Below are 211,284 nucleotides of genomic sequence, written 5' to 3'. Positions count from 1 at the left end.
CGCTTCCGCTCCATGCGCGCGCCGTCGGCGTGCTGATGAGCACAGCGACCGATTTCTCTCCTGGACCGATACGTCAGACGGGCCGTTCGCTCGATGTCGCTCTGGAAGAGGATGTCTTGAAACTCCAAGCGCGTGCGCTTGAAACCGACGGTAGAGGAGTTTGCGAGGTTGTTGGCGATGTTATCGATCTGCTGTTGCTGGGCCATCATCCCAGTCGCTGCCGTATGTAAAGCTCTGCTCATGAGATCTCTCCTTTCGATTTGAGGTTCTTCGACACGCTCGCGGGGCTTTACAGTTTGCCGAGTTCGTTCGAGATCTTGCGCCCCAACTCGCCCATCACGAGCGTCAACGAGCGCTGCATGGATTCGAATTCGCGTCCCTGCTGGATCATCGCCACCAGTTCGGCGATCGGGTTGACGTTCGACATCTCCAACGCGCCCGAGCGCACGAGCGTGTTGACCGCCTCTTTAGGCCGTTCCGCCCCCGTCGCCATAAACAGCGAGTGGCCTTCCTTGATGAGGGCGCGGCGCGGATCATCGAAGCGGACCAATTTCAATCGTCCGACGATCTGCCCCTTGACGGAGATGGTCCCATCCGTGCCGATCGCAACTTCGCCCGGCGGGACGGTGATCGGGCCGGCGTCGCCCACGACGAGATCGCCTTGATGTGTGACCAGTTGCCCGTTAGCGTTGAGCGTGAGCGCGCCGGCGCGCGTGTACCGCTCGCCGCGCGGCGTCTGGACGACGAGGAAGCCATCCCCTTCCAGAGCGACATCGAGCGAACGGCCCGTCTGACGTATCGGTCCAGGAGAGAAATCGGTCGCTGTGCTCATCAGCACGCCGACGGCGCGCGCATGGAGCGGAAGCGTCACCGCGATGCTCGCAACTTGCGGCTTATCGACCGTTCCGCCATTTGCGGCATCGTTGGGCGCAACGTTTGCGCCGCCGGGCCCGGCGCTTTGCGCGTTCTGGTCCGCCTGCAGTAGCGAAGCTTCGATCGTCGCCGCTTCGACCGAGCGATAGAGCAGACGATCGGCTTTGAAGGCGGTGGTCGAAACGTTTGCGATGTTGTTCGCCGTCACATCCAAGGCGCGTTGCCGCGCCCGCATCCCAAGATATGCGGTGTAGAGTTCGTTTCCCATAAAGCTCCATCCCATCAAGCGACGCGGCTCAAGCCGATGATCAATTCGACTTCGCCGTGCGGCACGTTGAGCATCGAAGCGATCGCGCGCGCGTCGAGTCCGCGCCGCGCGAGCTTCAACACTCGATATCGTCGCTCCGTCAGACTCGGTTTCGCCTGTGAAAGCGCATCGCACGATTCCTCATCATGCGCGCGCCATTCGTTCTTCAGCGCGTTTCGCTCTTGTTCGGCGAGGCGCTCGCTGACCGATTTCACATCGCGATCGAGCGCCGCGAGGTTCTCTTCAATTTCGGAAGCGATGGAAGATAATTCCCGCCGCGCCCTTCTTTCGCGTCGCAGCATGATGAACAGAGCGAAAGAGATCAACGTAGAAAGGGCGCTCAACGCGAGCCCGATGAGCGAGATGATCTGCCAATCCGTTAGTCTCATCCCTTCGTCTCCTTCAGATGACCGATAGCGCGCGATCGGTCGGCGCGCCTATCTCCGTAATGCGTATCCCGTAATAGCCATCGACGACGACGACTTCGCCGCGCGCAAGCGGGCGACCATTGACGAGCAGTTCGACCGGCTCATCGACTGTGCGATTGAGTTCGACCATCGTGCCGACGCCCATGCGCACGACATCGCGCAACGGCATCGTCGTCATGCCGAAGCGCACGACGACTTCGAGTTCGACATCGAGTAATCGTTCGATATTGCGCGCCGATGTCGGACGCGCTCCCGAAAGGCGCGAGGCCGTCTGCGCGGCCTGCGCCGCAAAGCCCCGCTGCGCGGTCAGATCATCGATCGGCTTCAGCGAACCTTGTGGAGCATAGATGAGCAACGCCTGCGTATCGAGCTCGCCTTCTACGACCAAGGCGAAGGTTCCGACCCACAGTTGATCGCCGACCATCGCTTTAAGGCGCGCCTCGTCGATCGTAAGATCGAGATGGGCGACTTCGCCGATCGAGAACTCGCCCTCATCTGAAGCGACTTGCGCGACGGCGGCGAAGATCGCCGCGGCCAACGCGCGCGTGCCGGGTTTCATCCCGCCATCGCTTTCGACCTTCGCCAATCGATTCAACGTCGCATCATCCTCGAGCTTGAAGAGGAGCAGGACGATGCCGCCATGCGCGCCGCGGCATTCGGCCACATAAGCCGCCGACCATGTCGCCGCGACGGCCAACGCGCTACCGATCTGATCCCCTGTGACCTCGCGCAACGAGAGCGATGTCAGAGAGGAAGGGCGTTCGAGGATCTTCGGCGCGACTTCCCCCCAAACGGCCGTAAAGTTTTCGATGAAACGTCGCGAAAAGTTCTCCGTCATAAGCTCCTGTTGGATCGAACGAGTAGCGAATTAGCGAGCCGTCGAAACGGCCTCTTCCGCCTCCGGCGCGATTGCGCCCGTCTGTGCCGCCGACGATTCGTCACAGACGCGCGCGCGCAGATGGATCGCCTTGCGCCCTCTGTGAGCGATCAAATCGGCATAGAACTTCACCGCCCCGCCGACGCTCACCTCGATCGGGCGATCAACGGGGTGGTCCAGTTTGAGGATGTCGCCGGGCGCGATTCGCAGCAGGTCTTCCATCGAGACTTTGGTTCCGCGCGCTTCGGCGGCGATCGGGAAGGCGACTTGCGCGAGCGTGTCGAGCAACGCGCGCGTCTGTTCCGGCGGGATCTCGCGGTTGCGCGCGTAGAGCGAGCGATTGAACTTCTGGACGATCGGTTCCAAAGTCACCGCCGGGATGCAGAGGCTCATGTGTCCGCGCGCTTCGCCGATCTGCATGTGGAAGATTATCGAAAGGACGACTTCGTTCGGCGCGACGATCTGCAACATCTGCGGTCGCGTCTCGCGCCCGACGATCTGCAGATCCAACTCGACGAGCGGCCTCCACGCCTCGCGCAGATCATCGGTGACGAGCTTCAGGAAACCTTCCAAGATCTTCTGCTCGATCTCCGTCACCGCCCGTTGTTCGCTGAGCGGCAACCCCGGTCCGCCCAACATCCTGTCGATGATGGGGAAAGCGATCGAGGGATTGATCTCGATGACGGCCACGCCCTGCAACGGCGACATCGAGAGCGTGAAGATGGCCGTCGGATCGGGAAGGCCGTAGAGATATTCGACGTAGGCCTGCTGCTCGACCGATAAGAGCGTCACTTCCGAAATGGTTCGCAAAAAGACCGGGACGCTCGACGATAGGCTGTTCGAGAAAAGGTCGTGAAGCAAATAGAGCGAGCGGACCTGCTCTTTGGAGAGGCGGTCGGGCCGACGAAAGTTGTACGGCACGACCCGCGGACGTTTGTCGCTGGCGCCGACTTCGGGCGTCGTGCCGAGCAACGCCGACATCTCCTCTTTGGTGACGATCTCGTTCGGATGCATGGGCGAAAACTCTCGCTCCGGATCTTCGATTCGAGTCAAGCGGAAGTTAGGTCGAAACGAAGGCGTCGCGCACAGGTTCGAGCATCGCGCGCAGACGCAGCACCGCTTGCGTGTGTATCTGCGAGACGCGCGACTCGGTCACGCCGAGCACCGCGCCGATCTCCTTCATCGTCAACTCCTCCAAGTAGTAAAGCGCGATGACTTGGCGCTCGCGAACGGGGAGCCTTTCGATCGCTTCGGCCAAACGCTGGCGCGCCTCTTGTCGCTGGTAAAGGGCAAACGGATTGTTCGTCGCATCTACGGGCGCGAGGCGAACGGTCCCATCCTCCTCTCTGCTCTCCGCGTCCGTGATGTTGAGCGCACGAAGCTCGGCGAATAACGCGTGCAGCTCCTCGAGCGAGATATTGAGCGCCGCAGCGACCTCCTCTTCTGTCGCCGGACGCCCGTGCGCCTGCTCGATCTCACGATAGACGGTTTCGAGCTGACGGGCGCGTTGGCGGAGCGGACGCGGCGCCCAATCCATCTCGCGCAAGTGATCGAGCATCGCGCCGCGCACGCGCATCTCGGCGTAGGTCTTAAACTGTACGCCGCGCGCAGGATCGAACTTCTCCGCCGCGTCGATCAATCCCATGACCCCGGCGCCGATCAGATCGTCGGCCTGGACGGAAGGCGGCAGCTTAGCGGCCAACCGTTCGGCGATGAACTTGACCTGCGCGAGATGTTCTTCGATTAAAGCGTTACGATCGGGATTCATTGATCTCTTCGGCGCGATCCAATGGGCGGCGCGGCGCGGTGAGCCAATGCCCCGCATACTGCGCAGATCCGACGCCACCAGTGTCTGTGAAGCCGACATCCTCTCAACTTCGCTCTTCGCTGAACAGATGCCAGAAACCTGGCACGCCGCTCATGAGGCGCGTCGCCCGTCGCTGGTCCAGTCGTTTAGCGATCAGGCGGAAGGCGCGGCTCGACGGCGCCTCCGGCGCATAGTCGATGACGGGCGTTTGCGCGCACACGGCCTCGACCAACTCCGGGTCGTGCGGCACGCCGCCGAGGAACTCGACTTGACACTTGAGGAACTGTTCGGCGGCGGCGCGCAGTTGGCGGAAAACGCGCTCGGCATCGCCGACGCCGATCGTGTCGTTGACGATGATCGAGGCCGATTTCTCCGGCGCATGTTTGTGCAACATTTTGAGCGTCGCATAGGCATCGACGACCGCCGTCGGCTCCGGCGTCGTCACGATCAGCACCTCATGCGACGCGCGCAAGATGCCGATGACGTTGCTTGCGATCCCCGCCGGAGTGTCGACGACCATGTAATCCGATTGCGCCTCCATCGCGCGCAACTCGGCGATGAGCCGGATCACCTGCGCGCGCGAAAGATCGGCCAGTTCATCGAGCCCGCTACCGCCCGGGATCAAACGCACGTTCGGCGCGATCTCGACGACGACCTCTTCGAGCGCGCGTTCGCCAGAGAGCACATGGCCCAGGTGGTTGCGCAGATTCAAACCGCATAGGACATCCGCATTGGCGAGCGCGAGATCCGCATCGAGCAGCGAAACGCGCCGACCGAGCGAAGCCAAGGCGAGCGAAAGATTGACGGCGACGTTCGATTTGCCGACTCCCCCTTTGCCTCCGGTGACCGCCAACGTGTAAGCTTTGAAATCTCGTTCGCTGAACCTTTCCGCGTTCATATAGTTTCTCTTCGATGAAGGCGCGCCATAAGCACGCAAGGCTGAAAGCAAGCGGAGCGTGGCTGCTTGATCCCTCATCTTCCCTCCTTGCCGAAACCGGCGCGTAAGATGCGCAAAGCGAATGATTCCGCGCTCGCCTGTTCGAGATCTTCGGGAACACGCTGCCCCGCACAGAGATAGGTGAGTGGCACGCGCGCGTCGGCGGCGACGACCGCCGCCGCCCCGGGGCGCGAAGTCTCGTCGAGCTTCGTGAGCGCCAGCCGATTCGCCCCGTAGAGCGCGAACTTCTTCGCCGCAGCGAGCGCGTCCACAGGATGCATCGTCGCCTGCAGGACCAGACACTTGATGATCTCATCGTTTGCGCGCAAGTAATCGGCCAGCTCCATCTGATCGGCCAGATCGTGCGGGCTACGGCCCACGGTATCGATGATGCATACGGCTCCGCGCGCGCGTCGCCGGATGAGCGCATCAAGCTCGATCGTCGAATGCGCGACGTGGAACCCTGAGCCGATGATCTCCGCGTAGGTCTTCAACTGCTCGACGGCGGCGATGCGATAGGTGTCGAGCGTGATGAGTTCGACGCGCCGTCGGGCGCGCAAAGCGACGCGCGCAGCCAGTTTGGCGATCGTCGTCGTCTTACCCACCCCCGTCGGGCCGATGAAGGCGACCACCGGCGAATCTTCCTCTCCTTGGGCCAAAGGATCGCTGGCGAACTGGACCACCGAGTTGAGCGTGTAGACGAGCGCCGAGCGCGTCAGATCGGCGATCTCGCCGCCCGCCTCGGTGAGGTTCAACGCCAGCGCCGCACGCATCACGCGGCGCGCGTACTCGGGCGTCAGCCCGATCGCCGTCAATTCGAGGTAGGCCTCATAGAATGGCGGATCCAGAGGCTCTTCATCCGCCGCGAGGCGCATCTCGTGATCGCCGAACGACCGGCCATCGGCGCGCGCGGCGAAGGCGCCGAGCGCGAACTTCACCTCGCGCAGTTCGGCGCGCAAGCGTTCGAGCTCAGCCGTCAGAGCGGAGCGCGTCATCCCGTTCTGTCGCTCCGGTTCGCCCGCCTGCGTCCTCTCGGCGGAGGCGGAAGATGTCGCGTCGCCGTTCGACTTTCGCGCGCGTTCAGCGCCGATCTCTAGCTCCGATTTGGCGCGAAGCAGGTCACCGAGATCGAGCGCTGGTCCGCGATTCGATCGCGCCTCGCGCTTGGGCTGCTCGGATCGCACGGGTTCGCTCGGCAGCTCATCGGTCGCCTTCTTTTCCGAGGCCGCCGACGACGGCATCGCTGGCGAATCGTCCAGCAAACGCAAGCCTTCGCGCTCGACGTAATAGGATCTCTTATTGCGCTCGCGCTCGTCGCGCTTTGAGGCTTTGGGCTCCGCGACGCGCACCTCGACCATCTCGCGTCCGCCGAAACCGAACCAGCTTCGCGCGCGAACGCGGCGGGTATCGAGCACCAGAGCGTCTTCGCCGAGTTCGCTCTTTATCTTTTCGAGGGCTTCGCGCATCGTGGCTGCGCGATAACATCTGATAGTCATGGTCTCCTTCGAGAAAGAGGCGGAAAGATTTTGGATCTAACTCAACCGACTGTGCCCAATGAGACGATTCGCACGTCCGGCGCGATCTCGTTGTGCGAGATCACCGCAAGATCTGGCAAGAAGCGTTCCGTAAGGCGGCGCAGATGCGGACGCACCGCTGCCGAGCAGAGCAGGACCGGTTGTTGCAGCACCGCCGCCTGGACCGCCGCTTCTATCTTCTCGAGGATCAGGCGCCCGAAATCGGGATCGACCGCCTGGGCCGGCGTCCCGCCGTGCAATCCCAAACGCTCGGCGAATTGCCGCTCGAGCGCCGGATCGAGCGTCAGGACGGCGAGTTCGCCGTTCTCGTTCGCCAGACTCGCCGAGATGGTCCGCGCCAACGCCGCCCGCGCCGCTTCCGTCAAGGCGTTGACATCTCGCGTCACGCTTCCGGCGTCGGTGATCGCTTCGAGGATGGTGGCGAGGTCTCTGATCGGCACGCGCTCGCGCAAGAGGTTCTGCAACACGCGCTGCACTTCGCCCAAACTCAAAACCTTCGGCGTCGCCTCTTCGACCGTCTTCGGATGAGTTTCGGCTAAGATGTCGAGCAACGCGCGCGTCTCCTGTCGCCCGAGGAGTTCCGGAGCGTGCCGTTTGATCACCTCCGACAGATGCGTGCAGATGACCGTCGTCGGATCGACCACCGTGTATCCGGCGGCGAGCGCGCGTTCGCGGTCGCCTTCGCGGCGGATCCACACGGCGGGCATCCCGAAGGCCGGATCGGTCGTCGGAATGCCATCGATCTTCTCGCGCACCACGCCCGGATCGATCGCCAAGAAACCTTCGGGATGAACCTCTCCGCGCGCCACGCGCACGCCACGCAGCAGGATGGCATACTCGCGCGGCGCGAGCTGGAGATTGTCGGTGACGTGGACCGGCGGCACGATGATGCCGAGATCATGCGCGATCTGCCGCCGCACCTCGCGCACACGCGCGAGGAACTGATCGCCAGAACTCACCAATGGGATCAATCCGTACCCAACTTCCAAAGCCAGCGTATCGAGCTTGAGCGCGCTTTCGATCTTCTCCGTCTGCTCGCTTGTCGCCTGTTTCTTCTCGAGCGCCTCTGTCTGTTCGACAGTCCGCTTCTGCACAAGATGCTGACGCGAAAGATAGCCAGCGATGGCCGTGCTCGCGGCTAAAAGCAAGAAAGCGAAGTGCGGCATGCCGGGAAGCAAACTCAACAGGGCCAGGACCACCGCGGCGATGAAGAGCGGACGCGGATTGGAGAGCAGTTGGACCGAAACCTCTTCGCCGATGCTCGCTTCGCTTGCCGCGCGCGTGGTGATGATGGCCGCCGCGACCGAGATGAAAAGCGACGGGACTGCCGCGGCCACGCCATCGCCAACGGTCAAGATCGTATAGGTGCGCAGCGCATCGCTTAGCTCCATGCCATGCTGGACCACGCCGATGGTGAATCCGGCAACGATATTGATGAAGACGATTAGAATCGAGGCGACCGCATCGCGCTGCGTAAAACGCACGGCCCCATCCATCGCCCCGTGAAACTCTGCCGCCTGCGCGATCTCTTGGCGCCGCCGCCGCGCTTCGTGTTCGTCGATGATGCCCGCAGAGAGATCCGCATCGACGGCCATCTGCTTGCCGGGCATGGCATCGAGCGTAAAACGCGCCGTCACCTCGGACGAACGGACGGCGCCGTGGTTGACGACGACGAATTGAATCGCCAGCAAGATCAGGAAGATGACCACGCCGACGACCGTATTGCCGCCGATGACGAATTCGCCGAAGGCGCGGATGACGGTGCCCGCGGCATACTCGCCAGCTTCGCCGCGCGTCAGAATCAAGCGCGAAGTGGCGACGTTGAGAGCCAGACGATAGAGCGTGGTCAGCAGCAGGAGGTTCGGGAATGAAGTGAACTTGACCGGCTCGGTCGTGTACATCGCCACCAACAGCACGACGACCGAAAGCATCAGATTGAAACTCAGCAGTATGTCGAGCAGAAGCGGCGGCAGCGGGACGAGCAGGACCAGCAGGATGACCACCGCGCCCAATGGGACGGCCAAGTGCGCGTGGCGGCTGGCTGAAGAGACGATGCTTGTCGCAGCGGTGGCCAAGTCGGTCGAACCTTCCCGAGATTCTAAGGACGCGCTTCTTCGCGCAAGATCCTACCCCGCAAGGGGCTGGCCGCACCGAGTAGGGCAAATCGAGTGCCGCAAGCTTCGCCCTCCGGCAGGTTAAAGTTTCGCGCTTTTTTGCCGATAAAAAGGTCGAGGCGTTGCGCCGGAGTCGTCCGGCTGGCGCTTCCACTGCCAAAAACTTGACCGCGAGCGTCTATTTCTTGCCATCGCGAATAGGACCGAGCAGCTCTTGCTAAAGATGGGCGCAACGACACAGATCGACATCCATTCGCTGATCAGCACCGAGATTCCGCCGTTGCCGAACGCCGCGATGCGCGTGGCCACTCTGGCCCAAGATGCGAACGTCTCGACCCGCGCCATCGCCGACGCCATCGGCTGCGATCCGGCGCTCGCCGCGCGCATCCTGCGCGTCGCCAACTCGCCGCTTTACGCCCCATTGCGGCGCATCACTTCACTGCCGATGGCCGTAGGCGCGCTCGGCCATCGCGTGATCTATCAGATGGTCATCGCGTCGATCGCCAGCGAGGCCTTCAGGCGCAAAGAGCGCTCGCCGCTCGAAAAGGTCCTGTGGGAGCATTCGGTCGTCGTCGCTCTGATGGCCCGCGAGATCAGTTCGGCGCTCGGCATGCGCGGCAGCGAAGAGGCCTTCCTCTGTGGATTGCTGCACGACATCGGGAAGCTGCTGCTCATCCGCCATGATGCGCTGCTCTACCTGCAACTTGTCGAAACGGATGACGGCAGAGATCTGCTCACCCGCGAAGAAGAGATCTACGGCTACACGCACGCGCAGATCGGCGCGCTCGTCGCGCGACATTGGGAACTGCCGGAAGAGATCGCCTACGCGATCTACCATCATCAGCGTCCAGGCCATGTGGACCAATCGATCTTCATGGCCCGCGTCGTCAACGTCGCCGATGGGATTGCCAATGCTTCCGGGATAGGGTTGCGGAAGATCGAGGAGGAGGAGGTCGTCCGTTCTGAATCGGCGCGCGCGCTACGGCTCGATGGGCCTCAGCTGCGCGCCTTGTGGGAAAAGTCTTCGACCTCCCTGCGCGAGATGATCGCCGTCTTTTCTTGATTATCGGCCCAACACCTGATAATCCGCCGCGCCAAATCCTACAACTCCAGATCGGGGAAGAGCCGCTCGAGCGCTTCGATCAGCTTCGCGCTCGAGAGCGGCTTAGTCAGGTATCCGTTCGCGCCGAGTTTCAATCCGCGATCGCGCGTCTCCTCGTCGCCGTGGGCCGAGAGGATCAGGATCGGCAAATCCGCGTAGCGCTGCCGCGCTTCGGAGATGAATTCGAATCCGTTCATCTCCGGCATATCTATGTCGGTTAAGACGACATCCACCGGAGATGAGGCGAGCTTTTCGAGGGCCACACGCCCGTTTGGCGCGGCGACGATATTCGAACAGCCCAACTGCTTGAGCGTCATGGTGATCAACATGCGCATGGTGGCTGAATCATCGACGACGAGGAACGATTTGGTTAAACTCATCACCTCTTCTCCTTGCACCGGAATGGCCCTTGAGCCAAGCGAAGATCACACAGGCTTGATCAAATTGATGAAACTCTCCATCGACTTCAATTTCTTGAGCGCTTCGCTGTAGATGCGCGAACACATGATGGCCGTCGCCATCTGGCTGGCGAGCATTTCGAACAGCATCCGATCCAATTCGCTCACTCCACGTTTGTGCTTCTCGATCTCGTAAACCGCGATGATGCCGATGATCTCCCCGCTCTCCAATCTGAGCGGGATGCATGCGAGCGGACCGGTTCCGTCACCAACCCGGCCTTCGAAGACCGCACCGCCCGACTCCAGAGCTTCGGCGAATGGCCCGGAGATTTCGGGCAGATGCCCGGCTGGGAAACGCTCTTCGACGCCGCGTCCGCCGACCAAGATCAACTGCCCGCGCTTGCTGTCGTAAGCGAAGATGGCGAAGACGGGCGAGGCGATGATGTCCCATAGGATCTCCTCGGCGATCCGGACCACCTCGGCGAAATCGAGCGTCGAATGGAGTCTGGTCGCGGCGACGAACATGTTCGCGAGAGCTGAGTTGTGCTGCGCCGCCTCTTCGTAACGGCGGCGATATTTGCTCGCCTCGCGCTCCATCTCCGCCATCCGCTCGCCGAGCAACCTGAGCTCAGTCTTCAACTGCTCGTTCTCCTTGCCGATCTTGCTTCCGCCCAAACGCTGCTCGGCTTCGAGCTTCTGCCGTTCGAGGAGGAGGTTTTGCATGCGCAAGCGCTCGTTCTCGCGCGTCAACTCGGCGGCCAACTCTTTGGCGCGGCGCAACAACTCGCGTACCTCCTCGCTGCTTTCGTCCGGCAAACCGGCGACACCGCACAACTCTTCGGTCCGCGCGAAGATGCGCTGCAACTCGACCACCGGGCTGAGCGTGTTCTGATTGCTCACCACGTGAACCCCACTCCTCGAAGGCGTGCCTCGGCGGCCACTTCGAGCCGCAAAGCCTTCATCGGCAAAACGCGCGCGGACTTGAGCGGCGTCAAGAACCTGACACCGCAAAGCTCGACGAGATGTCGCCTCGATGGCGGCTGGACCGCGACCGCTCGACTAATGGCGCGCGAAAAGGCGCTCTTCTCGCGCCTCCAACGCGACAGGCACGATGCTTGCTTTAGGCCAGCGACGGAGGTTTGTGCGGATGAGACTTCCCATCGCCGATCAGATCACATCGCTGCTCAAAACCTTCCTCGACGTCCAAAGCCGTCGAGCTGAAATCATCTCAAGCAACATCGCGAATGCGGAAACGCCCGGCTACACGGCCAAAGATCTCGATTTCGCCGCCTTCTTGCGCCAAGCGGCCCGGCAAGCATTGCAGACGCGCAATCAAGAGGCGGCTCCGTTGCCTGTGGCGAGTCCGCGCGTCATCGAACAGCCGCAGGCTCCACTGCGCCTTGACGGCAACAACGTAGACATGGCTCATGAGATGGCCACGCTGGCCGAAACCGGCACGCAGTTTTTGACCGGCATTCAACTCCTGCAAGCGCGGCTGCGCATCTTGCGCACGGCGATTCGCGAAGGGAAATAGCCTTTTGACCGAAACGAGAAACCGCCTTCATCTCGCGGAGGAGGAATCATGTCGTTGATCACGATCTTTCGCGTCTCTTCGCAAGGCATGACGGCTGAGCGGATGCGGCTGGAGGCTGCCGCCGCCAACTTGGCCAACGCTAACACCACGCGAACGGCTGAAGGGGGCCCTTATCGCCGCCGCGATGTGGTCTTCGAGACGGTGCCTGTCGAGACGCCATCAGCTTCGTTCGATTCGTTCAGTTCGGCGATGTCCGCCACAGTTCCCGATCTTACGGCGCCGATCGTCGGCGTACAGGCGAAAACGGTGATCACGGAGAACCAAGCCGGGGTGCGCCGCTTCCAGCCGGACCATCCGGATTCGGACGCCAACGGATATGTCACGCTTCCCGATGTCGATCCGTTGGAGGAGACGATCAACATGCTGTCGGCGGCGCGCGCCTTCGAGGCCAATGCGACGGCCTTTAATACGGCCAAAGAGCTCGTGCGCGCCAGCCTCAAACTCAGCGAAGCCTAACGCTCTTCACTGATCCTGAATTTACGAGGGCCAGACGAAGATGAATTTGAACGGGATAAATCTCGACGCGCCGCTTGCGACTTCGACGGAGAACCCTTTGCGCGTCAGCAGCGCGCCGACCTCATTCGCGGAGATGGTCCGTCAAACGATCGATGCGCTGGACCAATCACAGAAGGGCGCGGAGATGGAGATCGCGCGCGCCGTTGCCGGCGAATCGCCCGATCTGCATCAAACGATCATCGCGCTTCAAGCCGCCGATCTGAACTTCCAATTCGCGCTCCAAGTCCGCAATAAGCTGATCGGAGCTTACGAAGAGATCATGCGGATGCAAGTTTAAGGATTGCGACGAGGCGTTCGGTGAGATTTCGCTCCGCTTACGCGCTCCACGATGCCGACATCCTTCAAACAATTCGCCGAGATCTGGCGCCGATTGAAATCGCGTGAACGCGCCGCCATCATCGTCGCCAGTTTTGCTACGCTGGCGCTCATCGGCGCGCTCATCTTCTACGCGACGCGCCCCGAATACGCGGTCCTCTTCTCCGATCTTCGCCCGGCAGACGCGCAGGCGATCATCGAGAAACTGAAGCAGTCGAACGTCCCTTATCAAGTGTCGAACGGGGGAACGACCATCAGCGTCCCAGCAGAACGCCTCTCGGAGCTCAGATTGCAGATCGCGGCGTCGGGAGTTCTGTCTGGCGGACACGTCGGATTCGATCTTTTCGATCGAAACAATTTCGGCGCGACCGATTTCACGCAACAGGTCAACTACCAGCGCGCGCTCGAAGGCGAGCTGGCGCGCACGCTCGAAGGGATGGAGGAGGTCGAAGCGGCGCGCGTCCACATCACGCGCCCGCGCGAATCGCTCTTTACCGACAAGGCCGAACGGGCCAAGGCCTCCGTCATGCTCCGCGTGCGACAAGGGCACGAGCTTTCACGCGAGCGGACCGAAGCCATCGTCGCGCTCGTCTCGAGCGCAGTCGAGGGGTTGGATCCGCAAGATGTGTCCGTCATGGATACGCGCGGGCGGATCCTTTCGGCCCCATTGCGCGACGGTGTGGGCGGGGCGGCGGCCTTCAACTCCCACTTGGAAGCCCGCCGTCAACTCGAATCCGAGATGGCTTCGCGCATCGTGTCGCTTCTTGAACCCATCACCGGTCCAGGCCACGTGCGCGCAGACGTGGCGGCAGATGTCGACTTCAGCCAAATCGAGCAGACCGAAGAGAAATACGATCCGAAGTCCGCCGTCATCCGTTCGCAACAGACATCACAGGAGATCCGAAACACGACCAATCCGCAAACGAGCAGCGTCGTCGGCACGCGCGCCAACGATCCGAGCGCGCAACCGACGCCGCAACCCGCCGCGGCACAAGCGACGATCGGCGAGCAACGCACGATGACGGCGACCAACTACGAGATCGACCGCCTGGTGCGCAAGACGACCGGCAACGGTGGGCGCATCTCGCGCCTGTCCGTCTCGGTCCTAGTCGATTACAAGAATGCGAACGGAGTCTCCGTCGCGCGCACCGATGACGAACTGAAGAAGATTCAAGATCTGGTCGCCGCCGCCGTCGGGATCGATCCCGCGCGCGGCGATCAGGTCGTCGTTCAAACGATCCCTTTCGATCAGCCGAGCGCGGAGACCCATCAACCGACATGGCTCGAACGTTACCGCGACCTCGTGCACGCAGGGATCAAGTACGGCGCGCTCGTCTTCGTCGCGCTGCTCATCTTGCTATTCGTCATCAGGCCCGCACGGCGTGCGCTACGCGGGGCGACGGCCCCCGAACCGCCGCTCCTTCCGGCTGGAGCTGCGGCGTTAGCTGGAGAGGCGGGTTTGCCGCCCGCTGGCGCACAAGCGGAGTTGCCGGCTTCGCCGCGCACCGTCGCGGAACTTGAGGCCGAGATGGAAGCGGCGAACGAGCGCCGCGAGCTTCGCGAAGAGGTTCCGCCCGAAGTGTTGCGCGCGGCGGAGATCAAACGCCAACTCATCGAGCAAAGCCGGAGTGATCCGGAGTTGGTTGCGATGACCATCCGAAGTTGGTTGCAAGAGACCGTTTCGACGAACCCGATCAAGTATGCAGGAAATGACCGCGACTAGCGCTACTCCGGCGCGCCGCGCCGAGACGCTGCGCGCCGCCACGCAAACCGCAGAGACGATCTCCGGAGCGCGCAAAGCCGCCATCCTTTGCGTCGCGCTGGGCGATGAGGCGGCCAGCGAGATCTTCAAATATCTCGATGAAGACGAAGTGCAGGCGATCTCGAAAGAGCTCGCCTCGATCAACAACATCCCATCGGAACTCGCCAACGAGATCATCGAAGAGTTCCATCAGATACTCACGGCGCGCACCTACGTCATCTCGGGCGGCGTCGAATATGCGAAACGCCTTTTGATCAAAGCCTATGGGCCAGAGGTCGCGCGGCGGCTGATCGATCGGATCACGCGCTCGCTCGAATCGACGGTCGGATTCGAAGCGCTGCAAAAGGTCGATCCGCAACAGCTATCGAAACTCTTCCAAAACGAACACACGCAGACCATCGCCCTCGTGCTCGCGCATCTGGACGCTTCGACCGCCGCCGACACGTTGCAGTATCTGCCGGAGTCGCAGCGCGCCGAGATCCTACTGCGCATGGCCAATCTCCAACCCATCTCGCAAGACGTGATCCGCCGCGTCTCCGTCGTACTGGACCAGAAGTTGCGCAGCATCGGCGATTACAGTCGCCGCGCCGTGGGCGGCATCCGTCCGGTCGCCGAGATCTGCAACCGGCTCGACCGCGACGCTTCGCGCAAGATCCTCGAGGATCTCGAAAAGACCAATGCCGAGCTAGCGCTCGAGATCCGCAACCTGATGGTCACGTTCGACGATCTACTGTTGATAGACGACGTCGGCATCCGCGAGATCCTTCAGCGCGTTGACAAGCGCGTGCTGGCGATGTCGCTCAAAGGCACTTCGCCGGAGATCCAGAACCGCTTCTTCGCGAACATGTCCTCGCGCGCCGTCGAGATGTTGAAAGAGGAGATGGAGTACATGGGCCAAGTGCGCGTCAAGGACGTCTCCGCCGCGCAACGCGAGATCGTCGAGATCATGCGCGAATTGGATGAGAAAGGGATCATCAGTCTGTCGGGAGGTGCCGAGGAAGAGTATGTCAGCTAAGCTGATCAAAGGCGCCGCAGCATGCTTCTCCCCCTTCTCCTTTCCCGAAGCCGACGAGTCTCTGCAGCGAGCGCAGCTGATAGCGCCGTCGGTTCACGCCGATGAGTTCGAGCCGACAACTCGCAAATTAGATCTCGGCGAAGATGAGCAGGCGATCGAAAGGGCGCGCGAACTGGCCGAACAGATCGTCACCGAAGCGGAGGCGCGCGCCAGTCAGATCGAAGCGGAAGCGCGCGAACGCGGGCTGGCCGAAGGACGGGCGCTCGCTTCGCTCGAGATGAATCAAGCGCTCGAGACGTTGCGCACGCAACTCGCGGAGACGATCGAGGAGATCCATCTTCTCAAACAGACGATCGCCGCCCAGGCCGAGCGCGATCTGGTCCGACTGGCGATAGAGATCGCCCGCAAGATCGTCCACCGCGAGGTGACGGTCGACCCCGAAGTCGTCCTAGCCATCACGCGCGTCGCATTGCGCCGCATACATGATCAAACGTCGGTGACGATCCACCTTCATCCGGATGATTATCGCTATGTGAAGGGCCGCGGGGATTCGCTCGCGCACGGCGGCACCGTCGAATTAGTTGAAGATCCGAGCATCGAGCGCGGCGGATGTCTCATCCGCACGCAGATGGGCGACGTCGATGCGCGCATCGAACGCCAGTTCGCCGAGATCGCGCGCGGCTTCTTTGATGATTGAGGAGGCAAACTGGACCAGCGAAAGATGGCCGAGCAACTCAAACAACACGATCCTTCCTCGCCGCTCGCGCGCTATTTTGAGCGTTTGGCGAAGGTGGACCCGCTCGTCTCCGTCGGCACGGTGACGCGCGCCATCGGCATGATCATCGAATCGCGCGGTCCGGCAGCTTCCGTCGGCGAGCTGTGCCGCTTGGAACGGGCCGACGGCGATTCGCTGCCGCTCGAAGTCGTCGGCTTCCGCGATTCCATGGTCCTGACGATGCCGCTCGGCGCGATGCCCAATCTGCGCGCCGGAGATCGCGTCATCGCCACCGGCTCGTGCGGCGAAGTCGGCGTCGGCACGGCGCTCCTCGGGCGAGTCATCGATGCGCTCGGGCGCCCGCTTGACGATCATGGTCCGATCACGCCGTCCGAATTCTACCCGCTACGCCCCGATCCGGTGAATCCGCTCGCCCGCGCCAATATCACCGATCCGCTCAGCACTGGCGTGCGCGCCATCGATGGCCTGCTCACCATCGGCAAAGGGCAACGCATCGGGATCTTCGGCGGCTCCGGCGTCGGCAAATCGACACTGCTCGGGATGATGGCCAAACGGACTGCCGCCGACCTGAACGTCATCGCGCTGATCGGCGAACGCGGGCGCGAAGTCCGCGGCTTCATCGAACGCGAACTCGGCGAAGAGGGCATGCGCCGCTCCGTCGTTTTGGTTTCCACGTCGGATGATTCTCCGCTGGTGCGCATCCGCGCGGCGCTCGCCGCCACGGCCATCGCCGAATACTTCAAGGACCAGGGCGCGGATGTGCTGCTGATCATGGATTCCGTGACGCGCTTCGCGATGGCGCAGCGCGAGATCGGGTTGGCAGCCGGCGAACCGCCTTCATCGCGCGGTTACACGCCCTCGGTCTTCGCGCTCCTGCCGCGGCTGCTCGAACGCGCCGGCAACTTCGCCGACGCCGGTTCGATCACAGCCTTCTACACCGTGCTCGTCGAAGGCGACGACATGAATGAGCCGATCGCCGACGCCGTTCGTTCGATCCTCGATGGGCACATCGTCCTTTCGCGCGCGCTCGCCGCACGCAATCACTACCCGTGCATCGACGTCTTACACAGCACCTCGCGCCTTTTCACCGAGGTCACTTCGATGGAACATCGCGCGGCAGCCGGGCGCGTGCGCGAACTGTTGGCCGCTTACGAGCGCGCCGAGGATCTGATCAATATCGGAGCTTATCAACGCGGCAGCAATCCGCGAGTCGATGAAGCCATCGCGCGTCATGACGCGATCATCAGTTACCTGAAACAAGATCGCAGCGAGATCGTCGATTACGAAACGGCGATCACGCAATTGATCGAATTAGCGAAATGAGGTGATCAGATCGGATGAAACGTTTTCGCTTCTCTCTTCAGTCGGTCCACAACCTACGCTTGACGCTTCGCGAATGCGCCGAGCGCGAGCTGGCCGAGAAAGAGTGCGCCGTCGCCGAAGCGATCGAACGCTTGGCTGATATTCAACGTAAGCAGTCCGAGGCGACGCGCGCTTATACGGAACTCATGCGCACAGGCGAACCGAAAGCGCATGAGATAGCCATCTGCGCCGCTTACATCGCGCGCCTCGAACAGCAGGAACGCGAAGCGCGCGCTCGCCTCGCGCAGCTTGAACGCGAGCGCGATCTCGCCCGACAGAAAGTGATCGAAGCCGCACAAGCGGCTGAAACCACCGAAAAACTCCGCGAGCGCCAGTACGCTCAACACCGGAGCGAAGTCCTCCGGCTCGAACAACAACTTCTCGATGAGATCGCGACGTTATCCGTCGCGCGACAACTGACACGATGATGATCGAAAACAACTTCGCCCTTCCGACCGCCGCCGATGATCGCGCGGCGATGGAGACGCCATTGACCGATCAAGCGTGCGCTCTGTGGGCGGCGCTCTTCGCCGCGCTGCAGACGGACACGCCGCCTTCAAACCCAAACCAGAACCCTGAATCCGCGGACGCTCCGGCGAAAGAGAAGGATGTGGGAGATGAGGCTTCACCACCCGCCTCCGCGCCGCCGGTCCTTTATCTTCTTCAGCAGCCAGCGCCGCCGAAAGATGGCGCGCCACCCGTCGTGCACGATGAAGATCTCAGCGTTCCGACGCTTCGAAGTGGACCGGCGCGATCCTCCCCGCTTTTCGAAACCTCAAGCGGTCCACTAGCGGCCTCCGACGCGATTCGCAATGGACCGCCCGCTTCACAAATCAAGGGAGAAACGCCGGAGAACGCCTCGCTTTCGAGCGGGCGACAGCCGAACCCTACGGTCAGCGAACCGACTCGCCTCGCCGCCGAGGAAGGCGCGGAGAAGGCTCAGGACGGGACGGTAAAGCGAACTGGCGTCGCGGATAAAACCGATGCGCCAGAACGCGCTATTTCGCTCACCGCGGATGCGTTCCCTTCAAACCAACCGGCAGACCGATCGAACGAAGAGGCAGCACGCGCGCTCTCGCTCAATGCGCAAAGCCTCGATCGCTCCGCTCAGCCATCAGAGCTGAGCGCGCGCGTCCATCCGAACATACCTCTCACTCAAGAAAGATCCGCGAACCGATCGGCTCTCACCGACAGCGCGTTTACCTCCGAACCTCATCCCCCACAAGACCGGCGATCTGGCGCTCCGACCGAAGAAGCGAAACAGGCGCGCGCGCCCATCACCATCTCGCAAATCAAAGCGATGCTCGCGGCCACCGCTGAAGCGACATCGCATGCGTTCGAACGAAGCGCAAAGCTCGCGTCATCGAGCGAGGCTCAACAGCAAGGTTTCGCCTCTCACGAATCGCCAGATGAACAACGCGCCTCGTTCGAGAATTCCGGGCCGGCCCTCGCCGACCGCCGGATTGATGCCAGCGACCTCACGGGTCGAGGGAGCGTGAAAGAGATCAATCCCGGTCAGCAGATCGCCGCGCAGATCGTCGCCGCTGCGCGCGAAACCATCCAAACACGGCCACGCTCGCTCGAGATTCAACTGCATCCGGCAGAACTCGGCAGAGTACACGCCGTTCTGCAACGCGATGAAGAGGGGCGCTTGAGCGCAACTCTCACCGTCGAGACCGAATCGGCGCACCACGCGCTCAATTCCGGCGTCGAGGAGCTTCGGCACGCTTTGGAGCAGGCCGGCATCAACACCGATCGGATCGAAGTCGTCATGAGCGCGCCCTCCTACTCCTCGCCCGAACAACAGCAGCCCAAGGAGGAACGCCGATCGACCGACTACTTTTACCGCAAGGACTCGCTTTCGCCTGAAAAGACCGAATCGTCGAACGCTACGACCGATGACAGACTCATCAGTTTACGAGCTTGAAACCCGACGAGGAGATAGCCAATGAGCAACACGATAACCAACGTGCTTCCTTTGAACGGATCGACAACCGCCTCGCAAACGCAGAAACCGCAGAACAGCGGCACGGCTGACCGCGACATGTTTTTGAAACTGCTCATCGCGCAGCTCAAGAACCAAGATCCGCTCGCGCCGCAAGACGGGATGCAATTCGTCTCGCAATTGGCGCAGTTTAACTCGCTCGATCAACTGATCAACATCAACCACAATCTCGAACAACTGCTCGCGCAGAGCAAGTCCGCGCAAGCGGGTTCAACCAACAATACAACCACTAAATAGCTAGGAGGTAGTTATGCCCTTTTCGTTCTCGACTGCGATCTCGGGCCTGCGCGCAAGCTCCGACGCGCTTTCGACGACCGGGAACAACATCGCCAACGCGAACACCGTCGCCTTCAAGAGCAGCTCCATCAGCTTCGCCGACGTGTTTGCCAGCGCTTCAGGGACGCGCATCAACGGCGCGGGCGGCGTCATACAATTCGGCAACGGTGTGCGCACGGCAGCCACGCGCACGAACTTCGCGCAGGGCAACATCAATGAATCGGCTTCGGCGACTAACGCTGCCATTCAAGGCAACGGTTTTTTCATCGTCGAGGATGAAGCCGGCTTTCGCGCCTTCACGCGCGCCGGCGATTTCGTCCTCAATCGCGAAGGTTACCTCGTAACCTCGGGCGGACATCGTGTGCTCGGCTATATGGCCGTCGATGGGAAGATCCAACCCGGCACGCCTCTTGCGCCGATCAAAGTCCCGCTCGGCGAGATCATCCCGCCGGCCATGACGACGCGCGCGACCTTGCGCGCCAATCTCGACAGCAGCGCGCCGGTCGGGACGGTCTTTCACGCCCCCGTGCAAGTCTTCGATTCGCGCGGCGTCGCGCACACGCTCGATCTGACCTTCACCAAACAGGGCAACGGCCAATACGACGTCACGGCGACGCTCGACGGCAACGCGGCGCAATTGAGCGCCGATGGCGGCGCGGCGAGCAATCAGGTGACCTTCAGCTTCGATTCGAACGGTCTCCTGCAATTTCCGACCACTTCGCTCGCCATCCTTCCCGATCAAACGAAGCTCGATGGCGCGACCTTGCCGCAGATCGACCTCGAGCTCTATCGCCAAAACCCGGATGGATCGCAGGGTCCATCGAACTTCACCAACTATGCCGGCCCATCAGCGGTCGGCTCGACCGATCAGAACGGATTCGCCGCCGGATCGCTCAACGGCATCTCCATTTCGACGGACAGCACGGGGACGATCTACGGCATCTTCAGCAACGGCCAGACGCGCGCTCTAGCGCAGTTTGCCCTCGCCTCCTTCAACTCGCAAGATGGGCTGCGCCATCTGGGGAACAACCTGTTCGGCGAAACGCCCGCTTCCGGACAACCTTCGATCGGGCCGGCTTTGACGGGAGGGCGCGGCGAGGTCGTCGGCAGCGCGCTCGAACAGAGCAACGTTGACATCGCGACCGAATTCACCGAACTGATCATCGCGCAGCGAGCTTTTCAAGCCAACTCCCGCGTGATTACGACGATCAACCAAACGCTGCAGGATCTGATGCAGATCATCTAGCCGAAATCCAGCTTCGGGCCCCGAACGAAGGCGTTTCGGAGCCCGAAGCCACCTTTAAAGTTTCGCGCCGTCGCTGCCGAAAAGGGAGTGTGGGTAGGTCTTCCTTATGTTCGTCATCATCGGAATAGTTATCGTCTTATCAAGCGTCATCGGCGGCTATCTTTTGGTCAACGGGCCGCTGGTCGTGCTGTTTCAACCGTCGGAGTTGCTCATCATCGGCGGCGCCGCGCTCGGCTCGATCATCACCTCGACTCCGCCGAAGACTTTGGCGCTGATGGCCAAAAAGATCCCCGCCGCGCTCAAAGGGTCACCGTATAGCAAAGAGGCGTTCGCCGAACTGCTGCGGCTGCAATACGAGATCTACGTCAACGCGAAGAAGAACGGCATGCTCTCGCTCGAAGAGGACGTGAATTCGCCAGCCACCTCTTCGATCTTCTCCAAGTACCCTTCGTTTCTCGCCAATCATCACGCCGTCGAGTTCTTCTGCGATGCTTTGAAGCTTCTGGTCAATGGCGCGGCGCAATCCGAAGAGCTCGAATTGGCGATGGAAGCCGAAATCGAGACGCATCACGAAGAGAATTCGCTCGTCCCCTCCATCTTGATGCGCACCGCCGACTCGATGCCCGGACTTGGCATCGTCGCGGCTGTTCTCGGCATCGTCGTCACGATGCAACATCTGGATGGGCCGCCGGAAGAACTGGGCCACCACATCGCCGCGGCGCTCGTCGGCACTTTCCTCGGGCTCCTTTTGTGCTACGGGATCGTCGCGCCGCTGGCGAACAACATCAACAATCTGGCACACGAAGAGGCGCGCTATTTCGCCTGTATCAAAGCCGGGCTGGTCGCCTTCGCTAATGGCGCGGCGCCGATCACGGCGGTCGAATTCGCGCGCAAGACCATCTATAGCTTCGTTCGTCCGCCGAGCGCGGAGATCGAAACGCAACTGCGCGAAATCAAGCCCAGATAGTTTGGCAAACTTTCTTCGAGCATGGTCAAAGAACCGGAGAAGAAACCGCGTCGGCGGATCAAGAAGGTCAAGGCGCATGATGGTCACCACGGCGGCGCATGGAAGGTCGCTTACGCCGATTTCGTGACCGCGATGATGGCGCTGTTTCTCGTCCTGTGGCTCGTTTCGCAAGCCGACATCAAGTTGAAGCAGGCCATCGCCAACTACTTCCGATCGCCCGGAGTCTTCGATACGCTCACCGGCGGTATCCTCACGGGACCACGAAAGGTGAGCAAAGCTCCGACTTCGCTCGAATCGAAAGACGAAGAGCAAGCGCTTTTTAGCGCGGCGACGCTGCTGCGCAAGGAGTTCGAAACGCGCCCGGAATTCTCAAAGTACAAAGATCAGATCAAGATCGAGATCACCGAAGAGGGGCTGCGCATTCAGATACTCGACAAGGCCGAGCGCGTCTCGTTCAGCTCGGGCAGCGCGCAACTGACGCCTGACGCGCGTGCCATTCTAGCCGAAATAGCGCGCGCCATCTGCGGGTTGCCGAACCCAATCGTCGTCGGCGGTCACACCGATCGCCACCACTTCCCTCCGGGTTCGACCTACACGAACTGGGAGCTGTCGGCTGATCGGGCCAACGCCGCGCGCCGCGAACTCGAAGCCAATTGCGTCCGCCCGGAGCAGATCCGCCGCATCGTCGGTTACGCCGACACTCAGCCGCTCGTTCCCGAAGACCCTTACGCCGCGGCCAACAGGCGCATCAGCATCACGGTCCTTCGCCTCCATGGACAAAAGCAAAGCGAGACATCATCGGGCGAAGGGGAACCGCAGGCGGAACGTTCAGTTAACGTCGCTGGCGAAGCGAAACCTGGCGACCGCTGATCGGACGCGCTCTAGCTCTCTTTGCCGCGAAGTGTCGGATTCCCGACGAAACGAGCGTCGAATCGGCGTCGAAGAAGTTCATCAACAGACGTTTGATCGGCCCACGAAGCCACTTTCCCGCATCAACCATTTTGGCACAGTTCTCGCATTGATCACGCTGGGAGGTCGCTATGAGTGACGCACCGCAAACCCCGCCCGCTCCGCCGAAGAAGAGCAAAAGAGGACTGATCATCACCGTCATCGCCCTTCTCCTCGCGCTCGCCGCTGGCGGCGGAGGCGGATACTTCTATTTCAGCCGCGCCGCGAGCAAGAACACCGCCGAGAAGAGCAAGCGTCAGCGAGCGTCGGATGAAGAGGCCGCAGACGAGAGCGGAGCCGAAAAGAGAGCTGGCAACGCCAAGGTCGTCGAGATGAATCTGCCCGATGATAGCGATGTCAAGCAGGTCATCGAACTTCAGCCGTTCATCGTCAACCTCGCCGATAAAGGCGAGGCGCGCTACCTACGGATGACCGTCAGCATAGGGTTGGGCGAAGGGCTGGAGAAAGACAAACCCGATCCGCTCTTCGTCACGCGAGTGCGTAACGCCATGCTCGCCGTTTTGACGACCAAAACTTCCGACGAGATCTTGACGCCCGAAGGTAAAGCTGAACTGCGCAAAGAGCTTCTGCGCGCCGCGCGCGCCGCGGTTCCCGAACCCGAAGTGCGCGCCATCTATATCACGGATTTCATCGTTCAATTATGATCCGATCACTGGACCAGCGAAGATGACGAACGACCATTCAGCTCGTGACGCGCTGGCGCCAGATTCCATCTCTCGAACCGGAACTTCCAATGACGACCGAGCAACTCCAAGCGGCGAATCGCGCCGATCTAGAAGCATGGCGAGACTTCCTCGACCTGCAAGTGCCGCTCATCATGGAACTCGGGCGCACGCGGATGACCGTGCGCGCGCTGCTCGAGCTTGAGCCGGGAAGCATCATCCAACTGTCGCGTTCAACCGGCGAGGGCGTGGATGTGCTGGCTGGCGACCGTTGCCTTGCGCGCGGCGAAATACTGATGATCGAAGATCGCACAGGCGTGCGCATCAACGAGATCATCGGCCCCGAACCGAGGTGATCGAAAGATGAAAGGTCGCGTCACATTCCGTTTCGTCGCCTTAGCGCTCGCTCTCATCCTGTCGAGCGTCTTACAGGCGCGCGCGCAGACGGGCGAGCAGATGAGCACGCCGCCGCAAGCCTCGCAACCTGCGCCGCCTTCCGAAGGGCGATCGTTCCTGGATGAGCGAATGGCAGGAGCGCCCGACCAACCGGAGACGTTCAACCTCATAGCGCGCACCATGGGTTCGTTGATCATCATCCTCGGCCTCATCATCGGCGGCTCCATCCTTCTTCGCCGATTCGGCCTCGCCAAGGCAAGTCCGACGATGGGCGACGCGCCGGAACTGGTCGTGCTCTCCTCGGTCACGCTCGGACGCGAGCGCAGCCTTTCGGTCGTGCGTTTCGGCTCGCGCACCTTGCTTATCGGATCGACGCCGCATGCCGTGACGCTGCTCACCGAAGAGGTGAGCGAAGAGCCGGCTCCGGTCGGATCGGTCGCCGATCTGCTCAACGAGGATTTCGCCGCCGAATTAGAACGCGCCGACGCGCTCGTCGCGCGCGGACCTGATGGACTTTCTTAAGTGATCGATTTGAATCGCCCGTCATGAGCACGAGAGATCAGAACTTGCCGCTCCGCCTCAGCCGACCGCTCGCGTTGGCGTTTCTGCCGCTCGTCCTTCCCTTCTCCTGCCTCGCCGCCGCGACCGATCCGAACCCGCAGTTGAATCTGACGCAAAACAACGCGCTATCGCTGCCGATTCAGATCGTCCTCATCCTCACGCTCCTCAGCTTCATCCCCGCCATCCTGATTTCGATGACCTGCTTTACGCGGCTCATCGTCGTCTTCCACTTCTTACGCCAAGCGCTCGGCACGACCGAAGCGCCGAACAATCAAGTGCTCCTCGGGCTAGCGCTCTTTCTGACGATGTTCGTCATGGGACCCGTTTTCGCCCGCGTCCACACGGAAGCGCTTGCGCCGCTGATGGCCGGACAGATCTCGCACACGGAAGCGCTCACGCGCGCCCTCGTCCCGTTGCGCGCCTACATGCTCAAACATACGCGCGAACGCGATCTGGCGCTCTTCATCCAGCTTTCGGGCAGCCCGCGCCCGCGCACGCCGGATGACGTACCGACGACGGCGCTCGTCCCGGCCTACATGATCTCGGAGCTGAAGACGGCCTTTCAGATCGGCTTCGTGCTCTTCATCCCGTTTCTCATCATCGATATGGCCGTCTCTTCGGTCCTTCTCTCGATGGGCATGATGCAACTTCCGCCCGTCATCATCTCCATGCCGCTGAAGATTCTGCTCTTCGTCATGGTTGATGGGTGGTATTTGATCGTCGGATCGCTCGTCAGGAGCGTAATGTGACCAAAGGGTTAGAAGGCTTCTCGGATATGTCTGACGCACTCGTTCTAACGCTCATGCAACGCGCGCTGGAGACGCTGATGTGGATCACGGCGCCCATGCTCGCGGCGGCGATCGTCGTCGGCGTCGTCGTGAGCTTGATCCAGACGCTCACCTCGATCCAAGATCAAACCTTCAGTTTCGCGCCGCGCGTCGCCGTGATCTTCATCGTCTTTCTCGTCACTTTCCCTTGGGCGTTGCGTGTACTGATCACCTTCACGCAAGCGCTCTTCAGCGATTTTACGCCATACATCAGGTAGGCGACTTGAAATCGTGCTCGACCAGATCACCATTCCGCTGCGCCCCGTACTGCTTTTCGCGATCGTGCTCGCGCGCGTCGGCGGGCTGGTCACCTTCGCCCCGTTTTGGAGCCATGACGCGATTCAACCGCGCGTGCGGGCGTTTTTAGCCTTCGTTCTGGCGCTTTGCGTCGCGCCGATCGTCATCCCGCACCTGCCTTCGCCGCCGATGGATCCGATCGCTTTCACGCTCATCATCGCGCGCGAACTGCTCATCGGCTGCGCTCTCGGCATCGTCGGGCAAATGGTGATGAATGGCCTTCAAGTGGCGGCGGAAGTGATCACCTTTCAACTCGGGCTTTCGCTGGCGAGCACGATCGATCCGGCGACGCGCGCGCGAACGACGGCGCTTGGCATTCTGGCTCATCTGCTCGGCCTGATGGTACTGCTCGCCGCCGATGGGCATCACTGGTTTCTGATCGCGACCGTGCGTAGCTTCAACATCGCCGCCCCTGCGATGCCGCGCGTCACACCGCAACTTGCCGAGATGCTCATCCGCCTCTCCGCCGATTCACTAGCCATCGGCATCGCTCTTGCGGCGCCGGTCTTCATCGCTCTGCTTCTGGTCGAGTTCGCGCTGGCGATCGCCGGGCGCGTCGCGCCGCAACTTCAGATCCTCATGCTCAGCTTCCCGATCAAGATCGCCGTCGGTCTGTGGGTCATCGGCGCGACGCTCTACTTTCTTCCGGGCGCCGTGCGCACAGCATTTACGGCGATGCGCGCGAACCTGCTGCGCGCGATAAACGCGATCTAGCTTTCGCCTGATCGGTTGAAGAGGAAGAAGCTGTGTCGGGCGAACGGACAGAACGAGCTACGCCGAAAAGGCGCGAAGAGGCGAGGAAACGCGGACAGATCGCGCGGCGTCCGGAGTTCGCGGCGGCGATCGCCTTTCTCGCCGCCCTCGCGGCGCTGCGCGCCACTGGCGACGGGCTGGGCCAGCGGGCCGCCAACCTCTTCATCAACAACACGCGCCTAGTCGAAAGGGCCGCGGCCTCTCCTTTTTCGATCAACGATCTTCACCAGATCGTGATCGATGCGCTGACCGATCTCGCGTTGCTCGCCGCACCCGCCATCGCCGCCGCGCTTGCGGGCGGAATCGCCGGGAACGTCGTTCAGGGCGGATGGATCTTCGCTCCCGAAGTGTTGAAACTGCGCGCCGAAAGTTTCAATCCATCCGCCAATCTCCGCCGGACTTTCAGCAACGCTCCGTTCGAGGCGCTAAAGAGCGTCTTGAAACTCGCCGCCCTCGGTTCGATCAGCTATCTGATCCTCGCTCAAACTATCGCCCACGTGGCTGAGCTGGTCGGTTCGCCAGCCGCGCAAACGCTCGCCAAACTCGGCTCCTCCGCTTTTGACTTTGCCCTACGCGCCGGGCTCGCCATGCTGATCCTCGCCGCGCTCGATTACGGTTATGGATGGCTCAAACACGAACGTTCGCTCCGCATGACAAAGCAGGAACTGAAGGACGAGTTGCGCGAACAGGAAGGCGATCCGCTGATCAAAGGGCAACGCCGACGCGCCGCGCGCGCGCTTTTGCAAAAACGGATCGCCGTCGAAGTGCCGCGCGCCGATGTCGTCGTCGTCAATCCTCAGCATTACGCTGTCGCGTTACGATACGACAGGACGCGAGATGCCGCGCCGGTCGTCGTCGCCAAAGGCGTCGACTATCTGGCCCAGCGAATACGTCAAATCGCGCGCGCGCATTCGGTCGCCATCATCGAGAATCCGCCGCTTGCGCGCGCCCTTTATCGCGCCGTCGATGTCGGACGCATGATCCCGCCGGAATTCTTCCGCGCCGTCGCCGAAGTGCTCGCCTACGTCTACCGTCAACGGAAGGCGCAGCCGCCTGCCGAATGACCTCAAAATCCAGAAGGGTTTTCCGAAGATGGAAGCTCGCCCGATAAGATGGCCGGCAAACTTTTTACGAAAACGGACCGCGGCAGCACCAGATCGCAGCCCGCGCTCTTCGCCCGCCGCGCGAGCTCCACTTGCACATGGGAGAAGAAGCCGAGCGCTGGCACGTCGCGCAAGGCGGCGTCGCTTTTCAACCGCTCGATTAAAGCGAAGGGATCGAACTTCACGCTTTGAAGATCGATGATGAAGAGTCGCGGCTTTTCCTCCGCGCTCCGTTCCAGCGCGCTGTCAACATCTTTGGCTACCCTCAGCGCGACGCCGAGCGCTTCTGCCGCACCCTTGATTTTGGCCGCGAAGAAGAGATCGTCCACGACGGCGATGATTCCCTCAGCCATAATCCTTCCCTTCCTACCAACGGAGGTCAGCGCGCACCAAATGCGCGCGCCACTCGCCAGCGCCGAGCAACGGCAGTTCGCCATCATACGACAAGGCGAGATCGCCCGCGCGACGTAGGCGATAGGCGCGCCCCGAAGGAGCGCTCACGACAAGCGTGATATGCGCGGATCCTTTCTTCGCCACGCTCGCTTCGCGCCAATCAGCGCGACAGCGGACGAGAAGCCGCGCCCCAACCGGCAACTCGCTCAACAGCGACGGCCTTTCTTGGCATGAGAAGCAAGCCACCTTCTTCTGGCTGCGCTCAGTCCAATTCATCGTCAAATGGCAGGTCCGGTTGAGTTGGCGTCCTCTTCTCCGCAAACGAACGGAGCGCATAGAAGAGTATCATCAACGCGAGCGCGATCCAGATGATCGACCAGAGAAAGGCTGGGATGCCCGTCGCCTCGGCCATGTTCATGGCGTCGGTCGGCACGCGCGGCGCGAACGGAGAGGACAAGAAAAGCGCCGTCTTCAGATCCAGAAGAGCGTTGAGCACGCATTGCGCGGCCAAGAAGTTGATCAAAAAGGTCGCCGCCTGCGGGCTGAAGAAGAGCGCGGCCAGAAGCAATCCCGAAGAGATGATCACTCCAGCGATGACGGTGAAAAGGCTGGTCAACCCGTAGGCCACCGTCAACGTCAGGATGAGCGCGGCGGAGAGTATGAGCACGCGGCGCGCGACGACGGCGCGGCGGATCAAAAGCAGAAGCAACGCCCCATAGAGCATCGCGCCCAGATAACCGGCGCTCGAAATGATGAGACCGGAAAGCAATCCGTTTTCGGTCGTCAACGTCACGCCGCTTCCGCTTGACATGATGCGCAGACCGTAGACGGCGTTCCCCGTCAATACGGCGGCCAGAGCGTGCCCGCCTTCGTGAATGAAGGTGACGAAAAGGCGGAACGGATAGGTCACAATCTCCGCATACGGGACGAACCATAGAGCGATGCTCAAGGCTGTCACCAGTAGAAGCGTGCGCGCTTGCGGGCGGGCATCTTTGGCTAATCGGAAACTCATCTTCGCCACTCCTCAATCGCCGCGGACCATGACGCTGCTCGATTTTACGACGGAACGGCAGGCGAAACAAAGCCCGAAATCCGCCAGGCGGAGAGTTCAGGCGACGGGCGCACGCGCCGCTGCATAGATCTTCTCCGCGTATTCAGAGACCATCCGATCGCTGTTGAACCGCGGCGCCAAGGTGGCGATCGCGCGTTTCATCATCCACGCCCAACGGCGCGGGATGCCTGCGGAGTCGCGTTCGTAATAGAGCGGCACGACCTCGGTCTCGAGCAAACGATAGAGCGCCTCGGCGTGCCGCAGATCATCTTCAGCGGAAGCCTGCATGACGTGCGGATCGCCGATCGCCCAACCGTTTGTCCCGTCGTAACCTTCGATCCACCAGCCATCCAATACCGAGAGGTTCAGAGCGCCGTTCATCGCGGCCTTCTGCCCGCTGGTCCCCGAAGCCTCTAGCGGCGGACGCGGGACGTTCAACCATACGTCAACGCCTTGGACGAACTGCCGCGCGATCTCCTGATCGTAATCCTCCAAGAAGACGGCGCGAAACATGACGCGCGAATCCGCCTGCCACTGGGCCACCCGTTGCAGCGCGAGTTTGGCTTCAAGATCCTGCGGATGCGCCTTACCAGCGAAGACAAACTGCACGGGTCTTTCAGCATCGCTCACCAACCGCAAGAGGCGCTCCGGATCGGTCAAGAGCAATCCCCAACGTTTGTAGCCGGCGACGCGCCGCGCAAAGCCGATGGTCAGCGCGCGCGGATCGAGCAGCTTATGGACCAGCTCTACGCGCGATGGCGCTTCGCCGCGTTCGGTCCAGGCGCGCCTCAGGCGCTCGCGGATGAAAGCGATGAGGCGCTCTTTAAGCAGCAGATGCGCTTCCCACAACTCCTCATCCGCGATCCGCTCCACGCCGCGCGCCCACCGTTTCGGATGCCGAATCGCTTCGGTCCAACGTCTTCCCACTCTTCGCTCGTAGATCGAACGGATGAACGGGGCGACCCATGTCGGCGCATGCACGCCGTTTGTCACATACCCGATCGGCACCTCTTCGATCCTCTTCTCCGGCCATAGTTCACGCCATAACGCGCGCGTCACCTCGCCATGTTTGCGACTGACGCCATTGGCCGCGCGACTCATCTTGATGGCGAGCGGCGTCATCCCAAACGGCGCGCTCGTATCTTCCGGATGAACGCGACCGAGGCCGAGAAACTCTTCGCGCGTTAAACCGAGCTCGCGCCAGTAGATTTCGCCGAAGCAGCGCTCGACCAAAGAGGGATCGAATTCGTCGTTGCCAGCGGCGATCGGCGTATGCGTCGTGAAGACGCACATCTGCCGAACGCGCGCGGCGGCTTCAGCGAAACTCATCCCTTGCGCGACCAACTCGCGCGCCAACTCGAGCGTGAGGAAAGCCGAATGGCCCTCATTCAAGTGATAGACTGCCGGCTCGATCCCCAACTTGCGCAACAATCGCACGCCGCCGATCCCCAGCAACATCTCCTGCACGATGCGCGTCTCGCGATCGCCGCCATAGAGATGGCCGGTGATCCAACGATCCGTCGGATCGTTCTCTTCGAGATTCGAATCGAGCAGCAGCAATTGCACACGCCCAACCATCACACGATGCACGCGCGCGCGCACCAAGCGACCGCGAATCGCCACCTCGATCGTCACCGCCGCTCCCGTCTCATCCAGCACCGGCTGGAACGGGAGAAGATCGGGGCGCAACTCCCCGTAATACTCCTCCTGCCAGCCGTCGGACCGAATACGTTGACGAAAATAGCCGTAGCGGTAGAAGAGACCTACGGCAATGAGCGGAAGACCGAGATCGCTGGCCGACTTCAAGTGATCGCCCGCCAGTATCCCTAATCCTCCTGAATAGATCGGCAAGCTATCATGCAACCCGTACTCGGCGCAGAAATAGGCGACCGGATGCTCCCAACCAAACTTCTTAAGACGTCTGCTTGCCCCACTCTCCGCTCCGCTCATGTAGCGATCGAAGCTTTCCGCCAACTTCTGAACGCGCGCGACATAGCCGGGATCGGTCGCCAGTTGCCAAAGGCGAAATGGCGAAACCTGGCGCAACAATTGGCGCGGATTGTGTCCGCACTCCTCCCACATACCGGGGTCGAGATCGCGAAATATCGAAGGATCTTCGCTCCAACTCCACCAGTAGTTCCACATGAGGCGCGCCAGCGCGCGTAGCGTCGGCGGCAACTGGCGCCCCTCTTTGATCAGTTCTTCGCCTCGCTCAATCTTCTCTTCGACGATCATAGCCGCGTAATTGCACACTGGACCGACCGACTTCGTCAAGAGCAGATCGGAACCTTATGCTCCGTCAAGCGTTTTCGAAGAGCTGATGCTTCAAAAATATCTCCGCATCGTCCGGCGAGAAGAAGACCAAGCGCACTTCGCGTAACGAAGCGTCCCGCGCGAGGAACTCCTTGATCGCTTGTGAGGCCACGCGCGCCGCTTCATCACGCGGATAACCGTACGCTCCGGTCGAGATCGAAGGGAAGGCGATGGTGCGCAGTCCGCGTTCGACAGCCAAAGCGAGCGAGTTGCGGTAGCAGTTGGCGAGAAGCTCGGCTTCGCGTCCATCATGTCGCCCGTAGATCGGACCGACGGTGTGTATGACGTAATGTGCTGGCAGGCGTCCACCGCTCGTGATCACGGCTTCGCCAGTCGGCAATCCTTGAGGGTAGCGAGTGCGCCTTATCTCACGACATTCCTCGAGGATCTGCGGCCCACCTCGACGATGGATCGCGCCATCCACGCCGCCTCCACCCATCAAAGACGAATTAGCGGCATTGACGATCGCTTCGACATCATGCTCCGTAATGTCGCCAACGTAGACCGTGACCCGCCCATCGAGGAACGTTTTGATCGGATCGTCGCCCATAAACGTTCGCCTCCTAACGAACAGATGGCTTTTAAATCATACGCATCGCCGGGCGCCCCAACAACGCCACCGAAGGCCATCATTCCGCTGCCGGACAAGCTATGCGGAGAAGCCCGTGCAACCGAAAATGGTCTATGCCATCATCAAATCTGGCGTGGAGGTCGAAACAGCATGATCAATGGGCGCGCTCTCCTCGCCTCGTCTCTGCTTCTCGCCGCGTTCGGCGGAGCGCTCATCGCACAGGGACAGACCCCGCCGCGCGAAGAACAGGAACCGATCACCGTGCTCACCGAAGAGGTGCTCGTTCCCATCGTCGCATACAATGAACTCGGACGCCCGGATCCGACTCTCGAACCCGACGATATACTGCTGCTCGAAGATGGCGTGCCGCAACAAGTCCGCAGCGTCCGTCGCCTACCTGCCAGCGTGCTGCTCGTGCTCGATACGGGCGGCGAGGTGAATCCGGCTAAAACGCTGCAAACCACCCGTCATGTCGCTATCGACCTCATCGAGCAACTGCGCCCCGACGACCAGATCGCCATCATGCAGGTCAACGATGACGTGAGGATCATTCAAGATTGGACCACCGATAAGAAAGCGGCGGCGCGCGCCATCATCGAGCGACTCTTCTCCGGACGGCGCACCTTCCTTTCCGATGCGCTGGCGAAAGCGGCAACCTACTTGACCGAAAGCCCTAACGCCAATCGGCACGCAGTTCTCATCTCCGACGGTGCCGAGACTGGGAAGAGTCAGATCTCGTATGAGGAGGCGGCTCGCCGCTTAACACAAACCGGCGCGACCGTCCATTTGATCAGCTACATTCGCTTCAGTCAGAAGGCGCTCGAAAGAGAGAGCGCCGTGGTGCGACCGCGCACGCGAAGCAACGTGCCCGAAGAGGTGATCCGTGAACTGCCGCCACAATCGCAACCGATCTATAGAACGCCCGGCGGCATCACGATCGATCTCGATCGCAAAAGGCGGAAACTCATCGAAGATTACGAAGAGGCGATGCGCTCGGGCACGGAGCGCTTGCGCGGATTGGTTGAACGAACGGGCGGGCTGGCGCTCTTCCCTGATTCCACCGCCGAGTTGAAAACGCAGACCGAACGCGTAGCTCGCGACATCGCGGCGCAGTACCTCATCACCTACACGCCACGCCGCGCGCTCGCTTCCGCTCCCGCAGGCGAAGTGCGACACATCGAGATCGCGCCGCGGCGTATAGGGCTACAGCTCAAAGCGCGCCGTAGCTTTGTGACGATCGCCAAGAACGCCGTCGCCCGCTAAGCGCACCGCGAAGAGGCCCTACGGCGCGGTCCGCTGATTCACTCGATCTTCTTCCCGAATAAAAGCTCGCTACGTGGCCGCGAGCTTTTCACGGTCAGTCTCCAAGCTGCGCCACTTTATGGTTGATGTAGTGAGCTTTTAACCTTCGGCCCGCATGCCCCGTTAGCGCATCCCATCGCGCCAAAACCGTACCGATGGCGCGCGATGAGACGATAGAGCGCGCGGCCAATCGCTCTACAGGGAGGAAAAGAGAGCAATCGCGCCACCGCCCTCCAACGCGGCAGCACATCTAAGATTTCGAGCCAAGCATCGAAACCTCTGAACCACACTCCGTCATGAAGCCGCCGCACATGCATCTGCGCGGCGAGCTCCTCGCGCTTTAACGGCGTTGCGCGAGCCAATGCGGCCTGATCCCGAAGATCGAGCCATTCGATGCAACCAGCGCGATCTCGTCGCTCGACCGCAGCGCGCATGCGCCGACATAGCGCGCAATCTCCGTCAACGTAAGCTTCTAAAAGCTTCATCGCCCCTTCTCTCCGAAGCTCCGCCTTCAAGCGCCATTCGTCTTCGCTCGGATTAATGCTTGATAGCTCGATAGTTTCGTTTAACCTGTCGGCGGAATCTCGACCAACCACGGCGCGCTTTTTCAACTCTCTTCCGGTCTTGCTTCGATCCTTGAGGCAGCCGAATCCCATCCCTCTTCGGCCCAGCGGCGCGTGGGGGCTTCGAAAAGCTTAGCGCAGTCCGACCATCACGAAGGTGCCGGAGACTTCATACCGCCCGTCAGGCTGCGCGCCCATCGCTCGAAATCAACCAGAGTATAGCACACACTCGGCAAGGCCCTGCGGCTCATACGCCAGCGTGCCGCGACGATAGAACTCGCGCAGGGCCCTGCGTTCATAGCGTAATCGAGCCTAACGCGCTTGGCGAGTCGCTCATCTCACAATCCACGGCGTTCGGTCGCCGCACGCGGATCGTTCACAAGATCATGCTTGCTTTTCGCCCGCGCGCTCGGATAAATTAAGCTCTTGCCTGAAGTTCAATCCCACGTTGACAAAACGCGCCTGGTCGCAGACCTTGGCGATCGCGTTCGCAAACCTTGGATCTGAAGGGGGCACGACACACGACTATGAGAGTCTATCCGACCGAGCACATCCGCAACCTCGCCGTTATCGGGCACGGCCATGCCGGCAAAACGCAACTCATCAGCTCGCTGCTCTATCTTGCGGGCACTACGCCGCGCTGGGGCAAAGTTGACGAAGGCACGACGGTCACAGACTACGACGAAGATGCGATCGCGCGCAAAATCACGCTGAATATCTCCGTCGCTTACCTCGAACACAAAGAGACGAAGGTCAACTTCCTCGACACGCCCGGTTTTGCCGGTTTCGTCGCCCATGCGCGTCCGGCGCTGCGCGTTGCCGATTGTGCGCTCGTCGTCGTCGATGGCGTAAACGGCATCGAAGTTCAGACGGAAAAGACATGGGGTTACGCCAATGAGTTCATGGTCCCGCGTTTTATGGTCATCAGCAAGCTCGACAAAGAGCGAGCCGATTTCGGCGCGGCGCTCGATTCAGCCCGCGAAGCTTTCAGTCGCGCAATCATCCCGTTCACCTTGCCGATCGGCAGAGAGAGAGATTTCCGCGGCGTCGTCGATGTCGTGCGCATGAAGGCTTACGAGTTCGATGAGAACGGCAAAGCGCGCGAATGCGCCATCCCGACCGAAGGGCGCGAGATCGTCGACGCGGCGCGCGAGAAGCTGATCGAAGTCATCGCCGAATCCGATGACTCGTTGCTCGAGAAATATTTCGAACAAGGGACGCTCGGCGAAGAGGATTTGTTGCCGAACATCACAAAGGCGATCGCTTCGAGTCGTCTCTGCCCAGTCTACGCCGTATCGAGCTTGACGTTGGTCGGATTGCAAAATCTCCTCGAAGGCATCATCGAGTTTGCGCCCGCGCCGAACTATCATGAAGCCGAGCAAGGGCATGCCCCAGCGGATATGGACGGCCAACCCATCTTACGCCGTTACGATGCAAACGAGCCTTTCTCCGCCTACGTCTTTCGCACCATCGCCGATCCCTTCGCCGGTCGCATTAATCTGCTGAAGGTCATCAGCGGGCGTGTGAAACCCGAGATGGTTGTCCTCAACTCGACGCGCGGGACGCAAGAGAAACTCGGCGCGTTGCACGTCATGCAGGGCAAACAGCTCGAAAAGGTTGACGAAGCGCTAGCGGGCGACATCATCGCCTGTGTGAAACTGAAGGACACGCAAACGGGCGACACCCTCTGCGACAAAGCGGCGCCGATCGTCTACGATCCGGTCCAGTATCCGGAACCGGCCATCGCCTTTGCGATTGAACCCAAAGCGCGGCAAGATGAAGAGAAGATCAACGCCGCGATCCACAAGATCCTCGAAGAGGATCCGGCGCTGCGCTTTACGCGCGATCCGCAAACCAAAGAGTTCTTGCTTTCGGGCACTGGGCCACTTCATGTCGAAGTCGTCGTCGATAAACTGAAGAAGCGCTACGGCGTCGAAGTGAACCTCAAACCGCCCAAAGTCCCGTATAAAGAGACGATCACGGCGCGCGCCGAAGTGCATGGCCGACATAAGAAACAGACTGGCGGGCGCGGCCAATTCGGCGATTGCAAGGTCATCTTCGAGCCGCTGCCGCGCGGACAAGGCTTCGTCTTCGAAGATCGCATCTTCGGCGGGGCGATCCCCCAACAGTTCCGTCCGGCGGTCGAGAAAGGGATCCTCGAAGCCGCCGAACAGGGAGCGATCGCAGGTTATCCGGTGGTCGATTTCAAAGCGATCCTCATCGACGGTCAAACGCATCCGGTCGATTCGGATGAATATAGTTTCCGCGCTGCCGGACGGAAAGCTTTCCGCGCCGCAATTGAGAAGGTGAAGCCGACGCTCCTCGAACCGATCATGAACGTCGAGGTCACCGTCCCGCAAGAGTGCAGCGGCGACATCATGGGCGATCTGAACGCGCGACGCGGGCGCGTTCAAGGGATGGAGATGCGCGGCAAAAACCAAGTTATCAAGGCACAAGTGCCGCTCGCCGAGATGCTCAACTACCAATCAACGCTCAACTCTTTGACCGCCGCGCGCGGTTCATATCACATGGAGTTCTCCCACTACGACGTCGTGCCGGCCAACATCGCGCAAAAGATCATCGAGCAAGCCAAAGCCGAAGGCCGCATCCGCGCCGAAGAGGAAGAATAGATGGGCCGGTGACACAGACGGGGCGGTTGAAGCTCCTAGCGCTCCTCTTCAACCGCCCTCTCCGCGCCGAAACGGGCGCGAAACTCTTCGGAGTTCAAGCGCAGCTCGAGCCATCGCTCGAATATCTCTGGCGTCGTCAACCAGACGGCGAACCAACGCGCGATCTCCTCTTTCTCCGCCCGCTTCTGCGCATTGACCTTCCGATTGCGCGCGATCATCTCGGCGCGGCGCTTCCCTTTGATCCCGACTTCGCGCACACGGCGCAATCCTTCGCGATCGCGCGCGCGCGCGAACTTCCGGCGCAAATTCTCGAGCTGGCGGATTGAAGCGGCGGCTTGTGCGAAAGTGCCGAATTTCAAGATATGGCGAAACATCGGCGCGTAAGGATCGCGCAATCGCCAACGCACATCGCACTCCAAGACTTCGGCGTGTCGTAGATCAGCCCCTTCCTCGGCCAAGATGCGGGCCATGGCGGCGGGACTTTCGACCGCGCCTTCGCCGAAACGCGCGCGAACGACTTCGGCGATCGCCTCAAGCTCCTTTGCGCCCACCGATTCGCAATCGAGGGCTTCCCACACCTCGATGATCAGATCGCGCTTGGTGCGCGCCCGCCACTCGCGCCCTAACAGGCGTTTATTCTCTCGCGCTCCTAGCTCAGTTCCCATGCCGATCCGCTTCGAATCTTCAAGGATGAGGGGGAGTCTTGACGAAGGCAGCCGTCCAAGCCAAGATGATACTGCATTTGATCGATTACGGCGACATGGGGAATCAGATGGACAGAAAGCGCACGCCCGATTGCCCCGAACCGCAGCCGGACGATCCAGATCGTCCCGTGACGCCTGATCGCGAACCTCCGGCTCCCATCACCGAACCCGGCTCCCCTCCTCCGATCGAAGAGCCACCGCCGCCGGAGAGGAAACGTATCGCGCGTTTCGCTCCGCCTCAAACGAGATCCCTTAATTCCCGTTCGATTTGGCAAGTCGTATGAGCGAAGGTGCGGAGAGCTTGACGACCAATCTCATCGCTTCGCCGAATTTGAAAGAGGCTCTGGTTGAGATCGAACATCAATTGCGCCTACGCCCTTTTCGCCCTCATCCGCTCTTCGCCGGCGGCCACGCGCAGACGCTTGCGGCTTATCTATGGCCGCGCCGCTTCACATTGCGCGCGCAGCGACGCGACCCGATTCGCCTCTTCGAAGTCGAACCGAACGTCCATCTGCTTGCGCGGTGTCGCTGGCAGCCCGATCGTCGGGCGCATCCGACGTTGGTCCTCGTGCACGGGTTCGAAGGCTCGATCTCGTCCGTCTATATGCTCGGCACGGCGGAGAAGGCTTTTCGCGCGGGGTTCAACGTCGTGCGTCTGAACATGCGCACTTGCGGCGGCACGGAGCATCTGACGCCGACGCTCTATCACAGCGGGCAGACGCGCGATTTCGACCGCGTCCTTCGCGAACTGCGCGAACGCGACCGATTGGCCCAACTCTTCCTCGTCGGGTTCTCCATGAGCGGCAACATGGCGCTGCGACTAGTGGCGGATTACGGAGCGACGGAGTTTCCCGAGCTTCTCGGCATCGTCGCCGTCTCTCCGTCGCTCGATTTGAGCGCGTGCGCTGACGCGATCGAACGCCGTGCGAACAGACTCTATCAGTGGAGCTTCTTGAACAGCCTGCGTCGTCGCATGCGCCTTAAGCACCGTCTGCACCCTGAGCTTTATGATCTTCGCCCTTTGCGCCAAGTCCGTACGATACGCGATTTCGATGAATGTTACACGACCGCGCACGGAGGCTATCGCAGCGCCGCCGAGTACTATGCGATGACGAGCGCCAAAGATCATCTTTCGCGCATACGTCGTCCAACGCTCATCATCCAAGCGCAAGATGATCCGCTCGTCCCCTTCGACTCCTTCCCACACGAAGCGATCAAAAGCAATCCCCACATCATCATGCTCGCCCCGCGTTCCGGCGGACACGTCGGTTTTCTCGCCACGCCCAATGGAGGCGAAGATCGCTGGTGGGCGGAGAATCGGATCGTGGATTTCTGCCGACTGTTGCATCAGTACGCGAACCATTCGAGGTGAAAGATCGGTGATGGGAGTTAATTCTGTTGTATAATGTTCGCATCGGCGTCATCGAACTGACGAGATTTTAGCGCGTTTGAACGCGCAGAGGACAATCCCTTCAAATGGGCACGTTCTTTAAAATCATCGCCGTCATAGCGCTCGTCCTCGCCAACGGCTTCTTCGTCGCGGCTGAGTTCGCGTTGGTCAGCGTGCGCCGCTCGCGAATCGAGACGTTAGCGTCTGGCGGGAACCGTCGCGCTCAAAGATTGCTCGAACTGCTGAACGATCTAAACGCTTACATCTCCGCGACGCAACTTGGCATCACGATGGCTTCGCTCGGCCTCGGTTGGATTGGCGAACCCGCCGTCGCCTATCTGCTTGCCGCCCCGCTCGAAGGTTACGTTTCGGATCCCGCCCGTCACGCCATCTCATTTGCGCTCGCCTTCTCTTTCATCACCTTCTTGCACATCGTCCTCGGCGAACTCGCGCCTAAAACGATCGCGTTAGAAATGGCCGAGCGGATCGCCTTCATCGTCTCGTGGCCGATGCAGATCTTTTACAAGATCTTCTACTGGCCGATCAGAGCGCTCGACTGGGCCGGCACAAGCACGGTTCGCCTTCTCGGCTTGCGCCCATCGCCCACTCACGCTTCGATCTACACCGAAGAGGAGATCCGCCAAGTGATCGACGCTTCGCGCCGCAGCGGCCACCTGCAACCCGAAGAGCAACTACTGATCAATCGCATCTTCGAATTTTCCGACGCCGAGGTGCGCGAAGCGATGGTCCCGCGCACGGCGGTCGTCGCGTTGCCCATTACCGCGACGCTCGAAGAAGTGCAAGAGGTCTTCTGCACCACCGGCTACTCGCGCCTCCCGGTCTTCCGCGAACGCTTCGACGAGATCGTCGGCGTGCTCTTCATGAAAGATCTCATCCCATGCTTTCGCCCGACGGACGCCAAAGAGTTCAAGATCGAAGAGCTGCTCCATCCTCCGCTCTTCGTCCCAGCGACGGCGCGTCTGGGCTCCGTCCTCAAGCAGATGCAAGCGGCGCGAACCCATCTGGCCTTCGTCGTGGACGAGCATGGCGGCGTCGAAGGTATCGTCACGCTCGAGGATCTGCTCGAAGAGATCGTCGGGGAGATCAGCGATGAGTATGATGAGGAAGTGCGCTCACAAATCGTCGAAGAGCACGGGACTTATGTCTTAGATGGCATGATCGCCGTCCGCGACGTCAATCGCAAGCTGAACCTCAAGCTTCCGGAAGATGCCGGTTACACGACGCTCGCCGGTTTCCTGCTCGCTAAAGCCGGGCGGCTGCTGCGCCCAGGCGAATCGGTCGAATACGATGGCGCGCGGTTTACGGTCGAGCGCGTCGAACACCGGCGCATACGTCGCGTCCGCCTGATCCCGCTCGCCCCTCAGACAAAGAGCGAGGCCACCGCTTGAAAGTTCAAGCTGAGAGCGTCGTGGGCGCTTCGCAGGCTATCGAGAGTTAGGATTCGCCCGTCTTCGCGCAAAGAGGCTTCGAGCACCGCTCACTTTTCAGCCCTCTCCATTCGCTCGATCTTCTTGAGCGCCCGGGTCGCCGCGTTGCGCGCAATGAGCGGCAATCGTTCGTCCATCGCCAGATCCCGCAACAACGGGACCAGTTGCGGCGGGTCGGCAAGTTCGTTGCGCGCGAGAAGATGTTCGAGCGTATCGAGCAGCTTCGGAGTGGCGAGCGGCTGATTTTCGCGCGCGACCTTCAGATCGAAGACGAGTATCGCTTGATCGGCAAGCCGCCTATACTCGGTCGCCAGCGCCGCGGCGCTTTTATCTTCGGTCCAGTTGAAGGTCGTCCATTTCTCCTTCCCGTCGCGCTTGACGCAGAGTTTGATCGTGCCGAGATGCGCAAATTGTTTCTTCGCCTGATAACTGGTCCGCGATTCGAGATATCCGAGCGCCTGCCACAGAGCGTTGATGCGCGCAAGCGCCGCCGGCGAAAGCTCCAATTGATCGCTGAGGACATCATCGACATCCTTGCGCTCGAAGGAGATCTTCCCTTTACCCGTCACATCGTGCTCGATGATGATGTGGCGGACGTAGAACTCAGGCTGCGTGAATTCGTAGATAAAGACGGGTCCGGCGGCGAACTCTCCGGTGCTTTTAGCGGGCGCTTCAGGCGCGATCTGACGCGCGTTCTGCTTCGCGTTCGGTCGCGTCTGCGCGCAGACGAAGGACAAAAAGGCCAACGCGGAAAAGAGCGCGAATGAAAGCGCGATAAGCCTTCTCGGACCATTTCGCATGGCGCTATCACCCATCAGGTCGCTTCCCCATCCCCGATCAAGCGAATCTGACCGAAACGACTTTCGAGACGCCAGCTTCCTCCATCGTCACGCCGTAAAGCGCGCGCGCCGCCTCCATCGTCCGCTTATTGTGCGTGATCACGATGAACTGCGTGTCAGCCGACATCTCGACGATCTTCTCCGTGAACCGCCCGATGTTCGCCTCATCGAGCGGCGCGTCAACCTCGTCGAGCAAGCAGAAGGGCGAAGGGCGATAGCGAAAGATCGCCAGCAGCAGGGCAAGGGCGACCATCGCCTTCTCCCCGCCCGACAGGAGCAGCACGTTCTGCAGTCGCTTCCCCGGCGGCTGTGCGATGATATCGATCCCGGATTCGAGCGGATCATCAGCGTCGATCAGATTCATTTCGCCGTGACCGCCGCCAAAGAGTTCGACGAAGAGTTCGCCGAAATGGCGATTGATTTCGGCGAAGGCTTCGCGAAAGCGCTCGCGCGAGCGGCGCCTGATCTCGCGCAGGGCCTCCTCTGTCGAAGCGATGCCATCTAAGATGTCCTGCCGCTGCGAGGTCAGAAATTGCAGGCGCGCTTCGGCCTCGCTCAACTCCTCGAGGGCCATCATGTTGACGGCGCCGAAGTTCTCCAATCGCGCGCGCAACTCTTCGACGCGCGCCCGCGCAACCTCGAGATCGAATCCATCCTCGATCTCAACCGCGCTTATCTCCTCAAGCGACTGGCCCAATTCGGCGACACATGACTCGCGCAGGTAGTTCAAACGCGCGGCCACTTCAGCGCGCTGCACTTCCAAAGCGGCGCGCGCGTCACGCGCCGCCGCCGCTTTCCGATTTAACTCCGCTAAAGACGCAGTCAAACGATCAGCATGCGCGCGCGCAGCGGCCAACTTTTCGCCAGCCTCTTCGACGGCACGCGCGTGCGCGGCGCGCTCGCGTTCGATCGTCTCGACGCTTTGCGCCAGATCGAGCACTGAACGGCGCAGAGCCTCTAACTTCGCCTGCGCTTCGGCGAGTTCTCCATCGTGACGCTCGAGCCGCGCGCGAAGATCGGCGATCTCGTTCTCTCGACGGCGCAGGTCAGCGGAAAGGGCGCGTCTCCGCTCGCCGACCGCCGCGACGACGGCTCGCCGTTCGCTCAAACGGGCGTTCTCCTCTTCGGCCACGCGGCGGACCGCCGCCAACTCGTCTGTAGCCGCAGCCACCTCTTGTGCGGCGCGCGCGCGCGCCTGCTCTGCCGCCTCAGCGTCGCGCGCCGTTTTGGTCCGCCGCGCCTCCAGATCGCGACGCTCTTCGAGCAAACGCTCCAAGTCATCGGCGACGACGCGCATGTGCCGCTCTGTGCGCGCGATCTCCTGTGCCCACTGCGCCGCGTTCATCTCCAACGCGACCAGCTCACGCTCAGCGCGTCCGATCGCTTCGTCGAGCTGTTTACTCTTCTCCTCTAACTCGCCAACCCGCACCTGAGCTTCACGCTCGGCGAGCTCGGCAGCTTTGACCTCTTCGCTGAGCCTCGCCGCACGAGCCTCGAGCTCGCGCATCTCGCGCTTGAAGGCGAGCAGGCTCTCTCCCGTCTGGCGCTCCACGCCGGCGCTCAGGAGCGTGCCGCCACAGACCCAATCGCCTTCGGGCGTCACATACGGAGCCTGCGTCTCCAGCGAAAGGGCCACGGCCTGCTCTATGTCATCAGCGATGCGCGTCTGCATCTCGCGCGCGAGCGCTCGCTCAAGCGTCGCGCGCAGTTCGGGCGACACACCGAGCAATGCGCCCAGGCCGAGCGTCTCTGCGACGACCGTCGCGCTCGCCGCTTCGTCGCCTTCGAGGCTGGCGCCGCGCAAACCGGCGACGAGGAAGAGCGCGCGCCCAGCATCATTCTCCCTCAACCACTTCGAGGCCCGCACGGCATCTTCCGGCGTTGGGACGATCACCGCCTGCAGGTACGGCCCCAAAACAGCTTCGACCGCCTGCTCCCACTGCGGCTCGACCCGCAAAGCATCGGCCAACGTTCCGATGAAATGGAACTCGCGCCGCGCTTGGTCAGAGGCGAAGATTCGCTGTACGGTTTCCGAATAAAGCGCACGCCGCGCATCCAACTCGGTTAAAGTATCGAGGCGATGCTGCACGCGCGCGTGCCGCTCGCGCAAATCGCGCGTGCGCGTTGCGGCTTCGTGAGCGAGCGCGCGCGCCTCGGCGAGGCTGCGCGCCACCTCTTCGCGCTCGGCGCGCAATTCGCCTAATCTCCCCTTCGCCGCCGCAACTTCGCGTTCGACCTTCTCGGCTTCGGATTTAGCGGCCAAATGAGCGGCAGAAGCGCGCGCCTGCTCGTGAATGAGCCCTTCAGCCTGTTGCGCGAGACGCTCGAGCGAGGCTTCGAGCTGCCGACCGATCTCGAACAATCGCTCAGCGACCGCCGTGTGCGTCAACAGATCGGCCCGCGCCGCCTCGATGCGCGCCTCGGCAGCAGCCACCTCGTTCATCGAAGCGGCATAGGCGCGTTCGGCCTCAGCGAGCGCCGCGGTCAACTCTTCGCTCGTCGCCCGCACTTGCTCTTCGTCTTGCGCAAGCGCCAGGCGTTCGGCCTCGACCTCGGCTAAGCGCGAACGCAAGGCCTCGATCTCCGCTTCAAGCTCCGCGCTCCGCCTTTCGAGCGCGGTGATCTGTTCCTCCTGATAGGCGCGCTCACGTGCACAGCGGTCGTGCTGCAATTCGGCCTCCGCGATCTTCGCGCGCAGAGCGGCCAACTCTTCCTCGCAAGCGCGCGCCTGCGCCGTCGCCCGTTGCGCTTCCGCTTCAACCCGAGCCAACTCCCCGCTGAGCTCTTGTGCTTCGAGGTCGGCGACGTGCAACTGCTCGTTCAATCCCCGGAGCGCTTCGCTTAAGGACCGGAAATCAGCGCTATAGACGCGCCGCAGATGCTCGCGCAATTCGGCGCGGGCTTGTTCGTAACGACGGGCTTTGGCCGCTTGCCGACGCAGACTGTTCACCTGTCGCTCGATCTCAGCGATGATGTCGGAGACGCGCGCGAGATTGGCGCGGGCGGTCTCCAAACGCGCTTCAGCCGCCCGTTGTCGCACGCGAAACTTCGTGATCCCAGCCGCCTCTTCGATAAGCGCGCGCCGCTCCATCGGTTTAGCGGAAAGGATCTGCCCGATGCGCCCCTGCTCGATGATGGCGTAATGAGTGCCCGCGAGCCCGGTTCCGGAGAAGAGGTCTTGAATGTCGCGTAGACGGACGGGCCGCCCGTTCAACAGATACTCGCTCTCGCCCGAACGATAGAGGCGACGTGCGATCGTCACGCTCTCGCCCGGGGCGAACTCCAAGGCGAAGCGTCGCGGACGCCAGTGGCGCGGTCTTCGCTCACCGTCCTCCTTCTGCGCAGCCTCCGCGGCACCCGGTTCCATCATTTGAGGATCAGCAGGATCCGGGGAGTTCTCTCCGACTAGGGAGGATTGAGTCCGCTCGTCTATCTCCGCGAGCGCCTCGTCTATCTCGCTGATCTCATCGCCGTCGGTCGCCCGTTCATCACGCACCAGATGGAGTACGACCTCGGCCATACCGCTTGGCGGGCGCGAGCGCGTGCCCTGGAAGATCACGTCCTTCATCTCGCCGCCGCGCAGGCTTTTGGCGCGCTGCTCGCCGAGCACCCAAGCGATCGCTTCGGCGATGTTCGATTTGCCGCATCCGTTGGGGCCAACGATGGCAGTGATGCCATCATCCGTGAAGACGATCTCGGTATGGTCGGCAAAAGACTTGAAGCCGGTGATCTCTAAGCGCCGTATTTTGAACATCCGTCTTTGCGTCCCCGATCCGCGGTGCCAAACACAGCCGCTAGATGATCATAGGGGAAGGCCCACTATATGTAGTCGCTCTCCCGATGTCAAACTCGACGTAGCGCGCCGTCTCTCCCTCCCGATCTTCTGTCTCGGGTCGCGACGCGCACTCCAGAAGCTTGCCCGCGGGCGGGCGATCCCGCTATTTTAGCGAAGTGAATCGCAGCGGATGAAGATCACGAGCGCCGAATTCATCTGCAGCGCCGCGAGCGAGCGCGATTGGCCGACACCCTCGTTGCCGGAGATCGCTTTCCTAGGGCGCTCCAACGTCGGCAAGTCGAGCTTGATCAACTCGCTGCTCGGCAGGCGTCTGGCGCGCACCTCCGCGACGCCGGGCCGCACGCAGACCTTGAACTTCTTCCTCATCAACGGGCGCTTCCGGTTCGTCGATCTGCCGGGATACGGCTACGCGCGCGTGCCAGAACGAGTGCGCCGGTCGTGGGGCGAAATGGCGACAACCTACCTTGCCAAAAGAAGGGAGCTTGTGCTATCAATTCACATTGTAGATTCGCGCCACGACCCCACTGAATTAGATCTGCAGCTTCACGAGTGGCTCGAGTACCACGAGAAACCGCAGATCACGGTCGCTACTAAATCCGATAAGCTTTCGCAAAACGAACTGCGGCGGAACATCGAGCGCATTCGACGAAAGCTGGGTGCCGAGGAGATCATCCCGTACTCGGCGCTGACCAAACAAGGGTACAACGAAGTCTGGCGAGCGATCGAGAGGGCGCTGGCCAAATGACGCTCCTTATGATTCGGCGAGGGGCATGGGCGAATCGAAACAGAAGGGCTGGGTCGGATTTAGGCGACGCAAGCAACGCCTCGCGCATCTAAGGCGAATGGAACAGCGGCCATAAGATCTCGAAGTTGATTGTGGGATCGAACGATAAAGCGATCCCACGGTTCAATCGCTTGACATTGGGCGCATCGTCTGCTAGCTCTCAACGTCCTTTGTGTGTTATGAAAACACGCTTGACGCTCTAGGGGCGCGGACGAGTCAGTCCAGTCTTCGAAACTTCGACAGCTTCCCTTTGCGCGTCCATGCACGCGCGAGTTCCCCAAAAACAAGAGAAGGAAGATTGACAGAATCAAACTGGGCGCTCTGAGTGGGCGCTCACCACACTAGGCGAGAATAGAACCTATGCCACGAAGACGTAGCACTAATGCCACGACGACAACCACCAACAACGATCACAACGACTCCACGACCTTGACGGCAACGGCGGAAGCGCCGCCCGAACCTGAGATCGAAGAGACTCAGGCGGCGCAGGAGACGGCGGAGACCGCCGTCGCCGAGGAAGAGGGCGAGGAGCGCAAAGAGTCGACGCTCACGGGCGAGCCGTTCAACCTCGCGACGCTCAAGGAGATGTCCATCTCCAAACTGACGCAGATCGCCAAGGAGTTGGGCGTTCCGGGCGCGACCGGGATGCGCAAACAGGAGCTCGTCTTCAAGATCCTCGCCGCGCAGACCGAAAAGAGCGGCTTGATCTTCTCGGAAGGCGTGCTCGAAACGCTCCCCGATGGCTTCGGCTTCTTGCGCGCGCCTGAATACAACTACCTGCCCGGTCCAGATGACATCTATGTCTCGCCCTCGCAGATCCGCAAATTCGATCTGCGAACCGGAGATACGATCTCGGGTCAGATCCGTCCGCCCAAAGAAGGCGAGCGTTACTTTGCCCTCATCAAGGTCGAGGCGATCAACTTCGAAGCCCCAGATGCGGCGCGCGAGAAGGTCTTCTTCGACAACCTGACGCCGCTCTATCCGAACGAGCGACTGCGAATGGAGACGACGCCCGATAATTTGAGCGCGCGCGTCATCGATCTGTTGACGCCGCTCGGCAAAGGGCAGCGCGCGCTGATCGTCGCGCCGCCGCGCACGGGCAAGACGATGTTGCTGCAGACGATCGCCAACTCGATCACGCAGAACCATCCGGAAGTGACGCTCATCGTCCTTTTGATCGACGAGCGGCCCGAAGAGGTGACCGACATGCAACGAAGCGTCAACGGCGAAGTCATCTCCTCGACGTTTGACGAGCCGCCAACGCGACACGTTCAGGTCGCCGATATGGTGATCGAGAAGGCGAAACGTCTGGTCGAGCACAAACGCGATGTCGTCATCCTGCTCGACTCGTTGACGCGATTGGCGCGCGCACACAACGCCGTGGTTCCGCCTTCGGGCAAGATCTTGTCGGGCGGCATCGATGCCAACGCGCTACAACGACCGAAGCGGTTCTTCGGCGCAGCGCGCAACATCGAAGAGGGCGGAAGTCTGACGATCATCGCCACGGCGCTCATCGATACGGGCTCGCGCATGGATGACGTGATCTTCGAAGAGTTCAAAGGTACGGGCAATTGCGAGATCCATCTGGACCGCAGGCTCTCGGATAAGCGCATCTTCCCGGCCATCGATCCGCAACGTTCGGGCACGCGCAAAGAGGAACTCTTGATGAGCAAAGAGGATCTAAACCGCATCTGGGCGATGCGTCGCGTCTTGAGTCAACTGTCGCCCGTTGAGCAGATGGAACTCATCCTCGAACGGATGAGCAAGACCAAGACGAACGCCGAGTTCCTCGCCTCCATGCAGAGCTCGTGATCACTGGCCTAAGAAGGGGCGCAAAGAGCTTTTTTGCGCCCCTTCTGCGGACCCCTTTAAACTCCGGTAGGACTTTGATTACCTTGAGTCGAAGGGAGCAGGAGACTTTTGCGCGTTGCCGTCCTTTCGCCGGAAGCCGTTCCCTACTCTAAAACGGGTGGGCTGGGCGATGTCGCTGGCGCGTTGACAAAAGCGTTGCGTCGAACGGGCCGGGCCGATGTCGCGCTCTTCGTGCCGCTCTATGAGCGCGTCGAACGGTCGCTGCTTGATAAGGTTGTATTTGAAGGCTTGGAAGTCGAATGGGCCGGTAGGCGCTACATCGTCAAAGTCTGGTATAGCGAAGCCTCAGGCGCTCCCACCTTTCTGCTGGATCTTCCCGACTATTTCGCGCGCCCCGGCATTTACGGCTACGGCGATGATCACGAGCGCTTCGCCTTCTTCTCGCATGCGACGCTTGTGTCGCTCAAACTCCTGGGAGGGCCGCCGGATATTTTGCACTGCAACGATTGGCCCTGCGCTTTCGCCGTCGTTGAACTCAGCCGATGGCGCGCGCACGATCCCTTCTTCGCCCAAACGCGCACGCTGCTGTCGATTCACAACCTCGCCTACCAAGGCATCTTCGACGCCAGCCTGTTGCCCAAGCTCGGCTTTCAAGATCAGCAGACGATCGATCTCTTCTTGAAAGACGGCGCCGCTTCGGCCTTGAAAGCTGGTCTGATGGCCGCCGATTGGCTTTCGACCGTAAGCCGCCGCTACGCCCTTGAGATCCAAACGCCCGAACAGGGCTATGGCCTAGATTGGCTGCTGCGCGCGCGCCGCGACCGCTTGGTCGGCATTACCAACGGCATCGACTACGAAGTTTGGGACCCTGAGACCGATCCGTTCATCGCCGCTCACTACAGCGCGGCGGATCTGACGGGCAAGAGCGCGTGTAAGGTAGATTTGCTGCGCCGTTTCGGCCTTCCTCTCGAACCGTCGCGTCCCATTATCGCGATCATCTCGCGGCTCGTCGCGCAGAAGGGGTATGACTTGATACGCGAGGCGGCAGACGCGCTCCTCGAGACCGGAGCCTACTTTATCGCCTTGGGAGCGGGCGCACGCGAATACGAGGAATTCCTGCAGAGCCTACGCGATCGCGCCCCGCAACAAGTCGGCGTCTATATCGGCTACGCGAGCGAAGCCTTGGCCCATCAAATCGAAGCCGGCGCCGATATCTTTCTAATGCCCTCGCTCTACGAACCTTGTGGCTTGAATCAGATGTACAGCATGCGCTACGGGACGGTGCCCGTGGTGCGCGCCACCGGCGGGCTCGATGATACGGTCGAAGAGTTCGATCGCGCGCGCCGGACCGGGACTGGGTTCAAGTTCAGAGACTACCGGGCCGAGGCGATGCTCGAAAGCCTCTATGAGGCGCTCTACTGTTACGCCGAACGGGATCTGTGGCGCGCGATCCAGATCAACGGGATGCGCCAGAACAACTCGTGGGAAGCTGCCGCGCAGCGGTACCTAGACCTTTATCGCGCGATCGTCGGCTGAGGCGGGCTTCGAGTCCAAACGCGGCGACTTGCGCTCCGGGAGGCTTTTCAGCGATATTTGACTGAGGACCGAAGCGACAACGCGAAGAGGCGAAGGGGAGGCTTTCCCCTTCGATCCTTGACGGTTAATCTGAATAATTTGATCTAGGAGAGAGCAATCATGGGCGACCACGTGACAGAGGTAACCGATAGCAGCTTCGAAAAGGACGTTCTGCAATCAGATAAACCCGTATTGGTCGATTTTTGGGCTGAGTGGTGCGCGCCGTGCCGGATGCTCGCCCCGACGATCGACGCTATCGCGGAAAAATACGCGGGCAGCGCGAAGGTCGTCAAGATGAATGTGGACGATAATCCCAACACGCCGCATCGTTACGGCATCAAGGGCATCCCGACGTTGATCCTCTTCAAGAACGGCAAGGAGGAGGAGCGCGTCGTCGGCGCAGTCTCGAAAGAGGCGATATCACGTCTGATCGAAAAACACCTAGCACCGGCCAACACCTAAAGTCGTCATGTGGCGTGGGATCGGCAAACCGTCCACGCCACAGCTTTGTTACGCGACATCCGAGCGCGACGCGGACCGGCAAGCGCGTGCCGCGCGGATGTGCCCGCGGTATCGCCAGGCGCGCTAAAGCTTATGAGAAGGACGGATTCGCTCATCGCACGGCGCCCTCGAAATGAGGCCGGTCGCAGTAAAATGGTTGCGCGCCATCGGGGATGCGAAATTCCGCGCGCGTCAAGCTCAAGGCAAGTTGCGCCGATTCGTCAACGCCCATTTCCGCGGACGAGCGGTCGGCGCGGCGAATGCAATCGTTGTGGCGCATGCTGCGAGATCCTTTTCAAATGTCCCTTCTTGCGCCGCCATGCGGATGGGACGACAAGCTGCGGGATCTACAGCGATCGGCCCAACCAATGCCGCCTGTTCCCGATCGATTGGCGCGACTTAGAGGAAGTGCGCGGCAGATGTAGCTACCACTTCGTCGAACGTCCGGTCCAAGTCGAACTGATGAATAGATCTTCTTTGGAGTCATAGATGAAAAGAGCCGCTCGCCCTCCCGAAAACGGATCGCGCATCATCGTCGTCGTCGGCGCCCAATGGGGCGACGAAGGGAAAGGCAAAATAGTAGATCTGCTGGCCGAGCGTTTCGACATCGTCGTCCGCTACCAGGGCGGCCATAACGCCGGTCATTCGGTTCAGATCGGATCGCGCTCATACGTCCTCCACCTTCTGCCTTCGGGGATCGTCCATCCCGATAAAACCTGCGTGCTGGGCAACGGGATGGTCATCGATCCGCAAGCCTTCTTCGAAGAGGCCGAAAGGCTGCGCGCTCAAGGGTTGAAGGTGACGCCTGAAAGGGTTCTCGTCAGCTCCAGGGCTCATCTGATCCTCCCGTACCACCGCGTGTTGGACCACACGAGTGAAGAGCGGCTCGGTAATGAACGGGTCGGGACGACGCTGCGCGGCATCGGGCCAGCCTATGAGGACAAAGCCGGGCGGCGCGGCATACGCACCGCCGATGCCTTGAATCCAGAGGTGCTGCGCGCGCGCATCGAGCGCAACCTCGAAGATGCGAACCGCATCATCGTCGCATATGGCCGCCAAGCGATGAGCGCCGATCAAGTCTTCGAAGAGACTTGGCGCGCCGTGCAACATCTGGCGCCATTTGTCACCGATACGACCGCCTTCCTTAATCGCGCCGCGCGCGAAGGGCGTTCGATTCTGCTCGAAGGCGCACAGGCGACGCTGCTCGACGTCGATCACGGGACCTATCCTTTCGTCACATCGTCGAGCACGACAGCAGGTGGCGCATGCATCGGTTCGGGCCTAGCGCCACATCGCATTACGGGCGTGCTCGGCATCGTTCGAACTTACACGACGCGCGTCGGCGAAGGCCCTTTCCCCACCGAGATGGTGGGCGAAGAGATGGCGATCGGCAACCTGATCCGTGAAAGAGGGCGCGAATACGGAGCCTCGACGGGGCGCCCGCGTCGGTGCGGCTGGTTCGACGCTTTCGCTACCCGTTACGCCGCAGAGATCAACGGATTTACGACCATCGCTCTGACGAAACTCGACGTCCTCGATGCGCTCGATAAGATCAAAGTGTGCATCGGATACAGACTCGATGGCCGCGAACTCGACTCCTTCCCCGCCGTCGCACAGGATCTGCGGCGCGTCGAACCGATCTATACGACGCTTCCGGGTTGGCAAACGTCCACGCTCGGCGTAACCAACTGGGAAGAGTTGCCCGAAAGGGCCCGGCAATATATCGCCTTCCTCGAAGATGAAGTCGGCGTCCCGATCGGCCTCATCTCAACCGGGCCAGAACGCAATCAGACTATCATCACCCGAGACTCCGCGCTCGCTTCCTGGTTGGGCGCTTGAGATGCCCGATTGAAAGCCCGCGCCAATGGCGATGAACTGCGATCAGTTCCTATTATGCTCTTTCGTCGAGAGCTCGATCCGATCTGCGCCCCGCATGGCCGATCTGGCCGCCGCACGCGCAGCGATGAACTTATCGGTGAGCAAATAGCCGACCGTAATCGACATGATCAGGAAGACGCCGAGAAGTTGCGGCGGCGCCGGAACGGGAATATCGAACCAGCGACATGCAGCCCCGATCAGAAATCCGATAACCAGTGCGATGATCATCTTGATCATATTCGAATTTGACTCTCCTTCAAGCGAGCGCGCAAACTACCCTAACGCCGTCGCGACGCGCAGGGGCAAGGATCGGCCATCGCCCACACGCCGCACACGCGCCCCACGCTTCCCAATGAGGCAAAGCGCACGCAAGAGCAGTATATCAGATCAAACGCCACGTCATGAGGCCGGTAAGCTCGAAGATCGCCCTATCGACAGCAAGGGTCATTTTCAATCTCGCAGAGGGCGCGCGAGAGCTTGTTATCTTCCGTCTACCGGCGACGGCAAAGGTCGTTTTCGATCCTGCGCCGCGCCCCGCCCCACTTTGAGAAACCCAATCCGCTTACCGGCGACAGTGAAGGTCGTTTTCGATCCCCTTTGCGTGAATTGGCCGGACGAAGCCCGGGGCTGCTCCCCGATCGACAGGGCGGAGAGATTTTTTTGCAAATTTTCGGCTTTTTTGCACGTTTTTCCGAGACGCGCGAGCCTCCCTTATGGTATATGTCCTTCTCGCAAGTTTTACTCTGAAACTTTACGAATCCACTGGAGGTAAAGAAGACCAAAGATGGCGACCAAAGCAGCTAAGAAGCGCATGACTCAATCCGAGATCATCAACCACTTCGCCGAGAAGTTCGAGATGAAGCGCGCCGAGGCGAAGGCCTTCTTCCAAGAGTTGGCCGACTTGGCGACGCGCGAGGTCAAGCGCAGCGGCGAATTCGTTCTGCCGGGATTCGGCAAACTCGTCCTGTCGCAACGCAAGGCGCGCGAAGGGCGGAACCCGCAGACCGGTGAGCCGATCCACATCCCTGCCAAGACGACGCTTAAGTTTCGTATCGGCAAGGCGATGAAAGACGCCGTGGTGCCGAAAAAATAGGACGAACAACACATAAAGCGCGCCATCCTCCCTCGGAGCGAATCGAGGGAGAATGGCGCGCTAATTCGCGCGATACCGAGCTTCCCTCGAACATCTCCTCACCTAAGCACATCAATAGACCGAATCACGCCAACACCAAAGCGAGCGGGAATTGTTTTGAACCTAGACAAATTACCCTCCCGCCCCGCCGGCAAAGGGAAAAATCTCAAACCACCAATAACTTAGCCCACCTCAAGGAGGGGGTCGGGTGAAAAAAGAGGCTTTTTCCTCTAGCATTTTCGCCGACTTTCTGCTAGCATTTAGTGTTTTCTGCAATCCCCCGAAACATCTGGGTGCGCTTCCAATCCCCAATGTGCGGTCGGATTGCGCGATTTTTTGTGGAATCGCAACGGAAACACATCCCGAAGCGGATTTCATGCATCTATCTTTATCTCGAAGATCTAGACCATCGCCGCTTCTTAGAAGCGGCAGAACTCAAACTCTTGAGGAAGGAGCAAAAATGAGCATCGGTGCAGCAACTGCTATCTCGCTCGAAGAGCGATTGAAGAAGATAGATCATATCCAAGCCCGTCGTTATGCCAAGCTAACCGGAGTCGCGCGCGAAATCGCGACGGAAGGGATCCTTCGTCATCTGCGCGCCTGCGATCGGATGGACGTCAATCCGGACGTAGCCGCAGTGCGCGAGATCATCGACGATGCCTTGAATGGCCGGCGCGTTTTCGCCGAAACTCTGGATGACCGTTACGCGGCATAACGACTATTCTTTCCGTGCAATCATCCATTCGGAACCGTTAAGGGGTGCAAAACGTTTTGCACCCCTTATCATTTTCCACCACCCAGCGCTTAGGCCCGCTCTAAACAACAAGCAGCCATCCTCCTTTTCCGCGGCAGAAGTCTCTTGCCTTCGCGCGAAAAAGAGCTAGAATGGGCGGCGCATCTTCACCGGAGAGCGCAAGGCATCGCCTTCCGCGCTACGAGTCGAAAGGGGATCAGCAGGCGACACTCGCCGAAGCCCGGGTCGGGTATCGCCTTCCGCCATGGGTCGAAAGGAGATCAGTCCATGCCTCACATCGGACCTTTCCTCATCTTTGTCCTATTGTGGGCCAGCTTCCAACAGACGCCAACTTTGGAGTTCAAAACCGAGATCGCGATACGGCGCGTCACTTCGACTCCGGAAACGGCTCTCAACCTCAACCCGACGTTGAGCGGTGACGGGAAGACGATCGTCTTCGAATCGTCCGCGGATATCGCTGGCGCTGGCGGTCCGCCAAGTTTTCGCGTCATACGCGCGAACGGCGCCTTCAGTCAGATAGCCGCCACGCGCGCTTTCACTCCGGCGGTTTCAGAGGACGGGCGGCGCGTGGCATTTTCGACCGCTGATGATCCGCTGGGCCAAAACAGGGATCGCAATCTGGAGATCTTTCTATTTGACGGTTCACAACTTCGCCAAATCACCCACACATCGCCAACAGACGTTTCGCGCCGCACGCAAGAAGGCTGTTTCGCCCCTTCAATCTCGGACGACGGGCGGCTCATCGCTTTTTATTCCAACCGCGATCTGACCGGCCAAAATCCGGACATGAACTTCGAGATCTTCATCTACGACGCGGCGACGCAAAGCCTCTCGCAGCTAACAAACACGGCGGGCGTCCGCGGCTCGCTCGAACCGAAATTGAGCGGCGACGGATCGCATCTCGCCTACGTGCGCGATCTCGCCCCGCAAGGCACGAGCGCCGCGGCATGCGATCTCGTGCTTCGTGATCTCGCCAGCGGCGAAGAAGAGACGATCGCCGCCAACCTCGAAGGGCTCGCGCTCACGCGCGGACGCGCCATCAGCGACGACGGGCGGCGCATGGTCTATGAAGCTCGAATGGGCAGCGCGACGCAAGTCTTTCTTTTCGACGGGCGCAATCGATTGACGCGCCAGATCACCTCTTTGACCGCACGCCAAAACGATGTCCCGTTCAATGCGACCATCAGCGGCGATGGATCGCGCATCGCTTTCGCGACGCGGCGCAACTTCGGCGGATTCAATTCGGATGGGAGCGTGGAGCTCTACGTCTATGACCTTCCGACGCGAAGCGCGTTCCCCGTCACGCGCGCGCCGTCCGGCGCCGCCGCCGAAGTCATTTCATCTCTGAGCGATGACGGCACCATCATCGCTTTCAATTTCGCGCGCCTCCTCTCCGGTCCAGTGTCCGATGCTGCGTTGGCGAATAACAGCGAAATCTACACGGCCACGCTTCCGGCGCGCCCGCCCTTTTCGACCGATGCAACGATCACGAGCGCGCCGCTGCTCGGCAGCGGTCCAGTCAATCTGCTCGCGCCGGATTCCATCGCCATCGCCACCGGGAACAATTTCGCTTTCGACGCCCTGCAAGCGCAACGCCAACCGGACGGATCTTTCCCGTTGAACTTAGGCGGCGTGACCGTCACGGTCAACGGGCGACCGGCGCAGCTCTTTTACGTCTCGCCGACGCAGGTGAACTTTCACGTGCCCGCCGAAACCGAGATCGGTCCGGCAGAGATCGTCGTCACCAATCCAGACGGCTTTCAAACGCGCGTCATGGCAAACATCATCCGCACGCTTCCCGCCCTGTTCACGGATCGGAGTGGCGAAGCGATCGCGCTCGATGCCGATACCTTCTTGCGCTCCCCCTTCGGACCGATGACGCGGCGGCTGGCGATATTTGCGACCGGCGTGCGACGCGCCGGATCGTTCGCCGTCCTCTTGAACGGACGGCCCGCGCCGATCGAGACCCTCGTTCCCGTCCCAAGCCTTCCCGGATTGGACCAGATAAACGTCGCGCTCGACGCGCGACCCGCTGGACCAGCGACGGTGGAAATCGTTGCCGACGGGCGAAATAGCAACCGCGCGACCATCACCTTCTCCGGCGCGAGACGATCCGCGCTCGTCATCAACGAAGTGCTTTTCGATCCGCCGGATGGCGCGCTAGGCGACGCCAATCGCGACGGCGTGCGCAGCGGCAGCGATGACGAATTCATCGAACTCGTCAACGCGTCGGGCGACGCGCTCGATCTGAGCAATTGGACCGTAGAAGTGCGCGCCGCTGGCGACGCGCGGGCGAGCGTGCGCCACGTGTTCGCCGCTGGGACGCAACTCGCGGCGGGCGATGCCATCGTCGTCTTCGGCGGCGGCAATTTCGATGCGCGCAACCCTGCCTTCGGCGGCGCGCAAGTCGTCGCCGCATCTGCGGGCAACCTGTCGCTCAACAACAGCGGCGCGCTCATCACCGTGCGCGACGCAACCGGCGCCATCATCGACGAGTTCGCCTACGGCACGCCGCAGGATGATTTCGCCGGAAGCGGCATCAACCAATCGGTCACGCGCTCGCCCGATATCGCGGGCGCGTTCGTGCGCCACCTTTCGGCGCAAGGAGCGGCGGGAAGGCGCTTTTCGCCCGGCACGCGCGCCGACGGTTCGTTCTTCATCGCGCGCGCCGCGAGCCTAGCGAGCGTGAGCCTCGAACCACCCGCGCTCGCCCTCGTCGAAGGGCAGACGGCGACTTTGACGGCGCGCGCGCTGGACCAGTACGGACGCCCCTTCGAACGCGCCAGTTTCGCTTTCGCATCGAGCGATGACGCGATCGCGACCGTCACCGCGGTCAACGTCGTCGGGGCGGAAGCGACGGCCACCGTGCGCGCGCTTCGCGCTGGGACGGCGCAACTCGCGCTCACGGCAAGCGATGGCGCGACGACCATCACGCGCGCAGCGACGGTCTCGGTCGCGCCCGCTCCGCCGCGCGTCACACGTCTCGAGATCGAACCGAAACAAGCGAGCGTCAATCGCGGAAACGTTCGGCAGTTCGCGGCGCGCGCTTTCAATGAACGGGGCGAAGAGATCACCGGCGTGCGTTTCGACTGGTCCACCACCGATGCCGAGATTGCGACGGCGAACACGCAAGGCGAGGCGCGCGGCGTCGGTGTCGGGCGCGTGAAAGTGCGCGTGAGCGCGCCCGATGGTATGGGCGGCACAATCTCGGACGAAGCGACGCTCGAAGTCCGTCTTCCGCTCGTCATCAACGAGATTCTGGCCGACGTTCCACCCGACGATCCGGCGACGCGCAACATCGAAGGCGATGCGAACCGCGACGGCACGCGCAACAGCGCCGATGACGAATTCATCGAACTTGTGAACGCGTCGAGCGAGCCGGTCGACATCTCGAACGTCACGATCTCCGATTCAACCGCCACGCGCTTCACTTTCCCGGCGAACACGCGGCTCGATGCCGGACGCGCCGCGGTGATCTTTGGCGGCGGCGCAGCGCCGAGGAACGATCCGGCTTTCGGCGGCGCGCTCATCTTCACGGCTAACTCGCTCGGCTTGAACGACGGCGGCGATGCGGTGCACGTCCGCTTGCGAGTTGGCGGCGCAGACGTGACGGTCGCTTCGCAAAGCTACGGGTCGAGCGGTGGGCCAGTCGCGCCATCCGATCAATCGCTCACGCGCTCGCCCGATGCGAGCATCGATTCGGCAGGCGGCGAACTCACCGCGCACGCTAATGCGGTCAACGCGCAAGGCCGCCTCTTTTCGCCGGGCACGCGCGCTGATGGGACGCCTTTCGGCTCACCGCCGATCGCGCGCATCGAAATCATCCCTGCTTCCGCTTCCGCACGCACCGGCCAAAGCGCGACTTTCATGGCGCGCGCTTTCACGGTCGCGAACGGCGCGGAGAGAGAGCTTTCGAATGTCTCGTTCATCTGGAGCGCGAGCGACGCAAATCGAGCGGATCTCGCGCCGACCGCTGGTCCGAGCACGACCGCGACGGCGCTCGCTGCTGGCACGGTGACGATTCGCGCGCGTGCGGGCGGTCAAGAGGCGGTAGCGACTTTGACGATCACCCCTGTGGTCGCCAGCGTCGATCTCAACCCCGACGCGGCGACAGTCGGCATCGGCAACAGCGTCACCTTCACGGCGACGGCGCGCGACGCGCAAGGGCGCGAAGTTCCCGGCATCGCGTTCGATTTCAGTCTGCGCGACGCGCAACCGGCGGGCGTCGCGACCGTCATCGCGCAAACCGCCGACACCATCACTGTGCGCGCAGATCGCGTCGGAAGCGTGAACGTCGTCGCGCGTTACACTCGCCCGGACGACGGCGCGGTGCTCGAGGACTCGTCCGCGCTGACGGTGCGCGCTGCTGGCCCAGCGGTTCCTGCTCCAGGCCAAATCGTCATCAACGAAGCGTTGGTCGCGTTCTCTTCTTCGACCGCTGAAACGCGGAACGATTTCATCGAACTGCTCAACAAGACGGACCAACCGCTCGACATCAGCGGTTTGACGATCACCTTCCGATCGAGCGGCGCGGGCAACGCGCCTGCGACCGTGCAGCTTCCCGGCAGCGTCGGCAGCGGCACGGTCATCATCGGACCGCGCAGCTACTTCCTCGTCGTCAACGGCGCGGAGACTTTCGGCGTCGCGGCTGATTACAACGCGGGCGCGGGCAATCTGGACCTGAACGGAACGACCGGCGCCATCAAGATCGAAATCGGCGGCACGAAACTCGATGGTTTCGCTTATCAAGGCGGCAGCTCGCCGCCCGCCGCGCCGTTCAACTCTTACGGCGAAGGGGCGATCTTCGCGTTCACGAGCGGCGCGACCAATGATCTCATACGCAGCCCCGATGGTGCCGATACGAACGACAACGCGCGCGATTTTCGGCGCAACGGTTCGACATCGAACGTCTCGCCGAAACGCGCCAATCCAACAATCCCGTAAATTCGCTCATCCAACGAGCCGAAACGCAGGAGCCCTCGCCATGCCAGCGAAGAAGCTCGAATTTTTGAGGATTTGGCGTGCGGTTGAAGGGGTGAAGCCAGCGCAAAGGTATCGCGCTGGAACGGAACTTTTCGGGCAAGCGTCGGCGGTCAACGAAACCTACTTGATCGAACAAGGCTTGATCCGACTCGTCCGTTTCGGCGATCGCGGACAAGAAGTGACTGTCGCGTTGCGCTTTCCGGGCTGGGTGCTCGGCGCCGCATCGGTGATTCTGCGGCTGCCATCTCCGGTGACGGCCATCACCGCGACGGAATGCCGATTGCGCCCGATCCCCGCCAGGCTCTTGCTCCGGCTCATCGAGACCAATGTCGCCATCTCGCGTTACCTTCTTGAGATGCTCAGCCGCGAAGTCTACGAGCAGATTGACCGCACGATTCAACTGAGTCAATGTACGGCTCAACAACGGCTCGAACAATTGCTTTGGGACCTAATCTCACAGACGGAGAGCATCGAGACGTCTCGCGGCATTCGCCTTCAATTTCCCTTGAAACAAGAGGAGATAGCGCAGTTGATCGCGGTGACGCCCTCTTATCTCAGCCGGATGCTCAAAAGGTTGGAGCAACAGGGCCTCATTCAAAGGAGAATGGGCTGGATCGTCGTCTTCGATCCGCAGAGACTCTGGCATCAGGAAGTTCCGGGTCTTTGAAAACCAGCGGCGCATGCGGCGAATTGCACTAGATCAAAAACGGACTTGTACCAGTGCAATGACCGGAGAAAAGCATCGGTGTAAGAAGCTCACTGGCGAGAGAATCTCTGAATCCACGGGAGGTGTTGAAAATGGCGATCAGAAGGCTGCTTGCGTCGCTACTGGTTGCGCTTCTGTTCGTTATCGGATGGTCGAAAGCGCAAGACCCTGCAAATAGGCAAGACCATCGCCCATTGGGCATCGAAATCAATCTCGCTAACGCCTTCTATCTTCCTGCTGCTACAGGAGACAAAAAGCTGATTGGAATCATCAGAGTCGAAAAAGGTGAACTAAACTCCGAGAAAGTATCAGGATTGGAGATTCTGCCTATAGCTGAGAGCGACGGCGTCAGAGTAGAAGTTTCAGCCATCTTCGGCGATATTGGCAAAGTCGAGCGTTGCTCGGATTTGAATACGCTTCCGAGGAGACTTCTTTTTTCTCGCGTGCTTAATCGCGGCGAAACGCTCGATCTTTCTCAGCTCATTGGTCTAAAGAGAAAGGCGAACGAAGCGCCGTTAATGCTCAAAATCGTTGGGGCTAGAAGGAACTACGCCGACGATCCGTTTGAGAAGATTTCGGCTACCGTCCAAATTCCCGGTTGCGGCTCGTATGGCAACACAGTATGCTGCCCAGACCCTAACAGGTGTATAAGGTATGGAGACTGCGGAATAGTCTGCGTGATTGGCAGATAATCTTTTGCTATTTCTTCCAGGAGATCGGGTAAAATTTACGAACAACGGAGAACCGCCTTCCCATATTTCGGTCCACTTGGACCCGCTCAAGAGAGCAGAAAACGATGCGCGTTTGGTATCTGATCATGGCAGCGATCTTCTCCCCTCTTGCCCAAGTCGCGCTCGGTCAAACGACCGCCACCCCGAAGCAGCCCCCTCGATCCGCCGAAAGGCAGAAGGCTCCTCCTTCTGCGCAGGAACTCGAACGACGCGCCAAGCGCGATTTCGCGCTTTCACTGATCGTCTCGCTGGCGGACGAAGCGGTGAAATACGAGGATCGCGTTATCGGCGTCCGCGTGCAAATTAAGGCTGCCGATCTGCTATGGGAAGCCGATCCGGAAAGATCACGGGCCATCTTCCGTCGAGCTTGGAAGATGGCGACCGAGATCGAAGATGCCGAGCGGCAGGCGATCGAAGAGAAGAAAAAGAAGTTCTTCTCCGGAGAAAGCAAGATCGGCTTCATTCCGCTGCCGCCCAACTTGCGCGGTGAGATCCTGCAAGCGGTTGCGCTGCGCGACAGAAAACTGGCCGAAGAATTGCTCGCGAGCCTAGAGAACAAAACCCCGGAAGAAGAGGAGCAGAGTAATAGAAGTTTCGATCCGACCGATCCCGACTTGGCGACCGAGCGAAGGCTGGAGCTGGCCCTGTATCTGCTGGAGAAGGGCGAGACCGAGCGTGCCGTGGCGGTTGCCGATCCGGCCTTGACCAGACCGACAATGCAAGGCGTGATCTTCTTGATCGCGCTGCGAAAGGCTGCGCCAGCCGCCGCGGATGCGCGCTTTTCAGCGCTCGTCAAAAGGCTTCTGTCCGATCCGATGGCGGATGCCGCTTCGCTCTCTCTGCTCTCTTCTTATGTCTTCACTCCCAACGTGCTCGCGGCGGTGACCGCCAACGGCACAATCGTCCAGAAACTCGACCGTCCGCAGGAGAACTGGAACATACCCGAAGGATTGCGGCGCGACTTTCTGCTGGCCGCAGCGCAAATCCTCTTGCGCCCGCCGCAAACGATGACGACCGCCGAGATCTCCAGCGCTTTCTTCGCGCTCCGACGGCTGCTACCTTTCTTCCAGCAATATCTGCCCGACAAACTCCCCGCCGTGCAAGCGCAAATGAACCTGCTTGCGCAGAACGCATCGTCGAGCGCGCGCGAAAGAACGGAACAGTTCGCTGAAGAAGGGATCAAACCGGAGAGCGACGCGAACTCCACCGAAACCGACGGCGTTCGCGCGGCTGATCTTGCCCGCTCGCGGGCGGCGCGTGCCGCCGCGATGAAAGGAGAGCTGAAGGCTCGCGAGCTCGCGGAACAGATCTCCGATCCTTCTTTGAAGGAACAGATATTGGCTTTCGTCGAGGTGGCGCTCATCAGCAAACTCATCGAACAACGCCAGCCCGACAAGGCGATGGAACTGCTCAGGAAAGCCAACATCGCGCCACTACATCGAATCTGGTTCCTGACCGAGATCGCGACGCTGCTCGGCAAAGAGAGAGGACTGGAAGCGCGCGAACTGCTGGAGATGGCCCTCGCCGAAGCGCGCAAAGCGAGCCGCGAGGAACAATGGAAAGCTCCGGCCCTGAGCGCGATCGCTAACGCCTACTTCGGTTATGACAAACTGCGGGCTTGGCAGATCGCCGCCGAAGCGGTGGAAACGGCTAACGCGGCAACCTTCTTCAAGGTCGAGCCCGAAATCTCGATTCTGACGAAGACCGATGACGAAATCTCGATCTACAAATTGAAGGCGCCGAGCTTGAGCTTGGCCGCGCTGTTTGCGCAACTTGCGCTCGATGATCTGTACCAAGCGACCAGTTTAGCGAGGAACATCAAAGACGAGCAACAAAGATCACTGTCGTTGCTTGCAGTCGCAGCGAGTCAACTGAAAAAGGGATGATCGACAGAACCGACGAGCGCTCTGAACAGTTTCTTTCAAGCGAGGCCAGCATGATCGTCGTCGGCAAGGCGTTGCCGCGGCCAACGTCATCTTTTTTGCCCTCTCGCTGCTTTCTCGGCAATCCAAGAAGTGGCGTCTCGCTGCATCGAAGTGCGCGTCAAGCGTGGGATTGAAACCTTGTATAGGGCGTACTCGTATGAGTCTCGCTGCATCGAAGTGCGCGTCAAGCGACCAACTAGGTTCGTGCGCGTGAAGGTTGCAGAGTAGCGGGCTGAACCGCGAGATCGAGCTAACCGAGCGAGGACGTCGGCTTTCGCCGAAACCGGTCGTCTCACCGTCCGCGGCGCGAAAAGCTTGACCCACCTGGCGTCGCTCCGTAGAATCTCTGCTTCGCCCAAAAGGGGAGTAGATCACCCCGCAAGGTGGTCCGGTAAGGTCGTCAAGACGGTCGCCAATGCGCGATCCGGCCTACCGGTAAGAACCAGTAGGGTTCGACGATCAAGACCTTTTGCCGCGCGACGAGCGCGCAAAAGGTCTTTCGTCTTTTCGCGCGCTCGTTGGACCGAAGGCCAATCGGCCTCGACGTCAGAGACGAAAGCGAAAGGACCGAATTAACAGATGATGACTGTAGAGCTTTTCCCGTTCGTCGAATACTGGTGGTTCTATGCCGCATTTGTCGGCTTCGTGCTTTTCCTGCTCGCGCTCGACCTCGGCGTCTTTCACCGCCAAGCGCACGAGGTCTCATTCCGCGAGGCGACCATCTGGAGCATCGTTTGGGTGGCGCTGGCGCTGGCGTTCAATCTTCTTCTCTACCGCTATGCGCTCTGGAAGTTTGCGCAAGATGCGCGCTTGATGTCCATCCCCGGTTTCGATCCGCAAGCGGCCGCTTGGCAAACGGCGCTCGAATTTCTCACCGGGTACATCGTCGAAAAATCGCTCTCCGTTGACAACATCTTCGTCTTCGTGCTGGTCTTCAGCTATTTCGCGATCCCGGCGAAATACCAGCACCGCATCCTTTTTTACGGCATCATCGGAGCGCTCGTTTTTCGCGCCATCTTCATCGCGCTCGGAGCCGTGTTGCTGCAGTACCACTGGATCGTGGTGCTATTCGGACTGTTCCTCATCTTCACCGGAATCAAGATGCTCTTTGCGCCGGACAAAGGCATCGATCCGAGCGGCAATCCCATAATCAAGCTCTTTCGCCGCTTGTTTCCCATCACCCCGGAATTTCACGGGCAGAGCTTCTTCGTCAAACTGAACGGCGTCTGGCACGCGACGCCGCTCTTCATCGCGCTGCTCTTTGTTGAAACGAGCGACATCATCTTCGCCGTCGATTCGGTGCCGGCCATCTACGCCTTGACGGACGAACCGCTGATCGTCTTCACCTCGAACGTCTTCGCCATTCTGGGTCTGCGCGCGATGTACTTTCTGCTCGCTGGCGCCGTCGACAAGTTCCACTTGCTCCGCTACGGGTTGGCCGCGGTGCTCATCTTCGTCGGGCTCAAGATGGCTTGGCTCAACGACTTTTACGGCGGCAAGCTCCCCATTCAGTGGTCGCTCGGCATCATCCTCGCCGTCATCGTGGCGTCGGTCGGATTGTCGCTCGCGTTTCCCAAACGCCGCGCGGACGAAGCGTGACGCAAGCGCTCAGGCGCCGGAAGCAACCTATCTGGTGTAACCGGGCGGATAGCGCAATTCGAGGCCCTCCGCCCGGATCCCTATTCGGTGAAAGCCTCGATTCGAGTGCGTCGAAAGATAGGTGATGGCGAGTTGACGTTGCAGCGAGGCGCCGATCTCGCGCAAGAAAGGCGCGATGCTCACGGGCGCGCCCGTGCCTTGAAAAGCGGCGCAATGCTTCGATCATCTGCACATAAGGGTTGAACGGGGCAGCGGTCGCCGCGCCGATGGGGATACGCAACGCGCGCGCGTCGGAGAGTCCGATTGGTTCCCCTTGATGTGATCTAACATTATCAGCCCCTTTCAGCTTACCTTCCCCGCTTACAACGATTATTTGAGCGAGCAAGCGCGACTTACCTAACATTATCGGCCTTTTGCCGCTTACCTTTCCCGCCTTATCTTCGGCCCAAGAAGAGGCGTTTCGTCGCATCGAGGTGCGCGTCAAACGTTCGGATGCGTTGGCCCGCTCACTTGATGAGATTGAATCCAGAATCGACTTGATCTAGATCAATGACGAACAGAACGGCGGAGTTTAACGTCTCGAAAAACTCGGAAGAAACTATTCCAAAATTCGCTACGAGGGTAATGTCATGAGACGTGCCGTCTTTCGCCTATTTGCCCCTCTCGGCTTTTGCTTGTTAATGATTTTGATCGCTGAAACATCCGCCACTCGCGCGTCGTGGTTTAGTTGCAGGATCAACAGACAAGATGGGATCTTTTGCCAGTTTGATGCCGGGTGCGATGGCGAATACGCTTCTTATGCTGGATGCTCGGTTCAATGTTACGTTAGCGATCCTAATGATCCGAGCATCATCAGACCGGCAGGAAGCGCCTCTTGCGGGGAGAGGGTCTCGCCCGGTCCGGGCCCAATTCTTCCCTGAGCGCCTTCGGCTTAGAAATGCTCGCGAGTGAAATGAGCATTCGGTCAACTATCATCTGCCCGGCGGGGAGCTTGGTCCGTTTGTCTCACGCGAGTGAAATGAGCATTTGATCAACCACCTCTCAAAATATTGAAATAGTGACGTTGGGCGCAACGCAGGCTTCCGCTTCGACGGAAGCTTCGCGGTGCGATGTCTACCGTTTCAAACTGTAAAGGAATTGAGGTAAGATCCCGAATCTCCGAACCGAACTAACAGTTTACGCAGGATTCTGATCTCCTGACCTGAGGTCGGCCATGAGGGCGCCACTGTTGATTGCGATCGGTGTTTGGTTGAGCCTCATCGCGGCGCCCTTCTGTCATGCCCAACGCAGTCGTCCCAAAGCCGATCGAACGCCCGAAATCGTCGAAGCCAAAGTCAAAGAGGAGGATGCGCTCTTCCGCGCCAAGCGGATTGCTGTTGAAGTCTCCACGCTCGAACCGCTCGAAGAGCGAATCAGGTTACTGACCGCAATTGCCGATGCGCTGTGGGAAAGAGACGAAACCTTTGCGCGACAAACGCTGCGACAAGCGTTCGATGCCATTTCTGATCAACAGAGGATCGAAGATTCCAAACGCGCCACCCCACTTCTTCGACAGATCATCAGCATCGCGGCCAAACACGATCCGAAGCTAGCGCGCGAGTTTTTGGATGGGTGGAGCGGGAAAAGCGGCGATGATTCTAAAGCGAGGCTCAACCAACAAGGCTCTAGCGAGCGATCGGAGCTGCTTCTCATCTCTGCCCTTCAAGCGTTCCAAAAGGATAAACTCGCAGGAGCATACCTTTTTCGCGAGAGCGTGCGCCAGTACGTTTTGCCTCGGCATTACTATTTTCTCGCTGAGCTTCGCGAGAAGTCACCTGACGAAGCCGATCATCTGTTTACAAACGCGATCGAGGTCCTGAGTCTGCGACCGCTCCATGAGGCGAACGAGGCGATGATTTTGGCTTCCTACTTATTCTCGCCACAGCCGCGAATCGTCTACACTCTCGTTGGCCAATACAACGCCGCTAACGTCAACGGCAATCTTTCCGCCCCGCCGAAGAACGAGTCCCTAGCCCGGCGATTCCTCTTCTTCGCTTTCAACAAACTTACCACAAGCCAAGACATCCCAGCACCGGTCATCTATTTCGCGCTCAAAAACCTCCTCCCACAATTCCAAGCTTTGACCCCAGACTTAGCAACGGAGGTCCAAGCGAGGCTGAGCAGCCTGTTGCCCGACGTGCCGCGGGCGGAAGCCGAGCTACAAGACCGCTTGCGGCGCGAGAGCGAACGCCAATCCCTAGAAGGCGAAGAGCTATGGGAAGAGAGGGCGCAGCGAGCGGATAAGATCGCTGACGCTAGAAGGCGTGATTTGGAGTACTTCACCATCATCCAAGCCCATCTTCTGGCGAAGAAGGATTTCGTCGCCGCCCGCCGCCTCGCCGACAAGATCAGCGATCCGACTTTGCGACGGGAGGTCACAGATTATCTCAACTTTTGGGAAATTCGAGAGAAGCTTAAACGCAACGATGAGCTCATTCTTGAAGACGATGCCATCGACAAAATAGAAGAGCCAATACTGAAGACCATCCTGTTTTGTGAACTAGCGAAAGTGGCATCCAAGCGAAACGATCTAGCTCGCGCCTCCGAAACGCTTGACCGAGCCATCTCTGAAAGCTCCCGAGTACAAGATGCGCAGGATCGCGTCCAATCGAAGATTATCATCGCTCAAACTTGGATGCTATTGGATGCCAATCGCGGTTTCGAAGAAGCGAAAACGGCGATCCAAGAGATCAACAAGATGGAAGAGTTCAAGATCGACAGATCGGCCATCACGTTCAAGATCAGCGTTCACGATCTCATGAACGAATTGTACGTGAGCGATGACTCAGCCAGTCTTTTCTCCCTGCTAGATCGAATGAGCGAAGCGGATTACTTCAGAACCTTGGAGCTATGCGGATCGTTGCAGAACAAACTCCTCAGGTCGTGGGCAACATGGGCTGCGATCAGACGCTACTTGGTGGCGATTAACAAATGAAATCGCAAATCATGCAGGTTAGTATGATCAGAACAGCGGAAAATATCGCTGATCTGGAGAGAGAATTTTCCATCCTTCCTCCCGTCATCTTTGACCGAGAAAATAGGATCTCCAAATCATTCAAAGCGTCCGCTCCCTACGCGGTATGCTGGAGAGTTCGCTTTGACCGAGAAAATAAGATCTCCAAATCATTCAAAGTGCCCGATTGCTTCGATTACATCTACCTTTATGCTCCTAGTAACTCCCAACCGCTAGCCGTATCTTATACTCAACTATGAGGTTCCATCATTTCTGTGGTACGAGGTGGATAACCGATGAGAAGCGCTTTGGGCCTCTTCTTACTCTCCGTTCATCTCTCCACGCAGGTTATCGGTCCGGTCCCGGCCATCTCGATCAAGCTCGAGCCCTTCTACGCTTCAGCTAATCAAAAGAGATTGGCTCACAAACTTGCTTCGCCCACGGCCTTAGCCGTCTCTCCTTCAGGCAATGTCTATGTGTTCGATGGCGGGAATTCGAGGATCGTCAAGCTCGATAGAGCAGGTAGGTTCATCCGTGAATTTGGCGGTCCAGAGAACCGCGCAGGTCGTATTCGATCAGGAGGGCTGAGCGACGCGCTAGCCGTTGATAAAGACGAAACTATATATGTCCTCGATCCCATCGATCCGAAAGTCCAAATCTTCAACTCAAACGGCAGATTCATCAGAAGCTTCCGGCTACCCTTTATCGCCGACAACGTGGCTGTGAACACTAAGGGTGAGATCTTCCTCGCTCCAGTGACCGCCAAAAATGGGCCGTTGATTTACGTCTTTTCGAAAGACGGCAGATATCTACGCTCGATCGGGAAAAGGCTCGTCGCGGCAGAAGGGAGATTGCCTCAAGAGATCAACCGAGTAAAGCTCGCGGTCGATCGGCAAGACAACCTGCTCGTCGCGTTTCGCTCTTGGCCGTTGATCAGAAAGTATACTCGCTTTGGGAAGCTGATCGCCGAAAGCTCATTCAGAATCCCATCCGCTTTGATGGATGAAGCGGCATCGAAGAACTATTCATTGGAATTTTTTGAGAAACATCCCGAAGCTTCGTTTGTGCTCCCCTTACTCGTGCACTCAATCACGGCGACTCGCAACAGCGGATATATTCTGCTGAACGGCCATGTCCTCATAAAGTTAGGTAGAGATGGAACGATCCTTAAAGAGTTCAAACTTCAGTTGCCAGACAGCAATGAGAGGCTGTTCATCAGCTTAGCGGCAGAAGAGAGATCGAACCGTCTTTTGCTTCTCGACACTCGCTCATCGAGCATATATGCGATCAAGCTCGATTCCCCAGGTCTATAATCGGCGAACGGTTTTCTCGCGAATGCTGTGAAGGATTGATCTCTCGAGGAACTTGTGATGATTAAGCCGCCATGGCCTCACATCCGCCAACTGTCTCTTGATGTATCGAAGTCGCGCGGGATGAGCAGAACGAGAACGGAGTCTCGGCAATGTCTCAACACACTCTTTTCTCGGAGATCTTGAAGGAGATCGAAGGGATAACAGTTGCGCGCCGCTATCGCGCAGAGACGAAGCTTTTCGCTCAAGGGGAAGCAGCTCAGAACGTCTATGTGATCGAAAACGGGCTTGTTAAGCTTACGCATCTTGACGGCGTTGGCCGGCAAAGGATCATCGCGCTTAGATTCCCAGGTTGGATTGTCGGCGCAGCCTTGGCGATCGCGAACAGATCCTCTCCAGTTACGGCAATCACGTTGACCGAATGCCTGCTCCGCCCCATTTCGGTCGATCTATTTCGCGATGCGCTGGCCAAGCGCACCTCGTTATCCACCTATTTACACCAAATCCATAGCCTAGAGGTCCTCGATCAACTCTCTCGCACCATCGAAGTCATGGCCCTGCCGGCGCGCTTACGACTGAGGAGATGGTTGTGGATCTTCGCCCAAACCTTGGAGCCAGCGAGAACGGGATCCGAAACGCGAATCAAGTTACCGTTGAAGCAATACGAACTGGCTGAATTGATAGGCGTAACGCCTGAACACCTAAGCCGTTTATGGAAAGAACTGTACGAGGAAGGTCTGCTCAGTCGCCGCAAAGAGTGGTTGTTCATCCACAACGTTCGACGGCTATATATCCCCAATCAACCGAACCGGGATTGGAAAGGATTTGATTCCGACTCAATCCTTCCTAGCCTTGATCTAGATTGAATCTTCGCCTTCAAGCATAAAATCTTAGATCAAGCTAACTCGTCATTCTCGGTCCACTAACGCTCCGCGAAGGGAGTCCTTCATGTGTTCTCGATCTTTTCTGGGGGGGGGTCTGCGAATTGGGCTGGGCCAACCGGTCCAGCGACCTTCATGCGCTCTCGCTCTTTTCCGGCCCCCTCCTCCACGGCAGCTCGATCCGCACCGTCGTCCCTCGCCCTTCGCGACTGTAGACGTTGATCGTGCCGCCATGATCGCGAATTATCTGATAGACGATCGAAAGGCCCAGACCCGTTCCACCGGGGGCCCATGAGGTGAAAGGTTCGAAAAGCTGTTCGACCTGTTCAGGCGTCATCCCACACCCTGTATCCGTAAAAGTGATGCGCACACGTCCATCCTCGAGAGGCGTTAGCTCCGCGCTCAGCCTTCCCCCGTCAGGCATCGCGCGCAGCGCATTGCGCGCGAGATTCCAGAAGACTTGGCGCAACTGCTCCGCGTCAACCAGAGCGATGACGGGTTGATCGGGCGCGATGATCTCGAGCGAATGGTCCGGGCGAGTTTCCGGGTTGTGGCGCAACAGAGCGAAAGTTTCGCGCAAAGGCTCGCGTAGATCCGTTTCGATAAGCGTGACAGGGCGCGGGCGAGCATAAGCGAGGAAATCGGTGATGATACGATCCAATCGATCAGACTCGCGGAGGATGATCTCCATCAACTCAGCTTCCGCCGGATCGCCGTTCCAAGTGCTACGCAACACTTGAATCGCGCCGCGCATGGAAGCGAGCGGATTTCGTATCTCATGTGCGATGCCGGCAGCCACACGCCCGACAGCGGCAAGCCGATCCTGACGTCGCGCGTTCTCTTCGAGCGCGCGAACTTCGGTCAAATCTTGAAAAGTGATGACAAGCCCGGTCGTCTCTCCCGCCTCATCTGAAAGCGGCGAGATGCTATATCCCAAACGCAAACGAAAACCTTCGGCTGTCTCCGTATCGGCCTCGTAACGCTGGATGTGCGCCCCCTCTTTAGCAGCGCGCACCGCTAGATCTATCTTCTCGCGCAGATCGCCGAAGAGGAACGAAGCGTCGCGACCGCGTACTTCGTTCGCACGATATCCCGTGATCTCTTCGGCAGCCGGATTGAAAGTGTAGATACGCCCTTCAAGATCTGTCGTCACCACTCCCGACCGGATCGATTCGACGATGCGCTGATGCAAAGCCCGCAAATGCGCAAGCGCATGTGTCGCCTCTTCGGACCGCGAGTGACGCTCAGCGAAACGCGCGGCGAGAAGACCGACGACCAGAATCGCGATGTCGTTGAAGCCGACGATCTGAATCGAATTGACGATCGGTCTAGCGTTCTCAGTCGCCCCATTGGATGGAATGAGATCGTAGATGAGCGCCAACATGCTCGCCGTGTACAGGGAAGCACATCCCACCGACATCAACAGCGCACCGCGCGCCCCAAGATACGCTCCGGCAAATGAGATGGCGACGATGTAAAGCGCCGTGTAAGGCGAGCTCATCCCATTCGTCGCCCAGACGAGCCATGTGATCAGAAAGGCATCGAGCGCAAATTGCCAAGCCGCTTGGGCGCGTAGCGCTAGCGCCGAGAAACGTAAAAGGGCCGCATAGATTAGCGAGAGCAAAGAGACAGCGATGATGACAGGGAGCGTGCCGAACAACCAAGAGCCGTTTCCCCCGGTCCACCCTTGTGGGATGAAAAGCCCCAAGATCAGCAATAAAGAAGCGAGCCCCAGCCTCCCAATGATGAGGCGCCATAAAGGAGCATAGTTCGATCCCCTCATGCTGCCCTCTCTTCACACCTCGGATTCGGCCAGAGTAGCCTAACACAAGATGAAGGAGACGCGGGAGCAGCAGATTTCATGGGAGCCTGAGTTCGGGAATCGTCGGCGGCAGTCGCTTACGGAGTTTTAAAAGCGGTCATGGTAGCCGTTAGATTACAATTGGCGATCGAACAAGGTGGCCCGAGGTCGTCACTAGTGGCCCAGCGAACGGCGTTTTGGACCAGTCAGGATGCTGTTTCTGTTACCGTAAAGCCGATAGGAAGATGATGCCAGGCCCTTCCGCTTCCGATTTGGGCCAAGCGCGCTCATGCCTTAAGAACCTGCGCCATCAAGCCAACAACGCCGAATCGGCCCTTCAGGGCGGGCCATGCGAGTTATAAGGTGCGGCTTGGAGCAGCTGAAAAGCCGCGCAAGGTGCGACGAATGAGATCGCCATCTATGATGGCTGAACCTGTGTGAATTCCGCTTGCGCCCTAGAGATCAGTGTTGTTGGGCCAGTTTGCCGATCAGCGTGAATAGCGGCATGTACATGGCGATGACGATCGAGCCGATCGTGACGCCCAAGAACGCGATCATCACCGGTTCGATCAAAGTCAGCAAATTGGCGATCGCGGCATCCACTTCCTGCTCGTAAAAGTCGGCGACCTTGCCGAGCATTGCGTCGAGCGCGCCCGTCTGCTCGCCGATGCCGACCATCTGCGCGACCATATTCGGGAAGACTTCGGTCGCCTTGAGCGGTTCGACGAAGGTCTCGCCGCGCTCGATCGCGTCGCGGATCTTCATGATCGCCTCCTCGATGATGACGTTACCGGCTGTGCGCGCCGTGATCTCCAGAGCCTGCAGGATGGGGACTCCGGAAGAGAGCAGCGTCGCGAGGGTGCGCGAGAATCGCGCGATGGCGATCTTGCGCAAGATTATGCCGAGGACCGGCAACTTGAGCAGAAGCCCGTCTATCTGATGGCGCCCCTGCGGCGTCCGGTAATAGTAGCGAACCGCTAAACCGAGGCCGATGAGCGCTAGAAGAATCGAAAGCCCTCCCCAGCCGGCGAGAAAACGGCTGATGCCGACGACGATTCGGGTCGGAAGCGGCAATTGCTCCCCCGGTCCGAGCAGGCCGAGAAAGATCCCCTCAAATTGCGGGATGACGAAGACCATGATCACAGCGATGACGACGATGGCGATCGCGATGACCGCCGCCGGATAGATCAAAGCGGAGATGACATCGCGCTTCAACTTCACGATCTTCTCGATGTAGGTCGCCAAACGCTGCAAGATGAGATCCAGAATACCGCCCGTCTCGCCCGCTTCTACCATGTTGACGTAGAGCGCGTCGAAGACCTTCGGGTGGCGCGCCAACGCCGCGGCTAGCGTCGAACCTTCCTCGACATCCTGCCGCACTTGGGCGATCGTCTGCTGGAAGAATTTGTTCTCCTGCTGCTCGGCGAGGATATCCAGACACTGGACCAGCGGGAGCCCCGCATCGATCATCACCGAGAATTGGCGCGTGAAGATCGCCAGCTCTTTGTCCTTCACTCGGCCTTGCTTGCTCAGTTTCGGGACGGCGATCTCGCGTCCCTTCTCCTTGACCGAGGTGAGCATGATCTGCTCGTGCCGCAACAGTTGGCGAAGGGCTTCGCGATTATCGGCGACGCGCTCTCCGACGATCACTTCACCGAGACGATTGCGACCTTTGAAAACGTATGTCGGCATGGCAGTACTTTCTCCTCGCTAGATCATCCTCACTATCACTTGGCCCTCATCTCAGCCTCGGCTGACGGTTGACCTCCTCTGAACCCATGCATATTGTTTCCCCATCCGGTGTTCACCCCGGAACCGCGTTCGATGAGATCGCGCAGTTCTTCTGGATTCGGGGAGCGTTGCATGGCAGTTTCGAGCGTGATCAGACGTTTATGATAAAGAGTCGCTAAAGACTGATTGAACGTCTGCATCCCATATTTCTCCTGTCCGGCTTGCATCATCGAATAGATCTGATGGACCTTATCCTCACGGATGAGGTTGCGAATGGCGGCATTCGGCACTAGGATCTCAAGCGCCATCACCCGTCCGCGCCCATCGGCGCGCGGCAAAAGCGCCTGACACAAGATGCCTTCGAGCACGAGGCTGAGTTGCGCGCGCACCTGCGCCTGTTGATTCGGCGGGAAGACGTCGATGATGCGGTTGATCGTCGAAGCGGCGGAGTTCGTATGTAACGTGGCGAAGGTCAGATGGCCGGTCTCCGCGATGCGCAAAGCGGATTCGATCGTTTCAAGATCGCGCATCTCACCGATGAGCACGACATCTGGATCTTGGCGCAACGCCGTGCGCAACGCATTGGCGAATCCGTGAGTGTCGGATCCGACCTCGCGTTGATTGACGAGGCAATTCTTGTGGCTGTGCAGGAACTCGATCGGATCTTCGATCGTCAGGATGTGCTCGCGCCGCTCACGGTTTATCTTGTCGAGCATCGCGGCGAGCGTCGTCGATTTGCCTGAACCCGTCGGTCCAGTGACGAGGATCAATCCGCGGGGCCGCTCGCATAGCTGCGAGACGATGGGCGGCAATCCCAGCTGCTCGAAAGATTTGATCTCGTACGGGATGGCGCGGAAGACGGCGCTCACCGCCCCGCGCTGATTGAAGATGTTCGCGCGAAAACGCGACAGGCCGCGTATGCCGAACGAGAAGTCGAGCTCCAGATTCTCCTCGAACCGATGCTTCTGCGCATCGGTCAATACGCTGTAAGCGAGCGCTTTGGTGTCGGCGGGAGTGAGGACGCGAAAGCCCTCTAATGGGCGCAACTGTCCGTCGACGCGAGCGATGGGCGGCGAGTTGGTCGTGATGTGTAGATCCGAGCCGCCGATCTCGATGAGCTTGCGTAGCATATCGGACAAAGAGAGTTGCGAAGGCTGCTCGTGAATGGGCATAAGATCTTCCCTCAGCAAAGCGGCGAGATCGGGAAGGCGAAATGGGGGTGCACCTCATTTCGCCTTCCATCAAGAGTTATTCATTTGAGAGAGCGCGCGGTGAGCGTCTGGGTCGCGGGCAAGCGAAGCGAAGCGAGCGCCTGCTCTGCCTCAAAGGCGAGCGGATTGGCGAATTCCACCGGCCCATTGACGACGAGGCTGTAGATGTTCCCACCCGCCTCGACGAAATAGAAGTTCCAGAAACGATTGGCGACCGCTGGCGTCGAGGCGCTGCCCGCCTGCGCTAAGACGACATAGACGCGACGACCGCCGATCTCCTGCTCCCAGTCGTTAACCACCCATCCCCCTTCCTCGATCATGCGATCGATGACGATGCGGCGCAAACTCACCAGCGGCGCTCCGCCTAAAACTTTGCGGCGCGTCGCAAACGATGGCGGCATATCCACTGGCGCGCGGGGCGTGACTTGCGAGATCGAGACCGTCCCCATGATCGCGCCGCTCGGCGCGCGCACGACGTAGCGCGTTTGATCGCCGCCCGAAGAGGTCACGCTGGACCAGCGCACGGGCAACGGAAAATCTAACGAGGCTCGCGTCATCACGGCGTTGGACAAGCTCGGCTGGCTCGACAAACGCGCGAGAGCCGCCGCCCGCTGGCGCGCCAGACGCCGTCGGCGGGCCAGAAGCGCGGCGCGCCGTCGACGCAAAAGGGCTTGCCGCCGCCGCCACAAGGCGCGCCGCCTTCTCCAATAGGCGGACGAATGACGACGATAGCTCTTCTTCTTACTGACGGCGGCATCGGCGGTCCACTCGACGAGCGTCGCCGTCAACGGCAGCGAGGCGATCACTGAAAAGAGCAACGAAAGCGATAACACGACCGTTCGAAACATCGATCTGCCCTCCCGAATTCACGCGACCGTTTCGCGCACAACCTCCTCCACGGTAGTGATGCCGTTTCTGATCTTGTGCAGACCCGATTCGCGTAAAGTGATCATCCCATCCTCGATGGCTTTACGTCTCAACTCCAGAGCCGAAGCCCCGACGAGGATCAATTCGCGAAGTTCATCGGTCATCTCCATGACTTCATATAAGCCGATCCTCCCGCGATATCCTGTCCCATTACAGGCGCGACAGCCGCGCCCCTTATAGGTCTTTATCTGCCTCGCCTCCTCGGGCGAGAAACCAACTTCGATGAGCGCCTCGGGCGGCATCGGGCATTCGACGCGGCAATCCTCACAGATGCGACGCACCAAGCGTTGAGCCTGAATCAAATTGACGCTCGTCGCGACGAGGAACGGCTCGATGCCCATGTTCATCAAGCGCGAAATGGTCGACGGCGCATCGTTGGTGTGGAGCGTGGAGAGCACGAGATGCCCCGTCAAAGCGGCCTTGATCGCGATCTCAGCCGTTTCGAAGTCGCGAATCTCGCCGACCAGAATGATGTTCGGATCTTGACGCAAGAAAGCGCGCAGAGCCGCGGCGAAGTTCAATCCGATCTGCTCTTTGATCTGCACTTGGTTGATGCCGGGGAGGTTGAACTCCACGGGGTCCTCCGCCGTCATGATGTTGGTCTCCGGCTTGTTCAACGCTTGAATCGCCGAATAGAGCGTGTTAGTTTTGCCCGATCCCGTCGGTCCGGTGACCAAGACCATGCCATATGGCTTGTTGATCGCGCGCTGAAATTTGACGAGCGATTCCGGCTCGAACCCCAATTTGGTCATGTCGAGCATCAACCGCTCTTTGTCGAGAATGCGCAAGACGACCTTTTCGCCGAAAAGCGTCGGCAGAGTCGAGACGCGGAAATCCAACTCGCGCGAACGACCATCGGCCTTGATTTTCAACTTGATGCGCCCATCCTGCGGGAGACGCTTTTCGGAGATGTCGAGCTTCGCCATGATCTTCAGGCGCGAGATCAGAGCGTCGCGCAGTTTGAGCGGCGGATGAAGCACATCGTAGAGAACGCCATCGATGCGGAAGCGAACGCGAAACTCCTTCTCATAGGGTTCGACGTGAATGTCCGAGGCGCCGCGTCGCAAAGCGTCGACCAGAATGGCGTTGACCAGACGCACGACGGGCGCTTCCTCGCTCATCCGCTCGAGATTGGACATGTCTATCTCGTCCTCTTCTTGGACGAGCTCCAATCCCTCGCCGAGCTCTTCGCCGAGATCGATGTTCAACTGGTCCAACGAAAGGAGGTCGCCGCCGGCGTTGTGGCCGTTCCCATTGGCCCGACCGCCGCCCGGTTCGATGCGTTCGGCGAGCTCGATCTCGCGCGAAGAGCTGTAATACTTCTCGATCGCCTCCTGCAGGCTCGCCTCCGATACGATGACCGGTTCGACATTCAGCCCCGTCATGAACTTTATGTCGTCCATGGCGAAGACGTTGGTCGGATCGGCCATCGCTAACGTCAAGGTCGCCCCGACGCGCGAAAGCGGAAGGACCGAATATTTTTCCGCGACTTCGCGCGGGATGAGCTTGATCACCTGCGGGTCTATCTCGAAAAGGTCGAGATTGATGCTCGGCACACCATACAAACGCGACAGGACGGCGGTGATCATGTCGTCCGAGACGAACCCCAATTTGACCAGGTTGTAGCCGAGCCGCCCGCCGTGCTCGCGTTGGTAATCGAGCGCCTCACGCAACTGCTGCGGCGTCAGGATCTTTTCGCGAACGAGGATTTCGCCTAGTTTTGCTGACATCTGGCGCGTCTCACGAGGGGGCAAGGGCACAAAAAGACGACCGAAACGGTGAAAAACACCGTTTGTGGATGCATGTTAATGTTTAACACACGCGATGTCAAGATGGAAGTTGGCTGTCAATTTGACATTGCTCTCCGATCAGGCGTCAGACGTTGAATCTGAAATGCACGACGTCGCCATCCCGCATCACGTAGTCCTTCCCTTCGGATCGGATCAGCCCCCGCTCGCGCGCGGCGGCGAAGGATCCGGCGCGCATCAACTCCTCGTAGCTGATCACTTCGGCGCGGATGAACCCGCGTTCCATATCCGAATGGATACAACCAGCGGCCTGCGGCGCGCGCGTTCCCTGTGGAATGGTCCAAGCGCGCACCTCTTTTTCGCCTGCGGTCAAGAATGACATGAGGCCGAGCAAGCGGTAGGCGCTTTTGATCATGCGATCGACGCCGCTGCTTGTGACTCCGAGCGAAGAGAGATATTCGCGCCGCTCTTCTGGGTTAAGCGCGACGAGTTCTGCTTCGAGTTGAGCGCAGATGACGACGCACTCGGCGCCTTCTTGCGTGGCGAGGCGTTGGACCGTTTGCACGTGCGGGTTCGCTTCCGGCTCGCTGAGCGTCTCCTCATCAACGTTCGCCGCATAAATCACCGGCTTGAGCGTCAACAGGAAGAGGCCGCGCGCTAGCTCGCGCTCTTCCGGGGCGAGGGTGACGGCGCGCGCCGGCTGCCCAGCGCTAAGCGCCGGCAACAATCGATCGAGCAGGGCGAGTTCAGCTTGAGCGTGCGGATCTCCCGTCTTAGCTGCTTTTTGCGTCTTTTCGCGCCGCCGTTCGACCGTCGCCAAATCGGCGAGCGCAAGTTCGATATTGATCGTCTCTATATCGCGCGCCGGATCGATCGAAGCTTCGACGTGCGTGATCGTTTCATCTTCAAAGCAGCGGACGACATGCACGATCGCATCCGTTTCTCTGATATGGGCGAGGAATTGATTCCCCAGTCCTTCGCCGCGCGACGCGCCACGCACCAAACCGGCGATATCGACGAACTCTATTGTGGCCGGGATGATCGTCTCCGTTTTGACGAGGCGGGCGAGCGGTTCCAGCCTCTCATCGGGCACGGGGACGACGCCGACGTTCGGTTCGATGGTCGCGAAAGGATAGTTTGCCGCCAGCGCCGCCGTTTGTGCGGTGAGCGCATTGAAGAGCGTTGACTTCCCCACATTTGGGAGTCCGACGATGCCTACGCGAAGCATGTTGTTTTACTCTCCGAATTGGTACCGCTTACGGAAACGATCGTTTCACGACAAGCGAAACTTTTATGAATACAACAGGCTTGCTCCGCTGTCCAGCGGCGATCGGGCGATCCGCCTTGTGACGGCGAGAACGATTTTGCCTATAATCGCAATTCATCCTCGTGGGAACTTTGCGGAACGCTCCCGGCGCGTGGGGTGATGAGGCGCGTGACCTTCTCGCCGACGGCAGAGCCCATCGAACGCTCCCGGCGCGTGGGGTGATGAGATCGTTCTTGCTCTCCGCGATTTCCCTTGGTGGAAAACCCTTGAGCCATGTTCTCGATTCCGTTATTGAGCGCCATCGTGAGCGGCGCGCTTTTGACCTACGCATACGACGAAGAATCTTCGCTTCCGATGCGGATATGCATTGGAGCGTGCACTGGGTTGAGCGCCCTCGGGCTGACCTGTTTCGTCCTCGCCTCCTTCTTCGGCCTCGGCTCTTCGAGCATCGCGCTAGCGACGGCGATCGTCCTGGCGGCAAGCCTTTGGTTCTTTTGGCGCACGGGGCGTGAGCGCCTTCGCGCCGACTGGCGCTCATTGAGACGAAGCTTACGCCATGCCCTCTTTCGTCCCACACCGCGCACGATTTCGCTAGCCGCTCTCACATTCGGCGCCGCGCTCGTCTTCTGGGCCGTCTTCGATCGTGCGATGATCGTGCGCGCCGACGGCATCTACACCGGTGTGGAGAATAACTTGGGCGATCTGCCGCTCCATTTGAGCATCATTCAAAGCTTCGCAACTGGTGGCAACTTCCCTCCGGAGCACCCCGAACTTGCCGGGGCGCGCTTGACCTATCCGTTTTTGGCGGACTTCATCGCAGCCATCTTCGTTCGCGCTGGGGCGAGCATACGCGACGCGATGTTTTACGAAAACCTCACGCTTTCCATCGCGCTCATCTTTTTGCTCTACGAATGGGCGCGTCGCTGGACCAACGATTGGTTAGCGGCAACGATGACGCCGGCGCTGGTCCTATTGAACGGGGGATTGGGATGGTGGCTGTTGTCCGACGAAGCTCGTCGCTCGCCCGATGGGCTGAGCGGTCTTTTGTGGAAGCTGCCGCATGACTACACGATCACCCCTGACGGGATGATCCGCTGGGGGAACGCGATCACCGCCCTGCTCGTCACGCAACGGAGCTTTCTGCTCGGCCTACCGCTCGTCGTCATCGTCCTTTCGCTCTGGTGGCAAGCGGTTGAAATCCGGCAAATCGATGGGACGAGAGGCGCGGAACACACTAGACGCCCTGCCGAGGCGAAGGTCAACGGGCGACGCCGGATGATCGCGGCGGGGATCATCACCGGACTACTGCCATTTGCCCATGCGCACAGCTTTCTGGTCGTCATCGGAGCCAGTTTTGTCCTTGCGATCCTGTCGCGATGCTGGCGTTTATGGCTCTATTTTTTCGGCGCGGCGATACTTATCGCGTCGCCGCAAGTGCTGTGGATGATGCGCGGGAGCGCGATCGAATCGGAGCGCTTCATCGGCTGGAGCCTCGGCTGGGACAATCGCGGGCAGAACTTCTTCTGGTTCTGGCTGAAGAACACGGGAGCGTTCATCCCGCTGCTCGTCGCCGCCCTTTTATGGCGCGGCCAACGCGCACTCGTTGACAAAAAGCTGCTGTTTTTTTACGCCCCATTCATCCTCTGTTTCCTCATCCCGAACCTCATCAAACTCGCCCCGTGGGTTTGGGATAATATCAAGGTGCTCTTCTACTGGTATGTGGCCTCGACGCCGCTCGTCGCCTTGCTCTTAGCAAGATGGTGGCGCGGCGGATGGATATGGCGCCCCCTCGTACTCCTGCTCTTCCTCTCGCTCATTTTAGCTGGCGGGTTGGACGTATGGCGCGTAATCTCGCGCGCCTCCGAGTATCAGCTCTTCGATCGGCAGAAGATCGCGTTCGCGCGTTTGATCGAGGAACGGACTCCGCCTCGTTCGATCATCCTGCACGCCCCGACTTACAATCACGCCATGCGTTTGACTGGGCGGCTTTCTTACATGGGCTTTGTCGGCCATCTCTGGACGCACGGATTACGCTATGAGGAGCGCGAGGATAGATTGCAGCGCGTTTATGCTTCACGCCGCGAGGGGCGCGAGATCTTGCGGCACGAGGACATAGACTACATCGTCGTCGGCCCAGACGAAAGGGAGATGATGTCCGGCGGCGACTGGTTTGCGACCTCTTACCAGTTGGTCGCGCGAAGCGGAGATTACAAGCTTTATAAGGTAGCGCGTTAAAGCTCGTCCTTTTCGGCGAGTCTGTTTTCATCGAACGTTTACAAGCTTTGCAAGGTATCGCGTTAAAGACCATGCGCCGAGCGAAAAGGGAGCGCGCCAAACGGGACGCCCGAACCACTTCAACCCGCACGTGGCCGATGGCGAGCGCAGCTATCATCATCGTCGCCGCGTTGCTGCGTTTTCTCTATCTTACGCGCAAACCGCTTCACCATGATGAGGGAGTCAACGGTTTCTTCCTCACGCGACTCGTCCGCGAAGGCGTATATCGGTACGACCCGAGCAACTACCACGGGCCGACGCTCTACTATCTGGCGCTCCCGCTCGTGAAGCTCTTCGGATTGAACACTTGGGCGATCAGGGCGACGACCGCGTTATTTGGCGTGTTTATGGTCTGGCTCGCGCTTCGCCTCAAAAATAGGGTGGGAGAGATCGGCGCGCTGGCGGCTGCCGCTCTGATCGCCGTCTCGCCGGGGGCCGTCTTCTACGCGCGCTATTTCATCCATGAAACGCTCTTCGTCTTCTTCACGCTCGGAGCGGTCGTCGCCTTCTTGCGCTTTGCGGAGACGAAGCTTAATGCCTACCTTTATCTCGCCGCCGCATCTTCAGCGATGCTCTTTGCGACGAAGGAGACCGCTTTCATCACCGCTGGCGTGTTACTCATCGCCCTTATACTGGCGCTCATCTTCCCACGCCTGCTCGGATCGAAGAGCGAAAATGGGCTTGCCACTGCGGCCTTGAAGGGTAAGAGGAGAGAACTCCTCTGGCCCTCGATCACCGCGCTCATCATCTTCATCGCGCTCGCCATCCTCTTTTATTCATCTTTCTTCACCAATCCGCGAGGCGTCACGGATGCTCTCGAGAGCTTCAAGATCTGGAGTCGAACCGGTCGCACCGATCACGTCAAACCTTTCTGGACCTATCTCATCTGGTTGGCGCAGGAAGAGGCCCCTTCCCTCGCGTTGGGCATCGCCGGATCGACGTTCATCTTATGGCGGAGGCGCGATCCGCTGGCTTGGTTTACGCTCTTCTGGGCCTGTGGGATCTTCCTCGCCTATTCGCTCATCCCCTACAAAACCCCGTGGCTCACGTTGAACATCATCATCCCGCTGGCGCTCCTCGGCGGTTTCGCCCTTGAAGAGATCTGGCGACTTCGAGCCCCGTTAGCGATCGCGATCCTGATCGTCGCCCCGCTCATCAGCCTCTATCAGAGCGTCGCGCTTAATTTCTACCACTACGATGACGAGAGCTATCCATACGTTTACGTCCACACACAACGCGACATTTTCCGTCTCGTAGACGAGATCGCACGCCAAGCATCGCGACTCGGCACCGGTAAACGAACGAGCATCGCCGTTCTATCGCCCGATTACTGGCCGCTGCCTTGGTATCTGCGCGATTACGAACGTGTCGGATATTACGGCAGAACGACGTTGACTGCCGACCAAATGCTCATCATCTCGCCAGCTCAAGAGAGGGAGTTGCCGACCTCGTTCAAAAGCAACTACGAGCGAGCGGGCGAGTATGTTTTGCGCCCCGGGGTCGAACTGATCCTTTATGTAGCGCGTCACCACCAAAGCGCCAGGAGATCAACGATCCCTTAATCGAAGCTAGGAGCCCGAAGAACTCCACAGCAGAGCAAGCCCAAACTCTGGGATCAACGATCCCTTAATCGAAGCTAGGGCTGATGGCGCGCCGTCGAACTCTCAGGCAACTTCAGTCTTGACAAGCCTTGCGCGTCCAGTTATATTTTTGCCTCTCGCGATTTCAAGGCTTGGCCTAAAGTAGCGCGATGCGTCACTTCTGGTTTTATTACTTCGCCTTTACGTACCGCCGCTCCCGACGGGAGGGCGTGGTAGGCGAGGCGCGCGCGCTCAAGTGAAGCGAGACAGAGCGTAGCGAGATCGAAAGCGAAAGCCGACCGCAACCTCCCGAAAAGGTTGCGGTCGGCTCTTTTGTTATACGGCACTCGAAACTGCCAAAAAGGAGATGCGAAACCGATGGGCAACATCGACGACTGGCGCGCGGAGATCGATGCGATCGATGAGCAACTGGTGCGCCTTCTCAACGAACGTGCGCGCTTGGCGATAGAGATAGGGGTGTTGAAACGAGCGATCGGGCTGCCGATCCACGATCATGAGCGCGAACGCCGGGTGATCGCGCGCGTTTGCCAAATCAATCGCGGGCCGTTGGATGAAGCGGCCATGATCAAAATATTCAAGCGCATCATTCGCGAATCCAGACGCACGGCGATCCAGCGCGTCGCCGCCGATGAAGCCCATCGCGAAACGGTCAGATGAGAGCGGCGAACGAAAGAGTACGAGTCGCTTTCCAGGGCGAGCGCGGAGCTTTCAGCGAAGAAGCGGCTATCAAACTGCTCGGCGAGGAGATCGAGCTGGTGCCACGCCCCACTTTCGAAGCGCTCTTTACGAGCATAGACGAGGGCGCGAGCGATTACATCCTGGCGCCGATCGAAAACAGCCTCGCCGGATCAGTGCATCGCACCTACGATCTGCTTCTCGAACGGACGCTGCACATCATCGCTGAGACCATCATCCCCATCGCCCATCATCTGATCGGATGTCCGCAAGCCTCATTCGATGATGTTCGCGTCGTCGAATCACATCCGGTCGCGCTCGCGCAGTGTGAGCGTTTCTTCGCCGCACATCCGCACATCAAGCGCGTCGTGGCTGAAGATACAGCCGGCAGCGTGCGTCGCGTCATCGAGCGCGGTGATCCAGCTTACGCGGCGATCGCCGGTGAACGCGCCGCGCGCGTCTATGGCGGGCGCATCTTGCGCGAACATCTGGAAGATCATCATGAGAACTACACACGGTTCGTGCTTCTCTCAAGCGAACCGCGCGTCGTCGCCGATGGGGACAAACTATCGCTCGTCGTGCGTTTGAAACACCGACCGGGCGCGCTCTACTACGCGCTCGAGCCTTTCGCGCGTCGCGCGATCAATCTGCTCAAGATCGAAAGCCGTCCCGTCGCCGGTCAACCCTGGCAATACCGCTTCTATCTCGACCTGCAAGCGAAGATGGGCGATCCGGAACTGGACGCAGCGCTCGCGCAGCTGCGCGAGCGCGCCGACGAAGTTCGTTTCTTGGGGTGTTATCGTTCCGCTCAAAGAACGGAGAAGGAGAGATTCTGAGATTCAACTATGAAGGAGTCGAAAGGAACAGCCATGATCATCGCGATGTCGATCGATGCGACTGAAGAAGAGATCCAACATGTCGTCGAAAGGGTCGAAGAGTGTGGATTCCGCGCGCACATCAGCCGCGGCGCCGAACGGGTCGTCATCGGCGCCATAGGGAGCAGCGGGCGGCGCCATGAACTCGAAGCGTTGCGGGCCGCGCCGGGCGTCGAAGATGTCATGCCGATCACGCACCCGTTCAAACTCGTCAGCCGCCAATTCAAGCGAGAACAGACGATCGTCAACGTCAGCGGCGTGCAAATCGGCGGGCCAGAAGTCATCGTCATCGCCGGACCGTGTTCGGTCGAATCGCGCGATCAAATATTGACTACGGCGCGCGCGGTTCGTGCGGCGGGCGCGCACATGTTGCGCGGAGGCGCTTACAAGCCGCGCACTTCGCCCTATGATTTCCAAGGGCTCGGCGTGGAAGCTCTGCGCTTGCTGAAGGAAGCGCGCGATGAGACCGGTCTTCCCGTGGTCACCGAAGTGATGAGCACCGAGGATGTCGATCTGGTCGCCGAATATGCTGATATGTTACAAGTCGGCGCGCGTAACATGCAGAACTTCCCGCTGCTTCGCCGCCTTGCGACGACGCCGCGCCCCATCCTGCTCAAGCGCGGCCCATCGGCGACGATCAAGGAATGGTTGCTGGCTGCCGAGTATCTGCTCTCCGGCGGGAATGAGAACGTCGTGCTCTGCGAGCGCGGGATCAAAACGTTCGAGACCGAGTTGCGGAACACGCTCGATCTAGCCGCTGTCGCGCTGGTCAAAGAGCTATCGCATCTGCCGGTCATCGTCGATCCTTCACATGGCACGGGCCGTCGCAGTCTGATCGCCGCGGCCGCGAAAGCCGGGATCGCCATCGGCGCTGACGGTCTCATCGTCGAAGTCCATCCGTGCCCGGAACGCGCGCTCTCCGACGGTCCGCAGTCGCTCGATCTGACGGAATTCGCGCAGATGATGCGCGGTCTATCCGCCCCGCTGCGGCAGCTCGCGCCGAGCACCTGCGTAGCGTGCTGAAAGATGCCTCTCTGGGAACGCGCAACGATCATCGGTTGCGGTCTGATCGGCGCTTCATTCGCGCTAGCATTGCGGCGGACCGGCGCATGCGGGCGAATCGCCGGTTGGGACATCTCGGCGCGCGCGCTCGAAGAGGCGAAGGCGCGAGTTATCATCGATGAGGTGGACGACGCCTTCGCCTCCGGTGGCGTTTCGACCTCGGATCTGATCTATCTCGCCATGCCGGTCCGAGAAATCGTCAGATTCCTCCGCGAACGCGGCGAGCAGTTCAAGCGCGGGGCGATCATCACCGATGCCGGCAGCACGAAGTTTGAGATATGTCGCGCCGCGGCTGAGAATTTGCCCGATGATCGCATCTTCATCGGCGGCCACCCTATCGCCGGAAGCCAATTGACCGGTTTGGCGCACGCTTCACCCGATCTTTTCGCCGGAGCCTGCTACGTCCTCATAGAAGAAGATCAACGCGCCGCCGAAGCCCGCGCCGCCCTTCAACGGACGATCGAGCTGTTTGGCGCGCGCGTTAAGCGAATGACCGCTCTCGAACACGATCGAGCGGTGGCTTACATCAGTCATCTTCCCCAACTGCTGTCGAGCGCGCTGGCGGCGACCATTGAGACTCATCCGCAAGCTGCTCTGCTCCGCGATCTAGCCGGTCCCGGATATCGCGATATGACTCGTCTGGCGGCCAGTTCCTGGACCATCTGGCGGGACATCCTGACGACCAACGCGCAACCGATCGCACTCGCGTTGGATGCAATGATCGAAAGATTAAGCGCGATGCGCGACGAGTTGAAAGGGGCGACCGAATGCGCAAGTTTGCCCAAGATCGAAGAGATCTTCACCAAACGATCCTCGTAAGCGATCGCTTTCGCCGTTCAGCATAGAGGACTCTGATGCGCGCTAACGCCATCTTTTGAATGACGCCATAAGCACAGGACGATGTGACCCCTTCAGATCTTCTCCCTGTCACAACTGACCCGGTTCAACTCTTCGGCGATCATCCCGCGCACTTTGTGCGCCAATCTCTCGACATCCTCACTTGTCGAAAGTCCGCGCGTCTCGACTGGTGGCAAGAAGACCATCTCGATCGCTCCCGGTCGAGCGACGCCGGTTCCCTTTCCCATTAACCGATCGGTGTTCTTCATCGCGACCGGGACGATCGGCACTCCGGCTTCAATCGCCATGTAGAACGGTCCCTTCTTGAAGGGGAGGAGTTGGCCGGGAAACGCCCGCGTCCCTTCGGCGAAGATGCCGAAGGATTGTCCGGCGCGCACTTTTTTCGTCGCTTCGCGCAGAGTTTCGATGGCCCGCGCGCGATTCGACCGATCGATCGGCACGACGCCGACATAGATCATCCCTTGCCCCAGAATGGGCACCCGCGTCAACTCCTTCTTGGCGAGGATGCCGATGGGGCGGCCCACATAGCAGAAGAGCGTCGCCGTGTCGAGATAGGAGCGGTGATTCGAGATGAAGATGTAAGTTTGATTTGGATCGAGATGTTCGCGCCCGCGCACGATGACGCGCATGCCGCTCAAACGCAGCCAGTTTCGCGCTCCCCAATGGGCCCACGGATAGATCCAATCGGGACGTCTGGCCAGAAGCGAGATGATCAAGACGGGCGGTCCGAAGATCAACAACAAAAGGGCCGCGACCGACAATGACCACCAGTAGAAGAGACGCCCGAGGATCTTTTCTCCCCAGTTTATGGTAAACTCACGCGCGCGCTCTTGATCGAAAGTCGCACCGTCGATCTTTTCGGAAGGGACATCGGAATGGTTCTGCATCGCCCGTCACTCGCACTTCGCGTAATCGTCTGTCTGCTCCTCTTCTTCAGCTACGCGCACGCGCAGGAGAGATTCGACATCCCATCGCCGCGCGCGGTTCTCGGCTTCACGCCAGGAGACGATCGCACCATCGCCGATTGGCGACAGATCACGGACTATTTCGCGCGCCTCGACCGCGCCAGCGACCGAGTCATGGTGCGTCAACTGGGTCGCACGACGCTCGACCGTCCGCTCATCGTCGCTTTCATCAGCGCACCGGAGAATATACGAGATTTGGCTAAGTACCAAGAAATAGCGCGACGACTCGCCGATCCGCGATCGATCCGCGACGACCGAGAACGGGAGCGGCTCATCGGGGAAGGGCGCGTCGTGGTCGCCATCTCCTGCTCGATCCATTCGACCGAGATCGTCGCGTCACAGATGTCCATGCAATTGGCTTACGAACTTGCGACGGCGACCGATCCGGAAACGCGCGAGATCCTCGCAAAAGTCATCCTTCTTCTCATCCCCTCGGCCAATCCGGACGGTGTCGATATCGTCGCAAACTGGTACCGAAAGACTTTACGCACGCCATACGAGGGCGTAGAGCCGCCGGAGCTTTATCACCACTACGCCGGGCACGACAACAACCGCGATTGGTTCATGCTCAATCTGCCGGAGACGCAACTGATCACGCGCCTCTTCTGGCAAGAGTGGTTCCCGCAGATCGTCTATGACGTTCATCAACAAGGGACGAACGGTTCGCGCATGTTCGTTCCACCTTTCTATGACCCGTTCAATCCGCACATTGCGCCGCTCCTGCTGCGCGAAGTCGGATTGCTCGGCCACAAGATCGCCGCGGATCTTCAGGCGGCAGGTTTTCAAGGCGTCATCACCAATGCGATGTACGATACGTGGTGGCACGGCGGTTTTCGCACCGCGCCCTATTACCACAACTCGATCGGCATCCTGTCAGAAGCGGCGAGCGCGCGTTTGATGACGCCCGTGACCGTAACGCGCGAGCAACTCGCTCAAGCGCGCACGCGCGGCATGGATTCCGCTTTGGAAGCCCGGACCAATTTCCCCGATCCGTGGCCCGGCGGCGTCTGGCGCCCGCGCGACATACTGCAGATGGAGATAATCGCCGCGCGCGCCGTGCTTACGATGGCGGCCAAATATCGCGAACGCTACTTGCGCAACTTCTATGAACTCGGTCTTCGCGCGCTCTCCGTCCCTTCGGGTGCGCCGCTCGCCTATCTCATCCCGGCTGGTCAAGGGCGCGATGAGAATTTGGCGAAGATGCTCACAACGCTTATCGAACAAGGGATTGAAGTGCATCGGCTCGACCGCGAACTTCACGTCTCCACCGACCAGGCCGGCGAACGCGAGGCGCCTGCCGGAAGTTACCTCATCCTGCTGAGCCAACCGTACCGCGCCGACGTGCAAGCGCTCTTCGAGCCACAACGCTACCCGAACCGCCGACTGCCCTCGGGCGAGGCCGAACGTCCGTATGATGTCGCCGGGTGGACGCTCCCGTTGCAGATGGGGATCGAATATCTGCCCATCATGAGCGTTCGCGAGCCTCGGAGCGCGTGGCGCCTTACGCTCGTCAAAGACGAAACGGAGATCAGGCGCGATCTCGGACTGCCGCTGCGCCGCGATTCGAAGTCGCCAGTCCAAAGCCCAATCCCACATCCCCCACGTATAGGCATTTACAGAAGCTGGGTGGCTACGGCAGATGAGGGATGGACGAGATTCGTCCTCGATACATTCAATATCCCGTACCGTTCGGTCCTTGACGCCGAACTCCGTGCCGAGAACTCCCTTCGGTCGAAATACGATGTGATCATTCTGCCTTCCCAGCGCATGCGCGAGATCATCGATGGCAATTCACCTGACCGCTATCCAGCCGAATATGCCGGGGGGATGACGGAGAAGGGCGTAGAGAACCTGCGCCGGTTTGTCGAGGACGGCGGCGTGTTGATTTGCTTCGACGCTGCGACGGAACTGGCCATCAAACGCTTCGGCCTACCTGTGCGCAACGCGCTCGAAGGGCTGAGAAGTTCGGAATTCTATTGTCCGGGCTCGATCCTCGCGCTCGATGTCGATACGAACCATCCGATGGCGAAGGGACTTCCGCCGCGCGTAGATGCCTATTTCATCAACAGCGCGGCTTTCGACGTGATGGATCAGAGACGCGCGCGCATCGTTGCACGTTATGCCGCGCAGAACGTGCTCCGTTCGGGCTGGTTGCTCGGCGAAAAACATATCCAAGGGAAGGCCGCGCTCGTCGAAGTCACGATGGGACGCGGGCGCATCGTGCTTTTCGGGTTCCGTCCGCAACACCGCGGCCAAACGTGGGGAACGTTCCCGTTCATTTTCAACGCGCTCGCCCTTGCTGAATCGCCACGCAACGAGTGAGAATGGCGGCGAGGGCATCTCTTTGGCGCCGCTCGCATCAAATAATTGATCCCGCCCGAAGACGGTCGGTCCGAGGAGAGCATCATGAAAAAGATCGGCTGCCTGCTAACGCTTCTGTTGCTCGCCTCTTTCGCGCTCGATTCCAACGCACAAGTGCGCCCACGCCGCGTCGGTTCGGCGAATCAGCAACCGCCAAGCGCGCCTTCGAAAGATAAGAAGGCCGGCGAAGAGGTCGGCGAAGACGACGTAGTGCGCATCAATACGACGCTGGTCACCATTCCGGTCAGCGTCATGGATCGCGACGGGAAGTACATACCGGATCTGCGAAAAGAGGATTTCCGCATCTATGAGAACGGCGTCGAACAGGAGATCGCCTATTTTGCGACCGTGGAGAAACCTTTCACCGTCGCGCTCGTCCTCGATACGAGCCGGTCAACGCGCTTCCGTATGGAAGAGATCCAAGAGGCGGCGATCGCTTTCGTCGATCAATTGCGCCCTGACGATCGCGTCATGGTCGTCTCCTTCGACGAAAGCGTCCGCGTGCTTTGTGAGCCGACGAGCGACCGACGCACGCTGCGCGAAGCGATCATGCGCGCACGCACTGGCGGCGGCACGCGGCTCTATGATGCCGTCGATTTCGTCCTTAACCATCGATTCGATAAGATTCAAGGACGCAAAGCGATCGTGCTCTTCACCGATGGCGTAGACACGATGAGCCGACAGGCGAGCTATGAAAGCACCTTGCGCGACGCCGAAGAAGCCGATGCGCTCATCTACCCGATCCAATACGACACTTACGAGGATGTGAGCGGCTGGCCTTTTCCGCGCCGTCGCCCTTCGATCATCCTCGGGTGGCCCTTCCCCATTCCGGCTCCATGGCCAGATCCGGGCGGCGCTGGGACCGGCACCAGCCGCGCCGAGTATGAACGCGGCACGCGCTATCTGACGGAGCTCGCACAACGCACTGGCGCGCGGAAATACAACGCCGACACGACGCGCTCTTTGGATCAGGCCTTTGCCCTCATCGCCGAAGAGCTGCGCCGTCAGTATAGCCTCGGCTATTATCCGAAAAACCCGCCCCACGAGGGCGAGCGAAGGCGTATAGCGGTGCGCGTCAACAGGCCCAACACGGTCGTGCGCGCGCGCGACAGCTACATTTACACTTCGGCGAATGACACGCAACAGACCGACAATCAACAACCCGGGAAGCCCGAATTGAAGAGGCGTTTCATCGTAAACGCTAAGCCGACACCGGCTCCTTAAATCCCCCGACGAAACGCCACTAAGGCGCATCACGGAGATGGCGGAATCGGAGATGTGCGCCCTTAAATTCCTGACGAAACGCCACTAAGTCCGGGATCGGTTGACAGCAGATCGAACGAACCGCAAGAAGCCTCATGAGTCAGCCGACGGTCTGCGTGTCTTTAGCGCGACGCTCAAGCGCTTGGCTAGCGAGATCGAGTATTTGATCCACTTGAAACGGCTTGGCGACGACCCAGTCGATCCCCTCTTTCTCTCTCTCCTCCTCGCCGATCATTTCGCCCCATCCGGTGACCAGAGCGATCGGTATTTCATCATCGATGGCGCGCACTCGACGCGCCAACTCCCAACCGTTCATCTCCGGCATCCCTATATCCGTAAACACGGCATCGAAGCGATATCGCTCGAAAAGCTCGAGCGCGCGGCGCGCCGATTCAGCCTGCGTCACCATATGCCCCTCGCTTGAGAGGATATCGCAAAGCAATTCGCGCACGTAATCTTCATCGTCAACCACGAGAATGTGCGCTTTTTCTGCGGACGCGCGCGCGACGGCTTCCGGCCCCGCCGTCTGAGCCGAAAATCGCGCGATCGGCAAGTTGATCCGAAAAGTCGTACCGCGCCCCGGCTCCGATTCGACTGTTATTCGACCGCCATGCCGTTGAATGATGCTGTAACTGATGGCAAGACCGAGACCGAGACCGGAATGCTCTTTCGTCGTAAAGAACGGATCGAAGATGCGCGAGATGATCTCCGGACCGATGCCGATGCCCGTATCGCTGAGCGAAATGATGACCTCCTCTCCGAGGGTCTCCGAAGCGAGCCTGATCCGCCCGCCATGAGGCAGCGCATCCACCGCATTGAAGATCATATTGATGAGCACTTCGCGCAATTCAGATTCATCACCCAATACGGTGGCGAAAGAGCGCGGTTCGAGGTCGAATTGGATGTGCGCGCCTTTCGCTTCGGCGTCATCCTTCCAACGCGGGCGCGTGATCTCGAACGCATCCCAGAGGATCTGGTCCACTGAGACGGGTTTCCGCTCGTGATGGCGGCGTTGGCGCGCGAAATCCTGTATCCTCTTTACCGTCTTGGCCCCATCCTCGGCCATCTTCACGATGATCGCTAGACCATGCCTGATCGTCTCCGCATCGTCCGTGCGCAAAAGCAGTTGGGCGCGCCCGAGGATTCCGGAAAGGATGTTGTTGAAATCGTGCGCAACGCCGGATGCCAACTCGCCGAGAGCTGAGAGCTTTTCAAGCTGCGCGCATTGCGCCCGTAACTTCTCCTGTTCGGCGATGTAGCGCGAAAGCTCCTCGACATGACGCCGCGCCGCTTCTAGATTCTGCGCATAGGTGCGATAGGTGAGGTAGACGACCAGAATGATCGGCGTCGTCGCCAAAACCGAGTAGAATCCCCACAAAAGCGTCAGCTTGGCGACGATGATCGCCGCCGAAGCCCCAGCCAAATACGTGACCGACGTCCACAGGTAATAGTTTCGCCAAGTGCTCCAGATCGCTTGGCCGGTCCGCAGCGCCGAGGCCACCGCCACAAGCCCTGAGTTCGTGATGTATTGGACGAGCGCCATCACGCCTAGCGCGAAGATCAAGTTGGCCGAATAAGAGACGTAGATGATCCGTTCCGGCGGACCAAAGAGGCGACCGAGCGCCGAAGCCGTGAGAAAGGTCGAGATCCCCATCACCGCCGCGTTGAACAGGGTGGTGACAGCCCGTTTACTGAAGCGTGGGGAGGACACGGAAGCTTCGAGGATCGAAAGGAGAACGGCAGCCTCCCTTCCGTAAAGCAACAAGGTGAGGAAGATGAGCGTATCGGAGACCGAGATTTGGCTTGGGATGGTCGGGATGCGGACGACCAGACGAGAGCTGAAAGCGAGCGTAATGATCAAGATGATAAGAAAACGGGCATCGAGTCGCTCGACCTGCAGATGCCACGCCGAGAAGAGAAGGACGCCGACGCCGAACGCGATAACCGCCCCGATGAAAGGTTTTTTAAGGCTAATCCCCTTTGCGCTTTGATCCCCTGCGGATTGCATATGATCAGCCCTCAACTCGACTTCACAAGGGCCGAGAAGATTGTGTCACCAATCGGTTCGAAAGCCAAAGTCAGCGCACCTTCTGAAAAGATCCCGATGATCGCCATCTCCACTCTCACTTCTACGCGCGCACTCTTATCAGCCTCGTGTGGCGGAAGACGTTACTGAGATGCTCCCTTGAAGATCGAAGATGGTCGCACGGTCGCGGGCGACCATCTTCGATGTTTGAAGCTCTGAATCGGCAGCGTCGAGGACGCGCGCGCCCAATCGCGCTTTCAGTAATCGAGGTAATCCACGCCGGAATCGCTCTCTGACGGCATCGCCGCCGTATCTTCGCCGTTCAATAACGCGTGGTGCGCCTGAAGGATCGCTTCAGTCAAGCGAGTCTGATCGCTGACCAGCACGCCGTCGCTCACCAGCACACCGTCGCTCACTAGCACGCCGTCGCTCACCAGCACGCCATCGCTCACTAACACGCCAGCGCTCAGAACGAGCTCTCCTTCGTTCAAAGTCGTGCCATCGCTGACGAGCACGCCGTTTCCGATCGCCACTCCATCAGAAAGCAGATTTTGATCCGCGACGAGCACGCCATCGCTGACCAACACGCCGTCGCTGAGCAACCGACCGAGGTCGTAGATCTTCTGGTATCTGGCGATGAGATCTGAGCCGAAGGCGTAGGTGTAACCGAGGATGATCCCCTGGGCCCAAGCGAAGGTATATCCGGCGATCGTCGTTGAAGGCGCCGGTAAAGTCGAAGAGATAAGAAGCGGCTCGCCCGCAAGAAACGCACCGGATAGATCCGTCCTGACGAGGGTCGCCAATCGGATGGCGCCTTCGATGTTGACTTGCCCGGCGCCCTGTTCGAGCATGTTGAAACTGGCGAGCGGTTGCGCCGTGTACATCAAGATCGCTTTGACCAGATTAGGCGTTAACTTCGGATTGGCTTGCAGCAGCAACGCAGCCCCTCCAGCGACCACCGGAGCGGCCATCGACGTGCCGCTCAAGTACATCATGTCGCGATCGGGCCACGGGCTGACGTTCGCCTCTAATTCCGGATGCTGCGCGACGAGCGCGTTATTCGCCGCTTTGGCCGCGACGATCCTGTTTCCCGGCGCGACTAGATCGGGTTTGATCAGGTTATCATAATGCTTGATGCCAAGCGGATCGGTCCAGCAACTTCGCGTCGGACCGCGCGAGCTATAGGAAGCGACCGTATCATCGCTGCGGTAGTCGGTGCCAAAGGTATTGGTCGCACCAACGGTGATCACAGAAGGATCGTTACCGGGGGCATGGATCGCCCCGTAGAGTTTCACTCCGTTTCCATCTTTGCCGTTGTTGCCCGCTGCCGCGACGACGACCACACCGGCATCGACCAATTGCCGCACGGCGCGACAGAGCGGATCATCTCTGTAGGATTCGACCGCCGGCGTGCCGAGACTCAAGTTGACGACTCGAATGTTGTAGGTCGTCCGATTGCTTATGATCCAATCTATCGCCTCCAGCAGATTTGAGGTGCGACCGACGCCGTCTTCATCAAGCACGCGCAGGTTAATGATCTTCGCGTTCGGCGCAATGCCAACATACTTCCCTTGCGCGATGCGTCCGTTGCCAGCGGCGATCGAAGCGACGTGCGTGCCATGCCCGTAAGGATCGTCAACGCGCCCTTCTCCGGTAAAATCGCGACTTAAGACGATACGCGAATTGCCGTAACGATCGAGGAACGATTTATGCCGCGCATCGATGCCCGAATCGAGGATCGCAATTCCGACTCCAGTCCCATCCAATCCAGGTTGATGGCCCGATTGAGTCCATAACTGGCGTGCCAGATCCGTCCCCGTAGTCGCCGACAAGTGTCCGAAAGTTCTGACCTCACGATCGAGCGAGAGACGAAGGACGCCATTCAATTCCGCCAATCTCTCGGCGACGCTGAGCGGCAGTTCGACCGCATTCATCCGCAAGTTACGAAACCGCCGCCGGAAGCGACCGCCGACGACGCTGAGGAAGGATGTGACCGCCGGATCATCGGCACTCCCGCTCAACTGTACGATGACACGGACTCGCTCGTTCGCATCGCGCTGCCGCTTTATACGTTCGAGCAGATCCGGAGAGAGGCGAGCTCTTCTAACCTGCCACGAATTTGGCCGATCTGCGCGCCCCTGTGCCACACTTCGAGGCTGAGATAAGAGAGATGAAGTCGCAATGAGCGCAACGGTGAGAAGTTTGATCAAAAGGCGCTGTAGTCGGGGAAACATAACTTTAAACTCCTTATGGGAAGCTCGAGTCGCCAAGCGCCGGTTCTGGATTCGACATAGCTTTCGCGGCACAAAGCGCTGGGCGCAATGGCGTTGCTGTGATTTTAGAGAGCAAACGGCGTACCGCACAACCTTCCCATCGCCCGTCAGCCGAGTTTGCCTTCGCTCGAAGCCGATCTCGGCACAGCATGCCAAGCGCCGTTTGAAACCAGAAGAGGTCCGATCTGATCGAAGGAGGTCAATTTGACGGTCCGAGGCAGGCAAAATGAACGAAAGGGATTGCGCGCCAGCGATCGATCGCTATATAACCGGATTTCAGACGTTGGAATCGTCAGGTGTTCGATTCTCTCGGTCGCCGGCGGCCTTCGGCTTAGGGCGATGGCCCAAGGAGAGCTTATCGATGCGAAGATGGGGTGTGAAGCTCTGGTGCGCCTTCGCTCTGGTTCTGGGCGGGGCAGCAGATCATAAGACTCAAAGTCGCAACGTTGACGGGCAGGTGAGGTCCGTGACGATCCCTGTGACGGTCAAAACTCCGACCGAAGCATTGCCATCGCTGGCCGTGTTCGAGGATGGCGAGATGCAACAGATCCTATCGATACGGGGACCGATCCGTTCACCGATGCAACTGGCGATCCTCGTGCAAGACGATGTCGCCTCCTCGATCAGCGCTGAACTCCAATCGCTCGCGCGTTTCATCAAAGACCTTCCCGAAGGATCGCGCGTGATGATAGGGTACCTGACCGCCGGAACGCTGCAAGTCAGGCAGCGCTTCACGATGGACGCAGAACGAGCTGCCCAAGCGTTGCGCGTCCCGATCGGGACGGCGAGCGCCGCTCCGTTCAACCCTTATGTGCAAGTCATCGAAGCGTTGCGCCGCTTCGATGGGCTGCCGACCGGGCGACGCGCCGTCATCATGATCTCCGATGGGCTCGATCTATCGCGCGGACTCGACGCAGCGTCCCCAACTCAAAGCATAGATCTCGAACGCGCGATCCGCGAAGCGCAGAGGCGCGCCGTCGCCATCTACGCCATCTACGCTCCGACGTTCGGCGGCGCAGGGCTCGGCGGACTACGCTTGATCAACTACGGGCAAGGGTCGCTCAACCGCATCGCGCAAGAGACGGGCGGCCAAGCTTTCTTCCAAGGGACCGGCGCGCCGGTGAGCATTGAACCTTTCTTGCGCGAGATCAACGCCGCGTTCAGGCGTCAGCTCGCCATCACATATCTTTCGACGCATCCCGAAAAAGGGTCCCACCGCATCGAACTGCGCGCCAATGGCATCGAGATGCGCTATCCGCCCGGCTACACGCGCTGAAAAAGGAGCATCTACGGTCCGCTTCTTCGAAGACGAGCGCCGCAAGACGAGAGCCGTTTGAACGCACGGAAGTTTCGAGATCTTCTGTGCCAGATAGAGGGTCTCGAAACCTCCGCCCGCGCTTCTCGGGCAAAACGCGCCCCCACTGAGGATTTCAATGGCGCGCTTCGAAGATGCGATTGAACGGCGTTTCAGCCGCGCGGCGGAATCTGCTGAATCCACCCGCCACGACGGCCTCTCGCAATTCCGCTTCCGTCGCCACGGCGCCCAAAGCTGGTCCACCAGCGGCCAGCGCATTCGGCGTGCAACAGAGCGTGGACGCGGCGGAGAAGAGCTGCCCGACCGGATTGAAATTCTCTTCCACGCGTTCGCCGGCCATCGGCTCGACGATCATCACGCTCCCATCTTTGGCCAGAGCATCGCAGGCGCGCCGCGCTGAACCCACAGGATCGGCCATATCATGGAAGCAATCGAAATAGGCGATGAGTTCGTAGCCACTCCCCGGGAACTCAGTCGAATCGGCCACTTCGAACTTGACGCGATCACTAACGCCAGCCTCTTTCGCCACCGCGCGCGCGCGTTCGATCGAAGGCGCATGATTGTCGAAACCGTAGAACCGCGATCGCGGAAAGGACTGTGCCATGATGATCGTTGAAACGCCATGGCCGCAGCCGATGTCGGCAACCGTGCTCCCCTTTTCGAGCTTCTCTTTGACTCCGGTCAGAGCTGGGATCCAATCGTTCACGATGTGCGCCATGTATCCCGGACGAAAAAGTCGCTCCGTCCCGACGAACAGGTCAGCATCGTGTTCCCCCCAAGTCATGCCGCCACCATCGCGGAAACATTGCGTGATGCGCGCTTGAGCTTGCGATAGGGCTTTGAGGAGATGAAAAGCTCCGCCCAGATAGAACGGACTGTCTTCATCCAACAGCACCGTCGCTTGCTCCGGTGAGAGGGAGTAGCGGCCCGTCTGCGCATCGTATTCGACATAACCACAAGCGGCTTGATTTATCAGCCACTCGCGGATGTAACGTTGCGTCGTTCCGGTATGCGATGCAAGCTCCTGCGGCGTCATCGGCCCACTTTCAGCTAAAGCTTTATAAAGGCCCAATCGTTGTCCGATGTAACCGAGCGAAGAGCTTAGCGCAATGGCCAGATCACCGAGCATCTTGCCGACGAAATCCTGCAGCTTGGTCTCATCGACCCTGCGCGTTTGAGGTTGCATTTTTCAGGTCTCCTTTCGAGGGCTATGTCGAGGTAGGTTTCCTCGCGAGGCGCGCAAGCAAGCATCTTCAGGCGGGCTGATGTAGTGCGGTTCTACTACAGCCACGCGGATGAGTCAAGCCGACACGAGGCTCATCCGGTCACTTTCGCCCCTCACGGCGCGAAAGATTCGGTGTGCGCCGCGTGCCAAGCCACCCGATCAAATTTGCCCTTCAATTTTCGAAGATTCGAGATAAAATCAAGGGCCGTAATTTTTCTCATCTCTGGTTTTTAAGGTTCTGCTGCGATGGCGAAACTTCTCGTCGTTGACGACGAACAGAGCATGCGCCAACTGCTAAGTCTAGTCTTCGGGCGCGAAGGTTATGAGGTACGCACCGCCCGCACGGGGCGCGAAGCGCTGGAGATCTTGCGCCTCTCCGCGGTCGATGTCATCATCTCCGATGTCAAGATGCCCGATATGTCGGGGATCGAACTTTTGCGCGAAGCCCGCGCCATCGCCCCCGATACGCCCGTCATCATGATGACGGCCTTCGCCACGATCGAAACGGCCCGCGAAGCCTTCAAACTCGGTGCCGACGACTTCGTTCAAAAACCTTTCGATGTCGATGAGCTTAAAGAGATTGTCCGGCGCGCTTTCGATAAGCTGCAACTGGTCGAGGAGAATCGCGCCTTTCGCCGGGCACAAGCCGAACGCGGGCGTCTGGATCAGATCATCGGGCGCTCGAGGCGCATGCAGGCTGTCTATCAGATGATCGAACAAGTCGCGCCATTAAATTCGACCGTCCTGATTACGGGTGAATCCGGCACAGGCAAAGAACTGGTCGCGCGCGCCATACACAACTTGAGTCCGCGGGCCGATAAGCCTTTCGTCTCGGTCAATTGCGGCGCGCTGACCGAAACGCTCCTCGAATCCGAGCTCTTCGGCTACCGCAAAGGGGCTTTCACCGGCGCAACCCAAAACCGCAAGGGATTGTTCGAAGCCGCCGGTCACGGGACCATCTTCCTCGATGAGGTCGGCGAGATGTCGCCCGCCATGCAGGTGAAATTGCTGCGCGTGCTACAGGAACGTAAAGTCCGCCCCTTAGGCTCGCCCGAAGAGATCGCAACAGAGGCGCGCGTAATTGCGGCGACCAATCGGGATCTCGCTAAAATGGTCAAACAGGGCGCCTTCCGGGAAGACCTTTACTATCGCATCTCGGTGATCCCGATAGAGATCCCGCCGCTGCGCGAACGGCGTGAAGACATCCCGTTACTGGTCGAGCATTTCCTCGAAAAATTCTGCGCTCAGACGGGAAAGCGCTTGAAAATCAGCACACGCGCGCTCGCGCTGCTCGAAAGCTATTCGTGGCCTGGCAACGTGCGTGAATTGGAGCACACGATCGAGCGCGCCGTCGCGCTCGAACCGACCGAGGAGATCCAGCCTGAGCGCTTGCCCGATCCCGTGCGCAACGAAGTCGCGCGCACGCCGCAAACCGATTTCACCTTCCCCGAAGAGGGCATTAGCCTCTTCGATCACTTGAACGCTCTCGAACGGGCCTACGTCATCGAAGCCCTGCGCCGCACAGGCGGCAATCAGACTCGCGCCGCCGAGCTATTGCACATCCCGGTCCGCTCACTGCGCCATCTGATAGACAAACATGAGATCCGCGCCCTTTCGGCACAGCTCCGCTCCGAAGCGGCGCGCGGAGCCGAATGACCGAACGAGCGCTTCGGAGCTTCCCCTTGTGGCACGCATATTGCTCGTTTTTTGCTCGGTCGCCGCGTGCTGGACGGTGACTGAAAGGAGAAGTTCTTAATATGCCCCCATGTCCTTCTCAGCAACGCGGTTTCTCGCTCGTTGAACTCCTTATCGTCGTCGCGGTCATCGGCATTCTTGCAGCCATCGCCATCCCACACTATCTACACGCACGCCAATCGGCAAGCGCTTCCTCAGCGATTAGCTCACTGCGCCTCATCCACTCCAGTCAAACCGCCTACCACGCGCTGCACGGCGTTTATGGAGACCTAACCGCACTCGGCAATGAAGGTTATATCAGCGATCCGAGCCTGCGCAGCGGCTTCAAAAGCCACTACGCTTTCAGCGTCACGGTCGATTCGACCAACCCATCCGTGAACTACGAAGCCACCGCGACGCCCTCTCAAACGCCTACCATCTGGCATCATTACTTCATCGATGCCTCGGGCGTGATTCGATACGCCGTCGGTACGCCCGCAACTTCCAGCAGCCCTCCGATCTGAAGCCTGACTGCCTTTCTCTCCTCCTTTCCCCTTCTCTTTGTGGGTGGCCCAGAAAGCCACCCTTTTTGTTACTCATAACGCGACGAAAACGACCTCTCGATCCGATAGAAGAGACCCTCTCTCACCCTCAGCTTCTCACAACACGACGAAAACGAGACGTAGATCTCTTGCTTCACAAACGGCCTTGCCCGAAGGAGCGCGACCCGCAAAAGCATCGGGGCGAAGGATCAGACTCGCGGTTCAAGGGCGGAAATGATCGTCGGTAATCTTTCAAAATGATAGCTCGGGGCCCCTTTTACGGATCGGATGATCGCTTTCGCGGAAATGATCGTCGGGAATTTTTCAAAATGATAGATTGCCGATCTTGCCGCAACCCTAGCTCTCATAAAGAGTTCAGCATGAACACGGCAGCGACGCGCGGGCGACTTTGGCGAGAGGGATCTGCGGAGCGACACGCCTTCAGCATGAACACGGCAGCGACGCGCGGGTTGGATGGTGGGTGCGCAGTTCAGCTCTCATAAAGAGCTCAGAATGAACTAGATCGCGAGCGCAACTCCTGAGGCGGTCTTTCCGCTTAGCTCTCGTTATTCAGAGTGAACTGAATCTCAGAGTATCCCTAAAGCTTGGCTCTCATAAAGAGTTCAGAATGACCTCACATCGGCTACGTCCGCCTCACGATCGAGCTTGGCTCTCATAAAGAGCTCAGAATGCCCCCTCCCAGAGTAACAAAAAACGTCACCTCCTCGCTGACGAAAAGTGTAATCCAAGGCCCTTCGCGCCAACTTGAGCGGTCTTTCGGGCCGCATCCGAGGATCGCGTGAAGAATAGCAAGAGTAGCGACTTAAACCGCTTCGAGCGCGCATGGTGCGATCTCATATCGATGACGATCCCGTCTGGCATGAGTCTTGTTTAAATGCTAGTGACAACAGAAATCGCGCACCGAGGCGCGTGGCCTGAGACGACGCCGATGGCGCGAGAGATTCCCAAACCCCAAGATCTAAGGAGCTTCTCGAAAGATGCAACACCGAAACGGACAACAAGGTTTCTCGCTGATCGAACTTCTCATCGTCGTCGCGATCATCGGCATCATCGCCGCCATCGCCATCCCCAACCTTCTCGCTTCCCGCCGCGCCGCTAACGAAGCGTCGGCGATCTCAACCCTTCGCACCATCGTCAGCGCCGAAGCAACCTATCAATCAACAGCCGGTGCCGGCCAATACGCGACTCTACCCGGTCTGGCCGCTGCAGGCTTGGTCGATTCCGTTCTCGGCCAAAACAACGCCGCCAAGAGCGGTTATGTCTTCAACGTTTCCGCGACCGCCTCGACAGCCTCCTCACCCGCTCAATTCGACGCGACCGCAGTTCCGCAGAATCCTACTGGGTTGACGGCCACCGGAACACGCAGCTTCTACACCAACGAGCAGGGCGTGATCTACTTCTTGTCCGGCGGCACGGCGCCGACGCGCACAACATCTGGCAGCGACGGTACGCCGATCCAGTAATGCGAGATACAACCATAAGGTTCATTGGGGCGGGCCTCTCTTCGACAGTCCGCCCCTTTTCATTACCAGCTTTCGATTTAAGGAGGTGGAAGCATGGCCGACAACTCAATAGAACTTACAGAGTTATCTCCGCACGCCTCATCCAAGGCCCCGCGCGACCCTTTCGCCTCCTTCAAAACCGAAAGGTGGCTGCTTTTCTTCATTCTCGCGGCGACGTGTTTGGTTTATGCGAACTCTTTATCAGGAGAGTTCGTTTATGACGACATACAACAGATTGTTCAAAATCCACAAATAAGATCATGGAAGAATCTACTTACCGCCTTCTCTACTTCTGTATGGGATTTCAGAAACGAGATTACGCCGGGCTATCAATTCATCCCCTACTACCGTCCCCTATTCACCATATATTTGACCCTCGGATATCACATCTTCGGCCTTTGGCCGCAAGGTTGGCACTTGGCAAGTCTATTTTTACATCTTGCGACTACGGCGCTTGTCTTCTTCCTCTTCCGTCGCCTCACCAAAGATCTGTTCGTCGCAGCTTCGACGGCGCTCCTTTTCGGTCTTCACCCTACACACGTCGAATCGGTCTCGTGGATCTCCGGCGTTACTGACCCGCTTCTTGCCGTCTTCTACGTCTCGTCGGCGCTCGCCTATCTCAGGTACTTAGATGAGAAGAGATTTGTCTGGTATTTTCTGTCATTGGCGCTCTATTCGCTGGCCATTTTGGCTAAAGAGCCAGCCGTTACCATTCCGGCTATTCTCATAGCCTTGGAATACCACAAATGCGAGAAAACTGAGGATGGTAAGAGGCTCTTCCTCCTGGCTGCACTAAAGAGAATTCTGCCTTATTTCGTTCTCGGCGGCGCGTACTTGATCGCGAGATACGAAGTCTTGGGGCTTATTGACTGGGTCAACATAGAGATGGCAAGAGTTCCAAGATGGCAGATCTACGGAACCTTACCGGCGGTCATCTTCACTTACTTGAAGAATATGGTCTTTCCTTTCTACCTCAGTCCGGCCTATCCCGTGCGTCTCATCTCCGGTTTCCGATCCGCTGACTTCACGCTCCCACTGCTGATAATTGGCATCTGTTTTATTCTCACATGGCTAACGCACAGGAAGCTTGGTCGTGATTCGATCGTCGCCTTCGTTTTCTTCGGTATACCGCTTCTTCCGGCCCTTAATCTAAAAATCTTTCATCCAGCATATCTGGCTCAAGATAGATACTTGTATCTTCCTTCCATCGGCTTCTGCTTTCTCTTAGCGCTGATCATTAGGTCGCTACAGAAAGCGAGGGTTCCTCAGTACTCTTGCGCTCTGCTGGTGATCGCCATTGCTCTTTCTTGGGGCGCTAGCGTGATGGCACAGAACCTAATCTGGCGAGACGGAGAATCTTTGTGGCATCGGGCCGAAATAATGGTCCCCTATAACTGGAACTTCCCTTACAATGTGGCCATCGCGCAAATAGATCGCCGGGACTTTGAAGGCGCCCGCCAAAACCTCGAACGCGCCGCAAAGATGGCAGGATTGAGTCGAGAGGCTGCGCCCATCTACAACAACCTGTCTTTGGTCTTCTTCAATCTCGGCGATACCGAAAAGGCTATCAAGCTGGCCCAAGTCACTATTGAACTCGATCCCACGCTTCTAGAGGCGTACAACAATCTCGGCGTCTATTACGCTTCACGTAAAGAGTACGCTGAGGCGAAGAAACTATTCGAATTTGTCCTGAAGAGAAACCCACGTTCCACGATGGCGCGAAGCAATCTTGCCGACGCGCAGGCAGTCATGGGCGATCACGATGAAGCCATCAGGAACTACCGCATAGTTCTCAACCAAATTCCACAAGATTACGATAGCCGCTTCAAACTTGCCATCAGTTTGCTCGCACTTGGAAGGCGACAGGAAGCGATAAGTGAGCTATCAACACTCGCATCCAGCGAAAGCATCGGTCCAGATGAACGTCGCTGGCTCGAACGGCACATCGCCGCCCTCAAAGCCGAAGAACAAAAGTCGAAATTGTGAGAATTGTGAGAGGCTTTATCTGAAGGGCTGTAGTTGAAAAGGGATGAGCGCAGAAGCCGCCAAAATCACCATCGAAAAAAGACCTATGACCGAAGAGGTTACGCTCGCCCCTTCGATGCGGGTCGTCTTGACGATTGCGCGTAACACGTTTCGCGAGTCGGTGCGCGATCGCGTCTTCTTGAACCTACTCGTCTTCGCTTGCGTCGTGATCGGCGTGAGCTTTCTCGTCAGCGACCTATCTGCCGGGCAAGAAGCGCGCGTCATCACGGATTTCGGATCGGCGGCGATGCTTGTGATCGGATCGGCGCTCGCCATCTTCGTCGGAGTTCAACTGGTCCGACGAGAGATCGAACGGCGCACAGCCTATCCGACCCTCGCTCGCCCGATCAACCGCAGCCATCTTCTCGTGGGCAAACATCTAGGCTTAATCGCATTGCTTCTGGTAAACACCGTCGCCCAGACCTCGGTCATCGCCGTGGTCCTCTTGGCGAAGCGTGACTTGACGGGCGCGCGTCTGCTCTCTCTGTCGAGCGATGCGGGACTCATCTTTTTGGAGTTGACGATCATCGTCGCGCTAGCGCAGATGTTTTCGACCTTTGCGGGCACCACGTTCTCGGCGCTCGTCACTTTATCGCTCGTCATCATTGGCCACTTCAGCGCGGATCTACTCGCGCTCTCGTCTTCGGCTTCTAGAATGCGCGCGGTCTATCTCGCGCTCTACTACGCGCTCCCGAATTTCAGTCGCTTCCAGTGCGACCAGATGACGGCGCACGATCTGTGGACGGCGCTCCTTTATGCGCTCGCCTACCAAAGCGCTATTCTCGCGCTTTCGGTCATGATCTTCGCGCGACGAGACCTCAAATAGCGGGCGAGGAGAGAGAGCGTGCGCGATCCGGCTTCAAACGAACGTCCGATGGATTCAAGCTTTTCGGCGAAGAAGGTGAAAGGATTCCTCGCGCCTGCGCTCTTCGCGCTCTCCGCTCTTGCCGTCCTCGCGCTGCAAAGCGACGGGCGCGTGAAGCGTAACTGTCCCGAAAAAGAGGAAGAAGTGGTGATTCGAGTTGAGCGGGCGGCGCGCGCCACACCGCCCCCCTTGCGCCCGTTGATGGCGGATCTTTACTGGCTGCGCGCGCTGCAATACGTCGGACGGCGCATCGTCGCACGCGGCGGAGCGCTCAACCTTGATGATCTCGCCTCGCTCGATCTGCGCGCCCTCGGCCCTCTCCTTAACGCCGCCATCGAGTTCGATCCACACTTTTTGGCCGTGTACGAATATGGCGCGGTCGTTTTAGAAGGGATCGCGCCCGATCAGGCGATTGAGCTGGTCGAAAAAGGCATCAGAGAGAACCCGCAAGCGTGGCGCTTGTACCATCATCTCGGATACATTCTTTGGCGACAGGGCCGCTTCCGTGAAGCGAGTGACGTCTACTTGCGCGGCGCACGTTTGCCGGGCGCACCGAGGTGGATGGAAGCGATGGCCGCGCACATCGCCGCCGAAGGCGGAAGCTACATGGTCGCCGAAGAGATCTACGCCCGGTTAGCCGAAACTTCAGAAGATGAAGGGATACGCGCCCTGGCCAAACGCCGCCGGGAAGCGCTTCGCGTGGAAAGGGAGCTCCTGATGTTACGTGTGGCGCTGGATGCCGCGCGCACGCGGCTCGGCAGATGTCCCGCGAACTGGAGCGAAGCGCGCGAAGAGCTCAAAAGCCTTTCGGGTTTCGCCGTCGCGCCGGGCGGCGAGCTGTTCGATCCTGCGGGCATCTCTTACCGGATAGATCGGCAAACATGTCAGGTCGAACGCGCGCCGTGAAACTGTAAGACGCGCCAAGCGATCACCATGGCGCAACGTGTTGACGCTCCGAATCTGATGAACGTGAAGTTGTAAGATGCGCCAAGCGATCACTATGGCGAGCGACGCCGCATGATTTTGTGAAGTGAAGATGGGAGAAAAGGTCATCGAAATCGAAGGGCTGACGAAAGATTACGAAGTCGGCTTCTTGTCAAAACGATCGCTTCGCGCGCTCGATCAGCTCTCTTTCACCGTCGAGCGCGGCGAGATCTTCGGCTTTCTCGGCGCAAACGGCGCGGGCAAAACGACGACGCTCAAAATTCTCATGGGCTTGATCCGTCCGACCGCCGGCGCGGCGCACATCTTTGGCATTCCCGTCACCTCAAGATGGGCGCGCGCGCGCGTCGGCTACCTGCCCGAGCAACCCAACTTTTACGACTATTTGACGGCGCGCGAACTGGTCGCATACTTCGCTGAGCTTACGGGCTTCCGTCGAGCGGAAGCGCGGCGTCGAGCGGCGGATGCCCTACGACTGGTCCGGCTCGACGAAAAGAATTGGGATCGCCTTTTGCGCCATTTTTCTAAAGGCATGTTGCAACGGGTCGGACTCGCTCAAGCTCTGGTGAGCGCGCCCGACCTGCTCATTCTCGATGAACCCATGTCGGGGCTCGACCCTGTAGGCCGCCGCGAGGTGCGCGACCTCATCGCTGAGCTAGCGCGCTCTTCGGGCGTGACTATCCTCTTCAGCACGCACATCCTCGCCGATGCCGAAAGATTGTGCGATCGCGTTTGCGTCATCGAGCGCGGGCGGCCCAAATTCATCGGGCGACTGGACGAGATCGAACAGAGGCGCGCGTCGCCGTTGGAGATCATCTTAGTCGCGCGTGAAGCCAAAGAGGTGGGCGCGCATCTCGCGCACGAGCTAGGCGACAAAGCGGAGATGCGCGCAAGCGCGAGCGGACAAGTCGTGGTCCGCATCCGCGAAGAGAGTGAAGTGGATCACGTACTGAAGCTAGCGCGCGAGAAAGGCGCAAAGCTCGTCGCCGTGCAGCGCGTAGGCCTTCTGCTCGAAGAGTTATTCGACGCAACGACCGACCGCTGACGCGCTCAGCTTCGACGACCAAATCCTCGCGTACCCCTCGCCGCGATCTCGCAGTCAGAGGATCTCCGCTTTGCTCATCCTTTCGGCGCGTAATAGCCTTCGCGCGCGCTCACCTGCGCCCCCGAGACGCCTTTCACCTCGACGCGGATGGTGCGGAAACGGCCATCGCGCGCCTTGTTCGTCGGGTAATACCCCAAGCTGTATTGTTTTCCTATTTCGTTGGCGACTTGGGCGAAAGCCCGCTGCGCATCGCGCAATTCGGCGACCGGGAAAGTTTGCCCACCGGTTACGCGCGCAAGCTCCTGCATTTCGCGGCGCGCCAATTCATAAAGCGTGCGACTGATCTGCATCCGCTGGAAGGGCCCGAGCCGACAAAAATCCGCATAGGCGTCTTCGTCGGCGCGCGGGACGAAGAGTTGACGATAACGCTGAAGCTGCGTGCGCGACAGCTGCAACGTGCCATCGTCGGCGCAATCGCGCAAGAGGCGGTCTTCGACGAACTCTTCGGTGTTGATCTCGATGAAGTAGCAGATGATCCCTTTTTGCAATAGCGCCGCGCGGGCGCGCGCGAAATCGGCTTCGCTCGTCGAATCCACCCCATCGGTCAAAGCGACGAGCGCGCGACGCCCGCGCACCTCTTCGCGCGGCGGATCGGCGAAGACCTTCTGCGCGACGTTGAGCAGAGAATCATAGAAAGGTGTGCCGTTGCTCGTGCTCAAATCCTCAATGGCCTCCTGCAAACGCGCGCGATCGTTCGTCAAAGCCGTCTTGATCTCGACCTTGGCCAAAGCTGAAGGATCGTCCGGATCGGTTTTGAAGGCCAGCACGGCGACTCGATCGAATGGGCGCAAAGCGGCGATGAAAGATCGCGCGGCGCGGCGGATCAACTCCAGATCAGCGCGCGTTGAACCCGATGTGTCGAGCAACAATGCGACTTCGAAAGGCGCATCGGTGGTCGCGAAGTTGGCGATGCGTTGCGGCTGGCCATCCTCGTAGATTTGGAAATTCTCCGGGCGCAAAGAGGCGATCGGACGCCCCGCGCGATCGCGAACGACAACCGGGACCGTAACCAGATCCGTCTCGATGCGGACCACATCATCCTCGCCGACCTCCTCGGCGGAAGTCGTTGGTGGTTTTCGGGCCTCGCCCGCGCGACGCGGGCGCGTCTGTTGCAGCACCCCACTCTGCCCCGAAACGCCGCTGAGCGGAGCGATGAAGAGACTTAGCATCAAAGCGAATATGGGCAGGCGCCGATGCCTCGGCGATGTAGTGGAAGCCATCGTCCGCCACGCGATCAAGGCGAATACAGGCAGGGGCCGATCCTCTCCCTTTGCTCTCATTCTCTCGCGCATAGAAGGCCCGTCTGACCCAAAGAAGTTTAACGCCAAAAGACTTTCTTCCGGAAGATCAGATTCGGCACCCGCGCTTGACAGTTCGCCATCAATTCCTTAGGATGCAGATTTGCCTTGTGCGCATTGCGGAGATAAACTCAGGTTCGGGGTGCGCCAGAGCAACGAAAGGCACGTATCGTCAATGGTAGACGGCCGCCCTTACAAGGCGGAGGTTGTGGGTTCGAATCCCACCGTGCCTACCATCAGAGATCACGGGTTTCGTCGCGGAGCCGTAGTTCAGTTGGTTAGAACGCCGGCCTGTCACGTCGGAGGTCGCGGGTTCGAGTCCCGTCGGCTCCGCCAGTTTTTTAAGCGGCTGCTCCAAGCAGCCGCTTTCGCTTTGCACCATGGCGTTTAGACAATGATCTCGATAGATGAGGCTCTACAAACGATCCTGCGCGAAGCGCGCCCTCTGACGCCTGAGCGCGTGCCGATCGAAGAAGCGGTAGGACGCACGCTGGCCGAAGACATCATCGCCGATATGGACCTTCCGCCATTCGATCGAGCGCAGATGGATGGCTATGCCGTGCGCGCTGAGGATGCCGTTCCGTCCGCTCGGCTGCGCGTCGTCGGCGAAGCCGCCGCCGGTCGCAGCTGGCCTCATAGCTTGGGAAACGGCCAAGCGGTGCGCATCATGACCGGCGCGCCTGTCCCGGCTGGAGCTGAGGTCGTCGTGCCCATTGAGCAGACGCGCGAGGTGGATGAAGAGACGATCGAACTTCTGACAGCGCTTCAAAGCGGGAGCAACATCGTTCCGCGCGGGAGTGAGACGCGAGAGGGCGTTCGGCTTTTCGAAGCCGGTGAGACGATCAACGCGAACATGATCGCTACGCTCGCCGCTTTCGGCTACACGAGCGTGGATGTCATCTTGCGACCACGCCTTACGATCATCGCCACTGGCGATGAACTGGTCCCGGCAGACAGAAAGCCCGCGCGCGATCAGATACGCGATTCGAACAGTCACGCCATCGCAGCCTGCGCGCGCATCGCCCGAGCGCGAATCGAAAGGACATTTCTCGTCGGCGACGAGATGGAAACGCTCGAACGAAGGCTCAGCGAAGAGAGCGAGCAGGTAGAGATCATCGTGCTCTCCGGAGGCGTATCGGTCGGGCGTTACGATCTGACCAAAGCCGCCCTGCGCTCTTTGGGCGCGCAGATCTTCTTCGAACGGGTGCGCTTAAGACCGGGCAAGCCGACCGTCTTCGCCAAACTCAATCGCGCGCTCGTTTTCGGATTGCCCGGCAACCCCGTCTCCGCGATCGTCACGTTCAACCTCTTCGTCCGCGCTTGCGCGCGCGCGATGCAGAGAGCGAAGGATCCGCTCCTCAGGGAAGAGCGCGCCGTGCTCGCGGCTAAGGTGCGCGGCACGCGCGGTCGCGTTAGTCTCCTACCGGCTCGACTCGCAACGAACGAAGATGGGCGGCTCATCGCGCATCCGTTGCAGTGGGGCGGCTCATCAGACTTCGTTTCGTTCGCGCGCGCCGAAGCGCTCATCTTCGTCCCAGAGGATGCGGAACTGGAGGGCGGCACATGCGCGCGCGTACTCCTCTTGCCGACCGCCCTCCCCTGCTGAGGTCAACTCGTGACTTAGATCATCGTCCGGACCGAGCGAACCGCGCCACGCTCTCTAAACGGAGCATGACAAACCGCCGACTCTCGGTTATGATTATCCCTTAAATTTGGGCGGCGACGCTCGCTTCGCAAGTCTTGCTAAGGAGAATCCTGTCGAGCGTTTCATGTCAACTGTTACGGAGACGACGGAGCAGGCTACTCGTGTGGCGACCGGGCAATCGATCCCCGCGCGCCTTCTTTCGCGCGCGCTGAAGCTGCTCAGCTCCGTCCGCTTTGGCATCGCGCTGCTCGTCCTGCTCGTCATCGCCTGCATGATAGGGATGCTCATCATGCAGCAGAACGTTGACGGGTTCGCCGAGTACTACGCCAAGCTGACCCCCGCGCAACGCCTCGTGTACGGCGCGCTCGGTTTCTTCGACATCTATCACACATGGTACTTCAACGCCCTGTTGCTTCTCCTTTCGCTCAACATCGTGCTCGCCTCGATCGAGCGCTTCCCCGGGGCGTGGTCCTACATCAAACATCCGAAGCGCACGGTCGCCCCCGTCTACCTTCGTTCGCTGCGTCCCAACATCGCCTTTACGGCGACGGGCGCGAGCGGGCGCGATGTAGCAGCGCGGATCGCCGAAGCGTGTCGCCAAGTCGGATTGAAACCGACCATCACCGAAAAAGGGGGGCGGTTCTTCGTCTTCGCCGAGCGCGGGGCGTGGAACCGGTTGGGCGCGTATGCCGTTCATGCCGCCCTTCTGACCATCTTCTTCGGCGGTTTCATGACGGCGCAGCTCGGCAAGACTGGCTTGATGGAACTCGTGCCCGGGAGGTCATCCGCAGTCATGTCTGAGCCGCGCTTTGAACTGGACCAGGTTAAGCGTTTCCAGATCAAATTGCCCTTCACCGTCGAATGCGTTGACATTCAGCAAAAACTGATTCACAAAGACGGACCGATCCTGCCGAACAACACGATCGATTGGTTGACGCGCATACGCATCCATGACGAAACCGGCACGCACGACGCGCTGGTCCACCTGAACAACCCTTACGATTATCGCGGCTATCGTTTCTTCCAAGCGAGCTTCGTCCCGATCGGGAGCGCGCGGCAGGTGACGCTCCGAATCGAATCGGCTGACGGCAGCTCAACTCATCAAGTCACGATCCCGCGCAACGGGTCGGTCACGCTGCCCGATGGCACGCGCCTCGACTATGTTCAGTTCTTCCCCGATTTCCGACTGGTAAACGGCAGACCCGATACGGCCTCCGGCGATTACAACAACCCGGTCGCCCAGCTGAAGGTGACGACGCCGCTCGGCCAAGAATTCCCCGCTTTCGCCTTCGCGCGCCCCCTTCCGCCGACGATCCCCGCGGCTGGTCCGGTCGGCGGCTATCGCTTCCGCCTGATCGACTTTGAAAAAGCGCCGCTCGCGCACGTCCTTTCGATCCAATACGATCCCGGCGCGCGCGTCGTCTATCTCGGCTTCGCGCTCCTGATTTTGACGCTGGCGCTTGTTTTCCTCTTTTCACATCAACGCTTCTGGGCGATGGTTGAAACGGGAGATTCGCAGAGTTATCATGTAACGCTGGCAGGCCACGCCAATCGCAATCAACCTGGGCTCGAGGATCGTTTCAAACGCTTGGTGGAGGCGCTGGGACAAGATCCACGCGCGATCGCTTTCGCCCCTTCGCGAAAGAAAGGGCGAAGCTCAACCGAATGAACCCCTTTAACCTCTCCGCAGCGAGGAGAGCCATCGCGAGGCAAAGACCATGAGCGAAGTGATCAAACAGAGCGCAATCCCCGCAAACGTGACAGCGGAGCGAGTTCCGGAATCTTCGTGGCGATCGTATCTACTGGCGATCTTCCCGATCGCCGGTGCCATTTTGGTCGCGCTCGCCCGACTCGAACTGGGCAAGGCGCACTTCCCGACCGATGGCGCGCTCATCCTGCTCGCGCTCGCTTGCTACGTGACGGCGGCAGCTTTTCTGTTAACGGACATCTATGCGCCGTCGCGCTTTCTGCAGAGGGCCGGATTATGGATCGCCAGTCTCGGCGCGTTCTTCAACCTTTCGAGTTGGGGCGTGCGTTGGATCGCCGCCCGCGAACGCGAGATGGAGATCATCCTGCGAAATGGCGGCGAAATGCCTTGGGTGTGGCGCTACATCCCGTTCGCCAATCTCTACGACTTGAGCATCGCCTTCGCCTTCGGGGCGGCGCTGACGGCGCTGCTGCTCGCCCATCGCTCGTCAGGAAGGATCATCGCCGCGCTCAGCCTGCCGCTCACTTCGCTCATCCTGACGCTGGCCATCTTCATCGGCAACGATTTCATCAATCTGCCGCCAGTGCTCGATTCTTACTGGCGTCCGATCCATGTCGGTTTCGCTTCCCTGAGCTACGGGGTCGCGCTCGTCTGTTTTGCGATCGCCGTGCTATATTTGCTCAAAGACGGCGTGAAGACTGAAGCGATGGCGATCTGGACCAGCATCTTCGCGCTCGCCGTCTTCGGTTCGATCAGCCGCTTCGGCGTCTTCTTCACGGGCAAATATACCGCCTCGACGATCTTCACGACCGCCGAAGGCACGCACATCTCGCTCCCGTTGCGCGCCGATATCGCCTACGTCGGTCCGCTTCTGATCGTTTCGGCGCTGCTGCTGCTTGGCGTGATCGCGACATTCGGCAAATACTTGGCGAGCGATGACGCGCGCGCGCGCCTGTGGGGCCACCGTTTGCTGAAGCTTTCGTTCGTCACCCAAGCCGTCGCCGTCGTCGCGCTGATGGTCCAGCTCAAGACGACCGGTGACGTGCTCGCGCGCATCGACGCGAGTCAATATGCGCAATTCGGCGAGTGGGTGCTCAAACAATCGGGCGCGACCGTGGAACAAACAGCCGCGATGAGCCAAGCTCAATTGCAACAGGTGGCGGCGCAGTGGATCGCGATGAACGGACAAGCGCTGCAACTCAACCTGAAGAGCAACCCGGTCGAATTGGCGGCGTTGATCACCGCGTTGGCAGGGACTTTCTTCGTCATACTCTTCAGCTTCCGCACCGAGCGGCTGCGCGCCGCGCTGCCTTCGCTCGAACGGCTCGACAGTTTGATGTACAAGACGGCTGGGATGACTTTCGCGCTCCTGGCCGTCCTGCTCGTTACGGGCGCCATCTGGGCCAACGAATCGTGGGGACGTTACTGGGGATGGGATCCGAAAGAGACGGGCGCATTCGTCGCTTGGTTGACTTATGCCGCTTATCTGCACTCGCGCATTGCGCGCGGCTGGACCGGGCGTAGATCCGCCTACTTCGCCATCATCGGATTCCTGTTGATCGTCTTCACATACTTAGGCGTAAGCTACTTGCTGCCCGGATTGCACTCCTACGCTTGAGGCGAGAAGCTGTTTCGCGATCACTCGCACTGAGCGAAGGATCGTCCAAATCATCGGCCATGAACAAAGAGAACATCCTGTTTTCGATCATCGGTCTATTGCTCGGTTTCATCGTCGGTTTCTTCTTCGCCAACACGATAAACCAACGATACGCCCAAGCGCCTGCTTCTGCGTCGTCCAGCAGCGCGAGCCTACCGGTCGATCAACATGCCACCGACTCCAATCTCGGCGGCATGCCGAACCCGATGGGCGATGTGATGGCCGCGATCCAAAAAGCGCGCAACGAGCCGGATAATTTCGAAGCGCAGATGGAAGCGGCGGAACTCTACGCGCAGATCAGGCGCTATGACCAAGCGATCGAATTCCTCGAACGCGCGCGGAAGATCCGGCCCGATGATTACAAGGCGTTGGTCCGCCTCGGCGATTTCAATTTCGACGCCGGGCGGTACGAGATCGCGGAGAGGTGGTATAGCGAAGCGCTCAAGAAGAACCCCGATGATGTGAACGTGCGCACGGATCTAGGGCTCACGTTCTTCTTCCGCACCCCGCCGGACATCGATCGGGCGATCGCCGAATTCCGTCGCTCGCTCGAACGCGATCCGAACCATGAACCGACGCTGCAAAATCTCGCTATCGCCCTTTTACGCAAAGGCGAGACGGCAGAGGCGCAAAAGACGATCGAAAGATTAGAGCAGGTGAACCCGCAGAATCAGGCTCTGCCCAGTTTGAAGGAGCGGGTGCGCGCCTCTCAAGAGGGGAAGTGAGGCGTTATATGGCCATCGGTTGTTGTCACGCCGGACCAGTTGCGCACGTCGTCAAGAGTGAAAGTGAGGCTTCGAACGCTAGGGCGTGGAGGCTGCGGTCTCCGGCGTCTGGAAAAGCTCGTCTTCGATCCTCACCCCGTAGGTGACCGTTAGCAACTGCTTCTCCTCTTTGCGCTCGCCATCGACGTAGAGCACCGTGCGGAACGGGACGAGCGTGCTCTGCGCGACGCGATAGTCGTGAAACGCCTTCTTGTATTTGACCGCGGGGCTGCCCGGCCCGACGCCCGGCCGTTCGTATTCGAGCCAGAGGACACGCCCCGATTTCGTGCTGATGTAGTAGCGCGTCCGATTCTTCTCCTTATCTGTCAGATCCAGTATCCACATCTCGATGTTCTTCTGCTTGTCCTTGCCGACATAAGTGAGCGTCGAACCGTTCTCCTTATAACGCAGAAGCGCATCGAGATCGTGATGCATCTCCATGAGGAAATCATCCACCGCCTCTTGGCGCGGAGTGAAGAACGTATCGCCGATTCGTCCCCAAACATGTCCGCCCGTGTAGACCAGCGCATACTCCATGTTTGGCATCTTCTGATCGAGCCGCACCTTGTCTTTGTCGGAGCTTTCACCGCGAATGAAACGTCGTTCATAGGTTATCTCTTCGTTACGTCCGTCCTCGCGCACGCGCAGGATGCGACCGCGTTCCACCCCCGTGCGTCTGACCTGCGCCAACCCTTGGCGCGTCCCGTAGACGAAGATCACCGTCTCGGCGATCTGTTCGGCAGTTGGCTCCTTATCGATCTTCGCGGCCAAAGAGGCGGACGCGCCCGTTGCGATCGCCAAGATGATCGCCACAAGGTCTTTCATTCGAATCACCGATCTTCTCCTCAGAGATTCCCACATTCATTGAGCGTGATGATAGAGATTGTAACACGAAGCTGAAGAGAAAAGCGCCCCTGCAAGCCCGCATCAGGATATCCTTCCGAAGCGCGAGATTGACAAAGGCGCGAACGGCATTTAAATTGTCGCCTTTATCGCTGATGATGAGCGGTAAATTTTCAAGATAGGCTTTTGAAAGAAGATGAAAAGAGTTGGTCTCCTAGTCGGACGCGAACGGACATTCCCCGAAGCGTTGATCGCCCGCATCAATGAGCGCGGTCGGGGGGAAGTGGTCGCCGAGATGATCAAAGTCGGCGGCGTGCGCGCGGCGGATGAGCCGCGCCGTTATGATCTGATCATCGACCGCATCTCACACGAAGTGCCGTTCTACCGTGCGTTCATGAAACGCGCCGCGCTCGCAGGCACGATCGTCATCAACAATCCCTTCTGGTGGTCCGCCGACGACAAGTTCTTCAACTATTCGCTGGCGACTCAATTGGGCGTCGCTGTGCCGCGCACTGTACTCCTGCCGCAAAAGTCCTACATTGAAGACATCACGAGCGAATCGTTGCGCAATCTCGAATATCCGTTGGATTGGCAGGGCATCGTCGATTACGTCGGACTTCCGGCGATCCTTAAACCTTTCGATGGCGGCGGATGGAAACATGTCTCGCGGGTCAACTCGCTGGAAGAGCTCATCTCCATCTACGATCAGACCGGAACGCTCTGCATGGTGCTTCAAGAATTCATCCAATTCGAAAAGTTCGTCCGCTGCTACTGCATTGGACAGGAAGAGGTGATGATCATGCCCTATGATCCGACCAAGCCTTACCTGTCTGGCGAGCAATACAGGCACGACCCCGATTATCTCTCGCCGCAGCTGGCCGAACGTGTCGCCAACGACGCGCGCACGCTCTGCCGAGCCTTAGGCTATGACATCAACACCGTAGAGTTCGCCATTCGCGACGAAGTGCCTTACGCCATCGACTTCATGAATCCGGCGCCGGATGCCGATCTCCATTCCGTCGGTGAGTTCTATCACAACTGGGTAACCGAAGCGGTCACTGCGCTCGTCTTCCGCAAACTGGAAGAGCCCGCTCAGGTGCGCTACCGCTGGGATGCGTTCCTCAGCCCCGCCGAAGACTCGGGCGCTGGCGCGAAGAAGGCCAAACGAACTACACGCTCGACGGCGAAAGAGCCGAAGAAGCGTTCGACTTCGCGGCGCAAGAGAGCAGAGTGAGCGACGCGAGTCGGATGTTCGATGACCCGATCTGGCGATCATCTTCGGCAAAGCGAAGTCGTCGCCGACGAGGCTTTGTCCGATTGGTCAGAGGAAGATCCAAGCTGACAAGGCAAAGTCACTGCCAGCGAGAAACCGCGGCGCGCTTCCGGCCTCGGCTCGGCATATCGCAAATCGGCCAATCTTACTTCCACGCCATTCGGGCAATCGAAGACGACGCGGGCGATAGGGAAACGCGCGAAACCGAGCAACGCGGCGACGCAGCGATCCGCAATTGCGGCGCGCGCTAGGACCTCTGCAGCCAAGCCGCGCGGTTTTTCATAGCGAACCGCGCCATCGCCTTTCATCCCATCAATCAGAGCGAGATCGAACCGGTACGATGCGCGGTCGGTCTCGAAGACGACCTGCCAGCGCATGGGATTGGCGAGCGTCGGCATCGCGGCAAGCCGCGCGACGCTCTCGCCTTGAGCTTGCGCCAGCTCATCCGCTATCGAACGCGCCCTATGGTATGCGACGGCATGAAAGGCAGATAATCCCAGCCAATAAATGACGATGCCGAAGAGCGCGCCGCGCGCCAGCCGACTGCCCCAGCGCTCGCCTATCCCGAGGCTTCGCGCCCAGATCAGAGCGAGCAGCCCGACGACCCAGATGACCCGCGTGGCCGTCGGCAGATCGAATCGGCTACGCGAAGGGACGAGGAAGATCAACAAGGTCAAGCTCGCTCCGAGCAAAGCCCAACCGACTTTTTGCCAAATGGCGCGTGAGGTCGAAAGAAAAAGCGCGCCGCCGACAAGCAGCCATAGATAAGGATCGGCGATGAAGACGAGATCGCCATAGTACCACCTGCCGCTGAAGGGGAGAAAAGGTCGCACGCCGTAGTTATTGGTCCAATCGAGCAACGGATGCGTAGCTCCCGCCAACAACGAAGCGAACAACAATCCGCCGAAGGAAGCCTGCGGCGTCCGATGGCGTAGGCTTGCGACGGCGCGATCGGCAAGCCAAAAAGCGGCGGAGATCAGAGATGAGAGCGTCAGCGTTCCGATGATCGAATGTGTGATCCCACGGTGATGTTGTAGATAGGCGCACCAACCGCCGAACGAGGTGACGACATCTAGATCAGGAGCGTTGGCCGCGATCAAACAGACCGTCGTCGCGTAAGGAGAGAGCTTTTCCGCTCCAGCTTTGGCGACGCCAAGACCGACGAGCGTATGGGTTAAATTCTCCATCCGTTCTCTCTCGACCTCACGGTTTCAAAGCCCGTTTCGCACAGAAGCGATGCGCGCCTTCAGAAGACCGGAAATTCGACGGGAGGTTCCGGCGGCAACTGCGCATAGCGGTCCGGGTCTATCGCTTGCAGGCGTTCGGCAGCGGCGCGCACAGCATCCGATTGCGCTATGGGTTTCCCATTGCGATCGCGCGCCGTGCGCGCCGCTTCAACCATACGAAAGAGGAGGTCGGAAGCTTCCTGTCGCTTGCCCTGTTTGTAGAGGATTTCGGCGATGCGCAATTTAGCGTCATCCGGCGGGATGATCGGATTCCTTGCATCGGCCAACTCGCGGTAAAGCGCGAGCGCGGCATCCAACTGACCATCAGCCTCTCGCGCTTGGGCGAGCGCAAATTTCGCCCAAGCGGCGATCTCATCATTCCCGCTCTTGCTGAGCGCTTCGAGCTCGCCGAGGCCGCGCGCGCGATCGACCTCTAACAGGTTCACTGCGGCGAGATAACGCGCTTTATCGCGATAAGGCTCGCCATATCGAGCCGCGACCTTTTGAAACTCCTCGGCGGCACGCTGCGCGCGCTCACGCCGGTTGGCGAACTTCGGCCCAGCGTAGCCCGCCGGGACATCTCCGATTGGCGCTTGGGCGATGCGGATCGCCTCGCCGAGCGCCTTTTGCGCCTCATCGGCGCGTCTGGCGCTCCACCATCCCCATAGTCCGACGACGAGCACAAGTATGACAATGGCGCCGACGGCATAGATGACTGTGCGGCGTCTTGCCGCGATCCAATCCCCCAGCCGTTCGAAGAGACTGACTGTCGCATCGCGAAACGCATCCTGCTTGAGTTCGCGCGCGCGCTGTTTGTATCGAGCCACTTCCCTTCCCCCGAAGATTTCAGATAGCGCCGATAAGTTTCAGCGGACGAGAAGATGAATCTAGCGGCGCGCTCCGAAAGATGTCAAGGAACCGAAAGGTTGCGCGTCGGCTGTGCGCCCGGATGGAGGTTCGGGTTCGCGACGGAAAAAGAGCGCTCGCCGAATTGACCGCTGGCGACGCGCATGCTACGCTGCGCAGCGCGGAAACGTCCGAGACCGTGGCCTGCCAGAAGGTGATTTGCGAAACTAACGCGGCCAAGTCATGGGAACAAAATCTAATCGATCGGTGTCTAATGTGGTGGCTGGACATGAAGCGTCGGCGCGCGGCTTGTGTCCTATTCTCGGAGGTGGCCGGTGAGCGTCGGTGACCCAATCGTCCTCGGCGGACAGGTCGAGTTCGATCAGATCACGGCCGCATCCGAGGCGCGCGACGATGCGGAGTTCATTGAAAGATTGCGCGCTGGCGAAGCGGCGGCCTTCGATAAGCTCGTCGCCGAGCATGCGAACGAGATCTATGCGCTGCTCTATCGCTTGGTCGAGGATGCGGAGGAGGCGCGCGATTTGACGCAAGAGACATTCCTGCAAGCCTATCGCGCCATCTCCGCCTTTCGCCGCGAATCGAGCTTGCGCACTTGGCTTTATCGCATCGCGATCAATCAAGCGCGCAACCGCCACCGGTGGTGGCGATGCCGTGGCCGCGACGAGACGGTCTCGTTGGATTCCATAAACGGCTTCAATGAAGCGCGCGCTTCGTTGAATCCAAACGACAACCCTGAGCAGGTCGCGCTGGCGCACGAACGGGAACGGGCGCTTCGCAACGCTCTTCATGCGCTCAACCAGCGATTCCGCGAAGTCATCATCCTACGCGACATAGAAGGGTTGAGTTACGAAGAGATCGCCGCAGCGCTCGGCATCAGCGTCGGAACCGTCAAATCGAGGTTGGCGCGCGGAAGGTTGGAGCTGCGCCGTCGCCTCGAGGGATCTTTCTCATAGCGGAGCGAATGGCTGCCCTGCCCCGGCTAGACCAAGAAACCCGGTGCCAGTGGGTCAAGGAGCCGAAAGCGCGATTCGTCAGAAGCACGCGCGGTTGGAAATGGGACGAGGTTTGAAAACGCGGCCAGCAACACCCGTTCTGATGGCTCGTCCGTTCCAATTTCGGGTGTTTCGAGCGAAGCCTTCTGCTCACTTGGGAGGAGCCAGCCGGGGTCGGCCAGCCATTCGCTCCGGATGCGCACAGCAATGATCTGCGAAGAGGTACAACAGGCTATCCCGCTCTACCTGGATGACCAAATCCCGCCCGCCGTACGAACGGCGATTGAGGCGCATCTGGTCGAATGTCCCGTCTGTCGCGCTCAAACAGTCGAATTGCAGGCCATCCTGCGCGGCCTTCGCGCGCTGCGAACGCCCGCCCCTCCAGCCAATCTTTCGCAAACGATCAATCAAGCGCTCGCCATCGAGCGCGCCGCGCGCCGATTAACACCGCCCCGCCCGCTCATCGAACGGTTAGAATGCTGGCTGCGTCCCCGCGTGATGCCGTACACGATCGGCGCGCTGGCCTCGCTCTTCCTCTTCATCGCTCTGCTCAGCGCCATCCGACCTCATCTACAGAAGCTCTACGAGCTGGAGCGCGCCTCGGAAGCCGCCTCAAGGGTCGCCTGGCTCGACGAGATGAACGGTTCTATGCCTTACAATCAGATTTCGCCCCTCGCCTATGTGGCCAGTCGCGCCCCCTTCACTCCGGAATCGCCGAGCCTCAATCCACAGGGCGCACTCGCCTCGCTCGAATGGAACGATCCGCCGAGACGCGAACCGCGCGATGAGATGGTCGTCATCGCCGATGTCTTTAGCAGCGGACACGCCTCGCTGGCCGGGATCGTCCAACCGCCACATGACCTTCGCGCGCTCAATGAATTGGAAGCGGCGTTACGTCGCGCCCCGGCATTCGTCCCAGCTTCGCTCGATCGAAGGCCGCAGACCATGCGCGTCATCCTCGCCGTCCATCGCGTAGACGTGCGCGACAGGAAGAGATAGCCCTCTCAAACTCGCGAACCATAGCCAGACAGAGAGGCTCCATCCGTTAAATTGGCGCTGGCGTCGATCCTCGGGCGTCGCTTGACGCACCGAACGCAGCATGTTAGCTTTCCGGTTTGATCCGCTTCTGCACCATGACCAGTCATCAACCTTTTCGCGCGAAGTGATCAAAGGGGACGAATGTGACCGCGCCGTTGCTTAAAAAGACGCCGCTTAACGAGGCCCACCGTCGTTTAGGCGCGCGCATGGTGGATTTCGGCGGCTGGGAGATGCCCGTGCAATATCCGGCTGGAACCATCGAAGAGCACATGCGCGTGCGCACGCATGCCGGCCTCTTCGATGTTTCTCACATGGGCGAGATCGAGGTTCGCGGTTCGGATGCGATCGCTTTCGTCAATCGTCTGACTTCGAACAACGTCGCTAAACTCGTCGATGGGCAAGCGCAATATTCCGTCCTAACGACGCCGCAGGGGACGGCGATCGATGATCTTCTCATCTACCGTTTTTCGCCCGACCATCTATTGCTCGTCGTCAATGCGGCGACGACCGAGAAGGATTGGGATTGGATCACGAGCCATCGCTCCGATGAGGCGGTCATCTTGCGGAACGTCAGCGCGGAGTATTGCCAGCTCGCGCTCCAAGGGCCAGACGCTCAACGTATCTTGCAGGGATTGAGCGACGTGCCGCTCGACGGGATCAAATACTATCACTTCCTTCAAGGCGAAGTCGCAGGTGTGAAGGCGATCATCTCGCGCACGGGATACACGGGCGAAGACGGGTTCGAAATCTATGCGGCGCCTGAGAAGGCTGAATACCTTTGGGATCGGTTGCTCGACGCCGGTTCCTACGGCGCTCCCGATGGCGTTCTACCGTGTGGGCTCGGCGCGCGCAACACGCTGCGACTCGAAGCGGCGATGGCGCTTTACGGCCACGAGCTCGACGAGACAACAACCCTGCTCGAAGCCGGATTGCAATGGATATGCAAATTTGACAAAGGCGATTTCATCGGGCGCGAAGCGCTCCTCAAACAGATGGAAGAAGGCGTCCCGCGCCGTCTCGTCGGATTCGAGATGATCGAGCGCGGCATCGCGCGCGACGGGCAAGACGTTTACATCGCAGGCGAAAAGCGCGGGCGCGTGACTTCGGCTGGCCCAGCGCCGTACTTGAAGAAGAACATAGGATTGGCCTATGTCCCTTCAGAATCGGCGCGCGTAGGACAAGAGATCGAAATCGACATTCGCGGGCGATTGACGAAGGCGCGCATCGTACCGACGCCTTTTTACAAAAGGCCTCGCAAGATATGATCCTAAGCGACGATCGAACGGTGAGAGTTTAAAACGCGCTCTTGTAAAGTCTCGTTTTCATTCTTGAGGAGGGGAATAGATCCCATGGCAGCATACGTTCCCGAGGATCTGCACTACAGCAAAGATCACGAATGGATCAGGGTCGAGGGCGACACCGGCATCATCGGCATCACGGATCATGCGCAGCAATCTTTGGGCGATATAGTTTACGTCGAATTACCGCGCGTCGGCGATACCTTCGCCGCTCACGACGCCTTCGGATCGGTCGAATCGGTCAAGGCCGTTTCCGAAGTCTACGCTCCGGTATCGGGCGAAGTGATCGAAGTCAACGAATCGCTCCAAGATGAACCCGAGAAGGTCAACGCCGATCCCTACGGCGAAGGGTGGATGATCCGCATTCGCCTCTCCGATCCGAGCGAGATCGACAGCCTTTTGACCGCCGCCGAATACGAAGACTACATCAGACAGGAGATCGAATAGCGTTGCGTTACATTCCCAATTCACCGGAAGAACGCGCTGAGATGCTGCGCGCCATCGGCCTCGAGAGCGCCGAACAGCTCTTCGCTTCGATCCCCGAAGAGCTGCTCCTGCGCGCTCCTTTGCGCACGCCCGCGGCGATGTCCGAACCCGAAGTCTTGGCCAAGTTCGAAGGGCTCGCCGCGCGCAATCGCGCAGCTGGGCGTCCATCGTTTCTGGGAGCCGGCGCTTACAGGCATTATGCGCCGACGATCATCGATCATCTCATCTCGCGCGCCGAATTCTTCACCGCCTACACCCCATATCAACCGGAAATCTCGCAAGGCACGCTTCAGGCGATCTTCGAATTTCAAACGCTGGTCTGTCAACTGACCGGGATGGAAGTGGCCAACGCTTCGATGTACGACGGTTCGACGGCGCTCGCCGAAGCGGTGTTGATGGCCGAACGGATAACCGGTCGCAGCCGCGTCGTCATCTCGACGGCGATCCATCCGGAGTATTTCGATGTCGTGCACACATATGTTCAGCACGCGGGGATCGAACTGGCGCGCGTCGGGTACGACGAGCAAACGGGTCAAACCGTCATCGATCGCGAGAAAGCGCTAGATGAACGGACGGCGGCGCTCGTCATCCAGTCGCCGAACTTCTTCGGTTGCCTCGAAGATGTGCAGAGGATGGCTGCAAGCGCGCATGAGGTGGGCGCGCTTCTGATCGTCGTCATCACCGAAGCGCTCTCGCTCGGTCTGCTTCGTCCGCCGGGCCAGTGCGGCGCAGACATAGTCGTAGCGGAAGGACAATCGTTCGGCATCCCGCTCTCTTTCGGCGGGCCATACGTTGGACTGTTCGCCACGCGCGAACGTTTCGTCCGCCAAATGCCCGGTCGTCTGGTCGGCGTAGCTTCGGACAAAGAGGGACGGCGCGGTTTCGTCCTCACGCTCGCTGCGCGCGAACAACACATACGCCGCGAAAAAGCGACCTCGAACATCTGCACGAACGAAGGTCTGGTCGCCCTTGCGGCAACCATCTACATGACGACGCTGGGAAGGCGCGGCTTACAAGAAGTTGCCTACCAATGCGCGCAGAAGGCGGCTTATGCAGCGCGTCGGCTCGCGTCACTGGAGGGCTTCGCGCTCCCGCATTCGGCGCCGAGATTCAATGAGTTCGTCGTGCGCGCTCCGGTCCGGGCCGACGAGCTTCTCGAGCAATTGGCTGCGGAACGAAAGATCACGGGCGGACTGGCGCTATCGCGCTATTTCCCCGATCGTCCGAACGACATTTTGGTTTGCGTCACGGAAGTGAACACAAGATCGGAGATCGACGCGCTCGTCGCGGGACTGAAGGAATTGACCGCCAGCTCCGTCGCAACGTCTTTGAGCGGGGAATAGTCAATCAAGGGGGAAGCTTTTCCGATGAAGCTGACGAAAGCGACGCCACACATCACACAGAATGAAGACCTGATCTTCGAGCGATCACGTCGCGGCAGGATCGGGTACCGCTTGCCTGAGCTCGATGTCGAAGAGGCTCCGCTCGATGCCCTTATCCCACGAGAGTTGCGGCGCGATGATGATCTCGAAGGCGTGCCCGAAGTGAGCGAAGTCGACGTCGTCCGCCATTTCACACGCCTTTCGACGTGGAACTACGCGGTCGATCACGGCATGTATCCGCTCGGCTCATGCACGATGAAGTACAATCCACGATTGAACGAGCGGATCGCGCGCCTTGCGGGCTTTGCCGATCTTCATCCGCTCACGCCCGAAGAGGACGCGCAAGGCGCGTTGCAGGTCATCTACGAACTGCAGGAGCATTTGGCAGAGATCACCGGCCTTCCCGGAGTCTCGCTGCAACCGGCGGCTGGCGCGCATGGCGAGATGACCGGCATCATGATGATCCGCGCCTTCTTGGATGCGCGCGACGGCAAAAGGCACGGGCGGAGCGTGATGATCATCCCGGATTCGGCTCACGGCACCAACCCAGCCTCCGCCCATCTATCGGGCTTCAAAGTCAAAACGGTCAAAACGACGCCGGAAGGGTTGACCGATCTGGACCAGTTGCGAGAGCTCTGCGCGACAGGCGACGTCGCCGGTCTGATGCTCACCAATCCGAACACGCTCGGCCTCTTTGAAAAGGAGATTCGAGAGATCTGCCGCATCGTTCACGACGCTGGCGGGCTCGTCTATATGGATGGCGCGAACATGAACGCGCTCGTCGGATGGGCGCGCCCCGGAGACATGGGCGTAGATGTCATCCATCTGAATCTACATAAGACCTTCTCGACGCCACACGGCGGCGGTGGTCCCGGCTCCGGCCCATGCTGTTGCACGAAGGAACTGGAGCCTTTCCTGCCCGTCCCGCGCGTGGTGCGCGATGGCGATCGCTTCCGCCTCGACTACGACCGCCCGCACTCGATCGGGCGCGTCAAAGCTTTCTATGGGAACTTCGGCATGGCGCTGCGCGCGCTCGCCTACATTTTGACGCACGGACCGGATGGGCTGCGCGAAGCGACCGAGACCGCCGTGCTGAACGCGCGTTACCTGGCCCACCATCTAGCGAGCGATTACGAAAGACCTTATGACGCGCCGCCGATGCATGAGGTGGTCTTCACGGACAAACGCCAAGCCCGTAAAGGCGTGCACACGCTCGACATCGCCAAACGGCTGATCGATTACGGGTTCCATCCGCCGACGATCTACTTTCCGTTGATCGTCCAAGGGGCGATGCTCATCGAGCCCACCGAATCGGTCGGGCGCGAAGAACTGGACCAGTTCATCGAAGCGATGCGCTCCATCGCGCGGGAAGCCGAAGAGGATCCGGAACTCGTGCGTAGCGCACCCCACACGACGCGCATCAGCCGTCTGGATGAAGCGAGCGCGGCACGGCGTCCCATCCTTCGATGGAGGCCGGAGAATTGAGCTGAGGCGCGAAGGGGGAATCGCCCTCAAATGATGAGACGAAGTTCGGTTCCACGTGGCGAGGCGGCGCCGCTTTTCGATAGTCGAACGCGCAAAATAGCGAGGGCGCCACTGACATCAATCGAGATCCAGTGGGTTAAGAGGCGGCTCTTCTCCCCGCTTTTCGGCGCGCTTCATCGCCTCGCGGAACTTCTCTTCCAACACCCGCTCTCGCTCGCGCAATGAACCCAATTCTTGTTGGAAGATCTGCTCGCGCCTCTGCTTCTGCTTTTCGAGTTCGCGCGCCATCTCTTCAAAAGAGGCGAGAGGTCTGCTTTTCTCCTCATGCGAGATGATCGCTCCCGTTTGAGCATCGATGATCAACGTCGCCTCGCAGCAGGGGCAGACGACCGTCCAACGCTCCGCCACTTTAAACCTCCTTAGCGGAATTCCGGCACTTCAAGCGGAGCCAGTATACAATCAATCGCAGCCTAGCGCCCAACTTCTCCGCGAGCCGACCGCCTCCGAATCTTCGAGAAGCGCCCTATGGCGTCACCGCCTCTTTGACCGCCTTGCCGGCCTTCTTCGTCCCCTCGACCGCTTTTTCGCCTACCTTCTTGGCTCCCGTAGCCGTTTTCTCCCCGACGGTCTTCGCCCCTTCGACGGTCTTCTCACCAATAGTTTTCGCCCCTTCGGCGGTCTTCTCAGCAGCCGTACTCGCCCCTTCTTTCACCGCCCCCGCAGCTTCTTTGGATTTATCGACGACAAACCCAGCAGCATCGGCCAAGGCGTCTCCCGTCGCGCTGAGGGCATCGGCGACCTTGTTCTCCGGCAACTCCTTCACTTCGCCCGTGCGCGAATAGACGCGCGCCGTCTTTCGCCCGCTACTGTCGGTCGTGACGACAACCTTTTCAATTCGGCTGTTCGGATCGCGGAAGATGCGCGTCTCGGTTCGCACGCCGTTCTCCTCACGCACGGTGATCTCCGTATTGTCTGGTCCAGGTTGCGCTTGCTCTGCCGAGTTGGCGTTCGCCACCGCTAAGGCGACATTCGCATTGACGTTCTCGCCGACGCGCTCGCTTTGCGCGCACCCGGCGATGATCACCGAAAGCGCTAACGCACTAGCAGCCAATCCCTTGTTCAATTTCGTTTCCCCCTCCTCAGGTCCGAATTTTAAGGCGAAGCCAAGGATAGCCGAAGGGTGACGGATGAAGCAAACCGGCGAGCAGCTTTCAACAGGACCGCAAGCGGGCCGCAATATCGATGTAAGAGATCCAATTCGTCATTCTCCAACCGCCCTCGAACTAGGGAACTCTTCGGCGAAATGCTCCTTGAATCGCGCGTAGAGCGCGACGAGATGGCGGCGCGGGTTGGCGTAAAAACGTTCACGCTCGATGCCGATCCACTCGAAGTCCGCGTTCAACTGGCGGCGCTCGCGCCCAACGAAAGGAGAGATTTCAGCGACCGCCGGTTTAGCCGACCCATCGGCGCGCCACAATCCGAAGAAACGCTCGTGTACGGCTAGATCCAAGGGCGGCTCATCCCAAATCGCTTCATCGTAATCGTTCGCGCACCAGAGGAAAGCTCCCATGAAACCGAATCGGTGAAGAGCGTTAAGCGCGCGCTTCGTATAAGAAGCTGCCTCATCTTCGGCAAGCAGTTTGAAAGTGGACAGATCGGCGATCGTCTGCGCGAGCTTCGCGTCGGTCGGCATCGTCGGTGCGCCGAACTCCTCGAAGAGCACTTCGCGCCCGCCAAGCCAATAGGTGAGCAGACCGAGGAACGGCAAGAGCGCTTCGTCCGTCGGTCCAGCGGCCCAATCGGCATATAGCGGATAGCCATGCATGCAGAGGAAGTCGCAGACTCGCGCCGCCTCCACCGGGCCGAGCTTGCGATCCTCTTCCAGATCCTCCATGTGCAAACCGATCGTTATCGGATGAACCCGATCGGCGGATCTGATCTCACCCGCCATGCGCTCCAACCAAGCGACCGCCAAAGCGCGCGATGGCGGCACGACGCAATTCGAATTTTCATTGCCCAGATCCCAAGCCCAAACGGCTGGATGCTCGCCGAGCGCCTCCGCAACGTAACGAGCGAGCAGCGCTTGAGCTTCGACGATCTCTTCATCGACGTACCAGTTCCGCGGAACGGCTTCGATCACTTGATCCTGTGCGACGATGCGGAATCGCTGCGGCGCCGCGGGCGCGTCGAAATCCACGGCCCACAAGGGCAACCAATTGACGCCGCTCATGTGACCGGTGAACAGCGTCGGCATAAGCGCCAGATCGCAACGCGCGGCGATATCGGCGACCCGCACCAATCGCCGCAACATCTCTTCGGCGATATATTCGGGCGCGGGCTGAAAATCTTCCCAGAGGAGGAAGATCCGCACCGTGTCGAATCCAGCGGAACGGATGCGCGCGAAATCGCGTTCGACTTCACCGGCATCGAAACGGCGCCACCAACGCATCGCGCTGCGTGCGGGCCAGTAGTTGATGCCCAGTCGGAACATAGTCGAAGCGTTGAAGTTTATGCCACGCCGCCCGGTTTCATTTGGCCGAGCGATCTAGCGCGTGGTTAGAAGATGGAGACGATCGCCACGCATCGGCTTCGCCGCTTCAAGAAACGCGCCCGAAATCGTCTTCCAAACGCACGATGTCATCTTCGCCCAGATAATCGCCGCGTTGGATCTCGATGAAGATTAGCTTCTCGTCGCCTGGATTCTCGATGCGATGCGCGGCGCCTTGGGGTATATCTATCGTCTCCCCCGTCGGGACGATGATCTCTCGACCATCGAGCGTCACCTTGCCCGTCCCCTGCACCATCATCCAATGTTCGGAGCGGTGTGCGTGGCGCTGATAACTCAGCCTCTTGTGAGGCAGGACCTCGATCCGTTTGACTTTATAGCCGCGCCCTTCGTCGAGCACGGTGAAACTGCCCCACGGCCGCTCGTCATAAAGCGGCGAGGTGGCAGCGGTTGAACTGCGCGCCGATCCCTCTCTCTTCGTCTCTTCCATCCTCAAAACCTCCTTGTAAACCCGTAGGTATTCTTCGACCATCCGATCTTGGCTGAAGTTGCGCTCCACATGGAGGCGTGCGCGCGCGCGATCCAACTCCTTGATGCGCGCGATGGCGGAAACGGCCTCATCGATTGAGCGCACGAGGAAGCCTGTCTCGCCATCGACGACGATCTCAGGCACGGAGCCGCGCGGCGTGGCGATCACGGGCGTGCCACATGCCATCGCCTCGACCATGCTCAGCCCGAACGGCTCGTTGAAGTTTATCAGATGTAACAGCGCTTTCGCACCGCCGAGGATCTCGTCTCGACGATCGGGGCCGACCGATCCGATGTAGCGTATCCGCTCGTTCAAATAAGGTTCGACCTCGCGCGCGAAATACTCTTGGTCCTGAATGATGCCGGCGATGATCAACCGCTCGCCCGTGCGCCGCGCGACCTCGATCGCCTCGCGTGCGCCCTTGTCGTGATGGATGCGCCCGAAAAAGAGCAGATAATCGCCCGGCTCGCGCCGCAGCGTGAACTCCTCGAGCGGGATGCCGTGATAGACGGTCGCGACATAGTGCAGCCGCGGATGGCGATCCGCATTGCTGATCGAAACATAGTAGGCGCGCCCGTCATATTTCTCGTAGACGGGAACGATGCGCTCGGAAGAGAACCCGTGGATCGTCGTGAGCACCGGCGTCTTGACCAATCCGCTATAGGAGAGCGGAAGGAAATCGAAATGGTTGTGGATGAGGTCGAATTCATCGGCCCGCTCGAAGACCGCGGAGATATGAAGGCACTCCCAGACTTTCGGGTCGATTGACGGATCCTCCGAGTATGGCCGCGGACAGACTCCGACGAGTCGCGCGCGCGTGATCGAATCCGCCGTCGCAAAAAGCGTCACATCCACGCCGCGCGCGACCAACCCTTCCGTGATCAGCGAGACGACTCGCTCCCACGGACCATAATGGCGCGGCGGGACGCGCCACGAGATCGGGGCCAGCATCGCGATGCGCATAGAGCCGCTACCCAATAGAATTCAACGATCGCATGAACGCTCCCGAGAAGGCTGTCTCAAGCTGAACGAGTGACGCCCGCCCCCTCTAGCGAAGCTTCGCGGAGGAGAGCGCTGCCGAAGATTCGCCTTCCCCTCGGAGCGCGCTTCTTAACTGTTCTCTTTCAACCAATCCAAAAGCTCTTGCACGTTGCCGATCGCCAAGGCGATCGAGGTATCGGCTGCTCCGTAGTAGAGGCGCAACTCGCCAGTCTCCGGGTTGTGCGTGAAACCGCATGGGAAGACGACATCGCCGACATCACCCATGCGTTCGTAAGGCTCATCCGGGCCGAAGATCCATTCATCGCCGCGGCGGATGACCTGTCGCGGGTCATCCAGATCAAAGAGCGCCAGCCCCAAGCGGTAGAGGCAGCCAGCCGGAGTTGTGCGCACGCCGTGGTAGATGACGAGCCACCCTTCGGGGGTTTCGATCGGCGGCGGACTCAAACCGATCTTGTTGGCATCCCACCAAGCGCCGCGGCGCGCCTCCAGCATGACCGTATGATCGCCCCAGTGTTTGAGATCGGGCGAGAACGAGACCCACATGTTGGCCTTGCTGTTCGGGAAGTTGGAGACGGGGCGATGGATGAGCGCCCACCGCCCGTTGAAGCGGCGGGGGAAGAGGGCGGCGTCCTTGTCCTCGGGCGGCATGACGGCTCCGAGGCGTTCGAACTCGCGAAAATCGCGCGTCAAGGCGAGCGAGACGAGCGGCCCCGAGGTTGAATATGACGTATAAGCGATGATGTACCGGCCAAGCTCTTCGACCCACGTGATGCGCGGGTCCTCGATCCCCCAGACCTCTTCTGGGTAGTTTTGCGGATCTGGCAGAAGCGTCGGCTCCGGATCGATCCGCCAGTTGGTGATCCCATCGTGCGAGCGAGCGGCCGTCAGATGCGAGATGCCACGTCGGTCTTCGACGCGCACGAGCAGCAGGGTTTCGCCGTTTGGCAGGCGGGTCGCGCCGGCGTTGAAGACGCTATTTGCCGGATACGGCCAATCACAAGCGGTCAAGATGGGATTTCCTTCGTACCGCCGAAAGAGTTCACGAAATTTGCTATTCTTCATCTCCACCTTTCATCCTGGATCGCAAAGCTGGGATTGAGACTCAAAAGTTCAAAGCTGAAGAGTTTCCAAATTTCCATCCCCCTTGATGAATGATGCCGCGCTCCTCGATTCAATCGGAGCTTTCGGCCTTCGCGCTCTGTATCGCGGCGCCGAGGGCAGTCGGCGTCGCCGATGAGACCGCAGCCGTCGCGGCGATCTCGAGCTTCTTCTCGCGCAAACGGGCCGCAGCGAGCAACCCCAACAGGCAACAGATGACCGATTCCGCCCCTTGATTCAAACTCGCCCCCTGCGGATCGAGGCCGTCCGAACAAGCGCCCGTCACCAGATCGTACAACCTCACTCCGAGGCGATTCCGACCGAGCAACCACTCGACGGCAGCGCGCGCCATCTCGAGATAGTAGCTCTTTTCTGTGATCTCATAGGCGGTTGCGCAAGCCTCCGCCGTGTACCCAGCCTCTATTGGTTGCTGGCCGAAAGTCGCGCGTTCGCCGCCCCGTCTGTACCAACCTTGATTCCCGATGAAGTCGAACTGTCCGCCGGAGTAAGTCTGCTCCAGCAGGAAATCGAGCGATTCGAGGCCGATCTGCAAGAATCGCTCTTCGCCCGTCGCCTGGTAGGCGAGCAACATCGCCTGCGGCAATTTGGCGTTCGCATAGGTCAATTCTTCGCCGAACCAACGCCAATCATCCGCCCGAGCCTCTTCGTAAAGGCTGGCGAGCCTATTCGCCAGTTCATCGAGCTTGCGACGAACGAGCGCCGCTCCATCGTACCTTTGTAAGAAGGCATGGAGGCCACAGATGGCGTAACTGATCGCGCGCGCGTGAACGAGATCGAGCGCGCTCAATGAGCGCTCGAACATCTCGCGCGCCAAAGCGCGCATCCCCTCCGTCGGCCCCAAAGCGACGGCCATCCCGACGCCCCACAGCGCGCGCCCCAAGGTATCTTCGCTGCCGACCTCATCGGTAAACTGTCGCGCATAGTTCATGAAGTTGTGGAAGCGCCCATCCGGACGCTGGGCCAGTTGCAAGAAACTCAAGTAGGTCGTCGCCAGACGCAACGCCGTCGGATCTTCGAAATTCCGGTGATGCATCAGGGTCACGACCAAGGCGCGTCCGGCATCGTCGGTCGAGTAACCGAAACGGCGATCCGGGATCCCGTACGTCGCATGCTGAATCAATCCCGTGTCATCTGTCAGACGCACGAGATGATCGAGTTTGATCTCCGGCACGTCGAGGCTCGCGCGCACGAGCGGGAGCGTGGCGCTCGTGCGCCCCTGAAACTCGCCGACCGTTTGCCGGAAGAGCTCGACATAAGCGCGCCCAACCTCAGGCCACGTCATCTGCCGCCCGAACTTGTAAGCGCGTTTGCGCATCTGATGGCGCATCGCCTCATTCTCGATCAACCGATTGATCGTGCGCGCGAGCGCTTTAGAATCGCCGAACGGGACGAGCTTGCCGCGCCCGTTAGCCAACAGCTCTTCCGCGTAAAGATAGGGCGTCGAGACAACCGCTTTACCCATCCCGACGGCATAGGCGAGCGTGCCGCTGACGATCTGTTCGCGCGATTGATATGGAGTGATATATATGTCGCACGCGCCTAAGAACTCCCGCAACTCGTCGTCATCGACATAACGATCGTAGAAGATGACGTAATCCTCTAACCCCAACTCGCGCACACGGCGTTTCAACATCAAGCGATACTCTTCGCCATCGCGCCGTTTGACCTCCGGATGCGTCGCGCCGAGCACGATGTAGACGACCTCGGGATGCACGCTGACGATCTCGGGCAACGCATCGAGCATCATCTCGATCCCTTTGTTGCGACTGAGCAACCCGAAGGTGAGCAACACGAGCCGCCCTTCGACGCCGAACTTGTCCTTGTAGTAGTTCGGATCGACGAACGGCACATCGGGCACGCCGTGATGTATCAATGAAACCTTCTCCTCGGTGATGCCGTAAACGTCTTTCAAGATCGGAATCGCGCGACTGTTGAGCACCACGAGCCGATCCGAAGCGTTGGCCACACGTATCAGCGAGACGCGGAATCCAGCGAGCGGCTCGCTCAGCACGGTGTGCAACGTCGTCACCACCGGTTTGTTGAGGTTCTTCAAAAGCTCCAGAATGTACCGGCCTTCCGGTCCACCGAAGATGCCGAATTCATGTTGGACGCAAACTATATCCGCTCCCGAAAAATTTATGTACTCAGCGGCCAAACGATAATCGTTCAACTGATTCTGCCGTATTTCGAAGACGACCTCGGGCGGATACTTGTAGTTATTGGGCGGATTGGTCATCGCGATGACGAAGGCTTGCACATCATCCGCCACTTGGCAGATCGCGTGTCGCAGATCGCGAGTGAAAGTCCCGATACCGCATTCGCGCGGCGGATAGGTCCCAATCAGGCAGACCTTGAGACCACGCCCTGGCCGCTCGCTTTCGCTGACCGTGCCGGTCAAATCGAGCCCTTTCTCGTACTGACGCTGCAAAGCCATGCTCGGCGTATTCGCGGCCTCCTCCAATCGCCGGCGCGCGCTACGCCTCTTCTCCTGCGCCTCCTTCGCGTCTGCGTCGAAATGTTCGTTTTCGTATCCGGTGACTTTCACTTCCATCAGCTCCCCCTCGTCACGTTTTAGCAAGCCTTGCGCCATTTAAATCTAAAGCGTTGATTCTCATCAACGCTCTGGCGACAAGGACGCACAAGGACTCAATAGGACATATTAACCGTTCGCCAGCCCGCCTTTCAACAAGCAACCGCGGCCAAATATCTATTTCCCTCATCCGCAACCAGTTCCCTCTCCCTTACCGCACCGCGGTCCTCACGTCGAGCGCGCGTCCATCGGTCAGCACCGTCACCATTCCCATCTCTCCCGTGATGAGGACGCGCGCTCCGCTGGTACGCCAACGCGCCACCACCTCGGCATGAGGATGGCCAAAGGGCGAACGGCGCCCGACCGAGATGACGGCAAGCGATGGACGAGTGGCGGAGACGAAATCCGGCGACGAAGAAGTACGGCTGCCATGATGCGCCACTTTGACCACGTCGCAACGCAGATCGGCGGATTTGACCAATCTCTCTTCCACGCCGCTTTCGATATCGCCAGTAAATAGCAGACTCCTCTCGCCGTAACGCACGCGCAAGACGATCGAGCGCTCGTTATCCCGCAATCCCATCCCTTCCGACGGCGGCCACAGCGTTTCGATCGCGACCGCGCCATCGCGCAACAGATCGCCTCGACTGAGCCTGTAAAGCGGTATGCCGCGCGCGCAGAGAGCGGCGGCGAACCGCGCGAACTCACCGTTCTCTTCTCCTTCGGTTGAAGCAACAAATGCCGCGCGCACGCGAAAGAGTCGCGCTATATCGATCAAACCGCCGATGTGATCGGCATCGGCGTGTGTTGCGACCAGATAATCGACATGGTCCAGTCCGCGCCACCAGAGATATTCGGCGACGACCGCCTCACCGATCGAGCGCCTATCGCGTTCGAATGATCGCTCCTCCTCCAGATCGTAGCGCGGCCTCCCGCCGCCATCCACGAGAACGGTCTTCCCGCTCGGAAGCGTGATGAGCGCCGCGTCGCCCTGTCCGACATCCAAAAAATCGACCCTCAGCCAACCACCTTCGCCCCTTTCGCTCCACGGATGCGCGATGACGATGGCGACGCACAGGCTCAACGCCGCCGACGAAAGTCCCACCCACCGTCCTTCCGCGCTTCGACTATCGAAGCGGAGCGGATCCCACCGAGCCACAGACCTGAGCAGAGCGATGAAGATCGCGTAGTAGATGAGATAGATCATCGCGCCCGATCCCGCATACTCCGGCAAGCGCAATGCGCCGAGGCCCAACTTCGCGAATGGATCGACCGCGTGCGCAGTTAAAGCGACGAGCGCTTCACACGCGCTGGCGACTCTTTCAGCCAGATGAGCGTTCGCCGCGTCGAGTAGCAGGGCGAAGCTGGCGAGGATGGCGAGCGCTCCGATCAGCGGCGCGATGACGATGTTCAATAGAACCCCCGCGAGCGAGACGCGATGGAAATAGAGCACGAAAAGCGGAAGCAGGGCCAATTGCGTAGCGCAAGAGATGATGAGCGCCATCGCGACATAGCGCAGCGCGCGTTGCAAATGCCAGCGTTCGATCGCCCTAGCCGCTCGCGTTTTGAAGAGGCGATAGCTGTAAAGAGAACGTGTCAACTCGCGCCGCCATTCGCGTTCGCTCCAGAAGAGGGTTTCAGCCAGCACGCGAAACCATCGGGCACAGCGCGGAGGGTATGGCGTCAAACGAGTTGGACGCCACTGGCCCACCTCGCGCATCCTTTTGCCGATCGGCCACGCCAAAGCGACGATCGCCAAAACCGAAAGGAACGTGAGATGAAAGGACCGATCGAAGAGCTCTTGCGGTCGCCAGATCAGAAGCGCGAGCGCGCTGCCGCCCAAGGCGTTGAGCGACGGGGCGCTTCGCCCAACGATTGGGGCGAAAGAGACGCAGGTCCACATCAAAGCGGCGCGCGTTACGGGCGCCTCGGCGCCGACAGCGAGGGCATATCCCCACAAGCACAGGGCCGTCACCACATACTGGGCCACACGATTACGCACCAGCGAGCGAAGGATCAGCAGGATGAGGCTTCCGAGGAAGGCGATATGCGTGCCGCTGATGACGAGGATGTGGAAAGTGCCGCCTTCGCGAAAGGACTCGCCGATGGCGCGCGAGATGGTATAACGATTGCCGAGAAGGATGGCCTTCAGAAGTCCCGCTGTTTCTGCTGCGAAAAGGCCATCGATCTTCTCCGCGGCTTCCGCGCGAGCTTGCGCCAGCCACCAAAAGAGAGAGCGCTCGCCGTCAGACACTCGCTCGATGAGCAGAACGCTCTTTATCGTGCCCCAAGCATCTATGCCGCGCTGCTGCATCACGGCGAGCGGCGATTCGACGCCGGGATTACGGAAGCTTTCCTCACGTTCCAAGCGGACGAAGACGCGCACCCGAGTCCCATACTCGAGTTTCAGTTCGCGGTACTTACGCTCCGCCTCTCGATCGCGCAAGGGGAGGAAGAGCTGCGCCTGACCGCGCGCGGCGAAATCATCACCCCTATAACGCAATCGGCTCGTTTCGATGAAGAGATAGACGCCATCAAGCGTTCGTTCGGGCGCGCGCGCCAGCGTTCCGGTCAATTCCACGGGTTCGCCCGATTCTATTCGCCTCGTCTCGTAAAGCGATCGAAGGCTCGAGCTGTTGGATCGGCCCTCTTCGATCTGCCATGCCACGATGCCAGCGGTCAGATAAGCGACAGCGACACAAAGGGTCGCGATCCCCTCGCGTTCGCGTTTGAGCGCGACGAGGGCGCAGATCACCGCCAACGGGCCGAGGCTCAACGCGACGCGCATCGAGAGCCAATCGGAAGCTCCGATCCCGATCGCGAAACACGCCGCGAGCAAGGCCAGCGGGTGAGGATTGAAAGCGAAGCGCCGCAAGCCCATCTGACGATCGATTTGCCTGATCCGGATTCGCCTACGAAAGCGCGCGGACGACGAAGAGCGCAACCGCGCCGTTATCGCCGATCCGCTCGACGCCGAGCGTGCGCGCTTCAAACAGTTGATGCGCGTGTTCGACCGGAACGATGACGAGCACCGGTCCACCGAACCGGCGCGCCCAATCGGCGACTTGAGAGACGCTTTCGAGTTTCAAAGGCTCGCCGCGCGCATCGTACACCAGACGACCGGCCCCGTAAAATTCCGCCGTCCTCTCGATCGTATGAAGGTGTAGAATCGGCATCCGATCATACCCCACCGCCGCCGCTCGCGCGAGGAGGTCACGCACCGAATGATGGCTGGCGGCAGTTTCAAGCGCGCAAGCGACGATCAAGACGATGGAGAGCGCCACCGCGCTGCCGATCGCCGCCACTTCTCGCCAAGCCACACGCGAGCGACGGCAGAGATAGATTCCGGCCAAAACCGACGTCACTGCCACCGGTCCAACGTCGAGCGCGGCCAGATGTTCACGGTGAATCGCGTAAGCGGCTCCGCCTAGACCGAGCAAGATGAAAGACGCTCCGACGATCTTCACGTTCCATCTGCCGAAAAGCTCTCGATCCATACCACATCGCAGACCGAGACCGATCAACAAGGCGGCTCCGGGAAGCGACGGCAGAACGTATCCGGGAAGCTTCGATCCGGAGAAAGAGAAGAAGATGACGGGCACCATCAACCAGACAAACGCGAAGATCCTCGCCCGGCTTATGACGTCAGCGGCGCGCCAGTTCATCCGGCGAAAGGCCGCGATCTCCGCGATGAGAAACGGCGTCCATGGCAAACTCAACAGCGCGATGACCGGCAGGTAAAAGTAGAAGGGTTGGGGATGATGGTACTTGTTCGAGAGGTATCGGGCGAAGTGGTGCTGAATGAAGAACTGATCGATGAAAATCCAACCGTGCCGCGCGATCACCGGACCGTACCAAGAAGCGGCGACGAGGCAAGCGAGCGGCACTCCCCACCACAAACGCAGTTCGACCACATCGCGCAACCGACCTTGCAACCACAAGTAGATCAGCACAACCCCGCAAGGGATGATCAATCCGACCAGTCCTTTCGCCAGCAGCCCCACTCCTATGGCGACGTAGAATACGCCGAGATAGAGGAGCCGTTTTCGCTCACGCTCCTCGAGATCGAAAAGGAAGAAGCCACAAAGAGCCAACGTCACGCTCGCCGTCAAAGGCATGTCGAAACTGGCCCCGCGAGAGAAGACGAGCATCCCCAAACTCGTCGCCGTGACGATCAAAGAGAGCCATCCCAGTCCGCTCAGCGCCGTTACCTTTTCAAGGCACCATCCCAAAGCCGCGATCGCTAAAGAGGCAAGCAGTCCGGCGCAGGCCGGACCGAAACGCGCGGCGAATTCCGAAACTCCAAACAAGCGATAGCTCACCATCATCATCCAATAGAGCAACGCCGGTTTCTCGAACCACGTGTGTCCGCCGAGCGTCGGCGTGATCGGATCGCCGCGCGCGAACATCTCACGCGCCACCTCCGCATAACGCGGCTCATCGGGACCGGCGAGCGGCATCCATCCCAAACCGAAGAAGTAGATGAAACAGATGATCACCAACGCCACCCAAGCGCGCTTGTCAACCCTCGGATGTTGCAAGTATAGTCACCTCGAAGGGAATGAGTTTCGCAAGACGTGAGGGCGGAAGAGAGCGCGCCACTCTCGAGTCAAAAGCTCGCCATCCTCCCCTCAGGTCTTCGCCGATACCGATTTTGCTCTAGCTCGATGAGCTTTGTCGAACTATGCTGAAGACCGCTGTCATCGGCGTCGGCCACCTCGGGCGACAACACGCGCGCATTCACGCGGCGCTCGCCGCCGAAGAGCGCGCGCGTTTCGTCGCCGTGTGCGATCTCGACGAGGATTCGGCGCGCTCGGTCGCGCGCGAACGCGCGGTAGACTGGACCACCGATTGGCGCCAACTCATCGGGCGCGTCGACGCGGTGAGTTTGGCTGTCCCGACGGAAGCACACTGCGAGATCGCCGCGCCTTTGCTCGAAGCCGGGATTCACGTCCTCGTCGAGAAGCCGATCGCGCGCACGCTCGAAGAGGCTGATCGCATGATCGCCGCCGCCGAGCGCGGGCGGAGCCTGCTTCAAGTCGGCCATCTCGAGCGCTTCAATCCGGCGCTCGTCGCGCTTCGCCCATACGTGCGCGGTCCGCTCTACTTCGAGATCCACCGCGTCGGTCAGTTCACCGCCCGCTCGCTTGACATCGACGTCGTGCTCGATCTGATGATCCATGATCTGGACATCGTACAATGGCTCGTCGGCGAGGAGATCGAAGTGACGGCCATTCACGCCGTCGGCATCCCGATCTTGACCGACCGCATTGACGCCGCCAACGCGCGACTCGAATTCGCTTCGGGAGCCGTCGCTAACATCACCGCATCGCGCGTCGGGACGGAGAAGATCCGCAAGATGCGCTTCTTCCAACCGCACGATTACATCGCCGTCGACTACGCCGCGCGCCGCGCCTCGATCAGCAACCTCGCACCGGCGAGCGCCGCGGGGATGTGGCCCGGCGTCAGCACCAAGCATCTCGAAGTTGAGGACGTCGAGCCGCTGCGCGCCGAGATCGAAGCCTTCCTCGCCGCCGCCGAACGCGGCCTCCCCTCGCCCGTCTCCGGCGCGGATGGGAGGCGCGCGCTTGCGCTCGCGCTGCGCACGCTAGCGCGCATCCACGAACACGCACAGCGCGCCGGCGTGCCGCTCGAAAGATGAAACCGCAACCTGCAACGAAGATCTCGAGCTTCTTGGCCGAACGCATCGAGGCCGGCGATTTCCCTTCAGCCGTCTATCTGATCGCCGAACGCGGAGAAGTCATCTTCGCCGATGCGCTCGGTCATAGCGTCATCGAACCCGAACGACGAACGGCGACGCTCGAAACGATCTACGACCTGGCTTCGCTCACGAAGCCGCTCGTCACGGGTCTGCTCGTCGCGCGTTTGCTCGAAAGCGGAACGCTGCGACTCGACGACGAAGTAGCGAACTACCTTGAGCCGTTCCGAAGAAGCGACAAACAAGCGATCACCGTGCGCCATCTCGCCACACACACTTCCGGCCTTCCGGCATGGCGTCCGCTCTATCTGTTGACAGGCGGCGATCGTTCTTCGGCGCTCGACGCGATCGCTCAATTGGAACTCGAATCGCCTCCGGGGACGCGCGTCATTTACAGCGATCTAGGGTTCATCGCGCTCGGCTTTTTGATCGAACGGCTGACAGGCCGCCCTTTCAGCGAAGCAGCCCATGATGAGATCTTCGCGCCGCTCGCCCTGAAACGCACATTCTTCAACCCGGATGAAAGTTGGCGCGCCGAGATCGCCGCATGTGAACTCGGCGGGACGATCTATGAACGTGAGATGTGCCGCAAACTGAGCGCAGCGGAGGTTCGGTACGACTGGCGCGAAGGCGTGATTTGGGGCGAAGTGCATGACGAAAACGCCCGTTTTCTCGGCGGGGCGAGCGGGCATGCGGGGCTGTTTTCCTGCGCGCATGATGCGTTCTGCCTCGCGCAGCAGTTCCTTCCGCGCACGACTGAACTCCTACGCCCGACGACATGCGCCCTCTTTTCCGAAAACATGACCGCAGGTTTGAACGAAGCGCGCGCGCTCGCTTGGCAACTCGCCGCCACTCAGGATTCGACCGCGGGCCCGTCTCTACCGCCTGAAAGTTTCGGCCATACTGGCTTTACGGGCACGAGTTGTTGGCTCGATCCGCACCGCGAGCGCATCTTTTTGCTCTTCACCAACCGCACGCACGTGCCTAAGTTGCCGTTCGCAAACATCAACGGCGTGCGCCGCCGTTTCCATTCGCTGGCCGTCGCCGCGCTCGGCGCGAAGACATAGCGTGGACCAAATCGCAAGATATGAGTGAAACGGCAAACTCCACATGCGCAGCGATCGCGCTCCAACCCTCCACTTCGCTCGTCTTCATCTTTTCGGGCGCCATACGGCGAAAAGTTGCGCCGGAATCAGCGATTGACGAACGCGCTATCGGGCATGACGGCCGCTGTGGTCGGCGTCATCCTCAACCTCGCCCTCGTCTTCGGCGCTGCCGTCGTCTGGCCCAACGGATTTGCCTCCTCGCCGGACTGGTTCGCCCTCGCCCTGAGCGCCGCGACCATGATCGCGCTCGTGCGCTTCAAAGCGGAAGTGCTGTGGGTCATCGCCGCCGGGCATCATCGCCGATCTCGCACGCTATTTGTGGCAGAGCCTCTCTTAATCGATCTCTTTGAACGCTTTCGAACCCGAATAGTTCTCGCCCCACGCGAGACTCGGGTTCTGAACCTCAAGGAGTTCGTCAAGAGAGAGCGCCCGAGGTTCCAAAAAGAGATGAGTCATAGCAATCACCACTACGCGATGCACTCGCGCGCGATCCAGAAACCGGAATTCAAAAAGAGATGAGTTACAACAACCATCTTCCGGCAAGCGCACAGATCGTCAGTTCGGGAGCAGTTGCAGTGTGGCGCAAATCGACGGCTATGCCTTACAATTCCCTGGTGATCTTCTCGCGCCGTCAGATCATCGGTGCGCTCATCTTGCTCGCGCTGATCGGGATCGTTCTCGCGCTGCGCTACGTTTCGAGTCGCTGATGGGGCCGCAGACAGCGTCCGAGTGGCACGCCGCGCTCGCGGAGACGAAGCGCGCGCCTTTCGCAGTGGGTTCGCCTGCGCCCATCGTCTTCCGACCTCGATTTTCGAAGCGCGGCCCCGTTCAGCTATGCCGAACGACGCAAGCTCGCGTCATGGCACGCGCCAAAGAGACTGTTCACTGGTTGTTTTCGGCCACTTCGAATGCGGCGAAATGCTAGCCTTCTCCGACGAAATGACGGCAAGGCGCCGACCGATCATCGCCATCGTCGGACCGACCGCTTCGGGCAAAAGCGCGCTCGGCATCGAGATGGCGCTCCGTTTCAACGGGGAGATCATCAACTGCGACTCAGTGCAGGTCTATCGGGAGATCGAGATCGCGACAGCCAAAGTCCCGCTCGCCGAACGGCGCGGCGTGCCGCATCACCTGATCGACTTCGTCCCGCCCGATGTGCGTTTCACGGCGGCGGATTGGGCGCGACTGGCGGCGGAGAAGATCGTGGAGATCGAAGCGCGCGGGCGCACGGTCTTTCTCGTCGGCGGTACAGGCTTCTACCTGCGCGCGCTGCGCGAGCCGTTCTTCGAAAGCCCGCCAACAGATGAGCGGTTGAGGAGTCGGCTGCGGCGGATCAAAGAACGACGCGGAACCGAACACCTGCACCGCATGCTGCGGCGTCTCGATCCGGAAGCGGCGGCGCGACTCAGCCCGAGAGATTGGCCGCGCATCACGCGCGCGCTCGAAGTCATCTTTCAAACCGGGCGCCGCTTCTCCGAGCAGCAACGCGAGCGGCTTCCGCCGCCGCCATTTGCCGAACGGATCCATGTCTTCGCGCTCGATCCGCCGCGCGCCGAACTCTACGCGCGCATCGAGCGGCGCACGGAGGAGCACTTTCGCGCCGGGCTGGTCGAAGAGGTCCGAAGACTGCTCGCGCGGGGCGTGCCGCCTGATTCGAGCGCGCTCGGCGCGCACGGTTACCGTCGCGTCGTCGAGTACTTGCGCGGCGAGCGCACGTTGGAGAGCGCCATCGCGCAGACCAAACTCGACGTGCGCCATTACGCTAAAAGGCAGTGGACGTGGTTTCGGCGCGAGCCGGGCGTCGAGTGGATCGGCGGGTTTGGCGATGATCCACAAGTCCAAGCGCGCCTTGCCGCGCGCATTGCGGAATTGTGCGAGAGAGCCCGATAGAGTGCTCCCGGAGACTCGCCGAAACGGTATCCTCTTGTGCTATACTGCGAGCGGTCGAACCCCTTGGGCAAGGACGTAAGAGCCGGACGAGATGGACCGACCGCTTGTCAGGCCAGAAGCCTTGGTGTAATGTAAAACTTTGAGTTCTTCGCTGAGTGGAGACAAGAGTGGACAACAAACCCGCAGTGCAAAACGTTCAAGATGCGTTCCTCAATACGGCGCGCCGTGAGAAAGACACTGTCACAGTCCACTTGATGAACGGCGCGAAACTGACTGGGCGCATCAAAAGCTTCGATAAATTCTCCGTGCTCGTCGAATCGGGCTCGCAAGAACACCTCGTCTTCAAACACGCCATCTCGAACATCGTCCATGTGCGTCGCGGCCAGAGCGAAACGCGGCCACAACAGTCCGCGCAACAGACGAGTGCCCCGCCGACTTCGCCGCCAACCTCGCCACCGGAATCGGCTGGAGAGTGAAGAAGGCGCAGAGATGCACCGAGGAGTTTTCATCACTTTCGAAGGGATCGATGGGAGCGGGAAATCGACACACCTTCGCTTGCTAGCCAGTGAACTGCGCCTGCGCGGCTACAACCTCGTCACGACACGCGAGCCCGGCGGCACGCCGCTCGGCGCGCGCTTACGCGATCTGCTGCTTCGCGGCGAGGAACAGGTCGATCCGCTGGCCGAATTGCTCCTTTACGCCGCCGATCGCGCGCAACACGTCCGCACGCTCGTCCGTCCGGCCCTGGAGACCGGGCACATTGTCCTGTCTGACCGTTACGCCGACGCCACGGTCGCCTATCAAGGCGCGGGCCGCGGCTTTCCGTCCGATCTGATCGCCGATATCGTGCGCATCGGGACGGATGGACTCATGCCGGATTTGACGTTAGTCTTCGACGTATCGGTCGCCGTAGCCCACGCGCGGATGCGCAAACGAAACGGGATTGAGAAAGAGGAAGACAGGTTCGAGCGCGAAGAAGTGGAATTTCATACGCGCGTGCGAGATGCCTACAGACAGCTCGCCGCGCAGGAACCAACTCGCGTCCGTCTGATCGACGCGAGCGGTTCGATAGAGGAGACGCACGCGCGCGTCATCGAGATCGTCCTCCCCTTCCTCGAAGAGAATGCAGCGGGCGAGAAGGCCGCGCGTTCAGTCTAAAGATGTTCGACCGGCTGCAAGGCAACGGCCCGATCAAAGAGCTGCTCAGGCACATGCTCGCACATGGGCGCGTCCCGCATGCGCTTATCTTCGCTGGCGAAAGCGGGGTCGGCAAAAAGGAGTTCGCCATCGAGTTAGCCGCCGCGCTCAACTGTCAAGAGCGGACTCCAACGGGCGAAGCGTGCGATCGCTGCCCCTCATGCACGCGCATCATGAACTGGCCCACCGAGAACCAGAACGAGAATAGGATCATCTGGAGCATGCACCCGGATGTCGGATTGATCCGCCCGCCGGGACGCTTCATCCTCGTCGAACAAGCGCGAGAACTCGCACGCGAGGCCAATCTCAACCCTTACGAAGGCGCGGCGCGCACGTTCATCATCGACGAAGCGGACAAGTTGAACGAAGCCGCTTCGAACGCGCTGTTGAAGACGTTGGAAGAGATGCCGCACACTTCATATATCATTCTCGTCACGGAAAGGATCGCCGCGCTTTTGCCGACGGTGCTCTCGCGTTGCCAAAAGTTGCGTTTTGCGCCGCTGTCGAGCGAAGAACTCGCGCCCCTCATCCAACGTGAGAAGCGCGTAAGCGCGGAAGAAGCGCGGACGATCGCGCGCCTTGCGCGCGGCAGCGCGGGGCGCGCCCTGCGTATGGATTGGGAAGAGGAACGAGCGCGACGCGAACGGGCGCTCGCGATACTCGAAGCGGCTCTGGCCGAAGATCGCGCGCGGCTTCTGCGCCTCGCCGAAGAGATGAGCGAAGCGGCGCACAAAGAAGACCTCGAACCGACGCTCGATTGGTTGACGCTTCTAGCGCGAGATGCGTGGCTTTTTGGCGCCGGCGCCGATGAGCAGATCATAAATACCGACCTCCGCGCTCGCTTGGAGCGAATAGCCGCGCGCGCCACTGCTTCGCGCCTTGTCCGGTGGATCGAAAAGATCGATGAGATCCGGCGCCATCTTTCCGTCAACATCAACCGACGAATCGCCTCTGACGCGCTGCTGCTCGCGATGGCGAGCGGATGAGATGCTTCCGAAGGCGAAACGCGAGTAAAAATAATTTCGCCCTCACAGTCTCTCCCCGAAGAGCGCCCGAGCGGGCCGCGCCGGAATCGTTCGCCGGATTTTGGCGATCTATCTTCCATCCGCCTACCCACGCGCCCCCTATCTCGGTTAAAATTCGTTCTGGCATCCCTGAACAGGATCAAAACAGTTCATATCTCTCGATGAGGAGGCACGAAGGAGCATGTCAACGATCTCGCCCGATCGCTCGACTTCCGAAATCAAATCGGTCCTGCATGAAGAACGTATCTTCCCGCCGCCCGAAGATTTCGCCCGCAGCGCGCACATTCGTTCGATGGAGGAATATGAGCGGCTCTACGCCGAATCGCTCAACTCGCCGGAGACTTTCTGGGCGCGCATGGCCGAAAAACTCCATTGGTTCACGCGCTGGCACACGGTCCTCGAATGGAATCTGCCGCATGCGCGCTGGTTCGTCGGCGGCACGCTCAATGCTAGTTACAATTGCGTCGATCGGCACTTGAACTCGTGGCGGCGCAACAAGGCGGCGATCATCTGGGAAGGCGAGCCGGGCGAGGTCCGCACGCTCACCTATCAGCAGCTCTACCGTGAAGTCTGCCGCTTCGCCAACGTACTCAAGCGGATGGGGATCAGCCGCGGCGATCGCGTCGCCATCTACATGCCGATGGTGCCGGAACTGCCCATCGCCATGCTCGCCTGCGCGCGCATCGGCGCGACGCACTCGGTCGTCTTCGGCGGCTTCTCCGCCGAAGCGTTGCGCGACCGCATCAACGATGCGCGGTGCAAATTGGTGGTCACAGCCGATGGCGGCTGGCGGCGCGGGAGCGAAGTGCGCTTGAAGGCAGCGGTCGATGAAGCCTTGCAACAGACGCCGAGCGTCGAACGTTGCATCGTCGTGCGGCGCACAGGCTCGCCCGTGCGCATGGAGCCGGGACGCGACTTCTGGTGGCACGAACTGGTCGAAACCGTGGACGACCACTGTCCGCCCGAAGAACTCGACAGCGAACATCCGCTCTACATCCTCTACACTTCGGGAACCACGGGCAAACCGAAAGGCATCCTCCATACCACGGGCGGCTACCTGCTGCAGACGGCGCTGACGACCGAATGGGTCTTCGATCTGCGAGATGAAGACATCTACTGGTGCACGGCTGATATCGGCTGGGTGACGGGCCATTCCTACGTCGTCTATGGGCCGCTAGCCAACGGCGCGACCGTGCTGATGTACGAGGGCGCGCCGAACTATCCGGAACCAGATCGCTTTTGGGAACTGATCGAACGCCACCGCGTGACGATCTTCTACACGGCGCCGACCGCCATCCGTTCCTTCATCCGGTGGGGCGAGCAGTGGCCGTTGAAACACGATCTGTCGAGCTTGCGGTTGCTCGGATCGGTCGGCGAACCGATCAACCCAGAGGCGTGGATGTGGTACCGCGAGGTGATCGGCAAAGGGCGTTGCCCGATCGTCGATACGTGGTGGCAGACTGAAACGGGCGCGATCATGATCAGCCCGCTGCCCGGAGCGACGCCGACCAAACCGGGCTCGGCGACGCGCCCGCTGCCCGGAGTCGAAGCCGATATTCGGACCAAAGACGGGCGCAGCGTCGGTCCGAACGAAGGCGGGTATCTGGTGATCACGCGACCGTGGCCCTCGATGATGCGCACGATCTGGGGCGACGATGAGCGCTATCGCAAACAGTACTGGTCCGAGATCGAAGGCGTCTACTTTACGGGCGACGGCGCGCGGCGCGATGAGGATGGATACTACTGGGTCATGGGGCGCGTCGATGACGTGATCAACGTGAGCGGCCATCGATTGGGGACGGCGGAAGTGGAGAGCGCGCTCGTCTCGCACGAAGCGGTGGCCGAAGCGGCCGTGGTCGGGCGACCCGATGAGATCAAGGGATCGGCGATCGTCGCCTTCGTCACGCTGGAAGCCGGGCGCACGCCGAGCGAAGAACTGCGCGAAGAGTTGAAGCGCCACGTGGTCAAAGAGATCGGCGCTTTGGCGCGACCCGACGAGATCCGCTTCACCGATGCCCTGCCCAAGACGCGCTCCGGCAAGATCATGCGCCGCCTGTTGCGTGAACTGGCAGCCAGCGGCGTGGTCCGCGGCGATACGACGACGTTGGAAGATTTTTCGGTGCTGGAAAAACTGAGAATGGAAGAAGAATGAAGCCCCGCGAACGGGGTGATCGCGATGGCGAAGCGAGAGGAACTGAGAATGGGAGAAGAATGAAGCCTCTTCCCTGCCATCAGGATTGAGGAAGATGAAATTAAGGATTCAAGGCAACTCGTTGCGCCTCCGCTTGTCTGATGAAGAAGTCGCGCTTCTGGCGCAAACCGGACGCCTCGAAGAGCGCATCGAATTCGGCTCAACCGATGATGACCGTTTGACCTACGCGCTCGAGATAGACGACCAGGCGCAGGAGATGACGGCGCGTTACGAAGGCGGAAGGATCGCAGTCAAGCTTCCACCCTCGGCGCGCGAGTGGGCCAGATCGAACGAGATCAGCTTGAAGTCGGAACAGACGATCGATCCGAGTTCGGGCAAGCGACTCCGCTTGCTCGTCGAGAAGGATCTGGCCGGCTAGACATCCGCGCGCAGAATCGCCTTCTCCGCTCAAGCGCGAAAGAGACGGCGTCCAGTTGGGATGCTCCGCTGCCGTTGCAAAGTCCATCTTCTCTGGCGCGCAAAGGGCGAACATCGGCCATCGCCAGCGCGAGCATCCTCGTTGCAAAATCCATCTTCTCGGGCGCGCAGCGCGAAAGAGACGGCGCTCCCTGTGAGCGCACAATCGAACGAAGACCAAACCGATCTGACAGGAGGTTATCTATGCCGAAGAAGATCCTAATGCTCGTCGGCGATTTCGTCGAAGATTACGAGGTGATGGTCCCGTTCCAAGCCTTGCAAATCGCCGGGCATGAGGTCCACGCCGTCTGCCCAAACAAGAGAGCTGGCGATAAGGTGCGAACGGCGATCCATGACTTCGAAGGCGATCAGACCTACACGGAGAAACGCGGCCACGATTTCACGCTCAATGCGACGTTCGCTGACATCGCTCCCGAAGATTACGACGCGCTCGTGATCCCAGGCGGTCGCGCTCCCGAATATATCAGGCTTAACGAACGCCTGATTGAAATCGTGCGCCACTTCGCACAGGCGAATAAACCGATCGCCGCCATTTGCCACGGAGCACAAGTGCTCGCTGCCGCTGGCGTCATCAAGGGGAAGAGGGTCTCCGCCTATCCGGCTGTCGGTCCAGAAGTGACGGCTGCTGGCGGCGAATATGCGCAGATAGGCTTCACCGAAGCGATCACGGATGGGAATCTGGTGACCGGCCCAGCTTGGACGGCGCACGTCGAATGGCTGCGCCAGTTCCTCGCCGTGCTCGGGACGAAGATCACGCACGAGGAGGCGGCTGGGGCGAAGGCTTAAACTCTCACGCGAGATCCGAGAGAAAGGGCGGGGGCGCGAATAGCCTCCGCCTCGTCTTTTTGAACGGGCCTTCCGAAGCGCGCCATCTTCCGATGAGACCGATCGGCAACCCTCTGAAATTGAAATTTATTTTCAAATTGTTCTATACTCTCCTGCAAAACGAACGATGGAAAGCAGAAGCGCTCTCACAGTTGAAGCGGCGACCGACTCGACCGATCCGATGCGAAGAGGCTTGCGCTCGCTGGCCGAGCTGCCGATCGGTTTTTCGGCGCGCATCGTCGCCGTCAACGGCGCGAGCCATATCGCGCGTCGTTTGATGGAGATGGGCTTTGTGCCCGGCGCGCCTGTCTCAGTCGTTCGGCAGGCACCATTTGGCGATCCGCTGGAAGTTCGCGTGCGCAGTTGTCATCTCGCCGTGCGCCGCGCCGAAGCGCGCACCATTGTCGTCGGCGATCCACAATCGTTCATCGGCTGAGCGGTCTCAGAATTGATCGGCGTTCTTCATGAGCACAACCTTTGACTCCCCTCCGCTTACAAACGATGCCGACCTGAGGACAAAGCGGCGTCAATTGACGATCGCCATCGCGGGTAACCCGAATGCGGGCAAAACCAGCCTCTTCAACGCCCTTACGGGACTCCGGCAAAAGGTCGCCAACTATCCGGGCGTCACCGTCGAACGCAAGGAGGGGATTTGGGCGCTCGAAGGCGGTCGAACGGCGCGTCTGATCGATCTTCCTGGGCTCTACAGCCTCGATGCCTCCTCCATCGACGAAAGGATCGCGCGCGATGTTTTGATGGGGCGAGCGCGCGGTTTGCCCGCGCCGGATGCGATCATCGCCGTCGTCGACGCGACGAATCTGGCGCGTAATCTCTATCTGATCACGCAGCTTCTCGAATATGAACCTCCCGTCGTCATCGCTTTGACCATGGTGGACATGGCCGAGCGGCGCGGGATCGACATCGACGTCCAACGCCTTCGAGATCTACTCGGCGTGCCGGTCGTGCCTGTGGTCGCGCCGCAGCGGCGTGGGCTCAATGAACTGTCTCGGGCAGTTTCCGAAGCGGCGCGACATGGCGCGACGAAGCGCGTCCAGTGGCGGCTATCGGAGCAGGCCGAGCGAGAGATCGCCGCGCTTTGCGGCGACGGCGAAGCTGGACCAGCTGCGCGCCGCCGCGTGATGGAAGAGCTTTACGGCGAAGAGCTGCCGCCCGATCAAAACCGACGCGCGCTGATCCTAGCGGCGCGACAACGCTTGCAGGCGCATGATCCGAATTGGTGGCAGGAACCGCTGCTCGCCCGCTATCGCTTCATCGAACGAATCATCGCCGAGGTCGAGCGCACGAAAGAGGCGAAGCGTGATTTGACGATGGCGATCGATTCCGTCATCACGCATCGCTTCTTCGGCCCGCTCATCCTCGCCGCGATCATGCTCCTCGTCTTTCAAACGATCTTCGCGTGGGCGCGCGTGCCGATGGATCTGATCGATGGAGCTTTCGGTGCGCTCGCGCAGGCCGTGCACGCCTATCTTCCGCCGGGCCTCTTTACGGATCTGCTCGCCGATGGGATCGTCGCCGGGGTCGGCAGCGTGCTCGTCTTCCTGCCGCAGATCACGCTCCTATTTCTCTTCATCACGTTACTCGAAGATAGCGGTTATATGGCCCGCGCGGCCTTCATCATGGATCGTCTAATGCGCGGCGTGGGGCTACACGGCAAGGCTTTCGTCCCGCTGCTCAGTTCGTTCGCCTGCGCGATCCCCGGCATCATGGCGACGCGGACGATCGAAAATCAGAAGGATCGTCTCGCGACGATATTGATCGCGCCGTTTATGAGCTGTTCGGCACGCCTTCCCGTCTACACGCTGATGATCGCCGCTTTCTTCAGCGATCGTCGGATCTTCGGTTTTCTTTCCGTCGGCGCACTCCTCATCATGGCGATGTACCTGCTCGGCATCACCGTCGCCGTTTGCGTCGCCTGGGTTTTGAAACGGACCATCCTGCGCGGTCCGACGCCGCCGCTGGTGATGGAGCTGCCTCCGTATCGTCTGCCCAATCCTCTGACGATCCTGCAGACCATCTGGTCCAGGGCGTGGCTCTTCGTCCGCCGGGCCGGGACGGTCATCCTCGCCATCTCGATCATCCTATGGGCGCTGGCCAACTTCCCGCGCGTCGCGCCCGAGGGCGACAGGGCGCAAACGGTCGCCGATCGATCCGCCGTCGAAAGCGAGCAACTGAAGCACAGTTTCGCTGGTCGGCTGGGCCACTTGATCGAACCGGTGATCGCGCCGCTCGGTTTCGATTGGCAGATGGGGATAGGATTGATCTCGTCTTTCGCCGCACGCGAAACGCTCGTTTCCACGCTGAGCATCGTTTACAATGTCGGCAGAGAGGCCGACTCCTCTTCGCCTTCATTGATCGAGGCGATCCGCAAAGCGCGTCGCCCCGATGGGCGTCCGGCGTGGACGCCGCTTACGGCCATCTCGATGATGGTCTTCTTCGTGCTCGCATGCCAATGCATGTCAACCGTCGCGGTCGTCAGGCGCGAGACCAACTCTTGGCGCTGGCCCATCTTCATGGTGCTTTACATGACGGCGCTCGCATACGCCGCCGCGTTCATCACCTATCAAGGCGGCAGATTGCTCGGATTCGGGTGAGCTCGCGCCCCGCAGATATTTCGGTGCGATGAACTGGCAAAACGCACTCGCAACTTTTACCGTTCTGGCTGCGCTGATCTACCTCGTGCGCCGCGCGCTGGACCATCTGCGAACGAACAAGACGGGCTGCAGCGGCTGCGATGCAGCAACCTCTCGACCGAAAAGTACGTTGGTCAAGATCACGCGCGCCAATAAGCGGCATCCCAGTTGAGCGTCTCCCTTAGAAGGGACGAAGCGAGTCGAACCGAGGTCTCCCCACGGACCAAAAGTCCGGTTGAGCGTCTCCCTTAGAAGAGGCGAAGCGCCCTATCAATTCTGGAAGACGAGATTGTCTATCACCACGCTTCCCTTCGTCGGCACGCAGTTTTCGCAACTGACGACGATATTGATCGAAGTCAGTTTCTGAAGGACCGACTTAGTTGAGACCTTCTCCTCGACCCAAGATGGCTGGGCCAGAGACTTCAGCGGCACGCGATATGTATTGAATCCTGGCTGCACTCTGAACGTCATCTGCGGGTAACCGCTCGTATCAATCCCTTGACCTCGCGAGAGGAATTCGACTCGAACCGATTGCGTCCCGGTCGCGTAGAGTTGCAAAGTGAGGTATTTGTACTGGCTCACATCCAGAGGCACGAGCTTACCATCCTTCTCTTCCTGCGCGACGATCTCGACGCCAACCCCGGCATATTGATTCGGCCCTTGTAGCTCGTAGTCGAACGCGATGGCTCGATTGGGATTGTCCTTGCTCAAGCGAACCAACTCAGGGACGTTAGAATCGCCAGCCCCCTTGTAGCGGCTCGGCGCAGTTGGCCGTTCTTGATAGGTGAACAATCGCACCGCGCCGCCGCGATTACTGACCGGATGCCCATCTTTCACCGTCTCAAAATCCGCGTAGACGAGCTTATCCTTCCCCGCTTCCTGCGCGATGATCACAGCGCCCGATACCGAACCCGAGATGACGATCGCGGCAACGAGGAGACGGGCGAAGCCACTTTTGACTTGCACAAGTCGCATATCTTCCCTCCTTCTGGCAAGATCACTGAACGAAAGTCTGAGTGCCACTTCACCGAACCTTTACAGGTCTTGACAACTGTTCAAACGCCAACGCTCACAACTTCTCGACAAGAGCGATTTCGCCTCTGCTGACGACGCATAAGTGCCGCATATGCGATCTTAGTCCTTTTTCCGAAGAGACGGCGACCGAGACGCGCAATTCGTTTTACAGCGACTGTCGGATGGCCCAGGTCGGGGCTCAACCTCATGAGCATGACGGCCCGATCAATTGGGAAGCGACCGGTTTGAAATTTCAAACTAAGCTCAACCTCATAGAACATGGCGGCCCGATTCTGCCCTAAAGTAAATGAAGCCAACCTGAACTTTAAACCGATCATGCGCCGCTGAAGCCAAGCCGACGGGCCAAAGTCACGCGGACCGCATACCCTTTCGTGCGCCGCGCGTGTCATCATACTTTCCGGTCCGCAGTCGCGGATAGCATGACATCGAGCGAGAATGCGCATCTGGCGCCGGCCTTTGGTCAGCAGTTGCGCGGATTGCACCTCTGAAATTTTCGTGCTACTCTCTCCAATGCGACTTTGATCCGCAGTCGCGCGGATAGCATAGCTCAAATCGGCAACAGTTGTTAACAGGGATATTCCTCCGCCGTGGCTTCAGGCGATGAACCGCGCAGTTCGCTCCTGATATCGGCTCTGCTCAACTTCGGCATGCGATTTAACTCCTCCCCGGTCGAATGCGCGCGAGCGCCGAACGGATCGACTGCTCCGCTTCGGCATGCGATTTGACTCTTCCCCGAGCCGCACCCGGTAGCGCTTCGCGCGCCACCCTCTCTGCGCAGCTTGCAAACGTACTCTGCGCTAAGAGCGGGAAGAAACGTGCGAATTGTGGGAAGAGATACTCTCAGCTTGCGAACGCACTCTGCGCTAAAGATCTCCTTGCGAGCATCGAACTCGGAGTCACCCGCCGCTGACCGCTAGCAGACTGAGACACGCCCCCTTGCCCAGTCTCCGACATCTGCCTGGCATTTCGCTGAGAGAAGATCGCCGCTAATCCCCGCACCACTGAACCTTGCCCAGTCTCCGACATCTGCCTGGCATTTCACTCAGTCTCCGGCGTTTCGGCGTTAGCGGGTAATTCTTCCAGCATCTTGCCCTCTCAAGGTCCAGCCTTGGCTCAATGGACAAGATTATCGGTTTTGCGGATTTATTTTTCTTCAGATTACGGCGCCAGGTGGGATCAGACCAGTGACCACGGCGGCCCCTTCGAGCGCGGTCTGAGGGTCGAAGCCAGCTTCGAGTAGACCTAGAAGAGCATCCACGTACCGTTGATGAGTCTCCTGGTCTTGGAACGAAAACGGAGGTTGGTTATCCAGAGCCTTTTTGACCAGGGGGATCAGTGGATCGTCCTTATGCACAGCAAGGATTTTGGCGATGCGTTCTTCGTGTTCTTTGTTCATAACCAGCCCATCGAGGCGAACAACCGGTCCATTTCCTCCATTATAGGTTGAAAATTCGGCCCGATGCTTTTCAAGATCCGCTTTTTCTCCCATGGCTATTTCTTCCATTATAGGTTGAAAATTCGGGCGGTCGAGTGCGGTTATTGAATCTTGGCGCACGATATTTCTTCCACTATAGGTTGAAAATTCGGCCCACCACTGGCGAAACGCGCCCGCGTCGTCCGTGGTCTATTTCTTCCATTACTAGGTTGAAAGTTGTAGCTTCCGTAGCTTCTTTCTGTCGGTCTATTTCTTCCATTACTAGGTTGAAAGTCCTCGTCATTCCATTGCAAAACCGTCCCCCACGGTTGACGACGGGTTCTATTTAAGTCGTCGAGCATTTTCTGGCTCCCCGACAGCGTGGCGATATATTGGGCGTAGGAACGCGCCCACAACTCCTCCTTAGAGAGCAGATATTGAACAAATTTTTGGAGCGAGGACGACATCACGTTGGAGAACGGCCCGCCCTTGCGTACCTCTGCCCTAATAGGCAGGGCGGCGATCTCTCGCAAACGCCGATAAGGCGCACTGTTGTAGACCGCGCGCCGCCAAAACTCTTCGCGGACAGAAGCCCTTCAATGGGGCCACGTCTATTCGGACGTGGAAATCACTCTGATCCATCCGCTACGCACTGCCCTACGCGCCGCTTCAATGGGGCCACGTCTATTCGGACGTGGAAATAGCTCATCGCTGATATTCAACCAAACGCCTCGATGCTTCAATGGGGCCACGTCTATTCGGACGTGGAAATGTATCGATCCTGATTGGGCGCAAGCCCAAATTCAAGCGCTTCAATGGGGCCACGTCTATTCGGACGTGGAAATCTCATAGGGGAAATGAGCGTCTGACAGAAACAGTTCAAGCTTCAATGGGGCCACGTCTATTCGGACGTGGAAATTTTCGCGTCTTTTCGTTCCAGTTTTTTCCCGTTGCAGGCTTCAATGGGGCCACGTCTATTCGGACGTGGAAATCGGCTTGGGCCGGCGAAACTCTATCGCGTCACGGATGCTTCAATGGGGCCACGTCTATTCGGACGTGGAAATTGCCAAGGCGGGTCAGATCTATGCCAAGGCGGGCTTGCTTCAATGGGGCCACGTCTATTCGGACGTGGAAATAAGCGACTTTTCCTGTATGGGGGGCACGAATGCCTACGCTTCAATGGGGCCACGTCTATTCGGACGTGGAAATGTTGACGACTTGCGTTTCGCTACCGCGGGGGATCGTGCTTCAATGGGGCCACGTCTATTCGGACGTGGAAATTCGGTTTGTTGATCGTGTTAGGGATGATCGCATTGAGGCTTCAATGGGGCCACGTCTATTCGGACGTGGAAATCCCGCCTGCTAATTAACCGCTCCGTAATGGATGCGAGCTTCAATGGGGCCACGTCTATTCGGACGTGGAAATTGCTCTCCCGCCGCCTATCGTTTCCATCCCAACGAGGCTTCAATGGGGCCACGTCTATTCGGACGTGGAAATATGCTCAGTCAGGTCGCGCACGCTCGCGCCCCATATCCTTCAATGGGGCCACGTCTATTCGGACGTGGAAATGCGAATTGATGTCGCGCATCGCGTCGCGCATTTACCCTTCAATGGGGCCACGTCTATTCGGACGTGGAAATTTCTGAGATGGCCGCTCGCTGGTCCAGCTGTCCAGCCTTCAATGGGGCCACGTCTATTCGGACGTGGAAATCAGCCCCTAATTCATCCGGAGTGTAGACCGGAGAATTCCTTCAATGGGGCCACGTCTATTCGGACGTGGAAATCTGCCGCACCTGCAACAGGACGCGACCGAGCGACTGCCTTCAATGGGGCCACGTCTATTCGGACGTGGAAATTCGCCAAGACCTCTTTCGTTGGAAAAGGCTTGGCGACCTTCAATGGGGCCACGTCTATTCGGACGTGGAAATCAGTATATGGGATGCGCAAGCGCGGAATTTCCGGCGCCTTCAATGGGGCCACGTCTATTCGGACGTGGAAATTTCGCGTGACGGGCACAAGCGCGATAGATCGAGATAGCCCTTCAATGGGGCCACGTCTATTCGGACGTGGAAATGCATTGAACGTAAGAGCGGTGAGATCGTGTTTTGCCAGCCTTCAATGGGGCCACGTCTATTCGGACGTGGAAATGACCATGTGCCCGATACTTCTGAGCAACGCCGCGACCCTTCAATGGGGCCACGTCTATTCGGACGTGGAAATGTATCGAGCGGCGGGCGCGTGCTCGACGGAGGCGTGGCCTTCAATGGGGCCACGTCTATTCGGACGTGGAAATGAGTGTTGGATGCGCATTGCCCGATTTGTCATCGACCTTCAATGGGGCCACGTCTATTCGGACGTGGAAATGGTCCAAACGACCGGCTCCGAGCTGCTCGTCGCAGACCCTTCAATGGGGCCACGTCTATTCGGACGTGGAAATCGACCGTGCGGGCATTCAGCGTAGGTGTGATATGTGATCCTTCAATGGGGCCACGTCTATTCGGACGTGGAAATGATATCGGGGATCGCTCGCACCAAACCGGACCAGATCCCTTCAATGGGGCCACGTCTATTCGGACGTGGAAATGTAGTTGAGACCCGCTCTACGGTAGCAAAGCTTGCTCCTTCAATGGGGCCACGTCTATTCGGACGTGGAAATGGAAACTGGCCCAAACCGTGGGGCGCGCGCGAAGGCCCTTCAATGGGGCCACGTCTATTCGGACGTGGAAATCAGTGGAAAATACGATTATCGCGTCAAGCGTCTCGACGACCTTCAATGGGGCCACGTCTATTCGGACGTGGAAATTGGATGATTGGCCGCGAACACATCGCGGCCATCATCCCTTCAATGGGGCCACGTCTATTCGGACGTGGAAATGCGCTGCGGTTCGGCTCTCTATGCAGTAGCCGATCCCCCTTCAATGGGGCCACGTCTATTCGGACGTGGAAATGCGCGATCGTTGCGCGTCGCTCTGGAACTAGTAGCACGCCTTCAATGGGGCCACGTCTATTCGGACGTGGAAATAGGAGCTCGCCAAAACGGATCTACCGTGTACGATCCTCCTTCAATGGGGCCACGTCTATTCGGACGTGGAAATCGCGCGGACAGGGAGTTGGAGCGGCGGCTGAAACGGCCTTCAATGGGGCCACGTCTATTCGGACGTGGAAATTTGGTGAGAGCGATCCCCGATATCATCGCGCTGATAGCCCCTTCAATGGGGCCACGTCTATTCGGACGTGGAAATTCGAACGCCTCGCCAAGGACTGCGACCTCAGCCCACCTTCAATGGGGCCACGTCTATTCGGACGTGGAAATAAACACGATCGCTGAAAGTGTCGTTCATTTCGAACCCTTCAATGGGGCCACGTCTATTCGGACGTGGAAATTTGATACCGCTTTTGTTCTTCGCGATGATGCGCTCGAGCCTTCAATGGGGCCACGTCTATTCGGACGTGGAAATTGGTCATAATCTACCCCGAAGCCGAACCGCTGCGAAACCTTCAATGGGGCCACGTCTATTCGGACGTGGAAATGATCGTGCATGATCGCCGCGGGGAAGCCCCGGAATTCCTTCAATGGGGCCACGTCTATTCGGACGTGGAAATTGCGCCCGAGTAGTTGACCTAAAACCTGTTTACCGACCTTCAATGGGGCCACGTCTATTCGGACGTGGAAATGACGCATGCGTCTGGCTCGTCGATCGCAATCAAGCGCCTTCAATGGGGCCACGTCTATTCGGACGTGGAAATCTCGAGGGGTGAGGTCGTTCATTTTCTGGGGAGGACGCCTTCAATGGGGCCACGTCTATTCGGACGTGGAAATGCTGGCGTCGGCGACGTAACGTGACGGCGCGCGTTTACCTTCAATGGGGCCACGTCTATTCGGACGTGGAAATTTGGGCGCAAGCTCAAATCCAAGCGGAATCGAACTTCCTTCAATGGGGCCACGTCTATTCGGACGTGGAAATGCGACATCAATTCGCATTCTGTTCGATTGTATCGCACCCTTCAATGGGGCCACGTCTATTCGGACGTGGAAATACCACAACATGTTGTGGTGAGGCGTGCTGTAACCACCTTCAATGGGGCCACGTCTATTCGGACGTGGAAATAGCATCTTCCGCAACAGATTGTCAAAGAGACTTTTATCCCGCCTGCTGCGAGCGGTCATCTTCCCTGCGGCAGATTTTACTTTGATAAGTGTTGTTTGGCAAGTCATTTTCTTGTAGACGTTGAACTTATTGCCTTCGAGCGCATCCCCGCGTTGGCTGCATCATCTCAGCGCTCGCAAGTAGTACGAATGCAGCCTTTCCCGACCTTAAACTATAATGGCGATCCTTTCTTCATGCTTGATCGCACGTCCCAATGTTTCGATGCTCCACCGGCCACGCCCGTCGGCTGGACCAACATCTATCAACATGACGCGATCCTCACGGTGATCTATGATACCTGTCAGCGCCTCGATCATCATAATACGCTCGGCTGGCAGGAGATCGCATTGGAAGACAGAGTATTGAATCGGATCGCCATATCCGCGCATGGTGCGATAAACGCGCCGCCAACGTCGCGGATCGGAGATGTCGTAACTGACAATGTAACGATTGCGCACTAAAACAACCTCCATTGAATGAGGGATGACAGATAGGTCTACTCTGCGTTCGTACCTCCTCGTAAATCTTCAAAACGCCGACACAATTGAATGAGAGATGCCATCCATGCCTCATAGTTTCAGCGTCATCAAACCGCTTCCTAATTATCTTTATTGCAAGCGGCCAATCTCTATATGCGCTACAGCTCTTCGAGTTCGGCTTGGCGCGTGTTCGCACAGCAATTATTGCAAGCGGCTAATCTCGACACGCGCTACATTAGGGTTGTCGGGCTTGTTGATGCTTCATCAAGTCGTTATCCGTCAAGTCGAGCGCTTTTACTTCATGTCTAAACGCGAGCAGATCATACAAAGCATCATTCGAGCTGTTATCTATCAGGTCGAGCGCTTTTACTTCAATCATCGTGTGCAGAAAGGCGGATAAGCGTTGATTTCACCCATCAAGAAACGCCCGAGCAGTCTCGCCTGTACTTCGAAGATACGCCGGTAGCTCATCTGGTAACCGAACAATGGATGCGTGACGAGCGTGTCCAAGCGCCTCTCGTAAGCTTCGATGACGCGCTTTCTTCCTTGCTCGGTCAAAGCGACCGATCCGGCGCGAGCGATGAAATCCGACGGGCGGATCTCGCCGTTATTGATCAAGGAGATGGCTACGGAATCTGCTATGAGCGGACGAAATTCTTCCATCAAGTCGAGCGCCAAAGCCGGGCGACCGTATTTCGGTTGATGGTAGAAGCCAAGATAAGGATCGAAGCCAACGCCAACTACTGCCGCTAACAGATCCTTGAGCAACATCGAGTAGAGAAACGAAAGAAGCGCGTTGATTGGATCGCGCGGCGGACGACGGTTGCGCGATTCAAAATCGAAGGCAGGCGCGGATGCTTCCAGCTTGAACATCTTCGAGAAATTGGCGAAGTATTCGCGCGCCGCTGTGCCCTCGACGCCGAGCAGCGTTGCCAGAGAGATTGCCGTTTCCGCGCGCCGGCGTAGCATGGCCAATCGGCGCAACGTTGCTTCTACGGGCGCGCGCGCATTGCGCCGAAGCAGCGTGCGCGAGTTGCGAATCTTTCCCGCCACAAAGGCGCGCGCAAGATGCAGACAGGTTTCATCTTCGCTCGCTGCCTGAAACTGTCTGCGACGAAGTTCGATGTTCTTCGATGGCGGCGGCGTCGTCACGGCAACGAGCCACCCACCATAGGAAAGGTGGATGATTATCGCATCGCGTGCGGCGAGTTCGCGCAAGGCTTGTGCTGAAAGCTGCACGTTGCCGAAAAGACAAAGATGCGAAACTTCGATCAACCGCGCCGTCGCCACCACCTCACCTTTGGTGCGGATCTCAAGCACTTCGCCATTCAGTCCGATCTGATGACCATGACCTTGCACATAGACTGGCAGTTTATCGTCGCGCGCCGGCACGAGCCGGCGTACTGGTGCCTCGCTTTCAGTTTCGCGCAAAAGGTTCGTCTCATCCGGTAGACAGATGCCGACTAAAGAGCAACGCGGACACTTTGGCGAAGCGACGAGCGGCGGCGGGATTTGCCCCGACTGGGCGACGCGACGTGCTTCTTCGAGCAATCGAAGCGTGCGCGCAATCAGCTCTTCGGTGAACTCGATGCGAACGCGCGTGCGCGTTTCGGCGAAGTAGATGATGCCATAATCGGAATCGTATCCGTTCTCTCTGAGGAGCAATCCTTGCAGACAAAGCTGCACCAGATCAGGTTCGTACGCTCCTTCTGGGACGCGATCACGATCGGGCGGCGAGCCGCGTTTGTAGTCCACGGGGACGAGTTTTCCGCCATCGGATTCGATGAGATCTATGCGCGCGATGGCGCCGAGGCGTTCCGAGCCGAGCGTGACCGAGCGAGCGTGGATTTTATCTTCGAGGATTTTATCTTCTTGGATTTTCGCTTCTTTAATTTTGTCTTCAGGACTTGAAGCATCCGGCAGATCGCCTTGCAGTTTATCTACGCGCCGGTGGACGAATCTTCCTTCGAGCGTATCAACGTTATGCGCCCACTCCTGCTGAACATATTCCAGATAAAAGAGCCGGGGGCAATAGGCGAACTCGTTGAGCATGCGAGCAGGTAGCTGCTCGGCGATCGCGTCAGCCATCGTCACCTTCCTATGAGCATTTGCAAAAGGTCGTGCACAACTCCGCGCCGGAGTTCGTCATGAAAAGGCTGGTTTTTGTAGTTCTGCAAACAACCATAGCAACTGGTCTCTGACCCGCAACCGCAGCGTCCGTTAACTCGATCGCGCGCCGCAAGGAGCATTTGATGGATCGTATCTCTATTCTCAGTGAGACGGCGGACATGTCCGGCTCCACCAGGTACGTTATCGAAAAGTACGATGGATGGGTTTTTCCCGATGCCATTTGGATATAAACAGCCGTCGAGGTCAGATCGAGCGACCGAGAGAGAGACGCTTGCCCCTTCAAGTAAAGCGTAGAGCAGGCTCAACCAAAAGCTATTTCCACCAGGTATCGAAGTTTGGTAGGAGCTGGATCCTTGGGATTGTTCTTTCCGTAGGAAACTGAGGACTTCTCCGTGCAAGGTAAAATCGAGCCGCAAGACATCCGTTTTGAATTCGTGACCAAGGTCTATTGGGCCATCCAAATATCCATTGCATGCCTTGCCCCAAGGAGTCTTATGCTCCTTGACATTGTTTTTCCGCCCTTCACTGCTCATTCTCTCCGCATAACCACATTTGAAGCAGACCTTAAACCCGGCACGATTCAATACGGCGAGCCGACCATCCACTATAGCCTTTGCTGATAGCGCAACCTCACCAAAACAGACGACAAGTGAACTTTCTTCTTTAGCGTATTCATTGGTGTAGTAAACTCGGGTCGTGTAGGTTTTTTCGGGCCTGCTTTCTGAGGGCTTTTTGGGAGCACTGCATGAAACGAAACCGAATTCCGGGACTATAAAGGTGCCTCTAACTTTTTTCCCTTGCATTGGCTCTTTACAACTACCGCAAGCCAGCGGTAATTCGCCTCCTGCGGCTTCGTCCACCCGTTGATAACAACCACAATTTGGGCAAATGGCGTACTTGTACCTCCTCCATTCTCGTTTTGAAATGCGCTTGATGGCATTGCTTGTCCAAAGCCTTCCGGCAGCGACGATCTGGCTCTCCGGTGCGTACTCCGAAAGAGCTATGAGTAAATCGCGGGTTAATTCTAGCTTTTTTGCCTCCTCGCTGTGATGCCATAGTTCCAATTCGACGACATCAACGGGAAAGCCATATTTCGGAAGCACGTTTCGCGCAGATAAGAACGAGAGCACATCTTTGTCTTTGATTGTCGTGATAGTCCTCAAGATATAATCGGAAGGTTTGTTATCTTCGATTAACTCCTTTCTGTATGATTCGAGCTGTCGAATATCATCATAGACTTCATCCATGGCTTTGCGAAGCGCGCTGTTCTGGCCGAAGACGAAATCTTCAAGCCATTTCCAATTCTCTAAGTCGAATCTTTCAGCTTGATCTTTAAGTATTCGCTTCAAGGCTTGTTGAAGCTCTGCGGGTTTTTCTTGGAGAAAGCTGATCAGCGGGTGTTTTTCAAAGAACTCCTCGCTACTTTTGATCTCCGCGCCTCCGATTGTGAAGAAAAAACTCTCCACCGTGCCGAAGGTTTCTTTGTACTGCTTCCAAAATTGGCCAAGGGTAACAGCATGGATGTGGCGACGAATGATCTTTTCGTTGCCTACCTCAAACCTTGGAGGCGGAATCGTGCCCTTGATGATCTTCTCCGGCTCGGCATAGTGCTTGAGATCGTGCGGACGACGTTGGCAGAAAGTCAAAGCGAATGCAGTGGAATCCGTCCGACGGCCAGCTCGTCCCGCGCGTTGAATGTAGTTAGCCGGCGTTGGTGGAACATTCCGCAAGAACACAGCTTCGAGCGATCCCACATCTATACCCAGCTCGAAGGTCGTTGAGCAACTGATCACATTGACCTGGCCGCGCATGAAATCGTTTTGAAGTTCGCACGCAGCACGACCTGTAAGCTGTGCCGTATGCTCTCTGACCTCCATGCGTGTTGGCTCGAGATTCAAATAAAGGTGCCGGTAGTGGTTATCTCTTCTTACCTCGCTCGGATCGCATGCTTTCAACTCCCCTTCGCAACGGTAGGTTGGACAAACGCCTCTCAGGCTTCTCGTCGTTATGTTACCGCATGTCTGACACACGTACCATGGAGCGTCTTCACCTGAGATCACTTGCCAAAAATTGTGGCGAATTTGCAAAACACGTCCTGCTTCTGGAAGTTGTGAATCGCTAAAATAGGGCTTCCAGAAAGAAGCTTGCTCAAAACTCCTCCAGATCAAATTGAGAACCTCTTGCGGCGACACGCCGCCAGCTGGCGCGCACTTCTTCAACAATTTCTGAACGAAATCTATCCGCCGATTCATCTTGCTCGCTCCAGAAGGACTCCAACTGAACACGCCCTTTTTTGGCAAAGCACCGAACTGTCGGAAGTAATAACTGCGGTTACGAGGTTTGAAAATCTCGTCTTCAGGCGAGACTTCGTCTGGGAAGGCTATAGCGATTTGCAGGCGAAAACTATCAAGTAGCGTCTCGAAAAGTTCCCAAATCTCATCTTGCGTGAGAGCATAAGGCGGAGGTGTAAGTAAACCGGAGAGAGTTTTGCCGGGCGTCCAGCCATCTGGTTTCTTCAACGAAAACCTCACGAGTCCGAGCCCTTCCAAGCTGTTGTGTTGGTCACGAGCAATTAGCTCCAACAGCGCCCATCTCCAGGCTTCAGCAATGCGCTGTTGACGGCTCAAATGCGTTTCAAAGAGTTTATATTGTTCCGCCTCACGCTGCATATATTCCACAAGATCGCCTACTCCCCACAGATTCTGCTTTACGAGATGCTCATACTTTTTCAAGGTCAGAACCATCAAACGACGCCAAAGGATCGGCAGGTAGGTTATCTCGCCAAGGTAAGGAGCGAAATAAGCTGCATCTTGTCGGCTGTCAGAGAAGATCAACAAACGCCGCGCACGGGTGCAATTCATGTCCTCTCCGTATTCGTCTTCCTCGTGAGTTTTAGAAAGTTGAACTTCGCGCTCAGGGATATCTTGGTAAAGGGCTGTCGCCAGAACGCTTGCTGGCGCATCTTGACCAGTTAAGAACCGATGCACCAAATTCTGGCTGCGCGCACCACACGCCCGGCAGTGGGTCACCACGCCCTTTTCGTTCGAGGCTTTAATGATCCGTCTTTGCCATCGCCCGCCGCAATCGCAAATCGGACTAAGGCTGCCGACTTTATCTATCGCGCCGCACCGGATGCAAAGGTGATAAGCTTCGAGTGAGTCTTGCGTGTCTATCCCTGCTTCTGCTACTTCCTCATCCTCATCTGCCGTATCAATGACCCTTTCTTCAAGTAGAAAGAGCTTAGCTTTTTCTTGATTCTCCTCGGTGATCTTCTGGGTTTGCTTGAAGCGGCGACCTTCAGGCAACCCAACGAGATAAATTGCACCGCACCTTTTGCATGTTGCTGCTTCGAAAACGACGAACTCCTCTCCATGATGATCTACCTTCTCTTGACGATCGAGGAACAGCTTCTTCTTGGGCGCGAGTGCGATGAACCCGCCCTCAAGAGCTTTGACGAATAGGTGATATCGTGCTGGAAGCAGTGGCGCATGCTCTTGCTTAGGTCTAGCTTGAACTGCAAGATCAATCAGAGCAATGATGAACGAATTAGGGTCTCCTTCGCCTTGAAACAACTGTTCAGCTACTTTCGCGAGCAGAACGGGACGAACGCCAGATCCTTCGACAAGGCACGCCCGCAACCTTGCGAGATTGGCATCCCCTTTGAGAACTTCGAATAGGAAATGCTGCGCTGAATCGGAAGCTTTTTCCGCCAAGGAAATTACTTCTTCAGGAATGCCACACTTCCGCGCTATCGCTGCAACGGCACTTAAGCTGGTTGGATCCGAGTTTAGGATTTCGCGGACTTTCAAGTAGAACTCGGCCTTCGGTGCTCCCCACGGTTGCGGATACTCATTCTGAGATACGCGGCTCGCTTCGACTACATCCTGCCTGGAGTCATCTTGTTCATTCCACTCAAACAACTCATCGAAGAGCTGTTCAGCGAATCTGGTCACTTGCGGGAAATCCATTCTCCCTCCGCCGAGTGTGGCGCTCGTGCCTATACACTGCAACCGACCTCGTTCGCTTCGCACAATTCTATCTTTGAGCCGTCGTATCAGCATCGCTGTCTCTATGCCTTTGGCACCATCGTAGGTGTGAACTTCGTCCAGCACCAAGAATTTCCAGAATCGCGCGAATTCGCCATCGAAAAAGACCGAATCTTTCGGGCGAAGGAGCAGATATTCGAGCATGGCGTAGTTGGTAAGCAGAATATGCGGCGGAGAGGCTTGCATTTCTTCGCGCGACAGTAGCTCATTTGGGATTCGAGGCTCGCCGCGGAAATTCTTTCGAAAATCATCTTCGGCTTCTCGCTTCGTTTGGGGCGTTTCGCCCGTATAGCGACCGAAAGCGATCACCTCGCATCTCCGTAATAGCGATCGCAAGCGCTTCAACTGATCGTTGGCGAGCGCGTTCATCGGGTACAATAAAAGAGCGCGCACGCCCGGACAAAGAGTACCATGACGCTTCTCTTCCAGGAGGTGATGAAGAATTGGGATGAGAAATGCTTCTGTCTTACCGCTCCCGGTGCCTGTGGCAACAATCAGGTTCCTTCCCTTAATGATCTTTCGTATCGCTTCCTCCTGATGCCTGTAGAGAGGTCTATCTAAGGGCAACTCTTTGCTATCCAACTCAGCAAAAAGGGGCGAGAGAAGTCTCTCCTCAATCAACTCGCGAAGAGTCTTGCCCAATCGGTATGGCGGAGTGGCTTCCAGATAAGGTCCTTTTACGAATTTTTCTTCTTTGGATAGGGTTTCCTCAAACTGCTTTCGCAACTCAGGGTCGCTAATTGGATAAAGTGTCCTCAAGTAACGAACGTAGCTTTCACGTACTTTGTTAGTTACATTGAATGGGTTCAATTGCTGCATTCTTCTCTCCCCTTTCTAGTTTTTCCTTTTGGTTCTAGCTTGCTAAGAGGAGCATCGTCGTTTTCTGGACTTAATTCATCTAAGTGACGAAGCGGGATCCCTCGTTCACTATCGCTGTACTTGAGCCAGATGAAGTCTTCTTGGTTTTGACATCTAATGCCTCTATACTCCGCTGTTTTTCCTTCGACCCTTACTTTGGTCCCGGGCTTGAAAGGGATGAGAGATTGATCACAAATTCGACAAAGCTTGCAAACTTCAAGCAAAAGCGCTTTTTCATCGTCACGGCACTTTTCAGCGCAACACTTGATAACTTCCCGAAGATAATCTTGCAGGGTTTGTCTTATGGTCTCGGGCATTGCACGCCAGAGCGATTTTGCTTTTTCTCGGTCTACGACCATCGTATGAATTAGGCACTCTGCATCTTCTAGCCCAATTTGCATATAAGCCGAATCAAAAGCCCAATCTCTCCCGGCAAGTCTGTGCGTGAGCCAAGACTGAAATAGACTTCCTTCTGTTGCGATATCCCCGGCTGGTTCTATCTGAATGTCAAAGATCATCGCATTCACGCTCGGAACGAAAAGTGAGCGTTGCCGTGTACAATACTCGTCTTCAACGTAAAACTCTGCGCGATACACTCCAGCAGGAAGATCATAGACATGTGATTCTATTTCTAGCTCCGATTTGCCATCAGGGATATCGAAAGTAGTTGGCTCCCTCCAAGGCCGCCACAAATCCCACAGGCGCAGGCGCCGATTCCGAACGCACCCCTTGTCCCGCCAGCCTAGAATCAAAGTGCGCACTTCTCCTATTCGCTCATGTTCATAATCAAAGGATTCGACTGTCCAACAAGTTCTGACTTGAAGCGGGTATAATGAATAATTTCCCAAAGGTGTCCCTGGAAAACGCAGAGAAAAACAGGCTAAAGGCTTGCCTAAGCCTCTTAATGAATCTAGAAACTGCCTCAAATGAAATTGGACCCTGCCATTGCGAATTTCTTCTTTTATCGCATGACTCGTTCCATCAAGACATAATTCAGCTAGTGAGCCACTCGGGAGAGGAGCCCACACGCGCAAACTTATTTCATTAGCCTCTAACTCGTCGATTTGGATCTCAATGGAATCCGACCTCCAACTGAAAGATCTGCTTTCATTACGTAAAGCCCAGCGCAGGCAAGGAATGTCGAACGTAAGCGGTAGCTCAATCTCACCAAGTTTCAAATTCAATTCTAACGCTTGTAAGCAGTTGGAAGAGACCACTTCAAACACACCGTTATTTCCGCTGACTTTTGTTTCATCCTTACTCGATTCGAGCTCACAAAGCGGATCGATGAGCAGCGTCAGATTAACTTCATCGCCTTCCAAGTAAATCTGCCTGTCGAACTCGTATTCCAACTGCTGAACGAAGGCGAAATCGAATTGTTTATCTCGACCGAGTGGACCGCGCGCTTTGACGCGATAAATTCCTAACTTGCCTTCTCTGATCAATTGCTCATCATTGAGTGAAACTATTGCCGAGTTTCCATCGTCCCCGGATCCGGTTACTTTGCGAAGGGGAAGACATTTTTTCTGCTTCGCTGCCGAATCGCTCAGATGCTCAACAAACAAATCCCATCGTGATATCTCATCAGATGAAGCAAGTGGTATGACTATCTCGGGCAACCTTCCTGCATAAACCGTCAGTCCTCGTGATTGAACAGAAGGTAGCGGCGTGCCATCTAGGTATGGCTCTCTTTCAGATCGCAATGGTAGCTTTTTCTTGTGGCTTAACCTGTCGCACAAATAAAGGTTTTCGGCTTTGGAAGTATCTACGCACCAAAATACATAGTCATCCCACTGACCAGTCCCCTTTATCCTTCCTAAAACCGGAACCTCCGGATTGAAAACCATCCCATCCGGAACAACTACCCACAATTTATCTCTTGGCAATTCTTGGGCTGTGATCAGTCGCCTGCCTTCATCAAACGCCATCCACTTGTCAGAATGCATCCCTTCGAAGCTCCACTCGCGCAAACGCTTTGCCTCGCCTTGCAAGATGACTTCATATTTCTTCGCAGGAGGCAAATAGAATTCCCTCTCTTCTGTGTGTACACATTTCTGCCTTTTGTAGGATGGTATCTGCTCAGAAAACAATTCATGCTCATCGGCGACAATTCGACAACGTAGTTCTTTCGTTTCGCTATTCTCATTCAGAATTTGTTCCGGCAAAATGCATTGCACTTCGCCGTAATCATCAAGGCAGATGACCGGACGGCGAAAGATCATATTTCGTTTAGAGTGTTTGAGATCGCTCCTCTCGCTGAGCCATTCTTTGAACCTCTCGACGACCCTAATTGGAAGACCTAACTCCGATGCTTGTGGAACCATCTCCTCATCATAAGCGATGCGAGCCATCTCAATGCAGCGGGCGAGGAAATCTGCAGCGGTTTTCCCGCCCGATTCGATAAATCGCCGAACTGGCCGATCAGTGGATTGATATAAACTTGGCTTCAAGCGCCACTCGGCAATGATTTCTTCAGCTCGTCCTGGATCGGCATCGAATGTTCCATTAACTGTCGGCCAGAGAAGTTTTTCAAAGAAGTCCTGCAGGCAAGAATCCGGTATGCCGCCATGCGCGAGGATTTGAGAGACGTACTTATGCGCTCCTTGGAAGTAGAAAATGCTCAAATGATTCTTTTTCAGCGTTTCGAGAAAGACCTCACCCCAACGCTTCTGCCATTGTGGGCCGCTTCGTCCCAAAGCTTTTTCAATTGCTTTCCAGAAAGTACCTTCGTCATAGTTTTCCACACCCATCACCACCAAGTAACAAGAAAATACTAGCGGAGCGATATCTTCTATTTTCACAGATGAGGTGGAGCTTCCAACCGCGGCCAGAGCATGATTTGAGACAACTTGCTTCAAAAGGCACATATCTTCTTCGGTCAAGGTGAGCTCACTGATGAGGCTAGGTTTTTGCTCAGTCAATACTTCTACCAGCTTTATCTCGATTTCGCGAATTTCTCGACAGCCTTCCAGCATCTTTCAAGTTTCGCTTTGTCCGGGACGAGCAATTTCCCTTTGATAGAACGGCCTTACAGCGTCTTTCAAGACTCGGTATCTAACCTTTCAAGTCTTCCAAACTCATAGCCGATCTGCTCGATTTCGCTGCGTGTTAAGATTTGCCCTTCGGACAGTCGCCCTTTTAAGCGAAAAACTAACGCAACATCAGTCGGCGTCTGCTCAATTTTTACTCTCTGCACTTGGACCGAGTACTCGAACAACTCAGACAGAATCTCAGCCGTAGAAGCGTGTCCTATGGCTGAGACAATCTCTTTCCCCTCTACAACAAAATCTCTAATTAGCTGACGTGCTTCGTCTGGCTTGATTCGCTCAAACCTGAACTTGCCGTAGCTCGTCAGGATAGCGGCGTTAAGCAAAAGCAATCTTCTGTGTTCGCTCATCCCAATTTTTTGTCAAGTTTGTCCAAAACAAATTTGTCCTCTTCAAAATGCCCGTAGATACGCTTGGCGTCTTGATCGTGCCAAGCATCTATCTCATGAGTTGAGGGAAGGAGTTCGTCTCCTTTCAACTTTTTGAAATCCAGCGATTGAACATGTTGACCAGTTTCAAGGTAGCGGGTTAAGTCATCAACCTTTTTATTGATCTGAATGAGACGATCAGGAGAAAGTCCTTCAATGCTTTTGATAAAGCTCTGGGAATAAACGATTCGATCCGAAGGCGATTGGAAAACGCACTCTCTGTAAATCGAATCGCGCGACCTTTGCCAAACAAGCTCGCCCCATTCAGAAAGTGCACTTTCGTTCCCAACCTGAAGCAGAAAGGTTTCGGGTAGCTTCTTTATTTCTTCTTGATCAACTTGCAGACCCAGGGAGAGGCGACGAAACACTTGGAGATGATCGCGAACAGTGTTTTCAGCATCCATTTTGACCGGCAGTCGTGGAATACGCAGCAACTCCTCACTTGACTCGAAAACATAAAAAGTCTCGTCTGCGTAGAACAAAGCCAGCGTCTGCAAAAATCCTTGCACGCTTTTGAAGCCGCCTGTCAGGTTAAAGATGACTCTGTAGCCATTCCTTCTGTAACCTTCAGCTGTCTCTTCGCAAAAACGCACGATATCAGCTAGAGCGACCTGAAAAGACGAAAGGTCGTCAGTTCGCAAATCTTTCTGGCGACGCACTTCGGCGATTACCCCTTTGCCTGTCAGCCAATCTTTTGCGATGTTGGCTGTGACTTCCCCTAACCATGTATCAGTGCAAAGCAGAAGGTGAAAATCGCCCTGATGATTGAAGGCTCCACTATAGATTTTGATGATGCCGTTCAATTCAGCCGACATCTTCGCCGCTGTTGCTGAATCAGCGTCTTTAAGCTTGTTTTCTGCTTCCTCGATAACCCTTCGCAAAACAGAAAGATCGTCTGCAGAGATGTCGGATTCACTCTTCACGTTGGAGTTGTGAATTATCTTCTGCACATCAGCCTTTATCAGGCGTGCAGTATTGGCTAAAATGCTCGTGCCAACAGGTGACAAAACGAATTTCCTTGTCATACAACCTCCCTCCAAACATGCGGAACAGCCAAACCATAGCAAAGTTGTTTTATCTCGGTTGTTCTAACTCTGGATACTGTTACCATTCCACCCAAAAACCCTTTAGTACTGTTCGTTTTGAAACAAGCGCCCGGACGAAACATCAGCATGGGCGGCTTGAAAACTTGATCCGTGCCGAAATCCGGAGCAATCTTGCCGAACTTGACGAAGCTTTCCCAAACGCCGTCCACCGGATCACTTTCAGCCGGTTGAAAGGTTGACAACACAACAACGCCTTTTCGCTCTTCCACCGGATCACTGTTACACAGTTCGTCGAGCCAGCTCGCATCTTCTAAATCTGAAATGATCTCGAATTGCCCCTTGCCCGTGGAGATGTCCGCTCCAAACCCATTTTGAGCGAGGCGGCCAAATAGTCCGCGCAATCTTTCCAAGTAATCATCGCGAACGCGCGCGTAGATACTCAGAAAGAACTCTTCTTCAGGCAAAGTGCCAAAGTAATCCGTAACGGAAAACAAGCTGCCTGCAGCACCGGTCGTATCGCTTCGACGGTCGAGCGTATTGTGAAGGTGGGGAGTCCGGCAAACGATCTCATCGCTTAAGAGATCTTCTCCGGTTAGAGCTTCGCCTCGTTGCGAGCGCAGAAAACTTTCTCGCGTGAGCAGAGAGGCTCTTTTTAGTTTTTTAGATTCTCCTTTGAGCGAGAATCGAGCGATCTCCGGCACGGGCAAATAATCCAAAGGAAATGCGTCCGACAACACAAACGGCGGGCGCCCAGCTTCACATTCTCGCAGGATCTCTTCTCGCAGCGTATCGGCACCATCGAAGCGAGAGACCATCAAACACAGGAGCCCAGCGACTGTATCCGATTGCCATTCAGTGCGCCACGCAGACAGGGGACGCATTCTAATTCGATAAAGCTTCATTGCCTGCCTCCCCGCTTAAAGTGTGAACGGAGTGCCATCGAGGCGTAGGTCCTGAAACTCTATCTGGCCATAGCCCTTGCTCGTCCCTGAACCGATGCCCGTTTCTTCGAGATACCGAAGTCCATCCTTAACGAACTCAACCAGCGCATCAGCGCCTGCTTCGCTCTTATAGCGGACATCGTTATCTAAATCCCAGTACTGGACGGCAATGCTGAATTTGAATTTCGCACCTGCGGCAACGCGCTCTACTTTGCGTGGATGCTGTGCGGTACCCGTTTTACGGTCAATGATATTTTCCGCCTTGATCTCAAGGTCACCACCCTCGATGAGTTGTGCGTCGCGAACGATGATGCGGGATGGTCCCAGATTGTGATTCGGTCTCTTGTGAGGACCGAAGACGCGACAGATCAAACAATCCGCGCATCCACACGGCTCGTTCTGATCTCGTCCGCTGAATTTTCCTAGCCGCTTCTCAAATTCCGAGCGCATCTTGCCCTTGATCGAAGAGCCTGGCAAATAGGGTTTGCGCGTCGTAGGATGTTTGATTACGGTCAAGTCAACAGCACCGATTTGCAGAAGATCGTCACTCCCGCCGATACGCGTGCCACTGACCAGAAAAATTGTACCGGTGATTTGCTTTTGTCCTAGCTTTTTCATAGGTTATCTCCTTTCCTTTTCCAAATGCTGGGTTGCAAAGCCTACTAAAGCTTCAAAGTGTTTTAAGAAACCCTCCATAAAGTCCTTCTCCGTTTTAACAGCAGCGACATTTCGCTGTATGAAATCATGGAAGATCTTCGGGATTTTCTTCTCCTGCTTGCCATAAGCATCGGCTGCCGCGGCGTCGAGTTTGAGAAATTCTGCTTTTTGTTTCTCCCAACCTGATGTCTGGGAAAGGATGCGAGTTTCGATGGCACGGCAGTGCTGGAAGAACCGGCGTAGCTGACTACTTGTGAGCTTTGGTTGCGAGTTGATCATCGCCTCAATCAAGGGTGTAAGCTTATCCCGCCGTACTAGCTCTTCTAGGAGATTACCGTTCCCATCGAAATAGCCATTCTGCAGATAACTTCCTCCCCAAACTTCATCAAGTGATCTCTCCCTTGAATGACCTTGCGATGAGCCGGATGCTTGCATTTGCTGAAAATGCTGTGCAAAGGGTTTATTGAACCCACTCTTGCTGTGTTGATGTTTTTGCTTGTTCATAGCTTATCTGTCCTCCTTACCTCTTGTGGCAACCAACGCATACCTTGTTATTGCTGGAAGATACTTGGCTTGAACAGTATCCAATGCATCGAAATGGTTAACTAATTTCTTGCCGAACTCCCACACTTCGCAATCTTTCGGATCAAAATTGCGTGTCCAAAAATAGGCAAGGTGAGCCGTTGCCAGTCTGCTTTCGGACCGTTGCGGTTCGGCCTGGCGTTGCAATGCCAAGCACAGCAAAGTGTGAAGCCACCCCCGTTTGAATCTCTTCTCCTCAATCCAGCGAACTAGACTTTTCGCTGTTTTGGTAATTTCCTTATGATCGCGCCATTTCCAAACTTGGCCGAAGACTGCAAATTGATCACGACTTTTCTCTTCGCCCGGAAGGAGAGTCTCTTTCGCCTTGAAAAGCAACTCGTCAGCTTCTGCAGCTACGGCTTTGATCGGCAACTTCGGTTTAAAGATCGCTAATCCACCACTAAGTGTCAGACCTCGGCTGCTGAACCGGTCGGCAAAAATCTTCTGAATCTCTGCCGCGAAATCAAAAGCCTCGTTCCATGCACCGACAATCATAAGGTCATCACCTCCTGCAAAAATGGTGTAGAGATTGCGCCAGGGTTCTTCTTTCATCTTCGCTGTCAAAGTCTCGGCAAAAAAGTCGTCCAGTTCTCGGCTGAAAGATGAGAGTGGTGAAAGATCACGCGCCTTAGCGAGTAGATTATGAATGTGTTGTCCAAGGTGATCTGCATCCATTTTGAGAAGGCCAAGCAAACGATCCCCCTTCGCTCTTTCAGCTAATTCAACGAACTCAACTGGTCCACGGTCTTTTCGAGGAATATGTCGCACCAAGCGTCGCTGCAAAATCCTTTTTTGAGACGCCGTGCCCACAGATCCAGCAAGCGATATTGCATATTCGTTATCACTGATTGTCGGTTTATCTTTAAAATCGAATGTCCAACTGCCGATACTGAATTCGCCATTCTGGCTAGGAAACAGAATAATCCACTTATTCTGTTCGCGCGTTAATTGCTCTCCAATTCGGCGCATGTCGTGGCAGGTTTTACAGACGCGGTAGAGGATCTCTTCATCTCGATCCTCCTTTTCTGCCCTTTCTTGGCGGCAGAGCTCGCACGGTGGATTGATAGGCTGTAACTTTAACTTCTCCGTCTTCCATTTTCCTTCAGGAGCGCAAGCGCTCGCCCATGCACGCTTTTTAGCGAAGCCCAATCTTTGCATGACCGTGCGGTAACTGTCTATAATTGAGTCGGCCCCTTCCTCCGCCACGGCTAGAGCAAACGAAAGTCTGCCTGTTCCGATGCGCAAAAGCTCTTCGTTTATTTCGCTCTCAACTTTCCGGAGATCTTCCAGCCTCCCTTCGCCGCAAAGCAGAAACTTTCCGGCATTACAGAAAACAAGCGATTCTTGGAGATCGAGTTGGAGAGCATCAGCAACCCGCAAGCAAAGCGTTTCGGTCAAAAGCTGTATGAAGAATGAGCGCGCGCGCAAACGCTTCGCCTGCGCCCCTCCCTCTGCCGCCACATCGAACAGAAAATCTTGGATTCCTGAGAGTTTGCCTGCGATCAACATATTCACTCTTGCTCAAACGGGAGAAATAATCCAAAACTGAAGTGGCACCCGAAACCGAGAGCAAGTGGGCCTTGGACAGGTTCTGCGAACTCAATCGTGAATCCACAAATGCCGTATCCCCTCTTGCCGTTGAGTCGCTCAGCCGCGAACTGGGACCATGAGATCAACTGACCGTCTCTGGTCCAGAATCCCAGGGTGCGTTGAATCGAAATTGGCTCCGAGAATCCTCGCAATCTCAGTTCGCGCATAAGTTGCGCTTCGGGCAGGTCGCGCGGGCGCGGGCGTCCTCCGGCGCCTCTGGTTGCAAAGCGCGGGAGCGAAAAGGGCGTCACCGAACGCCACTTCCGCGCCCGCGCAAAAAGCCCGACATTTTGCGAGAAATCTCCCGGCGCGCCCAATCCGACGAGCATCATTCGGATGTCAGGTTGACTACCGCGACGAAAGATCGTGCGCGTGCGTGTGAGTGCTTCGAGGTCACCTCGATCAAAGCCGCAAGGAGCATAGATGGTAAGATGATCCAAGTATCCATCGCCGTCTTCGTCGGTGACGAAGTAATGTGCGTGACGATGCCCTTGTAGAGGCACACCCTCTTTGGTCTTGCCCGTGATCGCTTCCGAATGAGAGGTGTCAACGCGGTTGCGAATCAGCGCCCGTCGCACCTGTTCGGCGATAGGAAGCGCTTGCTGGACTGTGGGCAAAGCGCGCGACTCGAGTGCATAACGTGCGACGGTTATGCTCTGGGTTGTAAGGTCGTTGCTCTGGAAAGCAACAATCTTAGTCGCTGCCACACTCGCCCGACACAACTTAGCTTCTGATGGGGCAATAGCCAACGCTTGCACAACAAGATCTCGATACGGCGCGTTGCTCATAGAATCTCACCCGCTTTTCGATAAAAGCTCCTTTCTAACATCACTCGGCTATTTCACTCTACTCTCTCGCTTACCAACAGACCCAATCCACAATGTCGGCCTGGGCCCAAAGCAATTGGGCCGCGAAAATCGCCTTTGAACCTCACATGCACATGCCAGGCCGAGTAATTGCGCAAATAATCCGGCCTGTGATAGTGGCTCGGATGCTGCGATCCGGACCAGAACGGCGCTTTGCGAAGAATGGCGTCTTCTACTGCTCCTATAGGTATGCCGGCTTGCTCGATGGCCTTCAGCAGAAGTCGTTCGGCCTTCTTATACTTCCCATCATCGAAGCCTGGCAGGATGACCGGAGTGATGCTCGACCAAAATCGCGATGGGCCAAGGTAGCAGCGCAAAACATGATCCTCTCTGGCGCGAAACAGGACCGCTCGCTCACTGCCCGTATCATCTGTAAGAGAACAGCCTTGTAACCGTCGCGCAGCCCATTGCGCATGACGCCCATCTCCGCCAAAGGGTTCAGCTATGACTACCCGTCGAATCATTCCATCAGCGTGAGGATGACCCACCGTAGGCAGCGGAAGATAAGAAAAGCGCGGCGAGGTGTCGTCTTTGTTCATCGTGTGGCCGGCCACATAACGATCGGAGCTACCGGGAAACGGATGAGAATCGCGCTTGGCTTCTTCGCAAGCGAGATGGCGAAGCATAGCCGCCACTTTGACCGCATCTACCTGGCGAAAGACCGCAAACCTGTCGCCATCGTAGTGCCGCAATTCAAAATATGCATAGGATCTTGGTGGAGTTTCTGTAACTGTCAAGTAAGCAACTTCCCGAAAAGCGATCGGTTCTTGACGCGCACGGTACTGTTCTCCTACGCTCCTGCAGAATGTCTCGTAGCACTGCAAGAGATCATCGAGGGATCCTTCGATAGGGACTCGGCGTACTTTTTGTGGTATCCACACTTCAGGATATGGCACCCAGCGAATCCCATTCAGTTGAGTGGCTTCCTTTTCGCTTAGGATTTTTCCGCTGCACGCAACTTGATCTATTCCCCATCCGAGAGTGAGAATGTGTCGCGCTTCTCGAATGAGAACATTCACATGCTGCTGAGCGGATCTCAATTCTTCATCATTAATCCTCCACACGTAGTGCAACGTTTGCCCGTTGATCATCCGGTGCGGACGGACCATCTTCGATGTAAGACGCTTTCCTCGCTCAGGTTCTCTATCGCTGTCGTTGTTTGGAACAAAGAGCGTGTAGGGCGTAGATTCAATCGCCTCGGGAGCGATGATCTGCGGCGGCTGTTGCTTTTCGAGCCAGCACAACGCTTCCGCCCTCTCGTCGGGCCAACCGTTCTTGCGACAACCTGTCAGCGCGCCGGCTACGAACGCCTGGAATAATCTCCAGGGCGATGGCGGCCACTCCGGCTCCTCGTCGCTCACCTTCCCGTGAAACAAATCGTCGAGGAAGGTAACGGAGATGCATAAGTATTCAGCCATTGTTATTTCCTCCGGATGTTTGTTGTTGATCGGAAGTGGCTTCGGCTGAGGTTGCAGTGCTTTTTCGCTGTCCGGCTTTACGATCTTCCTTTGTTTTTGCCAATTGCTTTTTTGCCAATTCTGGGCTGAACTCCCCGGTCTTATTCTGCCCAACCCCGAAATCTTTCGCTGCTTCTTGAGCGTAGCGAAGTGCATCTTCGTGAGAGAGTTTAAATTCCTCTCGCGAACCATTGAACCGAACAAGAGAACATTCAGAGGGATTTTCTTGGTCAAGGACCAGTTGACAACCTTCGCGCAGATTGAAGTCCTGGGGTGCAGTAAGACCCACCAAAGCAAGACCGAAGATATACCTTCTCAACTTGAGCGGATTCCCATTTGAGCCAGTCCCTAAAGTTCGGATAGCAACAAGATTCAATGTTGCATCCCGACGGATCCCACCTTTGGCGATCACTCCGCCATGCGTCCACGGTGCCGGAGCGTGGCTAAAACCGAGTTCGGATAATCTTTTCTGATCCGTGGAAGCATCAACCAGATTTTCCACTACATAGTCAATCGGTGGGATGTATTGCGCTGAACGATGGAGAACTTCAACGTTGAATGCACGAATGACGGAACGAAAGACGCGAGGAAGCTTTGCCTGTGTCTCGCGTGAGTCCCAGCTACCGAAGACGATGGAAGTAGGCGCTATTTTGGCGAGCGGTTCGGCGTTTCCGTCGTCCTGCCAAGTTTTGAAAGCCGACCTGAGTTCATCTGCAAGGGTCGAAAACCTCACGATGGCGTCAGCAGCTCGTTGCCCCGCATCAAGCAGGTTGATCTCTTTTCCGCCTGCTCGGATGGTGATTTGTGGCACAAGACTGCTATATGGAGTCCTTTTGAAAATCGGTTCGATCCTGTTCGCCTGCGAACCGACGCTATCAATCTGGCAGACGCTCGTGCCATCGGAGAAGCGGTCAATGTTGTACCCGAGCCAATCTTCTTCCTTGACTCTTTCGGGTTTGGCATAGGTCGGCGGGAAGATCACCGCATCTCTGCCCTCGACAGGCATGAGCCACTGGCGCAAGACTAGTGCCGCGACCTCGCTGCCATCGTTAAGCCACTCGTCATATTTTGTCAGTAAATCGTTCATGGTTTGACCTCCTATTGAATTGAGTAGATTTTCGATGCTCGACCAAAAGCCTTGTAGCGCTTCTGATCATCACGAAACAGCAATCGGAATCGGTACTTTTTAGACTGCGCCAACGGGATAGCCCCGCTGACAACAGCCGCCGCAACAACTGCACTGAGCGGTTGGAACCAAGCGGTGTACTCAAGCGACCACCTTTCGCTCGAGGGTACAGGGCGAAATCTTTGGAGACCGATCAATGCGAGCAATTCAACTGCTGGATAAGCTACGATCTCCGCATCTTGAAGATCCAGAGAAAAACCTACTTTTAATGCATGCACATACCTTCTGGCATCAAAGCAAAAGGGTTCTACAGGCTTCGCTGTACCGCGGGTTTCTTGAGCGTACTCAGATGGCGTTCTTAGAACGCAACCGTAATCAAGCAGATTGGACAAATTTAGGTTGTTGCATAGGGCTTCACAAAGTGCCTCTTGCGCTGCGCGTGCTATTTTGTGAATCTCTTGGCGGCCTGCCCAGGTTTTGGGAGAGACATCTTCGCTTTCCGTTTGCCACCAATCCAATGTTAAGTGGAAAGGATCTTTTAGGTAAAGTTTTCCCTCTCTAGCCTGTCTTCCTAGTTCTTTTCGGCGCTCCTCCTCAGTATCTGACAACCTATTTTGCCTTTTTCGTTCTTCTAATTGGCGCCTTTCCTGTTGCTCTTCTTCGGTTAATCCGGAGATATCACACCGGCATAAATGATCTAGTAGACATTTCAATCCATCACTAGTAGGAGCCTGGACTATAAAGCTGGCCTGGCTTCCCCGAGCCTCAAAATGACCTTCGATTCCAGGCCATAACCGATGAGCAAGCTCCAATAGTCCGCAACAGGCAAAAAACTGACCTGGGTTTAAGATATCAACGTTGACCGCAAAGCCGAGCTGGTTACTCATCTCCCCTGTCCTCCTGTTGTGCTGCTTGCCGCGAGGCAACAACGTCGGCGCAGCGAACCAGCGACTCCAACCAAGCAAGTCCCCATCGCCCGAAGCGCTGTTGCAAACGCGCATATCGGCGCATGACTTCGTGAGCCTCATCTTCGTTTTCGGTGGTTGTGTGGCGTTCCATATCCCAGGCGTCAGGCTCGAAATGTGGTCGGGCGCGACCATGGTGAGCGGCAATGAGATGAAGGATGAGATCGCGCTCCTCATGGTCCCTTATCTTTTCCTTAGCGTCCAGTAGGGAGCCGAATTCGTGGCGATAGCCCGCGAGCCGTCGCCAATCCATGCCTTGAGATCCAGATTTTGCCCAAGGATCGTCTGGATTATCATTGAAAACCGCTGACTGCCAGCATTTTCTATTCTTGCCAAGGTCATGAAGCCTCGCCGCTTCTATGACCGCTTTTTTTAATGAGTCACTCAGCCCCAAGCTTTCGGTAATCTGACTAGCGACTTCAGCGGCAACTTCCAAGTGGTCTTTGAGCCTTGGGGCAGATTCGTAACTCGCCAACTCGGGGTCGTCTGTAGCCGCCTGCTTGGCTTCCGCCAATAATACCAGGTAGCGAGCTGTGGCTTCTTCGTCTCCTTCGACCGGAAGTCGCAGTGGAAGAATAAGAGAAACTGATTTGCTGAGATTTTTGGAGATTTGCCGTACTGCTTTGTTGATCGATTTATACTCATCATCCAGTTCGGTGTACTCTTCTCCACTGCTTAGCTCGCGGTATCGGTATATTTCTCCAGCGCCCTCAACGATCAACCGAAGGGATTTTCCGTCGTGACCTAGAATATCTAAGCCATTTCTCGGCTCTGCGTTACCATCGAGAATTCCTTCTTCGGTCAATCCGCCAGCCTCTGCTGGTAATACAATCGTACGAAAACGAATAGCCTCTTCGGTTCCTTGCACCAACTCTTGTAAAGAACTCCTTTTTGCTTCGCCGCGATCGTCAATGATGAGTACCGGCAGGTCTGCTTCCTTGTGACGCTCGGCGAGCTTCTTCAGCTCTTTGAACACCCGATCGCTAAGGTCGCGCAAACGCTCGCGACTTTCGATGCGACAATGCTGGAACCATTCGCCTATATCGTCTTCCGAGATCTCGCTCTCAGCTAGAAATCTCACTTCGGAACGCCAAACCAGGTAAGTCTCGGGTGGAGCTGCTTCTATCCCATGAAGATAAGCTGCGACAGATGGGCGGCCAGGCAATTCTTCGCGGATGCTGGTCATTGCCCACGCATCCAGCAAAAGGTCCGTGACGGGAATGATCTTGGGCTCGGGCGAAAAGACCTCTTCTTTCTCTAGATCGTTCAGTCCGTTCAGCAACTCCATCAAGGCCCGCGGGCTGACATCGAAGCCGTCGCCTTTTTTGGGTAACCTCTTTTCCAAAAGCTCCACGGTCGCAAGATATGGTCCTTGTGTTTCTTCTTCTTCCACGAACAGATCAATGTGAGCTTGATGCTGCCCATCGCGATTGACTCGCCCCAACCGCTGAATCAATGACTCCAATGTCGTCGCATCGCAGATCAAGTGATGCGCGTACAAATCAACTCCAACTTCGCCCGCGGAGGTGCAGACCAGATAAAGCGTCTCTTCGATCTGGCTCTGTGCATCCATGAAGTTCCGGAACACACGATTGTTTTGCAGGAGCTGGTCCCTTTCGTAGCCTCGAATGGTTCCGGTGAGCAGTGCCACTCGATCGCCGCCGCTTCGGCCAAGTGCTCTTTTCAACTTGCTCGCTATCTCTTTTGCTTGTTCCGGTGAATGGACATAAATTAGGATCTTGCTTCGGTGAGATTGATAGTCTTTCGCGCGCTCGACGATGTTCTCAACGAGCTTTCCCCGCTCTACCCTATGAATGTGAAGGGTCTTCTCGGCATTCAGCCTCGTTTGCACAAAGTCGTCTTGCGAATCTTCTTCCTCAAGACAGAACTTTTCGCCTTGCGTTTTTCTCTGTGTGGCAGAAAGCTCAATAATCCTTATGGGTCTAGGTTCGTTGCTCCGTAGCTGTTCTGCTTTTACTGCGCAAAGCAATTCACTGAAGGCAGGTGTTAGATGAGCTTCATCGTGAATGATGATTGCATCCTGGCCAATCAGTCCGGCGTGGTGAGGCCGCATCCGGTAGCTATCGCCATATCCAGAAAAGAGCAGCTTGCTTCCGATCATATCTACGGTGCCGATGATGATGGCGGGACGAGTAGGATCGGCTTTCCACTCCTCATTATCGGCGAGTTCGCCTCGGAGAGTGCTAATAGCAAGCGGCAGTTCTTTTTCTATCGCGGCGACTTGCTGCAAAGCTGCTTTTAGGAAATCAAGGACTGCCCGTTCATCTGGGCTGACCTCCTCTTGGCCAAGCAACCGCTTTCGGATCTTCTCCGCAATTTGCGTAGCTTGATCCACGACGGTGCGGCGATTAACGATGTATATCAACCTGCGCGGCAAGCACGGGGCTTTGCGCGTAATTGCCTGCACGGCAAAAGCAATCAGCCAAATTACGATGATCGAAGTCTTACCGATTCCGGTCGGCAAATCGATCGAGGCTGGGACATCGCCCGAGAGCAGCTTTTCGTAAAGCCGTTTTTGCCAAGAAAGCGGGTTGTAACCAGTCAGGGCTTTAAAGATTCGATCAAATTCTGGTTGGGTCATGTTTTCCGCTCCCCTCCACCATTTCGTTTACTCTCGCTTTCGATTGCTATCCTATTTATCAGCGATATCGCCACCCATCACTCCCACTGGACGTCACACTGGGGCTTTGCACGACTAAGAGGATAGACCCGACCACCGACAAGTACGGTCAACTTTCCCAACATTTTCACTTGTTAACCTTTCGGCTTCTAGAAGCCGCTTTTGGCTGTCGCAAGAAGATGCTTGCCATTCCTGATTCAAGACCCGAGTTGTCTTCACATGTAAAACTTCCCTGCGAGCAGCGGCACGTCCGCGGCCAAACGCCCCATTCAAGATCTGCGTCGTCTCTGCAGGGCTTCTGTTTTCAGCGATAAGCAAGTAGGTTGCTTTCATCCACCGATGATGTGCTTTAGTTCTACTTGCCCACTATTCCTTTTCGGTTAATCCGGCCTTAGTCAACAGCCCTCGCACCTCAGCCTTTTCGACCATAGAGCGTCAATCGCCCGTTGAGAATGATCTAGTCGCTTTGGTCAACCCGGCGTCGCGCAGCGCAGCCAGCTCTACGGCCCGCTGATCGCCTGTTGAGAATGATCTAATCGCTTTGGTCAACAGACCTCACACCTCAGTCTTTTCGACTTTGGTTTTGTATCGGCCCAGAGCCCGCTCGTATGCCTCGGCGATCTCCCGCCTCAACTCCTCGGGCGCGAGGACTTCGACATCCGGGCTCCAGCTCAAGATGAATCTCGCCAGCCCGCGCCCGCGCGCAACCCGCATTTCGATCTCTATCTCCTCGAGTTTCTCCCCCTCAGACGGCTTGCGCGCGATGATTCGCTGCGTTCGGTGGAACACCCGCTCGGCGAAGATGCGCGCCGTCACCCCGCGCGCCCTCAGGCGCACCGTGATCGGCTCGCCATGAATCCCGTTGAAACAGTTCTCGGCGAGAAACTCCCGCAAATCGAAATCCGCCGGGCGTTCGAACTTCGCGTTCGTCAAACGCAAACGGCGGATGCGGTCGATCGAAAATGGGATGATCCCGCCGCGATGGTGATCGCGCCCGATCACCTTGAGCGTCGCCCCGTCCGGATCGTAATAGATCACGTACGGATCGAAGAGCCGTTGGGTCACCCGGTCGCTCGTCAACGCATGGTAGTGCATGCGCACGCGCCGACGCTCCACCGCCGCTTCCACCAAGCGCCGGATCTTCTCCGCGTGCGCACCGAAATCCTTGGCTGGCGAAGTGGCCGAACCGAAGACCGCCGCTAACTGGTCCAAGCGCTCGCGCAGGACCGGCGGAAGCGCTGCTCTCACCTTAGCCATCAACGACTCGAACTGCGCGGCAAAGGGCGAGTCGATCGCCGTCAATCCCGTCTCGCCGAGCGCCTCCTCGGCTAACAGCAGCGCGCCTAACTCAGCCGGAGTGAACTCAGGCGGGACGAATCGCCCGCCCATCAGACTGTAATAGACCTCGCGCCCTTCGCGTTCCTCTTCTATCGGATAGGTCAGCGAAAGAGCATCGATGCACCGTTTCACGGTGCGCTGGCTGACGCCCAATTCCCGGGCCAGTTCGCGCTGCGAAAGTCGTCGCTCAGCGAGCAGCAGAGGGATCTCGAGCAACCTATAAGTTAATTCGCCACGGTGGGAATTATGAGCGGCCATAACTTATGTGATGAGGATCGATGTAAACGAACTGCGCTAAAGTGAAGAGATCTTTCCACTCTTCGGTCAACGCTGCGGAACCATCGTGGGGATGGCCCGCAATCGTTGCCCATTTTCTTACCGAAGCGCGGTTTTGGCAAGACCCTTTTTCGCCGATCGAAAGGAAGGGGCAAGCAAGAGGCGAACGCATCAACTGCCGCACGTGGTGCCGCGAGTGCTTTTTCGCAAATCGAAATGAGGGAGCAAGAGGTGGTCCCCTCCGCTGTCTTCCGCGCGCCTTGGTCCGATGCTCTTTGGTGCGGGTTCTCGGCCAGATTCGTCAGATCGGTCCCCATCGTTCACATGAACCCGATCTTTTTTGAGCGCCTTGCGGTTACGCGCAGCAAGAGAGATAGAGGTGGATGCTGAAAGCTCACATGGACCCGATCTTTTTGATCGCTTGGCGAAGGCGCTGCTTTTGGCGAAGCACAGGTTTGAACGGATCGCCCTTTTCCGATATTCGCTGCAATACGGTTTCGATCGTAAAATCCTGCGGCCCGATCTTCCGATCTATCACCTCTTGCCATTCGAGAGGTGTAGAGACGGTCGCTCCTGGACGCGGGCGCACGGAATAGGGAGCGACGATAGATTTTCCGCGCGCGTTCTGCAAATGGTCCACATAAATCTGCCCGGCACGGCGTCTCTGCAAAGTACGTTCGACCGTAGCGATCGCCGGATTCTCGCGGGCGACGGCGGAAGCGATCCGCGCCGCGAAACGAGCTGCCTGATCGTAGTCGTGCTCAGCTCTGAGCGGCACGAAGACGTGTATGCCGCGCGATCCAGAGGTCTTCGCATAAGAGGCGAGCCCTACCGACTCGAGAAGATCGCGCACTTTGAGCGCCACTTCGCACACGCGATCGAAGGTCGCTCCTTCTCCAGGGTCGAGATCGAAAACGATCCAATCCGGGCGGTCTAGATTATCGATGCGCGAGTGCCAAGGATGACATTCGATCGCGCCGAGATTCGCGGTATAAAGCAGCGTCGCCAGATCGCCGCCGACGAGATAGTCAACCTTATGCCCATCACCCATCTCGATCGAAACCAAGCGCAAATCTTCCGGCGCTTCGTCAACATCATGCTGATGGAAGGATTCCCCTTCGATGCCATCAGGATATCGTTTCAGGATGAGCGGGCGATCCCTCAAATAGGGCAAGATGTATTTCGAGACCTTGAAGTAGTAACGAAGCAGATCGCCTTTCGTATAGCCATCGTCCGGCCAATAGATCTTATCGAGATGGGTGAGCTGGATGAGTCTTCGCCCGAGCTTGATCGTGAGATCTCCCTTCAACTCTCGCGCCTCGAGCGCCTTGGCCGCAGACATCGCCATCGCCGCCTTCGCCTCTAACTCCTTCCGCCCGAAATCCCATGCCTAGAGCGAAAAGGTGAAACTTATAAACCCGCTCAAGCGCACCCTCTTTCCGTTGACGGTGTCGATCCTAAAACGCCATCTCCGCGCAGCCTCTTCCGCCGCCTGGCGCAAGAGCGCCGGTCCAGTAGAGCGGACCACCTTCTCTACATTTCCATCCTCGCCGACGATCAGATGAACGATGACGGTTCCAGTGACGCGCGCTATCTTCGCCGGAGTCGGATAGATGGGGGGAACCCGCTGAATCGCGCGAGCGATCAGATCGGCTCCGATCTCTTTCGGCTCGTCGGGAGAGCCATCCATCGAACGTTCATCCCGCATAGTTTCGCTCGCGGGCGCAGCGGACTTCGCCTGCGCCGACGCGCTCGTTGAGGCCGATGGCGTCGAATGGCTCTCGTCGAGTCCCGTCGCACGAACTGAGGCTTCGCGCGAAGCATCGGCAGCAGAGAAGCGCGCCGATCCGCCCATCGCGCGCCCGCTCAGGTCGAACCCAGGTGGAGTTACAGGCCTCAAACTGGCGAGGCGAGGTTCCGTTATGACCAGCCACTGACGCGCTTCTGCAACGCGCGCTTGCCAAGCGGCGCGCTCTGCGGCGTCGCGCGCCAGGGTCATGCGCGCTCCGGCAGCATCTTCGATGAGCGCTGCCGACTCGGAATCGCTTCCGCCCTCGGCCCGAATCCGCTGCGCTTGTTCGATGACATGTTCGAGCAAACGTCGCAACTGGTCCAGATCCTTGCGCACCTCATCCGGCAGATCATCGGCTCGCACATTGAGCCCGAACTGGCGGAAGCGCTCCAAGCGCGCACGCGCCCCATTCATCAACTGTCCGGCCAAGGCGAAATATAATTGCTTCGACTTTTCGCCGCGCGATGAGCGCAAGTTGAAGGCTTCGTCGAGAAGAAGTTGCGCCTGCCCGTAATCGCCGCGCTCGAACTGCATCCCCATCAGCATGATGGTGGCGACATCGCGAGCGACATCATCTCCGGCGCCGCGCCTGATGCCGTCCAGTTCGGCGATGGCCGCGTCGAGCTTACTGACGGCAGCCAGCGCGCGCGCGCGGGCCAGATGTTGATTGAGATCAGGTGCATCTTGCGCTTCGCCGACGATGAACGACGACGCGCACAAACAGGTTGCGAAGAGGAATCGCCGCGCGAGGCGACGCGCGATCAGCTTTCGCTTCATCTCCCACGCTCCGTAAATACAAAAGCGAGCTTAAATCAAGCTCGCTCAATTGAATTGAGTACGTTGTGGTCGAAGATTATCGCCGCTTCGCCGGAAGAAATCAACCCCGTGGCGCCCCTTTCGCCGCCCCGTTCCGCACGCTGCGCTCAATGCGCGCGCGCCAAGCCTCGGCTTCACGCTTGATCTCTGCCTCATCGAGCGTCAACAGGCGGCGATCGCGCATCACGATCCGCCCGTTGACGATCACCGTACGCACATCGGCCGCTTTGGTCGCGTAAACGAGCTGCGAATAGATGTCGTAGCGCGGCGTTTGATGCAAACCATCGAGCGCAACGATGGCTAGATCGGCGCGCTTGCCCACCTCGAGCGATCCCACTTCGCGCGCTAGACCGAGCGCGCGTGCGCCGCCCATCGTCGCCATCCACAGAGCTTCGCGCGCCGAGACGACGCGCGGATCGAGCGTTGCCACTTTGTGGAGCTTCGCCGCCGTATCCATCTCTTCCCACAAGTTGAGATCGTTGTTCGAAGCCGCGCCGTCCGTGCCGAGGCCGACGGCCAGCTTGGCCGCGAGCATCTTCGGCACTGGTGCGATGCCCGAAGCCAGCTTCATATTCGATTGAGGATTGTGCGCCACGCCGACCGCGAACTTCTGCAACAAAGCGATGTCATCATCATCGACATAGACCAGATGAGCCGCGATCACATCGTTTTTCAAGAACCCTATGCGCGCTAAATACTGGACCGGCGTCGCCCCCTTCTGCCGTCTGATCTCCTCCAGCTCTTTGCGCGTCTCGGCGACGTGAATGATCAGGGGCGCCTTCAGTCGATCGGCTAAAGCGCGCGCCGCTCGCAGATGTTCTTCCGAAACGGTGTAGGGCGCATGCGGCGCGATCGCCGGGACGATGAGCGCATGGCCATGCCAGCGCCGAATGAAACTTTCGGCGTAGCGGAGCGCGCCGGCGAAGGTCTTGTTGTCAGGCGCAGGGAAATCTATCAGCGTTTCGCCGAGCACGGCACGCATTCCGGCCTTGGCGGTCTCCTCAGCGATCGCATCTTCGAAATAGTACATATCGCAAAAGGTCGTCGTCCCGCTGCGGATCATCTCAGCTAATCCCAACCGCGTCCCCGCGCGGACGAAGCTTTCGCTGACGTTCTTCGCCTCTGCCGGAAAGATATACTTGGTCAACCATTCATCCAGATCCAGATCGTCGGCCAGACCGCGGAAGAGCGTCATCGGGACGTGCGTGTGCGCGTTGATCAAGCCGGGGATAATGGCTTGCCCCCGCGCTTCGATCACCGTTGGAGCTTGGTACTGTCGCTCGATCTGTTCGCGCGGTCCGACGGCGATGATTCGTTCACCGCGAACGGCGACGGCGCCATCCTCGATCACCGAAAAACGCTCGTCCATCGTCACCACAAGGCCGCCGCTGATGATCAGATCCGCGCGTTCGCGCGGCGCTTCTTGGCCAAGAGCGCCCGCCGCGAGCGAAGTTAAAACGGCGAGCGAGATCGCTATCCAGACTCTTTTCAACATCGAGATTCGCCGCCAGAGTTCTCGATCCTCAGATCGTCAGGAACCTTCGATCGAAAGCGCGCGGGAGCAGATCGCCCGCCCGAACCGTTTCGACTTTGCCGCCAAGATTGGTCATGATGATCTCGATATCGCCGCAGAACTCCCAGATGATCTGCCGGCACGGACCACACGGCGGAGTTAACTCTTCCGTATCGGCGATGACGACGAGACGGCGGAATCCGCGCGCCCCTTCCGAGATCGCCTTCCAGATCGCCACGCGCTCGGCGCAGACCGTCAGCCCGTAGGTCGCGTTCTCGACGTTGCAACCAGCGAACACGCGCCCATCGATCGTTTCGACGGCAGCGCCGACGCGGAAATTCGAGTAGGGCGCGAAGGCGTTCTCCCGCGCGCGGCGCGCGGCTTCGATCAAATCTTTCGCCTCATTGAGACTCAAGCTCACCTCCTCAATCCTCATCTCACCAAAAAGGTCGGGCGCCCCTTAGGCCGACTCCGCTAATCCTTGCCGCTCACACTGGCCAACAGCTCGCGCAATCGGCTGCTGATCAGATCTATCCCGACCAGATTGTGCCCGCCCTCGGGGATGATGATGTCGGCGTAGCGTTTGGAAGGTTCGACGAATTGCAAGTGCATCGGACGCACCGTCGTCATGTACTGTTCGATGACCGATTCGACGGTCCGCCCGCGTTCGGCCACGTCGCGCTGCAAACGGCGGATGAAGCGTATGTCGTCCGGCGTATCGACGAAGATCTTCACATCCATCTCGGCCAAAAGTCGCGCGTCGGCGAAGACGAGGATGCCTTCGACGATGATGATCGGTTTCGGTTCGGCGCGCACCGTCTCCGCAAGCCGCGTATGCGTCTTGAAATCGTAAACCGGCAGATCGACGGCGCGGCCCATTTTGAGCGCGCGCACGTGTTCGAGCAACAGGTCGTTATCGATCGCATCGGGATGATCGAAATTGGCTCGATGACGGAAATCGAGCGGCATGTCGGATAGGTTCTTGTAGTAGGAGTCCTGTTGCAGAAAGGCCACCTCCGTTGCGCCGACCGAACGCAAAATGGCGCGGGCGACGGTCGTCTTGCCCGACCCCGTGCCGCCGCAGATGCCGATCACCGTACGCATAACTTTTCGCCCATCTCAAACGACCAGACGCGGGATAACGCGCCGCAGGAGTTGCGTGAACTGCTCGCGCACGCGCTCGCCCGTCTCCATCACCTCTTCGTGATTGATCGGTTGATTGAGGATTCCTGCCGCCATGTTCGTGATACACGAGATGCCGAGCACGCGCATCCCCATGTGCCGCGCCACGATCGCCTCGGGGACGGTGCTCATGCCGACGGCATCCGCGCCCAGAATGCGCAACATGCGTATCTCAGCCGGGGTCTCATAACTCGGCCCGGCCATCGCCGCGTAAACGCCGTGTCTCAGTTCGATGCCGAGGGCGCGCGCCTCTTCCGCCACGATGCGCCGAAAATCGGCATCGTAGACTTCCGTCATGTCCGGGAAACGCGGACCGAAGCGATCGTCGTTGGGCCCGCGCAAAGGGTTGGCCCCCATCATGTTGATATGGTCGGTGATGACCATCAGCGAGCCTTGCGAGAAAGCGTTGTTGATTCCACCGGCAGCGTTAGTCAGCACGAGCGCGCGCGCACCAAGCATGGCGAGGACGCGAATCGGAAAAGTCACTTCCTCGAACGAGTAACCTTCGTAGTAATGGAATCGCCCCTGCATCACAGCCACCGGAGTCTCTTCGACCTCGCCGAGCACAAGTCTGCCCGCATGGCCTTCGACCGTCGAACGGGCAAAGCCGGGGATTTCGTCATAGGAGATGACGGTCGCCTCAGCCAATCCATCGGCGAAACCGCCCAATCCGCTCCCTAAGACTAACGCGACGCGCGGTTCCGTTTGACTGCGTGCGCGGATCGTTCTGGCAGCGTGTTCCACTCTTTCATAGAGACCGCCGATCGGTGCCGTCATACCTGAGCCGTTCATCTTTCATCCCCCTTCGTGCGAAAGTCCGAACTCGAAAGATCCCAAGAATATCGTAACCTCACCGGGAAAGATTAGATCAAGATGCCGGCCAGCGTCGCCGTCAAACAGGTGGCGATGAAACCGCCGATGAGCGCGCGAAAGCCTAAGCGCGCCAGATCCGATCGGCGATTCGGCGCGAGGCTGCCGATCCCGCCGATTTGAATGCCGATCGAGGAGAAGTTCGCAAAACCGCAGAGCGCATAGGTCGCGATCAGGATCGAGCGCGGTTGCAACATCCCCTGCACGTTGCCGCCCAAAGGCGACAGCTTCAAATAGGCGACGAACTCGTTCAGCACGAGTTTCGTCCCCAGCAGATCGCCCACCGCCATCGCATCGCGCCAAGGGACGCCCATTAAGAAGGTGAGCGGCGCGAAGATCGCTCCGAGGATGAACTCGAGATTGAACGGGCGTCCCAAAGCGTTATTGATTCCGGTCACCGAACCGATCCAACCGAGCAGCGCGTTGATCAGGGCGATCAACGCGATAAAGGCGATGAGCATCGCGGCGACGTTGATCGCTAACCGCATCCCATCGCTCGCGCCGCGCGCCGCCGCGTCGATCACGTTCACGTCGGTGCGTTCCATGTTCATGCGCACGACGCCCAGAGTCTCCGGCTTCTCCTTCTCCGGATACATGATCTTTGCCACCATCATGCTCGCCGGCGCCGTCATCACGCTGGCCGTCAACAAGAAGACGGGATCGATCCCCAATCCGATGTAAGCCGCCATCACGCCGCCGGAGATGTGCGCCATCCCGCTCGTCATCACGGTCATCAGCTCCGACATCGTCATTGACTTGACGTATGGCGCGACGACGAGCGGGGCTTCCGTCTGTCCCATGAAGACGTTGGCAGCCGTCGAAAGGGATTCAGCGCCGCTCGTCCGCATCGTGCGCGCCATCACGACCGCCATCGCATAGACCACACGCTGCATGATGCCAAGATAGTAGAGGATGGCGAAGAGCGAAGCGACGAAGATGATCGTCGGCAGGATTTTGAAAGCGAAGACGATACCATAGCGGTTGACGAACGCGGCGGCGTCAGGCATGTTGCGGCTGAGCGCCTCGATGTAGCTCGGATCGGCCAACCGCCCGAAGACGAATCTGGCGCCTTCGTCGGAGAAGGCCAACAACTTCGACACGCCTTTTCCGATCCGATCGAAGAGGGCGAACCCGATCCGCGTCCGCAAGATCAAAAGCGCAAAAACGATCTGCAGCGAAAATCCCCAGAAGATCACGCGCGGACGGATCGCGCGCCGATCGTTCGATAGCAGGAACAGGATGGCAAGCAAGGTGATGATCCCCAGTAAACCGATGAGTCGCGTGCTGAGCGGCGGCGGATTCTCGCGCAAGACCTCGTGAATGGTCTTCGCGGGCGTGGCGGTCGCCGCGGCTGGACCACTGGCTTCGAACGCCGATGTTTGCCCTTGAGCGTTCGCGATCACAAGATGGCCGCCGCTTATAGCGACCGCGGCGACCGGCCAAACCACGTTCGCCTTCTCCCATCGCCCGCCGCCATCGCTCGTGCGCCACAACGCGCCATCGTCCGCGAGCGCATAGCCGCGATTTGCATCGAGGAAACGGACGGCGATGAGATCTTTCGCGCCATCCGCCCGCCTTCGCTCCCAACTCGCCCCGCCATCCGCCGTGCGATGCACGTCGCCGTTTGCGCCGACGACCCACGCGCGCTCGGCATCAAGCGCGAAGGCGGCGATGTGATTCGTCGTGTCATCGCGCGCGCCCTCAAGCTGCCAAGTCTCTCCGCCATCGCGCGTATGCAGAAGTTGCCCGCCGTCGCCGACTACCCAACCATTGTCTCGATCGACAAACCAAACCCCGCGCAAGGTATGGGCCGCCGAGGTCTGTTTACGCTGCCAGTTTTTGCCGCCATCGTCGGAACGGATGACCAGACCGCGACCATCGCTCGTCTCGCCGACGATGAAAGCGCGCTCTCGCCCGGCGAACGCGACCGCATACAAACGCCCGTCGGCGCTCGCGCCCGCCTCCACTTCGCGCCATGTGCGCCCGCCATCATCTGACAACAAGATGCGCGCGCGCCCGTCCGCCGACCGCCCGATGATCAGACCGAACGGGCCGTTCAAGGCGACGCCGGTCCAGTCCGCTTGGATCGGTCCAGCCAGATCGGTCCAACTCTTTCCGCCATCCTCCGTCCGGCGGATGAGGCCGTTTGCCCCGACCATCAAACCATGCTCGTCGTCGGCGAAAGCGATGGCGTTGATTTTGTTTGTCGTTTGTGCGTAAACGGGCGTGAGACCAAGGAGCGCGAAAAACAGGAGCAGATTGACGAACACCCTTTTCATCTTCAAGACCTTTCCGATCAAGTTCGGGGAACAATCATCCTCACGCAATTTCGATCCGCGGCGCACATACTCCCGCCTGTGCCTTTCCGATCAAGTTCGGGGAACAGTCATCCTCACGCAAGGCGTGCCCGATCGATTTCAACATCGCTGATCGGAGCGATTCTCGCGTTCACTCGAAAGCCTCTTTGATAAGCGGAGCGCGGCGCGGCCTCTCCGACGCCAACCGGAAAGCTTCACGCAAAGTCGCGCGCGCTTCCTCCAATCGCGCCGGATCGTTGTAGTAGATGCGCGCTAACACCTCACCGCGATCCACGCGATCGCCGATCTTCTTGTTGAGCACGATCCCAACAGCCGGATCTATCTGATCCTCGACCCGCACCCGCCCGGCACCGAGCATCATGCTCGCCACGCCGACGCGCTCGGCATCGAGCTTTGTGACATACCCCCCTTCTTCGCTCAAAAGCTCTTCGATCCGCGCCGCGCGCGGAAGACGATCGTAATCATCAACGATCGCCGGATCGCCGCCTTGCGCTTCGATCGACTGACGGAACTTTTCCACCCCAGCTCCGCTCTGCAAACAAGCGCGGACAAGCGACCGCGCCGCTTCGACCGTATCGCTCAATCCGCCGACGACGAGCATCCGCGCCGTCAGTTCGATGCAAAGCGATGTCAGATCCTTCGGACCGCGCCCGCGCAAAGTCTCAAGGCACTCGATGACTTCAAGCGCGTTGCCAACGGCATTGCCCAAAGGCTGGTCCATATCGGTCAACAGCGCGACCGTGCGCACGCCGGCGCCACGTCCGATCCCGACCAACGCTTCGGCGAGCGCGCGCGCCTCTTTGGGACGCTTCATGAAAGCGCCGCTTCCTACTTTCACATCGAGCACAAGGCCGTTTAATCCTTCGGCCAACTTCTTCGACATGATCGAAGCGGCGATCAAGGGGATAGATTCGACCGTCGCCGTCACGTCGCGCAACGCATAGAGTTTGCGGTCGGCTGGCGCGATCTCTTCCGTCTGCCCGATCATCGCCATGCCGACCCGCTTGAGCACATCGCGGAATTCGTCGAGCGAAAGACGCACGCGATAGCCGGGAATCGATTCGAGCTTATCGAGCGTGCCGCCCGTATGCCCCAACCCGCGCCCCGAGATCATCGGCACGCAGAGACCCAGCGCGGCGGCGAGCGGCGCGATCACAAGCGACGTTTTATCGCCGACGCCGCCGGTCGAATGCTTATCCACTTTCGGCTTCGGGATCTCCGAAAGGTCGAGCGTCCGGCCCGAATGGAGCATCTCTTCGGTGAGCGCGAGCCGTTCAGCCTCGCTCATGCCTCGCCAGAAGATGGCCATCAAAAGCGCCGAGGCTTGATAATCGGCCCACTCGCCGCTCGTCACACCGCGCACAAAATAGGCTATCTCATCGCGCGTGAGTTCACCGCCATCGCGTTTGTGGCGAATGACATCCTGTGGTCTCATCAAATTGTCACTTCCCCGCAGATGACCGACACCCAAGCTGAACAGGCAAGCCTCTTATCGGACCGAACTCCGCGCCGATTTATACAACGCCTCGCGCGCTTACGCCAAATCGAGAAACGAAATCTCGCCCCCATTCCGGCGATCGAGTCAGTCAGAGGCTCGAATCCCCCAGCGGGACGTTAAAACGATCCTCGCTCTCCTCTCGATCTCCAATTCTGAATGGCCTCACCGCTCGCGCGACGCATGCATCGCGCGAGAGCGATCCCTAATTCCGCTTATCTCGAATTCGGAAAGGTCTCAACGCCATCGCGACGAGAATTATTGCTCACTCCTGAGACCGCTAACCGCCGAACAGAAGATCGAAGCGACCGAGAATTCGCTCTGAAACCGAATAACGGTCAAGCGTTTCGCATCAGCAGGACAACCGCTTGAGCTGAGATCGCGCGTCCTTCACCGACCGCATCCATCCCTTCGCCAGTCTTCGCCTTGACGCTCACGCGCTCGGCACTGACTCCGAGGATAGCGGCGAGCTTCTCGCGCATCGCTGCAACATACGGACGCAGTTTGGGCCGCTCCAGCATGATGACCGCGTCGACGTTCTCTACGGCGTAGCCGCGTTCTTTGACCAACCACATGACGCGCGCGAGGAGTTGCAAACTATCGGCATTCCGCCATTGCGGATCGTGGTCAGGGAAATGCGTTCCGATATCGCCTTCGGCCAACGCGCCAAGAATCGCGTCGATTATGGCGTGTGTGAGCACATCGGCATCCGAATGGCCCTCAGCGCCAAACGCGGAAAGGATCGAAACGCCGCCGATGATGAGCGGACGCCCTTCAACCAAACGATGCGTATCGCAACCGATGCCGATGCGGAACATAACGACGACCGCGCGCCCCGCGTCAATCGCGAACGAAACGCCGAATACCTCTCAAACCATCGATCGAACCGCTCTCTCCGAGCTCTTCCTCTTTATCGGCCCTGGATGATTGATGGGATAAAGAACGGGTAGCCTGCGGGCTACCCGTAGATTTTAAGCTGGTGCACCCGGCAGGACTCGAACCTGCGACCTTTTGATTCGAAGTCAAACGCTCTATCCAGCTGAGCTACGGGTGCACCGAAACCTTCGACCGACTTCGAATAGAGGCGCTCATCTGTTCGACTGCCCTTGAATCTCTTGCCTTATGTAGCGGACCAACGCATCTATCTGGTCCGGCGTTAATCTTCCGGCGAAAGGCGGCATCGCCCCCTTGCCGTTGATTATCTGCTGACGCAACTGTTCGTCACTCAAAGCTCGCGCTTGCGCCGATTTCAGGTTCACGTTAGCGACGAACTGCGTCATCGCCGTACCCTCCCCCTTCGCCCCGTGACAGGTAGCGCATTCGCGTTGGAAGATGGCGCGCGCTTTGGCCAGTTCATCGCTCCCGGCTGCGACCTCTCGATTTGGAGAACTCTGACAAGCGGAGAAAACAAGGACGCCCAAGATGCTTGTGGCAATTGAGATTCTCGCCCATCTCCCGCGAGCCGCCCCACCGTTCATCGTGCCCCTTTCCATTTCAGCCTATGCAGTATAGCCAAATCGAAGCGCGATGAACAAGCGCCGGATCGCGAAGAGCGCGCATCGGCTGCCGCGTTTTTCTCCTCGCCGAAGCTTGTGAGATAATCTTTTCGAATATCGATGCGGTACGCCGCGTCAGAAGAAAGCAATCATCCGCGTGAGGTGGCAGAAAAATGAGCGCTGATGTGATGACCCAAAGTCCGGTCGAAGAGGCGCGCTTGCGCGTTTCCGAAGAAAGACGACCTTCGACTCGCCGTCAGTTCGTCAACTTCACCTTCTACCATGTCCGCCCGGAATGGCGCCTGCTGGATGAAAAGATCAAAGAGGAAGCCAAACGGGAATTCGTCCACGTCGTGGACGAATTCCGCGGACCGCTTATTATTCAAACCTACTCTCTGGTCGGTCTACGAACGAATGCCGATTTCATGATCTGGAGGATCGGTTACGAACTCGATCCGTTCCAGGAGATGACCGCACGGCTCAACCGCACCGTCCTCGGGCGTTATCTGGAGATCACACAATCCTTCCTGTCCATGACCAAACGCTCGATCTACATGGACAAAGAGAACCCGGAGCATGTCGAGGATCGCCTCCATATCATCCCCGGCAAAGCCAAATACCTTTTCGTCTACCCGTTCATCAAAACCCGCAGTTGGTACGCGCTCCCGTTCGATGAGCGGCAGGAGATGATGGATGAACATATCCGCGTCGGATCGAAATATCCGTCCGTTAAATTGAACACGACCTATTCTTTCGGGCTCGACGATCAGGAGTTCGTCGTCGCCTTCGAAACCGACGAGCCAGCCGATTTCCTCGATCTCGTACAGGAGTTGCGCGAAACCAAAGCGAGCATGTACACGCTACGCGATACGCCGATGTACACGTGCCGCTTGCGCCCTTTGGCCGAATGTTTGGAAGAGATCGGTTAAGCTTCAACGCGGGATCGTGTGATGGCTCGGCGTGAGCGACGCGCGCCGGGATAAGGATCTGATTCGAAGGTGACCCCGAATCTCACCTTTCAGTTGCCTCTGAGAGCTACTCTCCTCCTCCTCTTGAGCGGCGCGGCTTTAGCGCAAACAGCGCAACGAGCTGCGCCGCCCATCTTTCTCTGGTATGAAGCCGAAAATATGCAGGGGCTATCGCGCGACGCGCGAAATGAGCCCATCTTGAACCCTTCGTGGATCGATCCGCCGCGCGAGCGCGCGCCCGGTTGGGGGATTAGTGGGCCTGGCGTCTCGGCTGAGTGGTCGCAAGGAGGCGAAAGCGAATGGAACTCGGTCGCCGCGAGCGCCGATGAGACGCGCGCCGCGCTCTTTCAGGAGATAGAGATACCGCGCAGCGGCAGATATCGCGTTTGGGTGCGCTACGCCGACTGGGCCAAGAGAACGGAGAACTTCAGCGTGCGACTTGTGCAACGCGGACGCGAGATCTTTCGACACGAATTCGGCGCGCGGGACCTGCTCGACCCACATGATGAGGTGAGCATGTACTGGGGGTGGGCCTTCGTCTGGGATGGCGCCGAATGCGATCTGGTGAAAGGGCCTGCCACGCTTTACCTTGAGATCGAAAAGCGCGCCGAGGCGCGCCGTCAAGTCGATTGCCTGCTGATCACGAACGATCTGAATTTCAGACCGGAAGGGCGACGAAAGCCCGAATTCCCCGCCCTTCGCCTACTGCGCGAGTGGAGCGAAAAGCGCACGCCGGTTGCCCCGCTACTTGAAAGCGATCCGCGCGCACCTGTTCCTCGCTCCTGGCAGAGGCCGAAACTGGCCGGAAGGGACTTTCTGCTCCCGTGGAACATCGCGCCGGAATTCTGGAAGCTTTACGACCGCCCGCCAGCCGACCGCCCGCTCTACCCGTTCAACGCCGAGCCCATAGAAGAGTTCATCGCAAAGTACAAAGGCAAACGCGATGTGCCGATCTTCTCATCACCGCTCATCGCCCCGGTCATCTATATCAACGAACTGCCACAACTCTTGCGCGAAGGGAGTCCGTTTCTTCGTTACTTGCGCGAGACGCGCGCTCCCTTCGCCGTCCTCATCAACTACGGCACGGCGCAGATGTCCGATGAAGAGGGGCGATCCGCTTGGCGATTGTTAACGGGCGAGTTGCGCGACCAGTTTTTGGGTTGGATCTCAGGCGAGAGCATCGGGCACGTGTGGGGCGAAGTAGCGCAAGAACTGCGGCTCTCACCGACCGCGCCGCGTCGCGATCTGCTCGAAGCCTATCATCGAGCCTACACGCGAGCGCTCGAGCGAAAATGGAGCGCGCTCTTTCACACGCCGACCGGACCGATGTGGGATAAACTGATCGTCGCACAATCCACTTCGAGCACCGCTTACGCGCACGCGCTCGGGCGCTGGGGATGCCGCATCATCGGACTGGAGACAGCAGCGGTGCAACCGATCTTCGCCCTTCGTCTCGGCTTCACGCGCGGCGCCGCCAGGCAATACGGCGCGGCGATCCTCTACTACCATGCTCCCAACTTCGGCGATACGGCGACCACCTTCACCAAACAACAGAACTTCGCCGGGCCAGATTATTTCTACCACACGCGCTACGGCCCAACGATGGGGCCCTCTCTCTCTTGGTATCGCAAAAGCCTCTACTACTACTACATGGCCGGCGTCTCGGCCATCTACTTCGAACAGGGTTTCGATCAATTCTTCAAACCCGGACCGGGCGATCATCCCTTTCAACTGAACCCGCTCGGCAGGATCACCGATGAGTTCGTCCGCTTCGTCGAAAAGCATCCCGAGCGAGGCATCCCGTATACTCCGGTCGCCTTTCTGCTCGATCCAGCGCACGGTTGGGATATGACCGATTACCCGCACCTTCCGTTCGGCGTCTCGCCGATCAATCGGAGCGACCGCGCGCTACGCGAGTTGCTGACCGCAGCCTACTATCCCGCCCCGGCAGTTGAAGGCGAACCGGCGACGGGCGATCGGCAAGCTTTCGTCAACTCGATCTTCGGCGACATCTTCGACGTGCTCGTCGCCTCGGCCGAGGGGGGCGAAGCGCTCGATGCCTACCGCGCCCTGATCGTCGGCGGTCGCATCGCGTGGACGCCCGAATGGGAACGGAGACTGACATCATACGTCGAAAGCGGCGGCACGCTCGTTCTTAACGCGGCGCAGGCCGCTGGCTTATCGCCCGAACTGCTCGGCCTGCGCCTTCGTCGAGAGATGCGCGAAACCGATCGCGCGGAATGTTTGCTGCCGGAAGCTGAAAGTCCAGACCTGAGCGGTCAACCTTTCCGCTACCAACTCGTCGAGTTGCGCGGCGCGCAAACGCTGATGCGCACTCCGAGCGGCGATCCTTTGGTCACCAGTCACCGCTTGGGGCGCGGGCGCGTCATCTTCTGCGCGATCCCTGATCTACTCGGCGAGGATGAGAGGTTGACGACCGTAGCGGCACATCTGCTGATCCATCTACTTGCCGAAGCGACGCCCGTTGAAATAAACGGCGAGGTGGAAAGGGCGATCAACCGCACGGAGCGAGGCTTCGTCATCACGCTCATTAACAACAACGGCGTCTTCAAACCGCAACAAGGATTAGCCCAGGTCGATCGTCGAGCGGAAGTCGCAGTGACGATCAAGTTGAAAAGGCAAAAGATCGCAACCGCCAACGAGTGGACCGAAAACGCCCCGCTTGAGATCGACCATCGAACCGATGAGATCCGTCTCCGCATCCCCCCGGGCGATCTGCGGATCGTCGAGATAAAGGTCGGCGATCCCGCAGTTCATCGCGCCCCAGCTTTGGAGCCGTGGACGAACCGCCGCCACGAAGGGCGCTATAGAGGCCAATAGCGAAAGCGAATTGAAGCGCGCGGCTGACGCTGACAGTGACCTCAGACTGATCGCCCCGCCCTCTTCCACATTCGCCACACGCGATTGGCGCGCAGAAGTTTCATCGCCGTTGCCAAGGTAATGGGTTTATCGCTCCCTCAGCTCTGTTGTGCTCGCAAACCCGCTCGATCAAAAACTGCTGCAACAAAGGTGATGGGTTTATTGCTCCCTCAGCTCCGTTGTCTTATAATCGCTCCCTGAATACTTTCTGACTTAGAACGTAGTCGCAGCCTTTTCGTGCAAAATGTCCTACTAAAACGCTAATGAGAAGAATCGCTGAGAATTTGCTCAGAAGCAAAGCTTCGATGGACCAAAACGAGGATGATCCCTAGAAACAATCCACTGCTAAAAGAGTTCGAAGAAGGGCTCGACCGAACACCGGTAAATTACCTAGAGAACTTGCGCGTTTTTCTCCTGTTGCTCGAAGAGGCGCGCTCTCTTGGAGCGCTACCGCTAAAGCACCCGCTTGAAGACATCGAACTTGATATCCGTTACGCCCGTGCAATCAATTCAGTTGGAACCCCTTGAGCGCATCGCGCGCGCCCTTGAAGCAGTCGGTATCTCCTACATGATCATCGGCGGACAAGCGGTGTTGTTCTATGGCGAACCTAGGTTGACTAAGGATATCGACATCACCTTAGCCGCCAACGTCGATGATCTGGCTAGAGTCCTAACTGCTGTTGAACTCGCGAACCTCCATCCACTCGTAGATCCGCAAGAGTTCGTGGCGCAACTATGGTGTTGCCTTGCCAAGATAGCGCAAGCGGCTTGCGGGTCGATCTGATCTTCTCTTTCTCTCCATATAAGCAACAGGCGATCGAACGCGCAGTCCGAGCGCAAGTAGGAAATACGATCGTTCGTTTCGCGTCAGCGGAAGACCTCATCATCCATAAGATCATCGCTGGCCGCGAACGCGACCTCGAAGACGTCGAGCGTATCTTAAGGAAGAGAGGCGACGTGGATTTCAGCTACATTGAAAACTGGTTGCAACAATTTGCCACTGTCATCGACGCGCCGTTAGTTGAGGAACTGGAAAAGATCAGATCGAAAGTCAAAGGCCAGGAATCCGGCAGGCGGGTTCGCTAAACATTCGAACTCTCGCACCTTTTGCTGTCGCGCCACCTCGGTTGAGCATGCGTGTGTGAAGAAGCGCCGTCCGCACGCCCTTGTGTCAGTCGCACGGTCCACGCCGGCTTCTTCGCGCACCAAGATCACAAGGTAACCTTCCTGACTCAAAATCACCTTGATCGCCGACATTGCGCCTCCTGCAAATAGCCGCAGAGGAACAGCCGCGCGGAGAGAGCTTGGCTGCGGCGTCGAGGCGCTTGTTCGTCTCTTCAGGACCAAGCGGGAAAAGCATCGATCTTTAGCTCTCTCATCTCCGCTCAGCGATGAACAGAGCAAACATGCGTTTTTCCAGGTTGCTTTTTCGAGCTCTTTTCCTTTAGCATAGCCTGCTCTGGAAGAACGCTGTCCTATGCTATGAATATCGCACGACGGTTCTTCATCAGCGGCGAAGTTCAAGGCGTCGGCTATCGCTTCTTCGCTCAACGAGCAGCGGCGCGTCATCAAATCACCGGATATGTTCGCAATCTACCCGATGGGCGCGTCGAGGTTTGGGCTGAAGGGATGCCAGCGAATATCGAAGGGTTCAAGAAAGATCTGGCGACCGGACCGCGCCTGGCGATCGTCGAAAAGATCGAAGAGGTCGCAGTCGAACCGACTGGACAATACACCTCCTTTCTCATCGAAAGGTGAATGCGGTAGATTTCGCTCGGCGAACATCTCGACACACAGGATCAGCGCCTTATGACCGACGTTAAAGCTAACTTCTCAACCGAATCGGCAGAGGATCTGAAGAGACTTATCCGCGAGATCCCCGACTTTCCCAAACCTGGGATCATCTTCTACGACATCACAACCTTACTTAAACATCCCGAGGGCCTGCGTCGCACGGTCGATGGCTTGGCCGCACAGCTTCAGGGGATAAAAGTTGATACCGTAGTCGGCATCGAAGCGCGCGGCTTTATCTTCGCGCCAGCGCTCGCTTACCATTTGGGAGCAGGCTTCGTGCCCGTGCGCAAGCCGCGGAAACTTCCAGCCGAACGCGCCTCGATCACTTATGAACTGGAGTACGGTCAAGACACTCTGGAGATACACCGCGATGCGATCGGTGATGGCCATCGCGTCATCATCGCCGATGATCTATTGGCGACAGGCGGCACGGCTAAGGCTGTAGTGGATCTGGTGGAGAGTCTGGGCGGAAAAGTCGTCGGACTCGTTTTCGTCATCGAGCTTGAGTTCCTGAACGGACGCCGAAGGCTCGAAGGTTACGATGTGCGCTCGCTGATCAAGTACCAATCGTGATAATCTCTCCATAGGCTTTCGATGTGCTCCCGTAGCTCAGCTGCATAGAGCGTCCGCCTCCTAAGCGGAAGGTCACCGGTTGGAGTCCGGTCGGGAGCACCAGCAATTTCGATATCTTCTAAAAACCCTTCGACATTTATCGCACACACAAACATACACGTAGTCCGGTCATAAACCGCACGGGCTGAAATCCAGCGGCCTCCGGGCGGATGTGGCGAATGATGGTGATGAGGCGATTGGTCAAGAGGTCATTTCCCTAAGAGCGCGAGAAACGATCGTTTCAATCATTAAGGGGAGCGCTCTTCGTGCGAACGGACGCGCAGCCGCCGTTTATCTTCTAGCTTGTCAAGCGGTCGCCCGCTCCCGATTGAAGGCGGCGAAACTGCGTCAGGCTCACAAGTATGAATTCCCTTAAGGGGATGGTATTTGGAAATCCAACTATCTCTCGGGTTACGTAGATTTTGTGAATCGTCTTCCAGCCGGTTCCAAACATCTTTATTCGCTGCCCCCGAACCGGTGGAGGACTGGCGTTAAGCGAGTCGCGACTTTGAACTATGGAGGAGAAGCAAAGATGCGCAAGCTCCTACTATCGTTGTTACTAACCTGCAGCATAGTCGGTGAAGTTCTGGCTCAAGGCGCGTCCTCGTCATCCGGCGAGCAGAAGAAGACGCTCTATGAACGGCTCGGCGGCGAAGCGGCCATCTCAGCTGTGGTGGACGATTTCGCTCAAAGAGTGTTGGCCGACCCGCGCATTAACCAGAAGTTCGCCAAGAGCAACGCGCCGCGGCTGCTCTACTTTCTCAAACAGCAGATTTGCGCGGCGACGGGCGGTCCGTGCAAGTACGAAGGGCGCGACATGCAAACGGCCCACCGGAACATGGGGATCACCAACGGTGAATTCAACGCGTTAGTCGAAGATCTTGTGGCGACGCTCAACAAGTTTAACGTGCCCAAGCCCGAGCAAGATGAGCTGCTTGGGATCCTTGCTCCGATGAGGTCGCAGATCGTTGAGGTGCAAAGCGACGCGACCGGGACGCCGCTTCCGGCCGATTTTAAGCCTGCGCCGCCACTGCCCGAGAAGAAAATAAAGGCGGGACCTTTTCCGAAGAAAAATCAGCGCAAGATGAAGGCCAGAAGATGAAACACTCCTGAAGAACGGCAACGGTCCGCGATGACCGAAGACGCTCCTTCTCCTGAGCGCGCGCTCGCTTCTTGGATCTGAAGCCCCTCGCAGACAGCGAGCGCGCTGATCAGCGAGAGCATCAATGTAGAGCCGATCGAGAATTGCGATGCGAGCGAAGGTCAATCGCCCGAAGGCGTCTTGTTCCTCGATTGAGAGATGACACGACGCCCCATCCGATGATGCTCTCGCGCGCGCTTCCGGGGGAACAGTAATCCGTCAAGCTCCTGAGAGCACCATCGAACAGAAACTTTTTTGGCAACGGTTTCTAAATGCGGCGCGTCGGTTAAGCGGATTCTCATCACCGCCCCTCACGCAACGATCATCGTTCCCGTCCCGCGATCGGTGAAGACTTCAGCCAGAAGCGCATTGCGCGTCAGACCGTGGATGATGTGCGCGCTGCGCACGCCGCGCCGCAACAGATCGATGATGCTCTGCAGTTTCGGTATCATCCCGCCCGTGGCGATGCCATCGCGCAACAAAGCCTCCGCCTCCTCCACGGTCAAGCGCGACAGTTTCGTGCTCGGATCCTGTGGCCGCAGGTAAAGGCCATCGACGTCGCTCAACAGGATCAGCTTTTCGGCTTGCAGTCTAACGGCCACTTCCGCTGCGATCGTGTCGGCGTTGATATTGAAGATTCGTCCTTCGGAATCGGCGCCGAGCGAAGAGATAACCGGAAGGTAATCGTGATCGAGCAATACGCGCAACAGTCGATCGTTGATGCCAACGACATCGCCGACATGCCCGAAATCTATCCGCTCGCGCTCTCCGGTCTCTTGATTGATGATCTCTTTCGGCGGACGCCGTTCGGCATGGACGATGTTGCCGTCGACGCCCGAAAGCCCGACCGCTTCGACGCCGCGATGCCGGAGGGCCGCTAATATCTCGGTGTTGATCTTGCCGGCGAAGACCATCTTTGCGACTTCGAGAGTCGCATCATCGGTGACGCGCCGTCCATTGATGATCGTCTGCTCGACGCCCAATCGCTCGGCCAACTCGGTCAACTGCTTTCCTCCGCCATGCACGACGCAGATGCGTATGCCGACTTGATGGAGCAAAGCGAGTTCCTCGGCCAGCGAGAGGAGATTCGCGTGATCCTCCGTCGCCTTGCCGGACATCTTGATGACGAAGGTCTTGTTCTTGAACCGCTGAATGTACGGCAGAGCTTCGCGCAGAAGTTCCAAACGCTGTTCGCTCACGATCCGGCACCTCCGAACAGGCGGGCCAAGATAGCCTTCTGAATATGCAACCTATTCTCCGCCTCGTCGATGACGACGGACGCCGGTGAATTCAAAACCCCATCGGTCGCCTCGACGTTGCGCCGTATGGGCAGACAGTGCATGAAGATCGCCCCGCCGGTCCGCCTCATCTTCTCTTCATCGACGATCCACCTCTGGCGATAAGGCGCGCGCATCTCAAGCTCTTCCTCGGGCGAACCGTAGAAGAGGCGGCTTCCCCAACTCTTGGCGTAGATGACTTCCGAACCATCGAACGCTTCCTCGATCTCATGAGTTACGTTCACGCGCGTCCCAGCATCGTGGGCCAGCATGGCGAGATCGCGCACCAAATCATCATCGAGCTCGTAACCCGGCGGATGCGCGATCGTCAACTCGTGCCCCATCTGCACCGCGGCGAGCGCGAAACTGTTCGGCACCGCCATCGGCAACGGTTTCGGATGCCAGGCCCAAACCAACGCGACGCGCTTACGCCCCGCGCCTAGTTTCTCTCGAATCGTCATCATATCGGCCATCGCCTGACACGGATGATGCATCGCCGATTCGAGATTGATGATGGGGACTTTCGATTGGCGCGCGAAGGCGTTGATTATGGGATCAGTTCTTTCTTCGCGCCAACTCCGCAACTGCGGGAAGACGCGCACGCCGATCCCAGAGCAGTAACGCGCGAGGACGCCGACGAATTCCGCGACATGCTCCGTCTTATCCGCATCCATCACAGCGCCATCCCTGAATTCGATCGTCCAACTCGATGAACCCGGCTCGAGCACGATCGGGTAACCGCCAAGTTGCTGAACGGCAAGTTGCATCGAAGCGCGCGTGCGCAGACTCGGGTTGAAGAAGACCAAAGCGATCGCCCGCCCAAGGAGCGGTTGCGAAAGGTCCTCCCCGCGCTTGAAGCGGAATGCGGCTTCGATCAAACGCTCCAACTCGGCGCGCGTCCAATCTCCCGTATGTAGAAAATGGCGTGGCATAGCGTCAAACATCTCTCAATCGCGCGACACGTTCGCGATCAGCGCCCTCCCAGCGCATCGCCTAAGGCCTCGACGAACAATTCGACCTCATCGCACGTCAAGCAAAGCGGCGGAAGGAGCCTGAGCACGCGCGCGTCGCTCGACGTCCCGGTGATGATCTTGCGATCGAGCAACTCCTTCTGCACGTGCGCAGCGATCTCCTCTTTGAATTTCACGCCGAGCAGGAGCCCTTTTCCGCGCACCTCCTCTATCTCAGGGAGATGGGCCAGTCGTGCGCGCAAATAGGTCTCAACCAGTTTGACGTTCTCCAGCATGTTATCCCGCTCGATGGCTTCGAGCGTCGCGATGACGGCGGACATCGCCAGCATCCCGCCGCCGAAAGTCGTCCCCAGATCGTTCGTTTTGATCTGCGCGGCGACGTTCTCAGTCACCAAACAAGCGCCGACCGGCAGGCCGCTCCCCAGAGCTTTGGCGAGCGTGATGATGTCCGGAACGATCCCGCCCGCCGCTTCGCTGCCCGCGAAGAACCACGAACCGGTGCGTCCCACACCGGTCTGCACCTCATCGAAGATGAGCACGATCCCGCGCTCGTCACAGATCTGACGCAATCCTCGATAAAACTCCGGTCCAGCCATGCGCACGCCAGCCATCGATTGAATCGGTTCGAGCATGATCGCGGCCACCGATTCATCAGCCACGCGCCGGACCGATTCGATCGAACCGAATTCAGCACAGATGTGTCCCGGCACATTGGGGCGCCCGAGTTCGCGATACTTGCCGAGAAAGGTCGCGCTGATCGCATCGGCCGTGCGCCCGTGAAAGCTGCCGGTGAAAGTGACGATCCGCTCGCGCCCCGTCGCTAGGCGCGCCATGCGCATGGCGTTCTCGTTCGCTTCCGTCCCGGAGTTGCAGAAGAAGACTTTCGAGATGGGAGATGGCGCGATTTGGACCAGCTTCTCAGCCGCGCGCGCGCGCACTTCGGAATAGACGACGTTTGAATAGAAGAGCAACTTCTCCGCCTGCTTTTTCAAGGCCGCAACGACATGCGGATGGCAATGGCCCGTCGCCGCGACCGCATGGCCGCCGTAAAGATCCAAATAACGCTGCCCATCTTCCGTCTCGATCCATGAGCCGCGACCTCGCCCGATGGCGAGCGGAAGTTTCTGGTAGGTGGCGAGCTGAAAACGCTCTTCGCGCGCCGCTATCTCTTCGAACCCCACGATCGTCTTGACCATCATTCCCCCTATCTGCCGGAAAACGCCTTGAATCTCGTGACGCACCCTTGAATGAATGGGGCTTAATCCTCGCTCTCTCCCATTTCCCTAAGGGTTGCTTCCAGGCAGCAGCAACCCAACGGCTTCATCCAAACCGAACATCACGTTCATGTTCTGGACCGCCTGCCCGGCGGCGCCTTTGACGAGATTGTCGATCGCCGTAAAGATCGCCAACTGACGCCCGCGCACGGCGAAACCTATATCACAGAAATTGGTCGTCTTCACCCAATTGACATCGGGTGAACCATCGACCAATCGGACGAAGAACGAATCGCGATAGAAGGTCGCAAAGAGTTCGCGAATCCCCTCGATTCCCATTTCGCGCTTCAACTCGACGTAGATCGAGGCGAAGATCCCGCGCACGACTGGCGCCGAATGCGTCATGAAGACAAGATCGTGCTCCCACTCGCCGATGGAGCGAAGCTCCTGTTCGATCTCCGGCAGATGTTGATGTGTGAAAGGCTTGTAGGCGTAGAAGGAGTTGGCGCGCTGCGGATGATGCGTGTTCGCCGCCGCTTTCGCCCCGGATCCGGATGAGCCGGTCTTCGCGTCGACGATGACTCGCCCGCTGATCGCTCCAGCGGCAACGAGCGGCGCAAGCCCGAGGATCGTCGCCGTCGCAAAACAGCCCGGATTGCTTATCCGCCGCGCCTTCCGAATCGCATCGCGATTGGTTTCGGTCAAGCCATAGACGAATTCGCGTTGCCACTCGAAGGCCGTATGCGGGCGTCCGTAGTGGCGTTCGAAGCTCTCTTTGTCTTGCAGGCGAAAATCGCCGGATAGATCGACGATCCTTAACTCGGCTGGCAATCGCGGGACGATCTCCATCGCCTGACCGTGCGGCAAGGCGAGGAACGCGCAATCGAACCCTTGCAACGCCGACGGGTCTTCCGGCGCCCGCTCGAACCTTAGCGCGGTCAATCCCTTCAGATTGCGGTGGACTTCTGCGACCTCTTTCCCCGCATGCTCATTGGCTGTCACAAGACCGATTTCGACTTGCGGATGGAAGAGCAGGATCCGCAAAAGCTCCGAGCCGCCGTAGCCCGAACCGCCGAAGATCGCGACCTTCAACCGAGAGTTGTGAAGCGCAGCTCCCATTCCGAATCCTCTTCAGCAGGTCAAAACCTCTATCTTGGGAACCTCTTTCCGCGCCTTGAAAGCTTCGACGCCCCGGGCCACGAGCGAGAAGAGGCGCGCGCCATCGCGCCGCGCATTGGCCGCGTTGACGCCGAACTCGCGTTCGATATACTCCTCACCCATGCGCGCATCGGTGACCGAACCGGCGATCAGATCGACGCGCAACCCACGACGTTTGAACCACTCGATCCCGCCCCATACGCCGACGTAATCCGAAGCGCAGAAGACGAGCACAGCCATGTGCGCGAGGATCTCTCGATCGTCGAAGACCGACTCGACCGAGTAACCGCCCAAGATGCCATCGCCGAGTTCGAGCACGATCCAATCGGGCGCACACTCATTCAACCTCTCGATGATCGTCTTCGCCACTGGAGCGAGATCTTCGACACCGACTGTCGAAGGCAACCCGCAATCGAGGAAGCTAGCGGTCGCAATGGCCCCATGGTCGCTCATGTTGAGCGTATCGCGCAAGCAGGCGACGCCGGATAGTTTCCCCGCCGCGACGCGGATCCCGGCGCGCGTCGCCTGTTTGATCAACTCCGTCGCCGCGTAAGTCTTGCCGCTGTTCATGCATGCGCCGGCGATGACGATGAGCGGCGCGCTCGCTTGCAGATTGGCGCATGGCGCGAGCGCGGCAGCGGCGATGTTGAGCGTCTCGCCCTCCTCTCCGCAAACGAGCCCGATCGCTTCGACCTCGATCGCTCCGCCCAGACTCGAATGCGCCCCCGTGCAATGCCCGATCACGCCGCCCATATTGAGCAGATGAAGGCGATCGCCAGCGGCGACCGTCTGCGGCACATCGCCGACGAAGCCTTTCAGGGCGCGCCGGCTGCCGAGCGCGCCGACAACCACATCGCCCGCATTGATCTTGGCCAAGCGTCCCGTCGGCAGCTCCAGTTGATCGTACGTCACGCTGTCGGTCAGAACTCGTACGACGATCACATCGCCGCTGCGCGCCGCGCGACGATCGGTCTCGACGCGCAGCAGTTTCGTCAAATCGAGCCGCGAGACGACCGAACCGATTTTGTCAACCGTCACGGTGATGAGCATCGCCAAACACCTTCCCTCGAATCTCAGTCGCGCAGCCGCGCCAGCGTCCTCAAGCGCAAAGCGTTCAACTTGATGAACCCCTCGGCGTCGCGCTGATCGTAGATCTGATCCGCCTCGAAGGTCGCCAGTTTCTCGCTGTAAAGCGAACGCGGAGCGCGCCGCCCGACGACGATCGCGTTGCCGCGATAAAGCTTCAAACGCACTTCGCCCGTCACGTTCGCTTGCGTCTCGTCTATCGTCCGCCGCAAGACTTCCATCTCCGGCGAAAACCAGAAACCGTAGTAGACTAACTCCGCGAACTTCAGACTGAGCGCGTCGCGCAGACGCATCACTTCGCGGTCCATCGTGATCGATTCGAGCGCGCGATGGGCTACATGCAGAATGGTGACGCCCGGCGTCTCGTACACGCCGCGCGACTTCATCCCGACGAACCGATTCTCGACCAGATCGACGCGCCCGATGCCATGCTCGCCGCCCACGCGATTCAGATGCTCGAGCAACGCGACCGGATCCATACGCTGACCGTTGATGCCGATGGGCACACCGCGCTCAAATTCGAGCTCGATGTACTCCGGCTCGGGACGCGCCTCTTCCGGCGCTTTGGTCAATTGAAAGATCTCCGCCGGCGGTTCGGCCCACGGATCTTCGAGAATGCCTCCTTCGTAAGAGATATGCATCAAGTTGCGATCCATCGAATATGGCTTTTCGACCGTCGCCGTCACCGGGATGCCGTGCTCCTGAGCGTAAGCGATCAGGTCGCTGCGCCCCTTGAACTCCCATTCGCGCCACGGCGCGATGACCTTGATCTCAGGCTCCAGCGCGTAATAGGTCAGCTCGAATCTGACTTGATCGTTGCCCTTCCCGGTCGCGCCGTGAGCGACCGCATCCGCGCCTTCGCGCCGCGCGATCTCGATCTGTTTCTTAGCGATCACGGGCCGGGCCAAAGAGGTCCCGAGCAGATAAACGCCCTCGTAAACGGCATTCGCCTTGACAGCCATCCAGACGAAATCGCGCACGAACTCCGCGCGCAGATCTTCGATGTAAAGCTTCGCGGCGCCAGTCCTGCGCGCTTTCTCGTGAAGCCCAGCGAGCTCTTCGCCCTGTCCCACGTCGGCGCAGAAACAGATGACCTCGCAACCGTAATTGGCCCGCAACCAATGAAGCATCACGGACGTGTCGAGACCGCCCGAGTAAGCCAATACGACCTTTTTTACCTCTCTCTTCATCTCTTCTCTCAAGAATCGACCGGAATAACGATCAGGAGAAAAGCTCCCAGATCTTTTTGATCGCCACGCGCTGCGCCTTTCGATTCGGCACGGCGATGAAGACCGTATCCTCGCCCGCGAGCGTCCCGACGATCTCCGGGATCGCGGCGCGATCGATCTCCACGGCGACGGCGGAGGCGAGCCCGGGTTCGCATTTGGCGACGACCAGACAATCGCCAGCGAGATCCAGATCCAAGAGCCCGCGCGCCGCCGCCTTGTCGGGCGACGGCAACGTGTAACGCCCGTGCCGCTTGACCACGCCGAGCTCTTCGAGATCGCGCGAGACGCTTGATTGCGTGACGCTGAAACCGGCGCGCTCGAGCAACGCGACCAGATCCTGCTGCGTGGAGATGCGTTTCGACTGAATCAAGCTCAAGATCTTGCGTTGCCGCCGCTCCTTGTCCATTTGATTTTTATGCAAAAATTGTGCATAATCTTTGCATACTCGCATAAAATAGCACGCTTTTTGCGCATCTGTCAATTCGGAGGGCGTCGATGGGGGCGAAGCTATGGGGAGGGCGATTCACGGGCGAAGCGGATGCGGGTTTCCTCCGCTTCAACCGCTCATTCGACTTCGATCGAAGGTTGCTGGCCGCGGACGTGCGCGCCAGCATCGCGCACTGCGCCGCGCTGCGTCGCGCCGATCTGCTGACCGAAGAGGAGGCGCGCGCGATCACCGAGGGACTTCTCGAGATCAGCCGCCGCGCCTCGACCGATCCCGATTACTTGAACGATGCCGAGGCCGAAGATGTTCACTCCTTCATCGAAGCGCGCCTCGTCCAGCTGATCGGCGATGCGGGCCGGAAGCTGCACACCGGGCGCAGCCGTAACGATCAGGTGGCGACCGCCTTCCGCTTGTGGTTGCGCGAAGAGATCGATCAGCTGAACGAGAGACTGCGCGCTTTGCAAGCGGCGCTGCTCGATCTGGCCGAGCGCCATCGCGACGCCGCGCTTCCCGGTTACACGCACCTGCAACGCGCCCAGCCGATACTTTTCGCCCACTGGTGCCTCGCCTATTTCGAGATGTTCGAGCGCGATCGCGACCGGCTGCGCGACGCGCGCCGGCGAGTGAACACGATGCCGCTCGGTTCAGCGGCTCTGGCTGGCGCCAGCTACCAACTCGATCGCGAAGCGATGGCGCGCGCGCTCGGTTTCGAGGCCATCACGCGCAACAGTCTCGATGCCGTCTCCGATCGCGATTTTTGCGTGGAAGCGACTGCTGCCGCCTCGCTCGTGATGGTCCATCTGTCGCGCTTAGCTGAGGATATCATCATCTACGCGACGACAGAATTCGGCTTCATCGAACTCAGCGACGCGGTGGCGACCGGCTCTAGTTTGATGCCACAGAAGAAGAACCCGGATGCGCTGGAGCTCATCCGCGGGAAGGCGGGGCGCATCTTCGGCCACACAGTGGCGCTGCTCGCGATGCTGAAGGGATTGCCGCTCGCCTACAACAAGGACATGCAAGAAGACAAAGAGGCGGTTTTCGATACGGTCGATACCGTGAAAGCCTGTCTCGAGACGATGGCGACCGTGCTGCGCAACGTCAGGTTGAACGAGGCGAGGGCGCGCGAGGCGGCGACGCGCGGGTACATGAATGCGACGGAACTGGCCGATTATCTGGTTCGCAAAGGGGTTCCCTTCCGCGACGCGCATGAGCTTACTGGCCGCCTCGTTTTGGCGGCGATGGCGCGCGGTGTAGAGCTTCAGGATCTTGCGCTCGACGAGATGCGCGCCATCGCTCCGATGATCGAGGGGGACGTCTATGCGGCGCTCACGCTCGATCGAACGCTCGGGAGCAAAGAGGTCATTGGCGGCACCGCTCCCGCGCGCGTGCATGAGGCGATACGGGAAGCGCGCCAGCGTCTTTCTTGAAGATCGGCGCCTCCCTCGCGATCAATCGGCAGCGATCGCCTCGCGCTGGGCCAATCGGCTGTGGCGCGCTCCGTAGGCGAAATAGATCACGAGACCGATCGCCATCCAGATGATCAACCGCAACCAAGTGTCGCGCGGCAATCCGGCCATCAGCGCGACCGAACAGAGCACGCCCGCAGGGGCGACCAACCAGATGGCTGGCGCTTTGAACGGACGTTCGATCTCCGGATGCGTGATGCGCAGGACGAGCACTCCCGCGCAGACGATGGCGAAAGCGAAGAGCGTGCCGATGCTGACAAGTTCGCCGACGATCCCGATCGGCAGCGTCCCGGCAGCGATCATCACGACGATGCCGGTGATGATCGTCGTGATATACGGCGTGCGGAAACGCGGATGGACTTTAGAGAAGGCCGCCGGGAGCAATCCATCCTTCGACATGGAGAAGAAGATGCGTGGCTGGCCCAGCAACATGACGAGGATGACCGAACTGAGGCCGGCGATCGCCCCGAGTTTGATGATCGGCGAAAGCCATTTCATGCCGATGGCGTCGATCCCGACGGCGATCGGATCGGGCACGTTCAACTGCGTGTAAGGCACGATCCCCGTCAGGACGAAGGCGACGAGCACGTAGAGGATGGTGCAGATAAAGAGAGAGCCGAGGATGCCGATCGGCATATCGCGCTGCGGATTGCGCGCCTCTTGCGCGGCGGTCGAGACGGCGTCGAATCCGATGTAGGCGAAGAAGACGACTCCGGCGCCGCGCAACACGCCGCTCCAACCGAACTCGCCGAACCTGCCCGTGTTCGGCGGGATGAAGGCCCCCTCCGGATTGCTCGGGGTGACCCAATTGCTCGTCGAAACATACCCGATCCCCGCGATGATGAAAGTCAGGACGATGGCGACCTTGATGACGACGATCGCGCTGTTGACGTTGGCTGACTCCTTGATGCCGATCACGAGCAAAATGGTGACAAGCGCGATGATCAGCATCGCCGGTAGATTGATGATCGCCTTGACCGTTTGTAGATCGGTGAAACCGACCTGCGCTAACTGTGTTTGCAGTTCTTTGGTCAGCGCCGTCCAGCCGGGGACGAGGTTCAGTTTCGCCGCGGCGGCCTCCGGGATCTGGACCAGAACCGTTCCCGGAGCGGCGGTCAACTCCGGCGGGATATCGATCCCAAATCCGCGCAAGAAACTGGTCACGTAACCGGACCAGCCGATGGCGACCGTCGTCGCGCCGAGCGAGTATTCGAGGATCAAGTCCCAACCGATGATCCAGGCGATGAATTCGCCCATCGTCGCATAGGCATAGGTGTAAGCCGATCCGGCGATCGGCACGGTCGAAGCCATCTCGGCATAGCAGAGGCCAGCGAAAGCGCAAGCGATCCCGCCCAAAACGAACGACAGCGCGATCGCGGGTCCGGCGTTCGCCGCCGCCGCATGCCCAGTTAGGACGAAGATGCCGGCGCCGATGATCGCACCGATGCCGAGCGTCACCAGATTCAATGCCGACAAAGCGCGCTTCAAACTGTGCTCATCGCCGGATGATTCGGCTTCCGCCTTGAGTTCGGCGATCGATTTACGAAGGAACAGATTTGCCATACGTCATCTCCTCAGGAGTATTCGGAACCCGTTCCGGGCCCGAAGTTTCACACCTGCGCAAAAGAACGATCTTTAGAGACTCGCCTCCTCGAAGGCGCGGCTCGGTTCGACCCCGCGCCTTCGCGCCGCCGCGCGCCAGATGAAATAGATCGGGATCCCCGTCAACACGATGATCAGCCCCGGCCAGGTCGTCGCCGTCTGGTAGATGAAGAGCACGAGCACGATCACCCCTGCGCCCAAGATGTAAAGAGCCGGGATCATGGGATAGCCGAAAGCGCGATAGGGGCGTTCGATCTCCGGGCGCTTGACGCGCAGACGAAAGAGCCCGTAGATGGTCAGAATGTAAAAGATCAAAGCGGCGGAGATCACATAGGTCAGGAGGTTGTTGTAAAGGCTCCCATAGCGGAGCTGGCCCGTGGCCGGATCCGTCCCGGCGATCGTGCGCGGAAGGATGAGCAAAGCGGCCCAGATTCCCTGGATGATCAAGCCCCACGCCGGCACATGATGCTTGTTCAGCCGCCCAGCCGATTCGAAGAACAAGCCATCGCGCGCCATCGCGTAGTAGGCGCGCGCTCCGGCTAAGATCAACCCGTTGTTGCACCCGAAAGTCGAGATCATGATCGCAATGGCCATGATCGCGGCCCCGTATCCGGGGAAGATCACATCGGCTGTAGCCGATGCCACGCGATCGTTCGGCACATTCTTGATAGTCTCAAAAGGCAAAGTCACGAGGTAAGCGATATTGGCGAGCAAGTAAAGGCCGATGACCAGGGCGGTGCCGATGGCGAGCGATAGAGGCAGATTGCGACGCGGATCTTTGACTTCGCCAGCGGTGAAGGTGACGTCGTGCCACGAATCGGCGCTGAAGAGCGAGTTCGTCTGCGCCACGCAGATGGCGACGAACAGGCCGAAAGCGGTCGCCGCCGTCAGACCGCCTCCGACATCCTGCAACGCGCCGCGCACGGTCCACAGATCCCCGAAATTCTCGTGCACCGCGGCGGGATTCCAACCGATCAGGATGCCGAGCACGATCAGCGCGATGAGCGCGCCCGTCTTGGCGAAAGTGAAGACGTTCTGGACCAACTTGCCGAGTTTTAGGCCGAGCGTGTTCAGCCATGTGAGCAGCGCGATCAAAAGCAACCCGACGAGTTGCGCGGTGGAGAGAGAGACGGCATAGCTTGCCGAAATCTGAATCGGTCCGATGATGTAGTTCGTCTCCGACACGACCGGCCACAGCACGCCAAGATATTTAGCGAAACCGACGGCGACGGCGGCAATCGTCCCCGTCTGGATGACGAGAAAGAAGGTCCAGCCATAAAGGAAACCGACGAGCGGCGAATAGGCTTCGCGTAGATAGACATACTGCCCGCCGGCTTTCGGCATCATCGCGGCGAGCTCCCCGTAAGCGAGCGCCGCCGCTAAAGTCAGGAACCCGGTGATGAGCCAGACGACCAGCAACCAACCGGGCGCGCCCGTCTGTCGGGCGATATCAGCCGAAACGATGAAGATGCCCGATCCGATCATCGATCCGGCGACGATCATCGTCGAGTCGAGCAGACCGAGGCCACGAACGAATCCGCCATTCCCGTCGATCCTTTCTTCTCGCCCCATCCTTTTTTTTCCTTCACGCCAGGAGATCAAATGAAAGATCGCTTTCCACTCGCGGGAGAACTAAATGCCAAGACCAGGGCATCGCGCCTTGCGAAAGCGCGCGTTAGCATACCGTCAACGAAGCTCGCGATCAAGTGGCCGCATGACAATGAAATGAAGCTCCCGCGTCGGGCGATTATATCCATTCTCCGGTCGATGTCGAGCCGGTGTCGCTCGTTGATTCGGCGCGCATATTGCGGCAGAATTGGAAACCGCATAACTTCGGCAGGGATGTTGGAGCGATCGAATGGATGAGAACGCGCCTCTCAAGGAGAGAGTATCGGCTGATATGTCGGCGGAAGATTTTCGCCGTTTCGGATATCAACTGATCGATTGGATCGCCGATTATCTGGAGAAGATAGATGAGCGACCGGTCCTGCCCTCGATCCGTCCGGGCGAATTGCGCGCGCAGCTTCCGCAGATGGCGCCCGAGCGCGGCGAGCCGATGGAGAGGATCATCGCCGACATCGATCGTTCGATCGCGCCAGCCCTCACGCACTGGAACCATCCGGCCTTCTTCGCCTACTTTGCGACCTCGGCCTCTGCGCCCGGCATCTTCGGCGAGCTTTTGAGCGCCGCCTTCAACGTCAATGCGATGCTGTGGCGCACGGCGCCCGCTGCCGTCGAACTCGAAGAGGTCGCGCTCGATTGGTTGCGCGAGATGATCGGCCTTCCGCCGGAGTTCGAAGGCATCATCTACGACACGGCCTCCATTTCGACGCTTCATGCGTTGGCGGCGGCCCGCGAAAGCTTGAATCTACGCATCCGCGAAGAAGGGATGGCGGGCCGCGCCGATCTTCCGCCGCTCCGCGTCTACGCTTCGGAACAAGCCCATTCATCTGTGGAGAAAGCGGTGATCGCCCTCGGGCTGGGCCAGCGCGCCTTTCGCCCGATTCGAACCGATGAACAGTTCCGCCTGGATGTAAGCGCGTTGCGGCGCGCGATCGAAGACGATGTGGCTGCCGGAGCGCTTCCCTGCGCCGTCGTCGCCACGCTCGGCACGACCTCGACGACCAGCCTCGATCCGGTCGCCGAGATCGCCGATGTATGTCATGAGCGCTCGATCTGGCTTCACGTCGATGCCGCGTATGCGGGCGTCGCGGCGATGTTGCCGGAAAAGCGCGAACTGTTTCGTGGTTGGGAACGCGCCGATTCGATCGTCACCAACCCACACAAATGGCTCTTCACGCCGCTGGACCTTTCCGCCTTCTACTGCCGGCGGATGGAGACGCTGCGCCGCGCCTTCTCGCTCGTGCCCGAATATCTGAGGACCGATGAGCGGGTGCGCAATCCGATGGATTATGGGATACAACTGGGCCGCCGCTTCCGCGCGCTGAAGCTCTGGATGATAATGCGTTACTTCGGGCGCGCAGGGTTGCAAGCGCGCCTTCGCGAGCACTGCCGACTGGCCCGCGATTTTGCCGCTTGGATCGAACGCGAAGCCGAATGGGAACTCGTCGCCCCGGTCCAGTTCAGCGTCGTTTGCTTCCGCGCGCGCCCCGATCGAGCGCTGTCGGGCGAAGAGCTCGACGCGCTGAACGAACGCATACTCAACCATGTCAACTCTACGGGCCAAGCGTTCCTGTCGCACACGCGGCTCAATGGGCGTTTCACTCTGCGCTTAGCCATTGGCAACATGCGCACGGGCGAAGAACACGTCGCGCGCGTGCGCGAGCTGCTATCACAAGCGCTCAAGGAGAACGTGAAGGATCTGCCGCGCATCTCGCCTTGAAGGCGCTTGCGGCTCAGAGTTCTATCATCCGGATCTCGTTGAGGAGAGGGAATGATCACACACATCGTCATCTGGAAATATCGCGCCGATGTCGAGCAGGCGACGCGGGAAGAGCACGTGAGGCTGCTGCGCAACCTTTCTTCGCTTGTCCCCGGCATAGAGAGCTTCGCCGTCGGATTCGACGTGTTGCGCCTGCCGCGCTCGTACCATACGGGCCTCGTCGCCGTCTTTCGCGATCGCGCAGCGCTCGACGCCTACACGGTCCATCCGGAACACCAGCGCGTCGCCGAGTTCGGGCGCAGCATCAGCGAACACGTCGCTTCGGTCGATTTCGAAAGCTGAGCGGCAAGCGACTCGCCTTCGCTTCGAGTTACCCTTATCTGAAGTGAAGATGTCAGATCGAGCAGAGCGATTC

Annotated in this window: 174 protein-coding genes, 4 tRNA genes, 3 pseudogenes and 1 CRISPR repeat array; of the genes and pseudogenes, 96 read left to right on the top strand and 85 right to left on the bottom strand. The window is 58.7% G+C overall.

What is annotated here, in order from left to right:
• The 9 genes from PYK22_RS08300 to flhA form a co-directional block, all read right to left on the bottom strand.
• Positions 1-242 (bottom strand): flagellar basal body protein (locus tag PYK22_RS08300; protein ID WP_235789156.1); only part of this gene is annotated, 242 nt, incomplete at its 3' end.
• A 47-nt stretch (positions 243-289) separates the two neighbouring features.
• Complete coding sequence (gene flgF, locus PYK22_RS08295; RefSeq protein WP_041976033.1) at positions 290-1,141, bottom strand: flagellar basal-body rod protein FlgF; 852 nt, start codon at positions 1,139-1,141, stop codon at positions 290-292.
• Between the two features lie 14 nt (positions 1,142-1,155).
• Positions 1,156-1,569: a DUF6115 domain-containing protein gene (locus PYK22_RS08290; protein WP_041976032.1), complete on the bottom strand. Its 414-nt coding sequence runs from the start codon at positions 1,567-1,569 to the stop codon at positions 1,156-1,158.
• A gap of 13 nt (positions 1,570-1,582) precedes the next feature.
• Complete coding sequence (gene fliN, locus PYK22_RS16600; RefSeq protein ID WP_060635478.1) at positions 1,583-2,446, bottom strand: flagellar motor switch protein FliN; 864 nt, start codon at positions 2,444-2,446, stop codon at positions 1,583-1,585.
• Between the two features lie 30 nt (positions 2,447-2,476).
• A complete protein-coding gene (fliM, locus tag PYK22_RS16595) occupies positions 2,477-3,499 on the bottom strand; it encodes a flagellar motor switch protein FliM (RefSeq protein WP_157770761.1) in 1,023 nt (340 codons plus the stop codon).
• Positions 3,500-3,545: 46 nt separating this feature from the next.
• Positions 3,546-4,253: a FliA/WhiG family RNA polymerase sigma factor gene (locus PYK22_RS08275; RefSeq protein ID WP_060635476.1), complete on the bottom strand. Its 708-nt coding sequence runs from the start codon at positions 4,251-4,253 to the stop codon at positions 3,546-3,548.
• 103 nt (positions 4,254-4,356) lie between these two features.
• Positions 4,357-5,268 carry a MinD/ParA family protein gene (locus PYK22_RS08270; RefSeq protein ID WP_060635475.1) on the bottom strand — a complete coding sequence of 304 codons (912 nt, stop codon included), beginning with the start codon at positions 5,266-5,268 and terminating at the stop codon, positions 4,357-4,359.
• Positions 5,265-6,725: a flagellar biosynthesis protein FlhF gene (gene flhF / locus PYK22_RS08265; RefSeq protein ID WP_041976031.1), complete on the bottom strand. Its 1,461-nt coding sequence runs from the start codon at positions 6,723-6,725 to the stop codon at positions 5,265-5,267. The genes PYK22_RS08270 and flhF overlap by 4 nt, the downstream gene beginning before the upstream one ends.
• 41 nt (positions 6,726-6,766) lie before the next feature.
• On the bottom strand, positions 6,767-8,839 hold the full coding sequence (flhA, locus tag PYK22_RS08260) for a flagellar biosynthesis protein FlhA (RefSeq protein WP_060635474.1): 2,073 nt from the start codon (positions 8,837-8,839) through the stop codon (positions 6,767-6,769).
• Between the two features lie 262 nt (positions 8,840-9,101).
• On the opposite strand from flhA, the gene PYK22_RS08255 reads away from it, so the two are divergent.
• On the top strand, positions 9,102-9,941 hold the full coding sequence (locus PYK22_RS08255; RefSeq protein WP_041976030.1) for an HDOD domain-containing protein: 840 nt from the start codon (positions 9,102-9,104) through the stop codon (positions 9,939-9,941).
• 38 nt (positions 9,942-9,979) lie between these two features.
• Here PYK22_RS08255 and PYK22_RS08250 read toward each other — a convergent pair whose 3' ends face one another.
• A complete protein-coding gene (locus PYK22_RS08250; RefSeq protein WP_041976117.1) occupies positions 9,980-10,360 on the bottom strand; it encodes a response regulator in 381 nt (126 codons plus the stop codon).
• 45 nt (positions 10,361-10,405) lie between these two features.
• On the bottom strand, positions 10,406-11,278 hold the full coding sequence (locus PYK22_RS08245; protein WP_157770759.1) for a GAF domain-containing protein: 873 nt from the start codon (positions 11,276-11,278) through the stop codon (positions 10,406-10,408).
• Between the two features lie 247 nt (positions 11,279-11,525).
• Here PYK22_RS08245 and flgB point away from each other — a divergent pair, with 247 nt between their 5' ends.
• The 20 genes from flgB to PYK22_RS08145 all read left to right on the top strand — a co-directional run bounded on the left by flgB (position 11,526) and on the right by PYK22_RS08145 (position 27,701).
• Positions 11,526-11,912, top strand: coding sequence for a flagellar basal body rod protein FlgB (flgB, locus tag PYK22_RS08240; protein ID WP_041976028.1), 387 nt, complete (start codon positions 11,526-11,528; stop codon positions 11,910-11,912).
• Positions 11,913-11,960: 48 nt separating this feature from the next.
• On the top strand, positions 11,961-12,428 hold the full coding sequence (flgC, locus tag PYK22_RS08235) for a flagellar basal body rod protein FlgC (protein ID WP_041976027.1): 468 nt from the start codon (positions 11,961-11,963) through the stop codon (positions 12,426-12,428).
• A gap of 40 nt (positions 12,429-12,468) precedes the next feature.
• A complete protein-coding gene (gene fliE, locus PYK22_RS08230; protein ID WP_060635472.1) occupies positions 12,469-12,765 on the top strand; it encodes a flagellar hook-basal body complex protein FliE in 297 nt (98 codons plus the stop codon).
• 51 nt (positions 12,766-12,816) lie between these two features.
• Positions 12,817-14,526 carry a flagellar basal-body MS-ring/collar protein FliF gene (fliF, locus tag PYK22_RS08225; RefSeq protein WP_041976026.1) on the top strand — a complete coding sequence of 570 codons (1,710 nt, stop codon included), beginning with the start codon at positions 12,817-12,819 and terminating at the stop codon, positions 14,524-14,526.
• On the top strand, positions 14,513-15,580 hold the full coding sequence (gene fliG, locus PYK22_RS08220; RefSeq protein WP_083437711.1) for a flagellar motor switch protein FliG: 1,068 nt from the start codon (positions 14,513-14,515) through the stop codon (positions 15,578-15,580). Before fliF ends, fliG begins: the two co-directional genes overlap by 14 nt.
• On the top strand, positions 15,570-16,277 hold the full coding sequence (locus PYK22_RS08215) for a FliH/SctL family protein (protein ID WP_060635471.1): 708 nt from the start codon (positions 15,570-15,572) through the stop codon (positions 16,275-16,277). The genes fliG and PYK22_RS08215 overlap by 11 nt, the downstream gene beginning before the upstream one ends.
• A 24-nt stretch (positions 16,278-16,301) precedes the next feature.
• The gene (locus PYK22_RS08210) at positions 16,302-17,639 is read left to right on the top strand and encodes a FliI/YscN family ATPase (RefSeq protein ID WP_041976025.1); all 1,338 of its coding nucleotides are present in this window, start codon (positions 16,302-16,304) and stop codon (positions 17,637-17,639) included.
• Between the two features lie 14 nt (positions 17,640-17,653).
• Positions 17,654-18,106: a flagellar export protein FliJ gene (gene fliJ / locus PYK22_RS08205; protein ID WP_041976023.1), complete on the top strand. Its 453-nt coding sequence runs from the start codon at positions 17,654-17,656 to the stop codon at positions 18,104-18,106.
• Positions 18,103-19,605 carry a flagellar hook-length control protein FliK gene (locus tag PYK22_RS08200; protein WP_041976021.1) on the top strand — a complete coding sequence of 501 codons (1,503 nt, stop codon included), beginning with the start codon at positions 18,103-18,105 and terminating at the stop codon, positions 19,603-19,605. Before fliJ ends, PYK22_RS08200 begins: the two co-directional genes overlap by 4 nt.
• A 21-nt stretch (positions 19,606-19,626) precedes the next feature.
• Positions 19,627-19,920, top strand: a complete 294-nt coding sequence (locus PYK22_RS08195) for a flagellar hook assembly protein FlgD (protein ID WP_060635470.1) — start codon at positions 19,627-19,629, stop codon at positions 19,918-19,920.
• 13 nt (positions 19,921-19,933) lie between these two features.
• Positions 19,934-21,205 (top strand): flagellar hook protein FlgE, encoded by a 1,272-nt coding sequence (locus PYK22_RS08190; protein ID WP_041976018.1) that lies wholly within the window; start codon positions 19,934-19,936, stop codon positions 21,203-21,205.
• 106 nt (positions 21,206-21,311) lie between these two features.
• On the top strand, positions 21,312-22,172 hold the full coding sequence (gene motA / locus PYK22_RS08185) for a flagellar motor stator protein MotA (RefSeq protein ID WP_041976017.1): 861 nt from the start codon (positions 21,312-21,314) through the stop codon (positions 22,170-22,172).
• Between the two features lie 21 nt (positions 22,173-22,193).
• Entirely contained in the window at positions 22,194-23,042 is an 849-nt protein-coding gene (locus PYK22_RS08180) for a flagellar motor protein MotB (protein WP_041976015.1), read from the top strand.
• A 170-nt stretch (positions 23,043-23,212) separates the two neighbouring features.
• The gene (locus PYK22_RS16590) at positions 23,213-23,785 is read left to right on the top strand and encodes a flagellar basal body-associated FliL family protein (RefSeq protein WP_060635469.1); all 573 of its coding nucleotides are present in this window, start codon (positions 23,213-23,215) and stop codon (positions 23,783-23,785) included.
• Positions 23,786-23,874: 89 nt separating this feature from the next.
• Complete coding sequence (locus PYK22_RS08170) at positions 23,875-24,159, top strand: FliM/FliN family flagellar motor switch protein (RefSeq protein WP_041976013.1); 285 nt, start codon at positions 23,875-23,877, stop codon at positions 24,157-24,159.
• A gap of 7 nt (positions 24,160-24,166) precedes the next feature.
• The gene (locus PYK22_RS08165; protein ID WP_041976011.1) at positions 24,167-24,721 is read left to right on the top strand and encodes a flagellar biosynthetic protein FliO; all 555 of its coding nucleotides are present in this window, start codon (positions 24,167-24,169) and stop codon (positions 24,719-24,721) included.
• A 23-nt stretch (positions 24,722-24,744) separates the two neighbouring features.
• On the top strand, positions 24,745-25,509 hold the full coding sequence (gene fliP / locus PYK22_RS08160) for a flagellar type III secretion system pore protein FliP (protein WP_041976009.1): 765 nt from the start codon (positions 24,745-24,747) through the stop codon (positions 25,507-25,509).
• Between the two features lie 26 nt (positions 25,510-25,535).
• A complete protein-coding gene (locus tag PYK22_RS08155) occupies positions 25,536-25,805 on the top strand; it encodes a flagellar biosynthetic protein FliQ (protein WP_041976106.1) in 270 nt (89 codons plus the stop codon).
• Positions 25,806-25,818: 13 nt separating this feature from the next.
• Positions 25,819-26,598 carry a flagellar biosynthetic protein FliR gene (locus tag PYK22_RS08150; protein ID WP_041976007.1) on the top strand — a complete coding sequence of 260 codons (780 nt, stop codon included), beginning with the start codon at positions 25,819-25,821 and terminating at the stop codon, positions 26,596-26,598.
• Positions 26,599-26,630: 32 nt separating this feature from the next.
• On the top strand, positions 26,631-27,701 hold the full coding sequence (locus tag PYK22_RS08145; protein ID WP_041976005.1) for an EscU/YscU/HrcU family type III secretion system export apparatus switch protein: 1,071 nt from the start codon (positions 26,631-26,633) through the stop codon (positions 27,699-27,701).
• Between the two features lie 2 nt (positions 27,702-27,703).
• Here PYK22_RS08145 and PYK22_RS08140 read toward each other — a convergent pair whose 3' ends face one another.
• The 5 genes from PYK22_RS08140 to PYK22_RS08120 form a co-directional block, all read right to left on the bottom strand.
• Positions 27,704-28,093, bottom strand: coding sequence for a PleD family two-component system response regulator (locus PYK22_RS08140; RefSeq protein ID WP_041976003.1), 390 nt, complete (start codon positions 28,091-28,093; stop codon positions 27,704-27,706).
• Positions 28,094-28,106: 13 nt separating this feature from the next.
• Positions 28,107-28,343: a hypothetical protein gene (locus PYK22_RS08135; RefSeq protein WP_162199820.1), complete on the bottom strand. Its 237-nt coding sequence runs from the start codon at positions 28,341-28,343 to the stop codon at positions 28,107-28,109.
• 52 nt (positions 28,344-28,395) lie between these two features.
• Positions 28,396-29,145 carry a M50 family metallopeptidase gene (locus tag PYK22_RS08130; protein WP_157770758.1) on the bottom strand — a complete coding sequence of 250 codons (750 nt, stop codon included), beginning with the start codon at positions 29,143-29,145 and terminating at the stop codon, positions 28,396-28,398.
• A gap of 96 nt (positions 29,146-29,241) precedes the next feature.
• Entirely contained in the window at positions 29,242-31,458 is a 2,217-nt protein-coding gene (gene glgP, locus PYK22_RS08125; protein WP_211197649.1) for an alpha-glucan family phosphorylase, read from the bottom strand.
• Between the two features lie 25 nt (positions 31,459-31,483).
• Complete coding sequence (locus PYK22_RS08120) at positions 31,484-32,047, bottom strand: O-acetyl-ADP-ribose deacetylase (protein ID WP_041975997.1); 564 nt, start codon at positions 32,045-32,047, stop codon at positions 31,484-31,486.
• Positions 32,048-32,218: 171 nt separating this feature from the next.
• Here PYK22_RS08120 and PYK22_RS08115 point away from each other — a divergent pair, with 171 nt between their 5' ends.
• Positions 32,219-33,331, top strand: coding sequence for a VWA domain-containing protein (locus PYK22_RS08115; protein ID WP_041975995.1), 1,113 nt, complete (start codon positions 32,219-32,221; stop codon positions 33,329-33,331).
• A 116-nt stretch (positions 33,332-33,447) separates the two neighbouring features.
• On the opposite strand, the gene PYK22_RS16585 is transcribed toward PYK22_RS08115, so the two are convergent.
• The gene (locus tag PYK22_RS16585; protein WP_157770757.1) at positions 33,448-33,855 is read right to left on the bottom strand and encodes a thiol-disulfide oxidoreductase DCC family protein; all 408 of its coding nucleotides are present in this window, start codon (positions 33,853-33,855) and stop codon (positions 33,448-33,450) included.
• Positions 33,856-34,430: 575 nt separating this feature from the next.
• Here PYK22_RS16585 and fusA point away from each other — a divergent pair.
• Complete coding sequence (fusA, locus tag PYK22_RS08105) at positions 34,431-36,563, top strand: elongation factor G (protein WP_211197648.1); 2,133 nt, start codon at positions 34,431-34,433, stop codon at positions 36,561-36,563.
• A gap of 35 nt (positions 36,564-36,598) precedes the next feature.
• Here fusA and PYK22_RS08100 read toward each other — a convergent pair whose 3' ends face one another.
• Positions 36,599-37,228, bottom strand: a complete 630-nt coding sequence (locus PYK22_RS08100; RefSeq protein WP_041975991.1) for a hypothetical protein — start codon at positions 37,226-37,228, stop codon at positions 36,599-36,601.
• Positions 37,229-37,293: 65 nt separating this feature from the next.
• Here PYK22_RS08100 and PYK22_RS08095 point away from each other — a divergent pair, with 65 nt between their 5' ends.
• The 3 genes from PYK22_RS08095 to PYK22_RS08085 all read left to right on the top strand — a co-directional run bounded on the left by PYK22_RS08095 (position 37,294) and on the right by PYK22_RS08085 (position 40,066).
• Positions 37,294-37,551, top strand: coding sequence for a hypothetical protein (locus PYK22_RS08095; protein WP_157770756.1), 258 nt, complete (start codon positions 37,294-37,296; stop codon positions 37,549-37,551).
• Positions 37,548-38,639 carry a YheT family hydrolase gene (locus PYK22_RS08090; protein WP_060635466.1) on the top strand — a complete coding sequence of 364 codons (1,092 nt, stop codon included), beginning with the start codon at positions 37,548-37,550 and terminating at the stop codon, positions 38,637-38,639. The genes PYK22_RS08095 and PYK22_RS08090 overlap by 4 nt, the downstream gene beginning before the upstream one ends.
• Positions 38,640-38,743: 104 nt before the next feature.
• Entirely contained in the window at positions 38,744-40,066 is a 1,323-nt protein-coding gene (locus tag PYK22_RS08085) for a hemolysin family protein (RefSeq protein ID WP_041975987.1), read from the top strand.
• Positions 40,067-40,155: 89 nt separating this feature from the next.
• Here the strand turns inward: PYK22_RS08085 and PYK22_RS08080 are convergent, their stop codons facing one another.
• Together PYK22_RS08080 and smc are read right to left on the bottom strand one after the other, a co-directional pair.
• Positions 40,156-40,920, bottom strand: coding sequence for a hypothetical protein (locus PYK22_RS08080; protein ID WP_041975985.1), 765 nt, complete (start codon positions 40,918-40,920; stop codon positions 40,156-40,158).
• A 22-nt stretch (positions 40,921-40,942) separates the two neighbouring features.
• Positions 40,943-44,698, bottom strand: coding sequence for a chromosome segregation protein SMC (smc, locus tag PYK22_RS08075; RefSeq protein WP_041975983.1), 3,756 nt, complete (start codon positions 44,696-44,698; stop codon positions 40,943-40,945).
• A gap of 211 nt (positions 44,699-44,909) precedes the next feature.
• Between smc and yihA the strand changes: the two genes are divergently transcribed.
• From yihA to trxA, 4 genes are all read left to right on the top strand, one after another.
• Positions 44,910-45,485: a ribosome biogenesis GTP-binding protein YihA/YsxC gene (yihA, locus tag PYK22_RS08070; protein ID WP_041975981.1), complete on the top strand. Its 576-nt coding sequence runs from the start codon at positions 44,910-44,912 to the stop codon at positions 45,483-45,485.
• A gap of 399 nt (positions 45,486-45,884) precedes the next feature.
• Positions 45,885-47,336 (top strand): transcription termination factor Rho, encoded by a 1,452-nt coding sequence (rho, locus tag PYK22_RS08065; protein ID WP_211197647.1) that lies wholly within the window; start codon positions 45,885-45,887, stop codon positions 47,334-47,336.
• A gap of 108 nt (positions 47,337-47,444) precedes the next feature.
• Positions 47,445-48,872 carry a glycogen synthase gene (locus PYK22_RS08060; protein WP_041975979.1) on the top strand — a complete coding sequence of 476 codons (1,428 nt, stop codon included), beginning with the start codon at positions 47,445-47,447 and terminating at the stop codon, positions 48,870-48,872.
• Between the two features lie 159 nt (positions 48,873-49,031).
• Positions 49,032-49,373 (top strand): thioredoxin, encoded by a 342-nt coding sequence (gene trxA / locus PYK22_RS08055; protein ID WP_041975977.1) that lies wholly within the window; start codon positions 49,032-49,034, stop codon positions 49,371-49,373.
• A 151-nt stretch (positions 49,374-49,524) separates the two neighbouring features.
• Here trxA and PYK22_RS17745 read toward each other — a convergent pair whose 3' ends face one another.
• Positions 49,525-49,692, bottom strand: a complete 168-nt coding sequence (locus PYK22_RS17745; RefSeq protein ID WP_162199819.1) for a hypothetical protein — start codon at positions 49,690-49,692, stop codon at positions 49,525-49,527.
• A gap of 209 nt (positions 49,693-49,901) precedes the next feature.
• Here PYK22_RS17745 and PYK22_RS08045 point away from each other — a divergent pair, with 209 nt between their 5' ends.
• The gene (locus tag PYK22_RS08045) at positions 49,902-51,251 is read left to right on the top strand and encodes an adenylosuccinate synthase (RefSeq protein WP_041975974.1); all 1,350 of its coding nucleotides are present in this window, start codon (positions 49,902-49,904) and stop codon (positions 51,249-51,251) included.
• 42 nt (positions 51,252-51,293) lie between these two features.
• Here the strand turns inward: PYK22_RS08045 and PYK22_RS08040 are convergent, their stop codons facing one another.
• Positions 51,294-51,518, bottom strand: a complete 225-nt coding sequence (locus PYK22_RS08040) for a DUF1427 family protein (RefSeq protein WP_211197646.1) — start codon at positions 51,516-51,518, stop codon at positions 51,294-51,296.
• A 556-nt stretch (positions 51,519-52,074) separates the two neighbouring features.
• Here PYK22_RS08040 and PYK22_RS08035 point away from each other — a divergent pair.
• From PYK22_RS08035 to PYK22_RS08005, 7 genes are all read left to right on the top strand, one after another.
• A complete protein-coding gene (locus tag PYK22_RS08035; RefSeq protein ID WP_041975970.1) occupies positions 52,075-52,383 on the top strand; it encodes an HU family DNA-binding protein in 309 nt (102 codons plus the stop codon).
• 499 nt (positions 52,384-52,882) lie between these two features.
• On the top strand, positions 52,883-53,137 hold the full coding sequence (locus PYK22_RS08030; RefSeq protein WP_041975969.1) for a hypothetical protein: 255 nt from the start codon (positions 52,883-52,885) through the stop codon (positions 53,135-53,137).
• 306 nt (positions 53,138-53,443) lie between these two features.
• Positions 53,444-58,120, top strand: a complete 4,677-nt coding sequence (locus tag PYK22_RS16580) for a lamin tail domain-containing protein (RefSeq protein ID WP_060635465.1) — start codon at positions 53,444-53,446, stop codon at positions 58,118-58,120.
• A gap of 40 nt (positions 58,121-58,160) precedes the next feature.
• Positions 58,161-58,826, top strand: a complete 666-nt coding sequence (locus PYK22_RS08020) for a Crp/Fnr family transcriptional regulator (protein WP_041975967.1) — start codon at positions 58,161-58,163, stop codon at positions 58,824-58,826.
• Between the two features lie 131 nt (positions 58,827-58,957).
• Positions 58,958-59,557, top strand: a complete 600-nt coding sequence (locus PYK22_RS08015; protein WP_041975965.1) for a hypothetical protein — start codon at positions 58,958-58,960, stop codon at positions 59,555-59,557.
• A 104-nt stretch (positions 59,558-59,661) separates the two neighbouring features.
• On the top strand, positions 59,662-61,482 hold the full coding sequence (locus PYK22_RS08010) for a hypothetical protein (RefSeq protein ID WP_041975964.1): 1,821 nt from the start codon (positions 59,662-59,664) through the stop codon (positions 61,480-61,482).
• A gap of 618 nt (positions 61,483-62,100) precedes the next feature.
• Positions 62,101-63,120, top strand: a complete 1,020-nt coding sequence (locus tag PYK22_RS08005; RefSeq protein ID WP_211197645.1) for a TerC family protein — start codon at positions 62,101-62,103, stop codon at positions 63,118-63,120.
• 27 nt (positions 63,121-63,147) lie between these two features.
• Here the strand turns inward: PYK22_RS08005 and PYK22_RS17540 are convergent, their stop codons facing one another.
• Positions 63,148-63,303, bottom strand: coding sequence for a hypothetical protein (locus PYK22_RS17540; protein WP_157770755.1), 156 nt, complete (start codon positions 63,301-63,303; stop codon positions 63,148-63,150).
• Positions 63,304-64,333: 1,030 nt separating this feature from the next.
• Here PYK22_RS17540 and PYK22_RS08000 point away from each other — a divergent pair.
• From PYK22_RS08000 to PYK22_RS07990, 3 genes are all read left to right on the top strand, one after another.
• Positions 64,334-66,094 (top strand): hypothetical protein, encoded by a 1,761-nt coding sequence (locus PYK22_RS08000; protein ID WP_041975962.1) that lies wholly within the window; start codon positions 64,334-64,336, stop codon positions 66,092-66,094.
• Positions 66,095-66,408: 314 nt separating this feature from the next.
• On the top strand, positions 66,409-67,425 hold the full coding sequence (locus PYK22_RS07995) for an NHL repeat-containing protein (protein WP_041975960.1): 1,017 nt from the start codon (positions 66,409-66,411) through the stop codon (positions 67,423-67,425).
• 149 nt (positions 67,426-67,574) lie between these two features.
• Positions 67,575-68,288 (top strand): Crp/Fnr family transcriptional regulator, encoded by a 714-nt coding sequence (locus PYK22_RS07990; protein ID WP_041975958.1) that lies wholly within the window; start codon positions 67,575-67,577, stop codon positions 68,286-68,288.
• Positions 68,289-68,436: 148 nt separating this feature from the next.
• On the opposite strand, the gene PYK22_RS07985 is transcribed toward PYK22_RS07990, so the two are convergent.
• The 6 genes from PYK22_RS07985 to ychF all read right to left on the bottom strand — a co-directional run bounded on the left by PYK22_RS07985 (position 68,437) and on the right by ychF (position 76,949).
• The gene (locus PYK22_RS07985) at positions 68,437-70,086 is read right to left on the bottom strand and encodes a two-component system sensor histidine kinase NtrB (protein WP_083437705.1); all 1,650 of its coding nucleotides are present in this window, start codon (positions 70,084-70,086) and stop codon (positions 68,437-68,439) included.
• Between the two features lie 480 nt (positions 70,087-70,566).
• Positions 70,567-71,796, bottom strand: a complete 1,230-nt coding sequence (locus tag PYK22_RS07980) for a type II secretion system F family protein (RefSeq protein ID WP_041975956.1) — start codon at positions 71,794-71,796, stop codon at positions 70,567-70,569.
• Positions 71,797-71,831: 35 nt separating this feature from the next.
• On the bottom strand, positions 71,832-73,007 hold the full coding sequence (locus tag PYK22_RS07975) for a type IV pilus twitching motility protein PilT (RefSeq protein WP_083437704.1): 1,176 nt from the start codon (positions 73,005-73,007) through the stop codon (positions 71,832-71,834).
• A gap of 80 nt (positions 73,008-73,087) precedes the next feature.
• Entirely contained in the window at positions 73,088-73,894 is an 807-nt protein-coding gene (locus PYK22_RS07970; protein ID WP_041975954.1) for a hypothetical protein, read from the bottom strand.
• Positions 73,895-73,912: 18 nt separating this feature from the next.
• On the bottom strand, positions 73,913-75,703 hold the full coding sequence (gene pilB / locus PYK22_RS07965; RefSeq protein ID WP_041975952.1) for a type IV-A pilus assembly ATPase PilB: 1,791 nt from the start codon (positions 75,701-75,703) through the stop codon (positions 73,913-73,915).
• A 145-nt stretch (positions 75,704-75,848) separates the two neighbouring features.
• Positions 75,849-76,949, bottom strand: coding sequence for a redox-regulated ATPase YchF (ychF, locus tag PYK22_RS07960; protein WP_041975950.1), 1,101 nt, complete (start codon positions 76,947-76,949; stop codon positions 75,849-75,851).
• A gap of 312 nt (positions 76,950-77,261) precedes the next feature.
• On the opposite strand from ychF, the gene PYK22_RS07950 reads away from it, so the two are divergent.
• From PYK22_RS07950 to PYK22_RS07920, 6 genes are all read left to right on the top strand, one after another.
• A complete protein-coding gene (locus PYK22_RS07950) occupies positions 77,262-79,223 on the top strand; it encodes a hypothetical protein (RefSeq protein WP_157770753.1) in 1,962 nt (653 codons plus the stop codon).
• Positions 79,224-79,360: 137 nt separating this feature from the next.
• Positions 79,361-80,824, top strand: coding sequence for a flippase activity-associated protein Agl23 (locus PYK22_RS07945; protein ID WP_041975944.1), 1,464 nt, complete (start codon positions 79,361-79,363; stop codon positions 80,822-80,824).
• Between the two features lie 396 nt (positions 80,825-81,220).
• The gene (locus tag PYK22_RS07935) at positions 81,221-81,520 is read left to right on the top strand and encodes a chorismate mutase (protein ID WP_041975940.1); all 300 of its coding nucleotides are present in this window, start codon (positions 81,221-81,223) and stop codon (positions 81,518-81,520) included.
• Complete coding sequence (gene pheA / locus PYK22_RS07930; protein WP_041975938.1) at positions 81,517-82,374, top strand: prephenate dehydratase; 858 nt, start codon at positions 81,517-81,519, stop codon at positions 82,372-82,374. The genes PYK22_RS07935 and pheA overlap by 4 nt, the downstream gene beginning before the upstream one ends.
• Before the next feature lie 33 nt (positions 82,375-82,407).
• On the top strand, positions 82,408-83,436 hold the full coding sequence (gene aroF, locus PYK22_RS07925) for a 3-deoxy-7-phosphoheptulonate synthase (RefSeq protein ID WP_041975936.1): 1,029 nt from the start codon (positions 82,408-82,410) through the stop codon (positions 83,434-83,436).
• Between the two features lie 3 nt (positions 83,437-83,439).
• Positions 83,440-84,294 (top strand): prephenate dehydrogenase, encoded by an 855-nt coding sequence (locus tag PYK22_RS07920; RefSeq protein ID WP_060635463.1) that lies wholly within the window; start codon positions 83,440-83,442, stop codon positions 84,292-84,294.
• Positions 84,295-84,386: 92 nt separating this feature from the next.
• On the opposite strand, the gene PYK22_RS07915 is transcribed toward PYK22_RS07920, so the two are convergent.
• On the bottom strand, positions 84,387-85,220 hold the full coding sequence (locus tag PYK22_RS07915) for a lysophospholipid acyltransferase family protein (protein ID WP_083437702.1): 834 nt from the start codon (positions 85,218-85,220) through the stop codon (positions 84,387-84,389).
• Between PYK22_RS07915 and PYK22_RS16575 the strand changes: the two genes are divergently transcribed.
• Together PYK22_RS16575 and PYK22_RS07905 are read left to right on the top strand one after the other, a co-directional pair.
• Complete coding sequence (locus PYK22_RS16575; RefSeq protein ID WP_083437701.1) at positions 85,209-87,620, top strand: M14 family metallopeptidase; 2,412 nt, start codon at positions 85,209-85,211, stop codon at positions 87,618-87,620. The two genes, PYK22_RS07915 and PYK22_RS16575, sit on opposite strands and share 12 nt — an antisense overlap.
• A gap of 84 nt (positions 87,621-87,704) precedes the next feature.
• Positions 87,705-88,883 (top strand): VWA domain-containing protein, encoded by a 1,179-nt coding sequence (locus PYK22_RS07905; RefSeq protein ID WP_157770752.1) that lies wholly within the window; start codon positions 87,705-87,707, stop codon positions 88,881-88,883.
• A gap of 139 nt (positions 88,884-89,022) precedes the next feature.
• Here the strand turns inward: PYK22_RS07905 and PYK22_RS16570 are convergent, their stop codons facing one another.
• Complete coding sequence (locus PYK22_RS16570) at positions 89,023-90,930, bottom strand: ATP-binding protein (RefSeq protein WP_060635460.1); 1,908 nt, start codon at positions 90,928-90,930, stop codon at positions 89,023-89,025.
• A gap of 275 nt (positions 90,931-91,205) precedes the next feature.
• A complete protein-coding gene (locus PYK22_RS16565) occupies positions 91,206-93,182 on the bottom strand; it encodes a S8 family serine peptidase (RefSeq protein ID WP_083437700.1) in 1,977 nt (658 codons plus the stop codon).
• A gap of 400 nt (positions 93,183-93,582) precedes the next feature.
• On the opposite strand from PYK22_RS16565, the gene PYK22_RS07890 reads away from it, so the two are divergent.
• Positions 93,583-94,497 carry a vWA domain-containing protein gene (locus PYK22_RS07890; RefSeq protein ID WP_157770751.1) on the top strand — a complete coding sequence of 305 codons (915 nt, stop codon included), beginning with the start codon at positions 93,583-93,585 and terminating at the stop codon, positions 94,495-94,497.
• Positions 94,498-94,651: 154 nt separating this feature from the next.
• On the opposite strand, the gene PYK22_RS07885 is transcribed toward PYK22_RS07890, so the two are convergent.
• Positions 94,652-95,722 (bottom strand): class I SAM-dependent methyltransferase, encoded by a 1,071-nt coding sequence (locus tag PYK22_RS07885; RefSeq protein WP_041975930.1) that lies wholly within the window; start codon positions 95,720-95,722, stop codon positions 94,652-94,654.
• A 285-nt stretch (positions 95,723-96,007) separates the two neighbouring features.
• Here PYK22_RS07885 and PYK22_RS07880 point away from each other — a divergent pair, with 285 nt between their 5' ends.
• The 7 genes from PYK22_RS07880 to PYK22_RS07850 all read left to right on the top strand — a co-directional run bounded on the left by PYK22_RS07880 (position 96,008) and on the right by PYK22_RS07850 (position 104,377).
• Complete coding sequence (locus tag PYK22_RS07880) at positions 96,008-97,417, top strand: sigma-54-dependent transcriptional regulator (protein ID WP_041975928.1); 1,410 nt, start codon at positions 96,008-96,010, stop codon at positions 97,415-97,417.
• Positions 97,418-97,518: 101 nt separating this feature from the next.
• The gene (locus PYK22_RS17240) at positions 97,519-97,959 is read left to right on the top strand and encodes a type IV pilin protein (protein ID WP_041975926.1); all 441 of its coding nucleotides are present in this window, start codon (positions 97,519-97,521) and stop codon (positions 97,957-97,959) included.
• A gap of 1,016 nt (positions 97,960-98,975) precedes the next feature.
• Positions 98,976-99,461, top strand: a complete 486-nt coding sequence (locus tag PYK22_RS18170; protein WP_041975924.1) for a prepilin-type N-terminal cleavage/methylation domain-containing protein — start codon at positions 98,976-98,978, stop codon at positions 99,459-99,461.
• 93 nt (positions 99,462-99,554) lie between these two features.
• A complete protein-coding gene (locus PYK22_RS07865) occupies positions 99,555-101,486 on the top strand; it encodes a tetratricopeptide repeat protein (protein ID WP_041975922.1) in 1,932 nt (643 codons plus the stop codon).
• A gap of 43 nt (positions 101,487-101,529) precedes the next feature.
• Entirely contained in the window at positions 101,530-102,351 is an 822-nt protein-coding gene (locus PYK22_RS07860) for an ABC transporter permease (protein ID WP_041975920.1), read from the top strand.
• Between the two features lie 48 nt (positions 102,352-102,399).
• Entirely contained in the window at positions 102,400-103,296 is an 897-nt protein-coding gene (locus PYK22_RS07855) for a tetratricopeptide repeat protein (protein WP_162199818.1), read from the top strand.
• A gap of 130 nt (positions 103,297-103,426) precedes the next feature.
• Complete coding sequence (locus tag PYK22_RS07850; protein WP_041975918.1) at positions 103,427-104,377, top strand: ABC transporter ATP-binding protein; 951 nt, start codon at positions 103,427-103,429, stop codon at positions 104,375-104,377.
• Positions 104,378-104,451: 74 nt separating this feature from the next.
• Here the strand turns inward: PYK22_RS07850 and PYK22_RS07845 are convergent, their stop codons facing one another.
• On the bottom strand, positions 104,452-105,606 hold the full coding sequence (locus PYK22_RS07845; protein ID WP_041975916.1) for a VWA domain-containing protein: 1,155 nt from the start codon (positions 105,604-105,606) through the stop codon (positions 104,452-104,454).
• A gap of 289 nt (positions 105,607-105,895) precedes the next feature.
• Between PYK22_RS07845 and PYK22_RS07840 the strand changes: the two genes are divergently transcribed.
• From PYK22_RS07840 to PYK22_RS07815, 6 genes are all read left to right on the top strand, one after another.
• Positions 105,896-105,971, top strand: a tRNA-Val gene (locus PYK22_RS07840).
• Positions 105,972-105,994: 23 nt separating this feature from the next.
• A tRNA-Asp gene (locus PYK22_RS07835) sits at positions 105,995-106,071 on the top strand.
• A gap of 58 nt (positions 106,072-106,129) precedes the next feature.
• Positions 106,130-107,341 carry a molybdopterin molybdotransferase MoeA gene (locus PYK22_RS07830; RefSeq protein ID WP_041975914.1) on the top strand — a complete coding sequence of 404 codons (1,212 nt, stop codon included), beginning with the start codon at positions 106,130-106,132 and terminating at the stop codon, positions 107,339-107,341.
• A gap of 163 nt (positions 107,342-107,504) precedes the next feature.
• Positions 107,505-109,049: a cytochrome c biogenesis protein ResB gene (locus PYK22_RS07825; protein WP_041975913.1), complete on the top strand. Its 1,545-nt coding sequence runs from the start codon at positions 107,505-107,507 to the stop codon at positions 109,047-109,049.
• 49 nt (positions 109,050-109,098) lie between these two features.
• The gene (ccsA, locus tag PYK22_RS16555; protein WP_060635458.1) at positions 109,099-110,706 is read left to right on the top strand and encodes a cytochrome c biogenesis protein CcsA; all 1,608 of its coding nucleotides are present in this window, start codon (positions 109,099-109,101) and stop codon (positions 110,704-110,706) included.
• A 59-nt stretch (positions 110,707-110,765) separates the two neighbouring features.
• A complete protein-coding gene (locus PYK22_RS07815; RefSeq protein WP_041975911.1) occupies positions 110,766-111,470 on the top strand; it encodes a tetratricopeptide repeat protein in 705 nt (234 codons plus the stop codon).
• A gap of 78 nt (positions 111,471-111,548) precedes the next feature.
• Here the strand turns inward: PYK22_RS07815 and PYK22_RS07810 are convergent, their stop codons facing one another.
• The gene (locus PYK22_RS07810) at positions 111,549-112,343 is read right to left on the bottom strand and encodes a hypothetical protein (RefSeq protein ID WP_157770748.1); all 795 of its coding nucleotides are present in this window, start codon (positions 112,341-112,343) and stop codon (positions 111,549-111,551) included.
• 205 nt (positions 112,344-112,548) lie between these two features.
• Here PYK22_RS07810 and PYK22_RS07805 point away from each other — a divergent pair, with 205 nt between their 5' ends.
• The gene (locus tag PYK22_RS07805; protein WP_041975908.1) at positions 112,549-113,586 is read left to right on the top strand and encodes an ATP-grasp domain-containing protein; all 1,038 of its coding nucleotides are present in this window, start codon (positions 112,549-112,551) and stop codon (positions 113,584-113,586) included.
• Positions 113,587-113,624: 38 nt separating this feature from the next.
• Here PYK22_RS07805 and PYK22_RS16550 read toward each other — a convergent pair whose 3' ends face one another.
• Together PYK22_RS16550 and PYK22_RS07795 are read right to left on the bottom strand one after the other, a co-directional pair.
• The gene (locus PYK22_RS16550) at positions 113,625-114,812 is read right to left on the bottom strand and encodes a metal-dependent hydrolase (RefSeq protein WP_060635457.1); all 1,188 of its coding nucleotides are present in this window, start codon (positions 114,810-114,812) and stop codon (positions 113,625-113,627) included.
• Positions 114,813-114,871: 59 nt separating this feature from the next.
• Positions 114,872-115,678, bottom strand: a complete 807-nt coding sequence (locus tag PYK22_RS07795) for a YfgM family protein (RefSeq protein ID WP_041975906.1) — start codon at positions 115,676-115,678, stop codon at positions 114,872-114,874.
• A 354-nt stretch (positions 115,679-116,032) separates the two neighbouring features.
• Here PYK22_RS07795 and PYK22_RS07785 point away from each other — a divergent pair, with 354 nt between their 5' ends.
• The 6 genes from PYK22_RS07785 to gcvPB all read left to right on the top strand — a co-directional run bounded on the left by PYK22_RS07785 (position 116,033) and on the right by gcvPB (position 122,399).
• Positions 116,033-116,671, top strand: coding sequence for a sigma-70 family RNA polymerase sigma factor (locus PYK22_RS07785; protein WP_060635456.1), 639 nt, complete (start codon positions 116,033-116,035; stop codon positions 116,669-116,671).
• Positions 116,672-116,917: 246 nt separating this feature from the next.
• Positions 116,918-117,709 (top strand): anti-sigma factor family protein, encoded by a 792-nt coding sequence (locus tag PYK22_RS07780; protein WP_041975902.1) that lies wholly within the window; start codon positions 116,918-116,920, stop codon positions 117,707-117,709.
• A 182-nt stretch (positions 117,710-117,891) separates the two neighbouring features.
• Positions 117,892-119,013, top strand: a complete 1,122-nt coding sequence (gene gcvT, locus PYK22_RS07775; RefSeq protein ID WP_211197643.1) for a glycine cleavage system aminomethyltransferase GcvT — start codon at positions 117,892-117,894, stop codon at positions 119,011-119,013.
• Positions 119,014-119,097: 84 nt separating this feature from the next.
• Complete coding sequence (gene gcvH, locus PYK22_RS07770; RefSeq protein WP_041975900.1) at positions 119,098-119,493, top strand: glycine cleavage system protein GcvH; 396 nt, start codon at positions 119,098-119,100, stop codon at positions 119,491-119,493.
• Between the two features lie 2 nt (positions 119,494-119,495).
• Positions 119,496-120,875, top strand: a complete 1,380-nt coding sequence (gene gcvPA, locus PYK22_RS07765) for an aminomethyl-transferring glycine dehydrogenase subunit GcvPA (RefSeq protein WP_041975898.1) — start codon at positions 119,496-119,498, stop codon at positions 120,873-120,875.
• 24 nt (positions 120,876-120,899) lie between these two features.
• Positions 120,900-122,399 carry an aminomethyl-transferring glycine dehydrogenase subunit GcvPB gene (gene gcvPB / locus PYK22_RS07760; RefSeq protein ID WP_041975897.1) on the top strand — a complete coding sequence of 500 codons (1,500 nt, stop codon included), beginning with the start codon at positions 120,900-120,902 and terminating at the stop codon, positions 122,397-122,399.
• Positions 122,400-122,516: 117 nt separating this feature from the next.
• Here the strand turns inward: gcvPB and PYK22_RS07755 are convergent, their stop codons facing one another.
• The 8 genes from PYK22_RS07755 to PYK22_RS16545 form a co-directional block, all read right to left on the bottom strand.
• Entirely contained in the window at positions 122,517-122,807 is a 291-nt protein-coding gene (locus PYK22_RS07755) for a hypothetical protein (protein ID WP_041975896.1), read from the bottom strand.
• A gap of 115 nt (positions 122,808-122,922) precedes the next feature.
• Positions 122,923-123,522: a hypothetical protein gene (locus PYK22_RS07750; RefSeq protein WP_041975895.1), complete on the bottom strand. Its 600-nt coding sequence runs from the start codon at positions 123,520-123,522 to the stop codon at positions 122,923-122,925.
• Positions 123,523-123,660: 138 nt separating this feature from the next.
• A complete protein-coding gene (locus PYK22_RS07745) occupies positions 123,661-124,890 on the bottom strand; it encodes a glycoside hydrolase 5 family protein (RefSeq protein ID WP_041975894.1) in 1,230 nt (409 codons plus the stop codon).
• A 106-nt stretch (positions 124,891-124,996) separates the two neighbouring features.
• Entirely contained in the window at positions 124,997-126,397 is a 1,401-nt protein-coding gene (locus PYK22_RS07740; RefSeq protein WP_041975893.1) for a glycosyltransferase, read from the bottom strand.
• 147 nt (positions 126,398-126,544) lie between these two features.
• Positions 126,545-127,498, bottom strand: coding sequence for a glycoside hydrolase family 130 protein (locus PYK22_RS07735; RefSeq protein WP_041975892.1), 954 nt, complete (start codon positions 127,496-127,498; stop codon positions 126,545-126,547).
• A 109-nt stretch (positions 127,499-127,607) separates the two neighbouring features.
• Positions 127,608-130,106 carry a glycosyltransferase family 4 protein gene (locus PYK22_RS07730; RefSeq protein ID WP_211197642.1) on the bottom strand — a complete coding sequence of 833 codons (2,499 nt, stop codon included), beginning with the start codon at positions 130,104-130,106 and terminating at the stop codon, positions 127,608-127,610.
• Positions 130,107-130,296: 190 nt separating this feature from the next.
• Positions 130,297-132,966: a ComEC/Rec2 family competence protein gene (locus PYK22_RS07725; protein ID WP_041975891.1), complete on the bottom strand. Its 2,670-nt coding sequence runs from the start codon at positions 132,964-132,966 to the stop codon at positions 130,297-130,299.
• A 31-nt stretch (positions 132,967-132,997) separates the two neighbouring features.
• Positions 132,998-134,626 carry an ArnT family glycosyltransferase gene (locus PYK22_RS16545; protein WP_060635455.1) on the bottom strand — a complete coding sequence of 543 codons (1,629 nt, stop codon included), beginning with the start codon at positions 134,624-134,626 and terminating at the stop codon, positions 132,998-133,000.
• A 143-nt stretch (positions 134,627-134,769) separates the two neighbouring features.
• Between PYK22_RS16545 and PYK22_RS07715 the strand changes: the two genes are divergently transcribed.
• From PYK22_RS07715 to PYK22_RS07645, 14 genes are all read left to right on the top strand, one after another.
• A complete protein-coding gene (locus tag PYK22_RS07715; protein WP_041975890.1) occupies positions 134,770-135,747 on the top strand; it encodes a Gfo/Idh/MocA family protein in 978 nt (325 codons plus the stop codon).
• Complete coding sequence (locus tag PYK22_RS07710; protein WP_060635454.1) at positions 135,744-136,871, top strand: serine hydrolase domain-containing protein; 1,128 nt, start codon at positions 135,744-135,746, stop codon at positions 136,869-136,871. The genes PYK22_RS07715 and PYK22_RS07710 overlap by 4 nt, the downstream gene beginning before the upstream one ends.
• 24 nt (positions 136,872-136,895) lie before the next feature.
• Entirely contained in the window at positions 136,896-137,429 is a 534-nt protein-coding gene (locus PYK22_RS07705) for a chromate transporter (protein WP_157770747.1), read from the top strand.
• On the top strand, positions 137,426-137,617 hold the full coding sequence (locus tag PYK22_RS07700; protein ID WP_041975888.1) for a hypothetical protein: 192 nt from the start codon (positions 137,426-137,428) through the stop codon (positions 137,615-137,617). The genes PYK22_RS07705 and PYK22_RS07700 overlap by 4 nt, the downstream gene beginning before the upstream one ends.
• Positions 137,618-137,849: 232 nt before the next feature.
• On the top strand, positions 137,850-138,800 hold the full coding sequence (miaA, locus tag PYK22_RS07690; protein WP_041976065.1) for a tRNA (adenosine(37)-N6)-dimethylallyltransferase MiaA: 951 nt from the start codon (positions 137,850-137,852) through the stop codon (positions 138,798-138,800).
• Positions 138,801-138,967: 167 nt separating this feature from the next.
• Entirely contained in the window at positions 138,968-139,276 is a 309-nt protein-coding gene (gene hfq / locus PYK22_RS18165; protein WP_041975886.1) for an RNA chaperone Hfq, read from the top strand.
• A gap of 13 nt (positions 139,277-139,289) precedes the next feature.
• The gene (gene tmk, locus PYK22_RS07680) at positions 139,290-139,958 is read left to right on the top strand and encodes a dTMP kinase (protein WP_041975885.1); all 669 of its coding nucleotides are present in this window, start codon (positions 139,290-139,292) and stop codon (positions 139,956-139,958) included.
• Positions 139,959-139,960: 2 nt separating this feature from the next.
• Complete coding sequence (locus tag PYK22_RS07675) at positions 139,961-140,983, top strand: DNA polymerase III subunit (protein ID WP_041975884.1); 1,023 nt, start codon at positions 139,961-139,963, stop codon at positions 140,981-140,983.
• Positions 140,984-141,203: 220 nt separating this feature from the next.
• Positions 141,204-143,174: an acetate--CoA ligase gene (acs, locus tag PYK22_RS07670; RefSeq protein ID WP_041975883.1), complete on the top strand. Its 1,971-nt coding sequence runs from the start codon at positions 141,204-141,206 to the stop codon at positions 143,172-143,174.
• A 94-nt stretch (positions 143,175-143,268) separates the two neighbouring features.
• Positions 143,269-143,592, top strand: a complete 324-nt coding sequence (locus tag PYK22_RS07665; protein WP_041975882.1) for a DUF7009 family protein — start codon at positions 143,269-143,271, stop codon at positions 143,590-143,592.
• 242 nt (positions 143,593-143,834) lie between these two features.
• Positions 143,835-144,437, top strand: coding sequence for a DJ-1/PfpI family protein (locus PYK22_RS07660; RefSeq protein ID WP_041975881.1), 603 nt, complete (start codon positions 143,835-143,837; stop codon positions 144,435-144,437).
• A 166-nt stretch (positions 144,438-144,603) separates the two neighbouring features.
• Entirely contained in the window at positions 144,604-144,912 is a 309-nt protein-coding gene (locus PYK22_RS07655; RefSeq protein WP_211197641.1) for a FeoA family protein, read from the top strand.
• A gap of 28 nt (positions 144,913-144,940) precedes the next feature.
• A complete protein-coding gene (gene feoB, locus PYK22_RS07650; RefSeq protein WP_041975880.1) occupies positions 144,941-147,088 on the top strand; it encodes a ferrous iron transport protein B in 2,148 nt (715 codons plus the stop codon).
• Positions 147,089-147,116: 28 nt separating this feature from the next.
• Positions 147,117-147,299 carry a hypothetical protein gene (locus PYK22_RS07645; RefSeq protein ID WP_041975879.1) on the top strand — a complete coding sequence of 61 codons (183 nt, stop codon included), beginning with the start codon at positions 147,117-147,119 and terminating at the stop codon, positions 147,297-147,299.
• Positions 147,300-147,397: 98 nt separating this feature from the next.
• Here the strand turns inward: PYK22_RS07645 and PYK22_RS07640 are convergent, their stop codons facing one another.
• The 31 genes and pseudogenes from PYK22_RS07640 to PYK22_RS07490 all read right to left on the bottom strand — a co-directional run bounded on the left by PYK22_RS07640 (position 147,398) and on the right by PYK22_RS07490 (position 189,662).
• Entirely contained in the window at positions 147,398-148,102 is a 705-nt protein-coding gene (locus PYK22_RS07640) for a hypothetical protein (protein ID WP_041975878.1), read from the bottom strand.
• Positions 148,103-149,315: 1,213 nt separating this feature from the next.
• Positions 149,316-149,651, bottom strand: a complete 336-nt coding sequence (locus PYK22_RS07635) for a hypothetical protein (protein ID WP_157770746.1) — start codon at positions 149,649-149,651, stop codon at positions 149,316-149,318.
• A gap of 518 nt (positions 149,652-150,169) precedes the next feature.
• Positions 150,170-153,686: direct repeats of the CRISPR family, unit length 36 nt; unit sequence CCTTCAATGGGGCCACGTCTATTCGGACGTGGAAAT.
• A gap of 206 nt (positions 153,687-153,892) precedes the next feature.
• On the bottom strand, positions 153,893-154,198 hold the full coding sequence (gene cas2 / locus PYK22_RS07630; protein WP_041975876.1) for a CRISPR-associated endonuclease Cas2: 306 nt from the start codon (positions 154,196-154,198) through the stop codon (positions 153,893-153,895).
• A gap of 381 nt (positions 154,199-154,579) precedes the next feature.
• Positions 154,580-156,292, bottom strand: a complete 1,713-nt coding sequence (locus tag PYK22_RS07625; RefSeq protein WP_041975875.1) for a CRISPR-associated endonuclease Cas4/Cas1 — start codon at positions 156,290-156,292, stop codon at positions 154,580-154,582.
• 2 nt (positions 156,293-156,294) lie between these two features.
• Positions 156,295-156,615 (bottom strand): annotated as a pseudogene (locus tag PYK22_RS18340) (DUF1998 domain-containing protein); the annotation flags it as partial.
• 1,398 nt (positions 156,616-158,013) lie between these two features.
• Positions 158,014-161,199: pseudogene (locus tag PYK22_RS18335) on the bottom strand (DEAD/DEAH box helicase); the annotation flags it as partial.
• Positions 161,187-164,213, bottom strand: coding sequence for a hypothetical protein (locus PYK22_RS07615; RefSeq protein WP_041975873.1), 3,027 nt, complete (start codon positions 164,211-164,213; stop codon positions 161,187-161,189). The pseudogene PYK22_RS18335 and the gene PYK22_RS07615, both read right to left, overlap by 13 nt.
• 65 nt (positions 164,214-164,278) lie before the next feature.
• The gene (locus tag PYK22_RS07610) at positions 164,279-164,635 is read right to left on the bottom strand and encodes an STIV orfB116 family protein (protein ID WP_041975872.1); all 357 of its coding nucleotides are present in this window, start codon (positions 164,633-164,635) and stop codon (positions 164,279-164,281) included.
• Positions 164,632-165,738 carry a putative CRISPR-associated protein gene (locus tag PYK22_RS07605; protein ID WP_041975871.1) on the bottom strand — a complete coding sequence of 369 codons (1,107 nt, stop codon included), beginning with the start codon at positions 165,736-165,738 and terminating at the stop codon, positions 164,632-164,634. The genes PYK22_RS07610 and PYK22_RS07605 overlap by 4 nt, the downstream gene beginning before the upstream one ends.
• The gene (csm4, locus tag PYK22_RS07600; protein ID WP_157770745.1) at positions 165,735-166,661 is read right to left on the bottom strand and encodes a type III-A CRISPR-associated RAMP protein Csm4; all 927 of its coding nucleotides are present in this window, start codon (positions 166,659-166,661) and stop codon (positions 165,735-165,737) included. The genes PYK22_RS07605 and csm4 overlap by 4 nt, the downstream gene beginning before the upstream one ends.
• A 15-nt stretch (positions 166,662-166,676) precedes the next feature.
• Positions 166,677-167,318, bottom strand: a complete 642-nt coding sequence (csm3, locus tag PYK22_RS07595) for a type III-A CRISPR-associated RAMP protein Csm3 (protein ID WP_041975869.1) — start codon at positions 167,316-167,318, stop codon at positions 166,677-166,679.
• Positions 167,319-167,321: 3 nt separating this feature from the next.
• Positions 167,322-167,861 carry a type III-A CRISPR-associated protein Csm2 gene (gene csm2, locus PYK22_RS07590; protein WP_041975868.1) on the bottom strand — a complete coding sequence of 180 codons (540 nt, stop codon included), beginning with the start codon at positions 167,859-167,861 and terminating at the stop codon, positions 167,322-167,324.
• Between the two features lie 3 nt (positions 167,862-167,864).
• Positions 167,865-169,448 (bottom strand): type III-A CRISPR-associated protein Cas10/Csm1, encoded by a 1,584-nt coding sequence (gene cas10 / locus PYK22_RS07585; RefSeq protein ID WP_041975867.1) that lies wholly within the window; start codon positions 169,446-169,448, stop codon positions 167,865-167,867.
• A gap of 2 nt (positions 169,449-169,450) precedes the next feature.
• Positions 169,451-170,317: a type I-G CRISPR-associated protein Csb2 gene (gene csb2 / locus PYK22_RS07580; RefSeq protein WP_083437696.1), complete on the bottom strand. Its 867-nt coding sequence runs from the start codon at positions 170,315-170,317 to the stop codon at positions 169,451-169,453.
• A gap of 53 nt (positions 170,318-170,370) precedes the next feature.
• Positions 170,371-171,813 (bottom strand): type I-G CRISPR-associated protein Csb2, encoded by a 1,443-nt coding sequence (gene csb2 / locus PYK22_RS17235; protein ID WP_083437695.1) that lies wholly within the window; start codon positions 171,811-171,813, stop codon positions 170,371-170,373.
• Positions 171,806-172,939: a type I-G CRISPR-associated RAMP protein Csb1/Cas7g gene (gene cas7g, locus PYK22_RS07560; protein ID WP_041975861.1), complete on the bottom strand. Its 1,134-nt coding sequence runs from the start codon at positions 172,937-172,939 to the stop codon at positions 171,806-171,808. The genes csb2 (PYK22_RS17235) and cas7g overlap by 8 nt, the downstream gene beginning before the upstream one ends.
• An 11-nt stretch (positions 172,940-172,950) precedes the next feature.
• Positions 172,951-173,865: a type I-G CRISPR-associated protein Cas8g2 gene (cas8g2, locus tag PYK22_RS17230; RefSeq protein ID WP_157770744.1), complete on the bottom strand. Its 915-nt coding sequence runs from the start codon at positions 173,863-173,865 to the stop codon at positions 172,951-172,953.
• The gene (gene cas3g / locus PYK22_RS07555; protein ID WP_041975859.1) at positions 173,858-176,545 is read right to left on the bottom strand and encodes a type I-G CRISPR-associated helicase/endonuclease Cas3g; all 2,688 of its coding nucleotides are present in this window, start codon (positions 176,543-176,545) and stop codon (positions 173,858-173,860) included. Before cas3g ends, cas8g2 begins: the two co-directional genes overlap by 8 nt.
• A 594-nt stretch (positions 176,546-177,139) precedes the next feature.
• Positions 177,140-178,180 carry a helix-turn-helix transcriptional regulator gene (locus PYK22_RS07550; protein WP_041975858.1) on the bottom strand — a complete coding sequence of 347 codons (1,041 nt, stop codon included), beginning with the start codon at positions 178,178-178,180 and terminating at the stop codon, positions 177,140-177,142.
• A 412-nt stretch (positions 178,181-178,592) separates the two neighbouring features.
• A complete protein-coding gene (gene ligD, locus PYK22_RS07540; RefSeq protein WP_162199817.1) occupies positions 178,593-179,540 on the bottom strand; it encodes a non-homologous end-joining DNA ligase in 948 nt (315 codons plus the stop codon).
• Positions 179,541-179,588: 48 nt separating this feature from the next.
• The gene (locus PYK22_RS07535) at positions 179,589-180,767 is read right to left on the bottom strand and encodes an energy transducer TonB (RefSeq protein ID WP_041975854.1); all 1,179 of its coding nucleotides are present in this window, start codon (positions 180,765-180,767) and stop codon (positions 179,589-179,591) included.
• 100 nt (positions 180,768-180,867) lie between these two features.
• Entirely contained in the window at positions 180,868-182,301 is a 1,434-nt protein-coding gene (locus tag PYK22_RS07530; RefSeq protein ID WP_041975851.1) for an amidohydrolase, read from the bottom strand.
• Between the two features lie 28 nt (positions 182,302-182,329).
• Positions 182,330-182,755, bottom strand: a complete 426-nt coding sequence (cdd, locus tag PYK22_RS07525; RefSeq protein ID WP_041975849.1) for a cytidine deaminase — start codon at positions 182,753-182,755, stop codon at positions 182,330-182,332.
• Positions 182,756-182,793: 38 nt separating this feature from the next.
• Positions 182,794-183,423: a uridine kinase gene (udk, locus tag PYK22_RS07520; RefSeq protein ID WP_041975847.1), complete on the bottom strand. Its 630-nt coding sequence runs from the start codon at positions 183,421-183,423 to the stop codon at positions 182,794-182,796.
• Between the two features lie 15 nt (positions 183,424-183,438).
• The gene (locus PYK22_RS07515) at positions 183,439-184,293 is read right to left on the bottom strand and encodes a purine-nucleoside phosphorylase (RefSeq protein WP_211197639.1); all 855 of its coding nucleotides are present in this window, start codon (positions 184,291-184,293) and stop codon (positions 183,439-183,441) included.
• A gap of 71 nt (positions 184,294-184,364) precedes the next feature.
• Entirely contained in the window at positions 184,365-185,645 is a 1,281-nt protein-coding gene (locus PYK22_RS18330; protein WP_041976059.1) for a NupC/NupG family nucleoside CNT transporter, read from the bottom strand.
• Between the two features lie 180 nt (positions 185,646-185,825).
• A pseudogene (locus tag PYK22_RS18325) lies at positions 185,826-186,650 on the bottom strand (WD40/YVTN/BNR-like repeat-containing protein); the annotation flags it as partial.
• Between the two features lie 169 nt (positions 186,651-186,819).
• The gene (locus PYK22_RS07505) at positions 186,820-188,124 is read right to left on the bottom strand and encodes a thymidine phosphorylase (protein ID WP_041975844.1); all 1,305 of its coding nucleotides are present in this window, start codon (positions 188,122-188,124) and stop codon (positions 186,820-186,822) included.
• 398 nt (positions 188,125-188,522) lie between these two features.
• Positions 188,523-189,002: a 2-C-methyl-D-erythritol 2,4-cyclodiphosphate synthase gene (gene ispF / locus PYK22_RS07500; RefSeq protein ID WP_041975842.1), complete on the bottom strand. Its 480-nt coding sequence runs from the start codon at positions 189,000-189,002 to the stop codon at positions 188,523-188,525.
• A 159-nt stretch (positions 189,003-189,161) separates the two neighbouring features.
• Positions 189,162-189,238 (bottom strand) — tRNA-Arg (locus PYK22_RS07495).
• A gap of 34 nt (positions 189,239-189,272) precedes the next feature.
• On the bottom strand, positions 189,273-189,662 hold the full coding sequence (locus PYK22_RS07490; protein WP_235789157.1) for a c-type cytochrome: 390 nt from the start codon (positions 189,660-189,662) through the stop codon (positions 189,273-189,275).
• A 191-nt stretch (positions 189,663-189,853) separates the two neighbouring features.
• Here PYK22_RS07490 and PYK22_RS07485 point away from each other — a divergent pair, with 191 nt between their 5' ends.
• The 9 genes from PYK22_RS07485 (at position 189,854) to PYK22_RS07445 (ending at position 197,036) form a co-directional block, all read left to right on the top strand.
• Entirely contained in the window at positions 189,854-190,609 is a 756-nt protein-coding gene (locus PYK22_RS07485) for a chlorite dismutase family protein (RefSeq protein WP_211197638.1), read from the top strand.
• A 69-nt stretch (positions 190,610-190,678) separates the two neighbouring features.
• Positions 190,679-193,489, top strand: a complete 2,811-nt coding sequence (locus PYK22_RS07480) for a hypothetical protein (RefSeq protein WP_041975838.1) — start codon at positions 190,679-190,681, stop codon at positions 193,487-193,489.
• 360 nt (positions 193,490-193,849) lie between these two features.
• Positions 193,850-194,056 carry a hypothetical protein gene (locus PYK22_RS18320; protein ID WP_041975836.1) on the top strand — a complete coding sequence of 69 codons (207 nt, stop codon included), beginning with the start codon at positions 193,850-193,852 and terminating at the stop codon, positions 194,054-194,056.
• Positions 193,995-194,312, top strand: a complete 318-nt coding sequence (locus tag PYK22_RS07470) for a hypothetical protein (RefSeq protein WP_157770741.1) — start codon at positions 193,995-193,997, stop codon at positions 194,310-194,312. Before PYK22_RS18320 ends, PYK22_RS07470 begins: the two co-directional genes overlap by 62 nt.
• Positions 194,264-194,614 carry a nucleotidyltransferase gene (locus PYK22_RS18315; protein WP_162199816.1) on the top strand — a complete coding sequence of 117 codons (351 nt, stop codon included), beginning with the start codon at positions 194,264-194,266 and terminating at the stop codon, positions 194,612-194,614. The genes PYK22_RS07470 and PYK22_RS18315 overlap by 49 nt, the downstream gene beginning before the upstream one ends.
• Positions 194,615-195,010: 396 nt before the next feature.
• A complete protein-coding gene (locus PYK22_RS07460; RefSeq protein ID WP_041975830.1) occupies positions 195,011-195,286 on the top strand; it encodes an acylphosphatase in 276 nt (91 codons plus the stop codon).
• A 51-nt stretch (positions 195,287-195,337) separates the two neighbouring features.
• Positions 195,338-195,895: an adenine phosphoribosyltransferase gene (locus tag PYK22_RS07455; protein ID WP_041975828.1), complete on the top strand. Its 558-nt coding sequence runs from the start codon at positions 195,338-195,340 to the stop codon at positions 195,893-195,895.
• Between the two features lie 25 nt (positions 195,896-195,920).
• A tRNA-Arg gene (locus PYK22_RS07450) sits at positions 195,921-195,997 on the top strand.
• Between the two features lie 469 nt (positions 195,998-196,466).
• The gene (locus tag PYK22_RS07445) at positions 196,467-197,036 is read left to right on the top strand and encodes a group I truncated hemoglobin (protein ID WP_083437692.1); all 570 of its coding nucleotides are present in this window, start codon (positions 196,467-196,469) and stop codon (positions 197,034-197,036) included.
• Positions 197,037-197,386: 350 nt separating this feature from the next.
• Here the strand turns inward: PYK22_RS07445 and argB are convergent, their stop codons facing one another.
• The 7 genes from argB to PYK22_RS07410 form a co-directional block, all read right to left on the bottom strand.
• Positions 197,387-198,274 (bottom strand): acetylglutamate kinase, encoded by an 888-nt coding sequence (gene argB / locus PYK22_RS07440; protein WP_060635450.1) that lies wholly within the window; start codon positions 198,272-198,274, stop codon positions 197,387-197,389.
• The gene (locus PYK22_RS07435; protein WP_083437691.1) at positions 198,271-199,296 is read right to left on the bottom strand and encodes an N-acetylornithine carbamoyltransferase; all 1,026 of its coding nucleotides are present in this window, start codon (positions 199,294-199,296) and stop codon (positions 198,271-198,273) included. Before PYK22_RS07435 ends, argB begins: the two co-directional genes overlap by 4 nt.
• Before the next feature lie 26 nt (positions 199,297-199,322).
• Positions 199,323-200,519: an aspartate aminotransferase family protein gene (locus tag PYK22_RS07430; RefSeq protein ID WP_041976054.1), complete on the bottom strand. Its 1,197-nt coding sequence runs from the start codon at positions 200,517-200,519 to the stop codon at positions 199,323-199,325.
• 87 nt (positions 200,520-200,606) lie between these two features.
• On the bottom strand, positions 200,607-201,656 hold the full coding sequence (gene argC, locus PYK22_RS07425; protein ID WP_041975823.1) for an N-acetyl-gamma-glutamyl-phosphate reductase: 1,050 nt from the start codon (positions 201,654-201,656) through the stop codon (positions 200,607-200,609).
• A 12-nt stretch (positions 201,657-201,668) separates the two neighbouring features.
• Entirely contained in the window at positions 201,669-202,745 is a 1,077-nt protein-coding gene (locus PYK22_RS07420) for a hypothetical protein (protein WP_041975821.1), read from the bottom strand.
• 23 nt (positions 202,746-202,768) lie between these two features.
• On the bottom strand, positions 202,769-203,971 hold the full coding sequence (locus PYK22_RS07415) for an argininosuccinate synthase (RefSeq protein ID WP_041975819.1): 1,203 nt from the start codon (positions 203,969-203,971) through the stop codon (positions 202,769-202,771).
• A 31-nt stretch (positions 203,972-204,002) separates the two neighbouring features.
• Positions 204,003-204,416 (bottom strand): arginine repressor, encoded by a 414-nt coding sequence (locus tag PYK22_RS07410; RefSeq protein ID WP_041975817.1) that lies wholly within the window; start codon positions 204,414-204,416, stop codon positions 204,003-204,005.
• Between the two features lie 89 nt (positions 204,417-204,505).
• Here PYK22_RS07410 and argH point away from each other — a divergent pair, with 89 nt between their 5' ends.
• Positions 204,506-205,885, top strand: a complete 1,380-nt coding sequence (gene argH / locus PYK22_RS07405) for an argininosuccinate lyase (RefSeq protein ID WP_041975816.1) — start codon at positions 204,506-204,508, stop codon at positions 205,883-205,885.
• 21 nt (positions 205,886-205,906) lie between these two features.
• On the opposite strand, the gene PYK22_RS07400 is transcribed toward argH, so the two are convergent.
• Together PYK22_RS07400 and PYK22_RS07395 are read right to left on the bottom strand one after the other, a co-directional pair.
• Positions 205,907-207,487: an amino acid permease gene (locus PYK22_RS07400; RefSeq protein WP_041975814.1), complete on the bottom strand. Its 1,581-nt coding sequence runs from the start codon at positions 207,485-207,487 to the stop codon at positions 205,907-205,909.
• Between the two features lie 72 nt (positions 207,488-207,559).
• Positions 207,560-209,098, bottom strand: coding sequence for an APC family permease (locus PYK22_RS07395; RefSeq protein WP_041975812.1), 1,539 nt, complete (start codon positions 209,096-209,098; stop codon positions 207,560-207,562).
• Between the two features lie 286 nt (positions 209,099-209,384).
• Here PYK22_RS07395 and PYK22_RS07385 point away from each other — a divergent pair, with 286 nt between their 5' ends.
• Together PYK22_RS07385 and PYK22_RS07380 are read left to right on the top strand one after the other, a co-directional pair.
• Positions 209,385-210,869 carry a pyridoxal phosphate-dependent decarboxylase family protein gene (locus PYK22_RS07385; protein ID WP_060635448.1) on the top strand — a complete coding sequence of 495 codons (1,485 nt, stop codon included), beginning with the start codon at positions 209,385-209,387 and terminating at the stop codon, positions 210,867-210,869.
• A gap of 51 nt (positions 210,870-210,920) precedes the next feature.
• Positions 210,921-211,211: a Dabb family protein gene (locus PYK22_RS07380; RefSeq protein WP_041975808.1), complete on the top strand. Its 291-nt coding sequence runs from the start codon at positions 210,921-210,923 to the stop codon at positions 211,209-211,211.
• The last annotated feature ends 73 nt before the right edge of the window (positions 211,212-211,284 follow it).

The organism is Pyrinomonas methylaliphatogenes (assembly GCF_000820845.2).
GTDB lineage: Bacteria > Acidobacteriota > Blastocatellia > Pyrinomonadales > Pyrinomonadaceae > Pyrinomonas > Pyrinomonas methylaliphatogenes.
This window is presented reverse-complemented; position numbering and strand designations above follow the sequence as displayed.

Excerpts from the sequence above, each read along its gene's own strand:
- flgF (WP_041976033.1), bottom strand. The coding sequence starts at position 1,141 with ATGGGAAACGAACTCTACACCGCATATCTTGGGATGCGGGCGCGGCAA.
- PYK22_RS08290 (WP_041976032.1), bottom strand. The coding sequence starts at position 1,569 with ATGAGACTAACGGATTGGCAGATCATCTCGCTCATCGGGCTCGCGTTG.
- fliN (WP_060635478.1), bottom strand. The coding sequence starts at position 2,446 with ATGACGGAGAACTTTTCGCGACGTTTCATCGAAAACTTTACGGCCGTT.
- fliM (WP_157770761.1), bottom strand. The coding sequence starts at position 3,499 with ATGCATCCGAACGAGATCGTCACCAAAGAGGAGATGTCGGCGTTGCTC.
- PYK22_RS08275 (WP_060635476.1), bottom strand. The coding sequence starts at position 4,253 with ATGAATCCCGATCGTAACGCTTTAATCGAAGAACATCTCGCGCAGGTC.
- PYK22_RS08270 (WP_060635475.1), bottom strand. The coding sequence starts at position 5,268 with ATGAGGGATCAAGCAGCCACGCTCCGCTTGCTTTCAGCCTTGCGTGCT.
- flhF (WP_041976031.1), bottom strand. The coding sequence starts at position 6,725 with ATGACTATCAGATGTTATCGCGCAGCCACGATGCGCGAAGCCCTCGAA.
- PYK22_RS08255 (WP_041976030.1), top strand. The coding sequence starts at position 9,102 with ATGGGCGCAACGACACAGATCGACATCCATTCGCTGATCAGCACCGAG.
- PYK22_RS08250 (WP_041976117.1), bottom strand. The coding sequence starts at position 10,360 with ATGAGTTTAACCAAATCGTTCCTCGTCGTCGATGATTCAGCCACCATG.
- flgB (WP_041976028.1), top strand. The coding sequence starts at position 11,526 with ATGAGACTTCCCATCGCCGATCAGATCACATCGCTGCTCAAAACCTTC.
- flgC (WP_041976027.1), top strand. The coding sequence starts at position 11,961 with ATGTCGTTGATCACGATCTTTCGCGTCTCTTCGCAAGGCATGACGGCT.
- fliE (WP_060635472.1), top strand. The coding sequence starts at position 12,469 with ATGAATTTGAACGGGATAAATCTCGACGCGCCGCTTGCGACTTCGACG.
- fliF (WP_041976026.1), top strand. The coding sequence starts at position 12,817 with ATGCCGACATCCTTCAAACAATTCGCCGAGATCTGGCGCCGATTGAAA.
- fliG (WP_083437711.1), top strand. The coding sequence starts at position 14,513 with ATGACCGCGACTAGCGCTACTCCGGCGCGCCGCGCCGAGACGCTGCGC.
- PYK22_RS08215 (WP_060635471.1), top strand. The coding sequence starts at position 15,570 with ATGTCAGCTAAGCTGATCAAAGGCGCCGCAGCATGCTTCTCCCCCTTC.
- PYK22_RS08210 (WP_041976025.1), top strand. The coding sequence starts at position 16,302 with ATGGCCGAGCAACTCAAACAACACGATCCTTCCTCGCCGCTCGCGCGC.
- fliJ (WP_041976023.1), top strand. The coding sequence starts at position 17,654 with ATGAAACGTTTTCGCTTCTCTCTTCAGTCGGTCCACAACCTACGCTTG.
- PYK22_RS08200 (WP_041976021.1), top strand. The coding sequence starts at position 18,103 with ATGATGATCGAAAACAACTTCGCCCTTCCGACCGCCGCCGATGATCGC.
- PYK22_RS08195 (WP_060635470.1), top strand. The coding sequence starts at position 19,627 with ATGAGCAACACGATAACCAACGTGCTTCCTTTGAACGGATCGACAACC.
- PYK22_RS08190 (WP_041976018.1), top strand. The coding sequence starts at position 19,934 with ATGCCCTTTTCGTTCTCGACTGCGATCTCGGGCCTGCGCGCAAGCTCC.
- motA (WP_041976017.1), top strand. The coding sequence starts at position 21,312 with ATGTTCGTCATCATCGGAATAGTTATCGTCTTATCAAGCGTCATCGGC.
- PYK22_RS08180 (WP_041976015.1), top strand. The coding sequence starts at position 22,194 with ATGGTCAAAGAACCGGAGAAGAAACCGCGTCGGCGGATCAAGAAGGTC.
- PYK22_RS16590 (WP_060635469.1), top strand. The coding sequence starts at position 23,213 with ATGAGTGACGCACCGCAAACCCCGCCCGCTCCGCCGAAGAAGAGCAAA.
- PYK22_RS08170 (WP_041976013.1), top strand. The coding sequence starts at position 23,875 with ATGACGACCGAGCAACTCCAAGCGGCGAATCGCGCCGATCTAGAAGCA.
- PYK22_RS08165 (WP_041976011.1), top strand. The coding sequence starts at position 24,167 with ATGAAAGGTCGCGTCACATTCCGTTTCGTCGCCTTAGCGCTCGCTCTC.
- fliP (WP_041976009.1), top strand. The coding sequence starts at position 24,745 with ATGAGCACGAGAGATCAGAACTTGCCGCTCCGCCTCAGCCGACCGCTC.
- PYK22_RS08155 (WP_041976106.1), top strand. The coding sequence starts at position 25,536 with ATGTCTGACGCACTCGTTCTAACGCTCATGCAACGCGCGCTGGAGACG.
- PYK22_RS08140 (WP_041976003.1), bottom strand. The coding sequence starts at position 28,093 with ATGGCTGAGGGAATCATCGCCGTCGTGGACGATCTCTTCTTCGCGGCC.
- PYK22_RS08130 (WP_157770758.1), bottom strand. The coding sequence starts at position 29,145 with ATGAGTTTCCGATTAGCCAAAGATGCCCGCCCGCAAGCGCGCACGCTT.
- PYK22_RS08120 (WP_041975997.1), bottom strand. The coding sequence starts at position 32,047 with ATGGGCGACGATCCGATCAAAACGTTCCTCGATGGGCGGGTCACGGTC.
- PYK22_RS08115 (WP_041975995.1), top strand. The coding sequence starts at position 32,219 with ATGATCAATGGGCGCGCTCTCCTCGCCTCGTCTCTGCTTCTCGCCGCG.
- PYK22_RS16585 (WP_157770757.1), bottom strand. The coding sequence starts at position 33,855 with ATGAAGCTTTTAGAAGCTTACGTTGACGGAGATTGCGCGCTATGTCGG.
- PYK22_RS08100 (WP_041975991.1), bottom strand. The coding sequence starts at position 37,228 with ATGGGAACTGAGCTAGGAGCGCGAGAGAATAAACGCCTGTTAGGGCGC.
- PYK22_RS08095 (WP_157770756.1), top strand. The coding sequence starts at position 37,294 with ATGATACTGCATTTGATCGATTACGGCGACATGGGGAATCAGATGGAC.
- PYK22_RS08090 (WP_060635466.1), top strand. The coding sequence starts at position 37,548 with ATGAGCGAAGGTGCGGAGAGCTTGACGACCAATCTCATCGCTTCGCCG.
- PYK22_RS08085 (WP_041975987.1), top strand. The coding sequence starts at position 38,744 with ATGGGCACGTTCTTTAAAATCATCGCCGTCATAGCGCTCGTCCTCGCC.
- PYK22_RS08080 (WP_041975985.1), bottom strand. The coding sequence starts at position 40,920 with ATGGGTGATAGCGCCATGCGAAATGGTCCGAGAAGGCTTATCGCGCTT.
- smc (WP_041975983.1), bottom strand. The coding sequence starts at position 44,698 with ATGTTCAAAATACGGCGCTTAGAGATCACCGGCTTCAAGTCTTTTGCC.
- yihA (WP_041975981.1), top strand. The coding sequence starts at position 44,910 with ATGAAGATCACGAGCGCCGAATTCATCTGCAGCGCCGCGAGCGAGCGC.
- rho (WP_211197647.1), top strand. The coding sequence starts at position 45,885 with ATGCCACGAAGACGTAGCACTAATGCCACGACGACAACCACCAACAAC.
- trxA (WP_041975977.1), top strand. The coding sequence starts at position 49,032 with ATGGGCGACCACGTGACAGAGGTAACCGATAGCAGCTTCGAAAAGGAC.
- PYK22_RS17745 (WP_162199819.1), bottom strand. The coding sequence starts at position 49,692 with ATGCGCCACAACGATTGCATTCGCCGCGCCGACCGCTCGTCCGCGGAA.
- PYK22_RS08045 (WP_041975974.1), top strand. The coding sequence starts at position 49,902 with ATGAAAAGAGCCGCTCGCCCTCCCGAAAACGGATCGCGCATCATCGTC.
- PYK22_RS08040 (WP_211197646.1), bottom strand. The coding sequence starts at position 51,518 with ATGATCATCGCACTGGTTATCGGATTTCTGATCGGGGCTGCATGTCGC.
- PYK22_RS08035 (WP_041975970.1), top strand. The coding sequence starts at position 52,075 with ATGGCGACCAAAGCAGCTAAGAAGCGCATGACTCAATCCGAGATCATC.
- PYK22_RS08030 (WP_041975969.1), top strand. The coding sequence starts at position 52,883 with ATGAGCATCGGTGCAGCAACTGCTATCTCGCTCGAAGAGCGATTGAAG.
- PYK22_RS16580 (WP_060635465.1), top strand. The coding sequence starts at position 53,444 with ATGCCTCACATCGGACCTTTCCTCATCTTTGTCCTATTGTGGGCCAGC.
- PYK22_RS08020 (WP_041975967.1), top strand. The coding sequence starts at position 58,161 with ATGCCAGCGAAGAAGCTCGAATTTTTGAGGATTTGGCGTGCGGTTGAA.
- PYK22_RS08015 (WP_041975965.1), top strand. The coding sequence starts at position 58,958 with ATGGCGATCAGAAGGCTGCTTGCGTCGCTACTGGTTGCGCTTCTGTTC.
- PYK22_RS08010 (WP_041975964.1), top strand. The coding sequence starts at position 59,662 with ATGCGCGTTTGGTATCTGATCATGGCAGCGATCTTCTCCCCTCTTGCC.
- PYK22_RS08005 (WP_211197645.1), top strand. The coding sequence starts at position 62,101 with ATGATGACTGTAGAGCTTTTCCCGTTCGTCGAATACTGGTGGTTCTAT.
- PYK22_RS08000 (WP_041975962.1), top strand. The coding sequence starts at position 64,334 with ATGAGGGCGCCACTGTTGATTGCGATCGGTGTTTGGTTGAGCCTCATC.
- PYK22_RS07995 (WP_041975960.1), top strand. The coding sequence starts at position 66,409 with ATGAGAAGCGCTTTGGGCCTCTTCTTACTCTCCGTTCATCTCTCCACG.
- PYK22_RS07990 (WP_041975958.1), top strand. The coding sequence starts at position 67,575 with ATGTCTCAACACACTCTTTTCTCGGAGATCTTGAAGGAGATCGAAGGG.
- PYK22_RS07985 (WP_083437705.1), bottom strand. The coding sequence starts at position 70,086 with ATGAGGGGATCGAACTATGCTCCTTTATGGCGCCTCATCATTGGGAGG.
- PYK22_RS07980 (WP_041975956.1), bottom strand. The coding sequence starts at position 71,796 with ATGCCGACATACGTTTTCAAAGGTCGCAATCGTCTCGGTGAAGTGATC.
- PYK22_RS07975 (WP_083437704.1), bottom strand. The coding sequence starts at position 73,007 with ATGCCCATTCACGAGCAGCCTTCGCAACTCTCTTTGTCCGATATGCTA.
- PYK22_RS07970 (WP_041975954.1), bottom strand. The coding sequence starts at position 73,894 with ATGTTTCGAACGGTCGTGTTATCGCTTTCGTTGCTCTTTTCAGTGATC.
- pilB (WP_041975952.1), bottom strand. The coding sequence starts at position 75,703 with ATGTCAGCAAAACTAGGCGAAATCCTCGTTCGCGAAAAGATCCTGACG.
- ychF (WP_041975950.1), bottom strand. The coding sequence starts at position 76,949 with ATGCTTCGCGTAGGCATCGTCGGACTCCCAAATGTGGGGAAGTCAACG.
- PYK22_RS07950 (WP_157770753.1), top strand. The coding sequence starts at position 77,262 with ATGTTCTCGATTCCGTTATTGAGCGCCATCGTGAGCGGCGCGCTTTTG.
- PYK22_RS07945 (WP_041975944.1), top strand. The coding sequence starts at position 79,361 with ATGGCGAGCGCAGCTATCATCATCGTCGCCGCGTTGCTGCGTTTTCTC.
- PYK22_RS07935 (WP_041975940.1), top strand. The coding sequence starts at position 81,221 with ATGGGCAACATCGACGACTGGCGCGCGGAGATCGATGCGATCGATGAG.
- pheA (WP_041975938.1), top strand. The coding sequence starts at position 81,517 with ATGAGAGCGGCGAACGAAAGAGTACGAGTCGCTTTCCAGGGCGAGCGC.
- aroF (WP_041975936.1), top strand. The coding sequence starts at position 82,408 with ATGATCATCGCGATGTCGATCGATGCGACTGAAGAAGAGATCCAACAT.
- PYK22_RS07920 (WP_060635463.1), top strand. The coding sequence starts at position 83,440 with ATGCCTCTCTGGGAACGCGCAACGATCATCGGTTGCGGTCTGATCGGC.
- PYK22_RS16575 (WP_083437701.1), top strand. The coding sequence starts at position 85,209 with ATGGTTCTGCATCGCCCGTCACTCGCACTTCGCGTAATCGTCTGTCTG.
- PYK22_RS07915 (WP_083437702.1), bottom strand. The coding sequence starts at position 85,220 with ATGCAGAACCATTCCGATGTCCCTTCCGAAAAGATCGACGGTGCGACT.
- PYK22_RS07905 (WP_157770752.1), top strand. The coding sequence starts at position 87,705 with ATGAAAAAGATCGGCTGCCTGCTAACGCTTCTGTTGCTCGCCTCTTTC.
- PYK22_RS16570 (WP_060635460.1), bottom strand. The coding sequence starts at position 90,930 with ATGCAATCCGCAGGGGATCAAAGCGCAAAGGGGATTAGCCTTAAAAAA.
- PYK22_RS16565 (WP_083437700.1), bottom strand. The coding sequence starts at position 93,182 with ATGTTTCCCCGACTACAGCGCCTTTTGATCAAACTTCTCACCGTTGCG.
- PYK22_RS07890 (WP_157770751.1), top strand. The coding sequence starts at position 93,583 with ATGCGAAGATGGGGTGTGAAGCTCTGGTGCGCCTTCGCTCTGGTTCTG.
- PYK22_RS07885 (WP_041975930.1), bottom strand. The coding sequence starts at position 95,722 with ATGCAACCTCAAACGCGCAGGGTCGATGAGACCAAGCTGCAGGATTTC.
- PYK22_RS07880 (WP_041975928.1), top strand. The coding sequence starts at position 96,008 with ATGGCGAAACTTCTCGTCGTTGACGACGAACAGAGCATGCGCCAACTG.
- PYK22_RS17240 (WP_041975926.1), top strand. The coding sequence starts at position 97,519 with ATGCCCCCATGTCCTTCTCAGCAACGCGGTTTCTCGCTCGTTGAACTC.
- PYK22_RS18170 (WP_041975924.1), top strand. The coding sequence starts at position 98,976 with ATGCAACACCGAAACGGACAACAAGGTTTCTCGCTGATCGAACTTCTC.
- PYK22_RS07865 (WP_041975922.1), top strand. The coding sequence starts at position 99,555 with ATGGCCGACAACTCAATAGAACTTACAGAGTTATCTCCGCACGCCTCA.
- PYK22_RS07860 (WP_041975920.1), top strand. The coding sequence starts at position 101,530 with ATGAGCGCAGAAGCCGCCAAAATCACCATCGAAAAAAGACCTATGACC.
- PYK22_RS07855 (WP_162199818.1), top strand. The coding sequence starts at position 102,400 with ATGGATTCAAGCTTTTCGGCGAAGAAGGTGAAAGGATTCCTCGCGCCT.
- PYK22_RS07850 (WP_041975918.1), top strand. The coding sequence starts at position 103,427 with ATGGGAGAAAAGGTCATCGAAATCGAAGGGCTGACGAAAGATTACGAA.
- PYK22_RS07845 (WP_041975916.1), bottom strand. The coding sequence starts at position 105,606 with ATGCTAAGTCTCTTCATCGCTCCGCTCAGCGGCGTTTCGGGGCAGAGT.
- PYK22_RS07830 (WP_041975914.1), top strand. The coding sequence starts at position 106,130 with ATGATCTCGATAGATGAGGCTCTACAAACGATCCTGCGCGAAGCGCGC.
- PYK22_RS07825 (WP_041975913.1), top strand. The coding sequence starts at position 107,505 with ATGTCAACTGTTACGGAGACGACGGAGCAGGCTACTCGTGTGGCGACC.
- ccsA (WP_060635458.1), top strand. The coding sequence starts at position 109,099 with ATGAGCGAAGTGATCAAACAGAGCGCAATCCCCGCAAACGTGACAGCG.
- PYK22_RS07815 (WP_041975911.1), top strand. The coding sequence starts at position 110,766 with ATGAACAAAGAGAACATCCTGTTTTCGATCATCGGTCTATTGCTCGGT.
- PYK22_RS07805 (WP_041975908.1), top strand. The coding sequence starts at position 112,549 with ATGAAAAGAGTTGGTCTCCTAGTCGGACGCGAACGGACATTCCCCGAA.
- PYK22_RS16550 (WP_060635457.1), bottom strand. The coding sequence starts at position 114,812 with ATGGAGAATTTAACCCATACGCTCGTCGGTCTTGGCGTCGCCAAAGCT.
- PYK22_RS07780 (WP_041975902.1), top strand. The coding sequence starts at position 116,918 with ATGATCTGCGAAGAGGTACAACAGGCTATCCCGCTCTACCTGGATGAC.
- gcvH (WP_041975900.1), top strand. The coding sequence starts at position 119,098 with ATGGCAGCATACGTTCCCGAGGATCTGCACTACAGCAAAGATCACGAA.
- gcvPB (WP_041975897.1), top strand. The coding sequence starts at position 120,900 with ATGAAGCTGACGAAAGCGACGCCACACATCACACAGAATGAAGACCTG.
- PYK22_RS07745 (WP_041975894.1), bottom strand. The coding sequence starts at position 124,890 with ATGTTCCGACTGGGCATCAACTACTGGCCCGCACGCAGCGCGATGCGT.
- PYK22_RS07740 (WP_041975893.1), bottom strand. The coding sequence starts at position 126,397 with ATGCGCATCGCGATGCTGGCCCCGATCTCGTGGCGCGTCCCGCCGCGC.
- PYK22_RS07735 (WP_041975892.1), bottom strand. The coding sequence starts at position 127,498 with ATGAAGAATAGCAAATTTCGTGAACTCTTTCGGCGGTACGAAGGAAAT.
- PYK22_RS07730 (WP_211197642.1), bottom strand. The coding sequence starts at position 130,106 with ATGGAAGTGAAAGTCACCGGATACGAAAACGAACATTTCGACGCAGAC.
- PYK22_RS07725 (WP_041975891.1), bottom strand. The coding sequence starts at position 132,966 with ATGGGCTTGCGGCGCTTCGCTTTCAATCCTCACCCGCTGGCCTTGCTC.
- PYK22_RS07715 (WP_041975890.1), top strand. The coding sequence starts at position 134,770 with ATGCTGAAGACCGCTGTCATCGGCGTCGGCCACCTCGGGCGACAACAC.
- PYK22_RS07710 (WP_060635454.1), top strand. The coding sequence starts at position 135,744 with ATGAAACCGCAACCTGCAACGAAGATCTCGAGCTTCTTGGCCGAACGC.
- PYK22_RS07700 (WP_041975888.1), top strand. The coding sequence starts at position 137,426 with ATGAGTTACAACAACCATCTTCCGGCAAGCGCACAGATCGTCAGTTCG.
- miaA (WP_041976065.1), top strand. The coding sequence starts at position 137,850 with ATGACGGCAAGGCGCCGACCGATCATCGCCATCGTCGGACCGACCGCT.
- tmk (WP_041975885.1), top strand. The coding sequence starts at position 139,290 with ATGCACCGAGGAGTTTTCATCACTTTCGAAGGGATCGATGGGAGCGGG.
- PYK22_RS07675 (WP_041975884.1), top strand. The coding sequence starts at position 139,961 with ATGTTCGACCGGCTGCAAGGCAACGGCCCGATCAAAGAGCTGCTCAGG.
- acs (WP_041975883.1), top strand. The coding sequence starts at position 141,204 with ATGTCAACGATCTCGCCCGATCGCTCGACTTCCGAAATCAAATCGGTC.
- PYK22_RS07665 (WP_041975882.1), top strand. The coding sequence starts at position 143,269 with ATGAAATTAAGGATTCAAGGCAACTCGTTGCGCCTCCGCTTGTCTGAT.
- PYK22_RS07660 (WP_041975881.1), top strand. The coding sequence starts at position 143,835 with ATGCCGAAGAAGATCCTAATGCTCGTCGGCGATTTCGTCGAAGATTAC.
- PYK22_RS07655 (WP_211197641.1), top strand. The coding sequence starts at position 144,604 with ATGGAAAGCAGAAGCGCTCTCACAGTTGAAGCGGCGACCGACTCGACC.
- feoB (WP_041975880.1), top strand. The coding sequence starts at position 144,941 with ATGAGCACAACCTTTGACTCCCCTCCGCTTACAAACGATGCCGACCTG.
- PYK22_RS07645 (WP_041975879.1), top strand. The coding sequence starts at position 147,117 with ATGAACTGGCAAAACGCACTCGCAACTTTTACCGTTCTGGCTGCGCTG.
- PYK22_RS07640 (WP_041975878.1), bottom strand. The coding sequence starts at position 148,102 with ATGCGACTTGTGCAAGTCAAAAGTGGCTTCGCCCGTCTCCTCGTTGCC.
- PYK22_RS07635 (WP_157770746.1), bottom strand. The coding sequence starts at position 149,651 with ATGGGAGAAAAAGCGGATCTTGAAAAGCATCGGGCCGAATTTTCAACC.
- cas2 (WP_041975876.1), bottom strand. The coding sequence starts at position 154,198 with ATGGAGGTTGTTTTAGTGCGCAATCGTTACATTGTCAGTTACGACATC.
- PYK22_RS07625 (WP_041975875.1), bottom strand. The coding sequence starts at position 156,292 with ATGGCTGACGCGATCGCCGAGCAGCTACCTGCTCGCATGCTCAACGAG.
- PYK22_RS07615 (WP_041975873.1), bottom strand. The coding sequence starts at position 164,213 with ATGCTGGAAGGCTGTCGAGAAATTCGCGAAATCGAGATAAAGCTGGTA.
- PYK22_RS07610 (WP_041975872.1), bottom strand. The coding sequence starts at position 164,635 with ATGAGCGAACACAGAAGATTGCTTTTGCTTAACGCCGCTATCCTGACG.
- PYK22_RS07605 (WP_041975871.1), bottom strand. The coding sequence starts at position 165,738 with ATGACAAGGAAATTCGTTTTGTCACCTGTTGGCACGAGCATTTTAGCC.
- csm4 (WP_157770745.1), bottom strand. The coding sequence starts at position 166,661 with ATGAAGCTTTATCGAATTAGAATGCGTCCCCTGTCTGCGTGGCGCACT.
- csm3 (WP_041975869.1), bottom strand. The coding sequence starts at position 167,318 with ATGAAAAAGCTAGGACAAAAGCAAATCACCGGTACAATTTTTCTGGTC.
- csm2 (WP_041975868.1), bottom strand. The coding sequence starts at position 167,861 with ATGAACAAGCAAAAACATCAACACAGCAAGAGTGGGTTCAATAAACCC.
- cas10 (WP_041975867.1), bottom strand. The coding sequence starts at position 169,448 with ATGTTGATCGCAGGCAAACTCTCAGGAATCCAAGATTTTCTGTTCGAT.
- csb2 (WP_083437696.1), bottom strand. The coding sequence starts at position 170,317 with ATGAGCAACGCGCCGTATCGAGATCTTGTTGTGCAAGCGTTGGCTATT.
- csb2 (WP_083437695.1), bottom strand. The coding sequence starts at position 171,813 with ATGGCTGAATACTTATGCATCTCCGTTACCTTCCTCGACGATTTGTTT.
- cas7g (WP_041975861.1), bottom strand. The coding sequence starts at position 172,939 with ATGAACGATTTACTGACAAAATATGACGAGTGGCTTAACGATGGCAGC.
- cas8g2 (WP_157770744.1), bottom strand. The coding sequence starts at position 173,865 with ATGAGTAACCAGCTCGGCTTTGCGGTCAACGTTGATATCTTAAACCCA.
- cas3g (WP_041975859.1), bottom strand. The coding sequence starts at position 176,545 with ATGACCCAACCAGAATTTGATCGAATCTTTAAAGCCCTGACTGGTTAC.
- PYK22_RS07550 (WP_041975858.1), bottom strand. The coding sequence starts at position 178,180 with ATGGCCGCTCATAATTCCCACCGTGGCGAATTAACTTATAGGTTGCTC.
- ligD (WP_162199817.1), bottom strand. The coding sequence starts at position 179,540 with ATGTCTGCGGCCAAGGCGCTCGAGGCGCGAGAGTTGAAGGGAGATCTC.
- PYK22_RS07535 (WP_041975854.1), bottom strand. The coding sequence starts at position 180,767 with ATGAAGCGAAAGCTGATCGCGCGTCGCCTCGCGCGGCGATTCCTCTTC.
- PYK22_RS07530 (WP_041975851.1), bottom strand. The coding sequence starts at position 182,301 with ATGTTGAAAAGAGTCTGGATAGCGATCTCGCTCGCCGTTTTAACTTCG.
- cdd (WP_041975849.1), bottom strand. The coding sequence starts at position 182,755 with ATGAGGATTGAGGAGGTGAGCTTGAGTCTCAATGAGGCGAAAGATTTG.
- udk (WP_041975847.1), bottom strand. The coding sequence starts at position 183,423 with ATGCGTACGGTGATCGGCATCTGCGGCGGCACGGGGTCGGGCAAGACG.
- PYK22_RS07515 (WP_211197639.1), bottom strand. The coding sequence starts at position 184,293 with ATGAACGGCTCAGGTATGACGGCACCGATCGGCGGTCTCTATGAAAGA.
- PYK22_RS07505 (WP_041975844.1), bottom strand. The coding sequence starts at position 188,124 with ATGAGACCACAGGATGTCATTCGCCACAAACGCGATGGCGGTGAACTC.
- ispF (WP_041975842.1), bottom strand. The coding sequence starts at position 189,002 with ATGTTCCGCATCGGCATCGGTTGCGATACGCATCGTTTGGTTGAAGGG.
- PYK22_RS07490 (WP_235789157.1), bottom strand. The coding sequence starts at position 189,662 with ATGAACGGTGGGGCGGCTCGCGGGAGATGGGCGAGAATCTCAATTGCC.
- PYK22_RS07485 (WP_211197638.1), top strand. The coding sequence starts at position 189,854 with ATGAGCGCTGATGTGATGACCCAAAGTCCGGTCGAAGAGGCGCGCTTG.
- PYK22_RS18320 (WP_041975836.1), top strand. The coding sequence starts at position 193,850 with ATGATCCCTAGAAACAATCCACTGCTAAAAGAGTTCGAAGAAGGGCTC.
- PYK22_RS18315 (WP_162199816.1), top strand. The coding sequence starts at position 194,264 with ATGGTGTTGCCTTGCCAAGATAGCGCAAGCGGCTTGCGGGTCGATCTG.
- PYK22_RS07460 (WP_041975830.1), top strand. The coding sequence starts at position 195,011 with ATGAATATCGCACGACGGTTCTTCATCAGCGGCGAAGTTCAAGGCGTC.
- PYK22_RS07455 (WP_041975828.1), top strand. The coding sequence starts at position 195,338 with ATGACCGACGTTAAAGCTAACTTCTCAACCGAATCGGCAGAGGATCTG.
- PYK22_RS07445 (WP_083437692.1), top strand. The coding sequence starts at position 196,467 with ATGCGCAAGCTCCTACTATCGTTGTTACTAACCTGCAGCATAGTCGGT.
- PYK22_RS07435 (WP_083437691.1), bottom strand. The coding sequence starts at position 199,296 with ATGTTTGACGCTATGCCACGCCATTTTCTACATACGGGAGATTGGACG.
- PYK22_RS07430 (WP_041976054.1), bottom strand. The coding sequence starts at position 200,519 with ATGGTCAAGACGATCGTGGGGTTCGAAGAGATAGCGGCGCGCGAAGAG.
- argC (WP_041975823.1), bottom strand. The coding sequence starts at position 201,656 with ATGGGAGCTGCGCTTCACAACTCTCGGTTGAAGGTCGCGATCTTCGGC.
- PYK22_RS07420 (WP_041975821.1), bottom strand. The coding sequence starts at position 202,745 with ATGCTCATCACCGTGACGGTTGACAAAATCGGTTCGGTCGTCTCGCGG.
- PYK22_RS07415 (WP_041975819.1), bottom strand. The coding sequence starts at position 203,971 with ATGAAGAGAGAGGTAAAAAAGGTCGTATTGGCTTACTCGGGCGGTCTC.
- PYK22_RS07410 (WP_041975817.1), bottom strand. The coding sequence starts at position 204,416 with ATGGACAAGGAGCGGCGGCAACGCAAGATCTTGAGCTTGATTCAGTCG.
- argH (WP_041975816.1), top strand. The coding sequence starts at position 204,506 with ATGGGGGCGAAGCTATGGGGAGGGCGATTCACGGGCGAAGCGGATGCG.
- PYK22_RS07400 (WP_041975814.1), bottom strand. The coding sequence starts at position 207,487 with ATGGCAAATCTGTTCCTTCGTAAATCGATCGCCGAACTCAAGGCGGAA.
- PYK22_RS07395 (WP_041975812.1), bottom strand. The coding sequence starts at position 209,098 with ATGGGGCGAGAAGAAAGGATCGACGGGAATGGCGGATTCGTTCGTGGC.
- PYK22_RS07385 (WP_060635448.1), top strand. The coding sequence starts at position 209,385 with ATGGATGAGAACGCGCCTCTCAAGGAGAGAGTATCGGCTGATATGTCG.
- PYK22_RS07380 (WP_041975808.1), top strand. The coding sequence starts at position 210,921 with ATGATCACACACATCGTCATCTGGAAATATCGCGCCGATGTCGAGCAG.